The 226,051-nt window shown below is 64.1% G+C and carries 204 protein-coding genes and 7 pseudogenes (2 of these 211 only partly in view); 108 read left to right on the forward strand and 103 right to left on the reverse strand.

Going from position 1 to position 226,051, the window contains the following annotated elements; genetic code table 11:
• The 4 genes and pseudogenes from NRG23_RS06415 to NRG23_RS06430 all read left to right on the forward strand — a co-directional run.
• Window positions 1-654: the 3' portion of a phosphotransferase family protein gene (locus NRG23_RS06415; RefSeq protein ID WP_257374064.1), read on the forward strand. 414 nt of this gene lie to the left of the window's left edge; the window shows 654 of its 1,068 coding nt (coding positions 415-1,068); its start codon lies beyond the left edge, outside the window; it ends in the stop codon at window positions 652-654.
• 35 nt (window positions 655-689) lie between these two features.
• Entirely contained in the window at window positions 690-1,457 is a 768-nt protein-coding gene (locus NRG23_RS06420; RefSeq protein WP_009048507.1) for an SDR family oxidoreductase, read from the forward strand.
• A 502-nt stretch (window positions 1,458-1,959) separates the two neighbouring features.
• A complete protein-coding gene (locus NRG23_RS06425; RefSeq protein ID WP_257374066.1) occupies window positions 1,960-5,691 on the forward strand; it encodes an autotransporter domain-containing protein in 3,732 nt (1,243 codons plus the stop codon).
• A gap of 311 nt (window positions 5,692-6,002) precedes the next feature.
• Window positions 6,003-6,164: pseudogene (locus tag NRG23_RS06430) on the forward strand (hypothetical protein); the annotation flags it as partial.
• Window positions 6,165-6,174: 10 nt separating this feature from the next.
• On the opposite strand, the gene NRG23_RS06435 reads toward NRG23_RS06430, so the two are convergent.
• Window positions 6,175-6,936 carry an alpha/beta hydrolase gene (locus tag NRG23_RS06435; protein ID WP_053268804.1) on the reverse strand — a complete coding sequence of 254 codons (762 nt, stop codon included), beginning with the start codon at window positions 6,934-6,936 and terminating at the stop codon, window positions 6,175-6,177.
• Window positions 6,937-7,499: 563 nt separating this feature from the next.
• Here NRG23_RS06435 and NRG23_RS06440 point away from each other — a divergent pair.
• From NRG23_RS06440 to NRG23_RS06445, 3 genes and pseudogenes are all read left to right on the forward strand, one after another.
• On the forward strand, window positions 7,500-9,089 hold the full coding sequence (locus NRG23_RS06440; RefSeq protein WP_257374070.1) for a serine/threonine-protein kinase: 1,590 nt from the start codon (window positions 7,500-7,502) through the stop codon (window positions 9,087-9,089).
• Window positions 9,090-9,200: 111 nt separating this feature from the next.
• A pseudogene (locus NRG23_RS32785) lies at window positions 9,201-9,302 on the forward strand (IS1595 family transposase); the annotation flags it as partial.
• An 87-nt stretch (window positions 9,303-9,389) separates the two neighbouring features.
• Window positions 9,390-10,505, forward strand: a complete 1,116-nt coding sequence (locus NRG23_RS06445; protein ID WP_257374071.1) for a Gfo/Idh/MocA family protein — start codon at window positions 9,390-9,392, stop codon at window positions 10,503-10,505.
• A 109-nt stretch (window positions 10,506-10,614) separates the two neighbouring features.
• Here NRG23_RS06445 and NRG23_RS06450 read toward each other — a convergent pair whose 3' ends face one another.
• The 11 genes from NRG23_RS06450 to NRG23_RS06500 all read right to left on the reverse strand — a co-directional run bounded on the left by NRG23_RS06450 (window position 10,615) and on the right by NRG23_RS06500 (window position 21,908).
• Window positions 10,615-12,048 carry an FAD/NAD(P)-binding protein gene (locus tag NRG23_RS06450; RefSeq protein ID WP_257374072.1) on the reverse strand — a complete coding sequence of 478 codons (1,434 nt, stop codon included), beginning with the start codon at window positions 12,046-12,048 and terminating at the stop codon, window positions 10,615-10,617.
• 14 nt (window positions 12,049-12,062) lie between these two features.
• Complete coding sequence (locus tag NRG23_RS06455) at window positions 12,063-12,830, reverse strand: ABC transporter ATP-binding protein (RefSeq protein ID WP_081361879.1); 768 nt, start codon at window positions 12,828-12,830, stop codon at window positions 12,063-12,065.
• Window positions 12,831-12,833: 3 nt separating this feature from the next.
• Entirely contained in the window at window positions 12,834-14,174 is a 1,341-nt protein-coding gene (locus NRG23_RS06460) for an ABC transporter substrate-binding protein (RefSeq protein ID WP_257374075.1), read from the reverse strand.
• A 26-nt stretch (window positions 14,175-14,200) separates the two neighbouring features.
• The gene (locus NRG23_RS06465; protein ID WP_053268799.1) at window positions 14,201-15,250 is read right to left on the reverse strand and encodes a branched-chain amino acid ABC transporter permease; all 1,050 of its coding nucleotides are present in this window, start codon (window positions 15,248-15,250) and stop codon (window positions 14,201-14,203) included.
• A gap of 4 nt (window positions 15,251-15,254) precedes the next feature.
• On the reverse strand, window positions 15,255-16,136 hold the full coding sequence (locus NRG23_RS06470; protein WP_009048497.1) for a branched-chain amino acid ABC transporter permease: 882 nt from the start codon (window positions 16,134-16,136) through the stop codon (window positions 15,255-15,257).
• The gene (locus NRG23_RS06475) at window positions 16,136-16,912 is read right to left on the reverse strand and encodes an ABC transporter ATP-binding protein (RefSeq protein ID WP_257374078.1); all 777 of its coding nucleotides are present in this window, start codon (window positions 16,910-16,912) and stop codon (window positions 16,136-16,138) included. The genes NRG23_RS06470 and NRG23_RS06475 overlap by 1 nt, the downstream gene beginning before the upstream one ends.
• Complete coding sequence (locus NRG23_RS06480) at window positions 16,909-17,898, reverse strand: AMP-binding protein (RefSeq protein ID WP_257374080.1); 990 nt, start codon at window positions 17,896-17,898, stop codon at window positions 16,909-16,911. Before NRG23_RS06480 ends, NRG23_RS06475 begins: the two co-directional genes overlap by 4 nt.
• Window positions 17,899-18,064: 166 nt before the next feature.
• Window positions 18,065-19,483, reverse strand: coding sequence for an LLM class flavin-dependent oxidoreductase (locus NRG23_RS06485; RefSeq protein ID WP_257374081.1), 1,419 nt, complete (start codon window positions 19,481-19,483; stop codon window positions 18,065-18,067).
• Window positions 19,483-19,959 carry an acyl-CoA dehydrogenase gene (locus NRG23_RS06490; RefSeq protein WP_016701805.1) on the reverse strand — a complete coding sequence of 159 codons (477 nt, stop codon included), beginning with the start codon at window positions 19,957-19,959 and terminating at the stop codon, window positions 19,483-19,485. The genes NRG23_RS06485 and NRG23_RS06490 overlap by 1 nt, the downstream gene beginning before the upstream one ends.
• 10 nt (window positions 19,960-19,969) lie before the next feature.
• The gene (locus NRG23_RS06495; RefSeq protein ID WP_041986615.1) at window positions 19,970-21,172 is read right to left on the reverse strand and encodes an SfnB family sulfur acquisition oxidoreductase; all 1,203 of its coding nucleotides are present in this window, start codon (window positions 21,170-21,172) and stop codon (window positions 19,970-19,972) included.
• 172 nt (window positions 21,173-21,344) lie between these two features.
• Window positions 21,345-21,908 carry a helix-turn-helix domain-containing protein gene (locus tag NRG23_RS06500; RefSeq protein ID WP_009048491.1) on the reverse strand — a complete coding sequence of 188 codons (564 nt, stop codon included), beginning with the start codon at window positions 21,906-21,908 and terminating at the stop codon, window positions 21,345-21,347.
• 15 nt (window positions 21,909-21,923) lie between these two features.
• Here NRG23_RS06500 and NRG23_RS06505 point away from each other — a divergent pair.
• A pseudogene (locus tag NRG23_RS06505) lies at window positions 21,924-22,941 on the forward strand (DMT family transporter).
• Between the two features lies 1 nt (window position 22,942).
• Here the strand turns inward: NRG23_RS06505 and NRG23_RS06510 are convergent.
• Entirely contained in the window at window positions 22,943-23,386 is a 444-nt protein-coding gene (locus tag NRG23_RS06510; RefSeq protein ID WP_103331374.1) for a hypothetical protein, read from the reverse strand.
• 245 nt (window positions 23,387-23,631) lie between these two features.
• Between NRG23_RS06510 and NRG23_RS06515 the strand changes: the two genes are divergently transcribed.
• Genes NRG23_RS06515 through NRG23_RS06540 form a run of 6 tightly spaced genes read left to right on the forward strand, consistent with a single transcriptional unit; the run spans window position 23,632 to window position 29,701 of the window.
• A complete protein-coding gene (locus tag NRG23_RS06515; protein WP_257374085.1) occupies window positions 23,632-26,550 on the forward strand; it encodes a monovalent cation/H+ antiporter subunit A in 2,919 nt (972 codons plus the stop codon).
• Entirely contained in the window at window positions 26,550-26,894 is a 345-nt protein-coding gene (locus tag NRG23_RS06520; RefSeq protein ID WP_003202835.1) for a Na+/H+ antiporter subunit C, read from the forward strand. Before NRG23_RS06515 ends, NRG23_RS06520 begins: the two co-directional genes overlap by 1 nt.
• Window positions 26,891-28,576 (forward strand): monovalent cation/H+ antiporter subunit D, encoded by a 1,686-nt coding sequence (locus NRG23_RS06525; protein WP_041986621.1) that lies wholly within the window; start codon window positions 26,891-26,893, stop codon window positions 28,574-28,576. The genes NRG23_RS06520 and NRG23_RS06525 overlap by 4 nt, the downstream gene beginning before the upstream one ends.
• Window positions 28,573-29,061 carry a Na+/H+ antiporter subunit E gene (locus tag NRG23_RS06530; RefSeq protein WP_257374089.1) on the forward strand — a complete coding sequence of 163 codons (489 nt, stop codon included), beginning with the start codon at window positions 28,573-28,575 and terminating at the stop codon, window positions 29,059-29,061. Before NRG23_RS06525 ends, NRG23_RS06530 begins: the two co-directional genes overlap by 4 nt.
• On the forward strand, window positions 29,058-29,336 hold the full coding sequence (locus NRG23_RS06535) for a K+/H+ antiporter subunit F (protein WP_009048485.1): 279 nt from the start codon (window positions 29,058-29,060) through the stop codon (window positions 29,334-29,336). The genes NRG23_RS06530 and NRG23_RS06535 overlap by 4 nt, the downstream gene beginning before the upstream one ends.
• Window positions 29,333-29,701: a Na+/H+ antiporter subunit G gene (locus NRG23_RS06540; RefSeq protein WP_257374092.1), complete on the forward strand. Its 369-nt coding sequence runs from the start codon at window positions 29,333-29,335 to the stop codon at window positions 29,699-29,701. The genes NRG23_RS06535 and NRG23_RS06540 overlap by 4 nt, the downstream gene beginning before the upstream one ends.
• A gap of 136 nt (window positions 29,702-29,837) precedes the next feature.
• On the opposite strand, the gene NRG23_RS06545 is transcribed toward NRG23_RS06540, so the two are convergent.
• On the reverse strand, window positions 29,838-30,275 hold the full coding sequence (locus NRG23_RS06545) for a DUF3995 domain-containing protein (protein ID WP_016701798.1): 438 nt from the start codon (window positions 30,273-30,275) through the stop codon (window positions 29,838-29,840).
• 97 nt (window positions 30,276-30,372) lie between these two features.
• On the opposite strand from NRG23_RS06545, the gene NRG23_RS06550 reads away from it, so the two are divergent.
• Entirely contained in the window at window positions 30,373-30,762 is a 390-nt protein-coding gene (locus tag NRG23_RS06550; RefSeq protein ID WP_038631792.1) for a DUF2946 domain-containing protein, read from the forward strand.
• A 201-nt stretch (window positions 30,763-30,963) separates the two neighbouring features.
• Window positions 30,964-33,098, forward strand: a pseudogene (locus NRG23_RS06555) (TonB-dependent receptor).
• A gap of 96 nt (window positions 33,099-33,194) precedes the next feature.
• On the opposite strand, the gene NRG23_RS06560 reads toward NRG23_RS06555, so the two are convergent.
• The 3 genes from NRG23_RS06560 to NRG23_RS06570 form a co-directional block, all read right to left on the reverse strand.
• On the reverse strand, window positions 33,195-34,211 hold the full coding sequence (locus NRG23_RS06560; protein WP_257374094.1) for an ABC transporter substrate-binding protein: 1,017 nt from the start codon (window positions 34,209-34,211) through the stop codon (window positions 33,195-33,197).
• A 118-nt stretch (window positions 34,212-34,329) separates the two neighbouring features.
• Complete coding sequence (locus NRG23_RS06565; protein WP_038579802.1) at window positions 34,330-34,527, reverse strand: hypothetical protein; 198 nt, start codon at window positions 34,525-34,527, stop codon at window positions 34,330-34,332.
• A complete protein-coding gene (locus tag NRG23_RS06570; protein ID WP_031286381.1) occupies window positions 34,524-34,973 on the reverse strand; it encodes a hypothetical protein in 450 nt (149 codons plus the stop codon). Before NRG23_RS06570 ends, NRG23_RS06565 begins: the two co-directional genes overlap by 4 nt.
• A 545-nt stretch (window positions 34,974-35,518) precedes the next feature.
• On the opposite strand from NRG23_RS06570, the gene NRG23_RS06575 reads away from it, so the two are divergent.
• Both NRG23_RS06575 and NRG23_RS06580 read left to right on the forward strand, forming a co-directional pair.
• The gene (locus NRG23_RS06575; RefSeq protein WP_038631785.1) at window positions 35,519-35,749 is read left to right on the forward strand and encodes a hypothetical protein; all 231 of its coding nucleotides are present in this window, start codon (window positions 35,519-35,521) and stop codon (window positions 35,747-35,749) included.
• A gap of 66 nt (window positions 35,750-35,815) precedes the next feature.
• Window positions 35,816-36,208 (forward strand): hypothetical protein, encoded by a 393-nt coding sequence (locus tag NRG23_RS06580; protein ID WP_028682674.1) that lies wholly within the window; start codon window positions 35,816-35,818, stop codon window positions 36,206-36,208.
• A 20-nt stretch (window positions 36,209-36,228) separates the two neighbouring features.
• Here the strand turns inward: NRG23_RS06580 and NRG23_RS06585 are convergent, their stop codons facing one another.
• The 16 genes from NRG23_RS06585 to iolC all read right to left on the reverse strand — a co-directional run bounded on the left by NRG23_RS06585 (window position 36,229) and on the right by iolC (window position 55,193).
• Entirely contained in the window at window positions 36,229-36,447 is a 219-nt protein-coding gene (locus NRG23_RS06585) for a hypothetical protein (RefSeq protein ID WP_009048476.1), read from the reverse strand.
• Window positions 36,448-36,577: 130 nt separating this feature from the next.
• A complete protein-coding gene (locus tag NRG23_RS06590) occupies window positions 36,578-38,203 on the reverse strand; it encodes a methyl-accepting chemotaxis protein (RefSeq protein ID WP_257374096.1) in 1,626 nt (541 codons plus the stop codon).
• 217 nt (window positions 38,204-38,420) lie between these two features.
• A complete protein-coding gene (locus NRG23_RS06595) occupies window positions 38,421-38,825 on the reverse strand; it encodes a TraR/DksA family transcriptional regulator (protein ID WP_007923643.1) in 405 nt (134 codons plus the stop codon).
• A gap of 442 nt (window positions 38,826-39,267) precedes the next feature.
• On the reverse strand, window positions 39,268-40,290 hold the full coding sequence (locus NRG23_RS06600; protein WP_007923642.1) for an ABC transporter permease: 1,023 nt from the start codon (window positions 40,288-40,290) through the stop codon (window positions 39,268-39,270).
• Between the two features lie 70 nt (window positions 40,291-40,360).
• On the reverse strand, window positions 40,361-41,926 hold the full coding sequence (locus NRG23_RS06605; RefSeq protein WP_038636536.1) for a sugar ABC transporter ATP-binding protein: 1,566 nt from the start codon (window positions 41,924-41,926) through the stop codon (window positions 40,361-40,363).
• 98 nt (window positions 41,927-42,024) lie between these two features.
• Window positions 42,025-42,951 (reverse strand): sugar ABC transporter substrate-binding protein, encoded by a 927-nt coding sequence (locus NRG23_RS06610; protein ID WP_257374101.1) that lies wholly within the window; start codon window positions 42,949-42,951, stop codon window positions 42,025-42,027.
• A gap of 54 nt (window positions 42,952-43,005) precedes the next feature.
• Window positions 43,006-43,191: a hypothetical protein gene (locus tag NRG23_RS06615; RefSeq protein WP_009048472.1), complete on the reverse strand. Its 186-nt coding sequence runs from the start codon at window positions 43,189-43,191 to the stop codon at window positions 43,006-43,008.
• 130 nt (window positions 43,192-43,321) lie between these two features.
• Complete coding sequence (locus NRG23_RS06620) at window positions 43,322-44,380, reverse strand: Gfo/Idh/MocA family oxidoreductase (protein WP_009048471.1); 1,059 nt, start codon at window positions 44,378-44,380, stop codon at window positions 43,322-43,324.
• A 273-nt stretch (window positions 44,381-44,653) separates the two neighbouring features.
• Window positions 44,654-45,514 carry a sugar phosphate isomerase/epimerase family protein gene (locus NRG23_RS06625; RefSeq protein WP_257374105.1) on the reverse strand — a complete coding sequence of 287 codons (861 nt, stop codon included), beginning with the start codon at window positions 45,512-45,514 and terminating at the stop codon, window positions 44,654-44,656.
• A 270-nt stretch (window positions 45,515-45,784) separates the two neighbouring features.
• A complete protein-coding gene (locus NRG23_RS06630) occupies window positions 45,785-46,795 on the reverse strand; it encodes a Gfo/Idh/MocA family protein (protein ID WP_101282254.1) in 1,011 nt (336 codons plus the stop codon).
• Window positions 46,796-46,829: 34 nt separating this feature from the next.
• Window positions 46,830-48,764, reverse strand: coding sequence for a 3D-(3,5/4)-trihydroxycyclohexane-1,2-dione acylhydrolase (decyclizing) (iolD, locus tag NRG23_RS06635; RefSeq protein ID WP_124303756.1), 1,935 nt, complete (start codon window positions 48,762-48,764; stop codon window positions 46,830-46,832).
• A gap of 143 nt (window positions 48,765-48,907) precedes the next feature.
• Complete coding sequence (locus NRG23_RS06640; RefSeq protein ID WP_038631768.1) at window positions 48,908-49,729, reverse strand: TIM barrel protein; 822 nt, start codon at window positions 49,727-49,729, stop codon at window positions 48,908-48,910.
• Between the two features lie 35 nt (window positions 49,730-49,764).
• Window positions 49,765-51,264, reverse strand: coding sequence for a CoA-acylating methylmalonate-semialdehyde dehydrogenase (locus NRG23_RS06645; RefSeq protein ID WP_101282251.1), 1,500 nt, complete (start codon window positions 51,262-51,264; stop codon window positions 49,765-49,767).
• 30 nt (window positions 51,265-51,294) lie between these two features.
• On the reverse strand, window positions 51,295-52,104 hold the full coding sequence (gene iolB, locus NRG23_RS06650; protein ID WP_124301418.1) for a 5-deoxy-glucuronate isomerase: 810 nt from the start codon (window positions 52,102-52,104) through the stop codon (window positions 51,295-51,297).
• On the reverse strand, window positions 52,101-52,994 hold the full coding sequence (iolE, locus tag NRG23_RS06655) for a myo-inosose-2 dehydratase (RefSeq protein ID WP_257374119.1): 894 nt from the start codon (window positions 52,992-52,994) through the stop codon (window positions 52,101-52,103). The genes iolB and iolE overlap by 4 nt, the downstream gene beginning before the upstream one ends.
• A gap of 261 nt (window positions 52,995-53,255) precedes the next feature.
• Window positions 53,256-55,193, reverse strand: coding sequence for a 5-dehydro-2-deoxygluconokinase (iolC, locus tag NRG23_RS06660; RefSeq protein WP_257374120.1), 1,938 nt, complete (start codon window positions 55,191-55,193; stop codon window positions 53,256-53,258).
• 322 nt (window positions 55,194-55,515) lie between these two features.
• Here iolC and NRG23_RS06665 point away from each other — a divergent pair, with 322 nt between their 5' ends.
• Window positions 55,516-56,436: a MurR/RpiR family transcriptional regulator gene (locus tag NRG23_RS06665; RefSeq protein ID WP_009048462.1), complete on the forward strand. Its 921-nt coding sequence runs from the start codon at window positions 55,516-55,518 to the stop codon at window positions 56,434-56,436.
• A 3-nt stretch (window positions 56,437-56,439) separates the two neighbouring features.
• Here NRG23_RS06665 and NRG23_RS06670 read toward each other — a convergent pair whose 3' ends face one another.
• Entirely contained in the window at window positions 56,440-57,306 is an 867-nt protein-coding gene (locus tag NRG23_RS06670; protein ID WP_009048461.1) for a patatin-like phospholipase family protein, read from the reverse strand.
• Between the two features lie 272 nt (window positions 57,307-57,578).
• Here NRG23_RS06670 and NRG23_RS06675 point away from each other — a divergent pair, with 272 nt between their 5' ends.
• Both NRG23_RS06675 and NRG23_RS06680 read left to right on the forward strand, forming a co-directional pair.
• Window positions 57,579-58,046: an NUDIX hydrolase gene (locus tag NRG23_RS06675; RefSeq protein ID WP_009048460.1), complete on the forward strand. Its 468-nt coding sequence runs from the start codon at window positions 57,579-57,581 to the stop codon at window positions 58,044-58,046.
• A gap of 384 nt (window positions 58,047-58,430) precedes the next feature.
• Window positions 58,431-59,036, forward strand: coding sequence for a glutathione S-transferase (locus tag NRG23_RS06680; RefSeq protein ID WP_053268785.1), 606 nt, complete (start codon window positions 58,431-58,433; stop codon window positions 59,034-59,036).
• A 162-nt stretch (window positions 59,037-59,198) separates the two neighbouring features.
• Here the strand turns inward: NRG23_RS06680 and hcnC are convergent, their stop codons facing one another.
• The 5 genes from hcnC to NRG23_RS06705 form a co-directional block, all read right to left on the reverse strand.
• Window positions 59,199-60,455 (reverse strand): cyanide-forming glycine dehydrogenase subunit HcnC, encoded by a 1,257-nt coding sequence (gene hcnC / locus NRG23_RS06685; RefSeq protein ID WP_038579841.1) that lies wholly within the window; start codon window positions 60,453-60,455, stop codon window positions 59,199-59,201.
• On the reverse strand, window positions 60,448-61,857 hold the full coding sequence (hcnB, locus tag NRG23_RS06690) for a cyanide-forming glycine dehydrogenase subunit HcnB (protein ID WP_257374121.1): 1,410 nt from the start codon (window positions 61,855-61,857) through the stop codon (window positions 60,448-60,450). Before hcnB ends, hcnC begins: the two co-directional genes overlap by 8 nt.
• Entirely contained in the window at window positions 61,854-62,171 is a 318-nt protein-coding gene (gene hcnA / locus NRG23_RS06695) for a cyanide-forming glycine dehydrogenase subunit HcnA (protein WP_009048456.1), read from the reverse strand. The genes hcnB and hcnA overlap by 4 nt, the downstream gene beginning before the upstream one ends.
• A 209-nt stretch (window positions 62,172-62,380) precedes the next feature.
• The gene (locus NRG23_RS06700; RefSeq protein ID WP_096373868.1) at window positions 62,381-62,920 is read right to left on the reverse strand and encodes a hypothetical protein; all 540 of its coding nucleotides are present in this window, start codon (window positions 62,918-62,920) and stop codon (window positions 62,381-62,383) included.
• Window positions 62,921-63,009: 89 nt separating this feature from the next.
• Window positions 63,010-63,348: a hypothetical protein gene (locus NRG23_RS06705; protein ID WP_124299119.1), complete on the reverse strand. Its 339-nt coding sequence runs from the start codon at window positions 63,346-63,348 to the stop codon at window positions 63,010-63,012.
• A 184-nt stretch (window positions 63,349-63,532) separates the two neighbouring features.
• Between NRG23_RS06705 and NRG23_RS06710 the strand changes: the two genes are divergently transcribed.
• Both NRG23_RS06710 and NRG23_RS06715 read left to right on the forward strand, forming a co-directional pair.
• Window positions 63,533-64,216 (forward strand): response regulator transcription factor, encoded by a 684-nt coding sequence (locus NRG23_RS06710; protein ID WP_007930717.1) that lies wholly within the window; start codon window positions 63,533-63,535, stop codon window positions 64,214-64,216.
• Window positions 64,194-65,588, forward strand: coding sequence for a HAMP domain-containing sensor histidine kinase (locus NRG23_RS06715; protein ID WP_009048453.1), 1,395 nt, complete (start codon window positions 64,194-64,196; stop codon window positions 65,586-65,588). The genes NRG23_RS06710 and NRG23_RS06715 overlap by 23 nt, the downstream gene beginning before the upstream one ends.
• A 149-nt stretch (window positions 65,589-65,737) precedes the next feature.
• Here the strand turns inward: NRG23_RS06715 and NRG23_RS06720 are convergent, their stop codons facing one another.
• The 3 genes from NRG23_RS06720 to NRG23_RS06730 form a co-directional block, all read right to left on the reverse strand.
• The gene (locus NRG23_RS06720) at window positions 65,738-65,986 is read right to left on the reverse strand and encodes a DUF1652 domain-containing protein (protein WP_009048452.1); all 249 of its coding nucleotides are present in this window, start codon (window positions 65,984-65,986) and stop codon (window positions 65,738-65,740) included.
• An 11-nt stretch (window positions 65,987-65,997) separates the two neighbouring features.
• A complete protein-coding gene (locus tag NRG23_RS06725) occupies window positions 65,998-66,249 on the reverse strand; it encodes a CsbD family protein (protein WP_257374125.1) in 252 nt (83 codons plus the stop codon).
• A gap of 134 nt (window positions 66,250-66,383) precedes the next feature.
• On the reverse strand, window positions 66,384-67,883 hold the full coding sequence (locus NRG23_RS06730) for a helix-turn-helix transcriptional regulator (RefSeq protein WP_257374126.1): 1,500 nt from the start codon (window positions 67,881-67,883) through the stop codon (window positions 66,384-66,386).
• A gap of 190 nt (window positions 67,884-68,073) precedes the next feature.
• Between NRG23_RS06730 and NRG23_RS06735 the strand changes: the two genes are divergently transcribed.
• Window positions 68,074-68,607, forward strand: coding sequence for a GNAT family N-acetyltransferase (locus tag NRG23_RS06735; protein ID WP_257374127.1), 534 nt, complete (start codon window positions 68,074-68,076; stop codon window positions 68,605-68,607).
• Window positions 68,608-69,206: 599 nt separating this feature from the next.
• On the opposite strand, the gene NRG23_RS06740 is transcribed toward NRG23_RS06735, so the two are convergent.
• On the reverse strand, window positions 69,207-70,529 hold the full coding sequence (locus NRG23_RS06740) for a sigma-54-dependent Fis family transcriptional regulator (RefSeq protein ID WP_257374131.1): 1,323 nt from the start codon (window positions 70,527-70,529) through the stop codon (window positions 69,207-69,209).
• 240 nt (window positions 70,530-70,769) lie between these two features.
• Between NRG23_RS06740 and NRG23_RS06745 the strand changes: the two genes are divergently transcribed.
• The 10 genes from NRG23_RS06745 to NRG23_RS06790 all read left to right on the forward strand — a co-directional run bounded on the left by NRG23_RS06745 (window position 70,770) and on the right by NRG23_RS06790 (window position 79,280).
• Entirely contained in the window at window positions 70,770-71,654 is an 885-nt protein-coding gene (locus NRG23_RS06745) for an MBL fold metallo-hydrolase (protein WP_016701766.1), read from the forward strand.
• A gap of 34 nt (window positions 71,655-71,688) precedes the next feature.
• Window positions 71,689-72,966 carry an FAD/NAD(P)-binding oxidoreductase gene (locus NRG23_RS06750; protein WP_257374134.1) on the forward strand — a complete coding sequence of 426 codons (1,278 nt, stop codon included), beginning with the start codon at window positions 71,689-71,691 and terminating at the stop codon, window positions 72,964-72,966.
• Complete coding sequence (locus NRG23_RS06755; protein ID WP_257374136.1) at window positions 72,963-73,787, forward strand: sulfite exporter TauE/SafE family protein; 825 nt, start codon at window positions 72,963-72,965, stop codon at window positions 73,785-73,787. Before NRG23_RS06750 ends, NRG23_RS06755 begins: the two co-directional genes overlap by 4 nt.
• A gap of 206 nt (window positions 73,788-73,993) precedes the next feature.
• Window positions 73,994-75,571: a DUF2235 domain-containing protein gene (locus NRG23_RS06760; protein ID WP_257374137.1), complete on the forward strand. Its 1,578-nt coding sequence runs from the start codon at window positions 73,994-73,996 to the stop codon at window positions 75,569-75,571.
• Entirely contained in the window at window positions 75,571-76,230 is a 660-nt protein-coding gene (locus NRG23_RS06765; protein WP_009048443.1) for a DUF2931 family protein, read from the forward strand. The genes NRG23_RS06760 and NRG23_RS06765 overlap by 1 nt, the downstream gene beginning before the upstream one ends.
• 75 nt (window positions 76,231-76,305) lie before the next feature.
• Complete coding sequence (locus NRG23_RS06770) at window positions 76,306-76,962, forward strand: DUF2931 family protein (protein ID WP_038631726.1); 657 nt, start codon at window positions 76,306-76,308, stop codon at window positions 76,960-76,962.
• A 73-nt stretch (window positions 76,963-77,035) separates the two neighbouring features.
• Window positions 77,036-77,692 (forward strand): DUF2931 family protein, encoded by a 657-nt coding sequence (locus NRG23_RS06775; RefSeq protein ID WP_038631724.1) that lies wholly within the window; start codon window positions 77,036-77,038, stop codon window positions 77,690-77,692.
• A gap of 205 nt (window positions 77,693-77,897) precedes the next feature.
• Complete coding sequence (locus tag NRG23_RS06780; protein ID WP_053278642.1) at window positions 77,898-78,332, forward strand: YeeE/YedE family protein; 435 nt, start codon at window positions 77,898-77,900, stop codon at window positions 78,330-78,332.
• A gap of 2 nt (window positions 78,333-78,334) precedes the next feature.
• Window positions 78,335-78,754 (forward strand): DUF6691 family protein, encoded by a 420-nt coding sequence (locus NRG23_RS06785; RefSeq protein WP_028682758.1) that lies wholly within the window; start codon window positions 78,335-78,337, stop codon window positions 78,752-78,754.
• Window positions 78,755-78,818: 64 nt separating this feature from the next.
• On the forward strand, window positions 78,819-79,280 hold the full coding sequence (locus NRG23_RS06790) for a GNAT family N-acetyltransferase (protein WP_257374140.1): 462 nt from the start codon (window positions 78,819-78,821) through the stop codon (window positions 79,278-79,280).
• A 108-nt stretch (window positions 79,281-79,388) separates the two neighbouring features.
• Here NRG23_RS06790 and NRG23_RS06795 read toward each other — a convergent pair whose 3' ends face one another.
• Both NRG23_RS06795 and NRG23_RS06800 read right to left on the reverse strand, forming a co-directional pair.
• Window positions 79,389-80,075: a hypothetical protein gene (locus NRG23_RS06795; protein WP_028682756.1), complete on the reverse strand. Its 687-nt coding sequence runs from the start codon at window positions 80,073-80,075 to the stop codon at window positions 79,389-79,391.
• On the reverse strand, window positions 80,075-81,052 hold the full coding sequence (locus tag NRG23_RS06800) for a hypothetical protein (RefSeq protein WP_028682755.1): 978 nt from the start codon (window positions 81,050-81,052) through the stop codon (window positions 80,075-80,077). Before NRG23_RS06800 ends, NRG23_RS06795 begins: the two co-directional genes overlap by 1 nt.
• 580 nt (window positions 81,053-81,632) lie before the next feature.
• On the opposite strand from NRG23_RS06800, the gene NRG23_RS06805 reads away from it, so the two are divergent.
• The 5 genes from NRG23_RS06805 to NRG23_RS06825 all read left to right on the forward strand — a co-directional run bounded on the left by NRG23_RS06805 (window position 81,633) and on the right by NRG23_RS06825 (window position 90,330).
• The gene (locus NRG23_RS06805; protein WP_257374142.1) at window positions 81,633-81,914 is read left to right on the forward strand and encodes a fructose-bisphosphate aldolase; all 282 of its coding nucleotides are present in this window, start codon (window positions 81,633-81,635) and stop codon (window positions 81,912-81,914) included.
• Between the two features lie 352 nt (window positions 81,915-82,266).
• A complete protein-coding gene (locus NRG23_RS06810) occupies window positions 82,267-83,751 on the forward strand; it encodes a class I SAM-dependent DNA methyltransferase (protein ID WP_257374144.1) in 1,485 nt (494 codons plus the stop codon).
• Window positions 83,748-84,917, forward strand: coding sequence for a restriction endonuclease subunit S (locus NRG23_RS06815; RefSeq protein ID WP_257374148.1), 1,170 nt, complete (start codon window positions 83,748-83,750; stop codon window positions 84,915-84,917). Before NRG23_RS06810 ends, NRG23_RS06815 begins: the two co-directional genes overlap by 4 nt.
• 45 nt (window positions 84,918-84,962) lie before the next feature.
• Complete coding sequence (locus NRG23_RS06820) at window positions 84,963-86,852, forward strand: DEAD/DEAH box helicase (protein WP_257374149.1); 1,890 nt, start codon at window positions 84,963-84,965, stop codon at window positions 86,850-86,852.
• Between the two features lies 1 nt (window position 86,853).
• Window positions 86,854-90,330 carry a DEAD/DEAH box helicase family protein gene (locus NRG23_RS06825; RefSeq protein WP_257374150.1) on the forward strand — a complete coding sequence of 1,159 codons (3,477 nt, stop codon included), beginning with the start codon at window positions 86,854-86,856 and terminating at the stop codon, window positions 90,328-90,330.
• Window positions 90,331-90,490: 160 nt separating this feature from the next.
• On the opposite strand, the gene NRG23_RS06830 is transcribed toward NRG23_RS06825, so the two are convergent.
• The 5 genes from NRG23_RS06830 to NRG23_RS06850 all read right to left on the reverse strand — a co-directional run bounded on the left by NRG23_RS06830 (window position 90,491) and on the right by NRG23_RS06850 (window position 94,875).
• On the reverse strand, window positions 90,491-91,534 hold the full coding sequence (locus tag NRG23_RS06830) for a restriction endonuclease (RefSeq protein ID WP_257374152.1): 1,044 nt from the start codon (window positions 91,532-91,534) through the stop codon (window positions 90,491-90,493).
• Between the two features lie 371 nt (window positions 91,535-91,905).
• On the reverse strand, window positions 91,906-92,793 hold the full coding sequence (sigJ, locus tag NRG23_RS06835) for an RNA polymerase sigma factor SigJ (protein WP_257374153.1): 888 nt from the start codon (window positions 92,791-92,793) through the stop codon (window positions 91,906-91,908).
• Window positions 92,794-92,795: 2 nt separating this feature from the next.
• On the reverse strand, window positions 92,796-93,236 hold the full coding sequence (locus NRG23_RS06840) for a carboxymuconolactone decarboxylase family protein (RefSeq protein ID WP_103331037.1): 441 nt from the start codon (window positions 93,234-93,236) through the stop codon (window positions 92,796-92,798).
• 100 nt (window positions 93,237-93,336) lie between these two features.
• Window positions 93,337-94,341 (reverse strand): YhcG family protein, encoded by a 1,005-nt coding sequence (locus NRG23_RS06845; protein WP_257374154.1) that lies wholly within the window; start codon window positions 94,339-94,341, stop codon window positions 93,337-93,339.
• Window positions 94,342-94,464: 123 nt separating this feature from the next.
• Entirely contained in the window at window positions 94,465-94,875 is a 411-nt protein-coding gene (locus tag NRG23_RS06850) for a hypothetical protein (RefSeq protein ID WP_009048430.1), read from the reverse strand.
• Window positions 94,876-95,098: 223 nt separating this feature from the next.
• Between NRG23_RS06850 and NRG23_RS06855 the strand changes: the two genes are divergently transcribed.
• From NRG23_RS06855 to NRG23_RS06865, 3 genes are read left to right on the forward strand one after another with little or no spacing between them, the layout of a single operon-like run.
• The gene (locus NRG23_RS06855; protein WP_257374155.1) at window positions 95,099-98,320 is read left to right on the forward strand and encodes an efflux RND transporter permease subunit; all 3,222 of its coding nucleotides are present in this window, start codon (window positions 95,099-95,101) and stop codon (window positions 98,318-98,320) included.
• Entirely contained in the window at window positions 98,310-99,476 is a 1,167-nt protein-coding gene (locus NRG23_RS06860) for an efflux RND transporter periplasmic adaptor subunit (protein ID WP_053268762.1), read from the forward strand. Before NRG23_RS06855 ends, NRG23_RS06860 begins: the two co-directional genes overlap by 11 nt.
• Complete coding sequence (locus NRG23_RS06865; RefSeq protein ID WP_257374156.1) at window positions 99,460-100,878, forward strand: efflux transporter outer membrane subunit; 1,419 nt, start codon at window positions 99,460-99,462, stop codon at window positions 100,876-100,878. Before NRG23_RS06860 ends, NRG23_RS06865 begins: the two co-directional genes overlap by 17 nt.
• A gap of 1,017 nt (window positions 100,879-101,895) precedes the next feature.
• On the opposite strand, the gene msrA is transcribed toward NRG23_RS06865, so the two are convergent.
• The 6 genes from msrA to NRG23_RS06895 all read right to left on the reverse strand — a co-directional run bounded on the left by msrA (window position 101,896) and on the right by NRG23_RS06895 (window position 109,987).
• Window positions 101,896-102,345 carry a peptide-methionine (S)-S-oxide reductase MsrA gene (gene msrA, locus NRG23_RS06870; RefSeq protein WP_257374157.1) on the reverse strand — a complete coding sequence of 150 codons (450 nt, stop codon included), beginning with the start codon at window positions 102,343-102,345 and terminating at the stop codon, window positions 101,896-101,898.
• A gap of 17 nt (window positions 102,346-102,362) precedes the next feature.
• On the reverse strand, window positions 102,363-103,418 hold the full coding sequence (locus NRG23_RS06875) for a glycine betaine ABC transporter substrate-binding protein (protein ID WP_257374158.1): 1,056 nt from the start codon (window positions 103,416-103,418) through the stop codon (window positions 102,363-102,365).
• Complete coding sequence (locus NRG23_RS06880) at window positions 103,415-105,481, reverse strand: ATP-binding cassette domain-containing protein (protein ID WP_257374160.1); 2,067 nt, start codon at window positions 105,479-105,481, stop codon at window positions 103,415-103,417. Before NRG23_RS06880 ends, NRG23_RS06875 begins: the two co-directional genes overlap by 4 nt.
• 126 nt (window positions 105,482-105,607) lie before the next feature.
• Window positions 105,608-106,576 carry an aliphatic sulfonate ABC transporter substrate-binding protein gene (locus NRG23_RS06885; RefSeq protein ID WP_257374162.1) on the reverse strand — a complete coding sequence of 323 codons (969 nt, stop codon included), beginning with the start codon at window positions 106,574-106,576 and terminating at the stop codon, window positions 105,608-105,610.
• Between the two features lie 422 nt (window positions 106,577-106,998).
• Window positions 106,999-108,282 (reverse strand): Zn-dependent hydrolase, encoded by a 1,284-nt coding sequence (locus tag NRG23_RS06890; RefSeq protein WP_257374163.1) that lies wholly within the window; start codon window positions 108,280-108,282, stop codon window positions 106,999-107,001.
• A 217-nt stretch (window positions 108,283-108,499) separates the two neighbouring features.
• Complete coding sequence (locus tag NRG23_RS06895; RefSeq protein WP_038631666.1) at window positions 108,500-109,987, reverse strand: NCS1 family nucleobase:cation symporter-1; 1,488 nt, start codon at window positions 109,985-109,987, stop codon at window positions 108,500-108,502.
• A gap of 622 nt (window positions 109,988-110,609) precedes the next feature.
• Here NRG23_RS06895 and hydA point away from each other — a divergent pair.
• The 3 genes from hydA to preA all read left to right on the forward strand — a co-directional run bounded on the left by hydA (window position 110,610) and on the right by preA (window position 114,979).
• Window positions 110,610-112,049: a dihydropyrimidinase gene (hydA, locus tag NRG23_RS06900; protein ID WP_257374164.1), complete on the forward strand. Its 1,440-nt coding sequence runs from the start codon at window positions 110,610-110,612 to the stop codon at window positions 112,047-112,049.
• 287 nt (window positions 112,050-112,336) lie between these two features.
• A complete protein-coding gene (locus NRG23_RS06905; protein ID WP_257374166.1) occupies window positions 112,337-113,704 on the forward strand; it encodes an NAD(P)-dependent oxidoreductase in 1,368 nt (455 codons plus the stop codon).
• Window positions 113,705-114,979, forward strand: coding sequence for an NAD-dependent dihydropyrimidine dehydrogenase subunit PreA (preA, locus tag NRG23_RS06910; RefSeq protein WP_257374167.1), 1,275 nt, complete (start codon window positions 113,705-113,707; stop codon window positions 114,977-114,979).
• A 184-nt stretch (window positions 114,980-115,163) separates the two neighbouring features.
• On the opposite strand, the gene NRG23_RS06915 is transcribed toward preA, so the two are convergent.
• A complete protein-coding gene (locus NRG23_RS06915) occupies window positions 115,164-115,784 on the reverse strand; it encodes a TetR/AcrR family transcriptional regulator (RefSeq protein ID WP_007922198.1) in 621 nt (206 codons plus the stop codon).
• Window positions 115,785-116,023: 239 nt separating this feature from the next.
• Between NRG23_RS06915 and NRG23_RS06920 the strand changes: the two genes are divergently transcribed.
• The 3 genes from NRG23_RS06920 (at window position 116,024) to copD (ending at window position 117,784) form a co-directional block, all read left to right on the forward strand.
• Complete coding sequence (locus NRG23_RS06920) at window positions 116,024-116,464, forward strand: acetyltransferase (protein ID WP_016702787.1); 441 nt, start codon at window positions 116,024-116,026, stop codon at window positions 116,462-116,464.
• 93 nt (window positions 116,465-116,557) lie between these two features.
• Window positions 116,558-116,920 carry a copper homeostasis periplasmic binding protein CopC gene (copC, locus tag NRG23_RS06925; RefSeq protein WP_124344961.1) on the forward strand — a complete coding sequence of 121 codons (363 nt, stop codon included), beginning with the start codon at window positions 116,558-116,560 and terminating at the stop codon, window positions 116,918-116,920.
• 3 nt (window positions 116,921-116,923) lie between these two features.
• Window positions 116,924-117,784 (forward strand): copper homeostasis membrane protein CopD, encoded by an 861-nt coding sequence (copD, locus tag NRG23_RS06930; protein ID WP_257374170.1) that lies wholly within the window; start codon window positions 116,924-116,926, stop codon window positions 117,782-117,784.
• A gap of 177 nt (window positions 117,785-117,961) precedes the next feature.
• Here the strand turns inward: copD and NRG23_RS06935 are convergent, their stop codons facing one another.
• Window positions 117,962-119,107 (reverse strand): HlyD family secretion protein, encoded by a 1,146-nt coding sequence (locus tag NRG23_RS06935; RefSeq protein WP_257374171.1) that lies wholly within the window; start codon window positions 119,105-119,107, stop codon window positions 117,962-117,964.
• Window positions 119,104-120,777: an MFS transporter gene (locus tag NRG23_RS06940; RefSeq protein ID WP_257374172.1), complete on the reverse strand. Its 1,674-nt coding sequence runs from the start codon at window positions 120,775-120,777 to the stop codon at window positions 119,104-119,106. Before NRG23_RS06940 ends, NRG23_RS06935 begins: the two co-directional genes overlap by 4 nt.
• Window positions 120,778-121,077: 300 nt before the next feature.
• On the opposite strand from NRG23_RS06940, the gene dapF reads away from it, so the two are divergent.
• Together dapF and NRG23_RS06950 are read left to right on the forward strand one after the other, a co-directional pair.
• On the forward strand, window positions 121,078-121,872 hold the full coding sequence (dapF, locus tag NRG23_RS06945; protein ID WP_257374176.1) for a diaminopimelate epimerase: 795 nt from the start codon (window positions 121,078-121,080) through the stop codon (window positions 121,870-121,872).
• 233 nt (window positions 121,873-122,105) lie between these two features.
• A complete protein-coding gene (locus tag NRG23_RS06950; RefSeq protein WP_041986747.1) occupies window positions 122,106-123,047 on the forward strand; it encodes a polysaccharide deacetylase family protein in 942 nt (313 codons plus the stop codon).
• A gap of 158 nt (window positions 123,048-123,205) precedes the next feature.
• Here NRG23_RS06950 and bkdR read toward each other — a convergent pair whose 3' ends face one another.
• Window positions 123,206-123,694, reverse strand: coding sequence for a Bkd operon transcriptional regulator BkdR (gene bkdR, locus NRG23_RS06955; protein WP_009048410.1), 489 nt, complete (start codon window positions 123,692-123,694; stop codon window positions 123,206-123,208).
• Window positions 123,695-123,891: 197 nt separating this feature from the next.
• Between bkdR and NRG23_RS06960 the strand changes: the two genes are divergently transcribed.
• From NRG23_RS06960 to NRG23_RS06980, 5 genes are all read left to right on the forward strand, one after another.
• On the forward strand, window positions 123,892-125,127 hold the full coding sequence (locus NRG23_RS06960) for a 3-methyl-2-oxobutanoate dehydrogenase (2-methylpropanoyl-transferring) subunit alpha (protein WP_009048409.1): 1,236 nt from the start codon (window positions 123,892-123,894) through the stop codon (window positions 125,125-125,127).
• A gap of 1 nt (window position 125,128) precedes the next feature.
• The gene (locus NRG23_RS06965; protein ID WP_028682773.1) at window positions 125,129-126,187 is read left to right on the forward strand and encodes an alpha-ketoacid dehydrogenase subunit beta; all 1,059 of its coding nucleotides are present in this window, start codon (window positions 125,129-125,131) and stop codon (window positions 126,185-126,187) included.
• The gene (locus NRG23_RS06970) at window positions 126,188-127,477 is read left to right on the forward strand and encodes a dihydrolipoamide acetyltransferase family protein (protein ID WP_257374180.1); all 1,290 of its coding nucleotides are present in this window, start codon (window positions 126,188-126,190) and stop codon (window positions 127,475-127,477) included. It abuts the gene before it with no gap.
• A gap of 18 nt (window positions 127,478-127,495) precedes the next feature.
• A complete protein-coding gene (gene lpdA / locus NRG23_RS06975) occupies window positions 127,496-128,887 on the forward strand; it encodes a dihydrolipoyl dehydrogenase (RefSeq protein WP_257374181.1) in 1,392 nt (463 codons plus the stop codon).
• A 301-nt stretch (window positions 128,888-129,188) separates the two neighbouring features.
• On the forward strand, window positions 129,189-130,208 hold the full coding sequence (locus NRG23_RS06980; RefSeq protein WP_009048405.1) for a branched-chain amino acid aminotransferase: 1,020 nt from the start codon (window positions 129,189-129,191) through the stop codon (window positions 130,206-130,208).
• A gap of 81 nt (window positions 130,209-130,289) precedes the next feature.
• Here NRG23_RS06980 and NRG23_RS06985 read toward each other — a convergent pair whose 3' ends face one another.
• The 4 genes from NRG23_RS06985 to NRG23_RS07000 form a co-directional block, all read right to left on the reverse strand.
• Window positions 130,290-131,174, reverse strand: coding sequence for an N-acetylmuramoyl-L-alanine amidase (locus tag NRG23_RS06985; RefSeq protein WP_257374183.1), 885 nt, complete (start codon window positions 131,172-131,174; stop codon window positions 130,290-130,292).
• Window positions 131,175-131,400: 226 nt separating this feature from the next.
• A complete protein-coding gene (locus NRG23_RS06990; RefSeq protein WP_016702799.1) occupies window positions 131,401-132,198 on the reverse strand; it encodes a transglutaminase family protein in 798 nt (265 codons plus the stop codon).
• On the reverse strand, window positions 132,195-133,145 hold the full coding sequence (locus NRG23_RS06995) for an alpha-E domain-containing protein (RefSeq protein ID WP_007925069.1): 951 nt from the start codon (window positions 133,143-133,145) through the stop codon (window positions 132,195-132,197). The genes NRG23_RS06990 and NRG23_RS06995 overlap by 4 nt, the downstream gene beginning before the upstream one ends.
• Before the next feature lie 3 nt (window positions 133,146-133,148).
• The gene (locus tag NRG23_RS07000; RefSeq protein ID WP_009048402.1) at window positions 133,149-134,558 is read right to left on the reverse strand and encodes a circularly permuted type 2 ATP-grasp protein; all 1,410 of its coding nucleotides are present in this window, start codon (window positions 134,556-134,558) and stop codon (window positions 133,149-133,151) included.
• Between the two features lie 215 nt (window positions 134,559-134,773).
• On the opposite strand from NRG23_RS07000, the gene NRG23_RS07005 reads away from it, so the two are divergent.
• Window positions 134,774-135,310, forward strand: a complete 537-nt coding sequence (locus tag NRG23_RS07005; RefSeq protein ID WP_146043827.1) for a hypothetical protein — start codon at window positions 134,774-134,776, stop codon at window positions 135,308-135,310.
• 313 nt (window positions 135,311-135,623) lie between these two features.
• Here the strand turns inward: NRG23_RS07005 and NRG23_RS07010 are convergent, their stop codons facing one another.
• Complete coding sequence (locus tag NRG23_RS07010) at window positions 135,624-136,121, reverse strand: AAA family ATPase (RefSeq protein ID WP_257374184.1); 498 nt, start codon at window positions 136,119-136,121, stop codon at window positions 135,624-135,626.
• 71 nt (window positions 136,122-136,192) lie between these two features.
• Window positions 136,193-136,966, reverse strand: coding sequence for a helix-turn-helix transcriptional regulator (locus tag NRG23_RS07015; RefSeq protein ID WP_110175545.1), 774 nt, complete (start codon window positions 136,964-136,966; stop codon window positions 136,193-136,195).
• Between the two features lie 81 nt (window positions 136,967-137,047).
• Between NRG23_RS07015 and NRG23_RS07020 the strand changes: the two genes are divergently transcribed.
• The 3 genes from NRG23_RS07020 to NRG23_RS07030 all read left to right on the forward strand — a co-directional run bounded on the left by NRG23_RS07020 (window position 137,048) and on the right by NRG23_RS07030 (window position 139,803).
• Window positions 137,048-138,190, forward strand: coding sequence for a cytochrome P450 (locus tag NRG23_RS07020; protein WP_210532838.1), 1,143 nt, complete (start codon window positions 137,048-137,050; stop codon window positions 138,188-138,190).
• Window positions 138,190-138,537 (forward strand): antibiotic biosynthesis monooxygenase, encoded by a 348-nt coding sequence (locus NRG23_RS07025; protein ID WP_009048397.1) that lies wholly within the window; start codon window positions 138,190-138,192, stop codon window positions 138,535-138,537. The genes NRG23_RS07020 and NRG23_RS07025 overlap by 1 nt, the downstream gene beginning before the upstream one ends.
• Window positions 138,538-138,828: 291 nt before the next feature.
• Window positions 138,829-139,803, forward strand: coding sequence for an alpha/beta fold hydrolase (locus NRG23_RS07030; protein ID WP_257374190.1), 975 nt, complete (start codon window positions 138,829-138,831; stop codon window positions 139,801-139,803).
• Window positions 139,804-139,805: 2 nt separating this feature from the next.
• Here NRG23_RS07030 and dmeF read toward each other — a convergent pair whose 3' ends face one another.
• The 3 genes and pseudogenes from dmeF to NRG23_RS07045 form a co-directional block, all read right to left on the reverse strand.
• A complete protein-coding gene (gene dmeF / locus NRG23_RS07035; RefSeq protein WP_028682778.1) occupies window positions 139,806-140,762 on the reverse strand; it encodes a CDF family Co(II)/Ni(II) efflux transporter DmeF in 957 nt (318 codons plus the stop codon).
• A 14-nt stretch (window positions 140,763-140,776) separates the two neighbouring features.
• Complete coding sequence (locus NRG23_RS07040; RefSeq protein ID WP_009048394.1) at window positions 140,777-141,049, reverse strand: metal/formaldehyde-sensitive transcriptional repressor; 273 nt, start codon at window positions 141,047-141,049, stop codon at window positions 140,777-140,779.
• Window positions 141,050-141,287: 238 nt separating this feature from the next.
• Window positions 141,288-141,448, reverse strand: a pseudogene (locus NRG23_RS07045) (FKBP-type peptidyl-prolyl cis-trans isomerase); the annotation flags it as partial.
• 129 nt (window positions 141,449-141,577) lie between these two features.
• Here NRG23_RS07045 and NRG23_RS07050 point away from each other — a divergent pair.
• Together NRG23_RS07050 and NRG23_RS07055 are read left to right on the forward strand one after the other, a co-directional pair.
• Entirely contained in the window at window positions 141,578-142,696 is a 1,119-nt protein-coding gene (locus NRG23_RS07050) for a colicin E3/pyocin S6 family cytotoxin (protein ID WP_038631627.1), read from the forward strand.
• A gap of 8 nt (window positions 142,697-142,704) precedes the next feature.
• Window positions 142,705-142,944 (forward strand): pyocin S6 family toxin immunity protein, encoded by a 240-nt coding sequence (locus NRG23_RS07055; RefSeq protein ID WP_038579965.1) that lies wholly within the window; start codon window positions 142,705-142,707, stop codon window positions 142,942-142,944.
• 142 nt (window positions 142,945-143,086) lie between these two features.
• Here the strand turns inward: NRG23_RS07055 and NRG23_RS07060 are convergent, their stop codons facing one another.
• The gene (locus NRG23_RS07060) at window positions 143,087-143,425 is read right to left on the reverse strand and encodes an FKBP-type peptidyl-prolyl cis-trans isomerase (protein ID WP_038631626.1); all 339 of its coding nucleotides are present in this window, start codon (window positions 143,423-143,425) and stop codon (window positions 143,087-143,089) included.
• A gap of 269 nt (window positions 143,426-143,694) precedes the next feature.
• Between NRG23_RS07060 and NRG23_RS07065 the strand changes: the two genes are divergently transcribed.
• The 3 genes from NRG23_RS07065 (at window position 143,695) to NRG23_RS07075 (ending at window position 145,619) form a co-directional block, all read left to right on the forward strand.
• On the forward strand, window positions 143,695-144,795 hold the full coding sequence (locus NRG23_RS07065; protein ID WP_232291004.1) for an S-type pyocin domain-containing protein: 1,101 nt from the start codon (window positions 143,695-143,697) through the stop codon (window positions 144,793-144,795).
• Window positions 144,796-144,889: 94 nt separating this feature from the next.
• Entirely contained in the window at window positions 144,890-145,246 is a 357-nt protein-coding gene (locus NRG23_RS07070; protein WP_009048391.1) for a DUF6572 domain-containing protein, read from the forward strand.
• A 121-nt stretch (window positions 145,247-145,367) separates the two neighbouring features.
• Window positions 145,368-145,619 (forward strand): bacteriocin immunity protein, encoded by a 252-nt coding sequence (locus tag NRG23_RS07075; protein WP_009048390.1) that lies wholly within the window; start codon window positions 145,368-145,370, stop codon window positions 145,617-145,619.
• Between the two features lie 91 nt (window positions 145,620-145,710).
• Here the strand turns inward: NRG23_RS07075 and NRG23_RS07080 are convergent, their stop codons facing one another.
• The gene (locus NRG23_RS07080; protein WP_257374200.1) at window positions 145,711-147,354 is read right to left on the reverse strand and encodes an AarF/ABC1/UbiB kinase family protein; all 1,644 of its coding nucleotides are present in this window, start codon (window positions 147,352-147,354) and stop codon (window positions 145,711-145,713) included.
• Between the two features lie 280 nt (window positions 147,355-147,634).
• On the opposite strand from NRG23_RS07080, the gene NRG23_RS07085 reads away from it, so the two are divergent.
• Both NRG23_RS07085 and NRG23_RS07090 read left to right on the forward strand, forming a co-directional pair.
• Entirely contained in the window at window positions 147,635-148,231 is a 597-nt protein-coding gene (locus NRG23_RS07085; RefSeq protein ID WP_009048388.1) for a LemA family protein, read from the forward strand.
• 24 nt (window positions 148,232-148,255) lie between these two features.
• Window positions 148,256-150,208: a M48 family metallopeptidase gene (locus NRG23_RS07090; protein ID WP_257374204.1), complete on the forward strand. Its 1,953-nt coding sequence runs from the start codon at window positions 148,256-148,258 to the stop codon at window positions 150,206-150,208.
• Between the two features lie 52 nt (window positions 150,209-150,260).
• Here the strand turns inward: NRG23_RS07090 and NRG23_RS07095 are convergent, their stop codons facing one another.
• The 4 genes from NRG23_RS07095 to NRG23_RS07110 all read right to left on the reverse strand — a co-directional run bounded on the left by NRG23_RS07095 (window position 150,261) and on the right by NRG23_RS07110 (window position 155,489).
• Window positions 150,261-151,514 (reverse strand): OprD family porin, encoded by a 1,254-nt coding sequence (locus NRG23_RS07095; RefSeq protein WP_257374205.1) that lies wholly within the window; start codon window positions 151,512-151,514, stop codon window positions 150,261-150,263.
• Window positions 151,515-151,614: 100 nt separating this feature from the next.
• Window positions 151,615-152,919 carry a CitMHS family transporter gene (locus NRG23_RS07100; RefSeq protein ID WP_257374207.1) on the reverse strand — a complete coding sequence of 435 codons (1,305 nt, stop codon included), beginning with the start codon at window positions 152,917-152,919 and terminating at the stop codon, window positions 151,615-151,617.
• A gap of 125 nt (window positions 152,920-153,044) precedes the next feature.
• Window positions 153,045-154,367, reverse strand: coding sequence for a C4-dicarboxylate transporter DctA (gene dctA / locus NRG23_RS07105; RefSeq protein ID WP_016702814.1), 1,323 nt, complete (start codon window positions 154,365-154,367; stop codon window positions 153,045-153,047).
• 45 nt (window positions 154,368-154,412) lie between these two features.
• Window positions 154,413-155,489, reverse strand: coding sequence for a 4-oxalomesaconate tautomerase (locus tag NRG23_RS07110; RefSeq protein ID WP_009048383.1), 1,077 nt, complete (start codon window positions 155,487-155,489; stop codon window positions 154,413-154,415).
• A 168-nt stretch (window positions 155,490-155,657) separates the two neighbouring features.
• Between NRG23_RS07110 and NRG23_RS07115 the strand changes: the two genes are divergently transcribed.
• The 5 genes from NRG23_RS07115 (at window position 155,658) to NRG23_RS07135 (ending at window position 162,554) form a co-directional block, all read left to right on the forward strand.
• Window positions 155,658-156,548 carry a LysR family transcriptional regulator gene (locus tag NRG23_RS07115; protein ID WP_009048382.1) on the forward strand — a complete coding sequence of 297 codons (891 nt, stop codon included), beginning with the start codon at window positions 155,658-155,660 and terminating at the stop codon, window positions 156,546-156,548.
• A gap of 219 nt (window positions 156,549-156,767) precedes the next feature.
• Window positions 156,768-158,591: a monovalent cation:proton antiporter-2 (CPA2) family protein gene (locus NRG23_RS07120; protein ID WP_038631611.1), complete on the forward strand. Its 1,824-nt coding sequence runs from the start codon at window positions 156,768-156,770 to the stop codon at window positions 158,589-158,591.
• Window positions 158,592-158,782: 191 nt separating this feature from the next.
• Complete coding sequence (locus tag NRG23_RS07125; protein WP_009048380.1) at window positions 158,783-159,886, forward strand: DNA alkylation repair protein; 1,104 nt, start codon at window positions 158,783-158,785, stop codon at window positions 159,884-159,886.
• A 17-nt stretch (window positions 159,887-159,903) separates the two neighbouring features.
• Entirely contained in the window at window positions 159,904-160,299 is a 396-nt protein-coding gene (locus NRG23_RS07130; RefSeq protein WP_025809552.1) for an SgcJ/EcaC family oxidoreductase, read from the forward strand.
• Between the two features lie 374 nt (window positions 160,300-160,673).
• Window positions 160,674-162,554: a DUF3857 domain-containing transglutaminase family protein gene (locus tag NRG23_RS07135; protein ID WP_257374214.1), complete on the forward strand. Its 1,881-nt coding sequence runs from the start codon at window positions 160,674-160,676 to the stop codon at window positions 162,552-162,554.
• Window positions 162,555-162,680: 126 nt separating this feature from the next.
• Here the strand turns inward: NRG23_RS07135 and NRG23_RS07140 are convergent, their stop codons facing one another.
• Window positions 162,681-163,586: a LysR family transcriptional regulator gene (locus NRG23_RS07140; RefSeq protein ID WP_009048377.1), complete on the reverse strand. Its 906-nt coding sequence runs from the start codon at window positions 163,584-163,586 to the stop codon at window positions 162,681-162,683.
• A gap of 131 nt (window positions 163,587-163,717) precedes the next feature.
• Between NRG23_RS07140 and NRG23_RS07145 the strand changes: the two genes are divergently transcribed.
• Complete coding sequence (locus tag NRG23_RS07145) at window positions 163,718-165,364, forward strand: GMC family oxidoreductase (RefSeq protein ID WP_257374215.1); 1,647 nt, start codon at window positions 163,718-163,720, stop codon at window positions 165,362-165,364.
• Between the two features lie 176 nt (window positions 165,365-165,540).
• On the forward strand, window positions 165,541-167,163 hold the full coding sequence (locus NRG23_RS07150; protein WP_038631602.1) for an MFS transporter: 1,623 nt from the start codon (window positions 165,541-165,543) through the stop codon (window positions 167,161-167,163).
• Window positions 167,164-167,294: 131 nt separating this feature from the next.
• On the opposite strand, the gene NRG23_RS07155 is transcribed toward NRG23_RS07150, so the two are convergent.
• Entirely contained in the window at window positions 167,295-168,728 is a 1,434-nt protein-coding gene (locus NRG23_RS07155; protein ID WP_028682787.1) for a serralysin family metalloprotease, read from the reverse strand.
• 279 nt (window positions 168,729-169,007) lie between these two features.
• Here NRG23_RS07155 and NRG23_RS07160 point away from each other — a divergent pair, with 279 nt between their 5' ends.
• On the forward strand, window positions 169,008-169,304 hold the full coding sequence (locus NRG23_RS07160) for a hypothetical protein (protein ID WP_041986800.1): 297 nt from the start codon (window positions 169,008-169,010) through the stop codon (window positions 169,302-169,304).
• A 174-nt stretch (window positions 169,305-169,478) separates the two neighbouring features.
• Here the strand turns inward: NRG23_RS07160 and NRG23_RS07165 are convergent, their stop codons facing one another.
• Window positions 169,479-171,839, reverse strand: a complete 2,361-nt coding sequence (locus NRG23_RS07165) for a DNA polymerase II (RefSeq protein ID WP_173477431.1) — start codon at window positions 171,837-171,839, stop codon at window positions 169,479-169,481.
• Between the two features lie 569 nt (window positions 171,840-172,408).
• Here NRG23_RS07165 and NRG23_RS07170 point away from each other — a divergent pair.
• Window positions 172,409-172,738 carry a hypothetical protein gene (locus NRG23_RS07170; RefSeq protein WP_009048371.1) on the forward strand — a complete coding sequence of 110 codons (330 nt, stop codon included), beginning with the start codon at window positions 172,409-172,411 and terminating at the stop codon, window positions 172,736-172,738.
• A 147-nt stretch (window positions 172,739-172,885) separates the two neighbouring features.
• On the opposite strand, the gene NRG23_RS07175 is transcribed toward NRG23_RS07170, so the two are convergent.
• Window positions 172,886-173,530, reverse strand: a complete 645-nt coding sequence (locus tag NRG23_RS07175) for a hydrolase (protein ID WP_016702824.1) — start codon at window positions 173,528-173,530, stop codon at window positions 172,886-172,888.
• 175 nt (window positions 173,531-173,705) lie between these two features.
• Between NRG23_RS07175 and NRG23_RS07180 the strand changes: the two genes are divergently transcribed.
• From NRG23_RS07180 to NRG23_RS07205, 6 genes are all read left to right on the forward strand, one after another.
• A complete protein-coding gene (locus tag NRG23_RS07180; RefSeq protein ID WP_016702825.1) occupies window positions 173,706-174,608 on the forward strand; it encodes a LysR family transcriptional regulator in 903 nt (300 codons plus the stop codon).
• 372 nt (window positions 174,609-174,980) lie between these two features.
• The gene (locus NRG23_RS07185; protein ID WP_257374219.1) at window positions 174,981-175,640 is read left to right on the forward strand and encodes an isoprenylcysteine carboxylmethyltransferase family protein; all 660 of its coding nucleotides are present in this window, start codon (window positions 174,981-174,983) and stop codon (window positions 175,638-175,640) included.
• 475 nt (window positions 175,641-176,115) lie between these two features.
• Entirely contained in the window at window positions 176,116-177,480 is a 1,365-nt protein-coding gene (locus NRG23_RS07190) for a glutamine synthetase family protein (RefSeq protein WP_103331067.1), read from the forward strand.
• 58 nt (window positions 177,481-177,538) lie between these two features.
• Window positions 177,539-178,852: an FAD-binding oxidoreductase gene (locus NRG23_RS07195; RefSeq protein WP_257374220.1), complete on the forward strand. Its 1,314-nt coding sequence runs from the start codon at window positions 177,539-177,541 to the stop codon at window positions 178,850-178,852.
• A 287-nt stretch (window positions 178,853-179,139) separates the two neighbouring features.
• Window positions 179,140-179,532 (forward strand): VOC family protein, encoded by a 393-nt coding sequence (locus NRG23_RS07200; protein ID WP_028682644.1) that lies wholly within the window; start codon window positions 179,140-179,142, stop codon window positions 179,530-179,532.
• Window positions 179,533-179,673: 141 nt separating this feature from the next.
• Complete coding sequence (locus NRG23_RS07205) at window positions 179,674-181,512, forward strand: NAD(P)/FAD-dependent oxidoreductase (protein ID WP_135006418.1); 1,839 nt, start codon at window positions 179,674-179,676, stop codon at window positions 181,510-181,512.
• Between the two features lie 79 nt (window positions 181,513-181,591).
• On the opposite strand, the gene NRG23_RS07210 is transcribed toward NRG23_RS07205, so the two are convergent.
• Window positions 181,592-182,494 carry a LysR family transcriptional regulator gene (locus NRG23_RS07210; RefSeq protein ID WP_124313261.1) on the reverse strand — a complete coding sequence of 301 codons (903 nt, stop codon included), beginning with the start codon at window positions 182,492-182,494 and terminating at the stop codon, window positions 181,592-181,594.
• A 101-nt stretch (window positions 182,495-182,595) separates the two neighbouring features.
• On the opposite strand from NRG23_RS07210, the gene NRG23_RS07215 reads away from it, so the two are divergent.
• Window positions 182,596-183,819 (forward strand): aspartate aminotransferase family protein, encoded by a 1,224-nt coding sequence (locus NRG23_RS07215; RefSeq protein ID WP_028682647.1) that lies wholly within the window; start codon window positions 182,596-182,598, stop codon window positions 183,817-183,819.
• A gap of 133 nt (window positions 183,820-183,952) precedes the next feature.
• Here NRG23_RS07215 and NRG23_RS07220 read toward each other — a convergent pair whose 3' ends face one another.
• Window positions 183,953-184,492: a DUF4174 domain-containing protein gene (locus NRG23_RS07220; RefSeq protein ID WP_124339939.1), complete on the reverse strand. Its 540-nt coding sequence runs from the start codon at window positions 184,490-184,492 to the stop codon at window positions 183,953-183,955.
• A gap of 504 nt (window positions 184,493-184,996) precedes the next feature.
• Here NRG23_RS07220 and NRG23_RS07225 point away from each other — a divergent pair.
• A complete protein-coding gene (locus NRG23_RS07225; RefSeq protein ID WP_257374223.1) occupies window positions 184,997-185,866 on the forward strand; it encodes an oxaloacetate decarboxylase in 870 nt (289 codons plus the stop codon).
• A 90-nt stretch (window positions 185,867-185,956) separates the two neighbouring features.
• Here the strand turns inward: NRG23_RS07225 and NRG23_RS07230 are convergent, their stop codons facing one another.
• Window positions 185,957-186,361, reverse strand: coding sequence for a response regulator (locus NRG23_RS07230; protein ID WP_124301363.1), 405 nt, complete (start codon window positions 186,359-186,361; stop codon window positions 185,957-185,959).
• Between the two features lie 472 nt (window positions 186,362-186,833).
• Between NRG23_RS07230 and ppnN the strand changes: the two genes are divergently transcribed.
• Both ppnN and NRG23_RS07240 read left to right on the forward strand, forming a co-directional pair.
• A complete protein-coding gene (ppnN, locus tag NRG23_RS07235) occupies window positions 186,834-188,207 on the forward strand; it encodes a nucleotide 5'-monophosphate nucleosidase PpnN (RefSeq protein ID WP_009048358.1) in 1,374 nt (457 codons plus the stop codon).
• Between the two features lie 168 nt (window positions 188,208-188,375).
• On the forward strand, window positions 188,376-188,693 hold the full coding sequence (locus tag NRG23_RS07240) for a DUF2388 domain-containing protein (RefSeq protein ID WP_007924983.1): 318 nt from the start codon (window positions 188,376-188,378) through the stop codon (window positions 188,691-188,693).
• Between the two features lie 63 nt (window positions 188,694-188,756).
• Here the strand turns inward: NRG23_RS07240 and NRG23_RS07245 are convergent, their stop codons facing one another.
• Entirely contained in the window at window positions 188,757-189,371 is a 615-nt protein-coding gene (locus NRG23_RS07245) for an NAD(P)H-dependent oxidoreductase (RefSeq protein WP_257374228.1), read from the reverse strand.
• A gap of 93 nt (window positions 189,372-189,464) precedes the next feature.
• Between NRG23_RS07245 and NRG23_RS07250 the strand changes: the two genes are divergently transcribed.
• Entirely contained in the window at window positions 189,465-190,091 is a 627-nt protein-coding gene (locus NRG23_RS07250) for a TetR/AcrR family transcriptional regulator (protein WP_101282185.1), read from the forward strand.
• On the opposite strand, the gene NRG23_RS07255 is transcribed toward NRG23_RS07250, so the two are convergent.
• Both NRG23_RS07255 and NRG23_RS07260 read right to left on the reverse strand, forming a co-directional pair.
• Window positions 190,088-191,329: an MFS transporter gene (locus tag NRG23_RS07255; RefSeq protein ID WP_257374229.1), complete on the reverse strand. Its 1,242-nt coding sequence runs from the start codon at window positions 191,327-191,329 to the stop codon at window positions 190,088-190,090. The two genes, NRG23_RS07250 and NRG23_RS07255, sit on opposite strands and share 4 nt — an antisense overlap.
• A 135-nt stretch (window positions 191,330-191,464) precedes the next feature.
• Window positions 191,465-192,424, reverse strand: a complete 960-nt coding sequence (locus NRG23_RS07260) for an AraC family transcriptional regulator ligand-binding domain-containing protein (protein WP_257374230.1) — start codon at window positions 192,422-192,424, stop codon at window positions 191,465-191,467.
• Between the two features lie 69 nt (window positions 192,425-192,493).
• Between NRG23_RS07260 and NRG23_RS07265 the strand changes: the two genes are divergently transcribed.
• The 6 genes from NRG23_RS07265 to NRG23_RS07290 all read left to right on the forward strand — a co-directional run bounded on the left by NRG23_RS07265 (window position 192,494) and on the right by NRG23_RS07290 (window position 196,336).
• Window positions 192,494-193,348, forward strand: coding sequence for a sterol desaturase family protein (locus tag NRG23_RS07265; protein WP_009048353.1), 855 nt, complete (start codon window positions 192,494-192,496; stop codon window positions 193,346-193,348).
• Window positions 193,345-193,941 carry an NADPH-dependent FMN reductase gene (locus tag NRG23_RS07270; RefSeq protein ID WP_009048352.1) on the forward strand — a complete coding sequence of 199 codons (597 nt, stop codon included), beginning with the start codon at window positions 193,345-193,347 and terminating at the stop codon, window positions 193,939-193,941. The genes NRG23_RS07265 and NRG23_RS07270 overlap by 4 nt, the downstream gene beginning before the upstream one ends.
• Window positions 193,942-194,244: 303 nt before the next feature.
• Window positions 194,245-194,964: a phosphatidylcholine synthase gene (gene pcsA, locus NRG23_RS07275; RefSeq protein WP_007924962.1), complete on the forward strand. Its 720-nt coding sequence runs from the start codon at window positions 194,245-194,247 to the stop codon at window positions 194,962-194,964.
• A gap of 36 nt (window positions 194,965-195,000) precedes the next feature.
• The gene (locus tag NRG23_RS07280; RefSeq protein WP_257374231.1) at window positions 195,001-195,366 is read left to right on the forward strand and encodes a DUF2784 domain-containing protein; all 366 of its coding nucleotides are present in this window, start codon (window positions 195,001-195,003) and stop codon (window positions 195,364-195,366) included.
• A 115-nt stretch (window positions 195,367-195,481) separates the two neighbouring features.
• The gene (locus tag NRG23_RS07285; protein WP_009048349.1) at window positions 195,482-195,880 is read left to right on the forward strand and encodes a hypothetical protein; all 399 of its coding nucleotides are present in this window, start codon (window positions 195,482-195,484) and stop codon (window positions 195,878-195,880) included.
• Between the two features lie 15 nt (window positions 195,881-195,895).
• Window positions 195,896-196,336 carry a GNAT family N-acetyltransferase gene (locus NRG23_RS07290; protein WP_257374232.1) on the forward strand — a complete coding sequence of 147 codons (441 nt, stop codon included), beginning with the start codon at window positions 195,896-195,898 and terminating at the stop codon, window positions 196,334-196,336.
• Window positions 196,337-196,434: 98 nt separating this feature from the next.
• On the opposite strand, the gene NRG23_RS07295 is transcribed toward NRG23_RS07290, so the two are convergent.
• From NRG23_RS07295 to NRG23_RS07305, 3 genes are all read right to left on the reverse strand, one after another.
• Window positions 196,435-196,845, reverse strand: a complete 411-nt coding sequence (locus tag NRG23_RS07295) for a hypothetical protein (protein ID WP_110177368.1) — start codon at window positions 196,843-196,845, stop codon at window positions 196,435-196,437.
• Window positions 196,846-196,938: 93 nt separating this feature from the next.
• On the reverse strand, window positions 196,939-197,778 hold the full coding sequence (locus NRG23_RS07300) for a helix-turn-helix domain-containing protein (protein WP_110177370.1): 840 nt from the start codon (window positions 197,776-197,778) through the stop codon (window positions 196,939-196,941).
• A gap of 103 nt (window positions 197,779-197,881) precedes the next feature.
• A complete protein-coding gene (locus tag NRG23_RS07305) occupies window positions 197,882-198,844 on the reverse strand; it encodes a GlxA family transcriptional regulator (RefSeq protein ID WP_257374234.1) in 963 nt (320 codons plus the stop codon).
• Between the two features lie 106 nt (window positions 198,845-198,950).
• Between NRG23_RS07305 and NRG23_RS07310 the strand changes: the two genes are divergently transcribed.
• Window positions 198,951-199,496 (forward strand): thioesterase family protein, encoded by a 546-nt coding sequence (locus NRG23_RS07310; RefSeq protein ID WP_038631562.1) that lies wholly within the window; start codon window positions 198,951-198,953, stop codon window positions 199,494-199,496.
• Window positions 199,497-199,605: 109 nt separating this feature from the next.
• Here the strand turns inward: NRG23_RS07310 and NRG23_RS07315 are convergent, their stop codons facing one another.
• Both NRG23_RS07315 and NRG23_RS07320 read right to left on the reverse strand, forming a co-directional pair.
• Window positions 199,606-201,594, reverse strand: a complete 1,989-nt coding sequence (locus NRG23_RS07315; protein WP_016702839.1) for a U32 family peptidase — start codon at window positions 201,592-201,594, stop codon at window positions 199,606-199,608.
• A 124-nt stretch (window positions 201,595-201,718) separates the two neighbouring features.
• Window positions 201,719-202,099, reverse strand: a complete 381-nt coding sequence (locus tag NRG23_RS07320) for a RidA family protein (protein WP_041986839.1) — start codon at window positions 202,097-202,099, stop codon at window positions 201,719-201,721.
• 263 nt (window positions 202,100-202,362) lie between these two features.
• Here NRG23_RS07320 and NRG23_RS07325 point away from each other — a divergent pair, with 263 nt between their 5' ends.
• The gene (locus tag NRG23_RS07325) at window positions 202,363-202,749 is read left to right on the forward strand and encodes a VOC family protein (protein WP_257374236.1); all 387 of its coding nucleotides are present in this window, start codon (window positions 202,363-202,365) and stop codon (window positions 202,747-202,749) included.
• 152 nt (window positions 202,750-202,901) lie between these two features.
• Here the strand turns inward: NRG23_RS07325 and NRG23_RS07330 are convergent, their stop codons facing one another.
• Complete coding sequence (locus tag NRG23_RS07330) at window positions 202,902-203,033, reverse strand: hypothetical protein (RefSeq protein WP_016702842.1); 132 nt, start codon at window positions 203,031-203,033, stop codon at window positions 202,902-202,904.
• A gap of 141 nt (window positions 203,034-203,174) precedes the next feature.
• Here NRG23_RS07330 and NRG23_RS07335 point away from each other — a divergent pair, with 141 nt between their 5' ends.
• Complete coding sequence (locus tag NRG23_RS07335; protein ID WP_257374237.1) at window positions 203,175-204,116, forward strand: class I SAM-dependent methyltransferase; 942 nt, start codon at window positions 203,175-203,177, stop codon at window positions 204,114-204,116.
• A 124-nt stretch (window positions 204,117-204,240) separates the two neighbouring features.
• On the opposite strand, the gene NRG23_RS07340 is transcribed toward NRG23_RS07335, so the two are convergent.
• Window positions 204,241-205,029 (reverse strand): DeoR/GlpR family DNA-binding transcription regulator, encoded by a 789-nt coding sequence (locus tag NRG23_RS07340; protein WP_038631554.1) that lies wholly within the window; start codon window positions 205,027-205,029, stop codon window positions 204,241-204,243.
• Window positions 205,030-205,214: 185 nt separating this feature from the next.
• Here NRG23_RS07340 and yghX point away from each other — a divergent pair, with 185 nt between their 5' ends.
• A complete protein-coding gene (yghX, locus tag NRG23_RS07345; RefSeq protein ID WP_257374240.1) occupies window positions 205,215-206,102 on the forward strand; it encodes a YghX family hydrolase in 888 nt (295 codons plus the stop codon).
• A 62-nt stretch (window positions 206,103-206,164) separates the two neighbouring features.
• Here yghX and NRG23_RS07350 read toward each other — a convergent pair whose 3' ends face one another.
• On the reverse strand, window positions 206,165-207,583 hold the full coding sequence (locus tag NRG23_RS07350; RefSeq protein ID WP_257374241.1) for a phosphatidylserine decarboxylase family protein: 1,419 nt from the start codon (window positions 207,581-207,583) through the stop codon (window positions 206,165-206,167).
• A 381-nt stretch (window positions 207,584-207,964) separates the two neighbouring features.
• On the opposite strand from NRG23_RS07350, the gene NRG23_RS07355 reads away from it, so the two are divergent.
• Window positions 207,965-208,510, forward strand: a complete 546-nt coding sequence (locus tag NRG23_RS07355) for a hypothetical protein (RefSeq protein ID WP_257374243.1) — start codon at window positions 207,965-207,967, stop codon at window positions 208,508-208,510.
• 40 nt (window positions 208,511-208,550) lie between these two features.
• Here the strand turns inward: NRG23_RS07355 and NRG23_RS07360 are convergent, their stop codons facing one another.
• Window positions 208,551-209,186 (reverse strand): hypothetical protein, encoded by a 636-nt coding sequence (locus tag NRG23_RS07360; protein WP_202700212.1) that lies wholly within the window; start codon window positions 209,184-209,186, stop codon window positions 208,551-208,553.
• A gap of 281 nt (window positions 209,187-209,467) precedes the next feature.
• Between NRG23_RS07360 and NRG23_RS07365 the strand changes: the two genes are divergently transcribed.
• Genes NRG23_RS07365 through dsdC form a run of 3 tightly spaced genes read left to right on the forward strand, consistent with a single transcriptional unit; the run spans window position 209,468 to window position 213,158 of the window.
• Window positions 209,468-210,808, forward strand: coding sequence for a GntP family permease (locus tag NRG23_RS07365; protein WP_257374246.1), 1,341 nt, complete (start codon window positions 209,468-209,470; stop codon window positions 210,806-210,808).
• Between the two features lie 25 nt (window positions 210,809-210,833).
• Entirely contained in the window at window positions 210,834-212,186 is a 1,353-nt protein-coding gene (locus NRG23_RS07370; RefSeq protein WP_257374248.1) for a D-serine ammonia-lyase, read from the forward strand.
• A gap of 24 nt (window positions 212,187-212,210) precedes the next feature.
• Window positions 212,211-213,158, forward strand: a complete 948-nt coding sequence (gene dsdC / locus NRG23_RS07375; protein ID WP_257374249.1) for a DNA-binding transcriptional regulator DsdC — start codon at window positions 212,211-212,213, stop codon at window positions 213,156-213,158.
• Window positions 213,159-213,189: 31 nt separating this feature from the next.
• Here the strand turns inward: dsdC and NRG23_RS07380 are convergent, their stop codons facing one another.
• The 4 genes from NRG23_RS07380 to NRG23_RS07395 form a co-directional block, all read right to left on the reverse strand.
• Window positions 213,190-213,381, reverse strand: coding sequence for a DUF1289 domain-containing protein (locus NRG23_RS07380; protein WP_009048322.1), 192 nt, complete (start codon window positions 213,379-213,381; stop codon window positions 213,190-213,192).
• 41 nt (window positions 213,382-213,422) lie between these two features.
• On the reverse strand, window positions 213,423-213,914 hold the full coding sequence (locus tag NRG23_RS07385; RefSeq protein WP_009048321.1) for a copper chaperone PCu(A)C: 492 nt from the start codon (window positions 213,912-213,914) through the stop codon (window positions 213,423-213,425).
• The gene (locus NRG23_RS07390; RefSeq protein WP_009048320.1) at window positions 213,914-214,519 is read right to left on the reverse strand and encodes an SCO family protein; all 606 of its coding nucleotides are present in this window, start codon (window positions 214,517-214,519) and stop codon (window positions 213,914-213,916) included. Before NRG23_RS07390 ends, NRG23_RS07385 begins: the two co-directional genes overlap by 1 nt.
• 168 nt (window positions 214,520-214,687) lie before the next feature.
• Window positions 214,688-215,005: a hypothetical protein gene (locus NRG23_RS07395; protein WP_257375131.1), complete on the reverse strand. Its 318-nt coding sequence runs from the start codon at window positions 215,003-215,005 to the stop codon at window positions 214,688-214,690.
• Between the two features lie 221 nt (window positions 215,006-215,226).
• On the opposite strand from NRG23_RS07395, the gene NRG23_RS07400 reads away from it, so the two are divergent.
• The 4 genes and pseudogenes from NRG23_RS07400 to NRG23_RS32795 all read left to right on the forward strand — a co-directional run.
• Window positions 215,227-216,672: a SulP family inorganic anion transporter gene (locus NRG23_RS07400; RefSeq protein ID WP_257374252.1), complete on the forward strand. Its 1,446-nt coding sequence runs from the start codon at window positions 215,227-215,229 to the stop codon at window positions 216,670-216,672.
• Between the two features lie 142 nt (window positions 216,673-216,814).
• Entirely contained in the window at window positions 216,815-217,522 is a 708-nt protein-coding gene (locus NRG23_RS07405; protein WP_009048317.1) for a DUF6602 domain-containing protein, read from the forward strand.
• Between the two features lie 333 nt (window positions 217,523-217,855).
• Window positions 217,856-218,563: pseudogene (locus tag NRG23_RS32790) on the forward strand (MCP four helix bundle domain-containing protein); the annotation flags it as partial.
• Window positions 218,564-218,869: 306 nt separating this feature from the next.
• Window positions 218,870-219,469: pseudogene (locus NRG23_RS32795) on the forward strand (methyl-accepting chemotaxis protein); the annotation flags it as partial.
• Between the two features lie 37 nt (window positions 219,470-219,506).
• On the opposite strand, the gene NRG23_RS07415 reads toward NRG23_RS32795, so the two are convergent.
• Entirely contained in the window at window positions 219,507-220,841 is a 1,335-nt protein-coding gene (locus NRG23_RS07415) for a PLP-dependent aminotransferase family protein (RefSeq protein WP_257374254.1), read from the reverse strand.
• A 127-nt stretch (window positions 220,842-220,968) separates the two neighbouring features.
• Between NRG23_RS07415 and NRG23_RS07420 the strand changes: the two genes are divergently transcribed.
• Window positions 220,969-221,865: a DMT family transporter gene (locus tag NRG23_RS07420; RefSeq protein WP_028682221.1), complete on the forward strand. Its 897-nt coding sequence runs from the start codon at window positions 220,969-220,971 to the stop codon at window positions 221,863-221,865.
• Window positions 221,866-221,911: 46 nt separating this feature from the next.
• Here NRG23_RS07420 and NRG23_RS07425 read toward each other — a convergent pair whose 3' ends face one another.
• From NRG23_RS07425 to NRG23_RS07435, 3 genes are all read right to left on the reverse strand, one after another.
• The gene (locus tag NRG23_RS07425; RefSeq protein ID WP_025809700.1) at window positions 221,912-222,091 is read right to left on the reverse strand and encodes a hypothetical protein; all 180 of its coding nucleotides are present in this window, start codon (window positions 222,089-222,091) and stop codon (window positions 221,912-221,914) included.
• A gap of 182 nt (window positions 222,092-222,273) precedes the next feature.
• Complete coding sequence (locus NRG23_RS07430; RefSeq protein WP_257374256.1) at window positions 222,274-222,603, reverse strand: hypothetical protein; 330 nt, start codon at window positions 222,601-222,603, stop codon at window positions 222,274-222,276.
• 217 nt (window positions 222,604-222,820) lie between these two features.
• The gene (locus NRG23_RS07435) at window positions 222,821-223,348 is read right to left on the reverse strand and encodes a DUF1993 family protein (RefSeq protein ID WP_101282166.1); all 528 of its coding nucleotides are present in this window, start codon (window positions 223,346-223,348) and stop codon (window positions 222,821-222,823) included.
• A 177-nt stretch (window positions 223,349-223,525) separates the two neighbouring features.
• Here NRG23_RS07435 and NRG23_RS07440 point away from each other — a divergent pair, with 177 nt between their 5' ends.
• Both NRG23_RS07440 and NRG23_RS07445 read left to right on the forward strand, forming a co-directional pair.
• The gene (locus NRG23_RS07440; RefSeq protein ID WP_009048311.1) at window positions 223,526-223,963 is read left to right on the forward strand and encodes a hypothetical protein; all 438 of its coding nucleotides are present in this window, start codon (window positions 223,526-223,528) and stop codon (window positions 223,961-223,963) included.
• A 45-nt stretch (window positions 223,964-224,008) separates the two neighbouring features.
• The gene (locus tag NRG23_RS07445) at window positions 224,009-224,503 is read left to right on the forward strand and encodes a PaaI family thioesterase (RefSeq protein WP_257374257.1); all 495 of its coding nucleotides are present in this window, start codon (window positions 224,009-224,011) and stop codon (window positions 224,501-224,503) included.
• Between the two features lie 6 nt (window positions 224,504-224,509).
• Here the strand turns inward: NRG23_RS07445 and NRG23_RS07450 are convergent, their stop codons facing one another.
• A complete protein-coding gene (locus NRG23_RS07450) occupies window positions 224,510-225,733 on the reverse strand; it encodes an MFS transporter (protein WP_257374259.1) in 1,224 nt (407 codons plus the stop codon).
• Window positions 225,734-225,994: 261 nt separating this feature from the next.
• On the opposite strand from NRG23_RS07450, the gene NRG23_RS07455 reads away from it, so the two are divergent.
• On the forward strand, window positions 225,995-226,051 hold the 5' end (the start) of the coding sequence (locus tag NRG23_RS07455; protein WP_257374260.1) for an S-type pyocin domain-containing protein. 1,260 nt of this gene lie beyond the right edge of the window; 57 of the gene's 1,317 nt are visible here — the first part of the coding sequence; it begins with the start codon at window positions 225,995-225,997; its stop codon lies beyond the right edge, outside the window.

Raw genomic sequence — 226,051 nt, forward strand, 5'->3', positions numbered from 1 at the left:
CTGTGCAAGAGCTTCATCGACAAGTTCGTCGAGCTGCACCGCGTCGACTACAAGGCCTGCGGCCTGAGCGACCTGGGCAAGCCCGAAGGTTATGTGCAACGCCAGATCAAGGGCTGGAGCGACCGCTACGAGAAAGCCCTGACCCCCGACGCGCCCAAGTGGGAAGCGGTCAAGGCCTGGCTCAACGACAAGATGCCGGCCGATCACCCGACCTCCAGCATCGTGCACAACGACTACCGCTTCGACAACGTGATCCTCGACCCGGCCAACCCGATGCAGATCATCGGCGTGCTGGACTGGGAGCTGACCACCCTGGGCGACCCGCTGATGGACCTGGGCAACACCCTGGCCTACTGGATCGAAGCCAGCGACCCGGCGCCGGTGCAACTGATGCGCCGCCAGCCGAGCAACGCCCCGGGCATGCTGACCCGCCAGCAGTTCGTCGACTATTACGCCGAGCGCGCCGGCATCCAGATCGGCAATTTCGACTTCTACTACACCTACGGCCTGTTCCGCCTGGCCGGCATCGTGCAGCAGATCTACTACCGCTTCTTCCATGGCCAGACCCAGGACAAACGCTTCGCGCAGTTCATCCACATGAACAAGCTGCTGGAGCAGATGAGCCTGCAGATCATCCAAAAATCCAGCCTCTGATCGTCCCGGCGCCAGGCACACAATAAGGAAAAACCATGTCCAAGACTCAGTTGTTCGACCTCGACGGCAAGATCGCTTTCGTCTCCGGCGCCAGCCGCGGCATCGGTGAAGCCATCGCCAAGCTGCTGGCCCAGCAAGGCGCCCATGTGATCGTCTCGAGCCGCAAGCTCGAAGGCTGCCAGCATGTGGCCGACGCCATCATCGCCGCTGGCGGCAAGGCCACCGCCATCGCCTGCCATATCGGCGAGATGGAGCAGATCAGCCAGGTGTTCGCCGGCATCCGCGAACAGTTCGGGCGCCTGGACATCCTGGTCAACAACGCCGCCACCAACCCGCAGTTCTGCAACGTGCTGGACACCGACCTCGGCGCCTTCCAGAAGACCGTCGACGTCAACATCCGCGGCTACTTCTTCATGTCGGTGGAAGCCGGCAAGCTGATGCGCGACAACGGCGGCGGCAGCATCATCAACGTGGCCTCGATCAACGGCGTATCCCCCGGCATCTTCCAGGGCATCTACTCGGTGACCAAGGCGGCGGTGATCAACATGACCAAGGTCTTCGCCAAGGAATGCGCGCAGTTCGGCATCCGCTGCAATGCCCTGCTGCCGGGCCTGACCGACACCAAGTTCGCCTCGGCGCTGGTGAAGAACGACGCCATCCTCAAGACCGCCCTGGCGCAGATCCCCCTCAAGCGCGTGGCCGACCCGAGCGAAATGGCCGGCGCCGTGCTCTACCTGGCCAGCGACGCCTCGAGCTACACCACGGGCGTATCGCTGAATGTGGACGGCGGTTTCCTGTCCTGAGCGATCCTCGCCGTACAACAAAGGCAGCCTGCGGGCTGCCTTTTTAGTGCCCGCCCCCCATACCTCGCCCCAACCTTTCTCAAACAGAAAACCAAACCTGTCACAGTTCTGGTATCAAGTTCGTAGCACTCTATAAATATTTTGTTACAAGCTCATTTGTCATGCTATAACCCTCTCGCAGTTAGTTTTCTGCAACACCACTCATGTGAAAAACCATTGTTTGAAAACAGCGGAGGCCGATGTGCGCCTTAAAGAAAAACAACTTGAGGATCAACAACTGACAACTCGTTGATTGTCGACTTCTTAATATGTACCACCTAGTGAGTATCAAGCGATACAGTAACGATAACCGCGACTGAATTCCCTATTGCTCAGTAAAAACAATAAACACACCACGTGCTTCCAAGCAGCACCTTTGTTTCAGCCCATCATTTACACCCTGCCTATTACAAGAGATCGAAACATCAGTTTCGACCAAGGACATATCTCAAGGAAAAGGAACATGGACGTAGCAGGTATCGATTCAGGAAAACGCAGCAACCGTTTAAAACCGGCTTCCCTGAGCCCTGTCGCAATGGCCATCGCCTTGTGGCTGGGTCAGGGCCAGATGGCTCTGGCAGATAATCCGCCCACCGGTTCGCCCTATACACCCCAGGTATTGGAGGCTGCGTTCAGGAACGCCGCTGCGTCATTCGCGCCGGGCAGCGCCGTGTATACCAACTTGCGTTTTGGTGTAGGCAATACCCTGGACCTGGCAGCCAAAGAGTTTGCCGCACAATCGACAAAGTTCGACTCGTTGCTCCAGCAGAACTACGAATTGCAGGCGGAAAACCTGTCGATCAGTGCAATGCTCGGCGATACGAGCAAGCCACTTGATTACAACAACAATCTGGATCGCTATAAAAGTCGCCTGTTCAGCAACTCTGGCCGTTATACCCAGAACATATTCGACTTCGCCCAAGCGATTATTACCAACCTGCCGGCGGCCCAACCTTATACCTATATAGAGCCGGGTGTGGCCACGGACCTGCACAAACAACTCAATGCCGGACAGTCATGGTCCGCCGCGACCGGCAACTGGAGCAATAACGCGCAAACCTGGAAGACTCCGGAAGCCCAGGTCAACTCCGGCCTGGACCGGACCAACGCCTATTACGCCTATGCCCTGGGTATCACCGGGAAAGGAGTAAACGTCGGCGTGCTGGACTCGGGCATCCTCAGTGAACATTCGGAATTCCAGGGCAAGAACGCCGCAGGCGAAAACCGTGTGCAGGCGGTCACCTCTACCGGCGAATACTACGCAACCCATCCGCGCTATCGGCTGGAGGTGCCGGCCGGCGAGTTCCACAAAGGTGAGCACTTCAGTATCCCGGGTGAGTACGACCCGAGCTTCAACGACGGCCACGGCACGGAAATGTCCGGAGTACTGGCGGCCAGTCGCAATGGTACCGGCATGCACGGCATCGCCTTCGACGCCAATCTGTTCGTGGCCAACACCGGCGGCAGCGACAACGACCGTTATCAAGGCTCCAACGACCTCGACTACAACGCCTTCATGGCCAGCTACGACGCGCTGGCGGCGAAAAAAGTGTCGATCGTCAACCAGAGCTGGGGGCAGAACTCGCGTAATGACGTAGAGAACCACTTCGGCACGGTCGGCGACAGCCCGCAGGCTATCCTCAGGGACATGACCGCCGCCTACCGGCCGTTCTGGGACAAGGCCCACGCGGGCCAGAAGACCTGGATGGATGCCATGGCCGACGCCGGCCGGCAGTACTCGTTCATCCAGATCATCTCCGCCGGCAACGACAGCCATGGCGCCAACCCGGACACCAACGCCAACCTCCCCTATTTCAAGCCGGACCTGGAATCCAAGTGGCTGTCCATCACCGGTTATGACGAGAGCGGCGCCCAGGTCTACAACCGCTGCGGCACCTCCAAGTGGTGGTGCGTCATGGGGGTTTCCGGCATTCCGTCCGCAGGACCGGAAGGCGAGATCATCCCCAACGCCAACGGCACCTCGGCGGCCGCCCCCAGCGTTTCCGGCGCCCTGGCCCTGGTGATCCAGCGCTTTCCCTACATGACCGCGAGCCAGGCCCGCGATGTCTTGCTGACCACCTCCACCCTGCAAACCCCGGACGGCCCGGACACCCCGGTCGGCGACCGGACGGGCGGACGCACCTACGACAACCTGCAACCGGTGCACGACGCCGCTCCCGGCACCCCGCAGGTGCCAGGCGTGGTCAACGGCTGGGGCCTGCCCAACCTGAAAAAGGCCATGCAGGGCCCGGGACAGTTCGTCGGCGCACTGGCCGTGGCGCTGCCCGCCGGCACCCGCGATATCTGGGCCAACGACATCTCCGACGAAGCGATCCGTGCCCGACGCAGTGAAGACGCTGCCGAACAGGCCACCTGGAGCGCGATCAAGCAGCAAAAAGGCTGGGTCAACGGTCTGCCGGCCGGGGCCTCGGCGGACGATCAATTCCAGTACGAGATCGGCATGGCCCGGGAACAGGCAACGCTGACCCGCGGCCTGGACCCGCTGACCGGCCAGACCTATGTCGGCAGCCTGACAAAGTCCGGGGATGGGGAACTGGTACTCGACGGGCAGAGCCGCTATTCGGGCAGTACCTGGGTCCGTGGCGGCAAGCTCTCGGTGGACGGCAGCTTGACCTCCAGCGTGACGGTCGATGGCAGCGCCGTGGGCACCGTCGATGCCAATAACCAGGTGATCACCCGTATCGGCGGCACCCTGGCGGGTAACGGCAGCATCGGCACCCTGCTGGTGAACAACGGCGGTACCGTGGCCCCCGGCCATTCGGTCGGCACCCTGCACACCGGCGACGTTACGTTCAACCCGGGTTCGGTGTACGCGGTGGAAATCGCCGCCAACGGGCAGACCGACACTATCCAGAGCACGGGCGTGGCGACTCTCAACGGCGGACAGGTCACCCTCTCCATGGAAAACAGCCCCAACCTGCTGTCTGCGGCCCAGGCCAGCAGCTACCTGGGCCAGCAGTTCAACATCCTCAGCGCCAGCCAGGGTATCAACGGCCAGTTCGCTGCCGTCGCCCCCAGCTTCTTGTTCCTCGACACCCGCCTGGACTACCAGCCGAACCAGTTGAACCTGGGCATCTACCGCAACCAGACCGCGTTCGCCAGCGTAGCCTTGACCCGTAACGAGCGTGCCGTCGCCAGCGCCATCGACACATTGAACGCAGGTAACCCGGTGTACGAGAGCATCCTGGCCTCCGACTCGGCGGAACTGGCGCGACAAGCCTTCAACCAGCTCGATGGCCAGGTGCACGCCGACATCGCCGCTGCGCAGATCGCTGACAGCCGTTACCTGCGTGACGCAGTCAACGGCCGCCTGCAACAGGCTCAGGCCCTGGATATCGATAGGGATATCCAGGCCAGCAGCAATGGTGGCTGGGTGCAATTGCTCGGCGGCCACAGGCAAGTCGACGCCGATCACAACGCCACGCGCTACAGCACCTCCACCACCGGCGTCCTGCTCGGCCTGGACACCGACGTCGGCGATGGCTGGTGCGTCGGGGCGGCAACCGGCTACACCCGAACCGATCTGAACGGAGCCTCCAGGACTTCCGCCGACAGCGACAACTATCACCTGTCGATCTATGGCGGCAAACGTTTCGACAGCATCGCCCTGCGCCTCGGCGGAGCCACCACCTGGCACCGCTTCGACACTTCCCGTGACGTGACGTACGGCAACCAGTCGAGCCATGAAAAAGCCAACTACAACGCGCGTACCGATCAGGTGTTCGGCGAAATCGGCTACACCCGGTGGGCGGCTTTCGAACCCTTCGCCAACCTCAGCTACATCAACTTCCAGAACGACTCGTTCAAGGAACGCGGTGGTGCAGCAGCCTTGCATGGCAGCAAGCAAAGCCAGGACGCCACGCTCTCGACCCTTGGCCTGCGAGGTCATACGCAATTGCCGGTGAGCGCCACCCGCTCGGTGACCTTGCGTGGCGAGCTGGGCTGGGAACACCAGTACGGCGACCTGGATCGTGAAACCTCATTGAAATTTGCCGGCAGTGCGACGGCCTTTGCGGTGAACGGCGTGCCGATGTCTCGCGATGGCGCGGTGGTCAAGGCCGCTGCGGAAATGGCCATGAGCAAAGACACCCTGGTGTCGCTGAACTACACCGGGCTGGTGTCCGGCCATGGCGGTGGCAGCGCGGTCAACCTGGGGTTCACCTTCCAGTTCTGACCCTGCTCGGGTGATCGGCCCATGGGTGCAATGACTGTTCATTGCACCCTTTTTATTGGCGATGTCTCAATAGCCTGTTGCAAGAACCAGTTTGAAAGGTAGGCATCCACCCAGGAGGTCTACCGATCATGGATACGCAAGCTTTTCACCACTGACTGGCTCAATTGAGCCAACTCAGCACCCAGCAGAGAACCACTCAACCAAGCCCTGCAGAGTTCGCGGCCGTCAGCAGCGCTGGATGGCTTGCCGGCCTTGCAGCTCTGCCCGCATTGCCAAGCCAAAGCTGAGCGTCTTGGGGATGGTCGCGGGGCCTGCTCGACCAGCGCGTGCCGCGCCAGGACGAAGCCGGCAAGCTCAGCCAGCACCCGCAGCTCGGCGAGCTGGCCGAAGGCGCCGCCAAGCGCGTGCTGTCGGCGCAGATCCGCCTGCCGATCCGCCAGGTGGCCATGGACAGGCGCGAGGAGCCGGCATAAGCCGGCGCGCTCACAGCCCGCTGCGGAGCAGTTCCAGGAACCGCGGGCTCGCGTCTATCGAATTATGCCCCGCGTCCGGGATGACCTCGAGCCTGGCCACGCCGGGGGCGAAATGCGCATAGAGCGTCTCGGTGCTCGAACGCGGGATGACTTCGTCGTGTTCGGCGGCGATCAGCAAAGTCGGCACGGCGATGCGCGGTGCGTATTTCCAGGATTCGAACTTGTCCCGCAGCAGCCACCTCACCGGAAGAAAGGGAAACTGGCTGGCGGCGAACTCCTGCAGGCTGTGGAACGGCGTGATCAGCACCAGGCGCGATGCCGGACGCTGGCTGGCCAGGCGCACGGCGACAGCCGCGCCGAGGCTGCGCCCGACCACCACGATACGCGGGTGGGCGGCTTGCACCTTGTCGAACAAGGCCATGGCATCGCCCGCGATGGCCGCCTCGGAGGGCGATCCGGAACTGCCGCCATAGCCTCGGTAGTGCAGCAGGTAGAGTGCATGCTCGGGAAAGGCCCGGGCAAACTCCGGCAGGTTGAGGGACACGTCCTCGGCGTTGCCGCCGAAGTAGAGCAACGCCTTCGGACCGTCGTGGGGCCTCACGGAAACCAGCACCTCGGCGTCGGCGACCGGCAGCCTGAGCAGCGTGGCGGGGCTGGCGATGGCGCGGGGCTGGGGGAAGTAGATGAGCGAACGCTGCAACCCCCACGCCGCGACGCAGAGCGCCAGGTACAAGGCGCCGAGCAACGCCAGGAGCGAAACCATTCGTGACATGTGGCTCACCTCCGTGGGCTACGAAGCGCCGCTGAACGACCGCCGGCGGTCGCTTGCAGCGCCCCAGGATAGGCTCATATGCCGGCATTGCGCACTCGACCCGGCGCCCGGGGTTTGGCGTCAGCGCCTGCTCCGCTAAGCTCATGGCATCGCTCACCGCCAGAAGGATCGTCCCATGCTCCGCATCAGCACCCTCGCCGCCGGCCTGGCGCAGAAGGTCTTCGGCACGCTCTGAGCCTGGCCTGACGGCCCGATAAGCCACGGTTCTGCCCAGTCAGGCGCAGCGCGAAACGCCAGGACGGCAGCAGACGGCGAGCCGGGAACTATCGGAAAAGTTCCCCGCTCTTATCAATTAGAGCCCCGACGGGTGACATTCGGCCCGACAGGCCGGGGTTCTGCCCAGCCAGGCGCAGTACAAAACGCCAGGACGGCGGCAGACGGCGAGCCGGGAACTATCGGAAAAGTTCCCCGCTCTTAATTCATTAGAGACCTGATCCGACGGGTGACATCCGGCCCGACAGTATCGGTGATACCTCAATCAGCGGCTGCGTACGGATTCTTTCATGGACGAACGATTACCCGAGATACCCGGCTACTGCGTGCATAGCCGGCTTGGCCAAGGCGGGATGGCCGAAGTCTACCTGGCAACCCAAGAGTCGCTGCACCGCAAGGTGGCGGTGAAGGTGCTGCTCAACGCCAATGACGAGGCGTTCAGCAAGCGCTTCATCCGCGAGGGGCATATCGTCGCCTCGTTGCACCACCCCACGATCATCACCATCCACGACATCAACAGACTGGCCGATGGTCGCTACTACCTGGCCATGGAGTTCGTCGGCGGCGGCGACCTGGCCCGGCACAAGGGCGAGGTGTTCGAGCCGACGCGCGCCCTGGATATCGTCCGGCAGATCGCCACCGGCCTGGCCGTGGTGCATGAGCAGGGCCTGATCCACCGCGATATCAAGCCGGCGAACATCCTCTTTCGCAGCGACGGCACGGTGGTGATCACCGATTTCGGCATCGCCAAGGCGCTGGAGATGGACAGCGAGCTCACCGGGCTCGGGATCGCGGTCGGCAGCCCGGCCTACAGCAGCCCGGAACAGACGCAGTGCCAACCGCTGGATATCCGCACCGACATCTACAGCCTGGGCGTGATCTTCCTGGAGATGCTCATCGGCACCAATCCGTTCCGCGGCGCCAGCTATACCCAGACCGTGATGAACCACGTGCAGATGCCGGCGCCGAGCTTGCCGGCGCACATCAGCCCGTACAAGGCGGTGCTCGAGCGGATGCTGGCGAAGGACCCCAACCAGCGCTTCGCCGACTGCCGGGCGCTGCTGCAGGCACTCGATGAGCTGGACCAGCCAGAGCAACCGGACGAACCGGACGAGCCCAGCGAGGTGGCGCTGGAATCTACCCGCTTCGCGCCGGCCCTGGTCGATCCTGCGCCGCCCCAGGCGGAGCCCGAGCCCGCCCGCCGGCGCAGCCCGAACAGGCGCCTGGCGCTGTGGGCACTCGGCGGCCTGCTGCTGCTCGGCGCTGCCAGCGGCACCGGCCTGTACCTGCAGCAGCGGTTCGAGATCGGCGAGCTGCTGGCACGTGGCGAACAGCGCCTGGCGGCGGGCCAGCTGGTCGAGCCGGCGCAGGACAATGCCGAGTATTTCTTCAACCAGGCCTTGCAGCTCGACGAAGCCAGCGCGCAGGCCCGGCAAGGACTGCAACGGGTAGCCGCGGCGCGGATCGCCGGCTACCGGCAACTGGCCGAGCAGCGCATCGCCGAAGAACACCTGCTGGAACCCGAGGATGACAGCGCGGTGTTCTATTACCGGCAGATGCTCGGCCTGGAGCCGGGGAACGCCCAGGCGCTGGCCGGGTTGAACCAGGTGGCGCTGCTCTACGCCGAGATGAGCGAAAGCGCGTATGCCAAGGGTGATCGCGACCTGGCGCGGGCCTATATCAAGCATGGCCTGGAAGCCCGTCCGGACAGCCCCGAACTACTCGCACTCCGGGACCAGCATGAGCAGCGTAAACGCAGTGGCCAGGCGCCGCGCCCGTCCGCTGCGCGGCCTTCACCGCCGCCCTCGGCACCTCAATCGACCGGCGAGCGGGCGGAACAGCCGAATGCGGCCAAACGCCTGTGGAACAGGCTCTTTTGATGTGACCAGGGCATGCGGAGCCGAGGCCGAGACATAAAAAAACTATGCCTCAATAGCCTGTTGCCAGAACACGTCTGAAAGGTAGGCATCCACCCAGGAGGTCTACCTTTCATGCATACGCAAGCCTTTCACCACTGGCTGGCTCAATTGAGCCCACTCAGCACCCAGCAGAGAACCACACTCAACCAAGCCCTGGCCGTCAGCGGCGCGCCACTGAAAATTTATTCCACAGATTGCAATTACCGAATTTTTATTCCATAAATAGCACTCCCTACAATAAGAATTCTGAAAGGTCCGGCTATGGGTGAACTTGGAATAGGCTTGATCGGCACCGGCTTCATGGGGCGGGCCCATGCGCTGGCGTTTCGTAATGTCAGTGCGGTATTCGAATTGCCGGTGCGCCTGCACCTGGCGGCGCTGGCCGATGCCGACAGCCAGCGCGCCGAACACTGCGCCGCGGCCTGGGGATTTGCCCGGGCCCACAGCGACTGGCAACGGCTGATCGACGACCCCAGGGTCGATCTGGTGGCGATCACCACGCCCAATCACCTGCACTTCCCCATGGCCATGGCCGCGCTGAAGGCCGGCAAGGCGGTGTACTGCGAAAAACCCCTGGCGGTCAGCGTCGAGCAGGCGCAGCAGATGCAGCAAGCGGCCCAGGCCGCCGGGGTGGTCACCCGGGTCGGCTACAACTATCAGCACAACCCGATGATCGTGCAGGCCAAGGCGCTGATCGACAGCGGCGAACTGGGGCAGATCGTCAGCTTCCAGGGCGAGTTCAGCGAAGACTTCATGGCCGACCCGGCCTCGCCCTTCTCCTGGCGCTGCGAGCCACAACACGCCGGCGGCGCCCTGGCCGACCTGGGCAGCCATCTGCTGGCCATGGCGCGTTATCTGCTGGGTGAGGTCGAGGCGGTCTGCGCCGACAGCCAGACCGTGCACCACCAGCGCCCGGCCAGCGCCGGCAGCCAGGAACAGCGCCCGATCGCCGTGGACGACCAGGCCCACGCCCTGCTGCGTTTCGCCAGCGGCGCCCGCGGGACCTTCAGCAGCAGCTGGCTCAAGCATGGCTACAAGAACCACCTGAGTTTCGAGATCAGCGGCACCCGCGGCACCCTGGCCTTCGACCAGGAGCGCCTCAACGAACTGCGCCTGTACCGTATCGGCGATAGCGGCTTCCAGCGTCTGCTGGCCGGGCCCGCCCTGCCCGGCTACGCCGCCTTCAGCCCGGCCCCGGGGCATCAGCTGGGCTACAACGAGCTGAAGACCCTGGAGGTGCATGAACTGATCATGGCGCTTGGCGGCCAGGGGCAAGGCGGGACGGATTTCGCGGAAGCCTGGCAGGTGGAGCGGCTGGCGGCGGCGATCCGGGTTGCGGCGCGGGAGCAGCGTTGGGTGAGTGTCGGGCCCCTTTAAAACCCCACCGCCATGCCTGTAGGAGCGAGCTTGCTCGCGATAGAAACAACGCGGTGTGTCTGACCCAACGCTTCGCGAGCAAGCTCGCTCCTACAGGGGGTTGGCGTTGTTATGCCAATGCAACCAACCGCGCCGCCAACGCCTTGGCCTGGCTGGCCACATCGGTCACCGCGGTGCTTTCCCACCACATGCCGCGCAACGGCGGGCCCATGGCGAACAGCCGGCTGGCGACCTGCCCCTGGGCATCCACCACCGCGCCACCGGCGTCGGCGCGGATCCCCAGGGCCAGCGGTCCCGGCTGGATCAGGCCACGGGCCAGCAGCTGCTGCGGCAACGGTCGGGCCACCCGGCGCCAGTCGTATTCGATGCCGCTGGAGTTGATCAACGCATCCCCCACGACCCAGCTGGTTTGCGTCTCGCCGCGGCGACGGATGCCAATCGCCAGGCGCCCATCCGCCGAAGGCTCCAAGCCCTTGAACGAGGCGGCATGGATGCGCAGCCGCCCTTCCCCATGCAAACGCGCCACCAGCTCGGCGCTCAGCGGCGGCGAACGGTGGTGATGGCTTTCCCACCAGGGCCGCACATGGCGCACGAACTGCCGGCGCTGCCCATCCGTGGCCTGGCTCCACAAGCGCCCGATATGCGCGCGCACCGTGTCCAGCGGCGCCTGCCAGTCCACGCCGTCCGCCAGCGCCTGGCGGCACTGGCGACGCAGCTCGTGCAACAGCTGGCGCGGAGTGCGGATGCTCGGGTCCTCGGCGAGGAAATCGACCCAGGCCGGTGGCTGGCGCCGCACATGGGGCAACAGGCCGTGGCGCGAGAACACCTCGATCGGCCCGCGATGCCCGGCCTGCTCCAGGGACACCACGGCGTCGACCATGGTCAGTCCGGAGCCGATGATCAGCACGGTCGCCTGCGGGTCGAGCCGGCTCATGGCCGAGACATCCCAGGGGTCCAGCGCGGCGGCGTTGAGGCCGCTGGATTCGGTCTGCGGCGTGCGCGCCGCCGGGAACATGCCGGTGGCCAGCACGGCAAAGGCGCCGCGTAGTCGCTGGCCGTCGTCGAGGGTCAACCAGGCACCCTCGGCGTCGGCCTGCAAATCCACCGCCTCGGCGCGCACATGCGTCACCGTCGAGCCCTGCAAGGCGCCGATCGCCTGGGCTTCGGCCAGCCGCTGCTGCACATAGAGGCCGAAGATCCCGCGAGGCGGGAACAGCTCGCTGACCGGCACCGGCTGCTGCTCCGACTCGGGCCAGCCGCCGCCGGCGAGGTAGTCGCTCAGCCACTGGGTCAGGTCGTCGGCGTTGTCCGGGTCGACGCTCATGCGCGCGGCGTTGCCGTTCAGGGTGTGGCCCAGCTCGACGGCGCTATAGGCCTCGCCGCGCCCCAGTTCGCTGCGCGGCTCGATCACCCGCACCTGGCGGCGGCCCGGCAGGCGCAGCAGTTGGGCGGCGAGCAAGGCGCCACTCAGACCGCCGCCGACGATCAGTACATCGGCATCACGGGTGGCGCCGCTCGCCTGTCCGTTGGGTGTTTGGCTCATGGGGTTCTCACGGGTCAGTGCCTGCCTAGGTAGAAGTCCTGCAGATCGCCACGGGCCAGCAACTCGTCGGCCGTTCCGGACCAGGCCACGCGCCCGGTGTCGAGCACGTAGGCCCTGGAGGCGTACTTGAGCGCCACATTAATGTTTTGTTCGGCGATCAGGAAGCTCACCCGCGCCTCGCGATTGAGTTGCGCGACGATTTCGAAAATCTCCTGGACGATGATCGGCGCCAGGCCCATGGACGGCTCGTCCAGCAGCACCAGGCGCGGCCGGGTCATCAGCGCGCGGCCGAGGGCGACCATCTGCTGCTCGCCGCCCGAGGTCAGCCCGGCCCGGGTGCCGCGCTTGGTCTTCAGGCGCGGGAACCAGGCGTAGATGCGCTCCAGGTCGGCGGCCAGCTCCCGGCGGCTCAGGCCACGGACAAAACCGCCGCTGCGCAGGTTGTCCTCCACCGTCAGCTGCGGGAACACATGGCGCCCCTCCAGCACATGGACCATGCCCTGGCGCACCCGCTGGCTCGGGTCGACACCGGCGCTGTCCTGGCCGAGAAAGGCGATCGAGCCCCGGCTGACCTCGGCCCGCTCGGCGCGCAGCAGCCCGGAGATGGCCTTGAGGGTGGTGCTCTTGCCGGCACCGTTGGCCCCCAGCAAGGCGACGATGCCGCCCTCGGGCACGCCCAGGGAAACCCCGGCCACCGCGAGGATCGCCCCGTCGTAGATCACCTCGATATCGCGCACCTGCAACAGGTCGTCGGCCGTGGCGGCCGGAGCGGTCTGGCTCATGTGTCATTCATCCCCGGTGCAGCTGCGTGGCGTGAGGTTCTTCTCCTTGGCGAACGCCGCCGACTTCTCGTCGATCAGCGGCCGCAGCAAGGCGCGGTCGGCGGCGATCCAGGCGCTGATCAGGGTCCAGTGGGCGCCGTCCCACTGCTGTACCCGCGCCGAACCGCCGCCCTCGTGATCGCGGCAGGACAGCTTGAGGTTCTGCATCAACCCCAGGTAACCCATGGCCTTGAGCCGGGCGTCGTCGATGTTCAGGTGCTCCAGGCCCCAGCGCCCTTCTTCGCCATTGAGCGGGCGCTTGCCGAACTTGCCCTGGGCGGTGCGGATCGCTTCGACCGCCACCGCAGCGTTCACCAGCCCGGAGTTGTAGTACACGCTGCCGAAATTCTTCAGATCCTTGAGGTCGCTCTTGCCCTGGTCGAGGATGTGTTGCTTGAGGCGTCGGTGGATGTCGAAATCGCTTCCCGCCGGATACGGCGTCAGCGCCAGATAGCCTTTGGCCGCCGCGCCGGCCGGCAATACGTCTTCGCTGGAGCTGGCCCAGATGTCGCCGATGATGTGGTCCACCGGGAAGCCGAAGCGCGCGGCGGTCTTCACCGCCACCGGGGTCGAGACGCCCCAGGTGCGCAGGAACACCCAGTCGGGGTTCTGCTGGCGCACCTGGCGCCATTGCGCCGACTGCTCGTTACCCGGATCGGCCACCGGGATCTGGATGTTCTCGAAGCCGTATTTCTCCGCCAGCAGCTTCAGCGGGCCGAGGGTTTCCCGGCCATAGGCCGAGTCGTGGTAGACCGTGGCGATCTTCTTGCCCTTGAGCTTGTCGAAGCCGCCCTCGCGCTCGGCGATGTAGTTCACCAGGGTCGAAGCCTCGCTGTAGAAGGTCAGCATCACCGGAAAGTTATAGGGAAACACCGTGCCGTCGGTGGCCTCGGTACGGCCGTAGCCCAGGGTGATCAGCGGGATCTTGTCGATCTCGGCGCGCTCGCTCAGGGCATAGGCCGCCGGGGCGCCGTTGGGCTGGTAGACCGCCACCGGCGCGCCGTCCAGGCCGTTCTTGAAGCGCTCGTAGCACTCGATGCCCTTCTCCGCCGTCCACTCGGTCTCGCACTCCTGCCAGACCAGCTTGACCCCGTTGATCCCGCCTTCCACCTGATTGATGTAGTTCAGGTAGTCGATCATGCCGGCCCACACCTGTACCCCGCTGGAGGCATAGGCACCGACCCGGTAGGTGGCCAGCGGGAAGAACTGCTGGTCCGCCGCGGCCTGCGCCACGGGCACCGCACTGCCTAGGAGCGCCAGCGTCACCGCGACGCCGGCCAGGGAACGTTTCAAGGATGCACGCATATTTTCTCTCTACTCAGCAGTGGAATTCAGAAACGCAGCGGCCAGTGGCCCAGCCGTTGCCGGAGATTGCCCAGCAGGCGGATCAGGCCCTCCGGCTCCTTGATCAGGAACAGGATGATCAGCACGCCGAAGATGATTTTCTGCAGGTTCTGCAACTGCCCGGCATCCACCGCGCCGCCCGACAGCGCTTGCCCGGCGTGGCTGAGCAGGATCGGCAGCAGGCTGATAAAGGCCGCGCCGACGAAGTTGCCGGCCACGCTGCCCATGCCACCGATAATGATGATGAACAGGATCTGGAACGAACGATTGATATCGAAGCTGCTGGCGCTGGCCGTGCCCAGGTAGGCGAACGCCCACAGGGCGCCGGCGATGCCCAGGTAGAAGGAGCTGACGGCGAACGCCAGGCGCTTGTAGCGCGCCACCGGAATGCCGATCACCGCCGCCGCGGTGTCCATGTCGCGGATCGCCATCCAGTTGCGCCCGACCTGGCTGCGCACCAGATTCAGCGCCACCCAGGTCAACAGCAGCACGCAGGCCAGGGTCAGCAGGTAACGCCCGACCGGGGTATTGAGGTCGTGGCCGAACAGGCTCAGCCGGGGCGCCGAGATGGTCCCCGAGGAGCCGTAGTTGTAGAACCAGGGAAACTTGACGAACAGCCACTCCAGGAAGAACTGCGCCGCCAGGGTGGTGACCATCAGGTAGAAGCCCTTGATCCGCGAACTGGGCAGGCCGAACAGCCAGCCCACCGCCGCGCTGACCAGACCGCCGCCGAGCAGGGCCAGGGGCAGCCCCAGCTCCGGCAGGCGCAGCAGGAACCCGTAGGTGGCGAAGGCGCCGACCGCCATGAAGCCGGCGGCGCCGACCGAAGTCTGGCCGGTGTAGCCGGTGAGCAGGTTGAGGCCGAGCCCGGCCAGGGACAGCACCAGGAACGGAATCAAAATGGCGTTGAGCCAATAGTCGTTGCCCACCAGCGGCACGCCGACGAAGGCCAGGAGCAACAGACCGCCCAGGCCCCAGGGCAGGCGGCGCGGGACCAACAGCACAGGCGCGGTGGCCTGGGTCAAGGGAATGGACATGGATTCAGACTCGCTCGATGGCGCGCTCGCCGAACAGGCCGGCGGGACGGATATAAAGGAAGGCCAGGGCCAGCACATAGGCGAACCACGGGGTGATGCCGCCACCGATCAGCGGGCCGATGTAGACCTCGGCCAGGTTCTCGGCGGCGCCGACGATCAGCCCGCCGACAATCGCCCCGCCGATCGAGGTGAAGCCGCCGATGATCAGCACCGGCAAAGCCTTGAGCACCACCAGCGACAGCGAGAACTGCACACCCTGGCGCGCGCCCCAGAGCAGCCCGGCCACCAGCCCGACGATGCCGGCCACGGCCCAGACGATCTGCCAGATGCGGTTGAGGTTGATGCCGATCGACAGCGCGGCCGTGGTGTCGTCGGCCACCGCGCGCAGCGACACGCCGATGCGGGTCTTGTTGAACAGCAGCGCCAGCACTGTCACCAGCACCACGGCGGTGGCCGCGGCGATCAGGTCGAACTGGCTGAGCATCAACGGCCCGAGCAACAGCGGCACGTCGTCGATGCCCAGGTCCAGCGCCCTGACCTGGGAGCCCATCAGCCCCTGGGCCAGGCCCTCGATGATGAACGACAGGCCCAGGGTGGCCATGAACAGGGTGATCTGCGAACGATTGACCAGCGGCCGCAGCACCAGCCGCTCGATCAGCCAGGCGCCGGCGATCATCACCAGCACCGTCGCCAGCAGCGCCAGGACAAAGGGCACGCCCTGGTCATGCAGGCTGACGAAGGTCAGCGCGGCGAACAGCAGCATCGCGCCCTGGGCGAAATTGAACACGCCGCTGGCCTTGTAGATCAGCACGAAGCCGATGGCCACCAGCGAATACATAGTGCCGGCCAACAGGCCGCCGAGCAGGGTTTCGAAGAAAAAGCCCATCAGTGCACCACCCCCAGGTAGGCGGCGATCACCTCGGGGTCGGCCTGCACTTCGGCCGGGGTGCCGTCGCCGACCTTGCGCCCGTAGTCCAGCACCACCACATGGTCGGACAGCTCCATGACCACGCTCATATCGTGCTCGATCAGCACCACCGTGGTGCCGAGGTCGCGGTTGATATCGGCGATGAAGCGCGCCATGTCCTGTTTTTCCTCGGCGTTCATCCCGGCCATGGGCTCGTCCAGCAGCAACAGGCTGGGCCCGGCGATCAAGGCCCGGCCCAGCTCGACGCGCTTTTGCAGGCCGTAAGACAGGTTGCCCACCGGCACGTCGCGCTGGGCCTGCAAGTCGAGGAACTCGAGAATGCCCTGGGCCAGCTGCCGATGGGCCTCGGCCTCGCGCCGTGCCCGAGGCAACCCCAGGGCCTGCTCGATAAAGCTGGCGCGGGTATGCCGCGACAAGCCGCTGAGCAGGTTGTCGATCACGCTCATCTGCTTGAACAGCGCGTTGTTCTGGAAGGTGCGGCCGATGCCCCGGCGCGCGGCCCGCAAGGGGTCGATGCGCTGGAACGCCTCGCGGTCGAAGACAATCGAGCCGGCGTCGAAGCGATAGACGCCATTGAGGATATTGAGCAAGGAGCTCTTGCCGGCGCCGTTGGGCCCGATCAGCGCGCAGATCTCGCCGCGCGCGACCGCGAAGGACAGTTGGTTGATCGCCTTCACCCCCTTGAACGACAGGGAGATGGCGTTGACTTGCAGGATGGGGTCGGCGGCGCTCATGCGATATTCCGTTTGAATTCAGCCAGCCACACCGGCGCTGAAGATTTCGAGGGCGTGCCGGGGGCCTGCCAGATGTAATCCAGGCGCTGGAACCCCAGGAGCCGGCGCACCCGGTTCTTCAGCAGCCGTTGCAGGGGGCGGTGCGGCTGGGCAATGGCCCAGTTGCACAGGCGGCGGCGCCAGCTGCCGGGGGGTGCCAGGCGACTTTCGATGTCGTCGGCCAGGCGTTGCAGGCAAGGGCCCGAGAGCAGCAGGCCGCTGGGAGCGACATCGCGGCGGTCGCGGCTGGCCGAACCGCGGCTTTCCGGGAAGGCCAGGCTATGGCCGCTGTGCAGCCACTGGTGCAGCAAGACCCTCAGGCCTTCCGGCCAGTGCGTGCCCTCCTCGCTCCACAGCTGCGCGGCATGGGCCGGATGCCGCCAGTGGTTCTGGCGCTGGGGCTTTTCCCGGCTGCCCAGCAGGTCGCTGAAGGCCAGCACCGGCTGGCGCGAACCCTCTGGCAGGCGCGGAACCGCCTGATGGGCGATCAACAATTGCGGGGCGATGCTGTTTTCGCCGGCCGCGACCCAGCGCAGCAGTTGCTGGCGCGAATGCACGAAGGCATGGCTGGGGCGCAGGTTCCACAGGGCCTGGCGCAGGGCTTGCGGGTCGAGCTCGTCGCTCAGGGTCAGCACCTGGCCGCCCACCCGTTGCGCGGCCAGGGCCAGAAGCAGCAGGTTGGGCTCGAACAGGCCGCTCAACGCCAGTCGCGAGCCTTCGTCGAAGCCCTGTTGCCGCAGGCCGTCAGCCAGGCGCTCGACATCGCGCGCGGCATCGATCCAGCGCCAGTTGTACCAATGGCCGTGGCGCTTGTGGCGCAACGCGCTGGCCAGCGGGCTGACCTGCGCCCAGTGCTGCAACAGCTCCAGGGCCGCGGGCAGCAGCACGCTGTTTTCCGGTGTTCGTGCATCCGCCGGGGGCGAACGCTTGAGTTCATGCACGCTCATGGACTGACCTCGTTCCTTGGGCAAAAGCGTGCGGTGGTCCGCTGGCTGGTTTTTTGGTTTGCACTGCACCTGTAGCCGCTGCCGCAGGCTGCGATCGACCGAAACGGTCGCGGCGATTGCACTAACGCCGGAGGTCCTCCGGACCTATCGCAGCCTTCGGCAGCGGCTACAGGGACGGTATCCGGATGGAGGCCACCTGCTGCTCCTGGCGCTGCCAGGCCGCCAGATCGCGATAAGCGCTGCCCGGATGACTCTCCGGCAAGCGCGGCCCGGCGCCGAACAGCTTCTCGCGCAAGGTGCCGGGGGCGTAGTCAGTCTTGTACACGCCGCGCTTCTGCAGCTCGGGGACCAGCAGTTCGACGGCGTCGACAAAGGTTTCGTGGGTCAGCGCATAGGCCAGGTTGAAGCCGTCCACATCGGTGTCCTCGACCCACTCCTGGAGCAGGTCGGCCACGGTTTCCGGGCTGCCGACGAACAGCGGGCCGAAGCCGCCGATGCCGACCCAGTCCGCCAGCTCATGGGGCGTCCAGACCTTGTTCGGGTCGGCCGTGGAGAAGGCTTCCACCGCCGACTGGATGGCGTTGGTGTGCACATGCTTGAGCGGCTCATCGGGCTTGAACTGGCTGAAGTCGATGCCGGTCCAGCCGGAAATCAGCGCCATGGCGCCCTCGTAGCTGACCCAGGACTTGTACTCCTCGAACTTGGCCCTGGCCTTGGCGTCGGTCTCGCCGAGGATCACCGTCTGCAGGTTGAAGATCAGGATCTTCGCCGGATCGCGCCCGGCCTCGGCGGCGCGGCGACGGATATCGGCCACGGTCTTTTTCAGCAGCACCTTGGATGGCGCGGCGACAAACACGCACTCGGCCTGCTCGGCAGCGAACTGCTTGCCACGGCTCGACGCGCCGGCCTGGTAAAGCACCGGGGTGCGTTGCGGCGAAGGCTCGCAGAGGTGGATGCCCGGCACCTGGAAGTGTTGGCCGAAGTGCTGGATCTCATGGATCTTGCTCGGGTCACTGAAGATCCGCCGTTCCCGGTCGCGCAGCACCGCGCCCTCTTCCCAGCTGCCTTCCCAGAGCTTGTAGCAAACCTGCAGGTATTCCTCGGCGTAGTCGTAGCGGGCGTCGTGCTCGGTCTGGGCTTTCTGCCCTAGGTTCTTCGCCCCGCTTTCCAGGTAGGAGGTGACGATGTTCCAGCCGGCCCGGCCCTTGGTCAGGTGATCGAGGGTCGATAGGCGCCGGGCGAAGGGATAGGGATGCTCGAACGACAAGGAGGCGGTCAGGCCGAAGCCCAGGTGTTCGGTGACCAGGGCCATGGGCGGGATCAGTTGCAGCGGGTCGTTCACCGGCACCTGGGCCGCCTGGCGGATCGCCGTCTCACCGTTGCCCTGGTAGACGTCATAGATGCCCAGCACATCGGCAATGAACAGGCCGTCGAACTTGCCGCGCTCGAGGATCCGCGCCAGGTCGGTCCAGTATTCGAGGTCCTTGTACTGCCAGGAGCGGTCCCGGGGGTGGGCCCACAGGCCCGGCGACTGGTGGCCGACACAGTTCATGTCGAAGGCGTTGAGACGGATTTCACGGGACATCAAACCGCACTCCTGAAACTGGGCGGCACCACGCCGTTGAGGCGGTAGTTGCCGATCAACGGGTATTTCCAGCGCAACGGCTCATCCAGCGCGGCGGGCAGCGGGCTGCGCTGGCCGGTCAGCTCGAACTCGGCGTGGCTCACCGCGAGCAAGGCCTCGCGGCTGGCGATGGCCGCCTCGGCCTGGGCCACGCCGACCTCGGCGACATCCTGTTCCCTGGCGAGCAAGGCCTGCGCCCGCTCCTGCAAGGCGGCGGCGACTTCGATACGGATCAGCAGGTCGCCAAAGCGGCTGATCACATAAGGGTCGTCGCTGGCCCTGGCCAGGCCGCTGCCGGGCCAGGGCCTGGCCTGTTCACGGACAAAGGTGAGGGTCGATTGCAGCAGCTCGCGGGCGCGGCGCAGGTCGTCGTGGCTTGGCTCGTGCTGTGTATCGGAGTGCTTTTGCCGGGCGCTGGCTTGGCTCAATGCGTTCATGGGCGGTTCCTCAGTTCCAGGCGTGGCGGGCCGGCTTGACGCCGTTGAGCAGGAAGTTGCCGATCAGGTGGTATTTCCAGCGCGCCGGATCATGCAGGGTGTGGGTCCGCGCGTTGCGCCAGTAGCGGTCGAGGTTGTACTTGCCGAGCACCGAGCGGGTGCCGGCCAGCTCGAACAGCTTGCTGCTGGCGAGCAAGGCGCTTTCCGTCGACAGCACCTTGGCTTGCGCCACCACCACCGAGGCCTGGGCCACGGTGTCTTCGTTGGGCTCGCGCAGCGCCTGGTCGATGGCCAAGCCGGCTTTTTCCAGGATCGCTTCGCTGCCGTGGACCCGCCATTCCAGGTCGCCAATGGCGGCGATGGTGAACGGGTCCTGCCAGCCATGGTCCTGGCCGCTGTCGATCCAGGGCCGCGACTGGCGGGCGTGGCGCTTGGCTTCTTCCAGGGCGCCGACTGCCAGGCCGGTGTCCACCGCCGCCTGGATGATCTGCGAGATCGGCCCGTCGGCGGTGGGCTCGTCGAACGCGCGATGGGCCGGGATCACCGCGCTCAGCGGCACCTGCACCGCCTCGAGGGTGACGCCGCCGCTGGCGGTGGTGCGCTGGCCGAAACCGTCCCAGCTGTCGATCACCGTCAGGCCGGGGTTATCCCGTTCGATAAAGGCGATGAACGCCTTGTTCTGTTCGTCGACCGCCACCGCTGGCACGATATGGGCGAACAAGGCACCGGTGCAGTAGAACTTCTCGCCGTCGATCCGCGCGCCGTCGGCGTTGAAGCGGATGCGGGTCTCGAAGGCGCCGGCATGCTTGCTGCCGGCTTCGGAGAACGCGTTGCCGAAGCGATAACCCTGCAGCACCTTGGCGAAGTAGTAGCGCTTCTGCTCTTCGCTGGCGGTTTGCAACAGGATGTCGAGCACGCCCAGGTGGTTCTGCGGCAACTGGCCGAGGGACGAGTCGGCAGCGGAAATGATCTTGATCACCTCCGCCACCGTCACGTAGGACACCCCGGCGCCGCCGTAGGCCTTGGGAATGGTGATGCCCCACAGGCCGCTGGCGGAGAACTCGTCGAGCTCGGCGAACGGCAGGCGCCGCTCACGATCGCGCACGCTGGCCTCGACGGCGAAACGTTCGGCCAGGGTCCGGGCGACGGCAATCGCCTCGGCGTCGGAGCGAATGATATGGGCGGTTCGGGTGGGTTGAGCGGTGGCTGTCATGGCCGACTCCAGGTCCTGTCGAATACGGAAGATCCGTTCTGACCGGGAGATTGCAGAAGTCGTGCCGAAGCCAGTAAATCTTATAAATCAGTAAGTTGAATCGAACTCATAAGAAACAGAATCAACTTAAAACAGGCAAAATGTTCAAGCACTGTTGCCCAGGCAACAGTGCTCAGATCACCACGTTGCGCACGAAACGCACCGCCACCGCCCCATCGTTGCGATAGGCATGCGGCAGGTTGCTGGCGAACATGAAGAACTCACCGCTGTCCAGGCGCCGCTCCTGCTCGCCCAGGACCAGGGTCAGGCAGCCTTCGCAGACATACAGCTGCTCGCTCCAGCCTTCGGCGTCCGGCTCCGACAGGTATTGCTCGCCCGGCTCCAGGCGCCACTCCCACAGCTCCACTTCGCGGCAGGCGTTGGCCTTGGCCAGCAGCACCGCCTTGCTCCCGGGAATCAGCCCGGCCCAGGCCAGCTCGTTGATGCGGCTCGGGTCGCGGGCGTCGGGGGCCTGGATCAGGTCGCTGAAGGCCACGTCGAGGGCCTCGGCCACCCGGTCCAGGGTGCTGAGGCTGACATTCTTCTCACCGGCCTCGATGGCCACCAGCATCCGTCGGCTGACCCCGGACCTTTCCGCCAGGGCGCTCTGGCTCAGCTCGGCGGCGTGGCGCAGGCGCCGGACGTTGTGACTGACATGTTGCAGCACGGATGCGCGCTGCCCAGGATCTTTGTGCACTATATTGCTCACTGTATGGATTTGCGCAGTATACTGCCCAACTTCGCGGCGCATTGTGCGGCCGCCCCGGGTAGCGCGCAAGGGCATGACGTCGGTGAACTCCTCCAAACCTTCCTCCTTCTTCCTCAAACTGAGCAAAGCCGAGTGCGTGCTGGTGCTGATCACCATGGTCTGGGGCGGGACCTTTCTCACCGTGCAGCACGCCATGACCGTCAGCGGCCCGATGTTCTTCGTCGGCCTGCGCTTTGCCGCGGCGGCCTGCATCGTCGGGCTGTTCTCCCTGCGCAGCCTGCGCGGGCTGACCCTGTTCGAACTCAAGGCCGGGGTCTTCATCGGCACCGCCATCATGCTCGGCTACGGCCTGCAGACCGTGGGCCTGCAAAGCATTCCCAGCAGCCAGTCGGCCTTTATCACCGCGCTGTACGTGCCCTTCGTACCGCTGCTGCAATGGCTGTTCATGGGCAAGCGCCCGGGGCTGATGCCGAGCATCGGCATCATGCTGGCCTTCACCGGCCTGATGCTGCTCTCCGGGCCGAGCGGCGCCGCGCTGGACTTCAGCCCGGGCGAAATCGCCACCCTGATCAGCACCGTGGCCATCGCCGCGGAAATCATCCTGATCAGCACCTACGCCGGCCAGGTCGATGTGCGCCGGGTCACCGTAGTACAGCTGGCCGCGACCTCGGTGCTGTCGTTCCTGATGGTGGTGCCGACCCAGGAAGCCATCCCGGACTTTTCCTGGCTGTTGCTGGCCAGCGCCCTGGGCCTGGGCGCCGCCAGCGCGGCGATCCAGGTGGCGATGAACTGGGCGCAGAAAAGCGTCTCGCCGACCCGCGCCACCCTGATCTACGCCGGCGAACCGGTGTGGGCCGGGCTGGTCGGGCGCATCGCCGGCGAGCGCCTGCCGGCCCTGGCCCTGCTGGGCGGCGCGCTGATCGTCGCGGCGGTGATCGTCAGCGAGTTGAAGACCAAGGGTAAGAGTAGCGAGGTGGTCGAGGCGGATCGGCTGGATGAGACGGCGGATTCGCAACGCTGAGTCAGCGCGGCAACGACTCGACAATGGCCGCCAGTTCCTGCCGGGACAGCTGGCCAGCCTTTACGGCAGCAACAATGTCTTCTCGCGTCATGGTTTGAGCCGGGGCCTGCTCGGCATCGACATTCCATAACCACAGGGGGCTGATCCGCTCCTGCCCCGGCCAGAAGGCCTTGGGCAAGGCTTCCTGAGCGATGACGCCCTTGTGATAGAAGTACGCCAGGTAGCGGCTATGGCCCTCGGCAAAGCCGGTGTCGTAATAGAGCACCGTGCCGGCGGGCAAGGCCGCCGCCGCTGGCCCTTCGATCGACAAGGGCTCCAGGGTCTTGAAGCGGCTCATGCCGGCAGTGGGCCCGGCCAGGGTCAGCCACAGCCAGACAATCCAGCCGCCGAAGGCCATCAGCAGCAGGCTGGCGAGGGTTTTGCGGGTAAAGGTTCCGAGGGTCATAAAGGGCCTGTCTGCTTCCTTTCAAGCGGGTCCGTTGCCAAGGGGCGCGACCATAGCACCGCGCGCAGCGCTTTGTTGTCATTCATGCTGGGCAAACTGCCATGACTTTGGTGCCGGCTGGCTTTTCGTTCCCTGTCTTGAACGCCGTTCGAAGGGGTTTTGTAGGATCCTGCCACAGCTTCAAGGTTGGTGATCACAGAGTCGGCACGTATGATGCATCACAATTTCCCGCAGATTAGAAGCCTATGTCCCTGATAGTTCTACTGCTTCTGCCTTTTATCGGCAGCTGTCTGGCGGCCCTGCTGCCGCACAACGCGCGTAACACCGAGTCCCTGCTGGCAGGCCTGGTCGCCTTGGCCGGTACCGTGGCGGTGGCCTCGATGTACCCGCAGATCGCCCATGGCGGCGTGATCCGTGAAGAATTCAACTGGCTGCCCAGCCTCGGCCTGAACTTCGTCCTGCGCATGGACGGCTTCGCCTGGCTGTTCTCCATGCTGGTGCTGGCCATCGGCACCCTGGTGTCGCTCTACGCGCGCTACTACATGTCGCCGGAAGACCCGGTGCCGCGCTTCTTCGCGTTTTTCCTGGCCTTCATGGGCGCCATGCTCGGCCTGGTGATTTCCGGCAACCTGATCCAGATCGTGTTCTTCTGGGAACTGACCAGCCTGTTCTCCTTCCTGTTGATCGGCTACTGGCACCACCGCTCCGATGCCCGGCGCGGCGCCTACATGGCGCTGATGGTCACCGGCGCGGGGGGCTTGTGCCTGCTGGCGGGGGTCATGCTGCTCGGCCATGTGGTCGGCAGCTACGACCTGGACCAGGTCCTGGCTGCCGGAGATCTCATCCGAGCCCACGCCCTCTACCCCATCCTCCTGCCCCTGATCCTGATCGGCGCCCTCAGCAAAAGCGCACAGTTCCCCTTCCACTTCTGGCTGCCCCACGCCATGGCTGCGCCGACACCGGTGTCGGCCTACCTGCACTCGGCGACCATGGTCAAGGCCGGGGTCTTCCTCCTTGCCCGCCTCTGGCCGTCGCTGTCCGGCAGCGAAGAATGGTTCTGGATCGTCGGCGGTGCCGGTGCCGCGACCCTGGTGCTGGGCGCCTACTGCGCGATGTTCCAGAACGACCTCAAGGGCCTGCTGGCCTACTCGACCATCAGCCACCTGGGCCTGATCACCCTGCTGCTGGGCCTGAACAGCCCGCTGGCCGCGGTGGCCGCGGTGTTCCATATCCTCAACCACGCCACCTTCAAGGCCTCGCTGTTCATGGCCGCCGGCATCATCGACCACGAAAGCGGCACCCGCGACATCCGCAAGCTCAACGGCCTGATCAAGCTGATGCCGTTCACCGCGACCCTGGCCATGGTCGCCAGCGCCTCCATGGCCGGCGTGCCGCTGCTCAACGGTTTCCTGTCGAAAGAGATGTTCTTCGCCGAGACGGTGTTCATCAATTCCACCGCCTGGGTCGAGGCCGCCCTGCCGGTGATCGCCACCATCGCCGGGACCTTCAGCGTCGCCTACTCCCTGCGCTTCACCGTGGATGTGTTCTTCGGCAAGCCGGCCGAAGACCTGCCGCATACGCCCCACGAGCCACCGCGCTGGATGCGCGCGCCGGTGGAGCTGCTGGTGTTCACCTGCCTGCTGGTGGGGATCTTCCCGGCGCAGATGGTCGGCCCGCTGCTGGCCGCGGCCGCCCAGCCGGTGGTCGGCGGCACCCTGCCGGAGTACAGCCTGGCGATCTGGCACGGCCTGAATGCGCCGATCATCATGAGCCTGATCGCCATGTCCGCTGGCATAGTGCTCTACCTGCTGCTGCGCGCCCCGCTGGTGCGCGGCCACTTCGCCTACCCGCCGCTCATTGGCCGCTTCAACGGCAAGCGCCTGTTCGAGCGCAGCCTGGTGAGCATGATGCGCCTGGCCCGGCGCCTGGAGCGGCACATCAGCACCAAGCGCCTGCAGACCCAGCTGTTCCTGCTGGTGCTGGTGGCGGTGCTGGCCGGCCTGATCCCGATGCTCTACAGCAGCCTGAGCTGGGGCGACCGGCCGAAGATCCCGGGCTCCATCGTCTTCGTCACCCTCTGGCTGCTGGCCATCACCTGCGCCCTGGGCGCCGCCTGGCAAGCCAAGTACCACCGCCTGGCGGCCCTGACCATGGTCAGCGTCTGCGGCCTGATGACCTGCGTGACCTTCGTCTGGTTCTCCGCGCCGGACCTGGCCCTGACCCAGCTGGTGGTAGAAGTGGTGACCACGGTGCTGATCCTGCTCGGCCTGCGCTGGCTGCCACGGCGGATCGAGGACGTTTCACCGCTGCCGAGCAGCGTGCCCAAGGCCCGTGCCCGCCGCCTGCGCGACCTGCTGCTGTCGATCGCCGTCGGCCTGGGCATGGCCGTGCTGTCCTACGCCATGCTGACCCGCCAGACCCCCAACGACATTTCTTCGTTCTACCTCAGCCGCGCCCTGCCGGAAGGCGGTGGCAGCAATGTGGTAAACGTGATGCTGGTGGACTTCCGCGGCTTCGACACCCTGGGCGAGATCACCGTGCTGGCGGCCGTGGCCCTGACCGTATTCGCCCTGCTGCGACGCTTCCGCCCACCGAAGGAAAGCATGCAGCTGCCAGCCCAGCAGCGCCTGCTGGCGCCCGACGTGGTCACCGACCTGGTCAACCCGCGCCAGGCCAGCGACACCGCCCTGGGCTTCATGATGGTGCCGGCGGTGCTGGTGCGCCTGCTGCTGCCGATCGCCCTGGTGGTGTCGTTCTACCTGTTCATGCGCGGCCACAACCTGCCGGGCGGCGGTTTCGTCGCCGGCCTGGTGATGTCGGTGGCGTTCATCCTGCAATACATGGTCGCCGGCACCCAGTGGGTCGAGGCCCAGATGAGCCTGCGACCGCTGCGCTGGATGGGCACCGGCCTGCTGTTCGCCACCCTGACCGGGCTCGGCGCCCTGGCGTTCGGCTACCCGTTCCTGACCACCCACACCCTGCACCTGGACCTGCCGCTGCTCGGTGATATCCATATCGCCAGCGCGCTGTTCTTCGACATCGGCGTGTATGCCGTGGTGGTCGGCTCGACCCTGCTGATCCTCACCGCGCTGGCGCACCAGTCGGTGCGGGCGCACAAGCCGAGCCCGTCCAAATCCCTTGCCAAGACAGGAGCCACTGCCTGATGGAAGAAGTCATTGCAATTGCCATTGGTGTGCTGGCGGCCTCCGGCGTCTGGCTGGTGCTGCGGCCACGGACCTTCCAGGTGGTGATGGGCCTGTGCCTGCTGTCCTACGGGGTCAACCTGTTCATCTTCAGCATGGGCAGCCTGTTCATCGGCAAGGAGCCGATCATCAAGGACGGCGTGCCCCAGGACCTGCTGCACTACACCGACCCGCTGCCCCAGGCGCTGGTGCTCACGGCGATCGTCATCAGCTTCGCCATGACCGCGCTGTTCCTGGTGGTGCTGCTGGCGTCCAGGGGCCTGACCGGCACCGACCATGTGGATGGCCGGGAGCCCAAGGAATGAGCCTGATGCCGCACCTGATCGTCGCGCCTATCCTGCTGCCGCTGCTGACCGCCGCGGTGATGCTGATGCTCGGCGAGAAACATCGCCCGCTCAAAGCCAAGATCAATCTGTTCTCCAGCATGCTCGGCCTGGGCATCTCCGTGCTGTTGCTGTACTGGACCCAGCAGACCGGCGTGCCCGGCTCCGTCGGCGTGTACCTGCCGGGCAACTGGCAGGTGCCGTTCGGCATCGTGCTGGTGGTCGATCGCCTGTCGGCGCTGATGCTGGTACTCACCGGGATCATCGGCGTCAGCGCCCTGCTGTTCGCCATGGCCCGCTGGGACCGCGCCGGGGCCAGCTTCCACGCGCTGTTCCAGATCCAGCTGATGGGCCTGTACGGCGCCTTCCTGACCGCCGACCTGTTCAACCTGTTCGTGTTCTTCGAAGTGCTGCTGGCCGCCTCCTACGGCCTGATGCTCCACGGCTCCGGCCGCGCGCGGGTGTCCGCCGGCCTGCACTACGTGGCGATCAACCTGCTGGCCTCGTCGCTGTTCCTGATCGGCGCGGCGCTGATCTACGGCGTCACCGGCACCCTGAACATGGCCGACCTGGCGCTGAAGATCCCGCTGGTGCCGGAAGCCGACCGCGGCCTGCTGCACGCCGGCGCGGCGATCCTCGCCACCGCGTTCCTGGCCAAGGCCGGCATCTGGCCGCTGAACTTCTGGCTGGTGCCGGCCTATTCCGCGGCCAGCGCGCCGGTGGCGGCGATGTTCGCGATCATGACCAAGGTCGGCGTCTACACCCTGCTGCGCCTGTGGACCCTGCTGTTCTCCGGGCAGGCCGGGGCCTCGGCCTACTTCGGCGGCGACTGGCTGATCTACGGCGGCATGGCGACCATCGTCTGCGCGGCCCTGGCGATCCTCGCCGCGCAGCGCCTGGAACGCATGGCCAGCCTGAGCATCCTGGTCTCGGCCGGGATCCTCCTGGCAGCGATTGGCTTCGCCCAGCCCAGGCTGATCGCCGGCGCGCTGTTCTACCTGGTCAGCTCGACCCTGGCCCTGAGCGCGCTGTTCCTCCTGGCGGAGCTGATCGAGCGCTCGCGCTCGGCCAACGAAATCCCCCTGGACGACGAGGCCGAAGCCCTGCCCCGGCCTCAGGAGTCGCTGCAACCGCCACCGGGCACCAACCTCGACGACGAGCGCAAAGCCGTGGTCGGCCAGGTGATTCCCTGGACCATGGCCTTCCTCGGCCTGAGCTTCATTGCCTGCGCGCTGCTGATCATCGGCATGCCGCCGCTGTCGGGTTTCATCGGCAAGCTGAGCCTGATCGGCGCCCTGCTCAACCCTGCCGGGCTGGGCCAGGCCAGCGATGCGCCGCTGTCCGGCGCCGCCTGGGGCCTGCTGGCCTTGCTGATCCTCTCCGGCCTGGCGTCGCTGATCGCCTTTTCGCGCCTGGGCATCCAGCGTTTCTGGAGCCCGGAAGAACGGCCGTCGCCGCTGCTGCGGCGCTTCGAGTGCGTGCCGATCATCGCCCTGCTCGGGCTGTGCATGCTGCTGACCGTCAAGGCCGAGCCGCTGCTGCGCTTTACCCAGGCCGCCGCCGACAGCCTCAACGACCCGCAGCAATATGTGATGGCCGTGCTCGGCACCCGGGCGGTCCCCAGCCCCGAGGCCCAGGCGGCGTTGCAGGAGGTGCGGCCATGAAGCGCCTGTTCCCCGCGCCCTGGTTGTCGCTGGCGCTGTGGCTGCTGTGGCTGGTGCTGAACCTGTCCGTCAGCCCCGGCAACCTGCTGCTCGGCGCGCTCCTGGGCTTCTGCGCGCCGTTGATGATGCGGCCGTTGCGCCCGCTGCCGATCCGCATCCGCCGCCCCGCGACCATCCTGCACCTGTTCCTGCTGGTCGGCCGCGATGTGCTGCTGTCGAACCTGGCCGTGGCCTGGGGCGTGCTCAACGCCGGGCGCCGCCCGCCGCGCTCGCGCTTCGTCAAGATCCCCCTGGACCTGCGCGACGCCAACGGCCTGGCCGCGCTCTCGACCATCACCACGGTGGTGCCGGGCACGGTGTGGTCCGAGCTGTCCCTGGACCGCAGCATCCTGCTGCTGCATGTGTTCGACCTGGACGACGAAGCGGCTTTCATCCAGCACTTCAAGACGACCTACGAGCGTCCGTTGATGGAGATCTTCGAATGAGTGCCCTGCTCACGAACGCGATCCTGCTCAGCCTGTTCCTGTTTTCCGTGGCCATGGTCCTGACCCTGGTCCGGCTGTTCAAGGGCCCCTCGGCCCAGGACCGGGTCCTGGCCCTGGACTACCTGTACATCCTGGCGATGCTGATGATGCTGGTGCTGGGCATCCGTTATGCCAGCGACACCTACTTCGAGGCGGCGCTGCTGATCGCCCTGTTCGGCTTCGTCGGCTCCTTCGCCCTGGCCAAATTCCTCCTGCGTGGCGAGGTGATCGAATGAATGCCGTCAGTGAACTGTCGTGGTGGATCGAGGTACCGGTGGCGATCCTGCTGGTGCTCGGCAGCGCCTTCGCCCTGATCGGCGCCATCGGCATGCTACGCATGAAGGACTACTTCCAGCGCATGCACCCGCCGGCCCTGGCCTCGACCCTGGGCGCCTGGTGCGTGGCCCTGGCGTCGATCCTGTATTTCTCGGGGATGAACTCGGGGCCTGTGCTGCACGCCTGGCTGATTCCGATCCTGCTGTCGATCACCGTGCCGGTGACCACCCTGCTGCTGGCGCGGGCGGCGCTGTTCCGCAAGCGCATGGCCGGCGACGATGTGCCGGCGGAGGTCAGCAGCCGGCGTCGCGAAAGCGGCAGTTGAGGGATGCCCGCCACACGCGCCCTTTGTAGGAGCGAGCTTGCTCGCGATGAACGTCAACGATGACGCGGACCATCTGCGGGAATCCGTTGAACCGGCTTTTTTCGCGAGCAAGCTCGCTCCTACAAGAGGGAGGCACTCAGTTCCAGGCCACCACCAGCAACCCCGCCCCCAGCACCACGCACAGCGGCGAATAGAACAAGGTGTCCAGCCGGGCGAACCTGGACTCGCTGACTTCCTTGAAGAACCCCACCAGGTTCGAATCGCCAATGGCCCGGGCGAACATCAGCAAGGCCATCGCGCTGATCACCCATTGCAGCGCCGGGTGGCTCACCGTCGGCAGGTACAGGCCCACCCGCAGGCACACCAGCATCGCGATCAGCAGCAGGCCCACCGCCACCAGCAAGGTGGCGAACCCCGAAGGCTTGAACGCCGGCTCCAGCTCGCCCGGCGTCCTGCCCGGCACCTGGGGAATCGCCGCGTCGCTGCCACGCTTGCCACCGGCGGCCCAGTACAGGTGGATCAGGCTGATCAGCAGGAAGGCTCCTGCCATCCATTGCGCGATCAAAACATTCATATGCAAACGTCCATGGCAAAAAATGTTGCTGAAGAATGGACCCGCTCGCGCGTTTTTGTAAGTACGTTCGTCGCCTGCGATGGTAAAGTGCCGCCCCATGAAATTCGCCCGAACCGATCGCTCGCTCATTGCCTGGATGCTCTATTGCTGCGTCCTGTTCAATGTGTTCGCCTGCAGCATCGGCCACGGGCAAATGGTCGGCCAGCAGCTCAACGGGATCGGCGGCCAGTTCTGTACGGTGGACCCGCGCACCCAGGCACCGGCCTCCTCCAACCCGGTCGACGAATCGCTGCCGACCCTGTCCAAGGCCTTCGGTTGCCCGCTGTGTTCCACCGGCGGCATGGGCCCGGCGTTCAACTCCAGCCTGACCCTGGCGATCCTGCCGCAGCACCACAGCCCGCCGCTGGCGCCCCGCGCCACCGCTGACATCCCCACCCGCTTCACCTGGCCCGCGGCCCACCCGCGCGCGCCGCCCGCCTTCGCCTGAGCCTTCTGCCCCTGTCATCAGCCCGCCCCGTGCCAATGCACGGCGTCAGGGTCTGTACGGAAAGTCACTGTGTGCTAAGCGCCTTCGCGCTATGCAGGCCATGCTGCGTTAAAAGCAGGCTCGCCTGACCTTCGCTCGCCGACTTTTCGTACGGACCCTGAACCCCGGGCTGCTTCCTAGCCAAGAATTCAGGATCTACCGATGAAACACATTCCCCTGCTGGCCAGCCTGTGCGGCTGCCTGTCCGTCAGCGCCTGGGCGCAATCCAGCGTCGACCTGGCACCGATCACCATCGACGGCGACCAGCCCGTCGAACCCGGCCTGGCCCTCGACCAGTCCAGCGGCATGGCCTCGCGCCTGGGCCTGAGCGTCCGTGAGACCCCCGCCTCGGTGGCGGTGGCCAACCGCAACGATATCGAGCGGCGCGGCGCGCAGAACTTCCAGGACGCCGCCAACAGCCTGCCCGGGGTCAATGCCAGCGCCCCGCCGGGGTTCGGCGGCTTCGTCTCCTACCGTGGTTTCAGCAACAGCCAGATCACCCAGATGTTCAACGGCATCAACGTGTCCAGCGGTCTGGCACGGCCGGTGGATTCGTGGATCTATGACAGGGTCGAGTTGCTCGGCGGCCCCTCCTCGCTGGTCAACGGCGCCGGCTCCGTGGGCGGTTCGCTGAACTACGTGACCAAGCTGGCCGACGCCAGGAGCGGGCCATCGAGGGCCGGGTCAGCTACGGCAGCTACGACACCACGCAAACCGCCTTCGGCCTCAACCACGCCCTCAGCCAGGCCGGTGACGAGGTGCAGCACTACGCCCGCCTCGACGTCAGCCACAACACCAGCAATGGCTACATCGACCGCCAGGAGCGCGATGCCTGGAGCCTGGCGTTTTCCCTGCTCAGCGACCTGACGCCGGACCTGTCCCACACCCTGGCCGTGGAATACCAGGACGAACACGAGGACAGCCCGTACTGGGGCACTCCGGTGCTCAACCCCAAGGCCGGCGAGCTGAAGATCGACAAGCACAACCGCTTCAACAACTACAACGTCGAGGACGGCCGCTACGAGCAGCGCACGATCTGGGTACGCTCGATCCTCGACTACCGGATCAACGACAGCACCAGCCTGCGCAACACCCTCTATCACCTGGACAGCCAGCGCGATTACCGCAACCTGGAGACCTACCAGTACAACGCCGACAACAGCGCGGTGAACCGCTCCACGGCCTATCAGGTGCGGCACCAGGGCGAGCAGAACGGCAACCAGTTCGAGCTGCGCCACGACACCTCGATCTTCGGCCTGGACAGCACCTGGTCCGGCGGTTTCGAGTACAAGGTCAACCGCACCACCAACTCGCCGCTGAACGTCAAGGCGGCCAACAGCGTCGACCCGAACAACTACCAGCCGGGGCATTTCTACGACCTGCCGGGCACCCGCCAGGGCTTTGTCGCCGACAAGACCAACGAGGTCACCACCCAGGCGCTGTTCGTCGAGAATCGCCTGGCCCTGACCGACCGGCTGGCGCTGCTCACCGGCCTGCGCTACGACAACATCGACCTGGACGTGACCAACCACCGATTGGTGACGGCGAGCAATCCACGACACCTCAAGCGCCGTTGGGAACCGGTCACCGGCCGGGTCGGCCTGAGCTATCAGTTTCTCCCGAGTGCCAATGTCTATGTGCAGTACAGCACCGCCGCCGAGCAGCCCAACAACAGCACCCAGGCCTTCGATGTCTCCACGGGCAAGCAATGGGAAGTGGGCAGCAAATTCGATTACCTGGATGGGCGCGGCTCGGCGACCCTGGCGGCCTACCGCATCGAGCGCAAGGACTTCGCGGTGACCGACCCGCTGGACCCGACCCTGAGCATCCCGGTGGGCCAGCAGACCTCCAAGGGCATCGAGGTGGCCAGCTCGCTGCGGGTCACCCCGAAGCTGCTGCTCGAGGGCAACTTCGCCTGGGTCGATGCGCAGTACGACGAGTTCACCGAGAAGAACGCCGCGGGCGTGGTGGTGTCACGCAAGGGCAATACCCCGACCAACGTGCCGGACCGGGTTGGCAACCTGTGGCTGACCTATGACCTGGCGCCGCAGTGGCAGACCGGGGTCGATGCGCGTTATGTGGCCTCGGTGTACGCCGACACGGCCAACACCCTGACCGTGCCCTCCTACACCCTGTACGGCACCTTCCTCACCTACAAGCTCGACAGCCACACCTCAATCACCGGGCGGGTGCGCAACCTGACCGACGAGGTCTACGCCAGGTTCGCCCATGTCTCGCCGGCTTACTACCTGGGTACGCCACGGACCTTCGAACTGGCGGTGCAGAGCCGCTTCTAAAAGCATCGCGGGCAAGCCTCGCTCCTACAGGGTTACGCAAACTTCTGTAGGAGCGAGGCTTGCCCGCGATAGCGATCTCACTCTCACCGCAATCTCTCAATCGAGACTGGCACTGACCTTATCCGCCACATCCCCGGGCAACCACGCCCGCCATACCTGCGGATGCGCCTTGAGGAACGCCTGCGCCGCCTCCCGGGGTGGCGTGTGCTTTTCGCTCATCTCGGCCAGGGCCTTGTTCAGCGCCTCGATCGGCAAATCGACCTTGCTGAAGAACTCGGCGATCTGCGGGTACTGCTTCTGGAACGGCGTGGACACGCCGATGGACAGCTTCGAAGCCAGAGAGCGCGTGGGGCGTGGATTGGGGTGGTCGGCGTCGGTCAGGGTTTTCCAGGCCTCGGCATCGAACGGCGGCTCTTCCAGCTGGATCAGCTTGAAGCGGCCGAGCAACGGGGTCGGCGACCAGTAGTAGAACAGGACCGGCTGGCCGCGACGGATCGATGAAGTGATCTCGGCGTCCAGCGCCGCGCCGGAACCGCTGCGGAAATTCACATAGCTGTCGGTCAGGCCATAGGCCTTGAGCTTCTGCTTGTTCACCACTTCCGAGGTCCAGCCGATGGGGCTATTGAGAAAACGCCCCTTGCCCGGGCTTTCCGGGTCCTTGAACACATCCTTGTAGCGCGCAAGGTCCGTGACGCTGCGCAGGCCCGGCGCCAGTGGCTTGATGCCCTTGGCCGGGTCGCCCTTGACCACGTATTCCGGCACCCACCAGCCTTCGGTCGCGCCCTTCACCGTGTCGCCCAGGGCCGCTACCTTGCCCTCGGCCTCGGCTTTGACCCACACCGGGCTGCGTCCGGCCCACTCTTCGCCGATGACCTGGATATCGTTGTTGGCCAGCGCGGTTTCCAGGGTGATGGTGGTGCCCGGCAAGGTGTCGGTCGGCAGGTCGTAACCCTTCTCGACGATGGTGCGCAGGATATCGGTGATCAGGCTGCCGCTTTCCCAGTTCAGGTCGGCGAAGTGAATCGGCGCCGGTGCCGCCCAAGCGCCGGCGGGCGCCAGCAAAATACCCAGGCCGAGCAGCGCGCCGCCCAGCAGTGTCCGCAGTCCTTTCATGCCTGTGCCCCTTGTGCCGTTCACAGCGTTGCAGGATGGTCTCGCGGTTTGGGACCGCAAGCCTCTGACTAATTGAGTCATCTGACTGTAGTAGAGGTTCCTGCTTTCGACGGGGACTTCAGTTTTCGCCCTGCTCCTGCAGGCGCTGCAACTCGCGGCGCACCATGCTGGCGTATGCCGCAGGCTTCAGGACATACAGCTGCGAAGCCACCCAGGCCAGCCAGGCGCCTTGCAACACGGCTTTCTGTTCGAACAGGCGCTGGGCCTCGGCGCGGGCGCGCGCAAGATGCTGCTGATGGAATTCGGCGCGGCTCACTCGCTGGCCTTGAAGCTCACCAGTTCACCCTTGCGCCACTTGGCGGCCTTGCCGGTCACGGCTTTCAGGGTCTTGGTCAGGCCTTCCTGCAACTGCTGGTTGGCGGCGAACACCGTCACCACGCTGTGGCCTTCCTTGAACAGGATGGCGTGGCCGTCGGCGGTGCTGACAAAGGCGTATTCGCCCAGGCCGTAGACGGTCAGCTTGATCTCGCGAAAACGGATTTCGAACTTGCCGCCTTCACGGCTGGGCAGGACCGCCGCGCGGAAATGATCGCCGACCTTGAGCTCCAGGCGTGGCTTGTCGTCCACGACCAGGGCCGTCTCGGTATCGATTTCGGCGACGTAAATGCCTTCCGGCGTCTGTTCGGTGATGTAGACGAAACGTGACTGGAACTGTTTGACCAACTTTGCGCGCAAATCGCCCAGGACGAACAACGCGTGCATATCAAGATTACTGACTGCCAAGGAAAGATCCCCGAAACTGAAAATGACTCTGCCCGCGTAAACGACGGACAGCAGAAAAAGGCGGCCGAACCGGCGCCGTGACTCCACATGAAAACAATCCGAAAAAGCACCACTCGCCAACGCGTAGGCGCAAACACCGGTGCGCCCCTCCCCAGGACAACCGGAAGGACTACCGGACCGTTTGGCCCGCATCAAGCGCAGAAGAAGTGGTTCCGACCCGCCGAGAAAGCTGCGCACTCACTGTCGATCGGAAAACCTCACGATCCTTTCGTCACCCTTAATGGGACGGGAGTGCTGCAGGTAAACATCAATCTCTGACTGCCGGGGCAATTCTAGAGCAACTTTATGTATTCAGAGCAACCCATGCGTGAGCAAATCGCTGAAAAAACCTCTTTTATCCTGCCGGTCAGCCACTTGCGTGACTTAACTCAGCCATCGACGGGCAACAACTGCCATACTGCCGCGACCTTGAAGCCAGCCACCGGCCAGGCTTCACCAGCATATTTTCCAGGGGAAAGTCGGACGTGACGGAATTCGATATAGGCGAGTTTTTCATTCATGGCGAAGCCCGGGACGTCGAGGGCGAGTTCCAGGCCGTGATCGTGATGCGCGCCAAGCCACCGCTGCGCACCGTGCGCTACCACCAGGTGGAAAAGGACCGTTGGTTCAAGACCGCGGAACTGGCCGAAGCCGCCGCCAAGGAAGCCGCCCGCGCCCTCAAGCAGGCCGTCGACCAGGGCGCCCTGAACCTCTGAGCCCGCGGTAAAGGATTGCCGCGCCCGACCGACATATTGGCGAGCCTTCCTGTAAAGAGCGCCATGATGATCGACCTCAACCCACCTGCCCGCCTCCCGTCCCTGGCCGAGTTCGCCCTGCCAGGCGCGGCGGGCAGCGAAAGCCCGGCGAGCGATCCGTTTGACCTGCGCACCGCGATCACCCGGGCGACCAACGCTGCTCCCGACGGCGTGCTCGAAGCGAAAAAGAAACGCATCAGGCTGCTGCGCAAACAGATCGAGCAATTGCAGCAACGGCTGCGCAAGGCCAACGAGCGCCTGGCGATGGTGCAAAGCGCCGCCCGGCATCGTACAACCGACGCGCACATGCAGGCCTTGTCCGCCGCCCGGGCCCAGGCGCAGGCCGCCAGCAGCGCCTTGTCGATGGCCCAGGTGGCACTGTTCCAGGCCGAAAGCGCGGTGATCGGCAGCGAGGTCTGAAGGCTCGGATGCCTGCGCCCTCAGGCCGAACGACTGAACAGCGGGTGTCCGGCCTTGTCCCGCGCCAGCTGGGCCAGCCAGGACGCCTGGCATTCCACGGCTTCCTCCCGGCTGGCGAACGGCGCGCCGCGGCGCTCGCCATTGACCAGCACGACCCAGCACACATTCAGCCCGACCGCGCGAAAGGTGGCCGGTACACCGCTACCAATCATCACTGCGACATCGACTTTGCTTTGCATGAGGACTTCTCCTGGCAACTAGTTAGCTAGCTAACAATGTCGCCATACTAATGAGTTCCCATGCTGGGAAAAAGCCATCTCTTGCACAGCTTCGTTGCAGGGTCGGTAACAATGGCCGGCCCGCTCGGGCTCAGCCGCGCGTGGCCTCGACAGCCTGCTCCGGCTTGTAGCCCAGGCGCAGGCCGCCCCAATGCCGGCCCTTGACCCTGATCGGCACCGACAAATCGTGCATCAGCTCGCCGGTATCGCGAGTATAGGTTTGCAGCAACAGTGGCTGCTGGTGGCTGCCGCAGCGGATGCCGGTGCGGTCCTCGAACTTGCGCTTGGTGCGGTTGTGCAGGGTATCCAACTGCGGGTCGCCGGTCAGCGGCTGCGAGAACGCCTTGTTGTGGGTCGGCACGTAGCCCTGGGGCGTGCAGGCGATGGCGAACACCAGGCCTTCGTGACGCGCCAGCAACGGCTCCTGGATCGCCGGCAGCACCTGATCGGCGTAGCGGTCGAAGCGGGTCTGGTATTTCACCGGCTGGGTATTGGCGATCGGCTGGTAGCTGCGGTCGAACAGGTCGTCGAGGCTGATGCGGCTGGCGTCCAGGTCCGCCTCGAACTGCTCGGCGATGCGCCGCGCGCCGTCCTGGGCCAGGTCGTAGATGCGCTGGTGATAGTCGTCCAGGCCGACCTCGGCCAGGCGTTCGCTGATGATTTCCGCCTGCCCTTCCATCTGCACCGCCGCCTCGGCCAGGCTGCGGGTCTGCTGGTCGCTCACCGCCAGGTCGCCGCGCACCTGCTCCACGGCATGGAACAAGCTGTCCAGTTGCTGGCGATTGGTCTCGGCGCCGCGGGCGATCTCGCCGACCTGGCTTTCCACCCCCGCCGCCAGCCGGGCGATGTTCTGCAAATGCTGGCCGGTGGACTCGACCTGCTCCACCCCGGTGTTCAGGTCGCTGGACAGCTGGCGGATCTGCTCCACCACCTGGGCGGTGCGCTGCTGGATATCGCCGACCATCACCCCGACCTCGTCGGTGGCGGTGGCCGTGCGCCCGGCCAGGCCGCGCACTTCATCGGCCACCACGGCGAACCCGCGCCCGTGCTCCCCGGCCCGCGCCGCCTCGATGGCGGCATTCAGCGCCAGCAGGTTGGTCTGGCTGGCGATCGACTGGATCACCAGCGCCACCCGCTGGATGTCTTCGCTGCGCTGGCTCAAGGCCTCGATCAGTTCCCGGCTGTCGTTGGCGCTTTGGCTGAGGCGGTGCATGCGGGTGATCGACTCGCCCAGCACCACGCTGCCTTCGGCGCTGCTGCGATGGGCTTCGCTGGCGGCGCTCAGGGCCTGCTGGCTGAGCTGCGCGGCCAGTTGCTCGGTGTGGATCATCGCCTCGGCGCTGCTGACGATGCGCGCCGCCGAGTCCAGTTGCGACTGCACCCGCCCGGCCAGTTGCCGGACCGAATAGGCCACGCCGGCGGCCGACAGTGCGTTATGGCTGGTGCTGTAGGACAGGTCGCGAGTCAGCGCGGCGATTTCGTTGTTGTCGACGCTGCTCGCCGGCGCTGCGGCCTTGGGCCTGGCCAGGCGCGGCAGCCAGACGATCAGCAGCATCAGCGGCACGGCAAGGTAGAAGGAAAGCAGCCCCTGGGACAGGGCATACAACACCAGCAGCAAGGCGCCGCTTTGCAGGGCTGGAACCTGCCAGCGCCAGGTGGCTTGGGCTGTTGGCAGCGGTTGCGCAGTGGCAGCCGACAAAGATCCGTCTTGCGTCATCTGGATTACCCCACGTTTTTCTAATTATTTGCTCTGCATTGAACGCCACTAAAAAGCCATTATCCATGGTCCATTAGTCGCAGGTTTGCAGCAGATCAATAGAAATGCGCGAGGGGCTTTCAGGGCGCCCACAAACGACTCGCGGGCAAGCCTGCCAGCCCAGGTGCAGTGGCGACCTTGGGGTGGGGCTTGCCCGCGAGGGGAGAAGTCTTGGCGATCAGGCCTGACGCTGGTGCTTGTCGATCTGCTCGTGACGTTCCTGAGCTTCGATGCAGTACTTGGTGGTCGGGCTGATCAGCAGGCGTTTCAGGCCGATCGGCTCGCCGCTGTCGTCGCACCAGCCGAAGCTGTCGTCGCCGATACGGCCCAGGGCCTGCTCCAGTTGCGGCAGCATGCGCTGGTCGCGGTCGATAGCGTTGACCAGCCAGGTCCGCTCTTCCTCTACGGAAGCTGCGTCGGCAGGGTCGGCCGGGGTGTCCAGGCTCTCAATGGCGATTCGGTTCTGTTCGATGCGCTCGTGGGTTTCGACCTTCATGGCCTGCAACAGCTCAGTGAAAAAAGCCAGCTGCTCGGCGTTCATGTAGTCATCCGCCGGCATGGCCAGCAACTTTTCCTTTGTCATTGATTTCTCTATAAAAAATACGTGCATTAAGGCGAATTAAAGCTGTTTTCCGTGCCCCCTTTCGGGGCATCGGAAAGGCGCCATACATTCCAAGCGCCACCCGGCACTCAATTTACGAGGGGCGGCAGTCTAAGGCCCGTTTGAGACCTCAGCAACTGAAATGACATCGAATTTGTCCGACAAGCCCTGAAAGCCCGCCAGGGCTGGCTTTGGCGGCGGTTATCGGAGTGCGTTTATAACAAGAAATTCCATCGGCCGGGGTCTTTTAGAAGACAAACGGCAACGGCAGGCCCGAAAAAGGCCTGCCGCTGCCGTGGTGCAAGGCTTCTGTAGGAGCGAGGCTTGCCCGCGATAATCGTCAATACGCCGCGGTGCATCAGATGCTAAGCGTTATCGTTGAAGTCCATCGCGAGCAAGCTTCGCTCCTACAGAAGCACAGGGCTCAGCGCTTGAGCTTGCGCTTGTTGCGGTACTGGTCGATGACCACCGCCACCACGATGATCAGGCCCTTGATGATGTCCTGGATGTAGGCATCGACACCGACGAAGGTGAAACCGCTGGCCATCACCCCGAGGATCAGCGCGCCGATCACGGTGCCGGTGATGCGCCCCACGCCGCCGGCCAGGCTGGTGCCGCCGATCACCGCCGCGGCGATGGCGTCCAGCTCGTAGGACATGCCCATGCCCGCCTGCCCGGTCGCCGCCCGCGCCGAGGCCACCACCCCGGCCAGCCCCGCCAGCAGCCCGGCGATGCTGTAGACGATCACCAGGTGGCGCTTGACGTTGATCCCCGAGGTCCGCGCCGCCTGCATGTTGCCGCCGATGGCGTAGGTGTACTTGCCGTACTTGGTGTAGCGCAGGGCGATATGGAAGATCACCGCCACCACCAGGAAGATGATCACCGGCATCGCGCCGTGGCCGATGGCCGTGTAGGAATCCGAGAGCATGCTGATCGGCTGGCCTTCGGTGTAATAACGCGCCAGGCCGCGCGCCGAGACCATCATGCCGAGGGTAGCGATAAAGGGCGGGATGCCGGTGATGGCGATGATGCTGCCGTTGATCGCCCCCGCCAGCAGCCCTACCCCCAGCCCGGCCACCACCGGGATCCACACCGGCAGGTCGGTCAGCGACGGGAACACCGCGCGGGTGAAGTCCGAGGTCTGCGCCAGGCTGGCGGCGATCATCGCCGACAGCGCCAGCACCGAGCCGGACGACAGGTCGATGCCGGTGGTGATGATCACCTGGGTCACGCCGATGGCCAGCAGGCCGATGATCGACACCTGCAGGATCATCAGCACCAGGCGCTGGGAGTTCATCAGGAAGCTCTGGTCGCGCACGATCCAGCCGAACAGTTCGAACACCAGGCCGATGCCGATCAGCACCAGGAAGATGCTCAGTTCGGTGGGCAGGCGCCGGCGCGTTCTGGCTGGCGCCGCCGCGGGTTTGTTTTCCAGTATCGCGTTCATAAGCCTTCACCTTCTTCTTGTATGGCCGGCGGCGAACACACCTCGCCGACAGCCTTGATACGTTTGCCGGCTAGTGGACCAGGGACATCCCGGAAGCCAGTTGCATGACCTTCTCCTGGGTCGCTTCGCCGCGGTCGAGGGTGCCCATCAGCTCGCCCTCGTGCATGACCATCACCCGGTCGCTCATGCCCAGCACCTCCGGCAGCTCCGAAGAAATCATGATCACCGCCATGCCCTCACCGGCGAGGTAGGCGATCAGCCGGTAGATCTCGGCCTTGGCGCCGACGTCGATGCCGCGGGTCGGTTCGTCGAGGATCAGCACCCGCGGGTTGGTCATCAGCCAGCGGGCGAGCAAGGCCTTCTGCTGGTTGCCGCCGGACAGGGTGTCGATGCACTGCTCCAGGGACGGGGTCTTGACCCGCAGCTTCTTGCACATGTCCTCGCACAGGGCGCGCAGGGCCTTCTGCTGGATGAAGCCGTTGCCGGCGTAGTGCGGCAGCACCGCCATCTCCATGTTTTCCAGGACCGACAGGCAGGGGAACAGGCCGCTGAGCTTGCGGTCCTCGGTCAGCAGGGCAAAGCCCTTCTCGATGGCCATGTGCGGATCGCTGATGCGCACCGGCTGGCCGTCGAGGCGGATCTCGCCGCCGTCGCTGGGGGTGATGCCGAAAATCGTCTCGGCCACGTTGGTGCGGCCCGAGCCCATCAGCCCGGCAATGCCGAGAATCTCCCCGGCGTGCAGGTCGAAGGACACGCCCTCGAACACCCCGTCCAGGCGCAGGTCGCGCACCGACATCAGCAGCTCGCCGATGGGCTTCTCGCGCACCGGGAACAGCTGGCTCAGTTCGCGGCCGACCATCATCGAGATCAGGCTGTCGCCGTCCATGCTGTCGGCCCGTTGCAGGCCGATGTAGGCGCCGTCGCGGAACACCGCCACTTCATCGGCGATGGCGAACACTTCGTTCATCTTGTGGGTGATATAGATGATGCCCTTACCCTGGGCCTTGAGGTCGGCGATGATCGAGAACAGGTGCGCCACCTCTTTCTCGGTAATGGCCGAAGTCGGTTCGTCCATGATCAGGATGTCGGAGTCGTAGGACACCGCCTTGGCGATCTCGACCATCTGCCGCTCGGCGATGCTCAGGTTGCCCACCTGTTCCTCGGGGTCGAGGTTGATGCGCAGGCGTTCCAGCAACAGCGTGGTGCAGCGGTGCATCTCGCGGTGATCGATCATATGCAGGCCGTTGAGCTGCTCGCGGCCGATCCAGATGTTCTCGGCAATGCTCATGTGCGGCATCAGGTTGAGTTCCTGGTGGATCATCGCGATCCCCGCCTGCAAGGCCGCCAGCGGCGTCTCGAAGTTCACCCGCTGGCCCTTGAGCCGCAGCTCGCCGGCGTCCGGCTGGTAGATCCCGGCGATGATTTTCATCAGGGTCGACTTGCCCGCGCCGTTCTCCCCCATCAGCGCCAGCACCGTGCCGGGGCGCACCCGCAGCTGCACATCGGACAGGGCGACAACCCCGGGAAAGCCCTTGCTGACGTTGATGACTTCCAGCAGATAGGGCTCTTGCCCGGACTGGGCGGCGGGCGGCACGGCCGCCGCCGGGATGCTCGAAGCAGTCGCTGAAGCGAACATGATCAGGTACTCCATCCGCGGGGTAGCTGGGCCACCCCGCCGGCTTATTGTTGTGATGGAACGGGCGAGCTTTTTTGAACCCGTTTTTTAAAGCGGGCCTATTTGAACTGGGCGACGTTTTCCGGGGTGATCAGGCGATAAGGCACCCACACCGCCTGCTCCACCGGCTCGTGCCTGGCCATCTTCACCGCGGTGTCGATCGAGCCGTCGGCCTGGCCCTTGGCATCCTGGAACACCGAGACCGCCAGGTCACCCTTCTGCACCGCGCGCAGGCCATCGGGCGTGCCGTCGACCCCGGCGATCAGCACGCTGCCCTTCTCCACCCCGGCCTGCTTCAGCGCCATGGCGGCGCCGATGGCCATTTCATCGTTGTTGGCCACCACCGCGTCGAACTTGCGGCCCTGGGTCAGCCAGTCGTTGACCAGGGTCATGGCCTTGTCCCGCAGCCAGATCCCGGTCTGTTCCTGCTCGACCTTGATCCCCGGATATTTAGCCAGCACTTCCTTGACGCCCTTGGTGCGGTTGGTGGTGGAGTTGTTCGCCAGGTCGCCCAGCAGGATCACCACCTCGCCCTTGCCGCCCATCTTGTCGGCCAGGTACTGCATCTGCATCTGTCCGGCCTCCAGGTCGTTGGAGGCCACGGTGACCACGCCCTTGGGCAGGTTCAGGTCGTCCGGACGGCGGTTGACGTAGACCAGCGGAATCCCGGCCTTGGCCGCGGCCTCGGTGATCTTGCGGGTCGCCGCGGTGTCCACCGGGTTGACCACGATGGCGTCGACCTTCTGGCTGATAAAGCTTTCCACCTGGCTCAGTTGCTTGACCACGTCGGCCCGGGCGTCCTCGAACTGCAGGGTGACGCCGTCCGGCAGGGACTTGGCTTTCTGGTCCATGGATTCGCGCAGGTAGGTCAGCCAGGTGTCGTCGAACTGCGACATGCTCACGCCGATCTTCAGGTCAGCGAACGCCGAGCCGCTACCCAGCAACAGGGACAGGGCGAGCGTGGCAAAACGGGTCTTGGTCTTCATGAAAGGTCTTTCTCCACATTCTTGTAGGTTTTATGGATAAGGCGCAGAAACCACTCAGTGAGGCAGACGCACGATCGGCGCGCCGGGCATGCAGCACACCAGCGCGCCCTTGCGTTCGACGCAAAGCAGGCGGACCAGGGACTGGACGATGGCGGCAGGCCGGGATGTTTGGCGAGACAGCGGACGGCGGCGCAAGAATGCGCGACGAAGCAGATGCAAAGCGGAACTGAAGGTTTTCATCGACGGTACCTGTTGTTTTTGTTGGCGGGTTCCACTCGGCTCAAGGCGGGCTTGAGGTCGGTGCGAGAACCCTGCTAGTCGGCAACCTGGAAACGACTTTATTGGAAAATAATTTCTATATCAACTCATTTTAGAATTTTATTCCAAATTCATTCTGCAGCCGGAAATCGGCCATTTCCACCACCTGGCGCTGGCGCCAGCTCAGGCGCGCGGCGTCCAGTACGCGGGTGGTGGCCAGGGCCTCGGCCGGCGTCACCGGCAGCGGCCCCTGCCCTTGCAGCGCCGCCTGCCAGCGTTTATAGAACTGCAACCAGTCGCCCCGCTCGGAGGCTATCCGCTCGCGAATCTCGCCCTGCTCGAACCAGCCCCAGCGCCGGTGTTCCTCGACGCCCCAGCGCTCGCCCTCGGTCTGCGGCGACAGGCCGGCGACCAGCGCCTGCTCCTGGCCGTCCAGGCCCTCGACCGTATAACTGCCGGCCGAACCGCTGACCCGGAACCGCGGTCCCTGGCAGTTCTGCAGACAACTACCGGACAAATGTGAAACCACGCCATTGGCATGGCTCAGGGCGAGGAAAAAACCGTAGTCGCAGGTCGGCGCCTGGGCGGCGTACTGCAACTCGGCGTAGACCCGGGTCACCGGGCCGAACAGCTGCAAGGCCTGGTCCACCAGATGGCTGCCAAGATCGCGCAGGAACCCGCCGCCGCTGGCATTGCCCACGGCCTGCGGCACATAGCGCTCGACCCGCGACTCGAAGCGGCTGACGCTGCCCAGGGTGCCGCTGTCGATCAGCTTGCGCAGGGTGAGGAAGTCCGAGTCCCAGCGCCGGTTCATGTACAGGCTCAGCGGCACCCGGCGGGTTGCAGCGGCGTCGATCAGCGCCCGCGCCTGTTCCACGTCGCTGGCGAAGGGCTTGTCGCTGACCACCGGGACACCGCGCTCGATGGCTTCCAGCACCAACGCCGCGCGGCCCTCCAGCGGGGTGGAAATCACCAGCCCGTCGACCCCGGCCGCGACCAGTTGCTCGATGCTGTCGAAGGCCCGCACCCCGGGATGCTCCGCCGCCAGCAGTTGCCGGCGCTCGGCCGAGCGGGTGACCACCCCGACAAAAGTCGCGCCGGGCAGGCTGGCAATCAGCGGTGCGTGAAAATGTCGGCCGCCATGGCCGTAACCCACCAATCCAATGCGCATCGCAAAGCCCTCCTTATATAGAACCGTTGTACTGCTGTAGCCGCTGGCGCAGCCTGCGATCGACCACGCGGTAACGGTAATCAACTCGCCCTTGTAGGAGCGAAGCTTGCTCGCGATGGAGGTCAACGACGACGCGTATTTCCTGACGAAACGCAGCATCTTCAGGTTCATCGCGAGCAATCGAGCGTCGACCGGCTGCTCCTACAAACGGCGGTACGTAGAAATGCCGGCCGCTCCCCATTCGATCCGCATGATCCGACCACAGGGGTCGCTTCAGCGGCACAGTTCGCCGCTGACCCGCTCCAGCATCATCCGGTTGGATTCGTCCGGGCGGTCTTCCCAGGCGAACACCGAGACCGTGGCGATGCCGTCGAACTGGATCTCGCGCAAGGTATCGAAGAACGCCGTCCAGTCCACTTCGCCCTGGCCGATGTCCAGGTGCTGGTGCACGGTGGCGGTGACACCCGGCGGGTTGACGATATAGCGCAGGCTCGACGACGCCTTGTGGTTGTAGGTGTCGGCGATGATCAGGTGGCTGAGCTTGCTGCCCGCGTACTTGAGCATCGAGGCGATGTCGCCCTTGCCGTCGTCATAAAAGAAGGTGTGCGGCGCCGCGTACAGGTAGTTGATCCAGTCCCGGTCGAAGCCGCGGATGATGTCCACCGACTCGTTGTTGCGCTCGCAGAAATCATAGGGATGGGCCTGGATATCCAGCTTGATGCCCTCGCGCTCGAACTCCGGGATCAATTCGTCCATGGAGCGCATGAACTGGTTCTCGCACACCAGCGGGTTGTCCGACTGGCCGGTGAACTCGGTGTTGACCAGCTCGCAGTCCAGTTCCACGGCGATCTGGATCGCCCGCTTCCAGTTGCGCACCGCCGCCACGCGCAAGCCTTCGTCGGCGGCGGCCCAGTGGTACATCGGCAGCAGCGACGAGAGCTGCACGCCGCTGTCGCCCAGGGCCTTGCGAAACGCCTTGATCCTCGCCCGGTCGACCCGGGGCGCCTTGTAGAACGGCAGGAAATCCTCGCGGGGCGACAGCTCGATGTACTCATAGCCCAGCTCGGCGGCCTTGTCGGTCATCTGGCCCAGCGGCAGGTGGCGGTACATGTAGGGGTCCAGTGCAATGCGCATTTTAGTGTCCTCCCCGAATCTCAAGTGGTGGCCTGTAGCCGCTGCCGCAGGCTGCGATAAGGCCGAAGGCCTTCAGCGATCTTGAGGCCTTGCGCGCCCTTCGGTCGCGATCGCAGCCTTCGGCAGCGGCTACATACTGTTTGGTCTGTAGGAGCGAAGCTTGCTCGCGATGGACGTTAACGATGACGCGTATTTTCTGGATAAACGCGGCGCTCTCAGGTTCATCGCGGGCAATCGAGCGTCGACCGGCTGCTCCTACAAAATCAGCATTCAGCCATAGAACGCCGGGCGCGGCGGCTGTGCGACCTTGACGATCTGCCCGCTGTTCTGCGCCTCGATGCAGGCATCGGCGGCCACCGCCGCGGCATAGCCGTCCCAGGCTGAAGGACCGCCCACCTGCCCGGCCCGCACGCCGTCGATAAAGGCCTGCAGCTCGACGTCATAGGCGGCGATAAAGCGGTCTTTCCAGTCCATCAGGATCGCGTTGGACAGCTTGGCCTCGCTGCGCAACTGCACCTGGGACGGCTCCGGCAATTTGGCGATGCCGGTCTCGCCCACCACTTCGCACTGGATGTCATAGCCGTACTGGCAGTTGACGAAAACCTCGACGTCGATGCGCGTGCCCTTGGCGGTTTCCAGCAGCACCACCTGCGGGTCGCGCAGATGCGCCAACGCCTTGCTCGACTTGCGCGGGAACACCACCTGCACTGACACGTAGTCGTCGGCCAGCAGCCAGCGCAGCACGTCCAGCTCATGGATCAGGGTGTCGGTGATCGCCATGTCGGTCTTGTAGTTCTCGCCGACCCGCGGGTTGCGGTGGGCGCAGTGCAGCATCAGCGGCTCGCCGATCTGGCCGCTGTCGATCACCGCCTTCAGCGCGCGGTAGCCAGCATCGTAGGGGCGCATGAAGCCCACCTGCACCAGGCGCTTGCCGTGGGCCATCTCGGCCTCGACGATCTTGCGGCAGCCGGCGGCGGTCACTGCCAGCGGCTTCTCGCAGAACACCGGCTTGCCGGCGGCGATGGCCGCCAGCACGAACTCTTCATGGCTCGGCCCCCAGGAGGTGACCAGCACCGCCTCGACCTCCGGCGCCTTGATCAGCGCGTGGCCATCGGGATACACCTCGGCGGCGATCTTCAGCTCGGCCACCACCTTCGCCGCCTGCTCCAGGTTGATATCGGTGACCGCCACCACCTGGCTGCCCAGCAGGGTCTGGCTGCAACGACGGATATGGTCCTGGCCGATGGCCCCGGTACCGATGACGCCCAGTTTCAAAGACATGGTGCTACTCCTGTTGTTGTTCGTTCGAGAGCAATCAGTACTGCCGGGCCTTGGCCAGGCGTTCGTTGAGTTGTCTGGCCACCGCATCGGTACGGGCGCTGGTGGACACCTGCGCCACCCCGACCCGCCACCAGGACAGGTACTTGTGGATCATGGTCTTGGGCAGGACCTTGATATCGATCAGGGTCGACACGCTCTGGGTCCGCGCATCGGCCAGGGCCGCTTGCAGCTCCTCGACCGTCCTCACCTTGTAGGTCTTGCAGCCATAGGCCGCCGCGCTCATGGCGAAATCCACCGGCACGAAGGCACCGTCGAGCTTGCCGGTTTCCGGGTTGCGGAAGCGGAACTCGGTGCCGAAGCTGTCCATGCCGTGTTCCATCTGCAGGTTGTTGATGCAGCCGAAGGTCATGTTGTCCAGCAGCACCACGTTGATCTTGCGCCGCTCCTGGATCGAGGTGGCCAGCTCCGAATGCAGCATCAGGTAGGAGCCGTCGCCCACCAGGGCGTAGACCTCGCGCTGGGGCTCGGCGAGCTTGACCCCCAGGGCCGCGTTGACCTCGTAGCCCATGCAGGAATAGCCGTACTCGACGTGGTAAGTGTTGACCCCCTTGCTGCGCCAGCTGCGTTGCAGGTCGCCGGGCAGGCTGCCGGCGGCGGCGACGATCACCGCGTCGTCGGCCAGGGTCTGGTTGAGCACCCCCAGCACCCGGCTCTGGGTCAGGCAGGAGCCGGTCAGCTCGATGAATTCGCGCAGCACCGCCGGGTCCATGTGGTCGTTGATCTCCGGGACAAAACCCTCGGCGTGGTATTCGACCTGGTAGACCCGGTCCACCTCCGCGTCCAGCTGCGCCCGCGCCTGGCTGATCTGCGCCCCCCAGGCCGCCTGGTAATCGCTGCGCGCCAGGGCCTCGGCCAGCCCGTCCAGGCCTTCCCGGGCATCCGCCAGCAGCTGCACGCCGTCGAGCTTCAGGGCATCGCAGGGGCTGATATTGAGGTTGAGAAACTGCGCATCGGCGCGGAACAGCGACTTCGAGGCGGTGGTGAAATCGCTGTAGCGGGTGCCGATGCCGATGATCAGGTCCGCCTCTTTCGCCAGCAGGTTGGCCGCCAGGCAACCGGTCTCGCCGATGCCGCCGAGGTTCAGCGGATGGCTGGAAACCACCGCGCTCTTGCCGGCCTGGGTTTCGGCGAAGGGAATGCCGAAGCGCTCGGCAAAGGCTTGCAGCGCTTCGTTGGCCCCGGAGTACTTGACCCCGCCGCCGCAGATGATCAGCGGCTTGCGCTTGCCGGTGAAGGCCGCCACAGCATCCTCGAGCATGGCCGCGGTGGCCGGCCGGCGTTCGATGCGGTGCACGCGTTTTTGCAGGAAGTAATCCGGGTAATCGTAGGCCTCGGCCTGCACATCCTGGGGCAAGGCCAGGGTCACCGCGCCGGTTTCCGCAGGGTCGGTGAGCACGCGCATGGCGTGGATCGCCGCGGTCATCAGTTGCTCGGGACGGTTGATGCGGTCCCAGTATTTGCTCACGGCCTTGAAGGCATCGTTGGTGCTGATGCTCAGATCGTGGAACTGCTCGATCTGTTGCAGCACCGGGTCGGGCTGACGGCTGGCGTAGACATCGCCGGGCAGCAGCAACAAAGGAATGCGGTTGGCGGTGGCGGTCGCCGCGGCGGTCAGCATGTTCGCCGCGCCCGGGCCCACCGACGAGGTGCAGGCGTAGATCTTGCGCCGCAGGTGCTGCTTGGCGAAGCCGATGGCTGCATGAGCCATGCCCTGCTCGTTGCGGCCCTGATGCACCACCAGTTCGCCGCTGTCCTGCTCCAGGGCCTGGCCCAGGCCGAGCACGTTGCCGTGGCCGAAGATGGTGAAGATCCCGGCGACGAACTTGCTCTGCACCCCATCGATCTCGACGTACTGGTTGTCGAGGAATTTCACCAGGGCCTGGGCCATGGTCAGTCGTGTCGTAGTCATATCTGCACCTTCAATAGATACGCTGAACCCTGTAGGAGCGAGCTTGCTCGCGATGGATTCAGACGCACCGCGTTTCTACAGGCATATCGCGTCATCGTTAGCGTCCATCGCGAGCAAGCTCGCTCCTACAGTGGGGGAATGCATCAGGCCAGGGCGTGCTTGAGGTGGTCGATGCTCGCGCCGATCGCCCGCTGGATATCCGCCAGCCCATGCACGCTGTCGGCGAAGGGTTCGAACGACAGGTGGCCGCTGTAGCCACGCTCGAGCAGGGTCTCGATCTGCGCCGCGTTGCCGAGGATGTCGCCCTCGCCCACCAGCACCCGGTGGCCGTCGCGGATGCTCGCCAGCGGCGCCTCGCGGTCCTCGACCCCGGAGATATGCACCAGCCCGGTGAGCTCGGGGAAGAACTCCTGCTCCCCGGCCAGATGATGGTGAAAGGTGTCGTGCACCAGGCGGAACACATCCAGCCCGCCGATGGCGCGGATCGCCTCCACCGCCGTGCGCTTGCGCCGCAGGGAGCATTCCTCGAAGCCCAGGGGTTCGATAAAACCGAGAATCCCGTGCTCGCGCAGGATCGGCGCCAGCTCAGTCAAGGCAGTGCGCAAACCGGCGCTGCGCTCGGCCTCGTTGCGGGTATCGGCGCGGTCGTTCAGCGGGCACATCACCAGGCCGCGGGCGCCGCAGTCGCGGGCATAGGCGGCGAGCTTCAGGGCCTGGGCGCGACGCTCGTCGTTCCACACATCGAAGGGGTACAGCGCATTGATCGACAGCATCTGGATGCCGTGGGCCGCGCACAACTGGCGCACCTGTTGCGGCGGCGTGCCGTCTTCGATTTCCACGCCCGCAAGGTCATTGCGGATCTCGATGGCATCGGCTTTCAGGGTCACCGCCAGCTCGATGAACGCCGGCAGGCTCAAACGTGGGGCAACCATACGATTCAGGGCGAAACGCAGGGGCTGGCTCATTATTCTTGTTCTCCAGAGCAACGGGTTGAAGGGTTTTACTTGGCGGTCGGCATGCTGAACTCGGGGCCCTTGGCGATGCTGTCCGGCCAGCGCTGCATCACGCTCTTGTAGCGGCTGTAGAAACGCAGGCCTTCCTCGCCGTAGGCGTGGTGATCACCGAACAGCGAGCGCTTCCAGCCACCGAAGGAATGCCAAGCCATGGGCACCGGAATCGGCACGTTGATGCCGACCATGCCGACCTTGATGTTGCGGGCGAAGGCCCGGGCCACGCCGCCGTCACTGGTGAAGCAGGACACGCCGTTGCCGAACTCATGGGCGTTGATCAGCGCCACCGCGCTGGCGAAATCCGCCACCCGGACGATGCCCAGCACCGGGCCGAAGATTTCTTCCTGGTAGATGCTCATCTCCGTGGTCACGCCGTCGAACAGGGTGGCGCCGACAAAAAAGCCCTGCTCCGCGCCCGGCACCTTGAAGCCGCGGCCGTCCACCAGCAGTTGCGCGCCCTGGGCCACGCCCTGGTCGATAAAACCTTCAACCTTGGCCTTGTGCTCGGCGGTCACCAGCGGCCCCATGTCGCTGTCGCCCTGCATGCCGTTGCCGATCTTCAACTGGTCGATGCGCGGCCGCAGTTTCTCGATCAACCGATCGCCGACCTCGCCCACCGCCACGGCGATGGAGATCGCCATGCAGCGCTCGCCGGCCGAGCCGTAGGCCGCGCCGATCAGCGCGTCGGCGGCCTGGTCGAGGTCGGCATCGGGCATCACGATCATATGGTTCTTCGCCCCGCCCAGGGCTTGCACGCGCTTGCCGCGGGAGGTGGCCTGCTGGTGGATGTACTCGGCGATCGGTGTCGAGCCGACAAAGGAAATCGCTTCGATGTCCGGGTGCTGCAACAGCCCGTCCACCGCCGCCTTGTCACCCTGGACCACGTTGAACACGCCATCGGGCAGCCCGGCTTGCGTCAGCAGGCGGGCCATCAGCAGGCTGGCGGACGGGTCACGCTCGGACGGCTTGAGGATGAAGCAGTTACCGCTGACCAGGGCCAGCGGGATCATCCACAGCGGCACCATCACCGGGAAATTGAACGGGGTGACCCCGGCGCACACACCCAGGGGCTGGCGCAGGTTCCAGTTGTCGATGCCGCCGCCGATGTTGTCGCTGAAGTCGGTTTTCAGCAGGCTCGGCGCGCCACAGGCGAACTCGACGATCTCGATGCCGCGGGTCACCTCGCCACGGGCGTCGGACAGCACCTTGCCGTGCTCGCGGGTGATGATCTCTGCCAGCTCGTTATGGTGTTGGTCCAGCAGTTCCTTGAACTTGAACATCACCCGCGAACGGCGCAGCGCCGACTGCTCGGACCAGGCCGGGAAGGCCTTCATCGCCGAAGCAACGGCGTCGTCCACCGTCTTCTGGCTGGCCAGGGCGACCCGGGCCTGCACGCGGCCGGTGGCCGGGTTGAACACATTGGCGAAACGCTCGCCGCTGCCTTGCACCTGACCGTCGATGTAATGGCCGATTACCGGGGCGTCACTCATTGTTCTTGTTCTCCATTCGAAGGTTGGAAATCAGAGATCCAGCAGCCAGCTGTGCTGCGGATCGTTATGGAACTGCCAGACCCGCTTGGGCCCGGCCATGACGTTCAGGTAATAGGACTCGTAGCCATAGGGCACGCTGACCGGGTGGTAACCCTTGGGCACCACCACCAAGTCGCCGTGTTCCACGGCCATGGCCTCGTCGATGCTGCGGTCGTCGGTGTAGACCCGCTGGAACACAAAGCCCTGGGGCGGATTGACCTGGTGGTAATAGGTCTCTTCGAGAAAGCTCTGGTGCGGCAGGTCGTCGGTGTCGTGCTTGTGCGGCGGGTAGCTGGAGGAATGCCCGGACGGCGTACGCACCTCCACCACCAGCAACGAATGGGCTGGCTCGCTGTCCGGCAGGATGTCGCAGACATAGCGGGTGTTGGCGCCCTTGCCGCGCACGCTGCGCTTCATGCTCGCAGGAAGGATCAGCCGTGGGCCGAGGTCGTTGGTCGTGGAGCCGGGAGCGGCGCAGACGGCGATCTGCACATCGCTCAGGGCGGTGACCTGGGCCTGGCTGCCGGGTGGCAGGTAGACGGCGAAGGGCGATTTGTCCTCGAACACCGACTGCCGGTCGCCGAGGTTGTCCCAGCCGAAGGCGCCCTGCCCCGGCGCCTCGCCCTGGATGCCGATGCGCCCGCTGAGCAGCACCAGGCACAGTTCTTTATCACCGGCACTGAGGGGCAGGCTTTCACCGAGGCTCAGGCGGTAGGCGGCAAAACCGACGTACTGCAATCGGCCCTCAGTCAACTGCACCATGGTCCGGCCCTTGGCCGCGCTTTTTACCAGCAGGCTCATGGGGCAGTCCTCTCATCGAGCAATGCGCGCAGGGTGTCGTAGCCCTTCTTCGCGTAGATGTAACTCGGTGCCACCGCCGGATCCTGCTCGGCCTCCACCACCAGCCAGCCCTGGTAATCGGCGGCCAGCAGCTCGTCCAGCAGCGCGGCGAAATCGATGTCGCCATCCCCCGGCACGGTGAAGGTGCCGTTGATGATGCAGTCGGGGAAACTCCACAGGTTGTTGCGCGCCAGCTGCACCACCGGCTTGCGCACATCCTTGAAGTGCACGTGGCAGATGCGCCCGATGTGCTTGCGCAGCACCTCCAGCGGTTCGCCGCCGCCCATGTAGCAGTGGCCCGAATCGAACAGCAGGCCGACTTCGCTGCCGGTCAGGCTCATCAACTTATCGATGTCCGCCGGCGATTCGACGTAGGCGCCCATATGGTGGTGGTACGCCAGGCGCACGCCCTGGGACAGGGTGAAACGCGCCAGCTCAGTGAGCTTGTCGGCGTATTCCTGCCAGGCCTGCTCGCTGTGAAAACGCGGACGCTCCACCAGGGCAATGCGCTGGCCCTGGATCGAGTCGGCGACCTCGCCGTAGACCAGCACCCTGGCGCCGTTCTGCGCCAGCAGCTGGACATGGCTGGCGATGGCGTCGATCTCCTCGGCCACCGAACGCCGTGCCAGGCAGCTGGAATACCAGCCCGAAACCAGCGCCAGGTCATACGGGCGCAGCACATCGCCGACGCCCTTGGCATCCTTGGGGAACTTGCCGTTGAGCTCGAAACCTTCGTAGCCGATTGCCTTGCCCTCGCTCAGCGCCGTACTCAAAGGCGTTTCGCCGCCGAGGGACGGCAGGTCGTCGTTGCTCCAGGAAATCGGGTTGATGCCAATTCGGATTGCGGGCATGGCTGCACCTTTTATTGTTTTCTAAAGCGTTCTGAAAAATTCCCGGCCTCGTACCCACTGCCGTAGCCCCTGTAGCCCTGTAGCCCTGTAGCCGCTGCCGAGCGTAGCGAGGCTGCGATCGAGCGCGCAGCGCTCGCAAAACCTGACAACGCGTAGTGTCAGGTACAACGCTTGCGGTGGCTGCGCCACCGATCGCAGCCTCGCTACGCTCGGCAGCGGCTACAGGTGTTGCGTCAAGGCTCTTGCGGTCAGGCTCTATGCTCAGGCGCGGGCGGCGCGCCAGGCGTCGATCAGCTCGACGAAGGTCGCCTGCACCCGGCGGATCAGGGTTTCGTCGTCGATCTCGCTGGCCAGCCAGGCCCGGCTCGGCTCATGGAAAATCGTGCGGCCCACGGCGAACCCGCGGCAGGTGCGGCTGTTGCCGGCCTGGCGGAAGCCCTCGGCCAGGGCCGCCGCCGGGGCGTTGAGGCCCAGCAGCACCACACCACGGCAATAGGGGTCGCGCTCCTCGATCAACTCATCGAGCCGGGTCCAGTCTTCGGCGCTCTGCGCCTCGATCTTCCACCAGGCCGGGAAGATGCCCAGGTTGTACAGGCGCTTGAGGGCGCGGTAGAGCACGTCCGGGTGAGTCGAGGGATGGTCCTTGGGCGGAATGATTTCCAGCAGCAGCTCATGGCCGCTGACCTGGGACGCCTGGTACAGGCCCTTGATCTGCGCTTCCTGTTCCAGGCGCAGCAGCGGCTCGTCGTCCGGGTGGTACTGCACCAGGCACTTGATGATCTGCTCCTGGGGCCAGGCAATCAGGTTGCTGCCGATCGAACGCCCGTGTTCGAAGGCCAGCGGCCGCGAGCCCTGGACTTCCACCGGCCGCGCCACCCACCAGCCACGGCCGGTGGCGGCGTTCAGCGAGTCCTGGCCGAAACGCTGGTCGGCCAGCAGGCCGACATCGGCTTCGACGCCCTGCGCGCGCAAGTCGGCCTCGACCCGCTCCACGGCCTGGATAAACAGCTGCTTGAGCTGACCGATGGCCTTGAGCTCGCGCCCGCCCTTCTGCGCCAGTTCCACCAACTGCCCGCGATGGTCGAAGGCAAAGATGAACAGCTGCTTCCAGGCCTTGCGCGGCACGCTGACCTGATGCAGGCGCTGCAGGGTCGTGTCCTGGTCCGGTCGGGTGATGGGCACCGGGCTGTTGAACAGGTAATCCAGCTCGGCGCGGGTCGGCATCGCCGGCGCGCAGGCATGGCGCGACACCACCAGGCCGCCACAGGCATTGGCCAACTGGCAGCAGCGCTCGTCGCTGGCGTCCTCCAGCCAGCCGCTGAGGAAGCCGGACATAAAGGCATCGCCCGCCCCCAGCACGTTGAGCACCTCGACCCGCACCCCGGGGTAAATGGCGCCGTCTTCCAGGCGCGCGGGGATCGCCCCGTGGATCACCGTGCAGCCCTGGGGGCCGAGCTTGACCACCAGGGTCGCGGCGGTCAGCGAACGCACGGTGCGCAAGGCGCTGAGCAAGTCGTCGCTGCCGCCGGCGATGAGGAATTCTTCTTCGGTGCCGACGATCAGGTCGAAGCGCGGCAGGATCTTCTGCACATGGGCGCTGACGTTCTGGTCGGCGACAAAGCGGGTCTCGCCGTCGGCCTTGCCCGCCAGGCCCCAGAGCACCGGGCGGTAGTCGATGTCGAGCACGCGCTGGACGTTGTGCCGCTCGGCGTACGCCAGAGCCTGGAGGCTGGCCTGGTACACGCCGTCGGTGGAGAAATGGGTGCCGGTGATCAGCAAGGCCTTGCTGGAGGCGATAAAGGCTTCGCTGATGTCCTCGGCGCGCAGGGCCATGTCGGCGCAGTTCTCGCGGTAGAACACCAGGGGGAAGGTCTCGCGGTCCTTGAGACCGAGCAGGACCAGCGCGGTCAGGCGCTGCGGATCGACCTTGATCGCGCTGACATCGCAGCCTTCGCGGGCCAGGGACTCCACCAGGAACCGCCCCATGTGATCGTCGCCGACCCGGCTCAGCATCGCCGAGCGCAAGCCCAGGCGCGCGGTGCCGAAGGCGATGTTGGCGGACGAGCCGCCGAGGTATTTGGCGAAGCTTGAGACATCTTCCAGCCGGGCCCCGACCTGCTGCGCATAGAGGTCGACGCCCAGGCGTCCGAGGCAAATCAGATCCAATTGACGCCCATTGGCAAAACGAGTCTGGCCCATGCTGGCTCCTGTTATTTTTATCAGCCTGCGCGTGGCACCGAGGAAGGCGCCGAACGCTCGTGGTGGATGCAGACTAAAACGTTCACCGGCACCAATCAATATTTTTTCTATAAAATTTTTACGTGGAATATTTTTTCCAATAAACTTTTTCAAGGCCGGTCCAGGCAGCGTGCATCGTTTCAGCAGACGGCCTGCGGGTCCGCGCCTCAAGATTTTCCCTGCGCCGACCCTGTAGACTGCGCACAGCCCACCTATTGTCAGGGAATGGATCAACCCGCCCGTTCCCATCAAGTACAAGCCAGTAAGCACAGAAGGATTGCCTATGTCCCGCACCGATCAGCCGGCCACGACCGAGAGCCCGCAAGACAGCGACCTCGCCAGCCCCCCGATCAATGCCGAACGCCTGTTGCAGCTGATCACCCAGGAATACGAAAGCCTGCCGCGCCAGCTCAAGCGCATTGCCAGCTACATGAGCCAGCAGAGCGACCGGATCATGGTCGACCGCATCAGCGACATCGCCCGCGAATGCGAGGTGCACCCTTCGGCCATCGTGCGCTTCTCCCAGCGCTTCGGCTTCAGCGGCTTCAGCGAGATGCAGGCGCTGTTTCGCGAGGCCTACACCCACAAGACCACCCCGGTACAGAACTACCAGCAGCGCATCCGCAGCATGATCGCCAACAAGTCGCAGAAGGCCAGCGGCGGCGACCTGGCGCGCGAGTGCATCAATGCCACCCTGTCGGGCATCGAGCGCCTGGGCCTGGAGCTGGATGACGCAGCCTTCGACAAGGCCGTGGACCTGGTGGTCAACGCCGACAACATCTACGTGGTCGGGGTGCGCCGCTCCTTCGCCGTGGCCGACTACCTGGTGTACAACCTGCAGCACACCAACAAGCGCATCCACCTGGTGTCGGGCCTGGGCGGCAGCTACCGCGAGCAGATGCGCAGCATCCGCCCCAACGACCTGGTGATCGCCATCAGCTTCACCCCGTATGCCAAGGAAACCCAGCACTGCCTGCGCATCGCCCAGCACCATCAGGCCAAGACCCTGATCATCACCGACAGCAACCTGTCGCCCCTGGCCAAGCGCGCCAACAGCGTACTGCTGGTCAACGAAGGCAGCTCCTTCGCCTTCCGCTCTTTGAGCGCGACCCTGTGCCTGTGCCAGGCGCTGTTCATCGCCGTGGCCTACCGCCTGGAACTGAAGGTCGACGAGATTCACGAGCAGGCGGGGTTCGAGGACTGAGCCTCACCCCGCCGAGTGCGTATGCGCCTGCAACGCCCCCGGCACGCCGGTGCGCAGCAGGCCGCCCTCCTCGACCCAGGCCAGGGTCTGCCGGTGGGCCCGTTGCAACAGTTGCTCGGTCTGGCTGAAGTCGAACACCGAAATGCCCAGCGGACACAACGGCGCGACCACATGGATCGCCGCCTGTGGCGAATAGAGCTCAATGTCCCGCACCAGCTGGCGCATGCTCATCAGGTTCAGGGTGTGCAAGGCCAGGGCGATCAAGCCGCTCGGCGGTCGCGGGCAGGCGCAACCGAATCCGGTCGGCACCACGATGACCCGGGTCGCGCCCAGCGACACCGCCGCGGCGATCGGGGTGTTACTGGCGACGCCGCCGTCGACCAGCAGCTTGTCGCCGATCTGCACCCACGGAAACACCAGCGGAATCGCGGCACTGGCCAGCAGGGCCTGCTCGACGCTGCCGCTGGATAACAGCTCTTCGGCCCCGGTGAGCAGGTTGGTGGTGACGATATGCAGGGGCAGTTCGGTGTCTTCGATGCGGGTGACCGGCAGCACCCGGCGCACCAGGCTCGCCAGCGCCGATGAGGGCAACAGGCAGCCGCGACGCTTGAGCACGGATGACAGCGCGTCAATCACGGAAAACGGAAACACGTCGGCCTTGCGCAAGCCACGCCAGAAATCGGCCAGTTCGGCGACGCCGCGGGCATTGGGCCTGGCGGCAAAGTAGGCGCCGTTGAGGGCGCCGACCGACGCCCCGACCACCAGGTCGAACACCACGTGTTTTTCGATCAGCGCCCGCAGCATCCCCACCTGGACAGCCCCGAGGCTGCCGCCACCAGCAAGGACAAGGGCGGTTCGGGTGGGATGCATAGCGCTTCTCCTGCCAACACTCAGCCTTCCTACACAATAGCGCTGCCACACTCCGCTACGAGGCCGTCTGGCGGCTCCCGTGCCATCGCATGCTTTTCATCTGAAAGACCGGCACCGGCTACATCGCTCACCTACGCTGGGTAACGGATGCTCCACAGCACACTCGTGCTTGCGCTGCTCAATCAAGTGCTGGTCATGGGCATCAGGACACGTCCCTCGTAGTGCCAGGGAAGCTTGAGGTTAAACGTTCAAACTCACGCAAGGAGCGCATCATGGTCGATAAAGCATACGCAATTCTTCTTCATTCCGAAGACGAGGATAATGGCTACCTCTACTTCCCCATTAAACGCGCCAATCTCGTGTATGGCGGCATGCCGCAGTTTTTCGGCGGAACCAAGAATGCGGGAGAGACCGATCACGACACTATCGCCCGAGAGATGAAAGAGGAAAGCGACGGTAAAATCACCTTGGGCAGCGGTGGGTTGACGTCAATCTACAAGTCCAGGGTTGGCAACAATAACTACAGCTTTTATGTAGCCGAGAACTACCAGGGCAAGAATTTCCTGGGCAGCCTGACCAACAGCGAGATGAGCAGTATCCAGCAGTTCTTCGTGCAAGTCGGGCTGCAGGACGATGTTGAGGACCTGCTGAAATCACTCAAGATTGTTCCGACTGCAGAGTTTACCGAGTCCGAAACCTATGAGGCCTTCAATCGGGCAATCGCCTGGAGCGAACAATAAACAAGCGGTTTGAAATGCACGGCGGTTTATTGAGCCGGCCAAACCGAAACAGTCGAACGGGCTCACTACTGTTTCGGGCACTTGAACCCGCAGTGCAATATCAGGCTGCGGGTTTTCAACCGTTATCAACGGTATATAGACAGAAGTACTTGGCGGGACTTGTACAACTCCGACGCTTATAACCGGCCTCATATTTTCAGATCGCTCGCGAACGTTGCGCCGACAGCCACCCGAGAACGTTCACCCTCGTCTTATTGCACCTGGAATAGCCGTCATCGGTGATTGACAGCAATCACCAGCCCCCGATAGCCAGCCCCGGACATTTGCCGCTAAATTAGCCGCTGCCCTCCCCCTGTCTCGTTGTTCCGCACAAGGAAATGCTCAATGAAACTGATCGGTATGCTCGATTCACCCTATGTTCGCCGTGTCGCCATTACCCTCAAGCGCCTGGATATCCCGTTCGAGCATGAGGCGTTGTCGGTGTTTCGCACCTTCGAGCAGTTCCAGCGCATCAACCCGGTGGTCAAGGCGCCGACCCTGATCTGCGACGACGGTACGGTGCTGATGGATTCGTGCCTGATCATCGACTACCTGGAAGCCCTGGCCGGCCGCAGCCTGTTGCCGGCGGCGCCCCAGGCGCGGGCCCATGACCTGCGGTTGATCGGCCTGGCGCTGGCGGCATGCGAGAAGTCGGTGCAGATCTACTACGAGTACCAGCTGCGCCCCGCGGAAAAACAGCACGAACCGTGGCTGGAGCGGGTTCGCGGGCAACTGGCGGCGGCTTATGGCGAGCTGGAAAACGAACTGGAAAAACGCCCGCTGGCCACCGACGGCAACATCGATCAGGCCGGCATCAGCCTGGCCGTGGCCTGGAGCTTTACCCAGCTGGTGGTGGCCGAGCACCTGGATGCCACGCGGTTTCCAAGGGTCAAGGCGTTTGCGGAGTATGCGCAAGGGTTGGAGTTGTTTGTCAGTACACCGATGGTTTGAAGCCACGAAACGGCGCGGTGTTTCAGTAACACCGCGTTATCGTTTACCTCCATCGCGGACAAGCCTCGCTCCTACAGAAGATATGCGTGCATCTGTAGGAGCGAGGCTTGCCCGCGAAAAGGCTCAAGGGCGACGCGGTGCTTCTGAAGCACCGCGCCAGGCTCAGGCCAGCGCCACCTGCAACGGCGCCACCGCCTGCAGACCGAAACGCTCGGCGAGGAACGGCGTGATATCCAGCGGCAACGCCTCCTCATTCACCAACCGATCCAGCAGCACCCCGGTGATCGCCGAGGTCAGGATGCCCGTGCGGAAGTGCCCGCAGGCATTGAGGTAGCCCTCTACCCCGCACATCGGCCCGAGGATCGGCAGCTCATCCGGCGAGCCCGGGCGCAAGCCGGCCCAGCAGCGCTTGAGGTTGACCTGTTCGAGTTGCGGCACGCAGCGCACCGCGCCCTGCACCAGGCCCTGGATTTCCCGGTAGGTGGTGCTGATGTCGAAGCCTTTGTCCTCGGTGGTGCTGCCGATCAGGATCTCGCCGTTGTCCTTCTGCGCCATGTAGCAATCGCTGGTGGTCAGGCAACCGTTGAGCAGTTGCGGCATGCGCTCGGTGAGCAGGATCTGGCCCTTGACCGGCTTCACCGGGATGCTCGCACCGGTGGCTTGCAGGCTCAGCTCGGCGGCCCAGGCGCCGGCGGCGTTGATCAGGGTGTCGCAATGGAAAAGCCCCGCCTCCGCCGTCTGCACCCCGCTGATCCGGCTGCCCTGGTGCAGCACGCCGGTGACGTTGGTGTTGAAGTACATGTCCACGCCGTTCTGCCGCGCGCCTTCGGTGTAGGCGTCGGCCAGGCGGAACGGGTTGACCTGGTGGTCGCAGAGAAATTCCAAGGCCCCCTGGGCGTCATGGCTGACGTTCGGCTCCGCCTCGCGCAGCGCCGCCTGGTCGAGCCAGCGCACCTGATGGGCCAGGTGCGGGATGCAGGCCACGATGTGCTCGGCGTAGAGCCGGTCCTCGTCGTCGTAGATCACGAACTTCAGCCCGGTACGCTCGAACTTGAAGTCCATGCCATGGCGCTCGCGCAGCTCCTGGTGCAGCTGCGGGTACAGGCCGTTGGATTGCAGGGCGAAGTCGAAGAACGACTGCGGCAGGATATGCGGCGTGCTGGAGTCCACCAGCACCGCCGAACCCTGGGCCTGGCGCTTGTTGCGCGCCGACATCATGCGAAAGAAGATCACCCCGCAGCCCAGCCCCACCGACTCGCCGATGGCCCACAGGCCGCCGGCCGAGGCGCGGGTGGCATTGCCCGGGCGCTTGGCGTCGATCAACGCCACCCGCAGGTTCTTGCGCTTGGACAACTGGTACGCGCAGGAAGCGCCGATCACACCGCCGCCGGCGATGACCACGTCGTAGAACTTACTCATGATTCAAAGCGTCCTTGCTCGGTTGAGGGAAAGCGGAAAAGGGAATCGGGTCCAGGGGGAAACGCGGGCGCAGCCAGCCCACATCCTGGCGCCCGGTGGCCTGGCGCAAACGGTCGCTGCAATAGCCCACGCACATGCGGCCCTGGCAGTCGCCCATGCTCACCCGGGTGCGCATCTTCAGGCTGGCCATGTCCTGCACGCCCTGCTCGAGGGCGCGGTCGATATCGCCACGGGTGGCGTGTTCGCAGCGGCAGATCAGGGTGTCGGCGGCCGGCAGTTCGATCTGCCCGGTGCCGCGTTCGGTGTAGCGGTCCACCGCCGCGCGAAAACGCGTGATGGAGGCCAGTTTGTTCTGGTACTTCTGGCGCCGCTCCAGGGCCGCCTCGTTGCTCAGCACATCGCGCTGCATCAGGATCGACAGCGCGGCGATGCGCCCGGTGAGCATCGCCGCCTCACCGCCGCGGATCCCGCCCATGTCGCCGGCCAGGTGAATGTGCGGCTCGCTGCTTTGCTGCCAGACGTTGGCCGTGGCGCGCAGGTAGCCGTCGTGGCTGAAGCCATGGTTGAGGCCCATCTGCTGGCTGAGCTGGGTACGCGGGATAAAACCGTAGCCCACCGCCAGGGTCTGCGCGGCGACCTGTTGCTGGCGGCTCAGGTCCGGTTCCCAGCGCGCCGAGTACGGCGCCACGCTGACGCTTTCCAGCCCGTCCGCGCCCTGGGCCTCGACCACGCCCCAGCCGTAATGCAGGGGAATACGGTGCAGCTTGAGGTAGGCGAGCATGCTCAGGCCGTCGAGGAACAGCTGCGGCTTGTTCAGCAGCGCCAGGCTTTCCTTGGCGATCCGGCCAAAGGTGCAGGCCTCGTAGACCGCCGCCACATGCGCGCCACTGGCGTGCAGCTGGCAGGCCACCAGCGGCAGCAGCGGCCCGGTGCCGGCGATCACCACCGGCCCGCGCGGCTTGACCACGCCGCTCTTGATCTGCAACTGCAAGCCGCCCAGCAGCATCACCCCGGGCAGGGTCCAGCCGGGAAACGGCACGCTGCGTTCATGGCAGCCGGCGGCCAGCAGCAACTGCGGATAGACCACTTCCTGCAGCTGCTCGTCGGCATCCAGCAGGACCAGGCTGCCCTTGCCTTCGGCCCCCACCACCCGGTGGTTGAGGCGCACGTCGATCATCTGTTCGCAGTCGGAGAAAGCACCGTGCAGTTTCGCCAGGGCTTCGCAATAACGCGGCCCCAGATAATCCAGCTGCACGCCGTCGCGCAGCGGCCCGCGATAGACCACGCCGCCCAGGCGCGAGGCCTCGTCGATCAGGGTGCTGCGCACCCCGTGCTCGGCCAGTTCGATGGCCGCGGCCATGCCCGCCGGGCCGCCGCCGACGATCAGTGGATTCAGGCTCATAGCACCTCCTCCGCCGCGACGATGCGGTTGACCTCGGTCTGCACCTGCATGCCCGGCCGCACCTGGGTCTGGCAGGCCCGGCGCTTGTGTCGGCCGTCGATCTGCACCAGGCAGCAATGGCACACGCCCATGCCGCAATAGGCGCCGGCCAGCTGGCCGTGGTCGTTGCGCGCCACCTGACGCAGCCCGAGGGACTGGATGACGCTGAGTACGGTTTCACCAATCGCCGCCGTCACCGGCTGGCCATTGAGGCTGATGGTCATATCCGCCTGTTGCAGCGGCTGGATATCGAAGGTTCGTTCGGTATGGCGCATCAGTAAATTCGTCCTTGAACGGAGTGAAGAGGAATGCCAGCGTCCTGCTGTGCATCGCCCTGGACCGGATCATCGACCCGGTCCAGGGTTGCGCGGCGCCAGCTCCTCGGGGCTAACACCGGGCCAATCTAGTAGGTTTGTCGAACAAGAACATTGATCTGGGCCAAGCAAAGCACAAGGCTCTGGAATAAGCCTTGCGCCGCCCTGCCCTAGCTGGAGAACACGTAGCGGCCCTTGACCTTGCGCGGCCCGATAAAGGCGAAATCCGGAAAGATCAGGCTGCGCACATACATGGCGAAAAACACCACGCCCAAGGTTAAGGCCGCGCCGATCAAAGTGCCCAGCGGGTCCTCGGCATAACCTTCGAACAAGCGCGGGAATTGCGACAGGGTCAGAAGGGCATAGAAGGTGTAGGCGTTGGCCGAAGGTTTATGGAAGCCCCAGGCGAACAGCAGCGGCACCACCCCGCCCAAGAGCCCGAACAGCCAGGCGGCCTTCGGGCCTATGACCGAACCGAGGAAGAACCCGGCCACCGCGCCGACCACCGCCTGCAGCAGCATCACCGCCAGCAGGATCTGGATCTTGCGCCGGTGCCGCGCATACAGCGCCGGGTCGGAATAGGCGGCGATCCAGAACGCCAGCAGTCGCTCCTTGATCCCGCTGCCGGCAAAGGCGGCAAAGGTTTCGCCCTTGGAGCGCCCGGCCTCGAGACTGGCGATGACCTGGCGCCTGGCTTGCTGTTTGTCCATCCGTGTTGTCCCCGATAGTGGCCCCCGGCGGCGCCGTGCCGGCAACGCTAGTAGAGGCGCCCGGGCCTGTCCAATCGGCGTCTGCGGCGTTATTTACGCTTGTAGCTCTTGTTGCCGCTCGGGGTCAGGCAATAGACGCCGCCTCGCGGCCCGGTGCAGAAACTGCCACTGCCGCAGGAGCAGCCGTCGCTGCTGCGCAACAGGCTTTGTGGGCGCGCCGCCTGCCCCGAGTTGCCGTAGCGTGCGGCGCAGTTCTGCTTGGAGCCGCTGATGGAACCGTCGTTGCACAAAAACAGCTCGCCGTCGCAACCGGCGATCCCGCCCTTCTTGCCCGAGCAGGGTTGATTGGCGGCGAACGCCGGGGCCGCCGCCAGCAGCAACAAGCCGATGCCCAGGGCTTTGAAGTCGAGGTAATGAGGTAGGTACATTGCGCAGCGTCCATGCCAGCCAGTAATAGCTGGATGATATCAACGATTGCCGCACCCGGCCCGCCTGCTACCCTGCGTTCGCCAGGGCACTGGCGCGAAGATGAAAGATTTTTTAGAAAGCCCGCGGCGATTTCTTGGCAAAATACAGGCCTGCGTCATGAAATCCCCAATCAGGTAAGCCCTTATGACCCGCATTCTGACCATCGAAGACGATGCCGTAACCGCCCGCGAAATCGTGGCGGAACTGAGCAGCCACGGGCTGGACGTGGATTGGGTCGACAACGGTCGCGAAGGCCTGGTGCGCGCCGTCAGCGGCGACTACGACCTGATCACCCTCGACCGCATGCTGCCCGAGCTGGACGGCCTGGCGATCGTCACCACCCTGCGCACCATCGGCGTGTCGACGCCGATCCTGATGATCAGCGCCCTGTCCGACGTCGACGAGCGCGTGCGCGGCCTGCGCGCCGGTGGCGACGACTACCTGACCAAGCCCTTCGCCTCCGACGAAATGGCCGCTCGGGTCGAGGTGCTGCTGCGGCGCAAAAGCACGGTGCAGGAGTTCGAAACCAGCCTGCGGGTGGCCGACCTGGAGCTGAACCTGATCAGCCGCGAAGCGACCCGCGCCGACCAGTTGCTGAGCCTGTTGCCCACCGAATACAAGCTGCTGGAATTTTTGATGCGCAACACCGGCCAGATCCTCTCGCGGATGATGATTTTCGAGGAGGTCTGGGGCTATCACTTCGACCCGGGCACCAACCTGATCGACGTGCATATCGGCCGTCTGCGTAAAAAAATCGATCCGCCAGGCATGACCCCGCTGATCCGCACCGTGCGAGGCTCGGGTTATGTCATTGCTGAACCCCTCTAAGGGCTGGCGCTCCTCCAGCAGCCGCCTGCTGGCGCTCTACAGCTCGCTGTTCGTGGCCTGGAGCTGCATCCTCATGGGCGTCATGTACTACGAGGTGTCCGGCTACCTGGAAAGCCTCGCCAAGCACTCGCTGATGCAGCGCCAGCACCTGTTCGCGCGCTTCCAGGGCGAGCAGCTGGAAGAAGCCCTGACCACCAGCATGACCTTCGACATGCGCGCCATCGACGCCTATGGCCTGTTCGACGAGCGGCGTCACTACCTCAGCGGGCCGATCCGCGAGATCCCCGACGACCTGCCGCTGGACGGGCAGATCCACGAGCTCAAGAGCTGCATCGACTCCGACGACCCCAGCCTGCCCCGCGACAGTTGCGATGCGGTGGCCACCTACACCCGCGACGGCCGCTGGCTGATCCTGGTGCGCGACAACGGCTCGCTGTTCGCGGTGACGCGGATCATCCTCCACGCGCTGCTGTGGGGCGTGTCGCTGACTATCATCCCCGGCGCCGCCGGCTGGCATCTGCTCCGGCGCCGGCCGCTGCGGCGCATTCGCGGCATCCAGGCCAGCGCCGAGGCGATAGTCGCCGGCGACATGACCCACCGCCTGCCGCTGTCCAACCGCCGCGACGAGCTGGACATGCTGGCGGCGATCGTCAACGCCATGCTCGACCGCATCGAACGGCTGATGAACGAGGTCAAGGGCGTATGCGACAACATCGCCCACGACCTGCGCACCCCGCTGACCCGCCTGCGCGCGCAGCTGTATCGCATGCAGCAACAGGCGGTCGAAGGCACGCCGGAAGCCTTGCAGCTGGACCAGGTGCTGGCCGAGGCCGATCGATTGATGGCGCGCTTTCGCGGCCTGCTGCGGATTTCCGAAATCGAGGATCACCAGCGCCGCTCGGGGTTTGTCGAACTCGACCCGCTGCCGTTGCTGCGCGAGCTGTATGACTTTTACTTGCCGCTGGCCGAGGAAGGCCAGCTGACCCTGACCCTGGATGTGCCGGACAGGCTGCCAAGCCTGACCGGCGACCGCGCCCTGCTGTTCGAGGCCCTGGCCAATCTGTTGAGCAACTCGATCAAGTTCACCCCGCCGGGCGGCGAGGTGATTCTGCGTGGTATGGAGGATGGCGGCTGCACGCGCCTGGAAGTCCTCGACTCCGGCCCCGGCATTCCCGAGGCCGAACGCAAGGCGGTGTTCCAGCGCTTCTACCGGGTCGACGACAGCAACTCCCACGGCGGCTTTGGCCTGGGCCTGTCCATCGTCGCCGCCATCGTCAGCCTGCACGGCTTCAAGCTCGACGTCGGCAGCAGCGACAGCGGCGGCGCGCGCCTGAGCCTCGATTGCCGGCCGAGCTTGATCGCCAAGGATTGAACTGCTGCTACAGAGGAACACGTTCTTCTTCTGTAGGAGCGAGGCTTGCCCGCGAAAAATCCTCATGACAACGCGGTGTTTCAGACAACCCGCGTTATCGTTCACCACCATCGCGGGCAAGCCTCGCTCCTACAGAGGCGGCTCCCCGGTCAGGACAGGTGCACCAGGCTGATGGAGTTGCTGCGCAGCTCGTACAGCAGCTCCTCGATCATCGCCAGCACGTCCGCCTCTGTCGCGAGCGTGCGCGGGTCGATGCCGGTGACCACCAGGTCGACCCGTCCGCTTTCAGGCTCGAAGACCCGCAGGGTCAGTGTGGAATCGGAGCCGGTGCTGAAAGCACAGGCCAGGGGCGCGAAGCCCTGTTCGATGTAGCGGCGCAACTGCGCCTGGGAAATCACCCAGGCCTCCTTCAGTGGCGACGCCACAACAGGCCGGCCAGCAGGCCGATCCCGGCGAGGATGGCAACGCTGGCCAAGGGTTTGTCACGGACGAAGCGGGAGACACTGTCCAGGGCCTCGCCATAGGTTTCCTGCAACTGCCCGGCGGCCTGGCGGGCGGCGCCCTCCAGGCGCATCTGCTGGTCGTCCAGCAGCTCGCCTGCCACGCCCTGGGCCTTGCCGGCCGCCGTGCCCATCGCACCTTTGATCTGTTCGCTACGCATCGTGCATTCCTTCAGCTGATGATTTTCGTGAGCGGCCCGTGTCCGCCACGGCACCGCACATCACCCAGCCTAAGAAACCCCGTGACGCCGCAGAAGCGTCATTTGTACTGGTGACACTGGTGCATTTGCACCGGTCAGCGCTGCGTCTTGCCGCGACGGTCGCCGCTGAACAGCCCGCGCTCGCGAGCCCAGACGATGGCCTCGGCGCGGCTGTGCACTGCCAGCTTGGAGTACACCGTGGCCACGTGATTGCGCACCGTGCTGGGCGCCAGCTGCAGGCGCGCGGCGATCTCCTTGTCGGCCAGGCCCTCGCAGATCAGCCCGAGCACATCGCGCTCGCGGGCGGTCAGGTCGGTAAAGGACGCGCTGGGCTGCTCGGCCTGGTTGGCGCTGCGGACATTGGCCAGCTTTTCGATCAGGGTCTGGCTGAACCACGAGGCATCGCGCATCACCTCCTCGATCGCCGACACCAGCTCCAGCTCGGAGCGCTTGCGCTCGGTGATGTCCATCAGCACCAGCAGGTAGCTGGGTTTGTCCTGGATGTTCACGGTGTCGGCCGAGACCACGCAGTCGAGCAGTTCGCCGCCCTTCTTCAGCACCCTGAGGTCGAGGTTGCGCACATCGGCGCTTTTCTCCAGGGCGCCGAACAGGCTGGCGCAGGCCTGCGGGCTGGCGATAAAACCCACCTCCTCCACGGTCTTGCCCAGCAGCTCTTCGGCGGCATAACCGGTGCTGTCGAGAAAGGCCTCGTTGACGTCGACTATCTGCTGGCTGTCGGCGCCGCACACCAGGGTCGGCACCGGCGTCAGGCGGAACGCCTTGGCAAAACGCTCCTCGCTCTGGCGCAGGGCAACCTCCGCCTTGCGCCGCGGCTCCAGGTCCATGAAGGAAAACAGCATGCAGTCTTCTTCGTTGATATCCAGCGGCTGGCCGGCAACGATCACCAGCTTGCTGCCGCCTTCGGGCAAACGCAGCTCGGCCTGCATCTGCGGGATGGTCGCGCCCTGGTTCAGGCGCTCGATGGCCAGGTCCTTGCGCTCGGCGCCCTCCAGCACATCCACCTCGTACACCGAGCGGCCGATCACCTGGTCGCGGGCATAGCCGGTCATTTCCAGGAAACCCTGGTTGACCTTGATGTAGCGCAGGTCGCTGAGGCGGCAGATCACTGCCGGCGCCGGATTGGAATTGAAGGTCTTCTCGAAACGCTGCTCGGCGCTGGCCCACTCGGTGGCGTCGCTGAGGATCAGCACCAGGGACTCCACCTCGCCGGCGCGGTCGGTGAGGATCATGCTGCGCACCCGATGCACCCAGGTGCGCTCCTCCTCGCCCTCGCCGCTGCGCACCTCCACCACCACATCGCTGAAGGTCTCCCCGGCGGCGACCCTATTGATCGGGTAGCTCTCCAGCGCCAGGGGGTGATTGTTGCGATAACGCAGGGCGAAACGCTCGGCGTACTGGCGATCGTCGGCGCCCAGCTCACTGATGTCTTCGACCCCGTGCATGGCCAGCGCCGCCTCGTTGGCCCAGACGATACGCCGGTCCGCCTCGAGCAGGATGACCCCGTCGGACAGCCCGGAAATGATCTGCTGCAACTGGCGGCGATTGGTTTCGGTGGCGAGTAGATCCTGGCTCATGTCAGCTCCTGAAAGGCCCGGCGCTACGGGCAAGGCGGCGGATAAAGGGGGCAGAAACTACGACCACGGCGCATCGCCATCGTGCCCTGGAACCCATGCGCCAATGACAGCGGAGTACTGGAGCCTCACCTGCGCAAAGGCTAAGCTGCCGCACCCGGTCCGATCCGCCAATGCCATCAAGGAGCGAAGCATGATCACCATCCGTGAAGCCGACAGCCGCGATATCGATACCCTCCAAGCCATCGGATGCGCCACCTACCGCGAGCATTTCTCCTCGATCTGGAGCGCTGAAGGCCTACAGCAGTTTCTCGACCAGGACTTCTCCCTCCGCAGCCTGCAAGACTCTCTTGCCGCCAAGAGCGAGCATCTGTGGCTGCTGGCCCTGGACGAGCAACAGCAGCCCATAGGTTTCGCCAAACTCAACTGGGCACGGCCCACCCCGGGCAGCGGCATTCCCGGTGCCGAGTTGCAGAAGATCTATCTGCTCAAGTCCCAGGCCGGCAAGGGGCACGGTCGCCGCTTGCTTGAACATGTGCTGCAGCGCGCCACCGATGCCGGTGAACCCTGCCTGTGGCTGGACGTGCTCAAGAGCAACATTGGCGCCCAGCGCTTTTATGCCAACGCCGGCCTGCGCCAGATAGGCGAGGTCCCCTTCAACACCGACCTGGAGCAAATAGGGATGTGGGTAATGGCCTGCGACCTGCCCGGCCGCGGCGACCGATAGCCGCCCCGCTCGCCCCTGTAGCCGCTGGCGAAGCCTGCGATAGACCCGAAGGGTCTCCGGTGCCGGCAAGATCGCCGCGAGCGTGCCGCTCGATCGCAGCCTGCGGCAGCGGCTACACAAGCATTGAGCAGGAGCGGAATATCGAGGGGGACGCAGCATCCCTGTAGCCGCTGGCGCAGCCTGCGATAGACCCGAAGGGTCTCCGACGCCAGCAAGATCGCCGCGAGCGTGCCGCTCGATCGCAGCCTGCGGCAGCGGCTACACGCATTGAGCGGGGCCGGAATATCGAGGGAGTCGCCGCATCCCTGTAGCCGCTGGCGCAGCCTGCGATAGACCCGAAGGGTCTCCGGCGCCAGCAAGATCGCCGCGAGCGTGCCGCTCGATCGCAGCCTGCGGCAGCGGCTACACGCATTTGGCGGGACCGGAATATCGAGGGTGTCCCCGTTCCCTGTAGCCGCTGCCGAGCCCCGCGAGGCTGCGATAGACCCGAAGGGTCTCCGGCGTCGGCAAGATCGCCACGAGCGTGCCGCTCGATCGCAGCCTGCGGCAGCGGCTACACGCACATTGAGCGGGGACGGGATATCAAGGGGCGAACAGGTTCAGGAAATGCCCAGGGCCTTCAGGCGTCGGTACAGGGTGCGTTCGCTCAGGCCCAGGGCCTTGGCCAGTTCGCTGCGTGAGCCTTCGAACACTTCCAGGGCGTGGGCCAGTTGCTCCAGGTCCTTGCCCGCGCGGCGCCGACTCGGCTGGGTCGTGGTGGCGGCGCTGCCGGCGCGCAATTCCTCGGGCAGGTCCTCGACGCGGATCACCCCGTCGTCGCTGAACAAGCGCGCCCGTTCGAGGATATTGCGCAGCTCGCGGATATTGCCCGGGTAGGCATACAGGCCCAGGCGCTCCAGGGCCTGCGGCGCGACCCGCGGCACCGCGCCCGGTGCCAGGCGTTGCAGCAGGCTGTCGATCAGCAGCGGCAGGTCGTCGCTGCGCTCGCGCAGGGCCGGCAGGCGGATCGGGAAGGCGCTGATGCGGTAGTACAGGTCCTGGCGGAAGGTGCCGGCGGCGACCATTTCCTTGAGCGGCTTGTGGGTCGCCGAGACCAGGCGGAAGTCCGAATGCACGGTGCGCAGGCTGCCCACCGGACGAAAGCTGCCGGACTCGATCAGCCGCAGCAGCTTGACCTGCATCGCCAGCGGCACTTCACCGATCTCGTCGAGAAACAGGGTGCCGCCATGGGCCGCTTCGGCCAGGCCGATCTTGCGTTGCAGGGCGCCGGTGAAGGCGCCCTTCTCGTAGCCGAACAGTTCGCTCTCCAGCAGGGTCTCGGTCAGGCCGGTGCAATCGACCACCACCAGCGGCCCACCGGCGCGCGGACTGCCATCGTGCAGGGCGCGGGCGAACAGCTCCTTGCCGGTACCGGACTCGCCCTGCAACAGCACCGGGATCTGCGACGGCGCCGCCCGCTGCAGGGCGCTCAAGGCCTCGTTGAAGGCCGGCGAACGCCCCACCAGGCCCTTCTGCTGCGGTTGCACCGAAGCCACCGCCACCGAACTCAGGCGCTCGACATAGGCCACCACCTGCCCTGTGTCGCCGAGGATCGGCCGCAGCTCGACGTCCACATGCTCCGGCCCGCGTGGGGTGTGATGGACATGCAGCAGGCGCTCCGGCAGGCGGGTCTCGAAGGCCTTGCGCATCGGGCAATGTTCGCCGGCCTGGTCGCACGGCACCGCGAACTGATGGGACACCCGGTAGCACTTGGCGCCGACATGGGGTTTGCCCTCGACGCCGAACTGGCGCTGGTAAGCGGTGTTGGCCGCGAGGATGTTGTAGTCGGTGTCTAACAGAATCGTCGGCTGCGCGTCATGTTCCAGATAGGACATCAGGGCTAACATTTCAGCACTGGCAAGGGCATGGGTGGACTGGGGCATGGCAACTCCTGGGCGTTGCGCGGCAGCTTAAACCATGAACCCGGCTTCTGCCATTTTCTGCCAGAAACTGCCAATCGACTGCCACCTACAATTGACAGTGACAGCCGGAACGCCCACCCCAGGCCTTTGAATTCAATGAATGGGCGGTAAAAGCAGTGCACGCCGGTTGGCACGTTTATTGACAGTCCAAGGGATGACTGCCCGCCTTGGCCGGCGTCACCCTATTGTTCGGAGAGCCCAATGATCATCGGCGCATCGCTGTGCGTAGAAGCCTTTTTCGACCACCAGACATGGACCATCAGCTACCTGGTGATGGACCTCGACACCCGGCGCTGCGCGTTGATCGACAGCGTGCTGGACTACGACCCCAAGTCCGGCCGCACCCGCACCGAGTCCGCCGACAAACTGATTGCCCGGGTGCGCGAACTGGACGCCCAGGTCGACTGGATCCTCGAGACCCACGTGCACGCCGATCACCTGTCCGCCGCAGCCTACCTCAAGGCGCAGCTTGGCGCCCGGGTGGCGATCGGCAATCAGATCACCGTGGTGCAACAGGTGTTCGGCAAGTTGTTCAACGAAGGCCAGGGTTTTGCCCGCGACGGCAGCCAGTTCGACGTGCTGCTCGAAGACGACAGCCGCTTTGCCATCGGCAACCTCCAGGCCCGCGCCCTGCACACCCCCGGCCATACCCCGGCGTGCATGACCTACCTGGTACAGGTCGGAGAAGAGACCGTGGCCTTTGTCGGCGACACCCTGTTCATGCCCGACTACGGCACCGCCCGCTGCGACTTCCCCGGCGCCGACGCGCGCACCCTGTACCGCTCCATCGGCAAGATCCTCGCCCTGCCACCGCAGACCCGGCTGTTCATGTGCCACGACTACCTGCCCAACGGCCGCGAGCTGCAATACATGACCACGGTCGCCGAACAGCGCGCCAACAATATCCATATCCATGAAGGGATCGATGAAGACGCCTTTGTGCGCATGCGCGAAGCCCGCGACGCCACCCTGGAAATGCCGGTGCTGATCCTGCCCTCGGTGCAGGTCAACATGCGCAGCGGCCAGTTCCCGGAGCCCGACGACAACGGCGTGAGCTACCTGAAGATCCCGCTGAACGCCCTTTAAAACCTATAACGCCACTCCACCAGGAGACGCTGCCATGCGCCCGATTTCCCCCATCCAACGAGCCGTCAACGGCAGCCACCAGGTGCTGATCGTCGGCGGCGGCGCGGCTGGCATTGCCACCGCGTCCAGCCTGATCAGCCGCGAACCGCACCTGGACGTCGCCATTATCGACCCGGCCGACACCCACTATTACCAGCCCGGCTGGACCCTGGTCGGCGCCGGGGTGTTCCGCGCCGAAGACACCGCGCGCAGCATGGCCTCGCTGATCCCCAAGGGGGTGACCTGGATTCAGGCCGCGGTGAGCAGCTTCGAGCCGGAGCACAACGCCCTGGTACTCAACGACGGTCGCGTACTGGGTTATGACCAGTTGGTGGTCTGCCCGGGCCTCAAGCTCGACTGGAACGCCATCGAGGGCCTGAGCGAAACCCTGGGCAAAAACGGCGTGACCTCCAACTACCGCTACGACCTCGCGCCCTACACCTGGCAACTGGCGCAGAACCTCAAGCAGGGCCAGGCGCTGTTCAGCCAGCCGCCGATGCCGATCAAATGCGCCGGCGCACCACAGAAGGCCATGTACCTGTCCTGCGATCACTGGCTGCGCAACGGCCGGCTGGGGCAGATCAACACCCGCTTCCTGAATGCCGGCGGCGTGCTGTTTGGCGTGCCGGACTACGTGCCGGCACTGATGGAGTACGTGAAGAAGTACGATATCGCCCTGGATTTCGGCCACAACCTGGTGGCGGTGGACGGCCCCGGCAAACGGGCGACCTTCGTGCGCAACAACGCCGAAGGCCAGCCGGAACGCATCGAGCTGCCCTTCGACATGCTGCACGTGGTGCCGCCGCAGACCGCCCCGGACTTTATCCGCAACAGCCCGCTGGCGGATGCCGCCGGCTGGATCGACGTCGACCCGCACAGCCTGCAACACAAGCGCTACAGCAACATCCATGGCCTCGGCGACGGGACCAATACCAGCAACGCGAAAACCGCCGCGGCGGCGCGCAAGCAGGCGCCGGTGGTGGCCACCAACGTGCTGGTGAACCTCAAGCGCCTGCCGACCCGGGCGCAGTACGACGGTTACGGCTCCTGCCCGCTGACCGTGGAGCGCGGCAAGATCGTCCTCGCCGAATTCACCTACGGCGGCAAGGTCGCGCCGAGCTTTCCGGCGTGGCTGCTGGACGGTCGCCAGCCGACCCGGCGTGCCTGGTGGCTGAAGGAACGCATCCTGCCGCCGCTGTACTGGCGCGGCATGCTCAAGGGCCATGAGTGGCTGGCGCGGCCCAGCCTGGTGACGGACCTGCCGGAATCATGAGTGAGTACAGCTTGTTGGGCGCCGGGCTCGGCGCGCTGATCGGGGCGATCCTGGCGTTGACCGGAGCCGGCGGCGGGATTCTCGCGGTGCCGCTGCTGGTGTTCGGCCTCGGCCTGAGCATGGTCGAGGCCGCGCCCATCGGTCTGCTCGCGGTGGGCCTGGCGGCCACCGTGGGCGCGGTACTGGGGCTGCGCGAAGGCATCGTGCGCTACCGCGCCGCCGGTTTTGTCGCCGCCATCGGCATTCTCATGGCGCCGGTCGGCCTGTGGCTGGCCCACCGCCTGCCGAACCTGCCGCTGGCCCTGCTGTTTTCCGCAGTGCTGCTGTACGCCTGCGGACGCATCCTGCTCAAGGCCACCCGCGAACTGCGCCACGGCCAACCGGCACCCCGGGCGGCCTTTCAACCCTGCGTGCTCAACCCACTGCAAGGCAGGCTGCGCTGGACCCTGCCCTGCGCCCGCGCGCTGACCGTCACCGGCATGCTCTCGGGGCTGCTCTCCGGCCTGCTCGGCGTCGGCGGCGGCTTCGTGATCATCCCGGCGCTGACCCGCTACACCAACCTCGACAGCAAAAGCATCGTCGCCACCTCCCTGGCGGTGATCGCCCTGGTGTCCACCGGCAGCGTGATCACCGCCAGCCTCAGCGGCGTGATGCACTGGGCGGTGGGCGCGCCCTTCGCCGGCGGCGCGGTGCTGGGATTGATTGCCGGCCGGCAGGTCGCCCGTTACCTGGCAGGGCCGCGGTTGCAGCAGTTGTTTGCCTTGGTGGGGATGCTGGCGGCGGTGATGCTCAGCCTCGGAGCACTCGGCGCCTGGCGTTGAACCCGCAATCGCGAGCAAACGCTCTTCTGTAGGAGCGAAGCTTGCTCGCGATAGCGCCCGCCCAGGCAACAAAAACATCCCGGCAATCAATCGCCCCTACAACCAAATCAGCACCTGCCCAACCTCTTGCAGATTCCTCCTAAATCCATCGCCCGCCATTCCCGGTACGGTCTCCAGCGCCCCTTTCGACCGAACCAGGACCACCCATGGCCAGCAACGGACCCGGGCCAATGCCCAACCTTCTACGGCCCGCCAACCCCAACCAGCGCCCCGCGGAACGCGCCGCCGAGACCGAACAGCCCAGCTACGGCGAACAGCTCTGGGCCCAGTACGAAAAGTACGCCAAGGAACCTGCGCCACCGCCCGAAAAGGTCCAGGTGGCGCTGCGTATCGGTGTGTTCTTCGACGGTACCGGAAACAACGCCAGCAACTCGGCCATGGGCCAGATTTGCGGGGCGCAGCACGCCATTGAAGCCAAGGATATCGATGGCAGTTGCAAGCCGTATATGAGGGATCCGGAGAGCAGTTATGGGAATGATGTGAGCAATGTTAAGCGGTTGAGTGACTTGTACTATTCCAGCCGGGAAATCGAGGGTAGAGAACTGCAAAAGCGTGCTTTTCGTTCAATCTATGTTGAGGGTATCGGCACACAGACGGGTGAAAAAGACAGCCTGATCACCTCAGGTACAGGGCGTGGTGACACCGGAATATTGGGATGTGTGCAAAGGGCTTTCCGTGAGATCAAAGAACATATCAACGATATCCACACAGAGAATCCCGAAGGCGAGATCACGTCACTGATCTTCGATGCTTTTGGTTTTAGCCGAGGCGCGGCAGCGGCCCGGCATTTTGCCAATGAAGTTGTGCGCTGGCTCGGACCACTCGAACTGATTCTGCACGACCACTCCAAGGCCTTCAGTCCACACTTCAACCGGCAGTACGGCAACAACGTAGACATGGGTTTTATTGGTCTTTTCGACACTGTGCCGTCGGTTGCCGGCTTGAGCAATCTGGGCAATGTACGCAGCGCCATTACCCCAGGTATCAAGCTGCACCTCGATCGTCGCTATTTTCACTCAGTAGTCCAACTGGTCGCACGCGACGAGTACCGGGCCAACTTTGCCCTGAGCCAGGTCAAACCCAATCATGTGGAGATCCCCCTACCCGGCGCACATTCGGATATCGGTGGCGGTTATCTGAATGAGGTGCAGGAGTGTGTACTGGTCAGTCCGATGCAGGCGCTGGAGGTGCCGATCAATACTGACGTGACCCAGACCTCGATTTACCGGGACGCAACCCTGATAAGAAAGCGCTGGCTGACCGAGGGTTGGCCCGCACAATGGCTGGAAATCATCACACCGGAGCCGATGGTTCTACCGCAAGATCCACAGGACCGCCTCGCCCCACGAAAAAAACGGATATATGCCGGCCTGCAACTCAAGCGCCCAATGAGCAACAGGCTATCGAGGGTGTATCTACGCGTCATGTATGAACTGGCTAGGGAGAATGGTGTGCGCTTCAACGCCATCGACGAACAGGATCTGGACTACGCCATCCCGCAAGAACTGCAAGCCCTTTGTGACAGATTTGTCGCCGGTGACTACAGTACGACTCCAGCCGAGGAGGCCATGCTCAAACTGCGTTATATCCATCTTTCGGCTCACTGGAACCACCCACTTGGCAAACAGGATGGCGGCAGCCTTAAAGTCGTCTATATCAACGCCCCCACGGTGGATGCCGTGCGTGTGCAACACCCTCACGTACCTGACTGGACGCTTTGGTAATGAGAATGTTCATCGCCCTGCTGGGCGCACTACTGCTAACTGGCTGCTTGACCAGCGATCCTCTATCTGGAAAAAACGACCCCAAGGCACCTTGGTGGCAGCTTGGCTTCAGCGAGCCGTTCTATATGAAAGTTTGGGTTGAAGACAGCGCTGTTGAAGATATCAACGGCAAGCTATTCCTTCGCACTGGCGGCGGCTCCGCTGCGGGTGGTGATATGGGTTACGACAAAGAGTGGGCCAGAGGATGGGGCGGGAAGGGAGTTGGAGGTAGCGGTAAATCAGTGGTTGGCGCTGACCTGCCCAAGCGCATTTTCGTACGCTGGCAATCGGTCGTAGAGCCACAGGCCTATCGGGCATGGGTGGATATTCCAGAAGAGGCCCGGAAAATCATGACCACCTCGACTAACCGACGCTGCCCGGAAACTCCGCATCAGACTGCTCGCTATATGGCATCGCTCTATTTAGGCCTGGCCCCCGGTGGCATCGTACAAGTCTGGGTCAGAGATGAATGCCGCAACACAGTCAAAGTCGCCCGTGCGCAAGCTGAGATTGAACCGCTGGGGCCGCACCTGGGTAAATCAAACGGGCACTACTACCCGCTACCCGAGAATTCCAAGCGCTACATAGAGAAGTACGGCATTCCCTATGGCAGTTGGTAGACAGAACCCTTCTGATATCGAAGCACGCTGCTCAACAATCACGTCCCCTCACGTACCTGACTGGACGCTTTGGTAATGAGAGCATTCATCGCCCTGCTGAGCACACTGCTATTAAGTGGCTGCCTGACCACCGATCCGCTATCCGGAAAAAACGACCCCAAAAATCCCTGGTGGGATCTTGGTTTCACCGAGCCCAACTACATGAAAGTCTGGGTTGAAGACAGCGCGGTAGAAGATATCAACGGAAAACTGTTTCGCCGCACCGGCGGCGGAACTGCAGCAGGCGGACAACCTGAGGACAACCGGGAGTCTGCAAGGGGATGGACAGGAGTCGGTATCGGAGGCAAATCCGTGGTGGGTGCCGACCTGCCCAAACGCATTTTCGTGCGCTGGCAATCGGTGGTTGAGCCGCAAACCTATCGGGTATGGATCGACATCCCGGAAGAGGCCCGACAGATCATGCGCAGGGCGACCGACCGTCGTTGCCCAGAAACGCCAAAACAAACCGCCAGCTATATGGCCTCGGTCAATCTGGGGCTGGCGCCGGGCGGCATTGTTCAAGTGTGGGTAAGGGATGAATGCCGTCATCCGATCAAAGTAGTCCGGACCCAAGCCGAAGTTGAGCTGCTAGGACCGGACCAAGGCAAAAACAATGGGCGCTACGCCTATAAGGTCAGCGAAAAATCCAAACGCTATATAGAGAAATACGGCATTCCCTATGGCAGTTGGTAAGCAGAGCTCTCTTGGTATCGACGCACTTTACTACGTGAACACATCCCCCGACTTACAACCGAACACGCCGGCAATGAAAGTATTCATCACCTTGCTTGGCGCACTGCTGTTGACTGGCTGCCTGACCAGCGATCCGCTATCCGCAAAAAACGATCCCAAAAACCCCTGGTGGGAGCTTGGCTTTACCGAACCCTACTACATGAAAGTCTGGGTCGAAGACAGCGCAGTAGAAGATATCAACGGAATGCTGTTTCGACGCACCGGTGGTGGAACTGCATCAGGCGGCAACCTCGGTTACCAAAAGGAATGGGCCAGAGGCTGGAGCGAAGTTGGTGGTGATGGCAAATCGGTGATCGGTGCCGACCTGCCCAAACGCATTTTCGTTCGCTGGCAATCGGTGGTTGAACCGCAAACCTATCGGGTATGGATCGATATCCCGGAAGAGGCCCGACAGATCATGCGCAAGACCACGGCCCGTCGGTGCCCGGAAACGCCACAGCAAACCGCCAGCTATATGGCCTCAGTCAATCTAGGGCTGGCGCCGGGAGGCATTGTCCAGGTCTGGGTAAGAGATGAATGTCATCACCCAATCAAAGTCACCCGCGTCCAAGCTGAAGTTGAGCCTTTAGGGCCGAGCCAAGGCAAAACCAATGGCCGTTACGCCTACCAGATCAGTGAAGGGTCCAAACGCTACATAGAGAAATATGGCATTCCCTATGGCAGTTGGTAGGCTCCCCTTCTGGTAGAGGGACGCCTTGGTAATGAGAGCACTCATCGCCCAACTGACGCGCTAATGCTCTACCGCATACCGCTGCTCTCACAGACAACTCCCCACCTGACAGCACCACTCCCCTCTAGCCACCTCGCACATATCGCACCACCACCCCAAAGACTAAACTCCACTCACCCTTCCCTCTCATGAGCCCCATATCCCCATGAACATCGACTGGCTGCACTTCACGCCCTGGAGCGCCCTCGCCGGTGGCGCGCTGATTGGCCTGGCCGCCGGCCTGTTTGTCATGGCCAACGGGCGCATTGCCGGGATCAGTGGCCTGTTGGGCAGCCTGCTGCAACCGGGCAGCGAAGGCTGGAGCGAGAAGGCGCTGTTCCTCTCGGGCCTGCTGCTGGCGCCGTTGTTCTGGGGGCTGTTCCAGGTGTTGCCGACGATCGAGTTCCAAAGCGGCATAGCCGGCCTGATCGGCGCCGGGCTGTTGGTGGGCCTGGGTACGCGCTACAGCGCGGGCTGCACCAGTGGCCATGGGGTCTGTGGCATCTCCCGATGGTCGCCGCGCTCATTGGTCGCCACCCTGAGTTTTATGTTGACCGGTTTTATCACTGTCTGGCTGCTGCGCCACGGGATGGGGCTATGAACATGCGCAAGGTCACAGCCTTTATCGCCGGTCTGTTGTTTGGCCTCGGCCTGCTGCTGTCGGGCATGACCAACCCGACCAAGGTCCTGAATTTTCTGGACCTGGCGGGCCAGTGGGACCCGTCCCTGGCGCTGGTGATGTTCGGCGCCATCGGCGCTGCCTGGTGGCCGTTCCACTGGGCCATCAAACAACCCAATGCCCTGCTCGGTGCGACCATGCAATTGCCCACCCGCCGCGACATCGACCGCCGCCTGATCGGTGGCAGCCTGCTGTTCGGCATCGGCTGGGGCATCGCCGGCATCTGCCCGGGGCCGGGGCTGACCCTGCTGTTCACGCTCCATTGGCAGGCTTGGGTATTTGTCCTGGCCATGCTGGCGGGCATGCTGCTGTTTCAGTGGCTGGAAGCGCGCCGCACGCACTGAGCCCTTGGCGAACCAGACCCGCCAAGGTTAGTGTCCGGGTCTACCGATCGAAGGATGCCCCCACATGGACTGTGAAATCCGCCCCGCCCATGAGCAGGACGCCGACGCCATCAGCCGCCTGATCATCGCCGCCCTGCAGACCAGCAACGCCCAGGACTACCCAGCCGCCGTGATCGCCCAGGTGCGGCAAAACTTCAGCCCGCCCGCCGTGCGCCAGTTATTGAGCAAACGCCAGGTCTGGGTGGCCCAGGCGGCCGGCGAAATCGTCGGCACCGCCAGCCTCGACGGCCAGGTGGTGCGCTCGGTCTTCGTCGCCCCGGAAAGACAAGGCCAGGGCGTCGGCCGCCAGCTGATGGCCGAACTCGAACGCCAGGCCCTGAGCGCCGGCATCACCCAGCTGACCGTGCCCTCCTCGATCACCGCCGAAGGCTTCTACGCCAACCTGGGCTTTCGTACCCTGCGCGAGCAATACCATGGCGAGGAACGCACCCTGATCATGCAGCGCGAGCTGACACCGCCCCTGTAGCCGCTGCCGAGCAACGCGAGGCTGCGCCCGACTGCGCAGCAGTCGCCAAACCTGCAAACACGGCCTGCCTGACTAAACACCAAGCCAACCTACAAAACCGAACCCGACTCAGGGCAAAGCCTCAAACCGCCCACTCCCCTCATTCCACTGAAACCCCGGCAACTTGCAGTCACTCAAACTGATCCGCAGGCTCTCCCCCTCCGCCTGCACCTGCAACATATCCACCCCTTGATACAGACAGCCCGGCGCCGCCAGCGTCAGGGTCTGCAGCGGCTTGCCGCTGGCCTTGTCCACCACCTCGATCGCCGTTATCCGCTGGTCATTGCCCTGCATCGGCACCTGGAAATACCAGCGTTTGGTAGACGCGCTCTGCAACAGCGAGGTGTTCGGCTGCGGCCACGAGTAGTCCGAGTTCACCAGGGCCACCAGCTTCAGGGCGATGGGCAAGGTCTTGCCGGTGCGATAGCTGGTCCAGCTGCCGCGCACCTGTTCGCTCTGGCGGCTGACCATCAGGTCGTTGAACTGCAAGCGCGCCACCGGCAGGCCCTGCTCGTCCAGCTCGTCCATGGCCAGCACCTTGTTGCTGAAGCTGAAGGTCGGCTTGAGGCGGATCGGCGTGCGATAGCGCTGGTAGGCATAGGTCCCCTGGTACAGCGCGTTCTGGCTGCCCAGCGTCAGCACAATGGCCTGCTTGCCCAAGGTGCCCTGGTACACCCCATGGGCCGCTTGCGCCGGCACTAACCACGCCACCAGAAACAACGCCGCCAGCCCGCGAAAAAGATCAACCAACCGCATCAGAAACGCTCCTCGCCAGACTGAATGAATTCCAGCCGGTCAGGGCTGATCACACGGTAATAATCCCAACGCCGGGTGCCCGCACTGAAGTTGATAAAGTCCTGCTTGCTGAACTCCATCTGCCCGCCCGCGGCAAAGCGCACAGTGCCTTCCGCGGCGAACTGCTCCAACTGCGGATGGCGCAGATACGCCTGGGTCTGTGGGTGGTACAGGTAATACTCGGTCGGCGCGCACAGCACACTGCCGTACGGGCCGTTCAAGCTGTAGCCCTGCACCTGGAAATCGAGGGTGGAGTCGGCATCGAAATGCTCGAAGGTCAAGGTACGGGTCCCGGTCGGAGCCAGGCACCACTGCCCGCCCACCTCCTGCACCACCTCGCCGGTGGCCCGGCTCAGCACCCGGATGTTGTCCACCCGCCCCGTGTCCTCCCCGGCATTGCGCACGGCATGCACACTGAAATAGAACTGCTTGTCGGCCGCCGGCTGCAACAACTCACCGTCAAAGGCCTCACGCTGACTCCCGCCAAAACGCATCACCCGCTGCAACCGCAACGGCTGCTGCGCACCCGTGCGCAAATCGACAAAGGCCCCCTGCAACGCCTCAGCCCCCTCGACAAAGGGCTGCAACGACACAGCCGCCGCCGGCAAGGTCGGGTTATCCATGATATTGATCAACAGCCCCCCGCCCTGACGAAACGGCGTGAGCTCCAAAGGCATCGGCAACCGCTCGGCCCCGCTAAACCAATAGCCGGACATCCCGCCGCCATATTGCGAGTCATAGGTGAGCGCCAGCTCCACCGGCGTATCGCCGAGCGTGCCGCGGTAGGTGGTGATGGGGTCCGCGTTGGCCGTAGGCACACTCAGCGCCATACCCACAAACAGCGCTGGAGCCAACCGGAATAGAAAATGCCCCAGGCGAGACACACAACCCCGCGTCCCTGCCCCTACTCGCCTCCCGCCACCAACGGACTGGGTCATGCCTGCGCTCCTTGCAATAGGTAAAAGGCGCGCAGGATAGCAAAGTTGGTTGGGAATCAGAGGGTGTTGCTGCGGCCCTGTAGCCGCTGCCGAGCCCGCGAGGCTGCGATGGGGCGCGCAGCGGCCCTAAAACGGCACACCACAATCATTCAGACACACCCTCAGCGGCTGAATAGCGGACGCCCGCCCAAGGCCTAGACCTGCGGTAACCGCTACGGAGTTCTTAGTAGCCACGCCGCTTACGGCAAGGATCAACGACTCAGCCTCGCCCTACCCACAATCGAGACCTTTCCTACAGCCGTGCCGTTGTCCCTAATCCGCCCCACACCTATAGTTTTCACGTCTGCTGATTCCGGTCAGCGATAGGGTTTCGCAGCCCAACAGAAAAAGTCGAACTACACCACCAATGACAACTCAGGCAAACTTCGCCTGCGTTTCGCTTCATGGTGGCTGTGCGTGGGAGACCTTCGGGTCTGCCGGGTTTCTTCTTTTCCTCGGTCTGCGAACCCGCGTACAGCTGCCACCCAATTGATTCGCAGCAATCAGGTGACAACTTTTCACTCTCGAAAAGGACGACACCATGAAAACTCAAGATTCATCCGAACGCTTTATCCCCCTGACCCCAATTGCCAGCGATGGGCCGGTGCTGTTTATCGACAGCCAGGCGCCATTGGTGGATTTGCATGCGTGTGCGAGTGAGCGGTTGGTGACTGCGCTCGACTTTCTGAATCTAATGACCTGCATTACGTTGCGCGATGCGAGTGATAAGGACATGGGCACGGTGACCAATACCGCCAGGTTATTGCTGCAGGATGTGCGGGATGTGCTGGGGGTGATTGAGACAAGGGCGTTTTGCAAATGATTTAAACGCTAAGGAAGTCGGCCACGGGCCGGCTTTTTAATGCCTGAAAACCACGCACAATACGGGCCGCACATAAAATGCCATCTTTGACCCACATCCAAACGCTGAGTTAGCCGCTGCTCAATATCGAGTGAACATCTGCTTTCAATGAAACGCGGACGCGTGATGCCGTTCAAATACGCTAAGCATTCACCTGTCCGCGCCTGTGGCAGCAATGGTCTACGCGGCTGTACCTGACAGCCCCGCTCCCGAATCGTTACACTGCGCGCACTTTGTCAGTGCCGGAGTTTCCCGGCTCGGCCATTGCCCACAATGTTGCTTGGGCAGTAAACCCTAATTCAGGTAATCCATAGTGATCACAGGCGCCATTAAATCCCAAGTTGACCAGATCTGGAATGCGTTCTGGAGCGGCGGTATTTCCAACCCCATGGAAGTCATCGAACAGATGACCTACCTGCTGTTTATCAAACGCCTCGACGAACTGCAGACGGTTAAAGAACGTAAGGCCGCGCGCACCGGGCAGCCTATTGATAATCCGATTTTCAGCCCCAACCAGGCGCATTTGCGCTGGGCGGCGTTCAAGGCACTGGGTGATCCGGCCAGCTTGTACGCACTGATTGCCGACGAAGTATTCCCTTTTATCAAGTCGCTGGGTGGAGAAGATGGCGAGTCCACCTACGCCGCGCATATGAAGGATGCGCGCTTTACCATCCCCAATCCGGCGTTGCTGGCCAAGGTGGTGGACATGCTCGACGCCATCCCCATGGAAGACCGCGACACCAAGGGCGACCTCTACGAATACATGCTCGGCAAGATCGCCAGTGCTGGGCAGAACGGTCAGTTCCGTACGCCTCGGCACATTATCAAGTTGATGGTGGAAATGATGGCGCCCAAACCGTCGGACACCATTTGTGATCCGGCCTGCGGCACCGCTGGTTTTCTGGTGACGGCTGCTGAATACCTCAACACTCACCACAGCCACGAGCTTTATCAGGACGCAGCCAGCGCTAAACGCTTTAACCATGACACCTTCCACGGCTTCGACTTCGACAGCACCATGCTCCGCGTTGGCTCGATGAACATGCTGCTGCACGGCGTGGAAAACCCGGCGATTGAAAATCGCGATTCGCTCAGCGAGGGCCATGCTGGCGTCGAAGGCCAGTTCAGTTTGATTTTGGCCAACCCGCCGTTTGCCGGCAGCCTGGATTACGAGGCCTGCGCCAAAGACTTACAGCAAGTCGTTAAAACCAAAAAGACCGAACTGCTGTTCCTTGCTTTGTTTCTGAGATTGATGAAGGCCGGTGGCCGCGCGGCGGTGATCGTCCCGGACGGCGTGCTGTTCGGCTCCAGCAAGGCGCACAAAGCGCTACGGCAGATGCTGGTGGAAGACCACAAGCTGGACGGCATCGTCTCCATGCCGTCGGGTGTGTTCCGCCCCTATGCCGGGGTGTCCACCGCCATTCTGCTATTCACCAAAACCAACTCCGGCGGCACCAACCACGTCTGGTTCTACAACATGCAGGCTGACGGCTTCTCGCTGGACGACAAGCGCAACGAGCTGGATGCGAGCAAGCACGAACTTAATAACCTGCCCGATATCCTTGACCGCTGGCAAAAGCGTAATACCACCGTAGGCCTCGACCGCACTGCGCAAAGCTTTTTGGTGCCCAAGGCGGAGATCGTCGGCAACGACTATGACTTGTCGATCAACCGCTACAAGAAAGTGGTCTACGAGGAAGTGCAGCACGAGGCGCCGCAGAAAATTCTGGCAGAGTTGAAGGTGCTTGAGGCGGAAATTATGCGGGGGATGGATGAGCTGGAGGGGATGCTGAAGTGACGATTGAAATGGTCGAACTCGACGAACTAATGGCCAGACGAAATGGCTCTGTCAATCCAGCAAAATTCGTTGATGAAGAGTTTGAACTGCACAGCATTCCGGCCTTTGATGCTGGGCGGCCGGATATTGTAAATGGAGGCCAGATAGGTTCCTCCAAGCAAGTTGTGCAGCCGAACGACGTTATGATCTCGAAGATTATTCCGCATATCAGGCGAGCATCGGTTGTCGGGGCATCATCGGGAAGAAGGCAGATTGCCTCCGGTGAGTGGATCGTTTTTCGTAGCGAGCGCGTCTTCCCGAATTATCTTCGTCAAGTGCTTGTGTCGGACGACTTCAACGCCAAATTTATGAACACTGTAGCGGGTGTTGGTGGCTCTTTGTTGCGAGCGCGTCCCGCAGAAGTCGCGAAGATCAAAATTCCGCTCCCGCCACTCCCCGAACAGCGCCGCATCGCGGCGATTCTGGATAAGGCCGACGCGCTGCGCGCCAAGCGCCGCGAAGCCATCGCAAAGCTCGATCAACTGCTGCAGTCCGTGTTTTTGGAAATGTTTGGCGCAACTTTAGAGGCAACCACATCAGTAGCTGAGCTTGCACCTTCTGCGGGTGCTATTCGAACCGGTCCCTTTGGTAGTCAATTATTGCATAGCGAGTTTGTTGATCACGGCATCGCTGTCCTCGGTATAGATAACGCCGTATCCAATACGTTTGCATGGGCGAAGCCCAGATTCATTACAGAAGAAAAATATTCGCAACTCTCTCGCTATCGGGTTAATCCAGGCGACGTACTAATCACGATCATGGGGACTTGTGGGCGATGCGCTGTTGTCCCTAACGACATACCAACCGCGATTAACACAAAACACCTCTGCTGTATTTCGATCGACCGCACGCGTTGCGAACCGGAGTTTTTGCACTCGTACTTCCTCTTGCATCCGGTCGCCCGGAACTATCTTGAGAGTCGAGCAAAAGGTGCAATCATGGCAGGGCTCAATATGGGGATCATAAAAGAACTCCCGGTTGCGTTACCTTTGATAGAAAAACAACGGCATTTTGTTTCAATCAAAAAATCGTTAGGGCGCCAGCTTGAACAAGCTTTAACTCAAGAAAACCGCTTCGACGAGCTATTTGCTGGGCTACAACAACATGCTTTTGCAGGTACGCTCTAAGTAATGCATTGTGCCCCATCACGCCAAGGAACAGGCAACCCCCACATGGCTCAATTCTTTCCTTCCCGTACCACCTGCCGCTTTGACACCCCTGGCGAGCGCCGCCTCGCCGAGCGCCTGGAGAAGAAGCTCGAAGACGACTACCTGTGCTGGTTCAATGTCCCGGTGGGGCCAAAAGCCCTGCAGCCGGACTTTGTGCTGCTGCATCCGTTGCGCGGGTTGCTGGTACTGGAGGTCAAGGACTGGAAGCTCGATACCATTCAGAGCATGGATCGCAACCAAGCGAAAATTTATGCCGACGGGCTACTCAAAACTCTGAAGAACCCCATGCTGCAGGCACGGGCATATGCCATGGAAGTGGTGATGATGTTGCAGAGGGACCCAGCGCTGAAACAGCCCGCCGGTTCTCCATATGCTGGCAATCTGATCATGCCCTTCGGCTGGGGTGTGGTAATGACCGCGATTACCCGCAAGCAATTTGAGGGGACTAACCTCGCAGAGGTGCTGAACCCACAACAGGTACTGTTTCAAGACGAAGTAACCGAGACAGTTGATCCCGAGGTCTTCCAACAAAGACTCTGGAATATGTTCCAGCATATTTTCCCTTGCCAGTTGAGCCTGCCCCAGATCGACCGCGTACGCTATCACCTCTACCCCGAGGTGCGGGTGAACGCGGTGCCTGGACAGTTCGGTTTGTTCGCCGAACAGCACGCGCCATTGCCAACGCTGATCAAGGTCATGGACTTGCAGCAGGAGCAACTGGCGCGCTCGCTGGGTGAGGGCCATCGGGTGATTCACGGCGCTGCTGGTTCCGGCAAGACCATGATCCTCGGCTATCGCTGTGCGCATCTGGCGCAGGTGTCGAATAAGCCGGTGTTGGTGCTCTGTTACAACAAATCCCTGGCTGGCCGCTTGCAACAAGTACTGGCCGAGCGCGGCCTGAGCGATAAGGTCAAAGTGCGTAATTTTCATGCCTGGTGCTCGGACATGCTCACCGCTTTTAACGTCGATCGTCCGGCGCAAAATTTGTCGATCAGCGTGAAGATGGCGCAGATGGTTGAGAACACCATCGACGGTGTCGACCGCGGGCAAATTCCACGCGCTCAATACGCGGCGGTGCTAATCGACGAGGGCCATGACTTCCAGCCGGAATGGTTCAAGCTGGTGGTGCAGATGATCGACCCCGAGAGCAATTCGCTGCTGGTGCTGTATGACGATGCACAGTCTATCTACCGCGGCAAGAGCGGGAAAAGTGGCATGGATTTCAGCTTCGCCAGTGTCGGTATTCAGGCACAGGGGCGCACCACCATCCTGCGATTGAACTACCGCAATACCGTTGAGGTGTTGTCGGTGGCACGAGCGTTTGCCATCGAGCTGCTGACCGCCCGCGATGCCGCTGAGGATGGCGTGCCCATTGTCGCGCCGCAAAGCGCTGGCCGTCGGGGCGCGTTCCCCGAGCTGCTACGTTGTGATTCCGACTGGCAGGAATACCACTGCATCGTCGAGCGCATCCGCGATGAGCAAGGTAAGGGCCGCGCGTTGGATGACATGGCAGTGATTTATCGCAGTACCGCCCAGGCCCAACGCATTGAACGGGCCTTGAGCGAGGCCGGTATCGCCTTTGCCTCGGGCCAATCGGCCAAGGGCCGTGGCGCGTTGTATGGCAGCGAAGATGCAGTCAAGATTGTCAGCATGCACTCTAGCAAGGGCCTTGAATTCGGCCTGGTGCTGATTCCCAGTCTGGGTGAAATGCCGAAAAAGGGCGAAGACGAGACCGACGAGGCACGCCTACTGTATGTGGCCATGACCCGCGCGATCGATCGGTTGGTAATGACCTACCGTGAGCCTTCCAGCTTTACCCGCAAAATTCAGGAATCAATCGGCAGCGTGCGCCAGCACCTGGACGAGATGGACTCACAGAAGGCAGCCGGTTGATATGAGCAACTTTGAATTTCTCATCCCCGAATTTAAAGCGCTGTTTGAGCCGGCCAAGGGGGCGGAACACCTGGTGTATTCCGATCCGCGTGCCTGCTGCATGCGTACCCGCCATGCGCTGGAGCAGACGGTGCACTGGCTGTACGAGCATGATCGCGACCTGCGTATGCCTTACGACAACGGCCTTAATTTGCTGCTGACTCAGGTGGAGTTCGTTCGCCTGCTGCCCCCGCAAATTCATCAAAAGACGCGTTTGATTCAGAAATTTGGCAATCAGGCGGTGCATTCCAATCAAGCGATTGGCTACAGCGATGCGATGAGGCTGGTACGCGAGCTGTTTCACGTGTTGTTCTGGCTGGCACGCACTTATACCCGCGCCAGCGACCCAAAAAGTATCGACGCTGCGTTTGACGAAAAACGTGTGCCTCAGCTCGTTAGCATGAATGAGGCCGTCGCCTTTACTCGTGCGGAACTGAAAAAGCAGGAAGCCAAATTCCAGGAGCAGATTGCAGCCCAACACGGCACCCTTGAAGCCCGCGAGGCGGCGATTGCCGAGCAAGCCGCAAGCCTAAATGAGCGCGAGTCGCTGCTGGCGCGACTGGATGCCGAACTGGTCGCCACCCGTGCGGCGCTGGCCCAGGCCAAGGCGACCAATATCGCTGTGCCAGATAACCATGATTACGACGAGGCCGACACCCGTCGTCTGTTTATCGATGTGTTGCTGCGCGAGGCCGGTTGGGAATTGGGCAAAAACGCTGATGCCGAAGTGCCAGTGAGCGGCATGCCCAACGGGCAAGCCGAAGGTTTTGTCGATTACGTGCTGTGGGGAGCCAACGGCAAACCGTTGGCTGTGGTGGAAGCCAAGCGCAGCCTGAAAGACCCGGACGTGGGGCAGCAGCAAGCCAAGTTGTACGCCGATTGCCTGGAAGCCGAGAAGGGCCAGCGGCCGCTGATTTTCTACAGCAACGGTAATCACACCTGGCTGTGGGACGACCGCCGTGCGCCGCCACGCGAAGTGCAGGGTTTTTACACCCGCGATGAGCTGGAATTGGCGATTCAGCGGCGCAGCCTGCAAACCGACTTGCGCGAACTGCCGATCAATAGCGAGATTGTTGAGCGGGCATATCAACACCGGGCGATTCGAGCGATGACCGAATCACTGAGTCAAGGCCGCCGTGCCGGCTTGCTAACCATGGCCACCGGCACTGGCAAGACGCGGATGTCGATTGCCTTGATCGAATTGTTGATGCGTAGCAACTGGGTTAAGCGCGTGCTGTTTCTCGCTGACCGGGTAGCCCTCGTAAAACAAGCTGCAAATGCCTTCAAAGAGTTCCTGCCGGACTCCAGTCCGGTCAATCTGGTTACCGACAAGAACGGCCAGGGCCGAGTGTATTTGTGCACCTATCCGACCATGATGGGCTTGATCGAACAGATGGAGGGTGACCGTCGCAAATACGGCGTTGGCCACTTTGACCTGATTGTGATCGACGAGGCACACCGCAGTGTGTACCAGAAGTACGGCGCAATTTTCCGTTATTTCGACAGTTATCTAGTGGGCCTGACCGCTACCCCGCGTGATGAAGTCGATCGCGATACCTATCACCTGTTTGGCCTGGAAACCGGCGTACCGACCGATGCCTACGGTCTGAATGAGGCGGTGGATGACGGTTACCTAGTGCCACCCAAGGCATATTCGGTGCCGATCAAGTTTGTCCGTGAAGGCATCCGTTACGACCAGCTCAGCGATGATGAGAAAGAGCACTGGGAGTCGCTGGATTGGGGCGATTACAGTGCCGAAGGTGATGCACCTACCGAGGTGCTAGCGTCTGAGGTCAACAAGCAGCTATTCAACGAGCCAACCGTTGACCTGATGCTAAAACACTTGATGCAAAATGGCCTGACCGTGGAAGGTGGCGACAAGCTCGGCAAGACCATTATTTTTGCAGTGAACCAAAAGCACGCCGATTTTATCGCACGGCGCTTCAATCATCATTACCCGCACTTTAATGGTGAGTTTGCGCGAGTTATCACCCATGCGGTGAGTTATGCGCAAACCTTGATTGATGACTTCAGCAGCAAGCTCAATAAGCTGCCGCAGATCGCCATCTCAGTGGATATGCTCGACACCGGAATTGATGTACCTCAGGTTTTGAATTTGGTGTTCTTCAAGGCCGTCCGCTCAAAGGTTAAGTTTTTGCAGATGATTGGTCGCGGCACGCGACTGTGCCCGGATCTGTTTGCGCCGGGCGTGCACAAGCGCGAGTTCGCCATCTTCGATTTCTGCGCAAACTTCGAATACTTCAACGAAAACCCCAAGGGCGCACTGGGAGGTATGGCCGAGCCACTGGGTAAGCGCTTGTTCAAAGCGCGGCTGGATTTGCTGTCGTTGTTAGCCCCGAAGGCCGTTCCCACGCCTGGTGATCTGGCGGAAACCAGAGGCCAGTACGATGCCTTTGTCGAGCTGCGCACTGAGTTAACCAACGAGTTGCACGGCGAAGTCGCGACGATGAATAAAGATAACTTCATCGTGCGTACCGAGCTGGAGCACGTGACCCACTTTGCCGAGCGTGAAGTTTGGAATGCGCTGGATGATGCAGCGTTGAGTGATCTGCGTAGTCATGTCGCCGGCTTGCCAAGTGAGCGCGCTCCTGAGCACATCACCGCTAAGTTGTTCGATCTGCTGTGCCTGAATTTGCAGCTAGCGTTACTTCGCTCGACCAGCGACTTCGTGACGTATCGTGACAAGGTGGTCGAGTTGGCCAGCCAGTTAGAAGTGATGGAGAGTATTCCGGCAGTGCATGCTGAACTTGCGTTGCTTCAGGATGTGCAAACCGAAGAATACTGGCAGGACATCCGCTTGCCGATGCTTGAGCAAATGCGACGCAAGATGCGTGAGCTGATAAAGTTTATCGAACGCCGCCCGAGCAACCCCGTTTATAGCGTGCTGAGCGACGAGATTGGTGAAGCGACTGTAGTCAACCTTAAGGATTTCAATACCGGCATCAACCTGGAACAGTACAAGAAAAAGGTTGAAGCCTATATCCGTAGCAATGAGAACCATGTGGCCATCGCCAAGCTCAAGTTTAACCGGCCGCTAACGCCGAGCGATCTGAGCGAGCTGGAGCATTTTGTCTACGAGTCGGAAGCGGTTCAGAGTCGCGAGCAGTTCGAGCAGTGCTACGGCACTGACCAACCGCTGACACTGCTGATCCGATCATTGGTAGGCTTGGATCGCAATGCCGCAAAAGAGGCTTTCGGTCAATTCCTCGACGAGAACCGCTACAGCAGTCAGCAGATTCGTTTTGTTGAAATGATCATCGAGCGTCTAACCCGACAAGGTGTAATGGAGGCGGGTCAACTTTATGAACCGCCTTTTACCGCACTGCACCACGAGGGATTAGACGGTGCGTTTGGTGACGCGGATGCCAACGCGATCATTTCGGTGATCGCTGCAATCAAACGCAGTGCAGCAGCTTGAAAGTTACAGGGCCATTCATGGGCATGGAGGAGAAGCGCACGTCTCCATGCCAGGAGATACCGACCACCGTCTACTCAATTCTTGTTTAGCCGGACCTCCAAGCTAGCCATTCATCATTCGCAAGCCGATGAAGAACTCGTCGCCTCCCACATCCAAAGTATCAAATGTCCTCCGTCAGCGCCGCCGTCCAAATCCGCTTAAGCGGCAGCTCTGACTTGATGCTCTCATCCAGCCGGTCGTAGTACATAAATAGCTGATCGAGCAGATCGTCCTGGTTCCACAGACGCAAGCGGAAAAAGCTGGACGCCAATTCCTTCTGCACATTCCCACGATAACCACCCCATGCCACGAAAAGTCCCTGGCTGGCGTTGAACTTACTCATCGCCCCCAGCAGTTTGTCGACGGTAGGTCGATCAACCAGCCCTGTTCCTGACTTCACCTCAACGCAAATCGCCTGCCCGCCAAAACCCATCACGCCGTTACTGGCCAGCACATCAACACCCCCATCAGCACCTTCCGGGCTCTGCCAAACGCTAAAGCCCTGCGCCCGCAAAATCGCGGCTACCAGAGTGGTCAGGCGATGGCCTTTAAAGCGTCGTTCGATCAGCCGGACGATATGGTCTTTACCGGTACGCTCCAGATCGGTTTCGGCTTCCTCGACAGCCACTTCATCAGAGGCAGTAGCTGTATCACAAACCAACTGCTGCAACGTCTCGGGCTGCCAACCATTTCTAGCCATAGAGCGAATGCGCTCTTCAGCGTTATTACGCTGGATTCGGCAAATGGTCATGAACGCGCCGAAACTGTAGAGCAGGTCCTGGGAGAAATTGGAGCGGGGAATTGCTTCGCCAATCCATTCAACCGCTCTCCAGTGGAAAAATGGATCGGGGCCGCCAAGGGCAAATTGATAATCACCGACCAGCTTGCCGATATACACCACGGGCTGGGTTTTGAGCGGCAGTACGATCAAATCCCCCGCCTGCATGCGCTGAGCGAAAGGCCAAATCTGGCTGCTCCAGTTTTGCAGTGTTCTGGGTTTGGCATCTGGATAGCGTGCTGCCAGTTCGGTCTGTATCTGGTCGCGTTGCTTGAACGCACTCAAATTCACATCCAGCCCATCCCACGTCACATAGACGCGGCGCTCGCTGATGAACTTGTCTTCGAATTCCCCTGCGGAGCCCGCCCGGACCAGCCATACGGCCATTAGTATTTCTCCCTGTTTGCTGATTCAGAGCCGATATCGAACTGCGATGCCCTTTTAGTGGGTAAGCAGATACCGGACGATTGAGTCGAGCGCAAGTGCCAGAGGCCCACTCGCCGTCCAGAACTGGCTGCATTCAGGCTACTTGGTCGCTTACTTGATCACCTACTTGGTCGCTTTGGCTGAGATCGGCCGAGGCTCGATTGCCCGAGATGGTCTTGAAAACGTTGCGTTTATCCAATCAATACACGGTCATCGTTAACGACCATCGCGAGCAAGCTTCGCTCCTACAGTGGATCACCTTCGCCTAACTGAACGGCATGGGTGGCCTCGGCTTGTTGGTTCGCAGCCCTCAGGGCTGCACACTACAAGCTTCAAACCAACACCCCACTCCCCAACAACCCCAACTTCTCCGGATTACGCATGATAAAGACACGGTTCACCCGCCCCCCTACGTCATACCCAAAACTCACCACCGCAATCACCTCCCCCTCCCCCCGCAACACCACCCCACGCCCACCATTGATCTCCACCTCCTGCCACTGATACTCCCGCCAGTACCTGCTCAACGACTCGCCGACAAACGCCAGCACCGCCTCCAGCCCATACAAGGTCTCGCGAATCGCGCTGGCTTTGCCGCCGCCATCGGCGCACAGCTCGACGTCTTCGGACAGCATCGCGGCCAGGCCTTGGGTCGAGCCGCTGGTGATTGCGCTGTGGAAGGCGCTCAGCAGTTGTTCCTGGCGTGAAGGGTCTGGCTGGTAACGGGCCTGGGTGTTGCCCAGGCTGGCTTTGGCGCGGGACACCAGTTTGCGGCAGGTGGCTTCCTGGACGCCGAGGGTTTGCGCGACTTGGGGGTAGTCCAGGTCGAAGATGTCGTACAGCAGGTAGGCGGCGCGTTCCTTGGGGGTCAGGCGTTCGAGCAAGAGCAGGAAGGCAGTGGACAGCGACGAGGCCAGTTCATGGCTGTGTTCGGGGGAGTGGTGATGCAGGGTGTGGATCGGTTCCGGCAGCCAGGTGCCGACGTAGTCCAGGCGCGAGCGCTGGGCCGAGCGCAGCAGGTCGATGCAGTGCCGGGTGCAGGCGGTGGTCAGCCAGGCGGCCGGGGTGGCGATGGAGGCCTTGTCGGCCTCCAGCCATTTGATGAACAGGTCTTGCACCACGTCCTCGGCCTCGGCGCGCGAGCCGAGGAGGCGGTAGGCCAGGCCCAGCAGGAAGCTGCGACGGCTTTCGAACACCGTCGTGTCATCGATTCGATCCATCCTCAGTGCCTCGACACCTGCAAGCGATTCCACAGGTTGATCATGCCGATATCGGCCGTCAAGGCGGCGATCTGCGCTTCGCTGAAATGTTCGCGCAGGGCGGCGCGCAACGGGCCGAAGTCGGTGTCTTCGCGCAGCACGGTGAGGGCTTCGGTCCAGGCCAGGGCGGCGCGCTCGGCGGCGTTGAAGTCGCTGACATGGCGCCAGACCACCAGGCGGTCCAGGCGCTCGTTGCTTTCGCCGTCTTCACGGGCCTCGCGGGTGTGCATCTTCACGCAGAAGCCACACTGGTTGATCTGCGAGGCGCGCAACACCACCAGGTGGTGCAGCTTGCGGTCCAGGCCGTGGGCGTCGATCAGGCCGTGGACCTGGCCCAGGCTTTCGAAGATCTCGGGGATGGTTTGCAGCAGGTTGACGGCTTGGGTTGGGTGGCTGGATGACATGGGGTGGCTCCGTTAATTGAGGGATACACCGACATGACGGGCCAGCCTGGTGGTTTGTGACGGGGTGGCGGAAAAATAATTCGGGCTCCGATAACGCGATTCAAACCACCTGAGGATTAAGCGCATAAAACTCATGCAGCTTGGCCTGCAGCAGCTTCTTGTCTGGCAGTTGTGTCTGATACTCGGCGATCAATGCGGGTGAGAGTGAGCGGTTGAGGGCGTACTCGACCACCTCGTCGTCCTTGCTGGCACAGAGCAACACACCCAGGGCCGGGTTCTCATGGGGTTTGCGCACCTGACGGTCCAGCGCCTCCAGGTAGAAATCCAGCTTGCCCAGGTGTTCCGGCTCGAAACGCCCAACCTTGAGTTCAATGGCCACCAGGCAATTCAACCCGCGATGAAACAGCAGTAGGTCCAGCACAAAATCGCGCCCGCCTACCTGCAATGGGTAGCGCGAAGCGACAAAACAGAAATCCCGCCCCATTTCGATCAGAAAGTCTTTCAGTTGCTGTACCAGCCCCTTGTGCAGATCAGCTTCGTTGTGCCCCTGAGCCAGGTCGAGAAACTCCATCACATAGGCATCCTTGAACACCTTCAAGGCGTCGGGATGAATTTGTCTCAACGCTGTCGAGACTTTTGCCGGTCGGGTCAGCGAGCGCTCAAAGAGGGCCGACTTGATCTGGCGCTCCAGCTCCCGGCGCGACCATTGCTCCTGAACCGCCATGCGCAGGTAGAACTCACGTTCATTAGGCTGTTTGCTCTGCCCAAGAACGATCAGGTTATGGCTCCAGGACAATTGTCGCACCAGTGGTGCGACTTTCTTGTCATCCCGATAAACCTCATAAAACTGGCGCATACGAAACAGATTCGGTCGGGTAAAACCCCGCAACCCCGGCTGCTGCCGCGCAAGATAATCCGCCAGTTGCTGAACCACTCCATCGCCCCACTCCGCCGCCTGGATCTTGCGACTGATATAGGCACCGACCTGCCAATACAGCTCCACCAGTTCGGTGTTCACCGCCCGCATCGCCCGTTGGCGCGCGGCGGCGATCATTTGCGCCACTTCGTTGAAGGCCGCATCGGTGGATGGCAGTGCTTGATTCATAAAAAGGGTCCTGCCTGAAGGATGTAGTCCACCATCATCAGGCGGCCCTCAATCAACGTGCAGTCAGCCGCTTCTCTTTCTATTGAGCGAAATTTCCTGGATTGAGCAACGCCGACAGCCCTATCACCCCGGCATACACTCAAACCCATGCGCACTCGCCACCTGCTTCCCCTGCGCATCAAACAACCGCGCCCTCACCTCAGTCCCCAAGGTCGATTCCACCAGCTTGTAATGCTCCCCCGCCTGGAAGTTCGGGTAGCTCACATGCCCGTGGCAGTCGACCTGGTTGGAGTCGCCGCCGACTTCTTCGAACAGGGTCACGTCCAGGCGGTGGGCGCCGGGTTGGACTTCGAAGTAGCGGCCGTCGTCGACGTTCTTGCCGTCGACCCGTTCGGCCAGCAGGTCGCTGGGGCCCTCTTCTTCGAGGCTGATCCAGGCTTCCCTGGGGTCGGGCTGGGGCATCGGGCCGGCGCAGGCGGATAACAGCAGCACCAGGCTCAGGGCGGGAATCAGCAGCAGGGGTTTGGCATTCATGGCAGGTACCTCGGCAGTAAAAAAATCGACACAGGGCGAAGCGAAAAAAGCAGTCGCGCCGGATTGCCATCCAGCTTGTCGAGGCCCCGGGCAGAGGACAAATGAATCCCCGTGAAAGGAAATTCAGGCCCAACCTAAAACTTCCTTCACCTGGCTGAAAGCCGCGTGTTAGGTGGGTCGCTGGAGACTGCCGAGCTTTGTTTCCGCCTCGGAGGTCCACCCCATGCTCGGGCTGGTCAAGACCGCTCTGCTCAAGCCCTACACGTTTATCGTGCTGGCGATTTTTATCTGCATCATCGGGCCGCTGGCGGCCCTGCGCACGCCCACCGATGTGTTCCCCGATATCGGCATTCCGGTGGTGGCGGTGGTCTGGCAGTACACCGGCCTGTCGCCGGACGCCATGGCCGGGCGGGTGATCTACACCTACGAGCGCTCCCTGAGCACCACGGTCAACGACATCGAGCACATCGAGTCGCAATCCTTGCCGGGCATGGGCATCGTCAAGATTTTCTTCCAGCCGGGGGTGGATATCCGCACCGCCAACGCCCAGGTCACGGCGGTGTCGCAAACCGTGCTCAAGCAGATGCCGCCGGGCATCACCCCGCCGCTGATCCTCAACTACAGCGCCTCGACGGTGCCGATCCTGCAGATGGCCTTCTCCAGCCCGACCCTGTCGGAAGCCAGGATCCGCGACCTGGTGCAGAACAATATCCGCCTGCCCCTGAGCTCCGTGCCGGGGCTGGCGATGCCGACGCCCATGGGCGGCAAGCAGCGGCAGATCACCCTCGACCTGGACCCGCAGGCGCTGGCCGCCAAGGGCCTGTCGGCGCAGGACGTGGGCAACGCCCTGGCGGCGCAGAACCAGATCATCCCGGTGGGCACCGCCAAGCTCGGCGCCAGCGAATACACGGTGCTGCTGAACAACAGCCCGACCGCCATCGACGAGCTCAACGACCTGCCGATCAAGACCGTCGACGGCGCGCTGATCACCATCGGCCAGGTGGCCCATGTGCGCGACGGCTCGCCGCCGCAGAGCAATATCGTGCGGGTCGACGGCCACCGCGCGGTGCTGATGCCGGCGCTGAAGAACGGCAATATCTCCACCCTGTCGATCGTCGATGGCATTCGCCAGATGCTGCCGCGCATCGACGAAACCCTGCCGCCGGCGCTGAAGACTTCTCTGCTGGGAGACGCCTCGGTGTTCGTCAAGCAATCGGTGGGTAGCGTGGCCCGGGAAGGCATCATCGCCGCCCTGCTGACCAGCGCGATGATCCTGCTGTTTCTCGGCAGCTGGCGCTCGACCCTGATCATCGCCGCCTCGATCCCCCTGGCGGTGCTCGCGGCCATCGCCCTGCTCGCCGCCAGCGGCCAGACCCTCAACGTCATGACCCTCGGTGGGCTGGCGCTGGCGGTGGGGATCCTGGTGGACGACGCCACGGTGACCATCGAGAACATCAACTGGCACCTGGAACAGGGCAAGGCGGTGAAGGCCGCGATCCTCGACGGCGCCAAGCAGATCGTCGGCCCGGCCTTTGTCTCGCTGTTGTGCATCTGCATCGTCTTCGTGCCGATGTTCCTGTTGCAGGGCATCGCCGGTTACCTGTTCCGGCCCATGGCGCTGGCGGTGATCTTTGCCATGGCCAGCTCGTTCATCCTCTCGCGGACCCTGGTGCCCACACTGGCCATGTACCTGCTCAAGCCCCATGTGCCGGAAGCAGGCCCGGGGCATCACCCGGAAGATGAATTCATCAACCACCACGAGGGCGAGCAGCACGCCCCGCCACGGCATGCCCTGGTGCGCGGGCTGCTGGGGTTCCAGCAGGGGTTCGAGCGGCGCTTCTCCAATGTCCGTGACACCTACCACGGCCTGCTGACCCTGGCCCTGGCCCACCGCAAGCGCTTCCTGCTGGGTTTCCTCGCTTGCGTGCTGGCCTCCTTCGCGTTGCTGCCGAGCCTCGGCCAGGACTTCTTCCCCGCCACCGACGCCGGCGCCCTGGCCCTGCATGTGCGCCTGCCCCTGGGCACGCGGATCGAGGAAAGCGCGGCGGCCTTCGACCGCATCGAGGCGCGGATTCGCGAGGTGATTCCGCCGGAGCAGCTGGACAGCGTGATCGACAATATCGGCATCCCCCTGAGCGGCATCGACATGGCCTACAGCAGCAGCGGCACCATCGGCCCGCAGGATGGCGATATCCAGGTCACCCTCAAGCCCGGCCACGCGCCGACCGCCGACTACGTGAAGCAGTTGCGCGAAGCCCTGCCGGAAAGTTTCCCCGGCAGCCAGTTCGCCTTCCTGCCGGCGGACATCAGCAGCCAGATCCTCAACTTCGGCGCGCCGGCGCCGCTGGACGTGAAAATCTCCGGGCCCGACGGCGCCGCCAACCGCGCCTATGCCCTGGAGTTGCAACGGCGCCTGCAACATGTGCCGGGCATCGCCGACCTGCGCATCCAGCAGTCCACCGGTTACCCCTCGCTTGCGGTCAAGGTCGACCGCCTGCGGGCCAATGGCCTGGGTATCACCGAGCGCGACGTGACCAACAGCATGGTGGCCTCCTTGGCCGGTAGTTCCCAGGTGGCGCCGACCTTCTGGCTCAACCCGCAGAATGGCGTGTCCTATTCGATCGTCGCCGCCACTCCGCAATACCGCCTGGACAGCCTGCCGTCCCTGGAAGCGCTGCCGGTGACCGGCAGCAACGGCCAGTCGCAGATCCTCGGCGGCCTGGCCAGCATTTCGCGGGTGGACAGCCCGGCGGTGGTCACCCACTACAACATCCAGCCGACCCTGGACCTCTACGCCAACGTCCAGGGCCGCGACCTGGGCGGTGTGGCCCGGGATATCCAGAAAGTCCTCGACGACAGCCAAACGCTGCGGCCCAAGGGCGCGACCATCAGCCTGCACGGGCAGATCGACGCCCTGCATGAAGCCTTCAGCGGCCTGAGCCTGGGCCTGCTGGGCGCGGTGGTGCTGATCTACCTGCTGATCGTGGTCAACTTCCAGTCCTGGCTCGACCCGTTCGTGATCATCACCGCGCTGCCCGCGGCCCTGGCCGGGATTGTGTGGATACTGTTCCTCAGCGGCACCTCGCTGTCGGTGCCGGCGCTGACCGGGGCCATCCTCTGCATGGGCGTGGCCACGGCCAACTCGATCCTGGTGGTGAGCTTCTGCCGCGAACGCCTGGCCGAACACGGCGATGCCCTGAAGGCCGCGCTGGAGGCCGGCTATACGCGCTTTCGCCCGGTGTGCATGACCGCCCTGGCGATGATCATCGGCATGCTGCCGCTGGCCCTGTCGGAGGAGCAGAACGCGCCCTTGGGCCGCGCCGTGATCGGCGGCCTGATCCTCGCCACCACCGCCACCCTGCTCTTTGTTCCCGTGGTGTTCAGCCTGGTCCACGGGCGTCACCCCACTCGCGCTGTCGCTGGAGAAAGTACCCATGTCGCCTGATCACACCCCTTCGCGCAAACGCCTGCTGTGGCTGGGCATCGGCGGCCTGACCCTGGCCGCCCTGCTGGTGGCCAACGGTCTGGCCGCGCGCACCCGCCATGAACGCGCGGTGGCCGCCTGGACCGAAACCGCCGCCGTGCCCCAGGTGCTGGTGTTGCAGCCGCAGCAGAACCGCCAGGGCGACACCCTGCGCCTGCCGGCGCACCTGGAAGCCTGGAGCAAGGCGCCGATCCACGCCCGGGTCAGCGGCTACCTGAAAAGCTGGAACAGCGACATCGGCGCCAAGGTCCAGGCCGGGCAAGTCCTCGCCGAAATCGACAGCCCCGACCTCGACCAGCAGCTGGCGCAGGCCCATGCCCGGCTGGTGCAGGAACAGGCCAATGCGCGGCTGGCGCAGACCACCGCCGTGCGCTGGCAGAACCTCGTGGCCAGCCACTCGGTGTCGCGCCAGGAAGCCGATGAAAAAACCTCCAACGCCGCGGCCGCCAAGGCCAATGCCGAAGCAGCCGCTGCTGACTATGCGCGGCTCTCGGCCCTGGAGGACTACAAGACCATCCGCGCGCCCTTCGCCGGCACCATCACCGCGCGCCACACCGATATCGGCCAGTTGATCAAGGCTGACAACGACAGCGATCCGCAGCTGTTCGATCTGGCCGACACCCACAAGCTGCGGCTCTACGTGCCGGTGCCGCAGAACTACGCCAGCGTGATCCGCCCAGGCCTCACTGCTGAGCTGACGGTGCCGGAACACCCCGGCCAGCACTTCAGCGCGCGGCTGATCGGCGATTCCACCGCCATCGACCAACGCTCCGGCACCCTGCTCGCCCAGTTCGTCGCCGACAACCCCGACGGCGCGCTGCTGCCCGGCGACTATGCCGAGGCCGCCCTGGCCCTGCCCGCCGACACCCGGGGCGTGAGCATCCCCGCCAGCGCCTTGATCTTCCGCGCCCAGGGCACCCAGGTGGCGCTGCTCGACGAGCACAATCACGTGCACCTGCGCGACATCCATATCGGCCTCGACCTCGGCGCACGGCTGGTGATCGACCAGGGCCTGCAAGCCGCCGACCGGGTGATCGACAACCCGCCCGATGCCCTGCGCGAAGGCGACCTGGTGCAACTGGCCGACGCCGGAGGTGAGCATGCGCCCAAGGCTTGAACCGCTTGCTGTGTTGCTGTTGCTGGCCTTGCAAGGCTGCTCCCTGGCGCCCGGCTACCAGGTGCCAACCGTGGAGCTGCCGGCCCACTACCGCGAACAGACCAGCGACGGGCCCTGGCATCCGGCACAACCGGCGGATCAACTGGCCAGCCAGTGGTGGCTGCTGTACCAGGACCCGCGCCTGGATGACCTGCAACAGCGCCTGCTCAAGGCCAACCCGGACCTGGCGGCGGCACTGGCGCACTTCGACGCGGCCCAGGCCTACGCCAGCCAGCTGCATGCCGGGCTGTTCCCGCAGATCAGCGCCAGCGGCCAGTCGCTGCGCCAGCGCCAGTCGGACCACCGGCCGTTGCGCGGCAGCAGCCAGCCTTCGGTGTACAACAGCAACACCGCCGGTTTCTCGCTGAGCTTCGACCCGGACCTGTGGGGGCGGATTCGCAACCAGGTGGCCGCCGGCGATGCCCAGGCCGAAGCCTCGGCCGACGACCTGGCGGTGGCGCGCCTGAGCCTGCAACAGCAGCTGGCGAGCCTGTATGTGCAGCTCAATGGCCTGGATGCGCAGCGTGCGATCCTCAGCCAGTCCCTGGACGACTACGCCCAGGCCCTGCAACTGACCCGCAGCCGCTATCAGGGGCAGATCGCCTCGGAGCTGGACCTGACCCGCGCGCAAAGCCAACTGGCCAGCGCCGAAGCCGAACTGGACGAAGTGCGCGGGCAACGCAACCTCACCGAACACGCGATCGGCGAACTGGTGGGCGAACCGGCCAGCCAGTTCCAACTGCCCGCGGCCACTCAGGCACTGACCCTGCCCGGCGTGCCGCAACAGCTGCCCAGCGCCCTGCTGCAACGCCGCCCGGACATCGCCGCCGCCGAACGCCGGGTGTTCGCCGCCAACGCCAACATAGGCGTGGCCCGGGCCGCCTGGTACCCGGACTTCAGCCTCACCGGCCTGCTCGGCGGGCAGACCCAGGGCAGCGGCAACCTGCTGGCGGCGGGCAATCGCTACTGGGCGCTGGGGCCTCTGGTCAACCTGCCGATATTCGACGGCGGCCGCCTGAGCGCCAACGAACGCCAGGCCCACGCCGAATTCGAGGAAGCCGCCGCCCATTACCGCAGCCAGGTGCTGCGGGCGGTGCGTGAGGTGGAGGACAACCTGGGGCAGTTGCGGGATTTGCAGCAGGAGGCGCTGGACCAGCAGGCGGCGGTGAATGCCGCCGAGCATACGCAGACTTTGGCCATGAACAGTTATCAGGCGGGGGCGGTGAGTTATCTGGAGGTGGTGACGGCGCAGACCGCTGCGTTGCAGGCGCAGCGGGGGTTGCAGGCGCTGCAGACTCGGCGGTTGCAGGCGAGTGTGGGGTTGGTGGTGGCGTTGGGAGGGGGATGGAAAGCTGGCGCTTGATTTGAGCGGATATGGAATCCTCTCCAACTGTGGCGAGGAAGCTGGTTTCCGCTCGATCGGGCAGCAGTCGCAAACCTGATTTCTCTGTGCATCAGAAGCGTTGGGGGACTGGATATTGGGTACATATCCGTTGCTGCGGTCACGGCTGCTTAGGGTTCCGCCCTTACGGCGGGTCACTTTGGAAAGTCCGGAAGCCGGCCCAGCCCAAAGTAACCAAAGGGCCCTGCCCCTGGCGTCCGGTCCTCGCTAAGGCTCGGATTCCCTCGCTCCGGTCCTGCTCCGTGGGCCGCCGCCACAGGCCATCCATGGCCTGGGGCGGCTAACTCGGCATCCCTGCCGAGTTGCCCACTGCGCAGAACCTCCACTCGGCCTCCCGATGGGGCAAACAATCAAAAGCAACGCGAGGCGGCCTGCCGGCCGGCCTGTGTTTGAAAGCACGCGTTCTGTAGCCGTAGCCCTGTAGCCGCTGCCGCAGGCTGCGATCGGGCGCGAAGCGCCCGTAAAACCAGGCGATGGGGGGCATCAGGCAAACCGTGAATACAGGCTTGGCGTCCCTTCGGGCCGATCGCAGCCTGCGGCAGCGGCTACAGGGAGCGCCGTTGAATCCAGGCCGGCCGGCAGGCCGCCGTCTTGCTCTTGCTTTGGCTTTTGATCTGAAGGCCCCGTTAACCACGATGGCCGAACGCAGGCATTGAGCCGTGGGTAACCCGGCAGGGATGCCGGGTTAGCCGCCCCAGGCCATGGATGGCCTGTGGCGGCGGCCCACGGATCAATGCCGGAGTGAGGGTATGCCGAGCCTAGGCGAGGCACCGAGTGGTGGGGCAAAGCGCTTTGGTTACTTTGGCGCTCTTCCAAAGTGACCCGCCGTAAGGGCGGAACCCTAAGCCGCCGTGACCGCAGGAATGGATATGTACACCGTCCAAAAAGTGCAGTGCCAGAGCCGACGCTATCGCGGGCAAGCCTCGCTCCTACAGAAGCCGACCTGCAGCGAGAGCAAAACCACCTGCGGCCAGCGCCTCAGATATGGCAACTACTCAATCCATTCTTCTCCAAATACCGCTGATGCGCTTCGTCCGCCAATTCGAAGCGCCCCAGCGGCACCACCACCGTGGCCACGGGTTTGTTGAGACGGCCGGAGTCTTGCAGGGCCGTCTTGGCCTGCCGTGCCTGTTCGGCCTGTAGCGCGTCGGTGTGGAAGATCGCCGAACGATATTTCACCCCACCATGTTCCCCCTGCCGATCCACCGAAGTCGGATCATGCAGCCCCCAGAAGTGCTCGATCAGGCTCGAATAAGCCAATACCCGAGGATCGAAATCCACCTGCACCACCTCGATCCGTAACGACTCATCGCCCGCCTCCACCGCATAGCCCACCCGCGTATCCACCACCCCCGGCAGCACCCGGAACGCGGCTTCCGCGCCCCAGAAACAGCCCGCGCCGAAGGTCGCCTGCTTGATCCCGCTCATGTTCCGATACTCCTCGCTCACTGCACCGCTCCGACTTTCTCGCCGCTGGCGCCCAGCCATTGATCGACAATCGCCGGGTTGGCCTGGACCCAAGCCTTGGCCGCTTGCGCCGCAGGTTGTTGTTCCTTCTCGATCCTGAGGATCAGGTCATTCAACACCTGCGGGTCGATGCTGAAGTTTTCCAGGAAGGCGGCGATCCGTGGCGCGCGTTTCTGCAAGGCGCTGGAGGCCAGGACATAGACCCGGGCGTCCGGGTAGGCGCAGGTGATCTTGCTCTTGTTCAGCCAGTCGGCGTCCACCGTCGGGCTGACGAATTTCCAGCAGCCGTCGGCCTTGTACAGCGGGTCGCCCTTCTTGTTGTCCTGGGCGTAGCCGTCGAACACCGGCTCGTCCAGGCGGCGCAGGTCGAAGGCGGAGAAGATCCAGTCCGGGGTGTAGGCGTAGAACACCACGCCGCGCTGGGCCTTGTAGGCCGCGGCGAGCTTGGCGTAGGTCACCGAGGCTTCGGTGGACACCGACTCGAACTGGTCGGCAAAACCGAAATCCTTGGCCTTGATCTGGCCGATATAGGTCGACTCCCAGCCCGCCGGGCCCACCAGCAATTGCGCCTTGCCGCCGCCCAGGGGTTCGAAGAGTTTCGCCACTTCGGGTTTCTGCAGGTCGTAGACCGACTTCACGCCGTATTTGTCTTGCAGGTAACCGGGGATATAGAAGCCCTGGACCCCGAGGTAGGGTTGCTTGTTCGGCACCAGGGAGCGGGTGCCGCCGGTGACGTACTTGGCCCAGGCGGCGGACTGATTAGGCAGCCAGATATCGGTCAGCACGTCCACCGAACCGTCGCCCTTGGCCGCGGCGGCGAACAGCACCGGTATGTCACCGGCCAGGTACGACACGTCGCCGTCGAGGCGGCTTTTGATCACCTCGCCGAGGATGTTCTGGATGGCGATGGCGCCGGTCCAGTTCTGTTCGCCGATGACGATCTTGTCCTTGGCCAGCACCGGCAGGGACAACCCCAACAGCAGCGCGGCGGCGCCCAGGGTACGGGAAAACGACTTGTTCAAGAGACACCTCATGGCTGATGGAAAGCGCGATCCCGCTGGCGCAGGGTCGCTTGAATGATGCGGTCGGGAATCAGCGCGCAGAACACGATCGCGGCGCCGGCCAACATGCCTTCGCCGCCCTTGATATTGCGCAGCGCGGTCATCACGTCGTAGCCCAGGCCGCCGGCGCCGATCAGCGCCGCGACCACCACCATCGACAGGCTCATCACCAGGGTCTGGTTGATCCCCAGCAGCAGCGAGCCGGCGGCCAGGGGCAGCTCGACCTTGGTCAGGATCTGCCACGGCGTGGCGCCGTGGGCCAGGGCCGCTTCGACGGCGGTCCTGGGCACTTCCTGAATCCCCAGGGCGGTAAGGCGGATCATCGGCGCCAGGGCGAAGATCAGCGTGGCGATCACCGCCGGGGTCTTGCCCACCGAGAAGAACGCCACCGCCGGGATCAGGTACACGAAGGTCGGCAGGGTCTGCATCACGTCCAGCAAGGGCGTGATCAGGCGTCGGGCCAGGGCGCGCTTGGCCAGGAGGATGCCGGCGGGCACGCCGATCAGCAGCGACAGCAGCACCGAGGAACCCACCAGGGCCAGGGTGGCGATGGTCCGCTCCCAGAAGCCGAACAGGCCGATATAGAACAAGGCCGCCGCGCTGGTCAGGGCCAGCGCCGCGCCGGCCGAGCGCCAGGCCAGCAACACCAGGGCCAGCGCCGGCACGGGCCAGGGCAGCCAGCCCAGCAGGCTTTCGATGCTCTCGATCACCGTGCGCACCGCGACGATGACGCCGACGAAGGTGCTTTCGAAGGTGACCTGGGACCAACCAATCAACTGGTCAATGGCGGCCGCGGTGCTCAGCAGCGCCTGGCGGTCGGCGGGAAATTGCAGCCAGGGGCCGCTGGCATCCACGGCCGCCACCCGCCACAGCACCAGGCCCTGGCACAACAGCAGCACCAGCCACGGCAGGCGCCAATCGGAACGGCCCTGGCGGCTCGGACGGCGGGCCAGGGTCACGCTGAGCAGACGGCTGAGCAGCAAGCCAAGAATCGCCAACCCAGCCCAACCGAGACTGGCGCTGGCCAACCATTGGCCCAGGGCACTGGCCGCTGCCAATTCCAAGGCGAAACCCAGCCAATACAAGGCGCCATGCCCGCTGGCGGCCAAGGCCGCCGGCCCCAGCGACAGCGCCTGCCAGAAGGAAAACCCCGGGGCCACGGGCGCCGGAGCGGGTGCTGTTTTGGCCGAAGCCACGGGCGCCGCGGCAACCGTGTCGCTGCGCGCGCCGTGCTCCTGAAAGAAGTCCGCCACCTCGGCGTCTGCCGGGTGCTCCAGCAACTCGCCGGGGCTGCCCAACTGGATCAGATGGCCCTGGCGCAGCACCGCGATGCGGTCGGCCAGGCGCAGGGCCTCGGCCGGGTCGTGGGTCACCAGCAAGGTGGTGATGCCGCGCTCACGCACCAGGCGCAGGAAGTGGCTTTGCAGGTCGCGGCGGATGGTCGGGTCGAGGGCGCTGAAGGGTTCGTCCATCAGCAGGATGTCCGGCTCGCTGACCAGCGCCCGGGCCAGGCCAACCCGCTGCTGCATGCCACCGGACAGTTCATGGGGATAGTGCTCGCCCCAACCCTCCAGGCCCATGGCCCGCAGTTGCACATCGGCCGCGGCCTGGCGCAGCGCCTCGGGCTCGCCGCGCAGTTCCAGGGGCAAGGCGACGTTGTCGCGCACGCTGCGATGGGGCAGCAGGCCGAAGTGCTGGAAGACCATGCCGATGCGCCGCGAACGCAGGGTGCGCAGGTCCTTGGCCGAGAGCTGGCTGATGGCCGCGCCGTCGATCAATACCTCGCCGCTGCTGGGCTCGATCAGCCGGTTGATGTGCCGCAGCAAGGTGGATTTGCCGCTGCCGGAGGTGCCCATCAGGCACAGCACTTCGCCACGGCGCACGCTGAGGCTGACTTGCTCCACCGCCGGCGCGGACGAGCCGCGGCCGTAGCTTTTGGTCAGGTTGCGCAGCTCCAGCACCACCTCGGCGCTGGCCGGTTGCGGGGCGGACGAGGCTGGGACGGCAAAGGCCGCTTGGGGGTGAACGGCGGACACAGGAACTCCTGACGCCGGGCGCGCAGCGGCGTAACCGGCGGTGATGACAAAGGGAAAATGGGTGGGGCCGGCCAGCCGGCTACCCCAGGGGAATGGGCTCGCCGAAGAAGGCGAGCCAAGGCTCAGTTACAGATGCGTGGGGCTCCACAGTTGCACCGCGCGGGCATCCACCGGCTTGGGCAAGAGTTTTTCCTGGTAGAAGGCATCGGCGATTTTCTGCTGTTCGCCCAGGGCCTCCGGCTGCACCACTTCCACCTGGTAGGTGCGGCGACTGTTGGCCAGCTCCACCGTGCTCACGTCCAGGTTGCCCCACAGCGGACCGAGCAGTTTTGCCGCCTCCGTCGGGTGCGCCTTGACCCAGGTGCCGGTCTTCTGCAACTCGGCGAACACCTGCTGCAGCACCTCGGGGTGGGCCTTGGCGTAATCGTTGGAGGCCAGGTAATAACGCCGGTAACTGGCCAGGCCCTGGCCGTCGTGCAGCACCCGCGCGCCCTGCTGGCGTTCGGCGCTGGCGACGAAGGGTTCCCAGGTGACCCAGGCATCGACCTTGGCGGTTTCCAGGGCGGCGCGGCCATCGGCCGGGGTCAGGTACACCGGCTGGATGTCGGCGAAACTCAGGCCAGCCTCGCGCAGCGCGGCAATCAGCAGGTAATGGCTGCCGGCGGCCTTGGTCACGGCGACGCGCTTGCCCTTGAGGTCGGCCAGGGATTTGAGGGTGGAATCCTTGGGAATGACGATGGACTGCGCCGCGGGCGACGGGGTTTCCGTGGCGAAGTAGGTCAGCTTGGCTCCGGCGGCCTGGGCGAACACCGGCACGGTGTCGGCGACATCGGCGCTGATGTCGACGTTGCCCACGTTCAGCGATTCCGCCAGGGGCAGGCCGCTGGTGAATTCATGCCAGGAGATCTTCACGCCCTGCCCCGCCAGTTGTTTTTCCAGGGTGCCTTGGGCCTTGAGCACCGCCAGCAGGGTCGAGGATTTCTGGTAGCCGATACGCAGGTCGGTATCGGCCTGGGCATCGAGGGCCATGCCCAGCGCCAGACCGGCCAGGGCGGTGATCGACAAGCTACGACGCAAAGCAAAGGGCAGGCGCATGGGGGCGGACCTTCTGGAAGACAGGAAAGTCGCTAAAAGCTAATCGATCTAAGAATTAAGATATAAATACTTTTTAGGAATTAGCTTAGGTTCGGGTGGACGATCCCAAGCTGCATGCGATGGCCGATCACCCCATCACCCTGTAGCCGCTGCCGAGCACCGCGAGGCTGCGATAAGGCCCGCAGGGCCTTGGTTCCCGATATCCCGACGAACCTCAATCGGCCTTGAGATCGCCGCGCCCGTTCCGGGCGATCGCAGCCTGCGGCAGCGGCTACAGAAGTGGTGTTCTCACGACCACCGCAAACCTGTAGGAGCGAGCTTGCTCGCGATGACCGTCAACGATAACGCGCCGCTTCCTGGAGAAATGCGGTGCCCTCTGGTTTATCGCGAGCAAGCTCGCTCCTACAGGTGGACGATGGTCGTCAAGCGACGTGTTGTCCTTTGGCAACTGCCTGGGACGCCGCCAGCATCGCCCGCAGCAACACCGCGCAGCCGGCGGCGAGGTCGTCGGGGTCGGCGTTTTCGATTTCGTTGTGGCTGATGCCGCCCTCGCAGGGCACGAAGATCATCCCCGCCGGGCCCAGCTCGGCGACGAAGATCGCGTCGTGCCCGGCGCCACTGACTATGTCCATATGGCTCAGGCCCAACCCCTGCGCCGCCTCGCGCACCGCGTCGACGCAGATCTTGTCGAAATACAGTGGCGGAAAGTCCGCGGTCGGTTGCATCTCGAAGGTCAGGCCATGCTCTTCGCAGGTGCTGTCGATCACCTGGCGCACCTCGGCGATCATCGAGTCCAGGCGCGCCGGTTCCAGGTGCCGGAAGTCCAGGGTCATGCGCACCTCGCCGGGGATCACGTTGCGCGAACCGGGATAGGCCTGCAGGCAACCCACGGTGCCGCAGGCATGGGGCTGATGGCCGAGGGCGGCGCGGTTGACCGCGGCCACCACCGCCGCCGCGCCGACCAGGGCGTCCTTGCGCAGGTGCATCGGGGTCGGGCCGGCGTGGGCTTCGACACCGCGCAGCTTCAGGTCGAACCATTTCTGGCCGAGGGCGCCGAGTACGACGCCGATGGTTTTCTTCTCGTCCTCGAGGATCGGCCCTTGCTCGATATGGGCTTCGAAGTAGGCCCCCACCTTGTGCCCGCTGACCTTACGGCTGCCGGCATAGCCGATGGCGTTCAGCGCATCGCCGACGCTCACGCCCTCGGCATCGGTCTTGGCCAGGGTCTCTTCCAGGGTGAATTTCTCGGCGAACACCCCGGAGCCCATCATGCACGGCGGGAAGCGCGAGCCCTCTTCGTTGGTCCACACCACCACTTCCAGCGGCGCCTCGGTTTCCACCCCGAGGTCGTTGAGGGTGCGCAGCACTTCGAGCCCGGCCAGCACGCCGAAGCAGCCATCGAATTTGCCGCCGGTGGGCTGGGTGTCGATATGGCTGCCGGTCATCACCGGCGGCAGCTGCGGGTTACGCCCGGCGCGGTGGGCGAAGATATTGCCGATGCCATCCACCGTGACCGTGCACCCCGCGGCCTCGCACCATTGGACAAACAGGTCGCGGGCCTGGCGGTCGAGGTCGGTCAGGGCCAGGCGACAGACCCCGCCCTTGACCGTGGCCCCGAGCCTCGCCAGCTCCATGAGTGACTGCCACAGGCGGTCGCGGTTGATGTGCCGGTGGCTGGATTGCAGAACGTCGACGGCAGCGTTCATGGTGATCTCCTCAGGCTTTTCTGGTTGTCGTTGACGAGGTCGGGCTCGTCTTGGGTGCTGTGGTGTCTGGTGGATCGCATCGCGCAAAAAAGCGACACGGCCCCTTGTAGGAGCGAGCTTGCTCGCGATAAACGTGCAAACAACCTTGTCTGCCTGTTGGATCGCGTTATGTCTGCTGGCCAATCGCGAGCAAGCTCGCTCCTACAGGGTCCGTCCATCACACCGGCGTCTTGGCGGTCGCGGTTCGCGGGCTGCCCAGGCTGCACAGCCCGTAGTAAATGATCCCGCCCAGCGCCGAGCCGGTGAACCAGCCGTAGCTGTAGAACCAGCTGAACGCATCGCTGCCCAGGGACAGCAGGGTCAGCGCCACCGGCACGCCGAAGGCGATAAAGCCGTACCAGTTCCACGCCGGGTACACGTCATCGCGGTACAGCCCGGCCAGGTCCAGCTGCTGTCTGCGGATGATGAAATAGTCCACCACCATGATTCCGGCGATAGGCCCCAGCAGGCTGGAGTAACCCAGCAGCCAGTTGGAATACACGGTCTCCAGGCTCACATCCGAGACCAGCAGGCCGAGCTTTTTCAGCAGTTCGTGGGCCATCAGCGCCAGGCCGACGAGCCCGGTGAGGATCACCGCCTTGGTGCGGCCGATCAGCTTGGGCGCGATGTTCTGGAAGTCGTTGGTCGGCGAGACGATGTTCGCCGCGGTGTTGGTCGAGAGCGTGGCGATGATGATCAGCGCCATGGCCAGGGCCACCCAGCCGGGGCTCTGGATATGGCCGATCAGGCTCACCGGGTCGGAGACGGTGACGCCCACCAGTTTCACCGAGGCGGCGGTCATCACCACCCCCAGGGCGGCGAACAGGAACATGGTCAGCGGCAGGCCGAAAATCTGCCCGAGGATCTGGTCCTTCTGGCTCTTCGCGTAGCGGCTGAAGTCCGGAATATTCAGCGACAGGGTGGCCCAGAAACCGACCATCGCCGTGAGCCCGGCGAAGAAGTAGCTGTAGACGCTCGCCCCTTCCGGACGCTTGGGCGGCTGCGCCAGCAGTTCGCTCAACGACACGTTGGGCAATGCCCACACCAGCAGCCCCGCCCCCACCAATACCAGCAGCGGCGCCGACAGGGTTTCCAGCCACTTGATCGACTCGGCGCCGCGCAGCACCACCCACAGGTTGAGGGTCCAGAAGATCATGAAACCGATCACCTCCCCGGTGCCGCCCAGGGCTTTCCAGCCCTCGAAGATCGAGCCGAGGAACAGGTGGATCGCCAGGCCGCCGAACATCGTCTGGATACCGAACCAGCCGCAGGCCACCAGGGCACGGATCAGGCACGGCACGTTGGAACCGATGACGCCGAAAGACGCACGCAGCAGCACCGGGAACGGGATGCCGTACTTGGTGCCGGCGAAAGCGTTGAGGGTCAGGGGGATCAGCACCACGATATTGGCCAGCAGGATCGCCAGCAGCGCCTCGCCCACGGTCAGGCCGAAATAGGCGGTGAGCACGCCGCCCAGGGTGTAGGTCGGCACGCAGATCGACATGCCGACCCACAGCGCGGTGATGTGCCATTTGTTCCAGGTGCGCTCGTGGACCTTGGTCGGCGCGATATCGTGGTTGTAACGGGGGCTGTCGAGCACGTCGCTGCCGGCGTCCAGCTCGTACAGGCCGGCACGCTCGGTCACTTGAGATCTGTTCTGTTGCATGGCCGCTCCACTTTTTTCTGATTATTTTTGCTCATCGGGCGGGCCGGCAGACGTGCTGCCAGCCCGGCGATGGCCGGAGAACTGACGACTTTTACCGACCGGCCATCCTGTCGACGGCGGCACTCAATAAGCGTGCCGGCTGGTCCATCGACGGTGCTCCACAGTCGGTAAAATCCATGTAAACAACTGATGTTTCTTCAGTTTTATTCTGAACAACTTCCTGTCCGAGATAACTTGCCGGTTCACTCAGGCCGAATGCCGGGCAAGTTGTCCATCAGGTCAGGACTCAATCTGGTGCACGCAAAATTTTTTCAAACTTTCGTATGGGCCACAGGCCTCCTTCAAGCGGCTGATTTCACATAGGAAATCTTGCTCATATTTCGATCCTGTCAAGTGCGTCAAAATGGTGAAAGGCTGCACCATTTTGCGGATTTACGAATTAAATCCTTATATTTCAATCATTTAATATCGATATATGCTTATAAAAAATAATCTTGCCGATTGAATGAACACCAGCTAGTTTTTATTCCTGACACCGCTGACAGGAATAAGATTCCGCAGCCTGCTTATTACAAGAACACTAGAACCGGCATAAGCCGGTCATGCCTGCGAGGAACTCGGAATGTCTCTGTTGATCCGTGGCGCCACCGTTATTACCCATGATGAAAGTTATAAGGCCGATGTGTTGTGCGCCGACGGCGTGATCAAGGCCATCGGCCAGAATCTGGACAGTCCTGCAGGCTGCGAAGTGCTCGATGGCAGTGGCCAATACCTGATGCCCGGCGGCATCGATCCTCACACCCATATGCAATTGCCCTTCATGGGCACCGTGGCCAGCGAAGACTTCTTCAGCGGCACCGCCGCGGGCCTGGCGGGCGGCACCACCTCGATCATCGATTTCGTGATTCCCAATCCGCAGCAGTCCCTGCTGGAGGCCTTTCACCAGTGGCGCGGCTGGGCCGAGAAGTCCGCGTCGGACTACGGCTTCCACGTCGCCATCACCTGGTGGAGCGAGCAGGTGCGCGAGGAAATGGCCGAGCTGGTGAGCCGGCACGGGGTCAACAGCTTCAAGCATTTCATGGCCTACAAGAACGCGATCATGGCCGCCGACGACACCCTGGTGGCGAGCTTCGAGCGCTGCCTGGAACTCGGCGCCGTGCCAACGGTGCACGCGGAGAACGGCGAGCTGGTCTACCACCTGCAACGCAAGCTGCTGGCCCAGGGCATCACCGGGCCGGAAGCCCACCCGCTGTCGCGCCCTTCCCAGGTCGAAGGCGAAGCCGCCAGCCGGGCGATCCGCATTGCCGAAACCCTCGGCACGCCGCTGTACCTGGTGCACGTCTCGACCAAAGAGGCGCTGGACGAAATCACCTACGCCCGCGGCAAGGGCCAGCCGGTGTACGGCGAAGTGCTGGCCGGGCACCTGCTGCTGGACGACAGCGTGTACCGCCACCCGGACTGGCAGACCGCCGCCGGCTATGTGATGAGCCCGCCCTTCCGCCCTCGCGGGCATCAGGACGCGCTGTGGCACGGCCTGCAATCGGGCAACCTGCACACCACCGCCACCGACCACTGCTGCTTCTGCGCCGAGCAGAAAGCCGCTGGCCGCGACGATTTCAGCAAGATCCCCAACGGCACCGCCGGCATCGAAGACCGCATGGCCGTGCTCTGGGACGAAGGGGTGAACAGCGGGCGCCTGTCGATGCAGGACTTCGTCGCCCTGACTTCCACCAATGCGGCGAAGATTTTCAACCTCTACCCGCGCAAGGGCGCGATCCGCGTCGGCGCCGATGCCGACCTGGTGCTCTGGGACCCGCAAGGCAGCCGCACCATTTCCGCCGCGACCCACCACCAGCAGGTGGACTTCAACATCTTCGAAGGCAAGACCGTGCGCGGCGTGCCCAGCCACACCATCAGCCAGGGCAAGCTGGTCTGGGTCGACGGCGACCTGCGCGCCGAGCGCGGCGCGGGCCGTTATGTCGAGCGCCCGGCCTACCCGGCAGTGTTCGACCTGCTGAGCAAACGCGCCGAGGCGCACAAGCCGACGGCCGTCAAACGCTGAGATCGGGGGCCTGTGATCTCCGCGATCCCTGTAGCCGCTGTCGAGCACTAGCGAGGCTGCGACCGGCAACGCAGTTGCCGCAAAACCTGCGCTTGCGGTGTACCAGGTAGAACGCGGTAGGCAGTTTTACGGCCGCTTCGTCGGAATGCCGCCCAACCCGATCGCAGCCTCGCTGCGCTCGGCAGCGGCTACAGGACGCGTTGCAGCGAATCCAGCGGGGTGTCCGCCCCGTTCGTGAAAACAATGCCCGTCAGAGGCAATCGATAAAAAACCGTGAGGCCAGAACCGTGATCAAGACCCTGAACCACTTGCCCCATCCCCAGGAGGATGCGGCCACCCTCGCCGGCCATTTCAGCGACCTGGCGCCGCCGCTCAACGACCGCCAGGCGCACCTGGAAGCCTCGCGCTGCCTGTATTGCTACGACGCGCCGTGCGTCAACGCCTGCCCCAGCGAGATCGACATTCCCTCGTTTATCCGCCATATCCACACCGACAACGTGCAGGGCGCGGCGCAGAAGATTCTCTCGGCCAATATCCTCGGCGGCAGCTGCGCCCGGGTGTGCCCGACGGAGATCCTGTGCCAGCAGGCCTGCGTGCGCAACAACGCCCAGGAATGCGCGCCGGTGCTGATCGGCCTGTTGCAGCGCTACGCGGTGGACAACGCGCACTTCAGCCAGCACCCGTTCCAGCGCGCCGCCGCCACCGGCAAGCGCATCGCCGTGGTCGGCGCCGGGCCGGCGGGGCTATCGTGCGCCCACCGCTGCGCCATGCACGGCCACGAGGTGGTGATTTTCGAGGCCCGGGAAAAAGCCGGCGGCCTCAATGAATACGGGATCGCCAAGTACAAGCTGGTGGACGACTTCGCGCAGAAGGAGCTGGATTTCCTGTTGCAGATCGGCGGCATCGAGATCCGCCACGGACAGAAACTCGGCGACAACCTGAGCCTCACCGAACTGCACCAGCAGTTCGACGCGGTGTTCCTCGGCCTCGGCCTGGCCGCCAGCAAACAGCTGGGCCTGCCCCATGAGGACGCCCCCGGCCTGCTGGCCGCCACCGACTACATCCGCGAACTGCGCCAGGCCGACGACCTCACCCGACTGCCCCTGGCCGACCACTGCATCGTCCTCGGCGCCGGCAACACGGCGATCGACATGGCGGTGCAGATGGCCCGCCTCGGCGCCCGCGATGTCAACCTGGTGTACCGCCGCGGCGTCGAGGACATGGGCGCCACCCAACACGAACAGGACATCGCCAAGGCCAATCAGGTGCGCCTGCTGACCTGGGCCGCGCCCGAGGAAGTACTGCTCGACGCCCAGGGCCGGGTACGCGGCATGCGCTTCGCCCGCACCCGCCTGGTGGAGGGCCGGCTGCAGACCACCGGGGAAACCTTCGAGCTGGCCGCCGACGCGATCTTCAAGGCCATCGGCCAGGCGTTCGACGGCGCCGCGCTGGGCGACCCGCTGGCCCGCGAACTCAAGCGCGCCGGCGAGCGCATCGAGGTCGACGAACAACTGCGCACCAGCATCCCCGGGGTGTATGCCGGCGGCGACTGCGTCAGCCTCGGCCAGGACCTCACCGTCCAGGCGGTGCAACACGGCAAGCGGGCCGCCGAAGCCATGCATGCCCAACTCATGCTCAACGTGGAGGCTGCGTAAATGGCCGATCTCTCGATTGTGTTCGCCGGTATCAAGGCCCCCAACCCGTTCTGGCTGGCCTCCGCGCCGCCCACCGACAAGGCCTACAACGTGGTCCGCGCCTTCGAGGCTGGCTGGGGCGGCGTGGTCTGGAAAACCCTGGGCGAGGACCCGGCGGCGGTCAACGTGTCGTCACGCTACTCGGCGCACTTCGGCGCCAACCGCGAAGTGCTGGGCATCAACAATATCGAACTGATCACCGACCGCTCCCTGGAGATCAACCTCAGGGAAATCACCCAGGTCAAAAAGGACTGGCCGGACCGCGCGCTGATCGTGTCGCTGATGGTGCCCTGCGTCGAGGAGTCGTGGAAAAACATCCTGCCATTGGTGGAAGCCACCGGCGCCGACGGCATCGAGCTGAACTTCGGCTGCCCCCACGGCATGCCGGAACGCGGCATGGGCGCGGCGGTCGGCCAGGTGCCGGAGTACGTGGAACAGGTCACCCGCTGGTGCAAGACTTATTGCTCGCTGCCGGTGATCGTCAAGCTGACGCCGAACATCACCGATATCCGCATGGCCGCCCGCGCGGCCCATCGCGGCGGCGCCGACGCAGTGTCGCTGATCAACACCATCAACTCGATCACCAGCGTCGACCTGGAGCGCATGGTCGCCAATCCGATGGTCGGCAGCCAGAGCACCCACGGCGGCTACTGCGGCTCGGCGGTCAAGCCAATCGCGCTGAACATGGTGGCCGAGATCGCCCGCGACCCGCAGACCCAGGGCCTGCCGATCTGCGGTATCGGCGGCATCGGTAATTGGCGCGACGCGGCGGAATTCGTCGCCCTGGGCTGCGGCGCGGTGCAGGTGTGCACGGCGGCGATGCTCCATGGTTTTCGGATTGTCGAGGAGATGAAGGACGGCCTGTCGCGGTGGATGGACAGCCAGGGCTACAGCAGCCTGCAGCAGTTTTCCGGCAAGGCCGTGGGCAACACCACCGACTGGAAGTACCTGGATATCAACTATCAGGTGATCGCCAAGATCGACCAGGACGCCTGCATCGGTTGCGGCCGCTGCCATATCGCCTGCGAAGACACCTCGCACCAGGCCATCGCCAGCCTCAAGCAGGCCGACGGCACGCATAAGTACGAGGTGATCGACGCCGAATGCGTGGGCTGCAACCTGTGCCAGATCACCTGCCCAGTGCAGGACTGCATCGAGATGGTGCCCCAGGACACCGGCAAGCCATTCCTCGACTGGCAGCATGATCCGCGCAATCCGTATCGCGAGGCGGTTTGAGTGAGTGGCTAGAGGATTTGCCGGATAACGCTCATTGACTGGACTGACGTCATCGCGGGCAAGCCTCGCTCCTACAGAAGAAGACCGTGCGCTTCTGTAGGAGCGAGGCTTGCCCGCGATGGAGGTGAACGATAACGCATACTGTCTGGTGCTCCAGCGATATCGATAGCAATCTCAGGGACGCCTACGGCTCCAACCCAATCCCCCGCAGAATCACACTGGTCACCGTCTGCACCGCTTTTTCGAACTGCATGTCCGACAGCGGCTGATGCTCGTTGATGATCATGATCTGGTGGTCGAAGTCGGCGTAGTGCTGGGTCGAGGCCCAGATCATGTACAGCAGGCTCGACGGCTCCACCGGCAGGATGCGTTGGTCTTCGACCCACTGGCGGATCTTCGCTTCCTTCATCTTCGCCCAGTCGTACAGGCTGGCGTCCAGCGCCTCGCCCAGGGTCGGCGCGCCGTGGATGATTTCGTTGGCCCAGACTTTCGAGCCATAGGGCCGGCTGCGGGAATGGTTCATCTTGGCGCGGATGTAGCTGCTGAGGACCACCCGCGGGTCGTCGAACATCTCGAAGCACAGGGCGTCCTGCTTCCACAACTCCAGCAGTTCCAGCAGCACCGCGCTGTACAGCTCGCTCTTGGTGCTGAAGTAGTAATGCAGGTTGGAGCGCGGCAACTGCACCTCGGCGGCGATATCGGCCATGGCCGTGCCGCTGAAACCTTTTTCGGCGAATACCTTTTCCGCCGCTAGGAGGATCTTCTCGACGTTGCTGCGACGGATCTCGATCTTGTGATTGCCCATATGGGCTCCCTGAAAACAGTCTGCTGCAAGACTACCATTGGCCTTCGTACAAAAACGAAACTTCCTGGACCTGGCTTTCCCCGGCAAAAACGATTGGTTAGGATCCTTCCCGCCTTATTCCCAGGCACCTGAAGTGTTCCGTCCAGGCGTTGATTCGCGACACGGACATGCAGGCAGGACTTTCGCCGCCGAACCCTGAGGGTTTCGGCCATCCTGCAACGCCGCCATGGATCATGCTCATGCACATTCGAAAACGCTGGCCCGCGGACGATCCGCAGCTCGCCGCCCTGTGGGAACGCTCGGTGCGGGCCACCCACGACTTCATCAGCGAAGACGATATCCAACTGCTCTACCCCCTGGTGCGCGACACCTACCTGCCGGCCCTCGAGGTCTGGCTGCTGGAGGACGACGACGGCACCCCGGCCGGGTTTATCGCTAGCGCCGGCGAAAAGGTGGAAATGCTGTTTATCGAACCGGCCCGCCGTGGCCAGGGCGTCGGCCGACAACTGCTGGACCACGTGCGCAGCCGCCATCCGCGACTCACTGTCGACGTCAACGAACAGAACCCCCAGGCCCACGGTTTTTATCGGCACTACGGTTTCGAAGACATCGGCCGCTCGGAAACCGACGGCCAGGGCCGGCCGTTCCCGATCATCCATATGCGCCTGAAAACCCCTTGAACGCCGCGCCGATGTTTCATCCAGGGCCCCTGCCACGGTCCTTATACTCATAGGCCCAGCGACGACCCGACACTCATTGAACAGGTATTTCCCATGCTGAAAAAACTGCTGACCGCCAGCGCCCTGCTGGCCTCTCTCGTTGCCGCTTCCTCGGCCTTCGCCCACGCCCACCTGCAAAGCCAGGTCCCGGCCGCCGACAGCACGGTGAGCGCGCCGGGCGAACTGCGCCTGGTGTTCTCCGAAGGCGTCGAGGCGACCTTCACCCAAGTCAGCCTGAGCAAGGATGGCGCGGCGGTCGCCGTCAAGGCCCTGGCCACCGAAGGCGCGGACAAGAAGACCCTGATCGTGACTCCGGCGGCGCCGCTGGCGGCGGGCGCCTACAAGGTCGAGTGGCACGCGGTGTCGGTCGATACCCACACGAGCGAAGGCAGCTACAGCTTCAAGGTCGGCCAGTAACCGATGTCGACCCTGTTGGTGCTCTGCCGCTTCGTGCATTTCGCGGCAGTCCTTTTACTGTTCGGGGCCTGGGTGTTCAGGCCCCTGCTGTTGGGGCGCGAGCCCTTCGCCGCACTGGATCGCAACCTGACCCGACTCGGCTGCTGGCTGGCCGGGATCGCCCTGGCCACGGGCGTCTGCTGGTTGCTGCTGATCACCGCCAGCATGGCCGGCAGCGGCGCCGCGGCCCTGGACCCGGCCACCCTGCGATTGGTGCTGGGCAAGACCTTTTTTGGCCAGGTGTGGAGCTGGCATCTGCTGCTCAATGGCGCGCTGGTGGTTGTGCTGCTGACTCGCCTGGGTGAGCGGCTGGCGCTACGGTTGATCCTCGCCGCCCTGCTGCTGGCCACCCTCGCCCCGGTGGGCCACGGCGCCATGCTCGACGGCCTCGGCGGCCAGTTGCTGATCCTCAACCAGATCGTCCACCTGGGCTGCGTCAGCCTGTGGCTCGGCGGTTTGCTGGTGCTGCTGATGACTCTGCGGCAGCCCGGCGAGCAGCCTCTGGAGCGGGTCCTACTGCGTTTCAGCGGCGTGGGTTACGGGCTCGTAGGTGGGTTGCTGGTCACCGGCCTGATCAATGTACGAGTGCTGACCGGCCAGCTGTGGCCGACACCCTTGCTGTCCGGCTTTGCCCTGATCCTGCTGATCAAGGTGCTGCTGGTGTGCGGCATGTTCGCCCTGGCCCTGTTCAACCGCCTGCGGATCGAGGACTGCCAGCAGCGCCTGGGCACCCTGCGTCGTAGCGTGCTGCTGGAATGGCTGCTGGGGATCGCCGCGGTGGCCGCCGTGTCCCTGCTCGGCACCCTGCCGCCCCTCACCGCCTGAACCCTGCCCTCTCGCCCCTGTAGCCGCTGCCGAGCCCTGGCGAGGCTGCGATCGGGGCGCAGCCCCGTAGACCTGGCGGCGTGGTGTAACTGACGCTGCGCGGTGCCTGGTTTGGCGTCTGCTGCGCAGACGATCGCAGCCTCGCCAGGGCTCGGCAGCGGCTACAGAAGCGTCGGGTCATTCGACCCGGGTATCCCCTTCCGCCGCCGTATCGATACTCACCACCACCGACATCCCCGGGCGCAGGCGTTCGCTTTCCGCCTGGTCGGGGTCGACGGTGATGCGCACCGGGATCCGCTGGGCGATCTTGACGAAGTTGCCGGTGGCGTTGTCGGCCTGCAACAAGGCGAACTCCGAGCCGGTGGCCGGCGAGATGCGCTGCACATGGCCGTGGAATTTGCGGTGGTTGAGCGCATCGACGGTGAAGCTTGCGGGCTGGCCGACGCGGATGTTGTCCATCTGGGTTTCCTTCATGTTGGCGATCACCCAGAGCTGGTTCGGCACCAGCGACATCAGCTGCGCCCCGGAATTGACGTAGGCCCCCAGGCGCACGCCGATCTGCCCCAGCTGGCCATCGCGCGGCGCGGTGACCCGGGTGTTGGACAGGTCGATCCGCGCCAATTGCACCGCCGCCTCGGCATTGGCCACCGCGGCCTCCAGCGAACCACGATTGACGATCACCGTCTGCAGGTCCTGGCGGGCGATGTCCAGCTGCGCCTGGGCCTGGGCCACCGCGGCAAGGGTCTGGGCGTTGGCGGCGCGGGTCACGTCCAGGTCACGCTGGGACACCGAACCGTCGGCGATCAGTTCCTGGTTGCGCCGCAGGTCGGCGGCGCTCTTGCGCGCCTGGGCCTGGCTGTCGGCCAGCGCCGCCTGGCGCAGCTTGATGGTGGCTTCGGCGCTGTTGCGCTGCTGCACCACATTGGCCAGGGCCGCCTTCTGCGACGCCAGCTGGGCCAGGGACTGCTCCAGGCGCTGCTTGTAGATGCGGTCGTCGAGGCGCACCAGCAGGTCGCCGGCCTTGACGAACTGGAAGTCCTGCACCGGCACCTCGAACACATAACCGCTGAGCTGTGGCCCGATGATCGTCACCTGGCCCCGCACCAGGGCGTTCTCGGTGCTTTCGACGGCACTGCTGAACGGCGGCAGCTGCCAGGCATAGAGCACGACCAGCACGCCGCTGATGGCGATCGCGGCGAACCCCAGGGACGAGATGATCCGCACCCGCAGCGAACGCGGCTCGGTGATCGGCATCGAGGGCGGCGCGCTGCCTTCCGGCGTCGAGGCAATGGCGTTGGTGGTGGTGATGGTCGGTTCGGTCATGAAGAAATGGCACCGCTGGGTTGGACGGGAGTCGGGGCAGAAGTCGAGGTGGCAGGCGCGACCGCCTTGGTCGTGCTCATCAGCCACAGGCTGCGAATGAAGATCCAGATCATGGTCAGCACGGCGATCACCGCGATCAGCATGAACACATCGTTGTAGGCCAGCACGTTGGCTTCGCGGGTGGCGGCGCTGGCCAGGCTGCGGATGCCTTGCAGCTCGCGGGCCTGCGGGTCGGCGATCACCCTGCCGACCGCCGCCCCGCCGCTCTGCACCCGGCCCAGCACCCGCGGGTCCATCATCACCAGTTGCTCGACGATATGGCTGGAATGGTATTTCTCGCGGACGATCTGGAAGGTCCCCAGCAGCGCCGAGCCGATCAGCCCGCCGAGGTTCTGGCAGATGCCGAACAGCACCGAGAAGCTCACCAGGTTGCGCGGGTTGGTCAGCACGTTGCGCGTGCCCAGGACCATGGTCGGGCCGAGAAAGAAGGTCCCGCCGAAGGCCAGCAGGAACTGGCTGAAGTACATGTTGGCCGGGCGCGTGAGGTTATTCGAGAAGCTGTCCATCACCGAGCCGACGGCCATCAGCGCCAGGGAGATGACCAGCGGCATGAACAGGTGCGCCGGGTTGATGGTCAGGGCGCTGGTGGCCAGGCCCGCGATGCTGCCCAGCAGCATCACCCCATACAGCAGGCGCATCTGCTGGCTGCTCATGTTCAGCGCCTGGAGAAAGCCCACGGCGCCGGTGGACTGCTCGGACAGCACCATGCGGATCAGGATCACCGCCAGGGCCAGGCGAATCGCCGCCCCGCTGCCCAGCCAGCGGGTCATCAGCATCGGGTTGCTGCGGTTATGTTCGATGGCCAGCCCGGCGAGGATCAGCACGATGGAGCCGGCGCTGGCGTAGCCGATCCACGGCGCTTCCAGCCACCAGTCGATGCGCCCCAGGGACAGCACCGCGCACAGCAGCGCGACGCCGCTGGCGAGGATGGCGAAGGTCAGGAAGTCGAGTTTCTCGAAGGTGCGGAAACGGTCGCCGGGCGGCAGCTTGAGCAGGAACACGCAGCCCAGGGACGCCAGCGCCAGCCCCAGCTCGAACAGGTACAGGCCGCGCCATTCGGCGATCTGCAGCAGGTCTTCGGAAAACAGCCGGGCCAGGGGCAAGGCCAGTTGCGAGGCACCCAGCCCCAGCACCAGGGCTTTCATCCGCCACTTGGCCGGGAACGCCTGGACCATGTAGTACAGGCCCAGGGAACTCAGGGCGGCGCCAACCATGCCGTGGGCCGCACGCACGGCGATGGCCGAACTCAGGTCGTTGACGAACAGGTGGCCGAAGGTCACCAGCGCATAGAGCACCAGGAACACCTCGGTAAAGGCGCGCAGGCCGAACTGCTGGCGAAACTTCACCAGCAGCAGGTTCATCGACACGTTGGTCATCACGTAGGCCGCCGGCAGCCAGGCCATTTCCGCCGTGGTCGCGCCCAGCGCCCCTTGCAGGTAAGGCAGGTTGGCGACCACCAGGGAGTTGCCGAGGCCGCCGGTGATCGCCACCAGCAGACCGACCAGGGCATAGGCCAGGCGCTTGTGCGTGGGGTGCAGCGGCGTCGAGGGGGAACCGGGCAAGCTGGGCTTTTCGTGGGGCTGCCAGTTGCGCGGGGCGTAGCTATCCATTCAGTGACCTTGCCATTCGCTGACCTTGTTCCATGTCCGCCCGAATGGCGGACGCTCCAGAGTTGTTCCGGGTTGCCCGGCAGTGTGCCGGAAAACCTCGGGATCCAGGCACACTGCCGGGCTCGATTGACGAACTTTATGCAAAGCTAATCACGGTGCAGAGGATTTTTTCAGCCCACTGCCGGCCGCCTGACGAAATACCCGTGGCACTGACGCAAATCCGCCACAGGCCCTGCCTATCATTGCCGCTGCTCGCCCCCTAGAATCGGCCGTCACCTGTGCCTCCCGCGGAGCCCCGCAATGCCCCTGTCCTTTCAGAAGCTGCATGCCAATGGCGACGACTTCATGCTGGTCGATGCCCGTGGACGCGACAACCCGATCACCGGCGAGCTGGCCAGGACCCTGGGCGACCGCCATCGCGGCGTGGGTTTCAATCAGCTGGTGGTGCTCAGCCATTGCCCCGAGACAGCGGCGCAACTGACCTTCTGGAATGCCGATGGTTCCAGCCTGAGCACCTGCGGCAGCGCCACCCGCGGCGCGGCCGACCTGCTGATGCGCGAAAGCGGCGAAGACTCGGTACAGGTGAAGACCGTCCGCGGCATCCTGCATTGCCTGCGGCTGGACGATCAGTCGGTGTCGGTGGAGATGGGTGTGCCGCAATTCGCCTGGCAGGAGATCCCGCTGGCGATGGCCCTCGACAGCCTGGCCCTGCCCCTGCCCGGCGAGCCGGCGGCGTGCAGCATGGGCAACCCGCACTGCACGTTTTTTGTCGAGGACCTGCAGGCCATCGACGTGGCGACACTGGGCCCGCGGATCGAGGCGCATCCGCTGTTCCCGCAGAAGACCAATGTGCACTTCGTCCAGGTCATCGACCGCCAGACCATTCGCCTGCGCATCTGGGAGCGCAACGGCGCCATTCCCTTGGGTTCCGGCTCGTGCTCCTGCGGCGCGGCGGTCAACGGCATACGCCGCGGCCTGCTGGACAGCCCGGTCCGGGTGTTGTGCGACGGCGGCCCGGTCACCGTCAGCTGGGACGGCCAGGGCAAAGTGCGGCTGGCCGGTGGGGTGGAGCGGGTGTTCAGCGGGACGTTCTGAGATGGGCGGTGTCTGGGCGGCCCTATCGCGGGCAATCGAGCGTCGACCGGCCGCTCCTACAGAAGCATGCGATCTTCTTCTGTAGGAGCGAGGCTTGCCCGCGATGAGGCCAGTCCAGGCAACCTCGTGTTCGATTGGTAAATTTTCTTTAAAGGTGATCTGGTTTCGAGGGGATTTTTCAAGCAGAAACCGGATGCCAGCCTATCGGCACTTTTTCCCCAAGGAGTGCCACCATGTCCCCCCACAAAAACTTGCGCTGGTTCAAGCGCCTGCTCGCCCTCAGCCTGCTGACGCCGGCCCTGGCGTTCGCCCAGGAGCGTCCCTGGCCGGACGGCTCGCAACTGGTGCTGTCGTTTTCCATGCAGTTCGAGACCGGCGGCCAGCCGGAGGGCGCCGAAAGCCCGTTTTCCGCAAGCCCCTTGCCCAAGGGTTACCCCGACCTGCCGGCCAACACCTGGTTCGACTACGGCCACAAGGAAGGCCTGTGGCGCCTGCTCGATCTGTGGGACCGCACCGGGATCAAGGTCACCTCGCATGTGGTCGGTGAAGCCGCGCTGAAACACCCGGAGCTGGTCAAGGCCATCGCCGAGCGCGGCCACGAGGTGGCGGCCCACGGCATGCGTTGGGCCGACTCTTACAACATGAGCTACGCCCAGGAAAAACAGTTCATCGGCGATGGCGTGGACGCAGTGCAGAAGCTCACCGGCCAGCGTTCGGTCGGCTACAACGCCAACTGGCTGCGGCGCAGCCCCAACACCCTGAAGGTGTTGCAGGACCTGAATTTCACCTACCACATCGATGACGTCAGCCGTGACGAACCTTTCGTCACCCTGGTGCGCGGCAAGAAATTCGCCGTGGTGCCCTACACCCTGCGCAATAACGACATCGTGCTGATCGAGGGCCGACACTTCTCCGCCGAACAGTTCTATCAGCAGTTGGTGCTGGAGTTCGATCGCCTGTACGCCGAAGGCGCGAGCCGGCGGCGGATGATGTCGGTGAGCCTGCACGATCGTATCGGCGGTACGCCGGCGATGGTCGAAGCGGTGGAGCGTTTTATCCGCTACGCCCAGTCCCACCCCAAGGTCAGCTTTATGCGCAAGGACCGGATCGCGCAGATCGTGCTGACGGAGAAGGACCCGCTGATCGATAACAGCGAGGCGGCGTATAACGATTGAGGCGTTATGTGTTGAACGAAAGTTCGGTGGGTCGATCCGAGAACAGCGGCGGCCTGCCGATTTTTATCGCGAGCAAGCTCGCTCCTACAGGGACTGCACGGGTCCTTGTAGGAGCGAGCTTGCTCGCGAGAGGCCGGGCCTGCGGTTCGCCCATCAAGTCAATTCCCCAGCGTCAACCCATTGGCCGGCAACGGCAGCGCAGTCTTGTAGCGCACCTGCTTGAGGGCGAAGCTGGAGCGGATATTGGCCACGCCGGGCACCTTGGTCAGGAAGTCCATCATGAAGCGCTCCAGGGCCTGGATGGTCGGCACCAGCACGCGGATCAGGTAGTCCGGATCGCCGGCCATCAGGTAGCACTCCATGACTTCCGGGCGGTCGGCGATCGCCTCTTCGAAGTGCTGCAACGCCTCTTCCACCTGCTTCTCCAGGCTGACGTGAATGAACACGTTGACATGCAGCCCCAGCAGGTCGGCATCCAGCAGGGTCACCTGCTCGCGGATCAACCCCAACTCCTCCATGGCGCGCACGCGGTTGAAGCACGGGGTGGGCGAAAGGTTCACCGAACGGGCGAGGTCGGCGTTGGTGATGCGGGCGTTCTCCTGGAGGCTGTTGAGAATGCCGATGTCGGTACGGTCCAGTTTGCGCATGAGACAAATCAACCTGTTTTTTATGTTTATGCAGTTTTTTTATCTGCAAATCATCTTTAGCGCAACGAAACAGAGATAAATATTCTCCTTGGCCCGGCCTATGATTGTTGTAGGACAAGATTTCTTTTACCCAAAGAATGACTGTCAGCTAAGCGCGCCCACTACAAGAAATTCACAAGATCGAGCGTAGACAAGCCATGACCCAAGCGTACGAACCGCTGCGCCTGCACGTGCCCGAACCCTCAGGCCGTCCCGGTTGCAAAACCGACTTCTCCTACCTGCGTCTGACCGACGCCGGCACGGTGCGCAAACCCCCAATCGATGTAGAACCCGCTGATACCGCCGACCTGGCCCGTGGCCTGATTCGCGTGCTCGACGACCAGGGCAATGCCCTGGGCGAATGGGCCGAAGAGGTCCCCAGCGAGGTCCTGCGCCAGGGCATGCGCGCCATGCTCAAGACGCGGATCTTCGACAACCGCATGGTGGTCGCCCAGCGCCAGAAGAAGATGTCGTTCTACATGCAGAGCCTCGGCGAGGAAGCCATCGGCAGCGCCCAGGCCCTGGCGTTGAACATCGACGACATGTGCTTCCCCACCTACCGCCAGCAAAGCATCCTGATGGCCCGCGACGTGCCGCTGGTGGACATGATCTGCCAGCTGTTGTCCAACGAGCGCGATCCGCTCAAGGGCCGCCAGTTGCCGATCATGTACTCGGTCAAGGAAGCCGGCTTCTTCACCATCTCCGGCAACCTGGCCACCCAGTTCGTGCAGGGCGTGGGCTGGGGCATGGCCTCGGCGATCAAGGGCGATACCAAGATCGCCTCGGCCTGGATCGGCGACGGCGCCACCGCCGAGTCGGACTTCCACACCGCCCTGACTTTCGCCCACGTGTACCGCGCGCCGGTGATCCTCAACGTGGTCAACAACCAGTGGGCGATCTCCACCTTCCAGGCCATCGCCGGCGGTGAAGCCACCACCTTCGCCGGTCGCGGCGTCGGTTGCGGCATCGCCTCGCTGCGGGTGGACGGCAACGATTTCATCGCGGTCTACGCCGCGTCCCGCTGGGCCGCCGAACGCGCCCGGCGCAACCTCGGCCCGACCCTGATCGAATGGGTCACTTACCGCGCCGGCCCGCACTCCACCTCCGACGATCCGTCCAAGTACCGCCCGGCCGATGACTGGAGCCACTTCCCCCTCGGCGACCCGATTGCCCGCCTCAAGCAGCACCTGATCAAGATCGGCCAGTGGTCCGAAGAGGAACACGCCGCGGTCAGCGCCGAACTGGAAGCCGAAGTCATCGCCGCGCAGAAACAGGCCGAGCAGTACGGCACCCTCGCCGGCGGGCAGATCCCAAGCGCCGCGACCATGTTCGAGGACGTCTACAAGGAAATGCCCGAGCACCTCAAGCGCCAACGCCAGCAACTGGGAATCTGACATGAACGACCACAACAACAATATCCAGTTGGACACCGCCATGACCACGACCACCATGACCATGATCCAGGCCCTGCGCTCGGCCATGGATGTGATGCTAGAGCGTGACGACAACGTGGTGGTGTTCGGCCAGGACGTCGGTTATTTCGGCGGCGTGTTCCGTTGCACCGAAGGCCTGCAGGCCAAGTACGGCACCTCGCGGGTGTTCGACGCGCCGATCTCGGAAAGCGGCATCGTCGGCGTCGCCGTCGGCATGGGCGCCTACGGCCTGCGCCCGGTGGCGGAAATCCAGTTCGCCGACTACGTCTACCCGGCCACGGACCAGATCATTTCCGAAGCGGCGCGCCTGCGTTATCGCTCCGCCGGCCAGTTCACCGCGCCGCTGACCATGCGCATGCCCTGCGGCGGCGGCATCTACGGCGGCCAGACCCACAGCCAGAGCATCGAGGCGGTGTTCACCCAGGTCTGTGGCCTGCGCACTGTGATGCCGTCCAACCCCTACGACGCCAAGGGCCTGCTGATCGCCTCCATCGAAAACGATGACCCGGTGATCTTCCTCGAGCCCAAGCGCCTGTACAACGGCCCGTTCGACGGCCACCACGACCGCCCGGTAACCCCCTGGTCGAAACACCCCTCGGCCCAGGTGCCGGACGGCTACTACAAGGTGCCGCTGGACGTCGCCGCCATCACCCGGCCGGGCAAGGACGTCACCGTGCTGACCTACGGCACCACGGTGTATGTCTCGCAAGTGGCCGCCGAGGAAACCGGGATCGACGCCGAGGTCATCGACCTGCGCAGCCTGTGGCCGCTGGACCTGGAGACCATCGTCAAGTCGGTGAAAAAGACCGGCCGCTGCGTGGTGGTCCACGAAGCCACCCGCACCTGCGGCTTCGGCGCCGAGCTGGTGTCGCTGGTGCAAGAACACTGCTTCCACCACCTGGAAGCGCCTATCGAACGCGTGACCGGCTGGGACACCCCCTACCCGCACGCGCAGGAGTGGGCGTATTTCCCTGGCCCGTCCCGAGTGGGCGCGGCTTTGCAACGGGTCATGGAGGTCTGAATGGGCACGCACGTTATCAAGATGCCGGACATCGGCGAAGGCATCGCAGAAGTAGAACTGGCGCAGTGGCACGTCAAGGTCGGCGACCTGGTGGTCGAGGACCAGGTGCTGGCCGACGTCATGACCGACAAGGCCATGGTGGATATCCCCTCCCCGGTGCATGGCAAGGTCCTATCCCTGGGCGGCCAGCCCGGCGAAGTGATGGCGGTGGGCAGCATATTGATCAGCATCGAGGTCGAAGGCGCCGGCAACCTCAAGGCGTCCGATCATCTGGTCAAGGAACCTGCCCCTATTAAAGAAGCAGCACCAGCAGTAGCAGCGCCTAAGGTCGAAGCCGCGCCAGTGCTGGAAAGCAAACCCGCCGCCGCGTGCCGCCCCGCGCCACAGGCGCCGGTAGCCCGCGACGCCGACGAGCGCCCGCTGGCCTCCCCGGCCGTGCGCAAGCATGCGCTGGACCTGGGCATCCAGCTGCGCCTGGTGCAGGGCAGCGGCCCGGCCGGACGCATCCTCCACGAAGACCTGGACGCCTACCTGGCCCAGGGCACTCAGAACGCACGCAGCGGCTCGGCGCCGTCCGGTTATGCCCAGCGTCACGACGAGGAGCAGATCCCGGTGATCGGCATGCGTCGCAAGATCGCCCAGCGCATGCAGGAAGCCACCCAGCGCGCCGCCCACTTCAGTTATGTCGAGGAAATCGACGTCACCGCGGTGGAAGAACTGCGCGCGCACCTCAATGAAAAACACGGCGCCACCCGCGGCAAGCTGACCCTGCTGCCGTTCCTGGTGCGGGCCCTGGTCGTGGCCCTGCGCGACTTCCCGCAGATCAACGCGCGTTACGACGACGAAGCCCAGGTCATCACCCGCCACGGCGCGGTGCATGTCGGGGTGGCCACGCAAAGCGACGTCGGCCTGATGGTGCCGGTGGTACGCCACGCCGAAGCCCGCAGCCTGTGGGACAGCGCCGCGGAAATCGCGCGCCTGGCTACAGCCGCGCGCACAGGCAAGGCGGCCCGTGACGAACTGTCCGGCTCGACCATCACCCTGACCAGCCTCGGCGCCCTGGGCGGCATCGTCAGCACGCCGGTGCTGAACCTGCCGGAAGTGGCGATCGTCGGGGTGAACAAGATCGTCGAACGGCCGATGGTGATCAAAGGCCAGATCGTGGTCCGCAAGATGATGAACCTCTCCAGCTCCTTCGATCACCGGGTGGTCGACGGCATGGACGCGGCGCTCTTCATCCAGGCCATTCGCGGCCTGCTCGAACAACCCGCCAGTCTCTTTGTTGAATAGGCATTTCTGGAGTAAGGCATGCAACAAACTCTGAACACTACCTTGCTGATCATCGGCGGTGGCCCCGGCGGTTATGTGGCGGCGATCCGCGCCGGCCAGCTGGGCATCTCGACCATCCTGGTGGAAGGCCAGGCGCTGGGCGGCACCTGCCTGAACATCGGCTGCATCCCGTCCAAGGCGCTGATCCATGTCGCCGAACAGTTCCAGCAGACCCGCCATCACAGCCAGGGCTCGGCCCTGGGCATCAACGTCTCGGCACCGACCCTGGACATCGGCAAGAGCGTGGAATGGAAAGACGGCATCGTCGACCGCCTGACCACCGGCGTCGCCGCCCTGCTGAGAAAGCACAAGGTCCAGGTGATCCAGGGCTGGGCCAAAGTCATCGACGGCAAGACCGTGGAAATCGAAGGCGCCGACACCCGCATCCAGTGCGAACACCTGCTGCTGGCCAGCGGCTCGAAAAGCGTCAACCTGCCGATGCTGCCGCTTGGCGGGCCGATCATCTCCTCCACCGAAGCCCTGGCGCCCAAGGCCCTGCCCAAGCGCTTGATCGTGGTCGGTGGCGGTTATATCGGCCTGGAGCTGGGCATCGCCTACCGCAAGCTCGGCGCCGAAGTCAGCGTGGTCGAGGCCCAGGAGCGCATCCTGCCGGCCTATGACGCCGAGCTGACCCAACCGGTGCTCGAATCGGTGAAGCAACTGGGGATCAAGCTCTACCTCAAGCACAGCGTCGAAGGTTTCGATGCCGCGACCCACTCCTTGCAGGTGCGCGACCCGAACGGCGACAGCCTGAAGCTGGAAACCGACCAGGTGCTGGTGGCGGTCGGGCGCAAGCCGAACACCCAGGGCTGGAACCTCGAAGCGCTGAACCTGGACATGAACGGCTCGGCCGTCCGCATCGACCAGCGTTGCCAGACCAGCATGCGCAATGTCTGGGCCATCGGCGACCTCGCCGGCGAACCGATGCTCGCGCACCGGGCCATGGCCCAGGGCGAGATGGTCGCCGAGCTGATCGCCGGCCAGCACCGGGAATTCAACCCGACGGCCATTGCCGCGGTGTGCTTCACCGATCCGGAACTGGTGGTGGTCGGCAAGACCCCGGACGAGGCCAAGGCCGCCGGCCTGGATTGCATCGTCTCGAGCTTCCCGTTCGCCGCCAACGGCCGTGCCATGACCCTGGAATCGAAAAGCGGTTTCGTGCGGGTGGTGGCGCGCCGTGACAATCACCTGATTGTCGGCTGGCAGGCGGTGGGCGTCGGCGTGTCCGAGCTGTCCACGGCCTTCGGCCAGTCCCTGGAAATGGGCGCGCGCCTGGAAGATATCGCCGGCACCATCCACGCCCACCCGACCCTGGGCGAGGCGGTGCAGGAAGCGGCATTGCGCGCCCTGGGCCACGCGTTGCATCTATAAACACCGGGTCTGTAGGAGCGAGGCTTGCCCGCGATAGGGCCAGTGAGCACGGCAGGGATATCAAGCCGTCTGTGCCGACGCTATCGCGAGCAAGCTTCGCTCCTACAGAAACAGCTCGCCGCAGCCTTTGGGGTTCGCGTCACAGGACGGCAGGAGGGTTCATGAGCAGGCTAAGTTTTTTTGCTTCCCCTCCCATCGCCCGGGATGCGGTGGCCCCCCGGAATGCAGTATTGTTGTGCCCATCCAAAAAACGTCAGAAGCCTTGAGCCGTTGCGACGGTTGTTAAGCGATAGAGGGTGTCATGGGTAACGAAAGCATCAATTGGGACAAGCTGGGTTTTGACTACATCAAGACAGACAAGCGCTATCTGTCGCACTGGCGTAACGGCGAGTGGGACAAAGGCACCCTGACCGAAGATAACGTGCTGCACATCAGCGAAGGCTCCACCGCCCTTCACTATGGCCAGCAGTGCTTCGAAGGCCTGAAGGCCTACCGCTGCAAGGACGGTTCGATCAACCTGTTCCGCCCGGACCAGAACGCCGCCCGCATGCAGCGCAGCTGCGCGCGCCTGCTGATGCCGCAGGTGTCCACCGAGCAATTTGTTGCCGCCTGTCAGGAAGTGGTTCGCGCCAACGAGCGCTTCATCCCGCCTTACGGCACCGGCGGCGCGCTGTACCTGCGCCCGTTCGTGATCGGCGTGGGTGACAACATCGGCGTGCGCACCGCCCCCGAGTTCATCTTCTCGATTTTCGCCATTCCGGTCGGTGCCTACTTCAAGGGCGGCCTGACCCCGCACAACTTCCTGATCTCCAGCTACGACCGCGCGGCGCCACAAGGCACCGGCGCGGCCAAGGTCGGTGGCAACTACGCCGCCAGCCTGATGCCAGGTTCGGAAGCCAAGAAGAAGCACTTCGCCGACTGCATCTACCTGGACCCTTTGACCCACTCGAAGATCGAGGAAGTCGGTTCGGCCAACTTCTTCGGCATCACCCACGACGACAAATTCGTCACGCCGAAGTCGCCGTCGGTACTGCCGGGCATCACCCGCCTGTCGCTGATCGAACTGGCCAAGACCCGCCTGGGCCTGGAAGTGATCGAAGGCGACGTGCTGATCGACAAGCTGTCGGACTTCAAGGAAGCCGGCGCCTGCGGTACCGCCGCGGTGATCACGCCGATCGGCGGCATCGAGTACAAGGACAAGCTGCACGTGTTCTACAGCGAAAAGGAAGTCGGTCCGATCACCCAGAAGCTCTACAAAGAGCTGACCGGTGTACAGACCGGCGACATCGAAGCGCCAGCGGGCTGGATCGTCAAGGTCTGACCCCAGCTACCAGGTGCTGAAAAGCCCGCCCTTCGCCACCGCGAACGGCGGGCTTTTTCATGGGTGCCGAAACCTGTGCCTCTAGCCGAGCGCCGCCACTTGCGGCGGCAGCAGAATGGCGCTCGCCTTGTCCTTGCCGTGATATTTGTCGATCAGGGAAAACAGGATGGCCGCCGTACGGATATCCACGATCCCGCTGACATTTTCCTGGTTGAAGCGCATCTGGAAGGCTTCCACCACCCTTTCCGGTTGCTCGTCCAGATAGCCATAACCATAGGTTTGCAGCGCCTTCGTGACCTGGACCATGCTCGGCGGCGACACGCTGAAGCGAGCCAGGTAGTCGTCGAGGGTGCGCTCGTCGGGCCAGGCGCCAATGCCGGCTTCGGCAAGCCGTTTCCAGGGAAAGAACGGCCCCGGATCGATCTTGCGCCCGGGGGCGATATCCGAGTGCCCGACGATGTCCGTCGGCTGTATGTCGTACTTACTGACCAGGTCCCGGGCCAGGCTGATCAGCAGTTCTATCTGCTGCTCGTTGTAGGGCTCGCCCAGCAACTGGCCGGTGTCCTGGTCCCAGCCAGCGTTGACGATCTCGATCCCGAGCGAGGTGTCATTCAGGTTGCTGCGGTTCTTCCACTGGCTCACTCCCGCGTGCCAGGAGCGGTCGTGGTCATCGACCAACTGGTCGGCCACCAGCAGGCCCTTGTGGGTCTTCGGCCGATCGGGAATCAGGTAGTTGGCGCTGACGTGTTCCGATCGCGTCAGCGTTTCGAAGGACTGCGCCTGGTCGAGCGCGGTGTAGTGCAAGACCAGGAAACGGATCCGGTGGTTCTTCGCCACCGCCCTTTCGCCTTTCGAAAGGACGTAGCCGTCTTTCTCCGTGAGCGTGGCCTCGGAGGTGTCTTGGTGGCTGCTGGTACAACCGGTCATCGCCAGCAAGAGGCTTAAGACCGTGGTGTATTTCTTCATGACTTGCCCTTGAACGTTGCTTTCCTTTCCCCGCCTGGCTTGCTGCGTTGCAGGCCTGCGGAGCGGCGCATGCTAGGGGCCGGGGGGAAAGACTGTCTTTAGGAAAAGTCCGAAAGTCGCTGAGAAAGTCGACGACAGAAAGCGCAGATGGGCCATGCAGGGCTGCTACGCCCAAGAGGTGGGCATGCCGGGGCCGGCATGCCCGATGGTGCGGGAAAGGCCGCGGTTACTGGTGCTGGACCTGGAACATCGAGTTCACCTGGACCTGTGCCAGCATGTGCTCGGCGCCGCCGCCGCGACGCATGCCACGCACCGGGCAGGCGTCGAGGTAGTCGAGGCCGACCGCCAGCTTCAGGTGCCGTTCCGGCCGCGCCAGGCGGTTGGTCACGTCGAAACTGTACCAGCCGCCGTCGATCCAGGCCTCGGCCCAGGCGTGGCTGGCCAGGTGGCTTTCGTCTTCGGTGCACAGGTAGCCGGAGACATAACGCGCGGGAATCCCCAGGCCGCGGGCGCAGGCCAGGAACGCATGGGTGTGGTCCTGGCAGACCCCGACCCCGCCGGCGAAAGCCTCGGCCGCGGTGGTGTCCACCGTGGTCGCGCCCGGGCTGTAGACCATGTGTGCGGCCAGGGCGTGCATCAGCTCGATCAGCGCCGCGCGGTCGCGCCGGGTGCCGCAGTGCTGCGCGGCGAAAGCGCTGAGGGCGGCGTCGGCCTTGGTCAGCGGGCTGCTGCGCAGGAATGGCAACGGCGACAGGCTGTCGTGCTCCACCTCCCGGGCCTGGTCGATTTCCACCTGGCCATAGGCGCTCAGGACCAGGGCGCCATGGGGCTCGTCCATGGTCAGCACGTGCAGGATATTGCCGTAGGGATCGAGCTGGCTGCGCACCAGGCGCGGCAGTTCCAGGTGCCATTCGAGGATGTGCTGGCGCTCGCTGTTCTGCGGGGTCAGGCGCAGGAACTGGATGCTGGTGCAGACTTCATCGGCGTAGCTGTAGGTGGTGTCGTGGCGTATGGAAAGTTTCATACAACCTCCAGATAGGATTCGTGGACGGTCTGCCCCAGGTGACGGATCTGCGCGATGAAATCGCTCAGCCACAGATGCAGGCCCGACGCGAGGATCTCGTCGATCCCGGTGTAGCGCAGGCGCGCGTTCAGCTCGGCGGCCAGGCGCTGGGCCGGACGGCCGTTGTTGCCCGGCAGGCTGGCGAGGATCTGGTCCAGCTCCTCGACGCAGGCGTGCAGCGAGCGCGGTACGTCGGCGCGCAACAGCAGCATCTCGGACACCTGCTCGGCCCCCGGCGCGTTGCGGTAGATCTCGTTGAACGCCTCGAACGAGGACAGGGCGCGGAGCAAGGCGCTCCACTGGTAGTAGCCACGGGCCGAGTTGTCGCTGACCTCCTCCGACTCCTCGCCGAACATTTCGTAGCGCGCGTCCAGCAGGCGCAGGGTGTTGTCGGCCCGCTCGATAAAGGTGCCCAGGCGAATGAAGCAATAGGCATCGTTGCGCATGATGGTGCCCGAGGTCGCGCCACGGAACAGGTGCGAACGCTCCTTGACCCATTCGCAGAAATGGCTGATGCCGTAGCGTCCCAGGCCACTCTTGGCGATGTTGCGCATCTCCAGCCAGGTGGCGTTGATGTTTTCCCACATGTCGGCGGTGATCCGCCCGCGCACCGCATGGGCGTTGGTCCGTGCCGCCCGCAGGCAGCAATAGATGCTGCCGGGGTTGGTTTCGTCGAGGGCGAAGAAGTGCAGCATGCGTTCGGTGTTCAGCTCGCCGTAACGCTGGTTGTAATCGTCCAGGGTGCCGGCGGCCAGCAGCGACATCGCCAGCTCGGCATGGCCATCGCTACGCCCCGCCTGGGGCATCAGCGACAGCGAGTAACTGACTTCGAGCATGCGCGCCAGGTTCTCGGCGCGCTCCAGGTAACGGGACATCCAGTAGAGGTCTGCAGCGGTTCTTGAAAGCATCGGTCAATCCTCCACGACCCAGGTGTCTTTGGTGCCGCCGCCTTGCGACGAGTTCACCACCAGCGAGCCTTCGCGCAAGGCCACGCGGGTCAGGCCGCCCGGCACCAGACGGGTTTCGCTGCCCGACAGGACGAACGGGCGCAGGTCGATATGCCGCGGCGCGATGCCGTTCTCGACAAAGGTCGGGCAGGTCGACAGGCACAGGGTGGGTTGGGCGATATAGGCTTCCGGACGGGCCTTGAGCCGGGCACGGAAGTCTTCGATCTCCGCCGCCGTGGCCGCCGGCCCCACCAGCATGCCGTAGCCGCCGGAACCCTGGGTTTCCTTGACTACCAGGTCCGGCAGGTTGGCCAGTACGTGGGACAGCTCCGCGGGCTTGCGGCATTGCCAGGTCGGCACGTTCTTCAGGATCGGTTCCTCGCTCAGGTAGAAACGGATCATCTCGTCGACATAGGGGTAGATCGACTTGTCGTCCGCCACCCCGGTGCCCACCGCGTTGGCCAGCACCACGTTGCCGGAACGGTAGGCGGCGATCAGCCCGGGCACGCCGAGCATGGAATCGGGGTTGAACGACAAGGGGTCGAGGAAGGCGTCGTCGAGGCGACGGTAGATCACATCCACCGCCTGGGCGCCGGAGGTGGTGCGCATGAATACGCGGTCATCGCGCACGAACAGGTCGGCGCCTTCCACCAGTTCCACGCCCATCTCCCGGGCCAGGAACGCATGCTCGAAATAGGCGCTGTTGAAACGCCCCGGGGTCAGCACCACCACCGTCGGGTTGTCCAGCGGGCTGGAGCTTTTCAGGGTATCGAGCAGCAGGTTCGGGTAGTGGTCGATGGGCGCCACCCGTTGCGCGGCGAAGAGCTCGGGGAACAGGCGCATCATCATCTTGCGGTCTTCGAGCATGTAGCTCACGCCGCTGGGGGTGCGCAGGTTGTCTTCCAGCACGTAGTAGCTGCCGTCGCCGTCACGCACCAGGTCGACGCCGGAGATGTGCGAATAGATATTGCGATGCAGGTCCAGGCCGCGCATCGCCACCTGGTAACCCTCGTTGGCCAGCACCTGCTCGGCCGGGATGATGCCCTCCTTGAGAATGCGTTGCCCGTGGTAGATATCGGCCAGGAACATGTTCAATGCCTGGACCCGCTGGATGCAGCCGCGCTCGACGTTCCGCCATTCGCTGGCCTTGATGCTGCGCGGGATGATGTCGAAGGGAATCAGCCGTTCAGTGCCTTGCTCGTCACCGTACAACGTGAAGGTGATGCCAGCGCGGTGGAACAGCAGGTCGGCTTCGCGCCGACGCTGGTCCAGCAGCTCCACGGGGGTGTCCGCCAGCCAGCGGGCGAACTCCTGGTAATGTGGGCGGCAGCCACCACTCGCATCATACATTTCGTTAAAAAAAGCACGGGACATACCCCAACTCCTCGCCGTGGTTTAAACGGCTTTTTTATTTAAACTCTCTGTTTCAATAAATCGGGCCTTACGCTGAGCGATAGAAACTGTTCTGTTGTGCACCTCATTGTGCGGCTTGAATATTCCGCTCGATGCCGACGGAAATACCCCCACTTATTGACGCCAGTCGTTTGGCGAAACTTCCCGTATGGATTTTCGGCAATGGATCGCCCGCGATGACGTCCATTGGTTGTGGAACTCGTCACCTCCTTTTTCGTTTTAATGTGAACTTTCAAACTGAAAGTTTTCCGAAACTTCAACAGCACACTTCGTTGGATTTCAAAGGCTGTCTATCTGCTTTAGCAATCGCTGTGCCCAAATCCCGTCTCCCCGCGAATAAAGTCCCCAAGGGTGGAAAAATGACACTTTGGCGACACTTTTCACTCAACCAGGGGGCTCCACTCCCTGTTGATGCTGAAACGTTTTATCCGGAAGGCCGCCGGAACGGCTTTGCACAACACTGGCGCGAACGAAAAAAGTGCAGAAACTGTCGAGGAAGGTTTTTTTGCCCTGACACGGGGATTTTTGGCAAAGCAGCTGTTATCGCTTTGCACAAAGCAAGAGTTGACGCGGCCTGCCGAGAGAAAGAACAGCGCACCATTAGCGGTCCGGAAAACGCACCAACGGCGAACGAAACACCCAATAGCGCCAACTATTGGCGCAATTTCAGCTTTTCGCCAGCGCTAGTTTGTAAAAGTGTCGGACAGGATTGAATCGGGTAGTTCCGACTGTGCACGGTTCGCGCCCAAAGGAATAACGTTCGCCGACGTTATCCGCCGAACTCTTCATTCCACTTTTTATTGATTCAGTGCAATCAGCCAGGATTTATCGCCGCCCTCCCCCCCACCACCGAACCTGTAGGAGCGCAGCTTGCTGGCGATCCAGGCACCAGGGTGAATCAGGCACGCCGCCATCGCGAGCAAGCTCGCTCCTACAGTGATTCGCGGATAAATAGCTACTCGCACACACCGCAAAACGTGTAGGAGCCAGCTTGCTGGCGATCCAGGCATCGCGGTGGGTCAGGTACTACAAGGTTTCCAGGTGTTCGAGGATGATCCGCACCGCCGCTGCCGGCGCCAGCACAGCGCTGTCCAGCCTCAAGCGCTCGCTGCTCCAGGCCTGGTAATCATGATCGAGCACCGACTGCCAGCTCGGTGGTCGCAGGCCGGGCACATCCGCCTCACGGCTTTCCACCCGGCGCCGGTGCTCGGCAATATCCGTGCAAACCACCTCGACATTCAGCAAAGGGCTTTGCTCGGCCTCGGCAATGTCCTGCCAGGCCTGGCGGCTTTCGGCGACCGGATTGACGCAATCGGCCACCACCCGGTTGCCCAGGGCCAGGTTGCTGCGGGCCAGGGCATTGGCGACCTCGTACCCGGCCTTGCCGACCTCCGCCAAGCCGCCGTTGCGCAGCGCCTGCTCGATAGAGTCGATGCGCAGATAGGCGGCCCGCAGATGGCTGGCCAGTGCCCGGGCGATGGTGGTCTTGCCGCTGCCGGGCAGGCCACTGAAGACGATGAGCATAGGGAGAACTCCAAGCAAAGCACTGCATGCGCAGGCTGACAGCAGCGCCAGCCATGGGGTTGTGGACCGGCCTATGAAGCCTGGGTAACGGACGGCCGATCCGGTTTGGCAGCGCTCCCGACCCGCAGGGTTGGGCTGTCGGGCTCTTCGAGCTGGACCGCGAACCGAGTGGCAAGCTCCTTGCGCCCCAGGGCGGTCAATCCCAGCGCCCGGCTGTCCAGGTCCTGGGTCAGCCATTTGCGCCGGATCGCCTCCTGCAACAACGCGGCTCCCAGCGCACCACCCAGATGCGGGCGGCGCATGCTCCAGTCCAGGCACGGGCAGGCAAAGCGTCGACGCAAGGTCGCCAGGGCCTGCACATCGATACCCAATCCGGCGAAAAACCCTTCGCCGGCCGGGCTCAGGCTGTACTCCTGGGCGCCCTCCTGCGGCTCCTGCAACCAGCCGGCGTCGAGCAGGCGGTCATGCAACTGCACCGCCAGGGTGCCGGCCATATGGTCGTAGCAGGTACGGGCGAACTGCAGGCGGTCCGGGGTGCGTGGGCTGAAAGCTGGCATGGCGTTGCGGCCGATCACCATCAGGGCCTCCAGGGCCTGGGCCACGCGCTTGTCGGCCAGGCTGTAGTAGCGATGGCGGCCCTGCACATGCAGGCGCACCAGGGCCAGGTCCTTGAGCTTGCCCAGGTGCGCGCTGGCGGTGGAGGCGCTGACATCGGCGATCGCCGCCAGCTCGGTGCTGGTGCGCGCATGGCCGTCCATCAACGCGCAGAGCATCTTCGTCCGCGCCGGCTCGGCAATGGCCGCGGCGACCTGGGATACGGCGTTGTCGTGCTGTTGTGCATTCATATTTCGCTCCCGAACGAATCGTGCCCTTCGCAGGTTGCCGATAGTAGCAACACTTCTCCCCCGCGAATAAGGCCGCCCGTCATGGACCCGATCACCGCCGTCACCCACGCCGATCCCTACCCTTACTACGCCAGCCTGCGGGTCCGGGATGGGCTGGCCTTCGACCCCAGGCTGGGGATGTGGCTGGCCAGCAGCGCCGCAGCGGTGGCCGCGGTGCTGGCCCATCCCGAGTGCCGGGTACGTCCCGCCCACGAGCCGGTGCCCCGGGCCATAGCCGACGGCGCCGCCGGCACAGTGTTCGGCCAACTGATGCGGATGAACGACGGCGAACGCCAGCGTTGCCCGCGGGCCGCGGTCGAGCCGGGCCTGCAACAGGTATATGCCGAGGAAATCCAGCAGCGGGTCGCCGCCCTGCTGCTGGGCCTGCCAAGGGATACCACTGCCAGGCTGCACGATTGCCAGTTCCGCCTGCCGGTGGCGGTGGTCGCCGGGCTGCTAGGCTTTGCCGCGCACCAGTTGCCCGAGATTGCCGGGCTGACCCGAGACTTTGTCGCCTGCCTGTCGCCGGCCAGCAATCAGGCACAACGGGAGGCCGCCCACCGGGCAGCCGAAGCGTTGAGCCGACACTTCGAGGTATTGCTCGATCAGGCCCCCGTCAGCCCGCTGTTGCAGCGGATCGTCAACGGCTTCGGCAGGCAGGAGCATGACAGCCTGATCGGCAACCTGATCGGCCTGTTGTCCCAGACCTTCGAGGCCAGCGCCGGGCTGATCGGCAACAGCCTCTGCGCCCTGCTGAACGATCGCCAGTTACTCGCGGACCTGCGGGCGACGCCCAACCGGATCGCCGACCTGCTGGCCGAAGTGCAGCGTCACGATCCGCCGGTGCAGAACACCCGGCGCTTCGTCGCCGCGCCTTGCCGCATCGCCGGGGTAACGCTGGAGCCGGGCGCTGTAGTGCTGGTGCTGCTGGCCTCGGCCAACCGCGACCCGCAACTGAACCCGGAGCCGGACCGCCTGCTGCTTGAACGTGAGGCCCGGCGCAGTTTCAGCTTTGGCAGCGGCCGCCACCAATGCCCCGGCCAGGCCCTGGCCCTGAGCATCGCCAGCGCGGTGGTCGGCGCGCTGCTGCCACAATCGACCCTCGATCAGCCCATCGCCTGGACCTACAAGCCCTCGCTCAACGGACGCATCCCCCTGTTCACCCTCCTGCCGGAGTCGCACTGATGATCGCCGTGATATTCGAAGCCCTGCCCCGCCCGGAACATCGCCAGCGTTACCTGGACCTCGCCGCCGCGCTGAAACCGCTGCTGCTGGAGATCGACGGGTTCATTTCCATCGAACGTTTCCAGAGCCTGAGCGAGCCGGACAAGCTGCTGTCCCTGTCGTTCTGGCGCGACGAGCAAGCGGTCGAGGCCTGGCGCACCCTGGAACGCCATCGCACGGCCCAGGCCCTGGGGCGGACCCAGGTGTTCGCCGACTACCGGCTGCGGGTCGCCGCAGTGGCGCGCGACTACGGGCTGACCCAGCGCGACCAGGCGCCGGCGGACAGTCGCCGGGCCCATGCCGGGTAAAACTGCTGGGCGCCTATTCGACCAATGAATGGTGGTCAGAAGGTCACCGTGCTTCTGCTAGGGTCTGTACGAAAAGTCGGCGAGCGAAGGTCAGGCAAGGCAAAAACAGGCGAGGAACGGCCGGGGTCGCGTTCGACTTTAGGGGCCTAAATGAGCATTCCGAGCCTGTTTTTGCGTAGCGCCGGAGGCGCCCAGCACGCAGCATGGCCTGCGTAACGCCGAAGGCGCCCAGCGCGCAGCCACTTTTCGTACAGAGCCTAGGGTCATGCCTGGACTTGGGAGGACACCATCATGAGCCAGATCACCCAACATGCCCTGAAGCTCAACGGCATCGAATTGCACCTGCATGCCGACGGCCCGCTAGACGGCCCGCCGGTGTGGCTGCTGCACGGTTTTCCCGAGTGCTGGTATTCGTGGCGCCGGCAGGTCGCGCCGCTGACGGCCGCCGGCTACCGGGTGCTGATCCCGCAGATGCGTGGCTACGGCGACAGCAGCGCCCCAGAGGAGGTAGCCGCCTATGACGTGCTGACCCTGTGCGCGGATATCCAGCAGGCGATGGATGCCCTGGGCCAGCAGCAGGCCTGCATCGTCGGTCACGACTGGGGCGCCGTGGTCGCCTGGCACCTGGCGCTGCTGGAGCCGCAGCGGGTCAAGGCCCTGGTGACCCTCTCGGTGCCTTTCGCCGGCCGCCCCAAACGCCCGGCCGTGGAGATCATGGCCGAGCTGTTCGCCGAGCGTTTCAACTACATCCTGTACTTCCAGGAGCCCGGCGTCGCCGAGCGGGAACTGGACGCCGACATCGACCGCAGCCTGCTGCATTTCATGCACGACTGCGAACACCTGCTGGATGAGAAGAGTCCGTCGGCCCTGCTGTTCGACGGCATGCCGCCGCACCAGGCACCGCCCGCCTGGTGCACGCCAGAGGACTTTGCGGTGTACCGACGCACCTTTGCGGGGCGAGGTTTTCGCGGCGCCTTGAACTGGTACCGCAACTTCGAGCGCAACTGGCAGCGGACCGAACACCTGGGCGAACGCCAGGTGAGCCAACCCACGCTGTTCATGATCGGCGACCGCGACCCGGTGGGTCAGTTGGAAGCTCGCACTATGGAGCGCATGCCCGGCAAGGTGCCACGCCTGGAACAGCATCGGCTGGCGGATTGCGGGCACTGGATCCAGAGCGAACGGGCGGAAGAGGTCAATCTGCGGTTACTGGATTTTCTTGGGAGGAACTACCCCTGCCCGCCTGCCGTGCAGACAGGGGCCTAGCGTTACAGGCTGCGATATTCGAGGGTGAGGTGCGCCAGTTCGTGGACCGGCGCCAGGCGCTGGCGGATGGTTTCGGCGCTGACGCCGGCAGCCGCTACCACACTGACGATCGCCGCCCGCGCCTGCGGGCCCACCTGCCACACATGCAGGTCGGTGATGCGCGCATCGCCGGCGGCTTCCACCGATTGGCGAATCTCGCCGGCCAGGTGTTCGTCCGTGGTGTCGAGCAGCACCGCCGCGCTGGACTTCATCAAGCCATAGGCCCAACGCCCGATGACCAACGCGCCGACCACACCCATCACCGGGTCGAGCCAGACCCACCCCAGATAACGCCCCGCCAGCAAGGCGGCGATGGCCAGGACCGAGGTCAGGGCATCGGCCAGCACATGGACGTAGGCCGAGCGCAGGTTGTTGTCGTGGTGATGGCCGTGCCCGTGTGAATGCGGATGCGGATGCTCATGAGCAGGCTGATGAGCGTGATCATGGCCGTGATGGGCATGGCCGCCGGAAAGCAGCAAGGCGCTGACAATATTCACCAGCAGCCCGACCACGGCGATCACGGTCGCCTCGGTGAACGCCACCTGGGTCGGCTGCAACAGCCGCAGCAACGACTCGCCGGCGATGCCGATGGCCACCAGGCCGAGGATCAGCGCCGAGGCGAACCCCGCCAGGTCGCCGACCTTGCCGGTGCCGAAACTGAAGCGCGCATTGTCGGCATTGCGCCGGGCGAAACCGTAGGCCGCCGCCGCGATGCCTAGGGCCCCGGCATGGGTCGCCATATGGAAGCCGTCGGCCAGCAAGGCCATGGAACCGGTGAGATAACCGGCGGCGATTTCGCCGATCATCATGATGAAGGTCAGCGCCACCACCCACAGCGTGCGCCGGGCGTTTTCATCGTGGGCGGCACCGAGGAAGTGGTGGTCGTGGGTCAAGCCTGCAGAGGGCAAGGTGAGGCGCATGGGGTGGTCTCCGGTCAGGAATAACGTCGAATGGCTTCGAGCAGTTCGTTCACGCCCTTGGCCCGTTCTTCATCGCTGAGTTCGGGGTGAGCCACATGCTCCAGGGCATGGGCCTCGATGATTTCCCCCATCAGGCCGTTAATCGCGCCGCGGGTGGCCGCCACCAGGTGCAGGGTCTTGGCGCACTCCGCGCCGGACTCCAGGGCCCGCTCCACGGCCTGCACCTGGCCAAGAATGCGCCGGACCCGTTTGAGCAGATCGTCTTTCTGTGCGTGCGTGTGCGACATACCTATACCCCCTATACCTATATGGCACCCATCCTGGCCGATGACTGGAACAGACGCAAGAGGCCAAAGCCCGTTGCGTTTCAACCAGCCACAACCTGGCCCCGCCTGGCGAAAGCACGGAAGCACGATTTCAAGGGAGATCTAGGGAGCAAGGGCGTGGCGATTCTGTTCGAGCCCACGCCCAGCCCGGGTAACGCGGCCCGATCAGGCAGAGCCCTGACCTGGCCAATAAGCGAAATCAGTCGTCGCGAGTCAGGACTTCCAGCAACTCGATCTCGAACACCAGGTTGGAATTCGGCGGGATCTTACCCATCGAGCGCTGCTGTAGCCCAGGTGCGCCGGTACCAAGAGCTTGCGCTTGCCGCCGACCTGCATGCCTATCAGGCCCTGGTCCCAGCCACCATTTTTCAGATTGTCCCTACAGACCTTCCATAACCGAATCCACTAGCGTCCCGAAGCCAACTGCAAATGCTCTTCGCTCCCCTCTGACGGGGGCTTTCTTTATGGACAATGTGGACGCGAACACGGATGAGTGGCTACGTACCGAACGCCCCGAAGGGCTATCGCAACAAGGGTGTAGAGCCCGTCGATCTGGGCGCCCAACGCTGGGCCGAATACAAAGACCTGCCGCCAAAGGCAGAAGACAAACCCGTCACCATGGGTTGTGTCTTTGCCAAAAGCTGCAACCTGCCTGACGGTGTGATCGATCACAAGAATCCGGCCGGATTTGTGCCTGTTGAGAAGCTGGCTGATTACGGGCTATGGGCTGTATTAGCTACCGGGACGGCAATCACAGCGCAAGGTTCCTCTCTCCAATTGGTGGGCGGCTCTGCCACTGGCAGCGCCATTGCCAAACGTCTTGGCGGATCACTTTTTCTCACACTGCTAGAAAGTGCCGGAGCCGTCGCGGCTTGCGCTGTTGGGGGCACAATTGCCCTGTTAATACCAAACACCAGCATTTCCCCCGATAGCGCATTTTACAAAAACGATCAGTACTCCACGCTTGATGCTGGCCGCACTCGTGTGCGAGTCAACGTGAAGACCTTGCCGGACGGCTCCGTTAACGCTTACGGGTTCTACACAGGCGGTAAAACGGACTGGGAGAATGCTCCAGTCATCAAGGCTAAGAAGGACGGCGAAAACTACGTCGCAGACATCGGTAACGGGATTGGACTCACTTGGACGCCAGCGGCGAGCCCTGACAGTGCCCTAGGTATTCCTGCTCTAGAAGGTGCCCCGCAACTACCACCTGTGTGGGTTTACCCTCCCACTGAGCAGGCCGATAAGATACTGGTCAACCCAGTGCATCCGCCCGACTACCAAGACGCGATTATCTGGTTTCCCAGCACCGATATTCAGCCGATTTATATTTCGCTGAGTGTTCCGGGAGACCATAGCTATTATCCACCACCTAAAGGCCTGACAGCTTTTCCTGACGCGGTAAGAGCAGACTCTAAAACCAGGGTTCAAGGCGGAGGAGCAATGCGTAAACGCTGGAAGGATCGTAAAGGCCGTATTTACGAGTGGGACAGCCAGCATGGCGCGGTCGAAATATACGATAAACAAGGGAAGCATCTTGGCGAATTCGACCCTGAAACGGGTGAGCAGACCAAGCCCGTCAAACCCGGTCGAACAGTAGAAAAATAGAGGTGTTTATGTACTTGTGTATTACTGGTTTTTTGCTCAATAGCAGAGAAGATGACTCGCTCAAGTATGAGCTTGATGTAGACAGCACCTATAACAAGCAAATTGTAGAAACTCTCGGCCATACCAGCCTTAACGCCATGGCGGAAGGCGAATGGCTGCTAACCAATGAACAAATAACAGCAATATCAGAAATCATAGGGCAACCACTCCCAACTGATTTGAAACTGTACATTGGCGTTGAAGCATAGGGACATATTTTCTAGCCCCACCCACGCCCCAGAGAATCGATACACGTTTACAAGAGCGTGAGTTTTCAGGCCAGAAAGTAAAGATAGAGCCCGCATAACGCGCCCAGGCCAGGCAGCGCCCCGGCCTGGGCGATGGGCGAAATCAGTCGTCGCGAGTCAGGACTTCCAGCAGTTCGATCTCGAACACCAGATTGGAGTTCGGCGGGATCTTGCCCATCGAGCGCTCGCCGTAACCCAGGTGCGCCGGCACCAAGAGCTTGCGCTTGCCGCCGACCTGCATGCCCATCAGGCCCTGGTCCCAGCCCTTGATCACCCGCCCGGTGCCGATCACGCACTGGAACGGCTTGCCACGCTCCCAGGACGAATCGAAGGGCGTGCCGTCTTCCAGGAAACCGCGGTACTGGGAGGTGATCAAGGCGCCCTTGACCACCGCCTTGCCCTCGCCCACTTCGATATCGATCACCTGTAACAGGTCGCTCATCTATTCACTCTCTGTTGGAGGCAGCCGACAGTGGCGGCCGAGGGTGCGGAAAATAGCAAATTTTCCGCCTCGCGACTTGTCAGGCATGCTCCTGGAGGGGGCTGAGGCAGGGCACATTATCGATGCCGCCTGGCCCAGCCAGCATTTTTCAGATTGTCCCTACAGACCCTCCATAGCCGCATCCACTAGCGTCCCTAAGCCAACTGCAAATGCTCTTCGCTCCCCTCTGACGGGGGCTTTCTTTATGGACAATGTGGACGCGAACAGGGATGAGTGGCTACGTACCGAACGCCCCGAAGGGCTATCGCAACAAGGGTGTAGAGCCCGTCGATCTTGGCGCCCAGCGCTGGGCGGAATACAAGGACCTGCCGCCAAAGGCAGAAGACAAGCCCGCCACCATGGGTTGTGTCTTTGTCAAAAGCTGCAACCTGCCTGACGGTGTGATCGATCACAAGAATCCGGCCGGATTTGTGCCTGTTGAGAAGCTGGCTGATTACGGGCTATGGGCTGTATTAGCTACCGGGACGGCAATCACAGCGCAAGGTTCCTCTCTCCAATTGGTGGGCGGCTCTGCCACTGGCAGCGCCATTGCCAAACGTCTTGGCGGATCATTGGCTCTCACATTGCTGGAAGGGTCAGGTGTTGTTGCTACTGGCGCTGTAGTGGGCACTGTTGCGTTGCTGATTCCAAACACCAGCATTTCGCCTGACAGTGCCTTCTATAAGAATGAGCAGTACGCAATGCTCAAGACAGGCCGCACACGTGTTCGTGTCAATGTGAAGACCTTGCCGGATGGCTCCGTTAACGCCTATGGCTTCTACACGGGCGGCAAGACGGATTGGGAAAATGTCCCAGTCATTGAGGGCAGGAAAGACGGTGAGAAGTTTATCGCCGACATTGGCAACGGGATCGGCCTCACTTGGACACCAGCGGCAAGCGGTGACGGTGTACTGGGTATTCCTGCACTGGAAGGCGCGTCACAGTTGCCACCTGTTTGGGTGTATCCACCTACAGCACAATCTGACACGGTGTTGGCGAACCCCGCACATCCACCTGAATTCCGAGATGCAATTATCTGGTTCCCTGACTCGGGGATTGAGCCAATCTACATTGTGCTCAGTACACAGTTGGAGAAGAACAAGACGGCTGGCGCTGCTTTTGAAGATAAGGCTTACCCTCCATTTGCCGAAGAAATGGACGAGTCAACTCAACAGGTAACGCTGAAAACAAAGAGCGGCACCAGAACTCGTCTCGATATGATTGGCAGGGACGCGAACGGAGACATTGCGTGCGTCGGATGCACCACTTACACGCAATCAAAAGCTGGCGTTCCCGGAAATCGAAGAGAGCGGCGGAGTCATTGTTGGTAAAGGTAAACCTGGCTTCCCCGGAGGAACGGTTATACCGCCAACCCGAGTACAAATCTTGCGACCGAAAATAGACTAACGCAATCAAGGAACAGCTATGTCAGTTACAGATACCGAAGTCATCGACATGTGGGGAATCCCAAAATGGGATCACAACAAAATAGTTCTCGGGATCACAGACCATCTTGGGTGGGCTGACAAAACCGAACAGGGCGAGCACCTTCTTGCGCTTCAAGAAAAGCTGAATGCGTACATCGCTTTCATCGAAAGCGGCGACATCTACACCGAGATTCCCGGCGCCCTTGGTAAGTCCCCCATCATCCGCATCATCGGGAAGTATGAGCTTTCAGAGCAAGGTGAACTCCTTGTTGATCGCGCTACCGAGGTGTTAAAGGAAGTAGGCATTGGCCTAGAGTTCGTGCTTAAACAAGACGATGTGACAGACAACGAGTGACCGGCGATGCGCTCCAGCTTAGGGGAGAGGGCAAGGCGCCAAAGCTCTGGCTACAGGGATCAAGAACTGACAGAAAAAGAAAAGCCCATTCAATGTGGGCTCTCATAGGGAGAGTTGAGTAATGGAATTGAAGAGCCATTTGGCTTACTACACCGAACAGGAATTCAAGGCTCTGATCCAAGCGATTGAAAATGCACGAACTGAGGAAGAGCGAGCCGAGCTTGTCGATCACTTCAACAAGATCGTTCCCCATCCAGCAGGGAACGATTTACTGTTCTATCCAGAGGCTGGGGAAGACGATTCAGCCGATGGCGTAACGCGGACTGTCAGCAGCTATTGCCGTGACAAGGGCCTACCGGGTTTCAAGATCTGATCAAAGGTGCTGAACGCAAACACCAAGGAGGAACTCAGGCACATCTGGAATGTGCAGCACCGGACATGATCCCCACGCTCAACCTCCCCCCTCAAGAACTCTTGAACAAACTCCAGACAAACGCCAGCAACCCACCCACAGTCGCCCCTCCCGCCAGCCAGCCCACCACCGACAACCCCTGCCAGGCCGGGCCGGCCGCGGCGAGCTGTGGGCCAAAGGCGATCAGCAGCGCACTGATCAGCAGGGCCAGGGACACGCGGGTCGAGGCCAGGCGCAGGGATTTTTCCAGGCGCTCGACGCCCGGCATGTCGAGGCGCAGGTCGACCACGCCGTGTTTCAGGCGGTTGATCAGCAGGCGGGTCAACTGCGGCAGTTCGACGGCGACGCCGCGGCCCAGCTCCAGGCCGTCGAGGCCCAGGCGGCGAGCGAGCTTCCAGCTGAACTGCTGCTTGAGCATCTGGCTGATGGCCGGGCGCGCGGTGGCCACCAGGTCCAACTGAGGATCGAGACGGGTGAGCACGCCATCGGCGGTGATCAGCGCCTTGAACAGCACCAGCAGGTCGGCCGGCAGCAACAGTTGGTATGCGCGCATCAGGCCGAGGAAGTCCTCGATCATCGCACTCATGTTCAGCGCCTTGCCGCCGTGCCGCCCCATGAATTCCCGCGCAGCCTGTTCGATGGCGGACAGGTCGCGCACCTGCTCGCCGCTCCAGTCGATCAGCACCGCCACCAGCGCTTCGGTACTGCCCTCGGTCATGGCCCGCATAAAGCCCATGACCTCCAGGCGCCGGCGCTCGTCGAGGCGCCCGACCATGCCGAAGTCGATAAACCCGACGCGGTTGTCGTCCATGGCCCGCAGGTTGCCGGGGTGTGGGTCGCCGTGGAACAGGCCGTCCTCCAGCAGCATCTTGATAAAGGCCTGGGCCCCGCGCTGCGCCAGCAGGCTCGGGTCCAGCCCCTGCTCGATCAGGGCCTGGCGTTCCAGTGGTGTATGGCTGGGTAGGAATTCCTGGACCAGCAGGCGCTCGCTGCTGTGCAGCCAATGGATACGCGGAATGGCGATCTGCGGATGCTCGGCGAAATTCGCCGCCACGGTGTCGCAATGCTGGCCTTCCTGGGTGAAGTCCAGTTCTTCAAGCATGGCCCGGGCCAGTTGCCGGACCATCTGCCGCGGCTGGTAATGAGCCAGGGCGGCGTTCTCTTCCACCAGCATCGCCACGCCTTCCAGCAGTTGCAGGTCGGCGCTCATCTTGCGCCGCAGGCCGGGGCGCTGCACCTTGACCACCACCGCCTCGCCGCTGAGCAGGCGCGCGCGATAAACCTGGGCGATAGAGGCCGCGGCCAGGGGCTCGGTGTCGAACTCGGCGAACACCTGGGCCAGCTCGCAGCCCAGGTCATCGCGCACCTGCTCCTCCAGCTCGCTCCAGGGCAAGGTCGCGGCGCTGCTGTGCAACGACTCCAGCTCGCTGATCCAGTGCGGCGGCAGGATATCGCTGCGGCTGGCGAGGATCTGCCCGAGCTTGATAAAGGTCGGCCCGAGTTTTTCCAGGGCCAGGCGCACCCGTTGCGGCGTCGAGTCCTGCGGCTGCGTTTCAGTACCGGCTTGCGACTCGCCCAGCAGGCGCCCCAGGCCCAGGCGCAGCAGCACATCCTGGGCACCGAAGGCCGCGAGCACGGCGACTATCTGATGCACCCGCTTATGGTGTTTGAGTGCCGTCCAGGTGGGTTCGAGCATGGTCGGGATGATCCTTCACAAGGTGACGCCCGCGGCGTGGCCGACGGACTCAAGGTTGGGTGGCGCGCCTGCCGGGGACTCCGGCACCGACAACGCACCCTGCAAGGTCCGACCACAACGAGCGGCAATCATTCAGAACGCGGCAGCGCCGATTGCACGCGCCTCCTCGTCCGAGGTGCTGCCGAAGACCGCATGCCGGCGGTTGCCCATGGCGGCGCCCGCGATAAATTCGGTTACCATGGCGCCCCCCTGAAATCCGCACGCCGATAAGGACATCCGTATGGCTGTTTCAACTATTGTGGTTCTGCTCGTTCTGGCCCTGCTGGTGGTCTACGTCATCACCGTCTACAACGGCCTGGTGGCCCGCCGGAACCGCTTCAAGAATGCCTTCGCGCAGATCGAAGTCCAGCTCAAGCGCCGTTACGACCTGATCCCCAACCTGGTGGAAACCGCCAAGGCTTACCTCAAGCACGAGCGCGACACCCTCGAAGCCGTGACCGCGGCGCGCAACGCCGCGTTGGCAGGTCTCAAGGCTGTCGCGGCCGAGCCCGGCAACCCGCAGCACATGGCCCAGCTGGGCCAGGCCGAAGGCGCGCTGTCCAGCGCCATGGGCCGGCTGAACCTGAGCATGGAGGCCTACCCGGACCTCAAGGCGTCGCAGAACATGCAACAGCTGAGCGAAGAGCTGACCAGCACCGAAAACAAAGTGTCCTTTGCCCGCCAGGCCTTCAACGACACGGTGATGGATTACAACAGCTACAAGCAGAGTTTCCCGCCGGTGATCCTGGCCGGCCTGTTTGGCCATGGCGCCGACGCCAGCCTGCTGCAATTCGCCGACAGCGCCCTGATCCAGGAAGCCCCCAAGGTCGCGTTCTAAGCCCCTGTCACCCTGGATGGTCCGATGAATTTTTTTGAACACCAGGCCCGGGCCAAACGGCGTACCGGCACCCTGGTGCTGCTGATGATCCTGGCCGTGCTGTGCCTGGTGACGGTCACCAGCCTGGCGCTGAACCTGCTCTGGCTGCAATTTCTCAAGGAGATGAAGCAGTCGCCGAGCTTCGACTGGCAACTGACCGCGATGATCGCCGCGGTGGTGTTCCTGGTGGTGATCGGCAGCAGCATGGGCAAGCACTCCGAACTGAAAGCCGGCGGCAAGGTGGTCGCCAAGCGCCTGGGTGGCCGGCTGATCAACCTGCACCCGGACGGCCTGGAAGAACAACGGCTGCTCAATGTGGTCGAGGAAATGGCCCTGGCCTCGGGCACGCCGGTACCGCAGGTGTACGTGCTGCCCGATGCCGGGATCAATGCATTCGCCGCCGGCTTTACCCCACAGGAAGCGGTGATCGGGGTCACCCGCGGCGCCATCATGGTGTTCAACCGTGAGGAACTGCAGGCGGTGATCGCCCATGAGTTCAGCCATATCTACAACGGCGACATGCGCCTCAACACCCGGCTGGTGGCGATTGTCCACGGCATCCTGGTTATCGGCTTGACCGGCGAGGCAATGGCCAACGGGGTCAACCAGGCCGGCCGGCTGGCACAGAATCGGGTCGGCGGGCTGGCGATGTGGAGTGGCCTGGCGCTGATCCTGCTGGGCTCGGTCGGGACCTTTTTCGGCAATATGATCAAGGGCGCCATCAGCCGCGAGCGCGAGTTCCTCGCCGATGCCTCGGCGGTGCAGTTCACCCGCAACCCGGCCGGCCTGGTCGGCGCGCTGAAAAAAATCGGCGGTTATGCCGCCAGCTCGAAACTCGACAGCGCTTTCAGCTCCGAATACAGCCACTTGTATTTCAGTGAAGGGGCCACCCTCTCCGTCTACGGTCAGTCCGCGACCCATCCGCCCCTCTCGGCGCGGATCCGCCGCCTGGAACCCGGCTGGGACGGCCGCTTGCCCACCGTCGAAGCCGTCGAACTGCCGGCCGAGCCCGCCCGCGCCGGCCTGGACAGTTCCGGGGAGTTCAGCCGCCAGTCGCAAGCGACCAGCGCCCTGGTCTTCGACCTGAATGCGATCAAGCAGTCGATTGCCAGCATCGGCAGCCCGAACGCGCAACATCTGCTGACGGCACAAGCGGCGCTGGTCAGCCTCGACCCGGCGCTCCAGCGCAGCGCCCACAGCACCACCGGCGCCCAGGCGCTGGTCTATGGCCTGCTGCTGTCCGCCAACGATTCGATACGCCGCCGGCAACTCGCGCAGCTGGAGGCCAACAGCCCCACCGAGGTCTTCGGTTGCCTGCAAGCTCTGCAAAAACAGCTGGCGGCCCTCGACCCGAACCTGCGCCTGCCGCTGCTCGACCTGTCGATTCCGGCCCTGCAGCAGCTGGACAAGAAAGCCTGCAAGCCGTTCATGGACAACCTGCGACAACTGATCGACGCCGACGACCAGGTCGAGCTGCTGGAGTGGACGCTGCTGCGCATCGTGCAGCGCAATGTCGAAGGCCTGCCGGCGCCCGAATACAAATGGGGGCTGTTCCAGCGCAGCGAAGAACTGGCGGTCCTGCTCGGCGCCCTGGCCAGCGCCGGGCAAAAGACCGCGCAGCAGGCCCAGCTGGCCCTGGCTCATGCCTGGACCGGCCTGCCCTTCGCCCAGCCGCAACCGGCGCAGGTCGACCTCGAACACCTGGATGCCGCCCTGGTGCGCCTGCGCCAGCTGATGCCCGAGGAACGGCCGACGCTGCTGCAGGCCATGGCCCGTTGCGTCTGCTACGACGGCCAGGTCACCGTGGCCGAAGCCGAGCTGATGCGCGCCGTGGCCGATGTGCTGGATTGCCCGATGCCACCGCTGCTGTCCTCGGCAGTCGCCGACCCCGTGTCTTCCCCGGCATCTGCCAGCGTCCCCCAGACCGCCACGCTCTGAGTACCGGTCAAGCATGCCTGCCCAGCGCCAGCCTGGGCAGGCACCGCCATCCTTACCAGAGCGCGATCTCGTAGGTGAAATAGAGGCGGTTGCTGTCGCGTCCCCGGGCGAATTCGGAACGGTACACGTAGTTGCGCAGCTTCACCCCCAGCCCCTTGAAGCGGCCTTGCTGCACCACATAGGCCAGTTCGGCATCGCGCTCCCATTCCTTGATCGCCGTGTTCGAGCGGCCGTCGCTGCCGCTCAGGTAGCGGGTGGAAAACGCCAGCCCCGGCACCCCGAGCGCGGCGAAGTTGTAGCCGTAGCTGAGCATCCAGGTTTTCTCGTCTTCCTCGATGAACTTGCCAATGCCCACGTTGCTGAACGAGTACACCGTGGCGCCGCTGATGTAAGGCAACCCGGCATCCCCGTTGAGCACCTGGTAGCCGCCGCCCAGGGTATGGCCGGCAATGGCATAGGACAGCAGGCCGCTGAGCATATCGTTGTCGATGTTGCCGCCGTAGGCCGAACCGCTGTCGCTGCTGTGGAAGTAACGCAAGTCACTGGTCAGCACGCCGGCGCCCAGCTTCAGGTCGTGCTGGATACCGGCGAAGTGCTGCCGGTAGAAGTTCTCGAGCTCGCCGTAGAAGTAGCTCAAACGCAGGTTCTTGCCGAGCTTGTAGTCGCCCCCGGCATAGGTGAAGTCCCCGGACTTGTCGCCGGCATAACCGTCCGCAACGATCGGCACGCTGTCGCTGGAATCGCGCAGCTTGAAGCGATCCAGCCGGCCAGCGGTGAGCGTCAGGTTGTCGATGTCGCTGCTGGTGAGCTGCGTGCCCTGGTAGGTCTGCGGCAGCAGGCGCGCGTCGTTGTAGATCAGCACCGGGTTCCTGGGCAGCAAGGTGCCGTACTTGAGGGTGGTCCCGGCCAGCCTGGCCTTGGCCGTGACACCGGCACTGGCGAACTCGTCGGCGGCGCGACCGTCGTCATGCACCGGCAGCAAGCCGGTACCGCTGCGGCCCCGTCCCGAGTCGAGCTTGACCCCGACCAGGGCCAGCCCATCGACGCCCAGGCCGAGGGTGCCGGGGGTGAAACCCGACTGGAAATCCAGCAGCAGGCCCTGGGCCCACTCCGTGCGCTCGCTCTTGGCCGTGCGTGCCGCCCGGGCACTCAGGCCATGCTCGTCACGGAAGTTCTCATTGAAATAGACATTGCGCAGTTGCAGCTTGAGCGTGCTGTCGTCGCCGAAGCCTGCCGCATCAACGGTTGTCAGCGGCAACAGAGCGGCCAGGGGCAGCAACGCCCCACGGGTGATCGAAAGGGTCATATCGGACTACTCATTGTTGTTATTCGAGGTGTTGCGCGCGCCACGCCCGTGGCGCGCCGGGGAACCCTTGGTGGTTCAGGGATGGCCCAGGAGAACGGGCTCAGGAAAACAGGGTCAGCGCGCCGGTCAGCAGGGCCAGGGCAGTAATCACCAGGGAGGTCAGCACCGCCCATTTGACGGTGGCTCTCTGGAAGTCGCCGATGTCGCGATCGACCATGCCCACCAACAGCAGGGTCGAGGCCACCAGCGGGCTCATCAGGTGCACCGGCTGGCCGAGGATCGAGGCCCGGGCGATTTCCAGCGGATCGATGCCATAGGCCGCCGCGGCATTGGCGAGGATCGGCACCACGCCGAAGTAGTAGGCATCGTTGGACAGCACGAAGGTCAACGGCATGCTGGTAATGGCCACCACCAGCGGGAACAGGTGCCCCCACGACGGCGGGATCCAGTCCACCAGGGTCTGGGCCAGGGCATCGACCATCTTGGTACCGGAGAAGATCCCGGCAAAGATGCCAGCGGCGAACACTAGCAGCACCACCGTCATGGCATTGCCCGAATGGGCGAGGATCCGCTCTTTCTGCAGCTCCAGCTGCGGGTAGTTGATCATCAGCGCCAGCACGAAGCCGATCAGGAACAGGATCGCCGAATGCATCAGCCCCATCACCAGCGCCACCATCACCGCCACCACCAGCATCAGGTTGACGTAGGCCAGCTTCGGTCGCTTGCAGGGTGTGTCCTCGACTATGGCCTTGATGTAGCAGTTGCCTCCACCGCTCTGCAGTTGAGTGTTGCCGATGCGCTTGCGCTCGGCGCGGCCCAGCAGAAAGGCGCTGAACACCACCCAGGCCGCACCGCCGATCATGGTCGGCAGCAACGGCACGAAGTACTCGCCGGCATCCAGCCCGAGGGCGGCAATGGCCCGGGTGGCCGGACCGCCCCAGGGGGTCATGCCGCTCATGATGCTCAGGGAGAGCATGGCGATGGTGGCAAGGATCATCGGGTTCATGCCGATGCGCTTGTACAGCGGCAGCATCGCCGCGCAGGTGATCATGTAGGTGGTGGTGCCGTCACCGTCCAGGGCCACCAGCAGCGACAGCAACGCGGTGCCGACGGCGATCTTCACCGGGTCGCCGTTGACCCGCTTGAGGATCTTGCGGATCAGCGGGTCGAACAGGCCCGCGTCGATCATCAGGCCGAAGAACAGAATCGCAAACAGCAGCAGCGCCGCGGAGGGGGCGACCATTTTCAGGCCGTCGAGCATCATTTTTCCGGTGCTGCCGGCAAATCCGCCAATCACCGCGAAGACGATCGGCACCAGAGTCAGGGCAACGATCGGGGACAAGCGCTTGGTCATGATCAGGAACGTGAACACGACCACCATGGCCAGGCCGAGTAATGCAAGCATGTGGGATTCTCTTGTTGTTATGGACAAGCATGGCCGACGCCCAGGCGCACAGCCCCCTTACCCGCCAGGCGGAGCCTGGCGAGGGTTGCAACCGGGTAACGGTGTTGTGAGGGCGCCGCGAACGGCTAGAGGTGTTTGCCGGTCTGCACCGGCTCCCAGGCTTCGTCACTGGCCTGGGTATTATTCGCCGCCTGGCCATCCAGGGCCTGCAGCAGCACCTGGCGTTCGCAGGCGTTTTCCGACAGCGAGATCACGACCGTGGCCACGGCATTGCTGGCCAGGCTGGTGAGCGCCCGGGCCTCGGACATGAAGCGATCGATGCCGATCAACAGCGCCAGCCCCGCCAAGGGGATGTCGTGGATCACCGTCAGGGTCGAGGCCAGCGCGACGAAGCCGCTGCCGGTGACACCCGCCGCGCCCTTGGACGACAGCAGCATGATCGCCAGCATCGTCAGCACCTGCCCCAGGCTCAAGTCGATGTTGCAGGCCTGGGCAATGAAAATCGCCGCCAGCGACAGGTAGATGGCCGTGCCGTCGAGGTTGAACGAGTAGCCGGTGGGCAGTACCAGGCCTACCACGCCTTTCTTGCAACCCAGCGCCTGGAGCTTTTCCAGCATGCGTGGCATCACCGGCTCGGTGGACGAGGTACCCAGCACCACCAGGAATTCTTCACGCAGGTAGCGCAACAGCTTCCACAGGCTGAACCCGTGGGCGCGACAAAGTCCGCCCAGCACCACGAAGACGAAGAATCCGCAGGCGATGTAGAGGGTCATGATCAGCTTGGCCAGGGCGCCCAGGGAGGTAATGCCGTACTGGCCGACCGTGAAGGCCAGCGCACCGAACGCTCCGATCGGGGCAAAGCGCATCAGGTAGGAGAAGATCTTGAACACCATGTGCGAGGCGGCTTCCAGCACATCCAGCACCGGCTTGCCGCGCTCGCCCAGGGACGACAGGGCAAAGCCGCAGAGCACTGCGATGAACAAGACCGGCAGCACCTCACCCTTGTTGAAGGCGCCGATAAAGGTCTCGGGGATGATGTGCATGAAAAACTCCACCACACCCAGCTTGGCCGCCGACTCGGTGTACTGCGACAGGCCCTGGGTACTCAGCTGGGTGGGGTCGATGTTCATCCCCGCGCCTGGCTTGAACAGGTAGACCGCCACCAGGCCGATGATCAGGCTGATCACCGTCAACGCCAGGAACAGCAGCAAGGTCTTGCTCAGGAGGCGCCCCAGGGAGCGCTTGTCGTTCATCCCGGCGATCCCGGTGACGATGGTGCAGAACACCACCGGCGCGATCATCATCTTGACCAGCCTGATGAAGGCATCGCCCAGGGGCTTGAGGGCAATGGCCTGCTGGGCCCAGAAGTGCCCGACCACCACGCCCAGCAGCACGGCACAGATGATCTGGAAGTAGAGCGATTTAACGACTTTCATGGCATCACCCATTTTTAGAATTGTTCTGATGCGAACGACTGTCACTGCGGTGCAGGACTATCCGGCCAGGCGTTGTGACGCCGGGGCGTAGACGAAACCGGAGAACAGCCTTCGCGCGGTGCGAACCACCGAGGCGCGAATGGTCTCTCCCTGGTTGCCGGTGTAGGACAATACGACATCGATCCCGCCACTGGGGTGCTCCAGGCGCACTTGCTTCAGTTGCGTGGCTCCGCCCAGCAGTTCGGCGGCGACACTGCCCGCGCTGACACAGGCGGTGGCCAGGCCGATGGAGCCGGTGATAGCCAGCGCGCGATGGCAACTGTGGGGCATGAAATAGCGCACCTGCAAGGTTCCGCCCGCCTTGGCCGGGGAAACCAACACCGGTTTGGGAATCACCTTGTCACTGACGTCGCCCAGTCCCATGGCCAGGCCGGCCTGCAAGCGCAAGGACTCCAGCCGCTCCAGAAAGGCTTTGTCGGCGTCCAGCTCGGCGGGAGACTCATCGCCGCGCTTGCCCAATTGCCCTGCCTCGACGATCAGCATCGGCATGGCCATGTCGATGCAAGTCACCGGTACGCCATCGATCAGGTCCAGGGTGTTCCCGGTGGGAAAGAGTTTGCCGGTCTTGCTGCCCGCGGCGTCGAGGAACGTCAGTTGCACAGGAGCGGCGGTGCCGGGCACGCCATCGATGGCGGTATCGCCTTCGTAGCTGACCTTGCCCGCCGGCGTCTGCACCAGGGAGTGGACGAAGGTGCCGGTATTGAGATTGCGGATCCGCACCTGGGTCTGCTCGCCAGTGGCCTTGACCAGGCCTTGCTCGACGGCGAAGGGGCCGACCGCGCACAGCATGTTGCCGCAGTTGGGCGCCGTATCGACCCGGCGCTGGGACACCATCACCTGCACGAACAGGTAGTCGACATCGGCCTCGGGGTGCAGCGACGGGCTGACGATCGCGACCTTGCTGGTCTGCGGACTGCCACCGCCAATGCCGTCGATTTCCAGCTCATGCCCCGAGCCCATCAGGTCGAGCAGCAGCTCATCGCGCTGCTCGATGGACACCGGCAGATCCCAGGCGAGAAACACCGGTCCCTTGGAGGTACCGCCGCGCATGAGCACACAAGGAATTCGTTGCATGGACATAGACTCTTGTTAATCAATCGGGTTAATTGATGTTCTGGGCACAAGAGTGTCAGGGAACGAACGATGTTTCCAATGCAAAGATCGTAGCGATTATTGCGTTTCACACATGAAAATTCTAAAGTGGCAGCGCCTGCCTTCCTGCCCTCGCCTGAGACGAAAAACATGGAATATGAGCTCCAGGACATAAGATCCTTCGTGAAAATCGCCGAACTCGGCAGTTTCCATGAAGCCGCCGATGCCCTGCACTTGTCCCAACCGGCCCTGAGCCGCCGGATCAAGAAGCTGGAGGAAGGCCTGGGCACCGCCCTGCTCGACCGAACCACGCGCAAGGTCAGCCTGACCAGCGTCGGCCGGGATTTCCTGCCCAAGGCCCGGCGCCTGCTGGATGACTTCGACGACTCGATCCTCAATATCCGCGAACTGGCGGAACGGCAGATCGGCCAGGTGACCCTGGCCTGCATTCCCACCGCGGCCTTCTACTTCCTGCCGTCGGTGATCCGCCTTTATAACGAGCGCTATCCGAAAATCCGCATCCGCCTGCTCGACCTCAGCGCCAATGAAGGGCTGGAAGCGGTGCTGCGCGGCGAGGCGGACTTCGGTATCAACATGATGAGCGGCCAGCACCCGGACATCGAGTTCGTGCCCCTGGTCAACGAGCCTTTTGTACTGGCGTGCCGGCGTGACCATGAGCTGGCGAAAAAGACCTCAGTCACCTGGTCGGAACTCAGTGATTACCGGCTGATCGGCGTCGGCCGCCTGAGCGGCAACCGCATGCTGCTGGACCACGCCCTGTCCGGCCTGAGCTGGCGTCCCCAGTGGTTCTACGAGGTGCAACACCTGTCCACCTCGCTGGGCATGGTCGAGGCCGGGCTCGGCGTGTCGGCCATGCCCAGCCTGGCCATGCCCGCGGCCGACCACCCGACCCTGGTGAGCATTCCGTTGAGCGAACCGGTGGTCAACCGCACCCTGGGCCTGGTCTACCGGCGCGGCGCCTCGCTGTCGCCCGCCGCGGAAAAGTTCGTGTCGATCCTGCTCGAGCAGTGGCCGCATTGACGGTTCGTGGCGCAGGCAAGCCAATGTGGAATAGCACGAACACCTGAAACCTGCGCCTGACAACCTGCGGCGTATCGGCCATTAACGGCTGACTGCGCCGGGCCCAGACTTTATGCTGCACAGCCATCCCCCCATGGAACCTGCGGGCCAAACGGTTGCCTGAGGCGCAGCCGTTTTTTCCGTGCACCACCCAATACCCGTTTTCCCAGGAGTAAGCCCATGCCCCATGAAGGCAACCTGTTGCAAGCCGCTGTCGTGTTCCTGTTCGCGGCGGTGCTGACCGTCCCCCTGGCCAAGCGCCTGCAACTGGGGGCCGTGCTTGGCTACCTGCTGGCCGGGGTGATCATCGGCCCGGCGGTGCTGGGGCTGGTGGGCAACCCGCAGAGCATCAGCCATGTGTCGGAGCTGGGCGTGGTGTTGCTGCTGTTCATCATCGGCCTGGAGCTGTCGCCACGGCGCTTGTGGGTGATGCGTAAATCGGTGTTCGGCGTCGGCCTGGCCCAGGTCCTGCTGACCGGGGTGGTGATCGGCTGCGTGGCCCTGTTCCTGTTTGGCCAGCCGCTGAACAGCGCCATCGTGCTGGGCCTGGGCCTGGCGTTGTCGTCCACCGCCTTCGGCCTGCAAAGCCTGGCCGAGCGCAAGGAGCTGACCAGCCCCCACGGGCGCCTGGCCTTCGCCATCCTGCTGTTCCAGGACATCGCGGCGATTCCGTTGATCGCCATGGTCCCGGTGCTGGCCGGGGTCGACCACAACACCAGCAGCGCCGAAGACCTGCGCCATGGCCTGCAAGTGCTGGGCAGCATCGCCGTGGTGGTGATCGGCGGCCGCTACCTGTTGCGCCCGGTGTTCCGCGTGGTGGCGCGCACCGGCCTGCCGGAAGTATCTACCGCCACCGCCTTGCTGGTGGTGATCGGCACTGCGTGGCTGATGGACATGGTGGGCGTGTCCATGGCCCTCGGCGCCTTCCTCGCCGGCCTGCTGCTGGCGGACTCGGAATACCGCCACGAACTGGAAGCGCAGATCGAACCCTTCAAGGGCCTGCTGCTGGGGCTGTTTTTCATCAGCGTCGGCATGGGCGCCAATATCGGCCTGCTGTTCAGCGCGCCGATCGCGGTGCTGGGCCTGACCCTGCTGCTGATCGCCATCAAGCTGCCGCTGCTGTTCGTGGTCGGGCGCCTGGCCGGTGGCCTGGGGCGCTTGAGCGCGGTGCGCCTGGGCGTGGTGCTGGCGGCCGGCGGTGAATTCGCTTTCGTGGTGTTCAAGATCGGCCGCGACCAGGGCCTGTTCGAGGCGCGCCTGTATGACCTGCTGGTGCTGACCATCACCCTGTCCATGGCCGTGACCCCACTGCTGCTCCTGGCCTGCGCGCGCTTCTTGCAGCCCAAGGCCAAGCCCGTGGAGATGCCCGCCGAATACCGCGAGATCGAAACCGACGCGCCACGGGTGGTGATCGCCGGCATGGGCCGGATGGGCCAGATCGTCGCGCGGATCCTGCGAGCGCAGAAGATCCCTTTCGTCGCCCTCGACACCTCGGTCGACACCATCGAGCTGACCCGCAGCTTCGGCGGCATGCCGGTGTTCTACGGCGACCCGATGCGCGCGGAAATCCTCAAGGCGGCCAAGGTCGGCGAGGCGGAATACTTCGTGATCGCCACCGACGACCCGCAGACCAACATCAACACCGCGGCGGTGGTGCGCAAGCTCTATCCGCACATCAAGATCATCGCCCGCGCCCGTAACCGCCAGCACGTGCACAAGCTGGTGGACCTGGGTGCCGAGGCGGTGCGGGAAACCTACTACTCGAGCCTGGAAATGAGCCGCAAGGCGCTGATCGGCCTGGGCCTGACCCACGCCCAGGCCGACTCGCGGATCAAGCGCTTCACCGCCCACGACGAACAGGTGCTCGAAGCCCAGCACGCGATCTACGACGACCACGCCAAGATCCTGCAATCGGCCCAGGAAGCCCGGGCCGAACTGGCGCGGCTGTTCGAGGCGGATGAGCAGGACGAGCAGGCCGAAGGCGTGTTGCCGCCACCGCGCTGAACATCGAGCTATGCGGTGCGGCTGAGATCTTTCGCGAGCAAGCTCGCTCCTACAGAAAAGCACCACGATCCCTGTAGGAGCGAGCTTGCTCGCGATGGCGTCAGGCCTGACTCCATCCCCTGGGCTCCTGACATCATCTGTCAGTCAGTTGCGCTACAGTGCTCGACGCCCCGTCCCGAATGGATACGCCGATGACCGCAGCCAGCCCCAGCGCCCCCGCCCTCAAGGAAATCTTCAACGTCGAACGCCTGGAACACATCGCCCGGGAAATGCTCGCGGTGTACCCGGCGTTCGACCACCGCGGCTTTCTCGCCCAGGCGAAACAGGGCCTCGCTGACCTCTCGGTGATGCAACGCCTGGCGCGGGTCAGCGAAAGCCTGCAGGCGGTACTGCCGGCGGATTACGAGGCCAACCTCGCACGGCTGTACGACCTGGCCCCGCGCCTGAACAGCCGCTTCGTCTGCATGTTCCTGCCGCACTATGTGGCCAGCTACGGCAGCCACGCCTTCGAGCGCTCGATGCAGGCGCTCAAGTATTTCACCGCCTTCGGCTCCTCGGAGTTCGCCATCCGCCCGTTCCTCGCCAATGACCTGCCGCGCACCCTGGCGGTGATGCGGGACTGGGCCCGGGACGACAACGAACATGTGCGCCGCCTGGCCAGCGAAGGCAGCCGCCCGCGCCTGCCCTGGTCGTTCCGCCTGGAGCGGATCCAGGCCGACCCAAGCCTGGCGGCGCCTATCCTCGAACGCCTCAAGGCGGACCCCAGCCTGTATGTGCGCAAGTCGGTGGCCAATCACCTCAACGACATCACCAAGGACCATCCCGACTGGGTGCTGGCGCTGATCGAAGGCTGGTCCCTGGACAACCCGCACACCGCCTGGATCGCCCGCCACGCCTTGCGCAGCCTAATCAAGCAGGGCAATCGCCGGGCGCTGGCGATCATCGGCGCCGGGCAGGCGCCGCAGGTGAAGTTGCAGGGTCTGCGGGTCGAGCCGGCGGTGATCCGCCTGGGGGAACGGATCAATCTGTCCTTTGCCCTGGAGTCCACCGCCGACGCCAGCCAGCGCCTGGTGGTGGATTACGCCATCGACTACGTCAAGGCCTCCGGCGGCACCAGCGCCAAGGTGTTCAAGCTCAAGGCCTTCACCCTGCCCGCCAAGGCCCGGGAACAGCTCGGCCGCGCCCAGCACATCCGCGAACTGACCACCCGCCGCCACTATCCCGGGCGTCATGAGCTGCATATCCTGGTCAACGGCGAGCGCCTGGGCAGCACGGCGTTCGAGATCCACAACTGAAACCGCAAGGAACGAGCATGCCGGCCCATCCGCTGAAAACCCTGATCGAAGCCGCCGACCGCGCCATCACCGCCGAAGACTTCGACAGCCTGATGGATTTCTACGCCGAGGACGCCACGCTGGTGGTCAAGCCGGGCCTGGAAGCCCGGGGCAAGGAACAGATCCGCCGGGCCTTCGTGGCCATCGCCGAGCACTTCAACCACAGCATGGTGGTCCGGCAAGGCGCGATGCAGGTCATCGAAGGCGCCGGCACCGCGCTGGTGATCATGCACACCCTGCTCGACACCCTGGACCGCGACGGCATCGCCAGCACCCTGGAACGGCGCGCCACCTATGTCTTTCGCCATGAGCCGTCGGGCGCCTGGCGCTGTGTGATCGACAACTCCTACGGCACCGACCTGCTCGACGGCTGAGCCCGCGGGCGGCGATCTCGTAACAAATTGTTTCGCAAAATCCGCCGAGCGACTTCTTGCGAAAACAACGGAAAACCACCTGGAAGCGTTCAGCTTGCAGATATGGCTTTGCGCCATATCTGCGGGGACGAAAACCCTGTTTCGAGGAAAAATTCCAGCGCCGCGAACGCCCTCTCCCGCTGTCCAACGATCTCGACTGATCCGAATAAACCGCTCTATCTCGGGCCTTACAGCCGACACTAATTGTCAGACAATGCTGTAAATCCGTATTGCGATAAATTATCATTTGGCGCCTCCCCCGCTAGCCACCCGCCTGTCACGCGCGATTCGCCGTGTGCGAGGTGGCTGATTTCAATGATTCACCCGAGGCGCTCATGTACCGTTTTCCGCTTTACCGTCCCCTGATCTGCGCCGGTCTCGGACTGCTCTCCTGGCAAGCCCTGGCTGCCTATCAACCGCAATCGGAAGCTGCCCTGGCCGCCGACGCCGTGATGGAATGCCAGTTCAACGCCGACCACAGCAGCGACTGCACCACCACCCAGCACTACACCATCCTCACCCCGGCGGGCCGGGAAATGCTTTCGCGCATCGACTTCAGCTATGCCGAAACCGATGGCTTCGAACTGCGCAAAGCCGAATTCACCCAGCCGGGCGGCAAGCCCGTGGCGCTGGCGCCGGCGCAGATCGATACGCGTACCGCACCGAATCCGGAACAGGGTTTCCTGCGCGAGAAACAGACGTCCCTGGCCTTCCCCAACCTGCGGGTCGGCACCCGGCTCAGCTACACCGTGCAGCAGCACTACGCGGCCAAACCGCTGCTGGGGCAGTTCCACTCGGTGCTGCAGTTCGGCCCCAAGCCGGTGCGCCAGGACAGCTTCAAGATCACCTACCGCGCCACGCGCCCGATCATCTGGCGCAGCGAGCAGATGGACGACTACCGCTTTACGGCCTCCAGCGATCGGAAAAAACTCACCATCGAGCAGAAGGCCCCGGTCTTCCTCAACTACATCAATGAACCCTCGATCGGCTTTATCCGGCAGGTGCCGCGGGTCGAGCTGGGCAGCAGCACCGAGGTGCAGGACTATTTCGGCCCACTGGCCCAGCGCTACCAGCAAATCCTCGCCACGCCGCTGCCGCCGGCCAGCGCCAAGGCCGTGGCCGGCCTGCGCGAGCTGCCGCCCGCCGAGAAAGTCGCCGGGCTGATGCAGCACATCAACGACAACTACCGCTACCTGGGCGACTGGCGCGCCACCGAACGCGGTTACGTGCCGTTCGAGCTGGAGCAGATCGAACAGCGCGGCTATGGCGACTGCAAGGACCTGGCGGTGCTCCTGGCGGCCATGCTCAAGGCCAGCGGGATCAAGGCCGAGACGGCCTGGGTCAGTCGCGAGAACGTCGTCGCGCCACTGTTGATCCCCGGCACCCACGCGCCGAACCATGCCATCGTGCGGGCCGAGGTCGACGGCAAAGTGTGGTGGCTGGACCCGACCAACCCGGTGTTCGACCCGGGCCGCAGCATGCCGGACATCCAGGAGCGCTGGGCCTTTGTCAGCGACGCCAACGGCCAGGTGCGCCAGGACTACATTCCGCTGGAAGCGCCGGACACCAGCATCGTGTTGGACAAGCAGGAACACTTCGATCGCGCCGGCCAGGCCCGGGTCAACGCCCGTATCGAATTCAGCCACATGGAGCTGATGCGACTGATGGTGTCCGACAACCAGAACGGCATCGCCAGCAACGACCAGAGCCTGTGCGAGCGTTTCACCCGGGAACTGCGCGACTGCCAGATCGATCGCGAGCCGACCGCTTTCGTCGCCCCCAAGACTTACCGGGTCAAGGCCTCCCTGACCGACCTCAAGCCACTGGAAAACATCTCCGGCAGCTACTTCTACAAGAGCCCGGCCCTGGAGGGCGACTGGGACTTCCTGGTCAACTATCGCCGCAACGGCCAGCTGGCGGACCTGTACATCGGTGACGCCAATACCCTGCGCTACACCATTACCCTCTCCGGCGCCCAGCTGGACAAGGACGTCAAGGCCTGCAACGTGCGCTCGCCCTGGTTCGACATGGACCTGCGCAGCGAACGGGTCAAGGGCGAGTACCGCTACCACTACCGCCTGAGCCAGAAAAAACGCTGGCTGAGCCATGAGGACATCGTCAGCGCGCCGTTCGAGGCCATGGTCAGCCAGGCCAAGGACTGCTCCGAGCAAGCGCGGCAGTTGGTGCAGCTCAAGGGTGCAGCGAAAAAGAGCTGATCCGCCCCCCCCCTGTAGGAGCGAGCTTGCTCGCGATGAACGCAAAAGCAACGCGCTCATCCAGGTGATACGCGTCATCGTTGACGCCCATCGCGAGCAAGCTCGCTCCTACAAAAAACAATTGCCCTAGCCGGTTTCCGGCGTCGACTCGGCGAGCAGCAAGCCCTGCTCGGCCGCGCACAGCTCGACCAGGTAATCCCACACCACCCGCAGGCGCACGGACTTGTGCAGGTCGCGCCGGGTGCTGATCCAGTAGGCGCGCTGGATGCTCTCGCCGGGCAGCAAGGGCACCAGCTGCGGATCGCCGGCGGCCATGTAGCACGGCAGCACGGCAATGCCCAGGCCGGAGCGCGCGGCCTGTTGCTGGGCGATCACGCTGGTGCTGTGGAACACCACCTGGGGGTTGCGGCAGAAACTGTTGAGGAACTTCAGTTCCTGGCTGAACAGCAGGTCGTCGACATAATCGATCCAGGCATGTCGCCCCAGGTCCTCGCGGCTGCGCAGCGGCGGCGCGCGGTCCAGGTACGCCTGGCTGGCGTACAGGGCCAGGCGGTAGTCGGTGAGTTTGCGGGTCACCAGCATGTCGGCGTTGGGCCGCTCCAGGTGGATGCTGATCTCCGCCTCGCGGTTGAGGATGCTGACAAAACGCGGCACCGCCACCAGTTCCACCTCCAGCCCCGGATAACGCTCGAACAGACCGCGCAGGCGGCTGGCGAGAAACATGATGCCCAGGCCCTCGGTGACGCCCACGCGGATCTTGCCCAGGGGCGCGGTGGACTGGGTGATTTCCTCCTGGGCCAGCAAGGCCACGTTCTCCATGGCCTCGGCGTGCTTGAGCAAGGCCTCCCCGGCCGGTGTCAGTTCGTAGCCCTGGGCATGCTGGACAAACAGCGCGGTGCCCAGGCTTTTCTCGATCGCCTCGATATGCCGGGCCACCGTGGCGTGGGTGGTCTTCAGCCGCTGGGCCGCGGTCAGCAAGCGACCGCTGCGTTGCAGCTCGAGAAAAAACCGCAGGTCGTTCCAGTCGAACATGACTCTTCCTTGCAGATGCCGGGGGAAGCCACTGTTTAAAAACGCACAGCAGCTGAGCAAAAACTAACATTCTTTTAACGAAAGCTAACAACTAGGATGAGCCCAACAAGAACGATAAAGCGAGGTCATGGATGCTGCCTGCCTTCGATCCATACGACTACATAGTGGTCGGCGCCGGCCCCGCCGGTTGCCTGCTGGCCAATCGGCTGTCCGCCAACCCGGCCCACCGCGTCCTGCTGCTGGAAGCCGGTGGCCGCGACAACTACCCCTGGATTCACATTCCCGTCGGCTACCTGTTCTGCATCGGCAACCCGCGCACCGACTGGTGCTTCAAGACCGAAGCCGAACCCGGCCTGCAAGGCCGCAGCCTGAGCTACCCGCGCGGCAAGGTGCTGGGCGGCTGCTCGTCGATCAACGGCATGATCTATATGCGCGGCCAGGCCGGCGACTATCAGTGCTGGGCCGCCGACGGCAATCCCGGCTGGAACTGGCAGGACGTTCTGCCGCTGTTTCGCAAAAGCGAAAACCACTTTGCTGGCGACTCGCAGTTTCACGGCGCCGCCGGCGAATGGCGGGTCGAGCGCCAGCGTCTGTCATGGCCAATCCTCGATGCCTTCCGCAGCGCCGCCGAACAGAGCGGCATCGCCAGCGTCGACGACTTCAACGGCGGCGACAACGAAGGCTGCGGCTACTTCCAGGTCAACCAGAAAGCCGGGGTGCGCTGGAACGCCGCCAAGGCCTTCCTCAAGCCGATCCGCCAGCGGCCCAACCTCACCGTGCTGACCGGGGTCGAGGTCGATCGCGTGCTCCTGGAAAACGGCCGCGCGGCCGCGGTCAGCGCCCGTCACCAGGGCCAGCCGCAGACCTTCAAGGCCCGTCGTGAAATCATCCTCAGCGCCGGCGCCATTGGCTCGCCGAGCATCCTGCAACGTTCGGGAATCGGCCCCGCCGCGCTGCTGCAACGCTTAGGCATAGGCGTCGCCCACGAGCTGCCGGGGGTTGGTGGCAACCTGCAGGATCACCTGCAACTGCGGCTGATCTACAAGCTGGAAAACGCCCGCACCCTGAACCAGATCGCCGGCAGCCTGTGGGGCAAGCTGGGCATGGGCCTGCGCTACCTGTACGACCGCAGCGGCCCGCTGTCCATGGCGCCGAGCCAGCTGGGGGCCTTTGCCCGCTCAGGGCCGGAGCAGACTTCGGCCAACCTCGAATACCATGTACAGCCACTGTCGCTGGAGCGTTTCGGCGAACCGCTGCACGCCTTCCCGGCCTTTACCGCGTCGGTCTGCGACCTGCGTCCACAAAGCCGTGGCCGGGTGGAAATCCGCTCCGCCGACCCGCAGGCGGCGCCGCTGATCCAGCCCAACTACCTGAGCCACCCGGAAGACCTGCGGGTCGCCGCCGACGCCATTCGCCTGACCCGGCGCATCGTCGCCGCGCCGGCCCTGCAAGCCTTCAAGCCCACGGAGTACTTGCCGGGGGCCGAGTTGCGCAGCGAAGAACAACTGCACGAAGCCGCTGCGCGCATCGGCACCACCATCTTCCATCCGGTGGGCACCTGCCGCATGGGCCAGGGCACGGATGCGGTGGTCGATGCCGAGCTGCGGGTGCATGGCATCCCCGGCCTGCGCATCGCCGATGCCTCGATCATGCCGTACATCACCTCCGGCAATACCTGTTCGCCGACGCTGATGATCGCCGAGAAGGCCGCCGAGCTGATTCTCACTACCTCGACCAGGAGCCCTGCCGCCGAAAAACAAACCGTTACCCCCGCCTGATCGTTGAACCCTTGTAGGAGCGAGCTTGCTCGCGATGATGGCCGCAAGAGCGATGCAAGGTTCAAGGGCCTATCGCGAGCAAGCTTCGCTCCTACAGAGGCAGGCACAGAAGATAGCGACGCCACGCCGGCGCCGACAGTGGAACAACAAAAACAATCACTGTGAGGGATATCGATATGTCGGAACATGCTCAATCGCTGGACGCGGCCGCCGCCGCGCCCACCAGCCAGGAAAGCCAGAAAGTCATCTTCGCCTCGTCCCTGGGGACGGTCTTCGAGTGGTATGACTTTTTCCTCTACGGCGCCCTCGCGGCGGTCATCAGCAAGCAGTTCTTCGCCGGGGTCAACGACACCACCGCCTTTATCTTCGCCCTGATGGCGTTCGCCGCCGGGTTCGTGGTACGGCCGTTCGGCGCCCTGGTGTTCGGTCGCCTGGGGGACATGATCGGGCGCAAGTACACCTTCCTCGCCACCATCATTCTCATGGGCCTGGCGACCTTCGCCGTGGGCCTGCTGCCGACCTACTCGAGCATCGGCATCGCCGCGCCGATCATCCTGGTCGCCCTGCGCATGCTCCAGGGCCTGGCCCTGGGCGGTGAATACGGCGGCGCCGCGACCTACGTCGCCGAGCACGCGCCCCAGGGCAAGCGCGGTTTCCACACCAGCTGGATCCAGTCCACCGCGACCCTCGGCCTGCTGCTATCGCTGCTGGTGGTGCTGGGCTGCCGCTACTTCACCGGCGACCAGTTCGAAGTCTGGGGCTGGCGCCTGCCGTTCCTGCTGTCGATCGTGCTGCTGGGCATTTCCACCTGGATTCGCCTGAGCCTGCACGAGTCGCCGGCCTTCCTGAAGATGAAAGAAGAAGGCAAGGCCAGCAAGGCGCCGATCCGCGAGTCCTTCGGTAAATGGGAAAACCTCAAGGTGGTGCTGATCGCCCTGTTCAGCATCAACGCCGGGCAAGCGGTGACCTTCTACGCCGCGCAGTTCTACGTGCTGTTCTTCCTCACCCAGTTCCTCAAGATGGACCCGGCCCTGGCCAACATGCTGCTGATCATCAGCGTGGTGATCGGCGCGCCGTTCTTCATCTTCTTCGGCTGGCTGTCGGACAAGGTCGGCCGCAAACCGGTGCTGATGGTCGGCCTGTTGCTGGCCACCGCGCTGTACTTCCCGATCTTCAAGTCCCTGGCCCACTACGCGAACCCGGCCATCGACCAGGCCAGCCGCCAGGCGCCGATCAGCGTGCTGGCCGACCCCGCCACCTGCACCTTCCAGTTCGACCCGGTGGGCAAGGCGCGTTTCGACAGCCCGTGCGACAAGGTCAAGACCTTCCTGGTCAAGCAGGGCCTGCCCTACACCAGCGTCGCCGCGCCGGCCGGCAGCCCGGTGCAGGTCAACGTCGGCGAGGTGCAGATCGACGGCTTCGACGAAGCCGCCCTGCGCGGTGCCGTGACCCTGGCCGGCTACCCGCAATCGGCCGACATCCAGAACGTCAACAAAACCATGGTCGTGGTGCTGATCGTCGCCCTGATCCTGATCGCCGCCATGTGCTACGGCCCGCTGGCGGCGCTGATGGTCGAGCTGTTCCCGACCCGCATCCGCTACACCTCCATGTCCCTGCCCTACCACATCGGCAACGGCTGGTTCGGCGGCTTCCTGCCCACCGTGTCCTTCGCCCTGGTGGTGTACACCGGCGATATCTTCTACGGCCTGTGGTACCCGGTGGTGATCACCGGGGTCAGCCTGCTCGTCGGCCTGACCTGCCTGCGGGAAACCCGCAACATCGATATCGACAAGAACTGAAAAGCCCCGGAAAACCCTCGCTGGCGATAGCGCCCCAAGGATGGTTGCAGGCCTTGGGGCCATCATCGTCAGCCAAGGGTAGCGGCCAAAAAAAACGGCGCGCCATGGCGAGCCGTTTTCGTTGCTATCGATCAGGCCACGATATCGGTGGTCGCCGCCTGGCCGATGGTGCCCACGGCGAAGTCCACCGCGCCAAGGCCAGTGAGGTCGACCAGCAAGCTGGTCTGGTCGGTCTCGGCGTAGTAGGTCAGGATCGCGTCGCCGGCATGGCCGGTGAAGCCGCTGACGAAGTTCAGGGTCGCCTGGCCCGAGGCGAACTGCGCCAGGCCGCTGAGGTCGATCTTGTCCTGGCCGCTGGTGAAATCCATGATCCAGTCGGGCTCATCGAAGGTCGAATCGGATGCCGCGCCGAACACGAAGGTGTCCGCCCCTGCCCCGCCCCACAGCGTGTCGCGACCACCGCCGCCGTAGAGGATGTCGTTGCCGGCACCGCCTTCGAGGATGTTGGCCGCGGCGTTGCCGATCAGCAGGTCGTTGCCCGAGCCGCCAATGGCGTTTTCCAGGGTCACGCCATGGGCCACGGACACGTTGCCCACCAGGCCGCCGACGTCGGAGAACGAGCCCTCGTTGAGGTTGATCTTCTGGTTCTGGGTGAAGCCGGAGAAGTCCAGGGTGTCGTTGCCGCCGCCGTCCCACACCGAGAACACCAGCTTGGAGGCGGATGAGCTGGCGCTGTAGAAATCGCGCCCGGTGTTGGAGTTGAAGCCGTACACGGTGTCGTCGGCGCGGGTCTCGTGGTTGGCACCGTAGAGTTTCTGCACCGCCACAATGTCGTCCATCAAGGGGGCCGAAGCGTAGGCGCCACCGCCGTCCTTACTGAAGTTCTGCCCGGTGTTGCTCTCGCTCCAGTAGCTCATCAGGCTGTAGCCGCGCGTGTCCTGGGCGTAGGTGGCATCGTTGTAGGTCGGGTTGCCGTTGCCGGCGTTGTAGGCGCCCGGATGGGACAGGCCCAGGCTGTGGCCGATTTCGTGGGTCAGGGTCTGGCGACCGTAGTTGCCGTTGCCCGGGGTTTCGTTGACCCGGTACTGATCGTTGATCAGGTACCAGGACTGGCCGTCATAGCTGCTGCCCGAAGGCAGGTAGGCGAAGGCCGCGCCACCGGTGCTGACGTTGTAGTTGCCGAAACTCAGGTGCCCGTCACCGCCGCTCGCCGCTTCGTTGAAGCTCACATTGGCCACGTCCGACCAGGATTGCAGGGCCAGGAACGCCTGGGCTTTCTGCAACGCGCTGAACTCGCTGAAGGTGCCCAGCTTGGGGTTGTAGTTGGCCGGTTCGCGGGTGAGGAAGCTATAGCTCAGCTCGATCTTGCCGTCGCCGTTCTGGTCGTGCCAGGACAGGTTCTTGCGCAGGATCTGGTCGGCGGCCTGGTCCGCGGTGTACGACGGCTTGCCATTCACCAGCTCCGCGCCGCCACGGTCATAGGCATGGCTGAAGGCAGTGATCAGTTGGTAGGCATCGCTGCCTGGAGCTGCCGAAAAACCGGCATTTTCTTTGGCTTTTGACATCATTTACATCCTTGTTCAACGCTGAAAATTTCCGATAGACCACGGCGACCTGTTAGCGAGATCGTCCTATCACTCGCCCTATTCAAGGCGGGGAAAAACTGACACAGAGATCGGCGCCTCGTCCACGATTTTTATTGTCCGACAATATGCCCAGACAACCTTTCATATCATTAAAATCGCCGCCAATCCCTTACCCAGGCACGCCATACGCTAAGCTTCAGCGCTAACGGAGCCCCCTGCCGCACCCGGGCTTCTGCCTGTTTCCTGAAGGAGTCCACGATGAAAAAAATCCTCCTTAGCTGCGCCCTGTCGCTGGTCGCCAGCGCCGCCCACGCCGAAGGCATCCCGCTGTTCAACGTCGACTGTCCGGGCAATATTCCAGTCAGCGCGGAGGAAGGGGGACCGGTGTTCATCAACGGCAAAGAGGCCCAGACCAAGACCGTCAACGAGCGTTATTTCGAGGCCAAGGGCGCGGGCATCATGGTGTCCATCAGCGTTGAGGATGACGATTCGGTGGTCGTGACCTACAGCGGCAAGCAAGGCGCCAGCGGCATTTGCACCTCGGTCGACGACTGAGCCCTTCCCTGTAGCCGCTGCCGAGCCCGCGAGGCTGCGATCGGTCGCGAAGCAGCCGTAATGGGGGACATCGCGGTTATCCAGACTCAACGCGTTCTCAGGTTTTGCGCCTGCTACGTCGGAATGCCGCCCAAGTCGTTCGCAGCCTCGGCAGCGGCTACGACGAGATGCCTCCTAGAACAACCCCATCTGCCCACCCACCAGGGTGCTGAAATCATCCTGCACGAACGGCAGGATGGCATCCGCCACCGGCTGCAATTGGCGGGTCACGTAGTGATCGTAATCGATGGCCGCGGTGCGGTTTTCCAGGGGTTCGGGACCGGCCAGGGTGATCACGTAGCTGATCCAGCCGCCGTTCTGATAGCGCTGGGGCCGGCCGTGCTGCTGGTTGTATTCGTCGGCCAGGCGCGCGGCGCGTACATGGGGTGGCACGTTGCGTTCGTAGTCGTCCAGCTGGCGGCGCAGGCGCTTGCGGTACACCAGTTGCTCGTCCAGCTCGCCGGCCAGGGTGCGCCGCACGTAGTCGCGCACATAATCCTGGTACGGCTGGCGATGGAAGATCCGCTGGTACAGCTCCTGCTGGAACTGCTGGGCCAGCGGCGACCAGTCGGTGCGCACCGCTTCCAGGCCCTTGTAGACCATCTCCTGGGTGCCGTCGGCGCGGGTCACCAGGCCGGCGTAGCGCTTCTTGCTGCCCTCCTCCGCGCCACGAATGGTCGGCATCAGGAAGCGGCTGAAGTGGGTTTCGAACTGCAGTTCCAGGGCGCTTTCCAGGCCGTATTCATCGCGCAGGTGATCGCGCCACCACTGGTTGACGTGCTGCACCAGGGCGCGGCCGATGCGCGCGGCATCCACCTCGGCGTGGGCGCTGCCGAGCCAGACGAAGGTCGAGTCGGTGTCGCCGTAGATCACCTTGTGGCCCTGCGCTTCGATGAGCTGGCGGGTGCGGCGCATGATTTCGTGGCCGCGCATGGTGATCGACGAGGCCAGGCGCGGATCGAAGAAGCGGCAGCCACTGGAACCGAGCACGCCATAGAAGGCGTTCATGATGATCTTCAGCGCCTGGGACAGCGGCGCATTGTGTTCGCGCTTGGCCACTTCGCGGCTCTCGGCGACCCGGGCGACGATCGACGGCAGGCAATGCCGGCTGCGGGAAAACCGCGCGCCGCGAAAGCCCGGCACCGACTCGTCGTCCGCCGGCTGGCGCAAGCCTTCCACCAGCCCCACCGGGTCGATCAGGAAGCTGCGGATGATCGACGGGTACAGGCTCTTGTAGTCCAGCACCAGCACCGACTCGTACAGACCCGGCCGCGAGTCCATGACAAAACCGCCGGGGCTGGCCTCCGGCGGCTTCTCGCCGAGGTTCGGCGCGACGAAGCCCTGGCGGTGCATCAGTGGCATGTACAGGTGGGTGAAGGCCGCCACCGAACCGCCGCTGCGGTCGGCCGGCAGGCCGGTGACCGTGGCCCGCTCGAGAAGAAAGGTGAGCAGCTCGGTCTTGGCGAAAATCCGCGTCACCAGCTCGCAGTCCTTGAGGTTGTAGCGCGCCAGGGCGGGCTTGTCCTCGGCGAACATACGGTTGATTTCGTCCATGCGCTGGTAAGGGTTGTCGATCGACTTGCCTTCGCCGAGCAGGGTCTGGGCGACGTTTTCCAGGCTGAAGGACGGGAAGCTCCAGGTCGCCGAGCGCAGGGCTTCGATGCCATCGATGATCAGGCGCCCGGCGGCCGCGGCGAAATAATGGGTACGGCTGCCGTGTTCGCGCCACTGCATCTCCTCGCCACCACGCCCCAGGCGCAAGGGCACCGCCAGGCGGCGCGCGTGTTCGTGCAGCACCCGCAGATCGAACTGCACCAGGTTCCAGCCGATGATCGCGTCCGGATCGTGCCGCGCCAGCCACTGGTTGAGCCGCTCGAGCAACTGCTCGCGGCTGGCGCAGAACTCCAGGTCGAAGTCCACCGCGCTGTCGTCCTCGCGAGCACGGCCGAGCATGTACACCTGGCGCTGGCCACAGCCTTCCAGGGCGATGGAATACAGCTCGCCGGTCTCGCTGGTCTCGATATCCAGCGACACCAGCTTCAACGACGGTCGGTAGTCCGGCGCCGGCTTCATCTGCGCCTCCAGCAGCATCCCGCCCTCGCCCGGAGTACCGCCGAACCACACCGGCGCGGTGATGAAGCGCTCCATCAGGTAGCGCTCGGGCGGCCGCACATCGGCCTCGAACACCTCGACGCCGGCGCGGCGCAAGGTCTTTTCAAGGCGGATCAATTGATTGTGCTGCGGGCAGTACAGGCCCAGCACCGGGCGGTGCTGGAAGTCGCACAGGCCCAGGGGACGCAATTCGACATCGCGATCGTCGGTCAGCAGGCGCCGGGCCTGTTCCTGCTGTTCGGCGGGAATGAAGGCCACGGAGGTCTGCACCGGCAAGCGGATCTGGCGCGGCCCGGCATCGGTCGCCAACCAGAACTCGACTTCCGTGCCTGCCGGCGTGTCACGCCAGTGCCGGGTCAGGACGAAGCCCTGCTGTAAATCCACCACTGCAACCTCAAGAACCTGTTTCAAGGCCTTGATTCTACCTGCCTTCGGTCGCGATAGCCCGTTCCGGGCATGTGCCGAAAGGTTTTGTCGGACAATATGTAGTGCTTGAAAATTTTCACTACAAAACCGTTGACGAGGCGAATTTGCCCTTGCATGATGCAGGCGTCTCCCCGATCGGGAGACTTGGCAAAGGTGTTATGAGCAAGCTCGTCTGACCGCCGAGCTGTTAACCCGGATGTGTACTGCCCACAAGGCAGATTGATGAAACTGACCTGGCATGAACGTCCAGTACAAAGGGCGGGAAGCTGGCGAAAACTCCTCAAGATGCTTGTGGCCGAAACTGAAAACTTCGGCAGCTTGATCCAGGTTTACGCTGCTTCTCTTCGTTGTGACGCTATTGCGTAGCAGTTAATCAAGACGACTACACGCATCAGGCTCTGGGCCTTATCTGTATCCGACAGACACCCTCTGTCGCCCTGTTTCCGGTATCAGGGTTCAACTTACCGATGTAGCGATATCAATTAGCGACTCAACTAGATAGATCGAAATGGTCAAGGGGCTTACAAATGAATCTGAACAATCAACCTACTATTGATGAACTGGCTCGTATGTTCGCGGCACAGAAAGACAAACATGACAGCCACATCCTGTGGATTGCCAAGTCTGGCCAGGTCCATATCGACTGCCTGTCGCCCCACGCCCATGAAGAAGAGTTCGACAAGAACAACCAGGACCTGCTGGCCCGCCTGAAAATGTACCGCCGTGGCCAGGGCTACGTCGGCAAGAAAGCCGCCGCCGACAGGGACTTCATCGGACGGGTACTCGATACCCTGAAGAATGAATGGCAATCGCTGCAGAACAAGTCGGAAGTTCGGGTGATTGACCGGTTCTGCTAAGTGCAACTTGTCGTTGTCGCTGATCAACCGTTGATTCATTAAACAAGAAGGGACGCTCCAATAAGAGCGTCCCTTTTTTATTGCAACTTGCCGGTTATTTGGATGACGCGGTGCTTCTGCTAAACCGCGTTATCGTTGGTCGCTGGCTTACTTGACCTGACGCTGCGGCGCCTTGTGCACCATGGTGTAGGCATAGTCCACGCCCATGCCGTAGGCGCCGCTGTGCTCACGCACCAGGTCCATCACCGCGTCGTAGGTTTCCTTGTGCGCCCAGTCGCGCTGGAATTCGAGCAGCACTTGCTGCCAGGTCACCGGCACCGCGCCGGCCTGGATCATGCGCTGCACCGACATGTCATGGGCTTCCTGGGTAGTGCCACCGGAAGCGTCGGTGACGATGTACACCTCATAACCTTCGGCCAGGGCTTCCAGGGCCGGGAAGTTCAGGCAGACCTCGGTCCACAGCGCGGCCATGATCAGTTTCTTGCGCCCGGTGGCCTTGACCGCTTCCACCAGCTTCTTGTCTTCCCAGGAGTTCATCGAGGTGCGCTCGATCGGCTGGTGATCCGGGAACACGCTGAGCAGTTCCGGCCAGATGTAGCCGCTGAAGCTCTCGGTTTCCACCGAAGTGAAGATGGTCGGCACGTTGAAGATCTTCGCCGCCTTGGCCAGGCCCACGGTGTTGTTCTTCAGGGTCTGGCGGTCGATCGACTGCACGCCGAAGGACATCTGTGGCTGGTGGTCGATCAGGATCAGGGCGGAGTTGCTTGGGTTGAGCAGTTCACGGATAGACATGGCGCGTTCCTTTTGATGTCGAGTAGGTTCAAACGTTGAGTTGCAAAATTCGGGAGCTCGGCGCGGGTTCCGCTGGGGAGGCTTTGCTGCCGGCTTGGTGGCTAATTTAGGGGCTGGATTAAAAAGGGACAATTCCATAAAATCGAGAATCATTGATTCCAAAATAGGGACAGTCATGGATCGCATCGAATGCATGCGCGCGTTTGTCGTTACGGTCGATGCCAACGGCTTCGCCGCTGCGGCCCGGGCCATGGACGTGCCGCGCTCGAAAGTCAGCAAACAGATTCAGGCACTGGAAGAAGCCATCGGCGTGCAACTGCTGCACCGCACTACTCGCAGCCTGCACCTGACCGAAGCCGGCGCCGAGTATTACGAGTCGGCGCGGGAAGTCCTGGCCGCCGTGGACGAGGCGGAACAACGGGCGCGGGACGGCATCGGCGAATTGCGCGGGGTGCTGCGGGTCAACGCGCCGATGTCCTTCGGCCTGCGCCGCCTCGGGCCGCTGGTGCCGCTGTTCCATGAGCAGCACCCGAACATCGAATTGCAACTGGTGCTCAGCGACCAGCAGGTGGACCCGGTGCGCGGCGGTTTCGATGTGACCATCCGCATCGCCAGCCTGGCCGACTCCTCGATGGTCGCCAAGCTGCTGGCCCCGGCGCCGCGGATCATGGTGGCCTCGCCGGACTACCTGAAGCGCGCCGGCATCCCGCAGACGCCCCGCGACCTGACCGCCCACCAGTGCCTGAACTATGGCTACCTGCAAAGCGGAGTCAGCCTGCAATTGAGCAACGGCAAAGACACCCAGCGCGTCCACGTCACCGGCCCGCTGCACGCCAACAACGGCGACCTGCTGGCCCAGGCCGCCGAGGCCGGCATGGGCATCGCCCTGCTGCCCGATTTCATCGTCGCCGACGCCCTGGCCGCCGGCCGCCTGGTGCCGGTGCTGTGCGAATGGCAGGCGCCACCGATCAGCATCCATGCGGTGTACCCATCGGCGCGGCGCGTGCCGCAGAAGACCCGGGCCTTTATCGAATTCCTGGTCGCCCAGTTGGCGGAGAAACCGCCTGTGCATCCGTAGGTGATCCAGGCGAGATGGGGTGTCAGATACACCGCCTCGCGGGCAAGCCTCGCTCCTACAGAAGCCGGGAACACCATGGCGTCCCTGTAGCCGCTGCCGAGCCCGCGAGGCTGCGATCAGCACCGCAGGGGCCGCAAAACCGGGCACCACGTTCCTACAGGCAAACCGCATGCGCAGGTTTTGCGAGGACTTCGTCCTCGAGCGCAGCCTCGCGCTACTCGGCAGCGGCTACAGACATGCGTGAACACCTCCTCTTCTGTAGGAGCCAGGCTTGCCGGCGATGCAGGCGACGCGGTGCCGCGGGCGACCTGGGCTGTCTCGACGATGGACCTACACTGAATGCATACACCTCGGCATTCGTGAGGGGCCATCATGCGTAACTCTCCCAGACTCGCGGCGCTCAGCCTGGTCGCCAGCCTCGTCTACCTTGGCCTGGCCATCCTCGGCATGGGCGGGCTGGTGGCGTTCTTCTCCCACCCGGCGTTGTGGGTCATCGCCCTGTCCTTGCTGGCGATGGCCGGCGTGGTCCAGTTCAGCGAAGGCAACCTGAGCCCCGGCAAACAGGAAGATCGGGAAAACCGCTGGGTCCTCGCCGCCTTCGGCATCCTCGGGCTGTTGCTGGCCTTTCTTCCCGCCTACACCGACCGCCTGAATTTCTGGACCTTTGGCGGCACCGATACGCGCTGGTTCGGCGTGGTGTTCTTTATCGCCGGCGGCATCTTGCGGCTGTGGCCGGTATTCGTGCTGGGCAATCGCTTCAGCGGCCTGGTGGCGATCCAGCCCGGCCATCAGCTGGTGACCACCGGCATCTACGGCACCCTGCGCAACCCGAGTTACCTGGGGTTGCTGATCAATTGCGTGGGCTGGGCCCTGGCCTTCCGCTCCGGGGTCGGCCTGCTGCTGACCGCCTTGATGCTGATCCCGCTGATCGCCCGCATCCACGCCGAAGAAGCCTTGCTGCGCAAAGAGTTCGGCAAGCAATACGACACTTACTGCGCCTACACCTGGCGCCTGGTGCCCTGGATCTACTGAGGACTTTTTCCGTTACGTTGCCGGGGGGCGGTGTTAAATATTTTGCGACGCGCCCCTTGGCAGCGAGGACCAGTCCCGGTAAAACGGTGAGCCTCACTTGCACGAAATGTCCGTGAATTCTTGACGAGATCCGCCGGCCGATGAACGCCTTGTGTTGCCACCCGCCCTGCCAGACATGCGCTGCTGCCCCGTGCAGCCGTATCGGCATTGGCATGGCGACAACACAACGCACCCACGGCGATCTCCACGGCAACCCCGGGGACCTGCGATGAAACTGCTGGTCAACCTGCCCATGGCTCTGTGCCGCTCCCGCCTGCGTCATTCCTCGCGCCCTCCGGATCTCTCGCTTTCGCTCTGAACGCGCGCCTTTGCGCGTCGAGCCTTGCCGCCTTGCTATCTGCCATTGCAACCGGGCCATGCCGGCGCCGCTGCATGAACCGAACCTGCGCGCCGTCATGGCGCAAGCGAGAGAACCATGAAATTTGCAGCCCTTGATGAGGCCCGTAGCTTCCTGGCCGCCAACCCCGATATCGACATGATCGAGCTGTTCATCCTCGACGCCAACGGCGTGCCGCGCGGCAAGCTGCTGCACCGCGAAGAACTGCTGGCGGTCTATGAAAGCGGCCGCCCGCTGCCCAGCACCATCCTCGGCCTGACCCTGCAGGGCGACGACGTGGAAAACTCCGGTCTGGTCTGGGACGTCGGCGATATCGACTGCCGCGCCTACCCGCTGGCCGGCAGCCTGGTGCGCCTGCCGTGGCGACAGATCCCCACCGCCGCGGTGCAGGTCAGCATGCACCCGCAGGAAGGCCTGCCGGCCAGCATCGCCGACCCGCGCCACCTGTTGATCAAGGTCATCGACCAGCTCAAGGCCGAGGGATATCACCCGGTGATGGCCTGCGAGCTGGAGTTCTACCTGCTGGATACCAAGCGCGACAGCAACGGCCGCCCGCAACCGGCGCTGGACGCCGACGGCGGCCGGCCACGGCACACCCAGGTCTATGGCCTGCGCGAGCTGGAGCAGATCGAACCCTTCCTCGCCGACCTCTACGCCGCCTGCAAGCTGCAAGGCATTCCGGCGCGCACGGCGATTTCCGAATACGCCCCGGGCCAGGTGGAAATCACCCTGGAGCACGGTGATGCCCTGGAGGCCATGGACCAGGCGGTGCGCTACAAGCGCCTGGTCAAGGCCGTGGCCCACCAGCACGGGATGCAGGCGACCTTCATGGCCAAGCCCTTCGATGACCTGGCGGGCACCGGCATGCACATGCACGTGAGCCTCGCCGACGCCGCGGGCCACAACCTGTTCGCCGCCGAAGACCCGGCCGGCACCCCGCTGCTGCGCCAGGCGGTGGGTGGCATGCTCGCGTCGCTGCTCGACTCGCTGCTGCTGTTCTGCCCCAACGCCAATTCCTATCGCCGCTTCCAGGCCAACAGCTACGCGCCGCTGGCACCGACCTGGGGCGTCGACAACCGCACGGTGAGCCTGCGAGTGCCGGGCGGCCCGGCCAACAGCCGGCATATCGAGCACCGCATCTGCGGCGCCGACGCCAACCCCTACCTGGCGGCCGCGGCGATCCTCGCCGGGATCCATCGCGGCCTGCGCGAACAACTCGATCCGGGCGACCCGGTGCAAGGCAACGGCTATGCCCAGGCCAGCGAACTGCTGCCCACCGACTGGCTGACCTCGCTGACCGCCCTGGAGAACTCCAGCTGGGCCCGCAATGCCCTGGGCAGCGAATTCCTCGGGGTCTACCTGGCGGTCAAGCGCGCCGAATACCGCCAGTTCATGGCCGAAGTCGGCGAGCAGGACTGGCGCTGGTACCTGACCCAGGCGTGACGCGCTGGCCGGCGTCATAGCGCCGGCCCGGCCCCTTCCCAGCATTCGAGAACGACCCATGACAGCCGCATTCAACCCGGTAACACCGGCAGCCGAACGCTGCCCTTCCTACTACAGCGCCACCCTGAATGACGAAACCGCCTACCCGCCCCTGCAAGGCCAGGTGAGCGTCGACGTGGTGATCATCGGCGGCGGTTTCACTGGCGTCGCCAGCGCCGTGGAACTGGCGGAAAAAGGCCTGAAAGTGGCCCTGGTCGAAAGCCACAAGATCGGCTGGGGCGCTACCGGGCGCAACGGCGGCCAGGTCACCGGCAGCCTGTCCGGCGACGAGGCCATGCGCAAGCAGATGCGCCGCACCCTGGGCGACGAGGTCGACGATTTCATCTGGCAACTGCGCTGGCGCGGGCACCGGATCATCCGCCAGCGCGTAGACAAATACGCCATCGCCTGCGACCTCAAGCACGGCCACCTGCATGCCGCCTACAAGCCCAGCCACCTCGCCGGCCTGCGTGCCGACTATGAAGAAGCGGTGCGCCGCGGCATGGGCGACGAGGTCAGCCTGCTGGACCAGCAACAGCTGCGCGAGGTGCTGGACAGCCCGCTGTACCACGGTGCGATCAAGAACACCCGCAACCTGCACCTGCATCCGCTGAACCTGTGCATCGGCGAAGCCCGCGCCGCCGAGAGCCTCGGCGCGCTGATCTTCGAGCACAGCGAAGTGCTGCAGATCGTCCACGGCGAGCGCCCGGCGGTGATCACCGCCCAGGGCCGCATCGACGCCAGACAGGTGCTGCTGGCCGGCGACGTGTACCACAAGCTGGAGCCGAAACAACTCAAGGGCAAGATCTTCCCGGCCATGGGCGGCATCGTCACCACCGCGCCCCTGGGCGACCTGGCCAAGCGCCTCAACCCCCAGGACCTGGCGGTCTACGACTGCCGCTTCGTGCTCGACTATTACCGCATGACCGCCGACGGCCGCCTGCTGTTCGGTGGCGGCGCCAACTACAGCGGCAAGGACTCGCGGGACATCGCCGGCGAACTGCGCCCGTGCATCGAACGCACCTTCCCGGCGCTCAAGGGCGCGGCCATCGACTTCCAGTGGAGCTGCGCCATGGGCATCGTGATCAACCGCATCCCGCAACTGGGCAAGCTCTCGGACAACGTCTGGTATTGCCAGGGCTACTCCGGCCACGGCATCGCCACCAGCCACATCATGGGCGAGATCATGGCCCAGGCCATCACCGGGCACTTGGGCGACTACGACACCTTCGCCGCCTGCCAGCACATCCGCGTGCCCTTCGGCGACCATCTGGGCAACCCGATGCTGGCGGCAGGCATGTGGTACTACCAGATGCTTGAACGGTTGCGCTAAGGCCCCGTACTCCTCGCTTCTGTAGGAGCGAAGCTTGCTCGCGATAGCGCCCTCACGACCGCCATCGCCAGCAAGCCTTTCGCCGCGACACCTGCCTGGTAGCGATCTGTAACCATTGAAAATCATCGTCCCTGGAATCGGGTAGTACGCTTGCGCGGCACCCTGAATGCTCAGTGCCAAAACCGACCGGGCACTCCTACTCAAGCGCACGCCCAAGCGGGTGCCAGGTCAACACATAAACCGGCCTTCGTGGCCCTCCAGTTTCAATGAACAAGGATCGCTCAAGCATGAAATTCGCCTACACCATTTTCTATGTCCCGGATGTCAGCGCCTCGCTGGCTTTCTTCAATCGCGCCTTCGGCCTGCCCACCCGTTTTCTCCATGAGTCCGGCACCTACGGCGAACTGGAAACCGGCGCCACCGCCCTCGCCTTCGCCGCCCATGAACTGGGCGCAATGAACTTCAACGGCGGCCACGTCGAGGCCCACAGTTCGGCCAGGCCGCTGGGCATGGAAATCGGCCTGGTCTGCGCAGACGTGCACGCCGCCCACCAGCGGGCACTGGATGCCGGCGCCAGCGAACTCAGCGCGCCCGGCGAAAAACCCTGGGGGCAGACCGTGTCCTACGTGCGTTGCCCCGACGGCCTGCTGGTGGAGTTGTGCACGGCGGTGCAGTCCTAGTTCCTTCGGCTCGTGCGGGCACAAACCCCGCCCAACCTATACAACCCGGGAATCTGCTCTAGGCTGAAGCCTCGGCGACTATGGATATAGAGCCATCGAGCAAGTGGAAACACATGGAAATGACTTTCAAGGAGAAACCCCATGTCTGCGATTCCTTCAAGAACCAACCGCTCTCCCCTGCGCATGAACAAGGATGTCACTGCGCTGATTCCGGACTTCCCCTTTCACTACGCCAACTATTTGCAGAGCGCGGCTAATCGAAAGCTTCCCCCCTGCCAGGTAGACCCGGCGAACTATGGGCAGAAAGTGTTGATCGTCGGCGCTGGCGTCGCCGGCCTGGTCGCCGCCTATGAAGCCATGCGCATGGGCCTGCACCCGGTGGTGGTCGAAGCCTCCGAGCGCATCGGCGGACGACTCTACTCCAAAGTCCAGGGCGACCCCGAAAACCCGGGCAGCCAGGTGCTCTGTGAACTGGGCGCGATGCGTTTCCCGGTGTCGGGCAAGGCGCTGTTCCACTACTTCCGCAAAGTCGGCATGACCGAAAACTCGGCGGACTTTCCCAACCCGGGGACTGCCGCGGCGATCAGTACGGTGGTCGATTACCGTGGAGAGAAGGTCTATTACGAAGTGGACGGCAACCCGGCCTTTCCAAAGCCACAGGAATACGTCGAGCTGGAAAACCAGTTCTTCGATGACTTCCTGGAAAACTACCACTTCAAAGATCTGGAAAAGGCCATGACCGAGGGCTCCATCGATCAACAGAAGATCAAGCAGCTCTGGAATGCCATCGTCAAACCTCAGTCGGGAACCAGCGGCGACGACGTCAGCTTCTACGCCGCGCTCCTGGAAAATTCCGGCTGGAGCAAGGCCGATATCGACCTGTTCGGCCAGATCGGCTTCGGCACCGGCGGCTGGAACACCGACTACCCCAACAGCATCCTCGAGTTGCTGCGCGTGCTGTACACCGGCCTGGATGCCGACCACCAACTGATGTTCGACGGCTCCTCGAGCCTGCCACAACGACTCTGGTCCAAGGCGCCGAAGGAACTGGGGGACGTGATGCTGCACTGGGGCGAGGACACCACGGTCGAAGCGCTGTCGCGCGAGGTGTTCGACGACCCGTTCCACAAGGAGGTGCGACACATCGAGCGTCAACCGGACGGTTCCTTCCGCGTCGCCATCACCGACACCCGCACCCGAAAGACCCAGCAGTGCCACTTCCCCAGCGTCATCTACACCCCGCATGTGCGGATCCTCGACAAACTGCGCTACTCGGGGAACCCGCAAAGCCTTCCCGCCATGAACAGCCTGCTGCCCATCGATACCTGGGAAGCCATCATGTACACCCACTACATGCAGTCGGCGAAGATTTTCGCCGCCACCCAGCGCCCGTTCTGGAACGACCTTGTGGTGGGCGACGAGCAACGCAAGATGAGCATCACCCTCTCCGACCGCCTGACCCGCGGCACTTACCTGGTCGACTACTCGGCCAGCAAGGGCGACTACAAAGGCAGCGGGATCTTCCTGTCCTACACCTGGAACGACGATGCGCTGAAATTCCTCGGCGACCGCCCCGCGCCGTTGCCGCAGCATGTCGAGCTGTGCACTAACCTGCTGGACAACATCTATCCGGGGATCAACCTCAACGAGCAATACAGCACCGTCAATGCGTTCGTGGAGCACAACTGGGAGGATCAGCCGCTGTACCTGGGCGCCTTCAAGATGAACCTGCCAGGGCAGTACGAATATCAGCGGCGGATCTTTTCCCAGTTCATGAGCGGCATCGACACGGGCAATCCCGACCGCTTCATCCTGGCGGGCGATGACGTGTCCTGGACGGCCGGCTGGGCCGAAGGCGCGGTCACCACCGCGATCAATGCGCTGAACAAGCTGGCGGTGTGTTTTGGCGGTGGCAGCCAGCCGGCCAACCCGGGGCCGGTGGAATCCTGGGAACAGTTGAAACCGGTCGAGTTGAACTGACCGGCAAATAGCGCCACTCCAGACCCCGTCGCTGCCAGGTCGGCACGACGGGGTCTTTGTTTCATGACATGGCGCTTGCTTAGCGCCCCCATTTCTCCAAGGCGAACTCGACGAAACTGCGCAGCTTGGGCAGGCGGTAACGGTCCTGGGCGTAGAGCAGGTGCATCGCCCGCAGGGGCAATTGATAGTCCTGCAGCACGGGCACCAGCCGCCCCTGTTGCAGGTCTTCTTCCACCAGGGCATCAGGCATCATCACCACCCCCAGGCCACCCCGCGCTGCGCGGTGCAGGCCGGACGAGGTGTTGGTCAGCAGCGAACCGGACACCGGGATCAGCACGTCCCCTTCGGGCCCGCGCAACGGCCATTGGGTGGCGGTGGAGCTCCACTCGTCACCGGCCGGATAGGCGAACGCCAGGCAGTTGTGGTGCTGCAGGTCCTCCGGGACTCGTGGCGTGCCGCAGCGCTGTAGATAGTCCGGCGCCGCGCAGATGGTCAGGGTGTAGTCCTCCAGGGGCCGGGCGATCAGCGACGAGGTGTCCAGGTTGCCCAGGCGAAAAGCCACGTCGAAGGCACCGTCGATCAGGTCGAAGCGCTGGTTGGCCAGCGTCAGTTCCACCTTGACCTGCGGACAGCGCTGCTGGAATTCGCTCAGGGCCGGCGCCAGGCGCTCGGTGCCGAAGGTCAGCGGTGCGGTGATGCGCAGGGTGCCCGACGGCTCGCCCTGGACCTGTTCCGCCATGCGCTCGGAGTCCGCCACCAACCCCAGCACCGCCAGGCAACGCTGGTAATACTCGGCGCCGAACTCGGTCAGGCGCTGGCGCCTGGTGGTGCGGCTGAGCAGGCTGACCCCGAGGCGCTGCTCCAGGGCCCGCAGGTGATTGCCGACCATGGTGGTGGACAGGCCGCACTCGCGGGCAGCGGCAGTCATGTTCCCCGCCTCCACCACCTTCACGTACACCGTCATCGCCTGGAACAGATCCATTATCAACCCTGACTTGAAGATGATTAAAGAATTGACGAGTTTATCTAGCTCAGGTGGCTAACGATACTGCCAGCACACCACACTAGATGGAGCTACCCGTCATGACCGCCACCTGCCTGATGAACACCTATCAGCCGCTGCCGCTGAGCTTCACCCGCGGCCTGGGCACGCGCCTCTGGGACCAGGCCGGCCGCGAATACCTGGACGCGGTGGCCGGCGTGGCGGTGACGGGCGTCGGCCATTCCCATCCCAGACTGGTCAGCGTCATCAGCGAACAGGCCGGCCTGCTGCTGCACACCTCCAACCTCTACGGCATCGACTGGCAACAGCAACTGGCGCAGCGGCTGACCCGCCTGGCCGGGATGGACCGGGCGTTCTTCAACAACTCCGGCGCCGAAGCCAACGAGACCGCGTTGAAGCTGGCGCGGCTGCACGGCTGGCACAAAGGCATCGAGCGGCCGCTGATCATCGTCATGGAGAACGCCTTCCACGGCCGTACCCTGGGCACCCTGGCGGCCAGCGACGGGCCGGCGGTACGTCTGGGCCTGAACTCGCTGCCGGGGGATTTTCTCAAGCTGCCCTTCGGTGATCTGGCCGCCCTGGAGCAAGCCGCGCAGGCCCACGGCCCGCGTATCGCCGCGGTGCTGATGGAGCCGATCCAGGGCGAAAGCGGTATCCGCCTGGCCCCGCCCGGCTACCTCAAGGGCGTGCGCGAACTGTGCAGCCGGCGCAACTGGCTGCTGATGCTCGACGAGATCCAGACCGGCATCGGCCGCACCGGCCAGTGGTTCGCCTGCCAGCATGAAGGCGTAGTCCCGGATGTGATGACCCTGGCCAAGGGCCTGGGCAACGGCATCCCCATCGGTGCCTGCCTGGCCCGGGGCAAGGCCGCGCACTTGTTCACCCCCGGCAGCCACGGCAGCACCTTCGGTGGCAACCCGCTGGCCTGCCGGGTGGCCTGCACCGTGCTGGAGATCATCGAGCAACAAGGCCTGCTGGCCAACGCCAGGCGCCAGGGCGAGCACCTGCTGCAACGCCTGCGGACGGAACTGGCCGATCACCCACAGGTCCTGCAGGTGCGCGGCCTGGGGTTGATGATCGGCATCGAACTGAAAGCCCCACAACGCGAGCTGGCGCTCCGGGCGGCCCAGGATCACGGACTGCTGATCAACGTGACCCGGGGCAGCACCATCCGCCTGCTGCCAGCGCTGATCGTCGACGAACGCGAGGTCGAGATGATCGTGCGCGGGGTCAGCCGGACATTGCAAAGCGCCGAGGTCGATGGCGATGCAGCAAGAGTGGAAGGAATGCTGGCGGTGTCGTGACCGATGCCTGATGGCCGGGTGAGGTCAATCAGAACGCTTCGCGAGCAAGCTCGCTCCTACAGGGGGCATGCGTGTTTCTGTAGGAGCGAGCTTGCTCGCGATGGGATGGATCAGCAAACGGTGTGGGCCGGGCTCAGTCGTCCAGCGGTTTCGGTGGCGCCGCTGGCTTACCCGATTTGGCGGCCTTGCCGGCGTGGGCTGCCTTGACTTCCGAGACCGGCGCTAACGTCGGCGCAACGGCTTCCTTCTCCGCCGCCGGCAGCTGGTCGACGGTGCTGAAGACTTCCTTGAGTTCGATGGCCCCGAAATGCTCGAGCTTCTTCTCGCCGTCCTTGCCCACCAGGATCACCTTGGTCTGCGCCCCGGCGCCAAGCTTCAGGCTGCGGATCAGCGCCATGGTCGATTGCGGGTCCAGGTCCTTGCCGTCGCGTTGGCCAATGGTGTTGATCACCGTGTAGAGCACCATGTTGCGTTCGCTGAAGGCCTGGCGGTTGGCCGGCTCGTCGAGGGATTTCTTCAGCGCCACCAGGGTCGGGTCCACGGAGCTGGGTGCGATCACGATCAGTGGGCGCGCCTTGCCCTGATCCTGGGCCAGAGGGCCTTCGTTGTCGGCCGCCATTGCGGGGCCGACGACAGCGAGCAGCGTTGCGAGGGTCAATGACCGAATGAACATGCGTCTCTCCTTTGGGTATCCACGTCCTAATGATTGCGCATCAGGGGAAAAGGTCCAGACCTGGACTCAAATTCTGACATTTTATTGAGCCATGCCCGTGATCCGCGGTGCGGGAACCGTCGCTGCGCGTGCTCGTTTTCGTCGCGAGCGATCGACGCTTCCATAAATACCAGTGATGAGCGAACCCTCTCAATCGGCATGATCGACCCGCCCTGGCGCCCATGACAACCGGCATGGCCTATGCCGTTCTGGCATGGGCCCATACGAATTCGTCATCATTTTCGCCGCGGCGGCGTGATAGCCTTCACCCCGGCCATAACAAGAGCGCCCGCCTGGCTTTTTCCATCCGGTGCGGCGTCACCCGCCGTTTCATACCTGCTTGCTTCGTCTTCATCTGCCCAGGTTTTCGCAGCGAACCTCCTACACAGGCTCGCTGGACGACCGATTGCATTTTTGACTCGACGCTATCGTCGGCATCTCTTTTACCTCCTTCCGGGAGTTCGTATGTCCAGGCTGTCTCATCAAGATTTACGCCGTAGTTTTCGCGAGTTGATCGCTTCAGACTCCTGCTTCCACACTGCCTCCGTCTTCGACCCGATGTCAGCGCGGATCGCCGCCGACCTGGGGTTCGAAGTGGGCATTCTCGGCGGCTCCGTCGCCTCGCTGCAGGTGCTGGCCGCGCCTGACTTCGCCCTGATCACCCTGAGCGAATTCGCCGAGCAGGCCACCCGCATCGGCCGCGTCGCCCAACTGCCGGTGATCGCCGACGCCGACCACGGCTACGGCAACGCCCTCAATGTGATGCGCACCGTGGTCGAGCTGGAGCGCGCCGGCGTCGCCGCCCTGACCATCGAAGACACCCTGCTGCCGGCCCAGTTCGGACGCAAGTCCACCGACCTGATCTCGGTCGCCGAAGGCGTGGGCAAGATCCGCGCGGCGCTGGAAGCCCGGGTCGACCCGGAACTGGCGATCATCGCCCGGACCAACGCGGCGATCCTGCCGATCCAGGAAATCATCAGCCGCACCCAGCAATACGAGCGCGCCGGCGCCGACGGCATCTGCATGGTCGGGGTCAAGGATTTCGAGCAACTGGAACAGATCTCCGAGCACCTGTCGGTGCCCCTGATGCTGGTGACCTACGGCAACCCGGCGCTGCGCGACGATGCGCGCCTGGCGCAACTGGGCGCGAAGATCATCGTCGACGGCCACGCGGCGTATTTCGCGGCGATCAAGGCCACCTACGACTGCCTGCGCGAACAGCGGCAGATCTTCACCCAGGCCTCGGACCTCAGCGCTACCGAGCTGGCCCACACCTACACCCAGCCCGAGAACTACATCGTCTGGGCCAAAGAGTTCATGAGCGTCAAAGAGTGAGCCGCTAGCTCACCCTCCCTTGCGATCACCGAGGACCCGAGGTCCTGGGTGGTCGAAAGCCGCTTCGCGCCTCACCTTCCGCCCCACTCTTTATTCCCCCGTCCCGTTCAACGCCTCATCGACACAGTCGAGGATCTGCCCGATGGTCCAGGGTTTGCGGATGAACGACACCGGGTAGCGGATGCCGGAACTCTGCGGCGTCTCGTAACCGGACATCACCAGCACCGGCATGCCCGGCCAGCGCTCGCGCACCCGGTTGGCCAGGCCCGCGCCGTTCAGGGTGCCCGGCATATTGATATCGGTCAGCAGCAGGCGCACCTGCTCCGGATGGCTTTCCAGGAACCGCAGCGCCGCATCCGCGCTGGGCATGGCCTGGGTGGCGAAACCCTCGTCCTGCAGGATCTCGCAGAGAAACTCCAGGATCATCGGCTCGTCCTCGACCACCAACAGCAGGCGACAAGGCTGGCCTGGATTGACGGATGACACTGGACTCATGAGGATGCCGCTCCCTGACTGCGTACACGATCCTGGCGCGATTACGCCATTTAGAGTTATGAGCAGTGCCGGGCCGATAAATTCATTCAGGCTTCGGACAAGATCGACGGAGCGCCATGGGTGACATGACAGGCAATCACTTCAGCAGCTCTTGTTGACCGCAGGCCGCTCGGATGCATGTTCACGCACTCCCGATGTCGTGACCAGACTGGCACTGCCGGCGCCCGGTTGCGCTCCCCAGCCCTATGGGTGAATGGGCTGAGCATAGCCAAGGGCGATGCACGCCGCTTTCGCTTCGGACCACCAGCTGTGAGAAAGTAGCGAGGCGCACAGGCCACATGTTCCGGTGGCCCCGTTTGCCTTTGCGTCGTGAAGCCCGGGAGAATGTTTTTCCCGGCGTCCCGACCGCCGCTCACTATTCTTAAGCCATGGGCCCGTATGGGCCGGTGGTCTCGCTTTCAAGGAATCCAGAATGCAACCAAGACACGTCATCAACGCTTCGGTCAGCCCCAAAGGCAGCCTGGAGACTTTGTCCCAACGTGAAGTGCAACAACTCAGCGAAGCCGGTTCCGGCAGCATCTATGCCCTGTTCCGCCAGTGCGCCCTGGCCATCCTCAACACCGGCGCCCATGTCGATAACGCCAAGACCATCCTCGACGCCTACAAGGATTTCGAAGTCCGCATCCACCAGCAGGACCGTGGCGTGCGCCTGGAACTGCTGAACGCCCCGGCCGATGCCTTCGTCGATGGCGAGATGATCGCCAGCACCCGGGAAATGCTGTTCAGCGCCCTGCGCGACATCGTCTACACCGAAAGCGAGCTGGCCAGCCAGCGCATCGACCTGGAAAGCTCCCAGGGCATCACCGACTACGTCTTCCACCTGCTGCGCAACGCCCGCACCCTGCGCCCGGGCGTGGAGCCGAAGATGGTGGTGTGCTGGGGCGGCCACTCGATCAGCACCGAGGAATACCAGTACACCAAGAAGGTCGGCCATGAGCTGGGCCTGCGCAAACTGGACGTCTGCACCGGTTGCGGCCCGGGCGTGATGAAGGGCCCGATGAAGGGCGCGACCATTGCCCATGCCAAGCAGCGCATGAGCGGCAGCCGTTACCTGGGCCTCACCGAGCCGGGCATCATCGCCGCCGAGGCGCCGAACCCGATCGTCAACGAGCTGGTGATCCTGCCGGACATCGAGAAGCGCCTGGAAGCCTTCGTCCGCGTCGGCCACGGCATCATCATCTTCCCGGGCGGCGCCGGCACCGCCGAGGAGTTCCTGTACCTGCTGGGCATTCTCATGCACCCGGACAATCGCGACCTGCCGTTCCCGGTGATCCTCACCGGGCCGAAAAGCGCCGCGCCGTACCTGGAGCAGTTGCATGCCTTCGTCGGCGCGACCCTGGGCGATGCGGCCCACAGCCTGTACCAGATCATCATCGACGACCCGGCCGAGGTCGCCCGGCAGATGACCGAGGGGCTCAAGGAGGTCAAGCAGTTCCGCCGCGAACGCAACGACGCCTTCCACTTCAACTGGCTGCTGAAAATCGACGAAGGCTTCCAGCGCCCGTTCGACCCGACCCACGCCAACATGGCCGGCCTGCAGCTGGACCACGCACTGCCGTCCCACGAACTGGCGGCCAACCTGCGCCGCGCGTTCTCCGGCATCGTCGCCGGCAACGTCAAGGACAAGGGCATCCGCCTGATCGAGAAGCACGGCCCGTACGAAATCCACGGCGACACCGCGATCATGCAGCCGCTGGATCACCTGCTCAAATCCTTCGTCCAGCAGCACCGGATGAAACTGCCGGGCGGCGCGGCCTATGTGCCGTGCTACCGGGTCGTCAGCTGACAGCCCGTTGACGACGGCCTCCGGTGCAATGCCGGGGGCCGCTTCCTGCCCCACGCAAAACGCCCGGCCAGCGGGTACAGCCGGCGCCCAGGGAACTCCCGGGCAGTACCGCGCATCCTAGATGGTGTAGTACTTCCTTTTTGCTTCACGCTGTCGGAGGACGCCCTCATGCGCCGCCTATTACTCGTTTCTTCGTTGTTGCTCTGTCTGCCCGCAGGTTCAGCCATGGCCCGTGTCGATGCGGGTGATGTCGCCACCTCGGCAGGGGTTTCCGCCTCGCTGTACTCGACCTTCAAGGACGACAAAATGGTGATTCCCGCCCGTGACGACGCCTCCAGTTTCGTCGCCAGCGGTGGTGCCATCCGTGGTGTCTACCTGGAGTCGGTGCTGCAGAAAATCCGCCAGGAAAACCCAGGCCTCAACGCCAGCGATGAAGAACTGGCCAGGGCCATCCTCACTCAACAGGCGCAGCCCGCCGGGCACTAACGGCCTGTGCCGTCCTGCGCTCCGCGACCGGGACGTCGCGGAGCCGCACGGTGCATCCTCCCCTCACCCCACCTGGACCGCCGCGGCGGTTTCGGCGCGGGTGAACAGACCACGACCGATGGCCCGGGCCGTGCGCAAATGCAGCGCCGGGTCCTGGCTTTCCGATTCCAGCAGCAGCTGCGAGGTCAGCAACCGCGCGCCGCAGTAATCGAAGATCCCGTGATCGATCTGGGTCTTCATCGCCACCTCGTAGCCGTGGCGCCCGTATGTGCCGGCATCGGCCCCACCGATGCCGAGCAGGTGCACCCGCAGGTGTTCGAGTTTCTTCTCAAAGCGATTGGCTTCGAGGTTGAAATCGAATGCCCAGCCGTTGGCGAACACCCGGTCGATCCAGCCCTTGAGCAGCGCCGGCATCGACCACCAGTACACCGGATAGACCAGCACCAGCGCATCGGCACGGTCGATGCGCGCCTGCTCGGCCAGCACGTCGGCCGGAGGCTGTTCCTGCCGGCGGTGGACCGCGTGGTCGGCGACGTTGAAGCGTGGGTCGAATGCCTCGGCGAACAGGTCGGCGATCTCGAACGAGTGGGCCGGCCCAAGGCCCTCGGCGACCTGCGCCGCCAGGCTGTGGCTGAGCGAGCGGGGATCATGGTGGGCGACAACGATAAGCGCATGCATGGCAAAGGCTCCTGCAAATGAATTGAGGGCGGCAACCAGGCCCTATATACTTTTGGTAAGTTACGAACAGTAAGTTACTTTTGGTATATAAGCATGTCAAGCACCCCCTCCGAGGCTTCACCCCCCCGTCGCCGCCTGTCCCGGGAAGAGCGCCTGCAACAGCTGCTGGAAGTGGCCTGGCAATTGATCGGCGCCGAAGGCACCGAGGCCCTGACCCTGGGCCGCCTCGCCGAGCAGGCCGGGGTGACCAAGCCGGTGGTCTATGACCATTTCGTCACCCGCGCCGGGCTGCTGGCGGCGCTGTACCAGGACTTCGATGCACGCCAGACGCTGCTGATGGACGCCGCCCTGGAGCGCAGCGAAGCGACCCTGGACAGCCGCGCGGCGGTCATCGCCGGCTCTTATGTCGACTGCGTGCTGACCCAGGGGCGGGAGATCCCCGGGGTGATCGCCGCCCTGGCCAGTACGCCGGAACTGGCGCGGATCAAGGAGGAGTACGAGCTGATCTTCCTGGAAAAATGCCGCGCCGCCCTCGCCCCCTTCGCGGCGCCCGGGACCATAGCCACGGCTGGCCTGCGGGCGATGCTCGGGGCCGCCGAGGCCCTGTCCCATGCCGCGGCCACCGGAGAGATCAGCCGCGAGCAAGCCCGCGACGAGCTGTTCGAGACCATTGTCGCCATGGTCGAACGCAGCGTGCGGCGTGGTGCCGGCCCGGTCTAACCGGCTTCGCCGGCCACCGCCACGGCAGGTTTCATCGAGCCGAACCACCAGGTGACAAGGGCACACAGGGCCATGACGCCGCAGGTGCCGACAAACACCGTGCGCATGCCGAAGTGCCCGCCGAGAAAGCCCCCGGCCAGGGGGCCGAGCACCTGCCCGACGTACTGGCTGGAGGTCGAGTAGCCAAGCATCCGCCCGGCGATGTTTTCCGGCACCGAATGGCGAATGATGCTGGAGATGCAAGGCAACAGCCCGCCCAACGCCAGGCCCATGAGAAAACGCAGCAGCACCAGTTGCCAGGGCGCGCTGACCAGCGCCTGGGGAATCAGCAGCAGCGCCGCCGCGGCCAGGCACACAGTGAGCACCCGCCAGTGGCCGATACGGTCGGCCAGCTTGCCCAGCTGCGACGCGGAAATGATGCTGCCCAGGGCCGCGGCGGACATCACCAGCCCCGCCATCAGGGTGACGTTTTCCGCCCGCAGCTCCTGCAGATACACGGTGATGATCGGTTCGATGGACATGGTCGCGAACATCAGCAGGCAGGCCACCGCGAACATGCTCAGCAGCGGTTTCTTGTCCGTCACCGACACCCAGGAATGCTCCGGCGCCTGGCCCTTTTGCGTTGCCTGGCGTGGCTCGCGCGGCGCCTCTTTCAACAAAAAAGTGGTGGCCAGGAAGGTCACGAAGATCACCGCGCCGGCGATGAAGAAGGTGTTGCGGATGCCGATCAGCGGCGGCAGCAGGCCACCTATCAGAGGCCCGGCCAGGCTGCCGGCCATGATCCCCGAAGACAGCACGCCCAACGCCCAGCCGGAGCGCGCCTTGGGGGTCTGCGTGGCGACCAGGATGGTCGCCCCCGAGGCATAACCGCCGAGCAAGCCCGCCAGCAGGCGCAGCAACACCAGTTGCCAGACGTTCTCCGCCAGGCCGATCAGCGACATGGCCAGCGCCATGCCGAGGCTGGCGCGGATCAGCATCAGCTTGCGCCCGTAGCGATCGCCCAGACGGCCCCACAAGGGCGCGGTGATCGCCGCCGACAGGAAGGTCGCGCCAAAGGCCACGCCGGACCACTGGACGATGGCCGCCGGATCGCTGACGCCCAGTTGCTCGACGTACAACGGCAGGAACGGCAACAGCAGGGTCATCGCGACAATGGTGGTGAACGCCCCCAGGGCGCATACCGCGAGGTTGCGCTGCCAGTAGCGTTCGGCGGGAGACGGCGGCTGCGGGGTGGACATGAGGGCGCTCCATCGGTCAGGGACGGGGCCACGCTACAGGCTCGAATTCGATAAATAAAATTCATGTTTTTTATAGAGTGGATTCCTTTCAGGAATCCGCACAACGCCTGCTGTGATGTCGCGCGTGTGCTGGATTCAGTCGCGCTTCCAGCGTTTGCGGGCATGCAGGTACGCCGCGAGGTCGCCGTAACCCAGCTGGGCCGCCATCTGGGCACGGCTCTCGCCGAGAAACTCCAGCTGCTGCTCCAGCTCGGCGCGGACCTGATCGAGCAACTGGCGAAAGGTCATGCCCTGCTCTTCCAGGCGCCGGCGCAGGGTCCGCGGGCTCTGGTACAGCGTCTCGGCCTGGTTCTCCAGGCTCGGCACCACGCCACGGGCCAGGCTGTCGCGCATGCTGGCCGCGACCTTGCCGGTCCAGCCAGCCAGTTGCAGGCGCTGGGCCAGGCGCCGGTCCAGCTCGCTGCGCAGCAACGCCTGCATGCCGGCGTGGCGCGTCAGCAGCGGCAGGCGCAGGGTGGCCTGGTCGTAGTACAGGCAGTTGCGCGGGCAATCGAACTCGAAGTTATCGCCGAACCACTGGCGATATTCCTCGTGGTAAGCCGGTCGCGAATGGCTGAAGCAGGCGCGCACCGGGCGCACAGCTTGCCCGGTGCCGTGGCGGATCTGGGTCAGGGCCATGACGCAGTAATGCTCCACCACGTAGCGGGTCAGCCTGGCGGGCGCGTCGATGCACAGTTCGACGCCGAGCAGGTCGCCGTCGCTGACCAGCCTCAGGCTGTCCATGTCCGAGGCCAGCGCGGCGTAGTCGGCCCAGCACTGCATGGCGCCACGCACGTCCGGGCAGTACAGGCAGATGTAGGCCAGTACGTGCAGGTCCTGGGGGGTGAATTCGCCGAACAGGTGCAGGCCGATGGCCGGGTCGCGCTCTGCCGCCAGGCGCCACAGTTGTTCGAGCTCGAGCAGGTTGTAATCCTGGCGGTCGCCGCGGGTCTGGCGTTGCAGCACCCGTTCCAGCACCCGGCCGAGCTGGCCCCGGTGAAAACGGCGGAGCGGCTGATTGGCCTCTTCGCCAGTGTTTTTGTCCAGTTCGCGCATAGGGTCCGGGCGGCTCTTGGTTTCTTATTGTTCGGGCAATGCCCATGTCGGGCCTGACTCGAGATTGCCATGAATACAACAATGCTCGCCAACAATCCAATCCTGGTCGTGGCCGGGATTTTCCTCGGTTTCATCCTCCTGGAAATCGCCTGTACCTGCTTTCGCCAACCCAAGGGCCAGCGCCGCGATGTGCTGATCGAGATCATCGGTTCCTCGCTGTTGCTGGGCCTCACCTTCCCCCTGGTGATGTTCCTCAGCACCCTGCTGCTGGACACCTTCGCGCCGTCGCTGAAGAACAGCCTGGGCGACCTGCACTGGGTGGCGGGCGCGGCGCTGTTCCTGCTGCTCGATGACATGACCCAGTACTGGTGGCATCGCCTGACCCACCGCCTGCCGTTCCTCTACGCGCTGCACCGCGCGCACCATTCGGCGCCGTACATGAGCATCCGCATCGTCTACCGCAACAACAGTTTCTATTACCTGCTGATGCCGGGCATCTGGCTCTCTGGCCTGCTGATCTACATGGGCCTGGCGCCGGTCTACTACGGCTACCTGATCGTCAAGATGACGGTGATCTTCGCCGCCCACAGCAGCGTCGCCTGGGACGACCGGCTCTATCGCATCCCGGCCCTGCGCCCACTGATGTGGTTGCTGGAGCGGACCATTTCGACCCCTTCCACCCACTCCGCCCACCACGGCCTCAGCGCCCATGACGGGGTGACCCACTACAAGGGTAATTTCGGCAATCTGCTGTTCTTCTGGGACGTGCTGTTCGGCACCGCGAAAATCACCCGCCGCCGGCCCAGTGCCTATGGCATCGAGGATTTGCGCCCCATCAGCTGGCAGCAGGAACTGTTCTGGCCGCTGGTGCGCTCGCCCAAACCCGTGGCGCGGCCCGAAGCCAAGCAGGAGGTGGTGCAATGAGCCTGCATATCGCGCTGCTCGCCGGCTCCAGCCAGCCCGACAGCCAGTCGGCCAAGGTCGCCCATTACCTGGGCCAACGCCTGCAACAGCTGAAACTCTGCGAGCAGGTCACGCTGCTCGACCTCGGGCGCTCGCCCTTGCCGCTCTGGCCAAGCCCGGACTCGAACGATGCCTGGAGCCAATACTCGGCCACCTTGCGCCAGGCCGACGCGCTGGTGGTGGTGACGCCGGAGTGGAACGGCATGGCCTGCCCGGCCATCAAGAACTTCTTCGTGTATGCCGGCCACACCGAGTTGGGGCACAAGCCGGCGTTGCTGGTCGGGGTCTCGGCCGGCCTCGGTGGTGCCTATCCGCTCGCCGAGCTGCGCGTCTCCAGCTACAAGAACTGCCGGATCTGCTACTTGCCGGAGCAGCTGATCGTTCGCCAGGTGGAAGGCGCATTCAATGCGCATGCCGAGCCCACGCCCGAAGAACGCCACCTGCGCGCTCGTGCCGACTGGACCCTGGAGGTCCTGGCCGAGTACGCCGGTGCGATGAAGCACCTGCGCTCGCGCATCGATATCCGGGCCGTGCCCTTCGCCAACGGGATGTAGCACCGCGACACCGGAAGTGAATGCCACGGTGGGCGCCCTGCCTCCCCCAGCGCCGTGAAGAAATTCGCGTTCGCCAGGGCCCGTCCCCGCCAAACTGTGGCTACAGTCTTAGGAGCCGCCACGGGCTTGGGCGCCATGCTGCACGCCGACAAGTCCATGAGTGGCCTGACAAAGACGCGGGCAGCGGTGAACCTTATCGCCGCCGGCCCGGTCGATAGATGCAGTCTGGCCAGGTTTGGCGATAAGCCCCCGTTTCTTCCAATGGGGCGTCGTACGGCTGGTTTCATTTCCTGGAGAACACCCGTGATAACGACCCGACACATCGCCAGTCTCAAAGCCTGGGGCGCCCATGGTTTCACCGCGACCGGCGTGGTCACGGCCTTCCTCGCCACCCTGGCGCTGTTCGACAACCAGCCCAAGGCCTGCCTGCTGTGGCTGGGCGTGGCGCTGATCGTCGATGGGGTCGACGGCTCGCTGGCGCGCAAGGTCAATGTGCAGTCGGTGCTGCCACATTTCGACGGCTCGGTGCTGGACCTGGTGATCGACTACCTGACCTATGTGTTCATCCCGGCGCTGTTCATCTATCGCTACATCCCGCTGCCGGACTACAGCGCGCTGCTGGCGACCTCGGTGATCCTGGTGTCGTCGCTGTTCTGCTTCTGCAACGTCAACATGAAGAGCAAGGACAACTATTTCGTCGGCTTTCCCGCGGCCTGGAACGTGGTGGCGCTGGCGCTGTACATCCTTGCCCCGACACCCTGGCTGAGCCTTTCGAGCATCGTGGTCCTGGCGCTGCTGACCCTGACCCGGATGAAATTCCTCCACCCCTTCCGCGTGCGCCGCTTCATGCCGGTGAACATCGCGGTGACCGCCATCTGGCTGCTGTGCAGCCTGTCATTGGTGATCAACCATCCCTACAATGGTCCCTGGGTGATGGGCTTGTGGCTGGCGATGTCGGCGTACTTCCTCGGCATCTGCATCTGGCGCACCGCGCTGGGCTGGTTCGACCGCGCGCGAACCTGAACCCCTGCTGTACCCCTGACCGCAACGAGACTCGACATGCTCTACCGCTTCGCCGCCGACACCCTGGTTTCGCTGCACCTGACCTTCATCCTGTTCGTGCTCTTCGGTGGCCTGCTGGTGCTCAAGTGGCCGCGCCTGGCCTGGCTGCACCTGCCCGCCGCGACCTGGGGCGTGGCGGTCGAAATCTTCCACCTGCCCTGCCCGCTGACCGACTGGGAAAACCACCTGCGCCACGGCGCCGGCCAGCAGGGTTATGGCGACGGTTTCATCGAGCACTACCTGATCCCGCTGATCTACCCGGCCGGGCTGACACCGCAGATCCAGCTGGTCCTCGGCGCGCTGGTGCTGCTGATCAACGTCCTGGTCTACGGCCGGCTGTGGTGGCGGCGCCGGCAACCTTGAAAAAACCGACGGCGTGGCTGGCGATTCCCGCGCCACAGCCTGCCCCGTCTGTGTATATTTCCAGGCAACCCCGTGGGCAACGGCGATCCGCGATCGCTTCGAGTGGAGTCCATAGATGCCCGATTTCCAGATCCGCCAGCCCTGCCCGCCCGGCGCCTGCAACTGCGACCGCGAGCGCCTGCTGCAAACCCCTGGCACCGACCTGCGCATCCTCGGCCTGACCCGCCAGGAGGAAAAGCGCCTGCTCGACCGGCTGGAGAACCTGCAAAGCCTGAGCGACCTCGAACACATGCAGCGGCGGATGTACGAATTGCTGGGCATCCGCGTGCAGATTGCCCCCAGCTTCAACGAAGTGCGCAGCATGCGCGGCATCGCCATCCAGCTCGACGAGCTGCCGGGCCTGTGCCGCAAGACCCGCCAATCGATCCCCGCCGCCATCCGCCGTGGCCTGGAGAAGAACCCGGAAATCGCCTACCGCCTGCTCGACGCCCACGACCTGTTGCGCGACGCCTGAACTGGAATACCCCCTATGAAACACGCCGTCACGGCCAGCCCCTCGATCGTCATCAGCGACACAATCGACAGCAGCTTCGAAACCCTGCTCGGCAATGGCCTCGCCACCTTCAATGAGCAGATGACCGGCTACCACGACCGGCAGCCCCTGGCCGTGGAACTCCAGGATCCGGAGACCGGCCAGGTCCTGGGCGGCATCAGCGGCCGCACCTCCCTGGGCCTGTTGTTCATCGACCTGTTCTACCTGCCCGACAGCCTGCGCGGCGCGGGCCTCGGCGCCCGACTGCTGCAGGCGTGCGAAGACGAAGGCCGGCGCCGCGGCTGCCGCTCGGCCGTGCTCTACACCCTGAGCTTCCAGGCGCCGTCCTTCTACGAAAAACACGGCTGGCAACGCTTCGGCGAAATCCCCTGCGCCCCCGAAGGCAGCAGCCGGGTCTTTATGAGCAAGGTTTTGTAGGAGCGAGCTTGCTCGCGATGGCCGCGCCGCGGAGTACCTGATCCACTGCGTTATCGTTCATCGCGAGCAAGCTCGCTCCTACAGAGGAAGGGGTTGGCTCACCAGTTATGGCTGTTGATCCGCTTTTGCCCCAGCAACTGGTCGACCATGGTCACGGCGGCCTCCTTCGAAGCGCAGTGCAGCAGGGGGTAACCCCAGAACTTGCGGTAGGTGTCGGCGAAGGCTTCCACCCGGGCCTGGGTCGCGCCGTCGGGGGCGATGACGATACTGGCCCGGATCCAGCGGCGGATCGCCTCCTTGTTGCGCTTCATCCACAAGGAGGCCTGCTTGAGGCTGGCCTGTGCGTCTTCGCCCGGCTGCGGTTGTTCCCCAGGCGCGTCGGCGGTCACCAGCACAAAGGGCTTCTGGCGTTGCAGCAACTGGTCGAGCTGGCTGAAAGGATCGGTCTGGCCGGCCGCGCCGCGGTAGTGCATCCAGACCAGGGGAAACTGACGATGGTCGATGTTCATAAGGCTTCCTCGACAAGAGACAAACAAGAATACCTATCATCTGCAAAGGAAACCTTGTCTGCATCAGTCAATCTGGACAAGCGATTGACCGATTCAGCCAAATGAAGATTCCACGTCCCGGACCGCCGAATGGTCGCCCAGCAGCATTCTGCGCTCGGCGAGGAAACGCGCCGGCGGCTGGCCCACGGCCTTCTTGAACATGCGGATAAAGGCACTGGCGCTTTCATAACCCAGGCCCAGCGCCACGCTCTCCACCGACTCGCCCCGGGCCAGGCGCTTGATCCCCAGCAGGATGTGCAACTGGCGTTGCCACTGGCCGAAACTCAGGCCGGTCTCGGCCAGGATCAGACGGCTCAGGTTGCGCTCGCTCATGCCGATCTGCTCGCCCCAGCCACCCAGGCTGCGACGCTCGGCCGGCTGCTCGATGATCGACGCGGCCATGGCGCGCAGCTGTGGGTGTCGGGGCATGGGCAGGTGGATCTGCTCCTGGGGCGCGGCGGCCAGTTCATCCAGGGCCACCGCCATCAAGCGCCCCTGCGGGCCGTCGAGGTCATAGAGCTCGGGCACCTCCACGCACCGCTTGAGCAACGCCTGCAACAGCGGCGAAACCGCCAGGGTGCAACAGGCCCCGGGCAGGCCGCGGACCTGTTCCGGTTCGACGAACAGGCAGTAACTCTCGGTCCGCTCCAGGCCCCGCACGTTGTGCCGCATATCCCCGGGAATCCACACCGCGCAGTGCGGCGGTGCCATCCACAGGCCTTCATCGGTCTCGCAGGTAATCACCCCGGCCAGCGGGAACAGCAGCTGCGCCTTGCGATGGCTGTGCCAGGGCCGCTCCCAGCGCGTGGCCTGCATGGAGATCCGCAGCGCATACAGCGGCCGGTCGATCCGGTCCGGGTCCTGGGGTTGATATTGGTCGTGCAGTACCGGCATGGCGAAACCCGTGGAGGATGAGACTTGGGCCACTGACCGGCCCGACTCCCTGACGCAGGGGATTGTGCTGGCCGCGGGGCATTTCGCCAAGCAGCGCCGGCATTCAGCCGGCGGCCTGGAACTTCTTGCGGTAAGCCGCCGGCAGCAGGCCGACCCGTTGCTGGAACAGCCGGCGAAACGAGTTGCTGTCTTCGTAGCCCACCTTGTAGGTGATGCTGTCCAGGGTCATGCGCGTGGACTCCAGCAGCTCCTTGGCCTTTTCCAGGCGCAGGGTCTGCAGATAGGCCAGCGGCGTGTAGCCGGTGGCCTCCTTGAAGCGCCGCTTGAAGTTCCTCACGCCGAAGCCGAAGCGCCGGGCCGTGTCGTCGATCAGCAGCGGCTGGTCGAAGTGTTCCTCCAGCCAGTCCTGCACCCGCAGGATCTCGCCATCGCCATGGCTCTTGGGCAATGACCACATGACATACACCGACTGCTCGCTGCGCACCTTGTCGATCAGCAGGTACTTGCCGCATTTCTGCGCCAGCTCCAGGGACGCGAAACGCCGCACCAGGTGCAGCAGCAGGTCCATGGCCGCGCTCGCGCCGCCGCTGGTGATCAGGCCCCGGTCCTCGCAGAGAAGCTGCCCCTCGTCCAGTTCAACCCCGGCATAACGCCGCCGGAACAGCTCGGCGAAAGCCCAGTGGGTGGTGACGCGGGCGCCCTTCAGCAGGCCGGCTTCGGCCAGCAGGAAGGTGGCCGTGCACATCGAGGCCAACACCGCACCCCGAGCGTGCTGTTGTCGCAGCCAAGGCCCATAGCCGGCAAATGCCGGCAAGGCCTCCTTCAAGGTGAAGAGAAAACCGGGGATCAGCACCAGGTCGGTCTGGGCGATCTCGGCCACGGACTGCTGCACCCGCAGCGCTTGCCCGCCCCAGGCGCTGACATCGGCGCCATCCAGCGAGGCGACCACCACCTCGAACGGCGCGTTGGCGGTGTCGGCGAACAGGTTGGCGGCGCTCAGCACTTCCAGGGCCAGGGTGGCGCTGGCGGCGGAACAGTGATCGACCAGGAGCAAGGTGACGTGCATTGTGGATTCCGTTGCGCTTTTCGCATGAAAAAAGTCATTTGCGCACCTAGCTTAGCCGATCCCCCTTGCCTAAAGTGCGGCCATCCTTTCAATCATCGGTGTATTCATGAATCTCTGGTTCCGCATGCTGCTCATGCTGTTTCGTCGTCCGTGGCGCAAGCCGGTCGAAGGCCTGGCCACCACGGTCGTGCGCATGCGCGTCTGGCCGCTCGACCTCGACCTCAACCTGCACGTCACCAACGGCCGCTACTTCACCCTGGCCGACCTCGGGCGCATGGATTTCGTCCTGCGCAGCGGTGCCTACCGCGTGGCCCTGCGCCACAGGGCGGTGCCGATCGTCGGTGATGTGTGGGGCAAGTTCCGCCGTGAACTGAAGCTGTTCGAAGCCTTCGAGGTCCACAGCCGGATCCTCGGCTGGGACGAAAAATGGAGCTTTATGGAACACCGCTTCGTCAGCAAGGGCCGGGTCACCGGCGTGGTGGTGATGCGCGGGCTGTTCCGCTCGGCCAAAGGCACGATCGCCCCCGGTGAGTTCGTCCATGAACTGGGCCTGGAGCTGTCGCCCGAGTTGCCACAGTGGCTGAAAGACTGGTCGCAAAGCTGCGATGACATGAGCGTGCAACTGCGCGCGGAAGAAAACCCGGCGCGTTGAGGCAGGTCGCTGAGACAACAACGCCATTGCCGACCCAGGTCGACAATGGCGTTGATGCGCGACAGCCAGCGTTTGACCGAGTGAGCGAGCGACGCGCCCGCCCACTCACTCAGTGCGGAGCGCGGGGGATGGTCTTGAGCAGGTCTTCGGGGCTGATGTGGCCGACCACGCTGCCCGGTTGCGGCATGTTGAGGATGTGGCCTTTCATCTTGCCGATGATGTGCATCTCGCACGGCTTGCAGTCGAACTTCAGGGTCAGTACTTCGTCGCCGTGAATCAGCTGCATCGGCGCCACCTTGGTACGCACGCCGGTCACACCCTTGGCCTGTTTCGGGCACAGGTTGAAGGAGAAACGCAGGCAGTGCTTGGTGATCATCACCGGCACTTCGCCGGCCTCTTCGTGGGCCTCGTAGGCCGCATCGATCAGCTTCACGCCATGGCGGTGATAGAAGTCGCGAGCCTTCTGGTTGTAGACGTTGGCCAGGAACGACAGGTGCGATTCCGGGTACACCGGCGGCGGCGTGGTCTCGGCCTTGCGGCTGCCACGCGGGTGGGCGGCGATCCGCGCGGCGGTCAAGGCTTCGATCACCTCACGGCGCAACGCCTTGAGCTGGGAGTTGGGGATGAAGTACGCCTGCGGCGCATCGAGCTTGATGTCGATGGCGTGGTACTGCGTGGTACCGAGCTGGCCGAGCAGGTCCTGCAGTTGCTCCAGCGCCTGTTCCGGCTTGTTGGCGACGCCGAACGGGCCGTTCAGGGTCACGCTGGCGCTGATCCCTTCTTCACTGGTCGCGGTCACTTCCAGTTGCTCTTCACGCAGGCGCGCGACCCAGCTCAGGGCCACGCGACGTTCGGCGGAAGTCTTCTGCAGGGCTTGTTGCCAGTTGTGATCGAGGTTGCGGTTCAGCGGGTGGTTCGGCCGCAGCTTGTAAAGGCCTTCCGGCATCTCGTTGGGCTCGACGCGATAGCGATAGCGTTTCTCGCCGTCCTCTTCGAACTCGCCCTTGGGCTCGGCGATGTTGGCGCGGAACCCCACCACTTCGCGCTTGACCAGCACGTTGAGGCCGTCACCGTTGGACAGCGGCTCATGGGTCACCACTTGCAGGTCGCGCTTGGCGACTTTCTCCACCACGCCCACCGGCAGGCCGGTGAAGGTCGGCGAGTCGAAGGCGCCGATGTCGATCTTGCGATCGGTGACGAAATAATCGGTGCTGCCGCGGTGGAAGGTCTTTTCCGGGTCGGGCAGGAAGAAGTGCGCGGTGCGGCCGCTGGAGGCGCGGGCCAGGTCGATACGGTCTTCGAGCACGTCGTCCAGGCGCTGGCGGTAGTAGGCGGTGATGTTCTTCACATAGCCCATGTCCTTGTAGCGCCCTTCGATCTTGAACGAGCGCACGCCGGCTTCCACCAGGGCGCGGATGTTGGCGCTCTGGTTGTTGTCCTTCATCGACAGCAGGTGCTTCTCGTAGGCGATCACGCCGCCCTTTTCATCCTTGAGGGTGTACGGCAGGCGGCAGGCCTGGGAGCAGTCGCCACGGTTGGCGCTGCGGCCGGTCTGCGCGTGGGAAATGTTGCACTGGCCAGAGAAGGCCACGCACAGCGCGCCGTGGATGAAGAACTCGATCGCCGCGTCGGTTTCGTCGGCGATGGCGCGGATTTCCTGCAAGTTCAGCTCACGGGCCAGGACCAGTTGCGAGAAACCGGCCTGGTCGAGGAACTTGGCCCGCGCCAGGGTGCGGATATCGGTCTGGGTGCTGGCGTGCAGCTCGATCGGCGGAATGTCCAGCTCCATCACGCCCAGGTCCTGGACGATCAACGCATCGACGCCTGCGTCGTACAGCTGGTGGATCAGCTTGCGCGCCGGCTCCAGCTCGTTGTCGTGGAGGATGGTGTTGAGGGTGGTGAAAATCCGCGCATGGTAGCGCCGGGCGAACTCCACCAGCTCGGCGATTTCACTCACCTCGTTGCAGGCGTTGTGGCGCGCGCCGAAGCTCGGGCCGCCGATGTACACGGCGTCGGCGCCATGCAGGATGGCCTCGCGGGCGATGGCTACATCGCGGGCAGGGCTGAGCAATTCCAGGTGATGCTTGGGCAAGGACATATTTTTTTAGTCAGGCTTGTCACGGTCGAGGCGCGCATTGTAGCGGCGAAACGCCTGACCGGCACCCGTGTACTGCCCGATGGCGCGCACTCGCCGAGCGGCGCCATCGGCTAAAGGCTGGAACTCAGGCCTTGGCCGCCATCGCGGTGACTTCCACGCGCATGCCTTCGACCGCCAGGGACGCCACGCCAACGGCGGCGCGCACCGGCCAGGGCTTGGCGAAGAAGCGCTGGTAGACCTCGTTGAACGCGGCGCGGTCGGCCATGTCGGTGAGGTAGATGGTCAGGTGCAGGACCCGGTCCATGGAGCTGCCGGCCTTTTCCAGGGCCACCTTGAGTGCCTGCAGGGTGCACTCGCTCTGCTCGGTGATGCCGCCCAGTTCCAGGCTGCCGTCGGCGCGGGTGGGAATCTGGGTGGAAACCAGGATGCCAGCGAAACCGGCAACGTCGGAGGAGATGGAGTCCGCGTCGGGATCGGGAATGAAGTCGATATCGTGGTTGGCCATGGGGCTCTCTTGTTCGGGGGTCATAAAGGATGGCCGGCGCCTTGCTGGGCAACGGCTTTGGCGCGCCAGTTTACAGCCCCGGCGCCGGGTCGTGCGGGAATCGGCTGGAAAACCCGGCCTTCCCTCCTCGCCCGGTGGCAGCCTGTAACACTCCAGGGCGCTGGCGACGCTGCCGCCCGACTATTATCCCTGCCAGGCATTTATCGCCGACAGGCCCTCGACATCCTGCTGGCCATTCGCGCATCAATACGGAGAACCAACCCATGAAGATCATGATCACCAGCGTGGTCGTCGACGACCAGGCCAAGGCCCTGGCCTTCTACCGGGATGTGCTGGGTTTTCAGCTCAAGCACGACATCGCCATGGGCGAGCATCGCTGGCTGACGCTGACCTCACCCGGCGACCCCGACGGCGTCGAGTTGCTGCTGGAGCCCGACGCCCACCCGGCCGCCAAGCCGTTCACCTCGGCGCTGAAACGCGATGGCATTCCCTTCACCTTCTTCGGGGTCGAGGATGTGCATGCCGAATATGCCCGGTTGAGTGCCCTGGGCGTGCAGTTTACCCGGCCGCCGACGGTCGCCGGCCCGGTGACCCTGGCGGTCTTCGACGACACCTGCGGCAACCTTATCCAGATCGTCCAGCAGAACTGAACAGCCATGGCATGGCGAACTGGAGGCAGGCCCTCGACGATCTCATTGGATTGCGCGAAGCCTGAATAATCAGCTTCGCGCAGATATCCACTCGCTCCCCGTTTTACGGCCTGCCGGGCACGACGCCGCCAATCATCACTGCCGTCGATCATTCAAATCATGAAAGCGGATTTTTTATTTTCCGCCGATGCCTTCAGAATGGCGCCACCTTCAATACCGTCGGACAAGTACGTCATGAATATCAATTTTGCAGTCGCCTGCATGATCGTGGTTTCCTTTGCCATCGCCCTGTTCCACACCTGATCGGTAGCCCCGCTCGACATGGCACCCGGCCATCGGCACGGGTGCAGGCCACTGACTTGCCGCGTTCCCCACGCGGCATTTGTGTTTAAAATGCCCGCCCTTTTATTGCTGGCCCTCCTTCGATGAACTCCGAAGCCCTCTCCATCCTGCACCATCACCTGCTGACAGCCCTGGCGTCCGCTCCCGCGGAAACCCGGCGCCTGTTCCATGGCCGTGGGCGTTGCTGGCCGGGGCTGGAGCAATTGACCGTCGACTGGCTGCAGGGCGTGGTGCTGGTGGCGCTGTTCAAGGAGCCGGAGCCGGAACAGCTGGAGGCGCTCAAGCAGTTGCTGCTGGCGATCAGCACCTCGCCGCAGTGGCAGGCCTGTGGCGCCCATACCCTGCTGCTGCAACACCGCTATCAGCTGCAAAGCCCGGTGGACTGGCTGGTGGGCGAACCTATCGAGGAATGGACCCTGGTCGAGGAAGGCCTGCGGTATCGGGTGGACCTGGGCAAGAAGCAGAACAACGGCCTGTTTCTCGACATGCGCTACGGTCGCAACTGGGTGCGCGCCAATGCCCGGGGCAAGCGCGTGCTGAACCTGTTCGCCTACACCTGCGGCTTCTCGGTGGCGGCCATCGAAGGCGGCGCGACCCATGTGGTCAACCTCGACATGTCGCGCCCGGCCCTGAGCCGCGGCCGCGACAATCACCGGCTCAATAGCCACGACCTGAGCCAGGTGACCTTTCTCGGCCACGACCTGTTCAAGTCCTGGAGCAAGGTGAAGAACGCCGGCCCCTACGACCTGGTGATCATCGACCCGCCTTCGTTCCAGAAAGGCAGTTTCCTGCTGACCAAGGACTACGCCCGGGTACTGCGGCGCCTGCCGGAATTGCTCACCGCCGACGGCTGCGTGCTGGCCTGTATGAACGACCCGGCCGTCGCCTCGGACTTCCTGATCGACGGCGTTACCCGCGAAGCCCCGGGACTGCGCTTCGAGCAACGCCTGGACAACCCGCCGGAGTTTCCCGATACCGATATCGAAAGCGGCCTGAAGGCCCTGGTGTTCCGCCGGGTCGAATAAGCGCGCAGCATCTCAGGTCTGACTTGCCGTAAGTCCGCACTCGCAATCCACCGCCCCAGGCCTGGGCCGCGTCGTGATGAATGCGCGGATGCCAGGCCGTAAAGCCCGGCACCTCACGCCGCCGTCACACCGGCGCCTGCACCACCTCGATGCCCAGGCGCCGGTAGTCGTCGATGCTGCCCGAGGCCAGGTGCTGCTCGGTGATCAGCGTATGCAGGCGATTGCACGGCGCCACGGCAAAGGGTTCCACCGCGCCGAGCTTGTCGGCGGTGGTCACCGCGACCACCTGGGATGCGCTGTCGAGCAGGGCCTGTTTCACCGGCACCTCGTCGAAGTGCAGCGAGGTGATGCCGACTTCCGGATGAATCGCGCACACTCCGGTGAACAGCAGATCGGCGCGGATGCCCTGGATCAGGCGTACCGCCTCATGGCCGCCGGCGGACAGGGTCGCCGGGTTGAGCCGGCCGCCGGCGAGGATCACCTGGCTGCGCGGGTATTCGGCCAGGGCGATGGCGATCAGCGGCGAAGCGGTGACCGCGGTGATGCCGATATCGGCAGGCAGGGACTGGGCGATCAGCAGCGTGGTCGAGCCCGAGTCGAACATCACAATCTGCCCTTCCTGCACCCGCTGCGCGCCGAGCCTGGCCAGGTGGCGCTTGACCTCGCTGCTTTCGCCCAGGCGGGTGAACACATCCTTGCCGGTGTCCTTGGGTCGTGGCAGCGCGCCGCCATGCACCCGCTGCAGCAGCCCGGCATCGGCCAGCTCCGCCAGGTCGCGGCGGATGGTGTCCTCCGAGACCGCGAAATGCTGGCCAAGCTCGGAGGCCATGACCTTGCCGTCGCGCTCGAGCAGCAACAGGATCTTCTGCCGGCGCACATGGGGCAGCTCGGCGACTGAATGCTGGTTTTGCATGGTTATGCCTGTTTTTGCGTGTTTATGCGAGATTAGCCAAGACCCTGCCCAAACACAACGCTCACCCTGCGCATTGGCCGCCGGGGCTCAGGCTTGCTTTACTGATTCAATCCCAGGTCGAACCTGTCCCGCCTACAGGCCGTGCGGCACCAGGACGTCCCCCATGATTGAAGAGGTAGCGCGCGATGGAACGTCTCAGTGCCAAAGACTTCGCCCCCGAGTTGCTCGAACTCTACGACTACTACGCCCACGGCAAGATCAGCCGCCGCGAGTTCCTCGACCGGGCTGCGGCCTTCACCCTGGTCGGGCTGACCGCCAGCGCCACCCTCGCCGCCCTGACGCCGAACTACGCCCTGGCCGAACAGGTGTCGTTCACCGACCCGCAGATCGTCGCCGAATACATCACCTACCCCTCGCCCAAGGGCCACGAACAGGTCCGGGGTTACCTGGTGCGCCCGGCAAATGCCGAAGGCAAGTTGCCGGCGGTGGTGGTGGCCCATGAAAACCGCGGGCTCAACCCCTATATCGAGGACGTCGCGCGGCGCCTGGCCAAGGCCGGTTTCATCGCCCTGGCCCCCGACGGCCTGACGTCGGTCGGCGGCTACCCGGGCAACGACGACAAGGGCCGCGAACTGCAACAGAAGGTCAATCCGGAAAAGCTGATGAACGACTTTTTCGCCGCCATCGAATGGCTGCTCGAGCACGACGCCAGCACCGGCAAGGTCGGCATCACCGGCTTCTGCTATGGCGGCGGGGTGGCCAATGCCGCGGCCGTGGCCTATCCCGAACTGGCGGCGGCCGTGCCCTTCTATGGGCGCCAGCCGGACAGCGCGGACGTCAAACGAATCCAGGCGCCACTGCTGCTGCACTACGCCGAACTGGACACGCGCATCAACGAAGGCTGGCCGGCCTACGAGCAGGCGCTGAAAGCCGCGGGCAAGACTTACGAGGCTTATATCTATCCCGGGGTGAACCACGGTTTTCACAACGACTCGACCCCGCGCTACGACGAGGCAGCCGCCACCCTGGCCTGGGACCGGACGCTGGCGTGGTTTCGCAAATACCTGGTTTAGGCCAACGGCTGACAGCATTTAAAGACGACGGCGCGAGCGCGCCGTCGCCTGCACTCAGCAGCTCACTCCTTCAGCAACGCCGTGGCGATCACCGTGCCCATGGGCGTCGGTTGCGGATCGTTCTGGTGCTGCACCGCATTCAACGCCCAGGCTTCCAGCTGCACCCGGTCCTTCTGGAAGATCATCATGTGGGTCGAACCGCCGAACTCGAAATGCCCGATCTCGGTGCCGCGGGTGATGTTCACCGGGGCGGCGCCTTGGTCAACGATGAACTGGGGTTCGATCACGCAGGTCGAGACCTCGACCATGCCGATGCAGATCAGCGCGACATACCCGCAGGTCGGGTGCTCAAAGACAAAGATCGCCCGGGCGGCGACATGCCCCAGGTACGGCTGCGACTCGGTGCCCTCCCAGGTGCCCTCGCCTTCGCCCTGGGCCGGACGCTGGGCGAAATAGGTGCCCGGCTGCACCCAGGAGCGCACCAGCTTGCCGTCGAGCGGCGCGTTCCAGCGGTGATAGTGGGTCGCCGAGAGGAAGCCCTGGTACGCCTGCCCACCCTGGAACGGAGCGGCCCACTGCTCCTGGCCGCCGAACAGGTCGAGCAGCGAATAATTGACGTCCTTGATCCAGAATTCGGTCTCGAACGCCACGTTGTTTTCGTACTGCCAGGGCGTGGTCTCGCAGCCGATATTGACCTGGGTGAGCGCGTTGCCCTGGAACGGCCGCGCGCCAGGCACGAACTTGCGGATGAAGAACGCATTCCAGGAATCGAAGCCGTAGCCGGGCAGGTTCGGATCATGCTCCATCTGCGTCCAGACCCCGGCCTCGTGGGCCGCCTTGGAGATCCACGAGCCTTCTTTTTCCGGGTCGTTGATATCCAGCTTGTCGAGGGACGCGCTGCTCTTGAGGAAGCTGTTCCAGGCGTTGAGCACCTTCTTGAACTGCTGGTTGAAGGTCGTGTCATGGAACAGCGCGACGCCCGCCTCGGTGCCCATCGACACCGCCAGGAAGGCGTTCATCGGCGTGCCGACCTGGGCCGTGGCGTTGAACGACGATGAGGTGCTGATGATCTCGTTGAGGATCTCGAAGAAGCTGTCATAGCCGGCGATCCACAGCGCATCGCCGTCCGAGTCCTTGATCTGCTCCTGGGTCGCCTCGTCCAGGGTCGCCACGTAGGCGTTCGACTGTTCGATCATCGAGTTGACCCACATGCGGTACACGCTGTTGTGGGTGACCCAGGTCTTGAACTCGATGATTTCCGCGCGCATCGGGGTCAGGGTGCCGGCCTTTTTCTTCTCGGCGATCAGGTTGCGCAGCGGCACCAGGAACCTGGCCGTGGCCCATACCCGGTTGGGCACCCAGAAGCCCATCTGGATCGGTCCGGCGTTGGCCAGCGTGAGGCGCTCGGCGCCGGTGCTTTCCAGGCGCGCCTGCCGCGAAGGCTGTTTGGGGTTGTTGAGCTGTTTGTCGTACTGAGTCATTTCTTTACTCCTTTAAAGAGGCGGCGCCCGGGCGGCGATGGCGCGGGCGCGACCAGACTGCGGTGAGGTACTGGCCAGCAAACGACTGCTCCAGCAGGCGTTCATGTCAGGGGGGCGACAAGGGTTGTGTACGGGGTTGAACGACACTCCGTGTCCTTCTCGCAATGCCGGTCCCAGGCAGAATGCGGCGGCCGAACGGCCATCTACAGGCGCGACTTGCCTGGACAAGTAAAGCTGCTCGCGCGTTTTTTGGAGGGGCTGCCGGAAAAATTCATGGGCAGGCGGCAACAGGTTGCTCAGGGCGGTGTTTTGCAACATTGATAGCCAACAGCCATCAGTCGATAATCCCGCCCCACCAATTCCCCCACGCAAGGCAATGCCGTGAATAAATCCCTGCTGTTCGTCCCTCTGCTCGCGCTGTTGCTACAAGGCTGTGGCGTGACCATGACGCGTTATGAACCGAGTTACGACAACGTTCAACGACTCAAGCAAACCCCGCCTCTGCAGGCGATCAGCGATACCCAGGTAACGGCCGCCGCCGGCCAGGGCTCGCTGTCGGTCCGCGCCAATCCGATCCGCTCGCCCAGCGGCAGCATCCCCTCGCATATTCAGGACGCCATCAACGAAGAACTGCGCCGCGCCGGCCTGCTGGACCCACAGGCGCAGCGGCACCTACAAGTGCTGGTGCTGAAGAATGAACTGAGCGCCGGCATGGCCAGCGGTCATGGCGAACTCGCGGCGCGCTTCACCCTGCTCAAGGGCAGCGAGGTGGCTTATGAGGCGACCCAGACCGTGAGCAGCCACTGGGGTAGCAGCTTCTTCGGCCCCATCGCTATCCCCAACGCCGCCAATGCCTACAACCCGCTGGTGCGGGATTTGCTGAAGGCCCTGTACAGCGACCCGCAGTTCATCCAGGCGCTGAAATAAGGGCAAAAAAAAGAGCCGCTCAAGCGGCTCTTTTTTCGGTTCAGGCCTGCGGCCTACGGGACTCCAGGGCCGAATATTTCAGGCTGTTGCGCTCGACCATCTGCTTGAGCAGCGCGTTGACCTGACGGCTGAAGGTATCGCTCACCGCTTCCTTCGGCGTATTGCCCATCAACGGCACGAACCAGATGCCCATCCAGGTATTGATCCCATCATGGTTGCTGGCGCTGCTGACAGCCTGGCCCTGTGGGTCCAGCGCCTCGAGGCTCATGGTGTATTGATCGGTCGCCATCGTCGGGATGAGAGTGAAAGTCAGGCCGCTGATAAAGGCCATGACCGTCTGCCCGCCACTGGGCGGATGGTTGTAGACCTTCAGCCGCAGATTGTAATCGCCCGGCTGCTTCTGGAATTCGTCCAGGGTCACGCGCCCGAAGAGCCCGGAGTCGCTCAAGACTTTTTGCAACTGGGGCTTGAGCATGTCGCGCGCCTGCGGCACTTCGACGGCCGAAGCGCTTTGAGGCTCGCCCTGATAGAACGCGAAATTCACATAGACATTCGGCTTGTTGGCGTAGCTGGACATGGACGGCATATCCACCGCAGCCACTTCGTCCTTGGTGAAGCTGGCGCAACCGGTCAGCGCGAGCATCAGGGACAGGCCCAGAATCTTTCCAATCTTCATTGCGGTTTCCTTAGGTTGGGTAGCGGAGCGCCTCCATGGCTGGAGTGGCCGCGGCGATTCTAGAGAGTGGCGAACAATATCAAAAGGCCATCAATGAAAAATTCTTCGCGACAACCGTGATCCCTCGCTGTACCGCACCTGCCACCCACCCCACGCCTGACCCAGCATCACCCATCTGCTGACCAATGATCTTTTGTCAGCCCCGCGCGCCCGATAGTTAACTCTCGCCCCGCGAAGTCCTTTGACGGACCCCGTCACAAAATCAATAAGAGGGTTGGCCGATGCAAAGCAGTGGCGCGTTGCTGTGGGTGTTGTTGGCCGCGATCGTGATGATCGTGGTGTTGATTGTCAGGTTCCGGGTGCATGCCTTTCTCGCGCTGATCGCCGCCTGCGGCCTGGTCGGGGTGGGTTCGGGGATGCCCTTGAATGCCATGCTCGAATCCTTCCAGAAGGGCCTGGGCGATACCCTGGGGTTTCTCGCCGCGATCATCGGGCTGGGCAGCATCCTCGGCAAGATGCTCGAGGAATCGGGCGGCGCCGAACGCATCGCCCAGACCCTGCTCAACACCCTGGGCGAGCAGCGCGCGTCCTGGGTGATGATGCTGGTGGGGTTCATCGCCGGTATCCCGGTGTTCTTCGAGGTCGGCTATATCCTGCTGATTCCGCTGGTGTACGTGGTGGCCAAGGAAACCCGGCTCAACCTGCTGTACCTCGGCGTGCCGCTGGCGGTGTCGCTGATGTGCGTGCACTGCATGCTGCCGCCCCACCCCGCGGCCATGGCCATTACCCACTTGCTGGGGGCCGACGTCGGCAAGGTGATCCTCTATGGCCTGATCGTCGGCCTGCCCACCGCCATGGTCGCCGGGCCGCTATGGATCCGCCTGGTGGCGCGCCGCCAGGCCGAACCCTGGCAAGCGGCCTTCCTCGAGGAGCGTTGCCAGGCCCGTGGCGCGCGAGTGCTGCCGGGCTTCTGGCTGACCCTGCTGACCATTTTGCTGCCGCTGCTGCTGATGATCGGCAAGACCTTCGCCAGCGCCCTGCCCGCCGGCTCGACCCTGTCCGTGCTGCTGTCGTTCTTCGGCAACCCGCTGGTGGCGCTGGTGATCGCCGTGGTCTTCGCCTACTGGTCCCTGGGCCTGCGCCGTGGCCTGTCGATGTTGGACCTGCTGGGGCACACCCAGAAAAGCCTGCCGCCGCTGGCCAGCATCCTGCTGATCATCGGTGCCGGCGGCGCCTTCAACGGCATCCTGATCGACAGCGGCGTGGGCAAGGTGCTGGCCGACTCCCTGACCCGGCTGGACATCAACCCGGTGGTGCTGGCCTGGCTGGTGGCGGGGCTGATGCACTTCGCGGTGGGTTCGGCGACCGTGGCCATGATGAGCGCCGCCGCCATCGTACTGCCGACCCTGGGCGTCGACTCCGGCTACAGCAAGGAGATCATCGTGGTCGCCATCGGCGCCGGGGCCATCGGCTGGACCCACGTCACCGACTCGGCCTTCTGGGTGGTCAAGGAGTACCTCGGGGTGTCGCTGGCCGACGCGCTCAAGACCTTCACCAGCGCCACGGTCCTGGCCTCGGTGGTGGCCCTGCTGCTGACCCTGGGCCTCGCTCATTTCATTTAAAACCTTTGTCACAGGAGTCATCCCCATGATCGCAGGCCAGCCACTCGCTACCTGGACCCGCCGCTACCCGCTGCTCGAAGAGCTGATGGCGTTGCGCGAAACCACCTGGTTCACCCCCACCCGCGCGCGCCTGGCCGATGGCCTGAGCGACCTTGCGCTGAGCGCCGCCGACGTGGCCGACGCCAGCGCGCGCCTCGAGCGTTTCGCCGCGTATTTTCGCGTGGCCTTTCCCGAGACCCTGGCCAACAACGGCATTCTCGAATCGCCGATCCAGCCGCTGCCGGCCTTGCAGACGGTACTGGCTGCTCGTTACGGCCAAGCCCTGCCCGGCGCGCTGTGGATCAAGCAGGACAGCCACCTGCCGATCTCCGGGTCGATCAAGGCGCGCGGCGGTATCTATGAAGTACTCAAGCACGCCGAACACCTGGCCCTGGAGGCCGGCCTGCTGCGCCTGGACCAGGACTACAGCGTGCTCGACTCGCCCGAGGCCCGGGCGCTCTTCAGCCGCTACCGGATCGCCGTGGGTTCCACCGGCAACCTGGGCTTGTCCATCGGCCTGATGGGCGCCCGGCTGGGGTTCCAGGTCACGGTGCACATGTCCGCCGACGCCCGCCAATGGAAGAAGGACAAGCTGCGCGCCCACGGGGTGAGTGTCATGGAGTACGAAAGCGACTACAGCATCGCCGTGGCCCAGGGGCGCCAGCAGGCCAGCGCCGATCCGGCCTGCCATTTCGTCGATGACGAGAACTCCACCGACCTGTTCCTCGGCTACGCCGTGGCCGCCGAGCGCCTGAGCCGGCAACTGCAACAGGCCGGGGTCCGGGTCGATGCCCAGCATCCGCTGTTCGTCTACCTGCCCTGCGGCGTCGGTGGCGGCCCTGGCGGCGTGGCGTTCGGCTTGAAGCTGGCGTTCGGCGACGCCGTTCACTGTATATTTGCCGAGCCCACCCATTCGCCGTGCATGCTGCTCGGGGTGCACACCGGGCTGCATGACGAGGTGTCGGTGCAGGACTTCGGCATCGACAACCTCACCGCCGCCGACGGCCTGGCCGTCGGCCGCGCCTCGGGGTTTGTCGGCCGCGCCATGCAGCGGCTGATCGAGGGTTACTACACGGTCAGCGACGACGAACTGCATGCCCTGGTCTGGCTGATGGCCAAGCACCAACAGCTGCACCTGGAGCCCTCGGCGGTGGCCGGTGTCCCGGGCATCGCCCGCGTGCAGGCGCAGCGCGAGCAGTACCTGCGGCGCAGCGGCATGAGCGCCGAGGCGTACACCCGGGCCACTCACCTGGTCTGGGCCACGGGCGGCAGCATGGTCCCGGACACCGAGATGCAGGCTTATCTGGCGCAAGGTGCCCGGGTGCTGCAAGGCTCATAACAGACCGACAGGAGAAGCGCCGGCTTGTACAACCTACCGCCCCGACTGGACGCCAAGCTCAACAGCAGCCAGTTCTCGAACCTGTTCACCTTCCAGGTCGCGGCCCGTCACCTGAGCTTCAGCAAGGCCGCCGATGAGTTGTGCCTGACCGCCAGCGCGGTCAGCCATCGCATCGCCCGGCTGGAGGCGGAGCTGTCGATCCAGCTGTTCCGCCGGCTGACCCGGCAGGTTGAACTGACCGAGGCCGGCGAGCGTATTTTTGCGATTCTCCAGCAGACCCTGGGCGACCTGTCCGAAGTCCTGGCCCAGCCGGTCGACGCCGACCTGGCCGGGCCGCTGACCCTCTACGCCCATCCGTCCATCGCCCATTCCTGGCTGGTGCCGCGCCTGGCCGAGTTCGGCCTGCGCTTTCCCGGGGTCCGGCTTGACCTGCGCGTAGGCAACGACCGCATCGACTTCCGCACCCGGCAGATCGACCTGGCGCTGTATTACGGCAATGGCGAGTTCCATGGGCTGGTGGCGCACAAGCTGATGCAGGAACGGGTCGCGCCGGTGTGCAGCCCGCAATACGCCGAACGCCATGGATTGACCGGGGCGGTCGAGCAACTGCAGCAGTGCACCCTGCTGCATGACTCACTGGCCTGGGACCACGCCACCTTCGACTCCGAATGGGCGCTGTGGATTCGCCAGCATGGCGACGGCGTGCCCATGCCGAAACGCGGGGTGACTTTCGATCGCTCGGACCTCTGCGTCACCGCCGCCATCCACCATGCCGGCGTGGCGATCGGGCGCGAGCACCTGGTCAGCGAGGCCATCGGGCAAGGCCGGCTGGTGCTGCCGTTCACCGGGTTTACCCGCAGCGGCGAATACGATTACTACATCGTCCACCCGACCCTGGAGGCCCTGCCACGACGGGTCTCGGCCTGTATTGCCTGGTTGCAGGAGTGTGCGGCGCAAACGCCGGGAATCTGAAGGCCGGCACGCAATGGCCGGCCGGGGAGGATCAGCGGCTGGCGCCGCCCTTCTTGCGCAGCGCTTTCAAGCGCTGGCTCGCCCGCTGCACCGCCGCCATCTTTTCCGGGCGCTTCATGCGCTTCCATTGGCGGATGTCGTCCTTGCTGCGCCCGCAACTCAGGCACAGGTCGCCGCTCAACTGGCAAACGGCGATGCAGGGGTTGTCGATTTCCTTGGCCATGCTTCAGCCTGGCTGCCAGTCGTCGCAGGTGCCGCGAACCATCAATGCTGCATCTTGCTGTGGTCGGCCATGTTCAGCGCGCGGGCCTGGGCCTCGACCTTGATCGACTGTTTCTCGCCCTTGGCGTTTTCCACCACCAGGGTCAGCGGCACCTTGTCGCCTTCCTTCACCTGGGCCACCAGGTCGATCAGCATCACGTGATAACCATGGGGATCCAGGGCCACGGCCTTGCCGGCCGGCAAGGCGACGAAGTCCGCCGGGCGCATGCTCATCACATCGTTGTGCATGCTCGACTGGTGAATCTGCACGATCTTGGCCACCGGCGACTCGACGCTGAGCAGCTTGCTGTCGTCGCTGGCGGTCAGGGTCATGAAGGCCCCGGTCGCCTGCTGCCCGGCGACGGTGGCGCGTACCCAGGCGTCATCGACCTGGGTCTGGGCCGCGGCCTGGCCAGCCAGGCCCAGCAGGGACAGGCCGATCAGCATGCGCTTGGCGCGTTGGGCGATAGCGGTTTTATTCAGGGCCGGGTACATCAGCAGACCTCCATGACGGTCAGTAGATCTTCCGCGCACTCTTGCGCGGTAAGCGATTGGGACAAGCCAAGGCGCAACGTGCCCCGGGAGTCGTAGACAAAACTGGTGGCGGTGTGGGACAGGGTGTAGGTCGAACCGCTGGGGATCTTCTCGTAGAACACGTCGAATTCCTTGGCCGTGGCCGCGGTCTGCTCCAGCGTGCCGTACAGCGCGACGAACGACGGGTCGAAGGCCTTGACGTAGGCGTCGAGGACTTCCGGGGTATCCCGCTCGGGATCCAGGGTGATGAAGATCACCTGCAGGCGGTCGCCGTCGCGGCCCATCAGTTTCTTGGCCTGGGCCGCGCGCGCCAGCGTCGTGGGGCAGATGGCCGGGCACTGGGTGAAACCGAAGAACACCATCGGCATCAGGCCGCTATAGCTTGAGAGCGTCCTGACGTTGCCCTCGGTGTCCTTGAGCTTGAAGGTACGGCCCATGATCTTGTCGCTCAGATCCTTGCCATATTTGTACGACAGCTGGCCCCGGGTATCGCAGCCGGCCAACATACCGAGGCCGAGCAGCCCCATACCTGCAATCACCTCGCGGCGACTCAACAAAACACTCATTCGTTACCGCCCTTTGAGGAGCCGAAAATCCAGACGACCCGCCGGGCGGCTCATCCGTAAAAGCCACGCATGGTAGCAAAACGCGACGCCCCGCTTCCTGCCAAATGGATGACAGGTTGTGTGCGACCATGGTCGGGTGCGGCGTTTAGCCGCGCTTTCCAGCGGCTCTCAGCCGAGCCGTGCCAGGCGCTTTTGCCAGTTGCCGCCGTTGATGCGCTGGCATTGTTCTTCGCTGTCGTACCGCACGTGGGCCGCCAGCGCCTGCAACTCCAGGCCGGCGTCATGCAGGGCCATGGCTGTCAGTTCGAGCATGCGTTCGCCCTGCCCGCAGGCCAGGGCCCGGGTCTTGCTGGCCTGGGTGTCGAAGACCCAGACCACCCTCAGGCTGGCGGGAAACGCCGCGTGATCGGCCACATGGGTCAGCCAGGAGAACCCGACGATTTCCGCCTTGGCGGTTTCGCAGGCATCGGTGAGGCTGGCGACCAGGCGGCGTTCGAGACGCGCCTACTCGCGTTTGCTTGATGGCATGGAGGCTCCTTGGCGGCCCGGCATCGATCGCCGGGCTGTGCGGCTGCGCAGTCTTGCCGCCAGCGCCCGGCAATACAAGCCCCGGGTGGCCGGCGCAGAGGTTATTCCGTAACATTCGCCGCCTTTCGACATTCCCTCGCAACCCCGGCCGCTCTCCTGGCCGCCCTCTCAGGTAAACCATGAAACCCGCTCGCCTTCGCGCCGACGTCCTGGCCGGACTCACCACCTCTTTCGCGCTGGTGCCCGAGTGCATCGCCTTCGCCCTGGTCGCCCACCTCAACCCGCTGATGGGCCTGTATGGCGCCTTTATCATCTGCACCCTGACCGCGCTGTTCGGCGGCCGCCCGGGGATGATTTCCGGCGCCGCCGGGTCGATGGCGGTGGTGATCGTCGCGCTGGTGGTGCAACACGGCGTGCAGTACCTGCTGGCCACGGTGCTGCTGGGCGGCCTGGTCATGATCGCCTTCGGCCTGCTGCGCCTGGGCAAGCTGGTGCGGATCGTGCCGTATCCGGTGATGCTCGGCTTCGTCAACGGCCTGGCGATCATCATCGCCCTGGCCCAACTGGAACACTTCAAGGCCGATGAACGCTGGCTCAGCGGTACGCCCCTGTGGCTGATGCTCGGGCTGGTGGCGCTGACCATGGCGATCGTCTACCTGCTGCCGCGCCTGAGCCGCGCGGTGCTGCCGGCGCTGGTGGCGATCCTCGGGGTCGGCCTGCTGGTCTACCTGCTGGGCCTGCCGACCCGCACCCTGGGCGACATGGCCCATATCGCCGGCGGCCTGCCGCGCCTGGCGTTGCCGGATATCCAGTGGAACCTGGAGACCCTGGGCATCATTGCCCCCTACGCCTTCCTGATGGCCATGGTCGGCCTGCTGGAAACACTGCTGACCCTCAACCTCACCGACGAAATCACCGAAAGCCGCAGCTTCCCGGACCGCGAATGCGTGGCCCTGGGCGCGGCCAATATCGCCTCCGGCCTGTTCGGCGGCATGGGCGGTTGCGCGATGATCGGCCAGACCGTGATCAACCTCAGCTCCGGTGGTCGTGGCCGGCTGTCCGGGGTGGTCGCCGGGACGATGATCCTGCTGTTCGTGCTGTTCCTCTCGCCCTTGATCGAGCGCATTCCGCTGGCGGCGCTGGTCGGGGTGATGTTCGTGGTGGCCCAGCAGACCTTCGCCTGGGGCTCGCTGCGGGTGCTGCACAAAGTGCCGCTGAACGACATGCTGGTGATAGTTGCGGTGACCATCATCACCGTGTTCACCGACCTCGCCATCGCGGTGCTGTGCGGCATCGTTATCGCCGCCCTCAACTTCGCCTGGCAGCACTCGCGCGAGCTCTACGCCGACAGCCACGAGGAAGCCGACGGCAGCAAGCTGTACCGGGTCCACGGCACCCTGTTCTTCGCCTCGACCACCTCCTTCCTCAACCACTTCGACCCGGCGGGCGACCCGGCCCAGGTGACCCTCGACTGCCGCCACCTGAGCTTCGTCGACTACTCGGCCATCGCCGCCCTGAAAACCCTGCGCGAACGCTACGGCAAGGCCGGCAAGCACCTGCGGGTGACGCACCTGTCCGAGCGCTGCAAGCAGTTGCTCAAACGCGCGGGCATCCAGCACGGCTGAGATCGGGCCTACGGAGCCGCCTGCCGGGGCCTTGCGGCGCTCCACAAACGCCTTTACACCCCCGCCCCGTTTCCTTACTGTCGGGCAGCCTCGGCCTCAAGCGGAGCTGTTTGCCCCATACATTGCATAGACGGAGTGAGTCATGTCAGGGAAAGACCTGTTGCTCAACAGCATCGAGACACTGAAAGAAAACTTGATGCTTGGGCACAAGCAATCGCAAAAGTACCCTTCGACGGTCATCGGCAACGAAAGGGAACTCATTATCGAAAGCCTGCTGGCTCGGGTTCTGCCGCACAACATCCGCTATGGCTCCGGCGTCATCATGGACGGCTACGGAAAAACCACGGGCCAGATCGATATCGTCCTCGAGTGCGAGCAAAGCTTCAGCCTGCCCATCACCTCCGGCAAGCAACGGCTGTACTTTGCCGATACCGTGGCGGCCGCCATCGAAGTGAAGTCCGACCTGCGGAAGCAGAAGGTCGAGGCATTCGCACAAAGCCATGCGGTCCAACAGCTACAACGGAAAAAGTCGAAAGAGAAGTTCATTTTCAGAAATGAATACCTGGTCCCGTCCTACATCATTGCTTTCAAAGGACCGGACAAAGACACCATTGCCAAGTGGCTGTTTGAAGAATGCAGAGAGAAAAATCAGCATTACCCCACAGGAATCCTCTGCCTGGAACCCGCTTACTTTTTCAGCTTTGAACCCTCTGGAAACTTCGAGGCATCCGGGGACAGCGCGGTTTTCGCGTTTCTGTGCAGCCTCTCCAATTGGCTTTCCTTCAACAGAGACAGCCGCTTCGACATCAAGAGCTACGTCTCGCTCCTGGATGAAGCCGAGGACGACTGACGACAGTCGACGCCCCCCGCAAATACCTGAAAAACAGAAGGCGAGCCGCAGCTCGCCTTTCTTCATCGGCCGAGCACGGGGTGCTCCGGTCAAAACAGCGACATCATTGTGATATCATCGCCACCTTTCCGGCCAGGGCCCGTGCAACCCCGTCCATACCGGAAGCCCCCATAAAGAAGGTGCCACGATGCGCCTCCCGCCTGCCTTGCCTGCAAGAACCGACGACGCCCCGGAGTCTTTCCGAGCGCGCGCCGCTTTGCTGCGAACCTGCCGGATGCCGCGCAGGTTGTGCCTTTTGCCGCCACAAGGAACACAGTCATGCTTTTACGATCGATGAACATTTCCCGCCGTGCAGGCCTCAGTTTTGCCCTGATCGCGCTGCTGGCGGTTGCGCTCGGAACCTTCTCCCTGCTGGAAATGCGCCGCATGAACGAGCAGTCGCTCGAGGTCGACAGGAACTGGCTGCCCTCGATCGTCGCAGCCAACGCCATGGCCCTGACCAGCACCCAGATCCGTACCCTGACCCTGCGCCAGCTGGTGGTGCGCGACAGAAGCGACGTCGAGGCCCTGCTGGACCGGATCAATCAGCTCGAGGAGCAGTTGTCGGCCCAGCAGCTGGTCTACGAAAAACTCAGTATCGCCCCCGAGGAAAAGGCCGCGTACGCGCGCTACCTGGGCGTCAAGGCGCTGTACCTCAAGGACCAGCAGCGCGTCCTCGACCTGGCGCGCCAGGGCCGCAAGGACGAAGCGATCGCGATCGTCGACGGCGGCCCTTTCCTGGCCAATGCCGACGCCATGCTCAAGGAATTGCTGACCGTGGTCGAGGTGAATACCCACGGCGGTGAAGCGGCGGCCGCGCGCAGCAACGAGGTGTTCCACAGCGCCGTCGGCCTGGTGCTGGCGATCCTGGCCATCGTGCTGGTGCTGACTGTCGGCCTGGCCATCGTACTGACCCGCAGCATCGTGCGGCCGCTGGGCCAGGCCGTGGAAGTCGCCGAGACCATCGCCAGCGGCGACCTGTGCCATGCCATCAGCGTGACCGGCAACGACGAGCCGGCGCGCCTGCTGCACGCCCTGCAACGCATGCAGAACAGCCTGCGCGGCACCCTGCAGAAGATCGCCGATTCCTCCAGCCAGCTGGCTTCGGCCGCCGAGGAGCTGCATGCGGTGACCGAAGACTCCAGCAAGACCCTGCACCAGCAGAGCAACGAACTGGAACAGGCCGCCACCGCGGTCAACGAGATGACCGCGGCCGTGGAAGAAGTGGCGCGCAACGCCGTCAGCACCTCCGAGGCGTCCCGGGAAACCGACGCCACCGCCCACCACGGTCGGCAGCAGGTGCAGCACACCGTCGACTCCATCGGCGACCTGGCCGACGAGGTGACCCGCACCTGCGAGCAGGTCGAACACCTGGCGGTGGATGTGCGCAATATCGGCCAGGTCCTGGAGGTGATCCGCTCGATCGCCGAGCAGACCAACCTGCTGGCCCTCAACGCGGCCATCGAGGCGGCCCGGGCCGGCGATGCCGGACGCGGTTTCGCCGTGGTCGCCGACGAGGTGCGGGCCCTGGCCCATCGCACCCAGCAGTCGACCCAGGAAATCGAAAGCATGATCAACACCATCGAAGAAGGCACCGAAGGTGCGGTGAGCGCCATGCGCCACAGCAACGAACGCGCCCACCTGACCCTGGAAGCCGCCCGCGCCTCGGGCCTGGCCCTGGACCAGATCACCCAGGCCATCACCTCGATCAACGAACGCAACCTGGTGATCGCCAGCGCCAGCGAAGAGCAGGCCCAGGTCGCCCGCGAGGTCGACCGCAACCTGGTGAACATCCGCGACCTGGCGACCCAGACCTCGGCCGGGGCCAACCAGAGCAACGCCGCCAGCCAGGACCTGTCACGCCTAGCGGTGGAACTCAACGGCCTGGTGACTCAGTTCAAGGTCTGACAGCCGCAGGCTCCCGCGCCTTGCCGCGCGGGAGCCTTCAATAGGCGTATTGGCCAATCACCTGCCGCACCCTTTCCAATGCCACCCGCAACTGATCCAGCTCCACCGAGCCCAGGGCCAGGCGGATGGCGTGGGGCACCGGCGCGACGCTGACAAAGGGCTCGGCGGTGGACACCGAGACCTTCTCCCGCAGCAAGGCCATCGCCACCTGATCGGCGCGCACCTCCTCGGGCAACGGCAGCCAGAGAAAATAGGACGCCGGATGCCCGATGTACGCCAGGCCGGCCAGCACCTCCCTGGCCAGGGCCTGGCGGGCGGTCGCGTCCTGGCGTTTCTCGGCTTCCAGGCGCTGCACCGTGCCGTCGTCGATCCAGTTGCAGACCAGCGCCGTCATCACCCCGGGAGTGTTCCAGGTAGTCGCGCGGATCACCCGCTCGATCAGCGGCACCCAGGCCGGCGGCGCGACCACAAAACCGACCCGCAGCCCGGTGGCGACATTCTTGGAAAACCCCGACACATACACCGTCAGCTCCGGCGCCAGGGCCGCCAGAGGCGCGGGTGGATTCTCGGCGAGGAAGGCATAAGCGGCGTCCTCGATAATCAGCAGCCGATGCTGCCGGGCGATCCGCACCAAGCGCTCGCGCCACGCTAGGTCGAGCACCCAGCCCATGGGATTGTGCAGGGTCGGCATGGCATACACCGCCCGCACCCGTCGACTGCGACACAACCGCTCGAAAGCCTGCAGGTCGGGGCCGTGCTCAGTCAGGGCAATCGACACCAGTTCCACGCCATGGGCGTCGGCCACCACCTTGAACCCCGGGTAGGTCAAGGCATCGGTGGCCACCACATCGCCGGGCTTGAGCAGCGCCATCACCGTGGTCGCCAGGCCATGCTGGGCACCGCTGACGATCGACAGCCGGTCCGCTTCCACCTGCAACCCGCGACACGCCAGATGCCGGGCCACGGTGGCCCGCTCGTGGCTGCGGCCACTGTGGGGCTGGTAGCGCAGCAGCGCCTCCAGGTCACCGGAAGCCGCCAACTGGCGCAGGCCGCCGCGCAGCACTTCGGCCTGCCCGGGCAACGCCGGGTAGTTGAAATTGAGATCCAGGGTGCCCGCCGTGGTCGCCTGCTGGTCGATGCCCTGCCCCGGCGGCAACGCCGTCTCGCGGACAAAGGTGCCGCGCCCGGTTTCGCCGCTGATCAGGCCCATGGCCTCCAGCTCGGCATACACCCGCGAGGCGGTCACCAGGGCCAGCCCTTCCCTGGCGGCCAGTTCGCGGTGGGTCGGCAGGCGGGTGCCCGGCGGCAATGCACCGCCACGAATATCGGCGGCAAAACCATCGACCAGTTGTTTGTAGCGGGCACGGGCCATAGGGCAATGTATCCATGACAATATTTTGATTGTATTGCTTGGCACTCCTAGGATGGGGCCTGAGCAGCCCAGACGCAATCTCGCCCTGAAGCGCGGCGCTTACCCTTGAACAGAGCTGAGCCCCTGAATGGAACGGACATCGCCCCTGCCACACCCCAGCACACAAAAAGCCGCGAGCGGCTGGCTCAACGGCTTTATCGGCGTGCTGATTTTCAGCGGCTCGCTGCCGGCCACCCGGGTGGCCGTGCTGGAGTTCGACCCGCTGTTCCTGACCGTGGCCCGCGCCAGCATCGCCGGCGTCCTGGCCTTGTGCCTGTTGCTGCTGTTCAAGGAAAAGCGCCCGAGCAGAAACCAGCTGTGGCCCCTGGCGATAGTGGCCCTGGGCGTGGTGCTGGGCTTTCCGCTGCTGACCGCGCTGGCCTTGCAGTATGTGACCTCGGCCCACTCCATCGTCTTCCTCGGCCTGCTGCCCCTGGCCACCGCGGTGTTCGGCGTGCTGCGCGGCGGCGAGCGGCCGCGGCCGGTGTTCTGGCTGTTCTCGGTGCTGGGCAGCCTGCTGGTGGTGGGGTTTGCCCTGTCCCAGGGGCTGAGCGCCGCACCGGCCGGAGACATTCTCATGCTATTGGCGATTCTGGTCTGCGGCCTGGGTTACGCGGAAGGCGCCAAGCTCTCCCGCACCCTGGGCGGCTGGCAGGTGATCTCCTGGGCTTTGGTGCTGGCGCTGCCGGTGATGGCGGTGCTGACGCTGTTGCGTGCCCCATCTTCGTTTAGCGGCATCACCCTGCCCGCCTGGCTGAGCCTGGCGTACGTCGCGCTGTTCAGCATGCTGATCGGCTTTGTCTTCTGGTACCGCGGGCTGGCCCAGGGAGGGATCGCCGCCGTCGGCCAGTTGCAATTGCTGCAACCGTTCTTTGGCCTGGCCCTGGCCGCCACCCTGCTGCATGAACAGGTCAGCCTGGGCATGCTGGGAGTGACCCTGGCAGTGATCTTGTGTGTGGCCGGGGCGAGGAAGTTTTCGAAATAGCGGTTCGGCCCGCCTCGGCGAGACCGGGCTGGCCTGAGGTGTCCCCTCAGACCGGAGAGATGGTCGCCAGCAGACCAATCGCGATGGTCAGCGCCAAGAATCCAAACAAGAAAATCGCCATCTTCGCCATAAAGGCCTCCTGAACAATAGGTTTTCGCCAACGCGAAAAGCAGAACGCCGCCTCAGGCTCCAGCCGGCAGGCCGGTGCGCCTGAGGGGTGCGTCATTGTCAGGCCGGATCTGATCCCGATACAGATGCAGGTGACGAAGAAAAATACGGATCAGATGGTGACGAGTTCTATCGGCTCATGGGCCAAAGGTCCGGGGACAGGAGGCAAGGCCGAGATACCCCGCCCCAGGATTGCCAACGCCCACGCCTGCATGGCAGCGCGGGCAAGCGGCAACTGGGTTACTTGCGCGCCAGCTTGAAACGCACGCAATCGTCGTAAAAGCTCTGCCGCACCGTGGCCGGCTTGGCCCGCGAGGGGCTGTCGTAGGTCTGCTCGGTAATGCCCATGGCCATCATGCGCATCCAGCCCTTGCTGAACTTGTAGGTCTGCAACTTCTGCCGCGCGGCATACAGCGAAACCCCCGACAGTTTCAGCTCCTGCGCCCGCGCCGCCGTCCCCGCGCCCCAACTGCACACATACCGGTCACTGGCCGGCAACTCCTTGCCCTCGGCCGCGACAGCCACGCTGACCAAGGCGAACGAGGTCAGCGTCATCCACACATTGCGCATTTTTCGATCTACCTAACCACCTGAAATTAAAGTGATTTTGGCGGTGATTTAGCGCTTGCGGGGCCAGCACGATGCCTTGTCGGAGAAGGCAATATGCCGCTCTTTTAATGGCCACCTGCTCGCGCCGCGGCCGGCCTCGGGCAGCAACCACTGGCGCAGCGCCGCGATATTCGGTCGACAGTTTTCTCGGCAGGGATATCTAGGCCGGTAGCCGGCGCTAGCCCTGCGGCTGGCGCAGATAGGCAAACATATGCTGCGCATACTCGGCCTTGCCCAGCGGCACACCGTTATGCCGCAGGATGTCGTAGGCCGTGACCAGGTGGAAATAGAACTGCGGCGTCGCCCAGTTGCGGGCGTATTCTTCGCCGGTCATGTCGAAGGCGATGGCGTTGGGCAGCTCGATGGCCACGGCGCGCTGGCCGCTGCTCTCGATCAGTGCTCGATCCGCCTCGGCGAGGAACGCCAGGGTCTGCTCGATCAGTGCCTTGGCCTCGGCCATGCTGGCCGGCGCCGGCAACCCGGTCACCGGCAGGCCGCTGAGGCGCTGGACCGCTTCCCGGGCCTGGGTGCAGGTAAAGCGTACCTGCGCCGCCAGGTCATACATGTCCGGCGCCAGGCGCGCCTGCAGCAGGACCTGCGGGTCGAAGTGCCGTTCACGAGCATGCTCCTCGCCCTTGCTCAAGAAGCTGTTCAACGCCCGCAGCATCTGGGCGAAACAGGGGACGGTCATGGCATAGATCGACATACTTTCTCCTCGCAGGAATCAGCGGTGGACAAGGCGCAGGCAGCGCGCCCGGAGGCAGCGCGCTGAGAATCCTAGCAGATGGCAATCCGGCCCCGATGGCGGCAGAAAAGTACCCGTCCGCCGATCTGGCTGTTAAGGTGCGCCCCTGACGTAATACACCACCTGAACATGAGGAAAATGACCTTGAGCAGTGAAGCAAAAATGACCGGGGATCTGTTCGAAGTCGACAAGCGCCTGGGGCTCAAGCCCGTGGTGGACTTCAACACCTACCTGCGCACGGCCTTCGGCGACGGCGCATGCACCTGCGGTCGTTGTGTCGCCAGCGCGGGTGACGAGAGCGGTTATGCCTACCAGCACAGCTTCGACTTCGACGGCCGGGTGACCCACCGTCGCTTCGCCACCACCGCCGGCAGCGACGTGCTGCTGGTGCTGAAGAAGGCCTGGCTGTCCTACACCAAGGCCGAGCTGGAAGCCAGCGGCAACCTGGCGCTGGACACCGTCAAGGAATTCGTCGAGCCGCAGTTGCACAAGCGCCTGCTGCCGCTGCTGCTGGCCAGCGGGCTGGTCAAGGAGGTCGACGGCGACCTGCAGATACAGGCACAAGCGGCGGCCTGAGAGCTTCGCCAGGGCCCTCTCCAACAATAAAAAAGGTAAAGACACATGCACCCACTCTCCCTGCAAGACAGCACCGCGCCGGACGGCGTTTGTTTTGGTTGCGGCAGCAGCAACCCCCATGGCCTGCACATCAAGAGCCACTGGCATGAGGATGGGGTGCATGTGATGGCCGAGCACCTGCCGGACAGCCAATACTGCGGCTGGCCCGAGCTGGTGTACGGCGGCCTGATCGCCATGCTGGTGGACTGCCACTCGAACTGGACCGCCATGGCCTACCACTACCGCGCCGAAAGACGCGCCCTGGACAGCCTGCCGCGGATCAACTGCGTGACCGGCAACCTCGGCATCAAATTCATCAAGCCGACGCCGATGGGCGTGCCCCTGACCTTGCGCGCCAAGGTCGAAGGCGAACTCGGCCGCAAGAGCCGGGTGATCTGCGAGGTCTACGCTGGCGATGTGCTGACGGCGGTTGGCGACTCGATCTTTGTGCGGGTCGATACCGAGCAACTGGCCGCAACAGCCCACGGACGCGAAGCCTGAGCCGGCTCAGGCCAGCCGGGCATCCGCGTCCAGGCCGCGCTGCACAAACCAGGACAGCGGCAACGTCAGCAGCAAGGTAGCCGCCAGCACCATCACCGCGACGGGCACGCCAGTGACGTCCCCCAGGCTGCCGAACAGCACCGGCGCCAGCGCCCCGCCGCCGATGGTGCCGGTATAGAAAATCGCGAACGCCTGCTCGCGCTTGCCCGCCCCCGCCAGGTCCGGCACCGCGCCATAGAGCACCGACGAGGTGCCGTTCAACGCCAGCCCCAGCAGCGGCAAGACCACCATCAGGCCCAGATAGGGCAAGTACACCGCCAGCACGATCAACAGCGCCGTGGTGAACTCCGTGAGCCACACGGTTTTCATCATGCCGATGCGCGCGCCCAGGTAACCACACAGCAACTTGCCGAAGGCCCCGCCGACAAACAGCATCGTCAACGCCAGGCCGATGCCCGCCGTGCCGGCGCCCTTGGCTTTCAGCAGAAACGGCAGGAAGGTCAGGAAACCCATGCGCACCGCGCTGTCCAGCGTGCCGGTGACAATCAGAGCCCGCAGGCCGCTGGCCGAGCCTTTTCCGCTGACCGCCTTGGCGCTCTTCTCGGGCTTGGACGACTCCGCCGCCTGCGCCGGAATCAACCACCACAGCAACCCGGCGGCCGCCAGCCCGAGCAGCCCCATCAGGGTCACACTGGCGCGCCAACTGAGCAGCGTCAGCAACAGGCCCACCAGCCCCGGAATCAGGGTCTTGCCGATATCGCCGGAAAAGTTGTACTGCGCCAACGCCTGCTTGACGCCGCCACCGGCCTCATGGGTATCGGTGATCATCGACGACGCCAACGGATGCTGGGTACTTGCCCCCAGCCCACCCAACAGCAGGGCCAACAGCAATACCGTCAGGCCCCCGGCCTGCCCCGCCAGCAGATAGGCCATCCCCGCCAGCGCCGTGCCGCCCACCAGCAGACGCTCACGCCCCCAGCGCCTGGCCGCACGGCTGGCCAACAGCTGAAAGCCGGCCATCATCCCCGAATAAGCCCCACGCAACAGCCCGACCTGGGCAAAGCTCAGGCCGAACTGGCTTTGCCAGATGGGCAGCAAGACATAGATCAGGTCGGTCAAGCCATCATGGATGGCATGGGCTCCACAGCCGGCAAACAACGATCGACGACGGATCGAGGCTGCTTCGGCTGGCGGCTCGGTGAGAGCAAGTTCGTCCTTGAAGGTATTCATGGTGTCAGGCGCGCTGAGTGGATAGGCGCTGGCATTTAAGCAGGAACCCGGTGCGGCAGCATAGATGGGCTGGAGCGGCACCCACCGCCCGGGCATTCACTGGCTGGCCAGAATCGCCTGACCACCAGCCCGCAAGAATAAAGACTCGCCCTTCAAACCTTTCAGATTCCTCCCACAGTAATGCCCCGTCCGACTCAATAGGGTTGATGCCATCCCGCCTCTGGCCGGAAAACCGCAACGGATGGACAGGCAGAACCCTCGATGGCCCGCAACAGACTCCCCCCGATCAAGAGTCCCCCTTCCGGCGACGGGCACCAC

It is taken from the genome of Pseudomonas sp. T8 (genome assembly GCF_024610635.1).
Taxonomy (GTDB): Bacteria; Pseudomonadota; Gammaproteobacteria; order Pseudomonadales; family Pseudomonadaceae; genus Aquipseudomonas; species Aquipseudomonas chlororaphis_I.

Bases quoted from the DNA above. Each gene is read 5' to 3' on its own strand.
- NRG23_RS06420 (WP_009048507.1), top strand. From the start codon at position 690: ATGTCCAAGACTCAGTTGTTCGACCTCGACGGCAAGATCGCTTTCGTC.
- NRG23_RS06425 (WP_257374066.1), top strand. From the start codon at position 1,960: ATGGACGTAGCAGGTATCGATTCAGGAAAACGCAGCAACCGTTTAAAA.
- NRG23_RS06435 (WP_053268804.1), bottom strand. From the start codon at position 6,936: ATGTCACGAATGGTTTCGCTCCTGGCGTTGCTCGGCGCCTTGTACCTG.
- NRG23_RS06440 (WP_257374070.1), top strand. From the start codon at position 7,500: ATGGACGAACGATTACCCGAGATACCCGGCTACTGCGTGCATAGCCGG.
- NRG23_RS06445 (WP_257374071.1), top strand. From the start codon at position 9,390: ATGGGTGAACTTGGAATAGGCTTGATCGGCACCGGCTTCATGGGGCGG.
- NRG23_RS06450 (WP_257374072.1), bottom strand. From the start codon at position 12,048: ATGAGCCAAACACCCAACGGACAGGCGAGCGGCGCCACCCGTGATGCC.
- NRG23_RS06455 (WP_081361879.1), bottom strand. From the start codon at position 12,830: ATGAGCCAGACCGCTCCGGCCGCCACGGCCGACGACCTGTTGCAGGTG.
- NRG23_RS06460 (WP_257374075.1), bottom strand. From the start codon at position 14,174: ATGCGTGCATCCTTGAAACGTTCCCTGGCCGGCGTCGCGGTGACGCTG.
- NRG23_RS06465 (WP_053268799.1), bottom strand. From the start codon at position 15,250: ATGTCCATTCCCTTGACCCAGGCCACCGCGCCTGTGCTGTTGGTCCCG.
- NRG23_RS06470 (WP_009048497.1), bottom strand. From the start codon at position 16,136: ATGGGCTTTTTCTTCGAAACCCTGCTCGGCGGCCTGTTGGCCGGCACT.
- NRG23_RS06475 (WP_257374078.1), bottom strand. From the start codon at position 16,912: ATGAGCGCCGCCGACCCCATCCTGCAAGTCAACGCCATCTCCCTGTCG.
- NRG23_RS06480 (WP_257374080.1), bottom strand. From the start codon at position 17,898: ATGAGCGTGCATGAACTCAAGCGTTCGCCCCCGGCGGATGCACGAACA.
- NRG23_RS06485 (WP_257374081.1), bottom strand. From the start codon at position 19,483: ATGTCCCGTGAAATCCGTCTCAACGCCTTCGACATGAACTGTGTCGGC.
- NRG23_RS06490 (WP_016701805.1), bottom strand. From the start codon at position 19,959: ATGAACGCATTGAGCCAAGCCAGCGCCCGGCAAAAGCACTCCGATACA.
- NRG23_RS06495 (WP_041986615.1), bottom strand. From the start codon at position 21,172: ATGACAGCCACCGCTCAACCCACCCGAACCGCCCATATCATTCGCTCC.
- NRG23_RS06510 (WP_103331374.1), bottom strand. From the start codon at position 23,386: ATGACCCTCGGAACCTTTACCCGCAAAACCCTCGCCAGCCTGCTGCTG.
- NRG23_RS06515 (WP_257374085.1), top strand. From the start codon at position 23,632: ATGTCCCTGATAGTTCTACTGCTTCTGCCTTTTATCGGCAGCTGTCTG.
- NRG23_RS06520 (WP_003202835.1), top strand. From the start codon at position 26,550: ATGGAAGAAGTCATTGCAATTGCCATTGGTGTGCTGGCGGCCTCCGGC.
- NRG23_RS06525 (WP_041986621.1), top strand. From the start codon at position 26,891: ATGAGCCTGATGCCGCACCTGATCGTCGCGCCTATCCTGCTGCCGCTG.
- NRG23_RS06530 (WP_257374089.1), top strand. From the start codon at position 28,573: ATGAAGCGCCTGTTCCCCGCGCCCTGGTTGTCGCTGGCGCTGTGGCTG.
- NRG23_RS06535 (WP_009048485.1), top strand. From the start codon at position 29,058: ATGAGTGCCCTGCTCACGAACGCGATCCTGCTCAGCCTGTTCCTGTTT.
- NRG23_RS06540 (WP_257374092.1), top strand. From the start codon at position 29,333: ATGAATGCCGTCAGTGAACTGTCGTGGTGGATCGAGGTACCGGTGGCG.
- NRG23_RS06545 (WP_016701798.1), bottom strand. From the start codon at position 30,275: ATGAATGTTTTGATCGCGCAATGGATGGCAGGAGCCTTCCTGCTGATC.
- NRG23_RS06550 (WP_038631792.1), top strand. From the start codon at position 30,373: ATGAAATTCGCCCGAACCGATCGCTCGCTCATTGCCTGGATGCTCTAT.
- NRG23_RS06560 (WP_257374094.1), bottom strand. From the start codon at position 34,211: ATGAAAGGACTGCGGACACTGCTGGGCGGCGCGCTGCTCGGCCTGGGT.
- NRG23_RS06570 (WP_031286381.1), bottom strand. From the start codon at position 34,973: ATGCACGCGTTGTTCGTCCTGGGCGATTTGCGCGCAAAGTTGGTCAAA.
- NRG23_RS06580 (WP_028682674.1), top strand. From the start codon at position 35,816: ATGATCGACCTCAACCCACCTGCCCGCCTCCCGTCCCTGGCCGAGTTC.
- NRG23_RS06585 (WP_009048476.1), bottom strand. From the start codon at position 36,447: ATGCAAAGCAAAGTCGATGTCGCAGTGATGATTGGTAGCGGTGTACCG.
- NRG23_RS06590 (WP_257374096.1), bottom strand. From the start codon at position 38,203: ATGACGCAAGACGGATCTTTGTCGGCTGCCACTGCGCAACCGCTGCCA.
- NRG23_RS06595 (WP_007923643.1), bottom strand. From the start codon at position 38,825: ATGACAAAGGAAAAGTTGCTGGCCATGCCGGCGGATGACTACATGAAC.
- NRG23_RS06600 (WP_007923642.1), bottom strand. From the start codon at position 40,290: ATGAACGCGATACTGGAAAACAAACCCGCGGCGGCGCCAGCCAGAACG.
- NRG23_RS06605 (WP_038636536.1), bottom strand. From the start codon at position 41,926: ATGTTCGCTTCAGCGACTGCTTCGAGCATCCCGGCGGCGGCCGTGCCG.
- NRG23_RS06610 (WP_257374101.1), bottom strand. From the start codon at position 42,951: ATGAAGACCAAGACCCGTTTTGCCACGCTCGCCCTGTCCCTGTTGCTG.
- NRG23_RS06615 (WP_009048472.1), bottom strand. From the start codon at position 43,191: ATGAAAACCTTCAGTTCCGCTTTGCATCTGCTTCGTCGCGCATTCTTG.
- NRG23_RS06620 (WP_009048471.1), bottom strand. From the start codon at position 44,380: ATGCGCATTGGATTGGTGGGTTACGGCCATGGCGGCCGACATTTTCAC.
- NRG23_RS06625 (WP_257374105.1), bottom strand. From the start codon at position 45,514: ATGCGCATTGCACTGGACCCCTACATGTACCGCCACCTGCCGCTGGGC.
- NRG23_RS06630 (WP_101282254.1), bottom strand. From the start codon at position 46,795: ATGTCTTTGAAACTGGGCGTCATCGGTACCGGGGCCATCGGCCAGGAC.
- iolD (WP_124303756.1), bottom strand. From the start codon at position 48,764: ATGACTACGACACGACTGACCATGGCCCAGGCCCTGGTGAAATTCCTC.
- NRG23_RS06640 (WP_038631768.1), bottom strand. From the start codon at position 49,729: ATGAGCCAGCCCCTGCGTTTCGCCCTGAATCGTATGGTTGCCCCACGT.
- NRG23_RS06645 (WP_101282251.1), bottom strand. From the start codon at position 51,264: ATGAGTGACGCCCCGGTAATCGGCCATTACATCGACGGTCAGGTGCAA.
- iolB (WP_124301418.1), bottom strand. From the start codon at position 52,104: ATGAGCCTGCTGGTAAAAAGCGCGGCCAAGGGCCGGACCATGGTGCAG.
- iolE (WP_257374119.1), bottom strand. From the start codon at position 52,994: ATGCCCGCAATCCGAATTGGCATCAACCCGATTTCCTGGAGCAACGAC.
- iolC (WP_257374120.1), bottom strand. From the start codon at position 55,193: ATGGGCCAGACTCGTTTTGCCAATGGGCGTCAATTGGATCTGATTTGC.
- NRG23_RS06665 (WP_009048462.1), top strand. From the start codon at position 55,516: ATGTCCCGCACCGATCAGCCGGCCACGACCGAGAGCCCGCAAGACAGC.
- NRG23_RS06670 (WP_009048461.1), bottom strand. From the start codon at position 57,306: ATGCATCCCACCCGAACCGCCCTTGTCCTTGCTGGTGGCGGCAGCCTC.
- NRG23_RS06675 (WP_009048460.1), top strand. From the start codon at position 57,579: ATGGTCGATAAAGCATACGCAATTCTTCTTCATTCCGAAGACGAGGAT.
- NRG23_RS06680 (WP_053268785.1), top strand. From the start codon at position 58,431: ATGAAACTGATCGGTATGCTCGATTCACCCTATGTTCGCCGTGTCGCC.
- hcnC (WP_038579841.1), bottom strand. From the start codon at position 60,455: ATGAGTAAGTTCTACGACGTGGTCATCGCCGGCGGCGGTGTGATCGGC.
- hcnB (WP_257374121.1), bottom strand. From the start codon at position 61,857: ATGAGCCTGAATCCACTGATCGTCGGCGGCGGCCCGGCGGGCATGGCC.
- hcnA (WP_009048456.1), bottom strand. From the start codon at position 62,171: ATGCGCCATACCGAACGAACCTTCGATATCCAGCCGCTGCAACAGGCG.
- NRG23_RS06700 (WP_096373868.1), bottom strand. From the start codon at position 62,920: ATGGACAAACAGCAAGCCAGGCGCCAGGTCATCGCCAGTCTCGAGGCC.
- NRG23_RS06705 (WP_124299119.1), bottom strand. From the start codon at position 63,348: ATGTACCTACCTCATTACCTCGACTTCAAAGCCCTGGGCATCGGCTTG.
- NRG23_RS06710 (WP_007930717.1), top strand. From the start codon at position 63,533: ATGACCCGCATTCTGACCATCGAAGACGATGCCGTAACCGCCCGCGAA.
- NRG23_RS06715 (WP_009048453.1), top strand. From the start codon at position 64,194: ATGTCATTGCTGAACCCCTCTAAGGGCTGGCGCTCCTCCAGCAGCCGC.
- NRG23_RS06725 (WP_257374125.1), bottom strand. From the start codon at position 66,249: ATGCGTAGCGAACAGATCAAAGGTGCGATGGGCACGGCGGCCGGCAAG.
- NRG23_RS06730 (WP_257374126.1), bottom strand. From the start codon at position 67,883: ATGAGCCAGGATCTACTCGCCACCGAAACCAATCGCCGCCAGTTGCAG.
- NRG23_RS06735 (WP_257374127.1), top strand. From the start codon at position 68,074: ATGATCACCATCCGTGAAGCCGACAGCCGCGATATCGATACCCTCCAA.
- NRG23_RS06740 (WP_257374131.1), bottom strand. From the start codon at position 70,529: ATGCCCCAGTCCACCCATGCCCTTGCCAGTGCTGAAATGTTAGCCCTG.
- NRG23_RS06745 (WP_016701766.1), top strand. From the start codon at position 70,770: ATGATCATCGGCGCATCGCTGTGCGTAGAAGCCTTTTTCGACCACCAG.
- NRG23_RS06750 (WP_257374134.1), top strand. From the start codon at position 71,689: ATGCGCCCGATTTCCCCCATCCAACGAGCCGTCAACGGCAGCCACCAG.
- NRG23_RS06755 (WP_257374136.1), top strand. From the start codon at position 72,963: ATGAGTGAGTACAGCTTGTTGGGCGCCGGGCTCGGCGCGCTGATCGGG.
- NRG23_RS06760 (WP_257374137.1), top strand. From the start codon at position 73,994: ATGGCCAGCAACGGACCCGGGCCAATGCCCAACCTTCTACGGCCCGCC.
- NRG23_RS06765 (WP_009048443.1), top strand. From the start codon at position 75,571: ATGAGAATGTTCATCGCCCTGCTGGGCGCACTACTGCTAACTGGCTGC.
- NRG23_RS06770 (WP_038631726.1), top strand. From the start codon at position 76,306: ATGAGAGCATTCATCGCCCTGCTGAGCACACTGCTATTAAGTGGCTGC.
- NRG23_RS06775 (WP_038631724.1), top strand. From the start codon at position 77,036: ATGAAAGTATTCATCACCTTGCTTGGCGCACTGCTGTTGACTGGCTGC.
- NRG23_RS06780 (WP_053278642.1), top strand. From the start codon at position 77,898: ATGAACATCGACTGGCTGCACTTCACGCCCTGGAGCGCCCTCGCCGGT.
- NRG23_RS06785 (WP_028682758.1), top strand. From the start codon at position 78,335: ATGCGCAAGGTCACAGCCTTTATCGCCGGTCTGTTGTTTGGCCTCGGC.
- NRG23_RS06790 (WP_257374140.1), top strand. From the start codon at position 78,819: ATGGACTGTGAAATCCGCCCCGCCCATGAGCAGGACGCCGACGCCATC.
- NRG23_RS06795 (WP_028682756.1), bottom strand. From the start codon at position 80,075: ATGCGGTTGGTTGATCTTTTTCGCGGGCTGGCGGCGTTGTTTCTGGTG.
- NRG23_RS06800 (WP_028682755.1), bottom strand. From the start codon at position 81,052: ATGACCCAGTCCGTTGGTGGCGGGAGGCGAGTAGGGGCAGGGACGCGG.
- NRG23_RS06805 (WP_257374142.1), top strand. From the start codon at position 81,633: ATGAAAACTCAAGATTCATCCGAACGCTTTATCCCCCTGACCCCAATT.
- NRG23_RS06820 (WP_257374149.1), top strand. From the start codon at position 84,963: ATGGCTCAATTCTTTCCTTCCCGTACCACCTGCCGCTTTGACACCCCT.
- NRG23_RS06825 (WP_257374150.1), top strand. From the start codon at position 86,854: ATGAGCAACTTTGAATTTCTCATCCCCGAATTTAAAGCGCTGTTTGAG.
- NRG23_RS06830 (WP_257374152.1), bottom strand. From the start codon at position 91,534: ATGGCCGTATGGCTGGTCCGGGCGGGCTCCGCAGGGGAATTCGAAGAC.
- sigJ (WP_257374153.1), bottom strand. From the start codon at position 92,793: ATGGATCGAATCGATGACACGACGGTGTTCGAAAGCCGTCGCAGCTTC.
- NRG23_RS06840 (WP_103331037.1), bottom strand. From the start codon at position 93,236: ATGTCATCCAGCCACCCAACCCAAGCCGTCAACCTGCTGCAAACCATC.
- NRG23_RS06845 (WP_257374154.1), bottom strand. From the start codon at position 94,341: ATGAATCAAGCACTGCCATCCACCGATGCGGCCTTCAACGAAGTGGCG.
- NRG23_RS06850 (WP_009048430.1), bottom strand. From the start codon at position 94,875: ATGAATGCCAAACCCCTGCTGCTGATTCCCGCCCTGAGCCTGGTGCTG.
- NRG23_RS06855 (WP_257374155.1), top strand. From the start codon at position 95,099: ATGCTCGGGCTGGTCAAGACCGCTCTGCTCAAGCCCTACACGTTTATC.
- NRG23_RS06860 (WP_053268762.1), top strand. From the start codon at position 98,310: ATGTCGCCTGATCACACCCCTTCGCGCAAACGCCTGCTGTGGCTGGGC.
- NRG23_RS06865 (WP_257374156.1), top strand. From the start codon at position 99,460: ATGCGCCCAAGGCTTGAACCGCTTGCTGTGTTGCTGTTGCTGGCCTTG.
- msrA (WP_257374157.1), bottom strand. From the start codon at position 102,345: ATGAGCGGGATCAAGCAGGCGACCTTCGGCGCGGGCTGTTTCTGGGGC.
- NRG23_RS06875 (WP_257374158.1), bottom strand. From the start codon at position 103,418: ATGAGGTGTCTCTTGAACAAGTCGTTTTCCCGTACCCTGGGCGCCGCC.
- NRG23_RS06885 (WP_257374162.1), bottom strand. From the start codon at position 106,576: ATGCGCCTGCCCTTTGCTTTGCGTCGTAGCTTGTCGATCACCGCCCTG.
- NRG23_RS06890 (WP_257374163.1), bottom strand. From the start codon at position 108,282: ATGAACGCTGCCGTCGACGTTCTGCAATCCAGCCACCGGCACATCAAC.
- NRG23_RS06895 (WP_038631666.1), bottom strand. From the start codon at position 109,987: ATGCAACAGAACAGATCTCAAGTGACCGAGCGTGCCGGCCTGTACGAG.
- hydA (WP_257374164.1), top strand. From the start codon at position 110,610: ATGTCTCTGTTGATCCGTGGCGCCACCGTTATTACCCATGATGAAAGT.
- preA (WP_257374167.1), top strand. From the start codon at position 113,705: ATGGCCGATCTCTCGATTGTGTTCGCCGGTATCAAGGCCCCCAACCCG.
- NRG23_RS06915 (WP_007922198.1), bottom strand. From the start codon at position 115,784: ATGGGCAATCACAAGATCGAGATCCGTCGCAGCAACGTCGAGAAGATC.
- NRG23_RS06920 (WP_016702787.1), top strand. From the start codon at position 116,024: ATGCACATTCGAAAACGCTGGCCCGCGGACGATCCGCAGCTCGCCGCC.
- copC (WP_124344961.1), top strand. From the start codon at position 116,558: ATGCTGAAAAAACTGCTGACCGCCAGCGCCCTGCTGGCCTCTCTCGTT.
- copD (WP_257374170.1), top strand. From the start codon at position 116,924: ATGTCGACCCTGTTGGTGCTCTGCCGCTTCGTGCATTTCGCGGCAGTC.
- NRG23_RS06935 (WP_257374171.1), bottom strand. From the start codon at position 119,107: ATGACCGAACCGACCATCACCACCACCAACGCCATTGCCTCGACGCCG.
- NRG23_RS06940 (WP_257374172.1), bottom strand. From the start codon at position 120,777: ATGGATAGCTACGCCCCGCGCAACTGGCAGCCCCACGAAAAGCCCAGC.
- dapF (WP_257374176.1), top strand. From the start codon at position 121,078: ATGCCCCTGTCCTTTCAGAAGCTGCATGCCAATGGCGACGACTTCATG.
- NRG23_RS06950 (WP_041986747.1), top strand. From the start codon at position 122,106: ATGTCCCCCCACAAAAACTTGCGCTGGTTCAAGCGCCTGCTCGCCCTC.
- bkdR (WP_009048410.1), bottom strand. From the start codon at position 123,694: ATGCGCAAACTGGACCGTACCGACATCGGCATTCTCAACAGCCTCCAG.
- NRG23_RS06960 (WP_009048409.1), top strand. From the start codon at position 123,892: ATGACCCAAGCGTACGAACCGCTGCGCCTGCACGTGCCCGAACCCTCA.
- NRG23_RS06965 (WP_028682773.1), top strand. From the start codon at position 125,129: ATGAACGACCACAACAACAATATCCAGTTGGACACCGCCATGACCACG.
- NRG23_RS06970 (WP_257374180.1), top strand. From the start codon at position 126,188: ATGGGCACGCACGTTATCAAGATGCCGGACATCGGCGAAGGCATCGCA.
- lpdA (WP_257374181.1), top strand. From the start codon at position 127,496: ATGCAACAAACTCTGAACACTACCTTGCTGATCATCGGCGGTGGCCCC.
- NRG23_RS06980 (WP_009048405.1), top strand. From the start codon at position 129,189: ATGGGTAACGAAAGCATCAATTGGGACAAGCTGGGTTTTGACTACATC.
- NRG23_RS06985 (WP_257374183.1), bottom strand. From the start codon at position 131,174: ATGAAGAAATACACCACGGTCTTAAGCCTCTTGCTGGCGATGACCGGT.
- NRG23_RS06990 (WP_016702799.1), bottom strand. From the start codon at position 132,198: ATGAAACTTTCCATACGCCACGACACCACCTACAGCTACGCCGATGAA.
- NRG23_RS06995 (WP_007925069.1), bottom strand. From the start codon at position 133,145: ATGCTTTCAAGAACCGCTGCAGACCTCTACTGGATGTCCCGTTACCTG.
- NRG23_RS07000 (WP_009048402.1), bottom strand. From the start codon at position 134,558: ATGTCCCGTGCTTTTTTTAACGAAATGTATGATGCGAGTGGTGGCTGC.
- NRG23_RS07005 (WP_146043827.1), top strand. From the start codon at position 134,774: ATGACGTCCATTGGTTGTGGAACTCGTCACCTCCTTTTTCGTTTTAAT.
- NRG23_RS07010 (WP_257374184.1), bottom strand. From the start codon at position 136,121: ATGCTCATCGTCTTCAGTGGCCTGCCCGGCAGCGGCAAGACCACCATC.
- NRG23_RS07015 (WP_110175545.1), bottom strand. From the start codon at position 136,966: ATGAATGCACAACAGCACGACAACGCCGTATCCCAGGTCGCCGCGGCC.
- NRG23_RS07020 (WP_210532838.1), top strand. From the start codon at position 137,048: ATGGACCCGATCACCGCCGTCACCCACGCCGATCCCTACCCTTACTAC.
- NRG23_RS07025 (WP_009048397.1), top strand. From the start codon at position 138,190: ATGATCGCCGTGATATTCGAAGCCCTGCCCCGCCCGGAACATCGCCAG.
- NRG23_RS07030 (WP_257374190.1), top strand. From the start codon at position 138,829: ATGAGCCAGATCACCCAACATGCCCTGAAGCTCAACGGCATCGAATTG.
- dmeF (WP_028682778.1), bottom strand. From the start codon at position 140,762: ATGCGCCTCACCTTGCCCTCTGCAGGCTTGACCCACGACCACCACTTC.
- NRG23_RS07040 (WP_009048394.1), bottom strand. From the start codon at position 141,049: ATGTCGCACACGCACGCACAGAAAGACGATCTGCTCAAACGGGTCCGG.
- NRG23_RS07050 (WP_038631627.1), top strand. From the start codon at position 141,578: ATGAGTGGCTACGTACCGAACGCCCCGAAGGGCTATCGCAACAAGGGT.
- NRG23_RS07055 (WP_038579965.1), top strand. From the start codon at position 142,705: ATGTACTTGTGTATTACTGGTTTTTTGCTCAATAGCAGAGAAGATGAC.
- NRG23_RS07060 (WP_038631626.1), bottom strand. From the start codon at position 143,425: ATGAGCGACCTGTTACAGGTGATCGATATCGAAGTGGGCGAGGGCAAG.
- NRG23_RS07065 (WP_232291004.1), top strand. From the start codon at position 143,695: ATGAGTGGCTACGTACCGAACGCCCCGAAGGGCTATCGCAACAAGGGT.
- NRG23_RS07070 (WP_009048391.1), top strand. From the start codon at position 144,890: ATGTCAGTTACAGATACCGAAGTCATCGACATGTGGGGAATCCCAAAA.
- NRG23_RS07075 (WP_009048390.1), top strand. From the start codon at position 145,368: ATGGAATTGAAGAGCCATTTGGCTTACTACACCGAACAGGAATTCAAG.
- NRG23_RS07080 (WP_257374200.1), bottom strand. From the start codon at position 147,354: ATGCTCGAACCCACCTGGACGGCACTCAAACACCATAAGCGGGTGCAT.
- NRG23_RS07085 (WP_009048388.1), top strand. From the start codon at position 147,635: ATGGCTGTTTCAACTATTGTGGTTCTGCTCGTTCTGGCCCTGCTGGTG.
- NRG23_RS07090 (WP_257374204.1), top strand. From the start codon at position 148,256: ATGAATTTTTTTGAACACCAGGCCCGGGCCAAACGGCGTACCGGCACC.
- NRG23_RS07095 (WP_257374205.1), bottom strand. From the start codon at position 151,514: ATGACCCTTTCGATCACCCGTGGGGCGTTGCTGCCCCTGGCCGCTCTG.
- NRG23_RS07100 (WP_257374207.1), bottom strand. From the start codon at position 152,919: ATGCTTGCATTACTCGGCCTGGCCATGGTGGTCGTGTTCACGTTCCTG.
- dctA (WP_016702814.1), bottom strand. From the start codon at position 154,367: ATGGGTGATGCCATGAAAGTCGTTAAATCGCTCTACTTCCAGATCATC.
- NRG23_RS07110 (WP_009048383.1), bottom strand. From the start codon at position 155,489: ATGCAACGAATTCCTTGTGTGCTCATGCGCGGCGGTACCTCCAAGGGA.
- NRG23_RS07115 (WP_009048382.1), top strand. From the start codon at position 155,658: ATGGAATATGAGCTCCAGGACATAAGATCCTTCGTGAAAATCGCCGAA.
- NRG23_RS07120 (WP_038631611.1), top strand. From the start codon at position 156,768: ATGCCCCATGAAGGCAACCTGTTGCAAGCCGCTGTCGTGTTCCTGTTC.
- NRG23_RS07125 (WP_009048380.1), top strand. From the start codon at position 158,783: ATGACCGCAGCCAGCCCCAGCGCCCCCGCCCTCAAGGAAATCTTCAAC.
- NRG23_RS07130 (WP_025809552.1), top strand. From the start codon at position 159,904: ATGCCGGCCCATCCGCTGAAAACCCTGATCGAAGCCGCCGACCGCGCC.
- NRG23_RS07135 (WP_257374214.1), top strand. From the start codon at position 160,674: ATGTACCGTTTTCCGCTTTACCGTCCCCTGATCTGCGCCGGTCTCGGA.
- NRG23_RS07140 (WP_009048377.1), bottom strand. From the start codon at position 163,586: ATGTTCGACTGGAACGACCTGCGGTTTTTTCTCGAGCTGCAACGCAGC.
- NRG23_RS07145 (WP_257374215.1), top strand. From the start codon at position 163,718: ATGCTGCCTGCCTTCGATCCATACGACTACATAGTGGTCGGCGCCGGC.
- NRG23_RS07150 (WP_038631602.1), top strand. From the start codon at position 165,541: ATGTCGGAACATGCTCAATCGCTGGACGCGGCCGCCGCCGCGCCCACC.
- NRG23_RS07155 (WP_028682787.1), bottom strand. From the start codon at position 168,728: ATGTCAAAAGCCAAAGAAAATGCCGGTTTTTCGGCAGCTCCAGGCAGC.
- NRG23_RS07160 (WP_041986800.1), top strand. From the start codon at position 169,008: ATGAAAAAAATCCTCCTTAGCTGCGCCCTGTCGCTGGTCGCCAGCGCC.
- NRG23_RS07170 (WP_009048371.1), top strand. From the start codon at position 172,409: ATGAATCTGAACAATCAACCTACTATTGATGAACTGGCTCGTATGTTC.
- NRG23_RS07175 (WP_016702824.1), bottom strand. From the start codon at position 173,530: ATGTCTATCCGTGAACTGCTCAACCCAAGCAACTCCGCCCTGATCCTG.
- NRG23_RS07180 (WP_016702825.1), top strand. From the start codon at position 173,706: ATGGATCGCATCGAATGCATGCGCGCGTTTGTCGTTACGGTCGATGCC.
- NRG23_RS07185 (WP_257374219.1), top strand. From the start codon at position 174,981: ATGCGTAACTCTCCCAGACTCGCGGCGCTCAGCCTGGTCGCCAGCCTC.
- NRG23_RS07190 (WP_103331067.1), top strand. From the start codon at position 176,116: ATGAAATTTGCAGCCCTTGATGAGGCCCGTAGCTTCCTGGCCGCCAAC.
- NRG23_RS07195 (WP_257374220.1), top strand. From the start codon at position 177,539: ATGACAGCCGCATTCAACCCGGTAACACCGGCAGCCGAACGCTGCCCT.
- NRG23_RS07200 (WP_028682644.1), top strand. From the start codon at position 179,140: ATGAAATTCGCCTACACCATTTTCTATGTCCCGGATGTCAGCGCCTCG.
- NRG23_RS07205 (WP_135006418.1), top strand. From the start codon at position 179,674: ATGTCTGCGATTCCTTCAAGAACCAACCGCTCTCCCCTGCGCATGAAC.
- NRG23_RS07210 (WP_124313261.1), bottom strand. From the start codon at position 182,494: ATGGATCTGTTCCAGGCGATGACGGTGTACGTGAAGGTGGTGGAGGCG.
- NRG23_RS07215 (WP_028682647.1), top strand. From the start codon at position 182,596: ATGACCGCCACCTGCCTGATGAACACCTATCAGCCGCTGCCGCTGAGC.
- NRG23_RS07220 (WP_124339939.1), bottom strand. From the start codon at position 184,492: ATGTTCATTCGGTCATTGACCCTCGCAACGCTGCTCGCTGTCGTCGGC.
- NRG23_RS07225 (WP_257374223.1), top strand. From the start codon at position 184,997: ATGTCCAGGCTGTCTCATCAAGATTTACGCCGTAGTTTTCGCGAGTTG.
- NRG23_RS07230 (WP_124301363.1), bottom strand. From the start codon at position 186,361: ATGAGTCCAGTGTCATCCGTCAATCCAGGCCAGCCTTGTCGCCTGCTG.
- ppnN (WP_009048358.1), top strand. From the start codon at position 186,834: ATGCAACCAAGACACGTCATCAACGCTTCGGTCAGCCCCAAAGGCAGC.
- NRG23_RS07240 (WP_007924983.1), top strand. From the start codon at position 188,376: ATGCGCCGCCTATTACTCGTTTCTTCGTTGTTGCTCTGTCTGCCCGCA.
- NRG23_RS07245 (WP_257374228.1), bottom strand. From the start codon at position 189,371: ATGCATGCGCTTATCGTTGTCGCCCACCATGATCCCCGCTCGCTCAGC.
- NRG23_RS07250 (WP_101282185.1), top strand. From the start codon at position 189,465: ATGTCAAGCACCCCCTCCGAGGCTTCACCCCCCCGTCGCCGCCTGTCC.
- NRG23_RS07255 (WP_257374229.1), bottom strand. From the start codon at position 191,329: ATGTCCACCCCGCAGCCGCCGTCTCCCGCCGAACGCTACTGGCAGCGC.
- NRG23_RS07260 (WP_257374230.1), bottom strand. From the start codon at position 192,424: ATGCGCGAACTGGACAAAAACACTGGCGAAGAGGCCAATCAGCCGCTC.
- NRG23_RS07265 (WP_009048353.1), top strand. From the start codon at position 192,494: ATGAATACAACAATGCTCGCCAACAATCCAATCCTGGTCGTGGCCGGG.
- NRG23_RS07270 (WP_009048352.1), top strand. From the start codon at position 193,345: ATGAGCCTGCATATCGCGCTGCTCGCCGGCTCCAGCCAGCCCGACAGC.
- NRG23_RS07280 (WP_257374231.1), top strand. From the start codon at position 195,001: ATGCTCTACCGCTTCGCCGCCGACACCCTGGTTTCGCTGCACCTGACC.
- NRG23_RS07285 (WP_009048349.1), top strand. From the start codon at position 195,482: ATGCCCGATTTCCAGATCCGCCAGCCCTGCCCGCCCGGCGCCTGCAAC.
- NRG23_RS07290 (WP_257374232.1), top strand. From the start codon at position 195,896: ATGAAACACGCCGTCACGGCCAGCCCCTCGATCGTCATCAGCGACACA.
- NRG23_RS07295 (WP_110177368.1), bottom strand. From the start codon at position 196,845: ATGAACATCGACCATCGTCAGTTTCCCCTGGTCTGGATGCACTACCGC.
- NRG23_RS07300 (WP_110177370.1), bottom strand. From the start codon at position 197,778: ATGCCGGTACTGCACGACCAATATCAACCCCAGGACCCGGACCGGATC.
- NRG23_RS07305 (WP_257374234.1), bottom strand. From the start codon at position 198,844: ATGCACGTCACCTTGCTCCTGGTCGATCACTGTTCCGCCGCCAGCGCC.
- NRG23_RS07310 (WP_038631562.1), top strand. From the start codon at position 198,951: ATGAATCTCTGGTTCCGCATGCTGCTCATGCTGTTTCGTCGTCCGTGG.
- NRG23_RS07315 (WP_016702839.1), bottom strand. From the start codon at position 201,594: ATGTCCTTGCCCAAGCATCACCTGGAATTGCTCAGCCCTGCCCGCGAT.
- NRG23_RS07320 (WP_041986839.1), bottom strand. From the start codon at position 202,099: ATGGCCAACCACGATATCGACTTCATTCCCGATCCCGACGCGGACTCC.
- NRG23_RS07325 (WP_257374236.1), top strand. From the start codon at position 202,363: ATGAAGATCATGATCACCAGCGTGGTCGTCGACGACCAGGCCAAGGCC.
- NRG23_RS07330 (WP_016702842.1), bottom strand. From the start codon at position 203,033: ATGGCAAAGGAAACCACGATCATGCAGGCGACTGCAAAATTGATATTC.
- NRG23_RS07335 (WP_257374237.1), top strand. From the start codon at position 203,175: ATGAACTCCGAAGCCCTCTCCATCCTGCACCATCACCTGCTGACAGCC.
- NRG23_RS07340 (WP_038631554.1), bottom strand. From the start codon at position 205,029: ATGCAAAACCAGCATTCAGTCGCCGAGCTGCCCCATGTGCGCCGGCAG.
- yghX (WP_257374240.1), top strand. From the start codon at position 205,215: ATGGAACGTCTCAGTGCCAAAGACTTCGCCCCCGAGTTGCTCGAACTC.
- NRG23_RS07350 (WP_257374241.1), bottom strand. From the start codon at position 207,583: ATGACTCAGTACGACAAACAGCTCAACAACCCCAAACAGCCTTCGCGG.
- NRG23_RS07360 (WP_202700212.1), bottom strand. From the start codon at position 209,186: ATGAAGATTGGAAAGATTCTGGGCCTGTCCCTGATGCTCGCGCTGACC.
- NRG23_RS07365 (WP_257374246.1), top strand. From the start codon at position 209,468: ATGCAAAGCAGTGGCGCGTTGCTGTGGGTGTTGTTGGCCGCGATCGTG.
- NRG23_RS07370 (WP_257374248.1), top strand. From the start codon at position 210,834: ATGATCGCAGGCCAGCCACTCGCTACCTGGACCCGCCGCTACCCGCTG.
- NRG23_RS07380 (WP_009048322.1), bottom strand. From the start codon at position 213,381: ATGGCCAAGGAAATCGACAACCCCTGCATCGCCGTTTGCCAGTTGAGC.
- NRG23_RS07385 (WP_009048321.1), bottom strand. From the start codon at position 213,914: ATGTACCCGGCCCTGAATAAAACCGCTATCGCCCAACGCGCCAAGCGC.
- NRG23_RS07390 (WP_009048320.1), bottom strand. From the start codon at position 214,519: ATGAGTGTTTTGTTGAGTCGCCGCGAGGTGATTGCAGGTATGGGGCTG.
- NRG23_RS07400 (WP_257374252.1), top strand. From the start codon at position 215,227: ATGAAACCCGCTCGCCTTCGCGCCGACGTCCTGGCCGGACTCACCACC.
- NRG23_RS07405 (WP_009048317.1), top strand. From the start codon at position 216,815: ATGTCAGGGAAAGACCTGTTGCTCAACAGCATCGAGACACTGAAAGAA.
- NRG23_RS07415 (WP_257374254.1), bottom strand. From the start codon at position 220,841: ATGGCCCGTGCCCGCTACAAACAACTGGTCGATGGTTTTGCCGCCGAT.
- NRG23_RS07420 (WP_028682221.1), top strand. From the start codon at position 220,969: ATGGAACGGACATCGCCCCTGCCACACCCCAGCACACAAAAAGCCGCG.
- NRG23_RS07425 (WP_025809700.1), bottom strand. From the start codon at position 222,091: ATGACGCACCCCTCAGGCGCACCGGCCTGCCGGCTGGAGCCTGAGGCG.
- NRG23_RS07430 (WP_257374256.1), bottom strand. From the start codon at position 222,603: ATGCGCAATGTGTGGATGACGCTGACCTCGTTCGCCTTGGTCAGCGTG.
- NRG23_RS07435 (WP_101282166.1), bottom strand. From the start codon at position 223,348: ATGTCGATCTATGCCATGACCGTCCCCTGTTTCGCCCAGATGCTGCGG.
- NRG23_RS07440 (WP_009048311.1), top strand. From the start codon at position 223,526: ATGACCTTGAGCAGTGAAGCAAAAATGACCGGGGATCTGTTCGAAGTC.
- NRG23_RS07445 (WP_257374257.1), top strand. From the start codon at position 224,009: ATGCACCCACTCTCCCTGCAAGACAGCACCGCGCCGGACGGCGTTTGT.
- NRG23_RS07450 (WP_257374259.1), bottom strand. From the start codon at position 225,733: ATGAATACCTTCAAGGACGAACTTGCTCTCACCGAGCCGCCAGCCGAA.